The sequence below is a fragment of the Mycobacterium sp. OTB74 genome (assembly GCF_029892685.1).
Taxonomy (GTDB): Bacteria; Actinomycetota; Actinomycetes; order Mycobacteriales; family Mycobacteriaceae; genus Mycobacterium.
The window spans coordinates 1-217,592 of sequence record NZ_JARXVD010000008.1 but is presented as its reverse complement, the minus strand read 5'-3'; the positions used below and the strand labels follow the sequence as shown (position 1 = coordinate 217,592).

The following is a 217,592-nucleotide window of genomic DNA, read 5'->3' as shown; positions in this document are numbered from 1 at the left end:
CTCGAGTACTACAACAATCAACGCCGCCACTCAGCCATCGGAGACCAACCTCCGATCAGCCGACTGTCACCAACCTGACCGCCGAGTACAGCTAGAGGCCCTAGGCTGCACGAAATTGGCCTTCTTCGGCGGTAGGGTTTGACCCCATGCATCTGAAGAGTCTGACGCTGAAGGGCTTCAAGTCCTTCGCTTCGCCGACGACTCTTCGTTTCGAACCGGGCATCACCTGTGTGGTGGGTCCGAATGGTTCGGGCAAATCAAATGTCGTCGACGCACTGACTTGGGTGATGGGTGAACAGGGCGCCAAGACGCTGCGCGGCGGCAAGATGGAAGACGTCATCTTCGCCGGCACCTCGTCCCGAGCGCCGCTTGGTCGCGCCGAGGTCACCTTGACCATCGACAACTCCGACAACGCGCTACCGATCGAATACTCCGAGGTGTCGATCACCCGCCGGGTGTTCCGCGACGGGGCCAGCGAGTACGAAATCAACGGCAGCAGTTGCCGTTTGATGGATGTGCAGGAATTGCTGAGTGACTCCGGCATCGGCCGTGAGATGCATGTCATCGTCGGCCAGGGCAAGCTCTCGGAAATCCTCGAATCGCGTCCCGAGGACCGCCGGGCCTTCATCGAGGAAGCCGCTGGGGTGCTCAAGCACCGAAAGCGCAAGGAAAAAGCGGTCCGCAAGCTCGATGCGATGCAGGCCAACCTGGCCCGCCTGACGGACCTGACCACCGAGCTGCGTCGTCAGCTCAAGCCGCTGGGTCGCCAGGCCGAGATGGCCCGTCGCGCCCAGACCATTCAGGCCGACCTTCGTGACGCGCGGCTACGGTTGGCCGCCGACGACCTGGTCACCCGCCAAGCCGAGTTCGACGACACCAACTCCACCGAGATCGTGCTGCGCCGCGAGTACGACGAGGTCAGCACCCGACTGGAGGCCGCCAGCGCTGAGCTGGCCGGACACGAAGCTGCGGTATCCGGCCTGGCCGGCCGCGCCGAGGCCGCCCAGCAGACCTGGTTTCGGTTGTCCGCCCTGGCCGAACGGGTCAGTGCCACTGTTCGGATCGCCGCAGAGCGCACCCAGCTGTTGGATACCGAACCGGAAGTTTCCACCGGCCGCGATCCCGAGGAGCTCGAGGCCGAGGCCGAGGCAGTCGCTGAGCACGAGGAACAGTTGCTCGCTGAGCTTGCCGAATCGCGGAGTCGGCTGGAAGCCGCGCGGGCGGCCCTGGCCGAATGCGAACGGGCAGCCGCCGACGCCGAACGAGCACAGATCGCCGCCGCGCGCGCCGAGGCCGACCGCCGCGAAGGCCTGGCCCGGCTGTCCGGTCAGGTGGACACCATGCGCACTCGCATCGAGTCCACCGATGAAGGTGTGGCGCGGCTGACCGGCAGTATCGAGGAGGCCGCTGCCCGGGTGCAGCAGTCGCAAGCTGAATTCGAGACCGTGCAGGGCCGGGTGAGCGAACTCGATGCCGGCGAAGTGAGCCTGGACGAGCACCATGACCGCACCATCGGCGCGTTGCGGGTGGCTGATGAGCGAGTCGCTGAATTGCAGGCCGCCGAGCGTGCCGCCGAGAAACAGGTGGCCTCGCTGCACGCCCGCATCGACGCACTGTCAGTGAGTCTGGATCTCAAGGACGGCTCGGCATGGCTGCAGCAAAACCATGACGGCTCAGGGCTTTTCGGCTCGGTGGCCGAGCTACTGCGGGTACGGACCGGTCATGAGGTCGCGATCGCCGCGGTCCTCGGCGGGGCCGCGGATGCGCTGGCTGCCGACAGCTTCGACTCAGCGCGTGCCGCGGTGGATGCCCTCAAGCGCGGCGACGGTGGGCGGGCGGCCATCGTGCTGGGCGACTGGCCCGGCGAAACCGCGTCGCCGCGTACGGATTTGCCGTCCGGTGCGCGATGGGCACTGGAGCTGGTCGAGGTACCGGCTCGGTTGAAAAACGCCATCACCGCAATGCTGGGCCGGGTCGCCGTCGTCGGTGATCTGCCCGCTGCGCTGGACTTGGTGGCCACCCGGCCCGAGCTCCGGGCGGTCACAGCGGACGGAGATCTGGTCGGCGCGGGCTGGGTGAGCGGCGGATCTGACCGCAGGCCAAGCGCTTTGGAGATCACCTCCGAAATCGACAAGGCGCGTGCTGCGTTGGCGGAAGTGGAACGGCAGACCCACGAATTGGGTGCGGCGCTGTCCGGTGCGCTCGATGAGCAGGCGGACCGCAAGGACGCTGCTGAACAGGCGCTGGCCGCCCTGAACGAGTCCGACGCCGCCATTTCATCGGTGTACGAGCAGCTCGGCCGGCTGGGCCAGGACTCCCGGATGGCCGACAGTGAATGGCAACGGCTGATTCGCCAGCGCGACGAACTGGAAGCCAGCAGGACCCGGACCCTGGCTGAATTGGCCGAATTGGAAGATCGCTTCCACAACGCGCAGCAAGAGCCCATGTTCGACGTCGAACCAGTGGACCGGCATGAGACCTCGGCGGCGGCCGAGGAAGCCCGCGCCGTCGAGGTCGAGGCCAGGCTGGCGGTGCGCACCGCCGAGGAGCGCGCGAATGCCGTTCGCGGGCGCGCGGATTCGCTGCGCCGCGCGGCAGCGATCGAGCGCGAAGCCCGGCTCCGTGCGGCGCGTGCCCGTGAGGCGCGCGAGCACGCGGCCAAGGTGGCCGCGGCGGTGGCCGATTCGGGTCGGCTGGTTCTCGAAAAGCTCACTGCCACAGTCGCTGTGGCGGCACGAAGCCGCGATGCACTGGCCACCGAACGGGCGCAGCGCTCGGAAGGGCTGACGCGTGCGCGAACCGAGGTGGCCGAACTGAGCGCCCGGGCGGGCGCGCTGACCGAGGCGCTGCACCGTGACGAGGTCGCCAAAGCCCAAGCGGCACTGCGCATCGAACAACTCGAACAACAGGTCCTGGAGCAGTTCGGTATGGCGGTGGCCGACCTGGTTGCCGAGTACGGACCTGAAGTTCCTTTGCCGCCAACCGAATTGGAGATCGCCGAGTACGAGCAGGCCAAGGAGCGCGGCGAGCAGGTCACCGCACCCGCGCCGATGCCATTCGACCGGCCGACCCAGGAACGCCGGGCCAAAAAGGCGGAAAAGGAGCTGACTGAACTCGGCCGGGTCAACCCACTGGCACTGGAGGAGTTCGCCGCTCTGGAGGAGCGCTACAACTTCCTGTCTACGCAGCTTGAGGACGTCAAGGCCGCCCGTAAGGACCTGATGGATGTCATAGCCGACGTCGACGACCGGATCCTGCAGGTGTTCGCCGAGGCCTACGAGGACGTCGAACGCGAATTCACCCAGGTGTTCGCCACGCTGTTCCCGGGCGGCGAGGGGCGGCTTTTGCTGACCAACCCGGGCGACATGCTGACCACCGGTATCGAGGTGGAGGCCCGGCCGCCGGGCAAGAAGGTCAAGCGGCTGTCGCTGCTGTCCGGCGGCGAGAAGTCGCTGACCGCTGTCGCCATGCTGGTTGCCATCTTCCGGGCCCGTCCGTCGCCGTTCTACGTCATGGACGAGGTCGAGGCCGCGCTGGACGACGTGAACCTGCGCCGGCTGATCAGCCTGTTCGAGCAACTGCGGGAAAAGTCACAGTTGATCGTCGTCACCCACCAGAAGCCGACCATGGAAGTCGCCGACGCGTTGTACGGCGTCACCATGCAGGGCGACGGCATCACCCAGGTGATCTCTCAGCGCATGCGCGGTCAGGAGCTGGCGTCCACCGGGTCGTAGCCAAGGCCTCGCGCTGCGGTCGCCACCGCTGACACGATGTCGCCTCAACGGTGCTGACAGAATGGCACCGTGTCGGAAGGTCTCTGGATCGCGCTCGCGGTCGTTGCTGTTCTTGTTGTCGTCGCTCTGGCTGTCGGACTCGTCCGTTACCGCCGGAGCCGCATCTCGCTGTCCGCGCCCGAAAAGGCGCCAGGAAAGCAACAGATCGACCGTTCTGGTGGCTATACCGCGTCGTCCGGCATCACCTTCAGCAGCTCCGATACCGCCGAACGTCTACCGACAGTCGGCGACGATGCGGAAATCCCCAGGGATGCCCCGAAACGAACGATTTCCGACGTTCAACTGCCCGAACCAGAGCCCGAACCCGTGGTGGTCCCCGAGCCGGAAGTTGCAGCACCTGAGCCCGAGGCCGAGCCGGAACCCCAGCCAGAGCTGGAACTCCAGCCCGCGCCCGAGGCGGAACCGGAGCCGGAGCCCGAACCCGAGCCCCGAGAAGAGATCGCCCCGACCGCAGGCCGGCTGGAACGGCTGCGTGGCCGCCTGGCCAAGTCTCAGACCGCGCTCGGCCGCAGCATGCTGGGCCTGCTCGGCGGTGGCGACCTGGACGAGGACTCCTGGGAGGAGATCGAGGACACCCTGCTGATCGCCGACCTCGGCCCCACCGCCACCGAATCGGTGGTCAGTGCGCTGCGCACCCGGATGGGCGAGGCCAGCGTGCGTACCGAGGCCGACGCCCGCGCGGTGCTGCGCGAGGTGCTGATCAAGGAACTGCGGCCCGATCTGGATCGCTCGATCAAGGCGCTACCGCATGCCGACAAGCCGTCTGTGCTGCTGGTTGTCGGGGTCAACGGCGCCGGTAAGACGACCACGGTCGGAAAGCTGGCCCGGGTCCTGATCGCCGACGGCCGCCGGGTCGTTCTCGGCGCGGCCGACACGTTCCGAGCCGCAGCCGCCGACCAGTTGCAGAGCTGGGGTGCCCGAGTCGGCGCCGACGTCGTGCGCGGCCCCGAAGCCGCCGACCCCGCGTCGGTGGCGTTCGACGCGGTGGACAAGGGCGTCGATGCGGGCGCCGATGTCGTGGTGGTCGACACCGCGGGCCGGTTGCACACCAAGACCGGTCTGATGGACGAGTTGGGCAAGGTCAAGCGCGTGGTCGAGAAGCGTGCAAAGGTCGACGAAGTGCTGCTGGTACTGGACGCCACCATCGGTCAGAACAGCCTGCCGCAGGCCCGGGTGTTCGCCGAGGTTGTCGACATCACCGGCGTGGTGCTGACCAAACTCGACGGAACGGCCAAGGGCGGCATCGTTTTCCGTGTGCAGCAGGAGCTCGGGGTGCCGGTCAAACTCGTCGGGCTGGGTGAGGGGCCGGACGATCTGGCCCCATTCGAGCCGGCCGCGTTCGTCGACGCTCTACTGGGCTGAGTTTCTGCGACCAGTCGCAAATACTTTGCAATCCTGGGCGTGTTGGGGACACAGGTGTCTGCTGGGCGGCGCTGCAGCCGCAGATTCGCACGCATTTACCGTCGCGAAACCGAATACCCCGATCCGTTCACACGGGCGAAACACCCGTGCGTCGTAGGTGAAACAACCACTGCGCAAAGTTCTGGCCTAGGTCAACGGTGCCTGACCGTGACATGGGTGAAGGAGGAAGCAGCCAGTGGATGGATTCCCGATATTGGGCACACCGGACACCGGTGATACGGCATGGATGCTGGCAAGTTCGGCTCTCGTGTTGTTGATGACGCCGGGTCTGGCGTTCTTCTACGGCGGCATGGTTCGCGCCAAGGGCGTGCTCAACATGATCATGATGAGCATCAGCGCCATGGGTGTCGTCACCGTGTTGTGGGTGCTGTACGGCTACTCGCTGGCCTTCGGCAATGACAAGTTCCATCTGTTCGGTGATCCGACCCAGTACTGGGGTCTCAAAGGGCTCATCGGCGGCAACTCGCTGGTCCCGCACCTGGCCGCAGGAGCGACCGCGGCAGTGAAGATCCCGCTGGCCGGGACCATCCCGCAGCTGGTGTTCGTAGCCTTCCAGCTGATGTTCGCGATCATCACCGTGGCGCTGGTCTCCGGCGCCGTCGCAGACCGTCTCAAGTTCGGTGGCTGGCTGCTGTTCGCGGGCCTGTGGGCCACCTTCGTCTACTTCCCGGTGGCGCACTGGGTATTCGCCTTCGACGGCGTGACCGGTCAGCACGGTGGCTGGATCGCCAACAACCTCAAGGCAATTGACTTCGCCGGTGGCACCGCGGTGCACATCAACTCCGGTACTGCGGGTCTGGTGTTGGCGATCATCCTGGGCAAGCGCACGGGTTGGCCGGGTGCCATGATCCGGCCCCACAACCTGCCGTTCGTCATGCTGGGCGCCGGCCTGCTGTGGTTCGGTTGGTACGGCTTCAACGCCGGTTCCGCCCTCAGCGCGGACGGGGCCGCAGCGTCGACCTTCATCACCACCACGGTCGCAACCGGCAGTGCGATGCTCGGCTGGCTGCTCACTGAGCGGATTCGCGATGGACACGCCACCTCCCTGGGTGCGGCGTCGGGCATCGTGGCCGGCCTGGTCGCCATCACCCCGTCCTGCTCCTCGGTCAACGTCCTCGGCGCGCTGGCGATCGGTGTGGGCGCCGGCATTGTCTGTGCCCTTGCGGTCGGCCTGAAGTTCAAGTTGGGCTTCGACGACGCGCTCGACGTCGTCGGTGTGCACATGATCGGTGGTCTGTTCGGCACACTGATGGTCGGGCTGGTGGCCGCCAAGGAGGCTCCGGCCGGTGTTGTCGGCTTGTTTTACGGGGGCGGTTTCGACCAGTTGTGGCGTCAGGCCGTCGGCGCTTTCGCGGTGCTCGCGTACTCCGCGATCGGGACGGCTATCTTGGCCTTGATCGTCAAGTACACCGTCGGCCTGCGGCTCGACCGCGAGGACGAGGCCACCGGCATCGACGAGGCTGAACACGCGGAGACCGCATATGAATTCGCGTGATCAGGCAGGGTTTACGGTGACATCCACGGGTATCGCGGGTATTTGGAAGGAATCGACCATATGAAGTTGATCACGGCGATCGTCAAGCCGTTCACGCTTGAAGACGTCAAGACAGGCCTGGAACAGATGGGCATTCTCGGGATGACCGTCAGTGAGGTCCAGGGTTACGGACGGCAGAAGGGCCACACCGAGGTTTACCGTGGCGCCGAGTACTCCGTGGACTTCGTGCCGAAGGTTCGAGTGGAGGTCGTTGTCGACGACTCGTCGGTGGACAAGGTCGTGGATGTCATCGTGCAGGCAGCACGGACCGGCAAGATCGGTGACGGCAAGGTATGGGTCACCCCGGTTGACACCGTTGTCCGGGTCCGCACCGGTGAGCGGGGCAGCGACGCCATCTGACCGGCGTTGAATCGGCAATGACTATGCAGACACCAGATCCCGCCACCGGCGCGTCGGAGCCCCCGAAGGCTCCGGTGGCGGGATCACCTCGTCCGGCAACAGATCTGGCCACCGCGGCAGACCAACTGCTCGACGGTGGCGCCCACAGACTGGATTCGGCGGCGTTGCGGGAAGCGTTGGTTGATCTGTACGAATTCTGGCTTGCCACAAAGGCAACGGAGATCGGCATCACCGGGACCAGTGGGTTCGCCATCATTGCCACCGGCGGTCTGGGGCGGCGCGAAATGCTGCCGTACTCCGATCTGGATCTGATGATCCTGCATGACGACCTGCCCAAGGAGACGGTTACCGAAGTTGCCGAGTCGTTGTGGTATCCGCTGTGGGACGCGAACATTCACATCGACCACAGCGTCCGAACCGTGCCGGAGGCACTCAAGACCGCCGCCGCCGACGTGTCGGTGGGCCTGGCGATGCTCGACGCCCGGCACATCGCCGGCGATTCCGACCTGTCGTCGTTGTTGATCGGCGGGGCCAGGCGGCAGTGGCGCACCGGGATCGCCCCGCGCTTCACCGAACTCATCGAGCATGCCGAATTGCGTTGGCAGCGTTCGGGACAGATCGCACATCGCGCGGAACCGGATTTGAAGAACGGTCGCGGCGGACTGCGCGATGTGCAATTGCTCAACGCGCTTTCCATCGCTCAGCTGGCTGATGTCTACCCGAGTCGTTCGCTGGCCTCACCGACCGGAACTCTCGGCGAGGCGCACCTTGCGCTGCTCAACGTTCGCACTGAACTACACCGCATCTCGCACAAGGGACGCGAGATGCTGCTGGCGCAGTACGCCGACGAGGTCGGTTCCGCGCTGGGTATAGGGGACCGCTTCGACCTGGCCAGGACGATCAGTGATTCGGCTCGGACTATCAGCTACTACGTCGACGCCGGTATCCGAACCGCGGGCAATGCATTGCCGCGCAGGGGGTTTGCCGCGTTGCGCCGCCCGGTGCGCCGCCCACTCGACGAGGGGGTGCTGGAATACGGCGGCGAGGTCATCCTGGCCAGGGATGCCAAGCCACAGCGTGACCCGGGCCTGATCCTGCGGGTGGCCTCGGCGTCGGCCACCACCGGCTTGCCGATGGCTGCCTCGACGTTGGCGAGGCTCGGCGACTCCGCGCCGGAGCTTCGGACACCCTGGCCGACCGAAGCGCTCAACGACCTGCTGGTGATGCTGGGGGCCGGTCCGGGTGCGGTAGCCACGGTCGAGGCATTGGACCGCACGGGCCTGTGGGGCAGATTGTTCCCCGAATGGGGTGCGGTGCGTGACCTGCCTCCGCGCGACGTCGTGCATATTTGGACCGTCGATCGCCACATGATCGAAACAGTCTCCCGGGCAAGCGCTTTCACCACCCGAGTGGCCAGGCCTGACCTTTTGGTGCTGGGGGCGCTGCTGCATGACATTGGCAAGGGACGCGGTGGAGACCACAGCGTGATCGGCGCCGAGTTGGCCGAGCAGATCGGCACCCGGTTGGGAATGTGGCCCGGTGACATCGAGACCCTGTCGAAGATGGTCCGGTACCACCTGTTGTTGCCCGACACCGCCACCCGTCGAGACCTGCAGGATCCGAAGACCATTGCGGTCGTCGTCGACTGCCTCGGCGGCGACGCACTGCTGCTGGAACTGCTGCATGCGCTGGCCGAGGCGGACTCGCTGGCTACCGGTCCCGGCGTGTGGGGCGACTGGAAAGCCTCATTGATCGGCGACCTGGTTCGCCGCTGCCGAATGGTGATGGCGGGCGAGCCGCTGCCACAACCCGATCCGATTGACCCGCACCATCTTTCGCTTGCCGCCGAAGCCGGTGTACACGTCGAGCTCAACCCGGGGAGCAGCCCGCACATCTTCAACGTGACCATCATTGCTCCCGATCGAGTGGGGTTGCTGTCCAAGGCATCCGGGGTGTTGGCGCTCAACTCGCTGCGGGTGTATTCGGCGTCGGTCAACATCTATGAGGGATTGGCGATCAATACCTTTGTGGTGTCACCGCATTTCGGGTCACCGCCTGCCGCCGAACTGCTGCGGCAGCAGTTCCTCCTGGCCCTTGACGGCGATCTCGACGTGATCGGCTCGCTGGAGCAGCGCGATGAGGAAACACCCGCCAGTTCCCGGCGTGCCGGAGACATCCCCGACGCGGTGCCTGGTCACCAGACCGTGGCACCGCCGCGGGTGCTCTGGTTCGACGGCTCCTCGGGTGGCGAGCTGGTGGTGCAGATCCGCAGCGACGACCGACCCGGACTGCTTGCTCGTCTGGCCGCGGTGATCGAGCGCACGGGCTTCAACATCTCCTGGGCCAAGGTGACGACGCTGGGCGCGACTGTGGTCGATGCGTTCGGCCTTGTGGTGCCGGAGGGAGCGACCGGCACGCCGGAGTCCCTGACGGAGTTCGAGCGCGACCTATACGCGATCTTGCCGGCCCCACCCAAGCCGACGTCGGCGACCAGTTGAGTGTGGTCGGACCCGAGAATTCGGGGGCCACGTCTTTGACCCAAGCCATGAACATCTGAGATTCCAGGGGGCATGTGATGACTGGGCCGGCACCGAGCAGCCAGGATCAGAAATGGAATTTCCCGAATATCAACAGCGCGGTCTAGCAGCTCAAGGCCGAGCAGGTCAGGGTGAAAGCCCTTTTGACGAAGAGCGCGCGAGCTTGCAGATCTCTCGGATGTCTGGGGTGGCGAAGGCTCCGCGTCGTACCAGGCTGAACAGCAGAAATTGCATGACAAGGCCGATAGGGTGAACGAGACGCCGGCCCGGTTGGTTGCCGCGGCCGAGGGCGCTTCGGGGACCATGCAGTCGACCGAGACCAACGTCACCGGGATGTTCAGCTGACGCGGGCGCGCAACCACACTACTTTTGCCGGGCCGCTAGGCTAACCACGTGTTTGAATCCCTGTCCGACCGGTTGACCGGTGCGCTGTCGGGTCTGCGCGGCAAAGGCCGACTGACCGACGCGGATATCGATGCCACCGCCCGTGAGATCCGCCTGGCCCTGCTCGAGGCCGACGTATCGCTGCCGGTCACGCGTGAATTCATCGGCCGGATCAAGCAGCGCGCCAAGGGCGCGGAGGTTTCCGGCGCGCTGAACCCGGCGCAGCAGGTCGTCAAGATTGTCAACGAGGAACTGATCGGCATCCTCGGCGGTGAGACGCGTCAACTGGCCTTTGCCAAGACCCCGCCGACGGTCATCATGCTGGCCGGTCTGCAGGGTTCGGGTAAGACGACCCTGGCCGGCAAGCTGTCGAAATGGCTTGCCGAACAAGGACATACGCCGCTGTTGGTGGCCTGCGACCTGCAGCGCCCAGGTGCGGTCAACCAGCTGCAGATCGTCGGTGAACGCGCCGGCGTCAGTGTCTTCGCGCCGCATCCCGGCGTCTCGCCCGACGGCGTCACCATCGACCAGATGACCACGGGTGACCCGGTATCGGTGGCCGCCGCTGGTCTGGCCGAGGCCAAGGCCAAGCACTTCGACGTCGTGATCGTCGACACCGCCGGCCGCCTCGGCATCGACGAAGAGCTGATGGCCCAGGCCGCCGCGATCCGCGACGCCGTAAAGCCCGACGAGACCCTGTTCGTCCTGGACGCCATGATCGGTCAGGACGCCGTCACCACCGCCGAGGCGTTCCGCGCGGGCGTCGGCTTCACCGGTGTGGTGCTGACCAAGCTCGATGGCGACGCCCGCGGCGGTGCCGCGCTGTCGGTCCGTGAGGTCACCGGCGTGCCGATCCTGTTCGCATCTGCGGGCGAGAAGCTCGAAGACTTCGACGTCTTCCACCCGGACCGGATGGCCTCGCGCATCCTGGGCATGGGTGACGTGCTGACCCTGATCGAGCAGGCCGAGCAGGTCTTTGATCAGCAGAAGGCCGAGGAAGCCGCCGCCAAGATCGGCTCCGGTGAGCTGACGCTGGAGGACTTCCTCGAGCAGATGCTGATGATCCGCAAGATGGGTCCGATCGGCAATCTGCTGGGCATGCTGCCCGGCGCCGGCCAGATGAAGGACGCCCTGGCCGCGGTCGACGACAGCCACCTGGACCGCATTCAGGCCATCATCCGCGGCATGACCCCGGCTGAGCGCAGCGATCCGAAGATCATCAACGCCTCGCGCCGACTGCGCATCGCCAACGGCTCCGGTGTCAGCGTTGCCGACGTGAACCAGCTGGTGGACCGCTTCTTCGAGGCCCGCAAGATGATGTCCGCGATGGCCGGACAAATGGGAATGCCGTTCGGCCGCAAGAACACTCGCAAGGCGGCCAAGGGCAAGAACAAGCAGGCCGGCAAGGGTAAGAAGACCGGGCGCGGCCCGACGCCGCCAAAGGCAGCACGCAACCCGTTCGGCATGGATCCCAGCGCGTTGCCCGGTGGCTTCCCGGACCTGTCCAACATGCCCCAGGGGCTCAACGAATTGCCGCCCGGTCTGGCCGACTTCGACCTGTCGCAGCTGAAGTTCCCGAAGAAGTAGCGTGACCACTCTGCACATTCGCGGTCGGGGACTGCCCGACGGTGAACCTGTGCAGTGGTGGATACATCAGGGTGTGCTCTCGGCAGAGCCGCTGGACAATGCCGGGGCGAGCGCAGCGACGGGGGAAGAAGTAGTCACCGTCTTTGACGGCGGCTGGATCATCCCCGGGCTGGTCGACGCGCACTGCCACGTGGGGCTGGGCCCCGGTGGCGCCGTCGAGCTCGATGAAGCCGTCGTCCAAGCCGAGACCGAACGGGAAGCGGGTGCGCTGCTGCTTCGTGACGCCGGATCGCCGGTGGACACCCGCAGCTTCGACGACCGCGACGACCTGCCGCGGATCATCCGCGCCGGGCGGCATCTGGCTCGGCCCAAGCGCTATACGCCTGGACTGCCCATCGATATCGAGGACGAGTCGCAGCTGCCGCACTACGTCGCCGAGCAGGCCCGACGCGGCGACGGCTGGGTGAAGCTGGTTGGTGACTGGATCGATCGCGGCGTCGGCGACCTGGCTCCGCTGTGGTCCGATGACGTCCTCAAAGAAGCCATCGACACCGCCCACGCCAACGGTGCCCGGGTCACCGCGCACGTGTTCGGTGAGGAGGCGCTGCCCGGGCTGATCAATGCCGGGATCGACTGCATCGAGCACGGCACCGGCATCACCGAAGACATGATCGAGCTGATGCTGGCCCACGGCACCGCCCTGGTTCCGACGCTGATCAACATCGAGAATTTCCCGGGTATCGCCGACAAGGCCACCAAGTATCCGACGTACGCCAAGCACATGCGTGACTTGTACGCCTCGTGCGCCCAGCGGGTCGGGGCCGCTGTTGAGGCCGGGGTGCCGATCTATGCCGGCACCGACGCCGGCGGCATGATCGCGCACGGCCGGATCGCCGACGAGGTCACCGCACTCGGGCGAGTGGGCCTAAGTCCGACCGACGCCCTGGGCGCGGCCAGCTGGGATGCTCGAAAGTGGTTGGGGCGTCCAGGTTTACAGCACGGTGCTTCGGCCGATCTGGCCTGCTACGACGACGACCCGAGAAAGCCTGGCGTGCTCAACCACCCGGCGCTGGTGATTCTGCGCGGCCGCATCTGGCGGTAGCGCGTCAGGCGGCGGCTACAGCGAGCCGACGGTCACCGACCGGTCCTGAGCGAAACCCCAGTCCAGCAACTGCGAAGCCTGGTCCCAGTACGTCGGGCCGCCCTCGTGGATCAGCCCGTACATCATGGCGATCACCAGACGACGTCCGCCGCGGTCGGCCGCGGCGACGAAGGTCTTCCTCGCGGCGTCGGTGAAGCCGGTCTTGCCGCCGATGGTGCCGGGGTAGCGCTGCAGCAGCTGGTCTTCGTTGACGATCGGCTTGTCGCCGGTCGCGGTCGGGAACATCGCCGCGGGCTGCGCGGTGATCTGGGCGAAGTAGGGGTTGCCCATGGCAGCCCGGAAGATGATCGCGAGGTCACGCGGCGTGGTCCAGCCTGAACCGCCTGCGCCGTCCAGGCCCGACGGGGTGGCGGCGTGGGTGTCGACGGCCCCGATCGAGGCGGCCTTCGCGTTCATCTTGGCCACCGCGGTGTCATAGCCGCCGATCATGTCGGCGAGGGTGTTGGCCGCGTCATTGCCGGAGACCAGCAGCACCGCGTCGAGCAATTGGCGGGCGGTGTAGGTATGGCCCGGGACGATGCCCACGCAGTTGCACTCGGCTTTGGTGTCAGCTTCGTTGGCGGTCACCGTCGCGTCGAGGTTCGGCAGCTCGTCCAGTGCCGTCAGGGCGAGCAGTGTCTTGATGGTGCTTGCGGGTGGGTGCCGCATGTCCATATCGCGGCCGGCTAGCACCTGGCCGGAATCCATGTCGGCAACGATCCATGCCGGGGCGGGGCCGTCCGGGAGCGGAGCGCTGCCAACCGGCTGAATCTGCGGATCCGCCCCAGCCGTGGGCGGTGCGGCCATGAATACGAATGTCAGCGCTGCCATGGCGGCCGTTACTAACCTTCCCATGGGTTCACGAGCGTACTGGCCATTGCTGATCGACGCCTCCCAGGTGCAAGAGTGGTGTTCAATCGGGGTGTGCTGAGCCTGGAAGAAATCTCTGATCGCCTGGAAATCCAACAACTGCTGGTGGCGTACTCCACTGCGATCGACACCCGCCAGTTCGATGATCTGGAGCGGGTTTTCACCCCCGACGCCTATATCGATTACCGGGCGATGGGTGGTATCGACGGCCATTTTCCGGAGGTGAAGGCCTGGCTGGCGCAGGTGCTGCCGAACTTCCCGTCGTACGCGCACATGCTCGGCAACTTCGACGTGACGATCACCGGTGATGCCGCCACGTCGCGGACCTTGTGTTTCAACCCGATGGTGCTGCCCGGTGCCGAGGGCGTCGCCGATGCAGCGCGGCAGGTGCTGTTCTGTGGACTCTGGTACGAAGACGAGTTCATCCGCACCGCCGATGGCTGGCGGATGACACGACGGGTCGAGAGCAAGTGCTTCGATCGGGTGGTCTGAGCCCGTCACCCGCGGATTCACGATTTTCATCGGACCTGCCTGCTCTGGCAGAATGGTGGGCTGTCTGTCCGCGACCCGTTTGATGCGCCGCGCGGCAGTCACACACGTGAGGCAAGACCGGACCGGGCAATCCGCCCGAGTCGCTGAATTGCAGCGTGGCAATCACAGGAGAAGTTGATTCATGGCTGTCAAGATCAAGCTCACCCGGCTTGGCAAGATCCGCAACCCCCAGTACCGCGTCATCGTCGCTGACGCGCGCACCCGTCGCGATGGCCGCGCCATCGAGGTCATCGGTCGCTACCACCCCAAGGAAGAGCCGAGCCTGATCGAGATCGACTCGGAGCGCGCACAGTACTGGCTGGGCGTCGGCGCCCAGCCGACCGAGCCGGTGCAGGCCCTGCTGAAGATCACCGGTGACTGGCAGAAGTTCAAGGGCCTGCCGGGCGCCGAGGGCACGCTGAAGGTCGCCGAGCCGAAGCCGTCCAAGCTGGACTTGTTCAACGCTGCACTGGCCAACGCTGACGCCGCTCCGGCCGGCGAGGCCGTCACGCTGAAGAAGCGCAAGGACAAGAAGGAAGAAGCTCCGGCCGAGGCCGCCGCTGAGACCGAGGCTGCTGAGGCCACCGAGGCCACCGAGGCTGAAGCGCCCGCCGAATGAGCAATGTCGTCGTCGACGCCGTAGAGCACCTGGTCCGCGGGATCGTCGATAACCCCGATGACGTCCGTGTCGACATGGTGACCAGCCGCCGTGGTCGCACCGTTGAGGTGCACGTGCACCCTGATGACCTGGGCAAGGTCATTGGGCGCGGCGGCCGCACCGCCACCGCGCTGCGCACCTTGGTGGCCGGTATCGGCGGCCGGGGCATCCGCGTCGACGTGGTGGACACCGACCAGTAGTCGGCTAGAGAAGGCAGACATGGACCTCGTGGTCGGCCGCGTCGTCAAGGCGCATGGCATCAGTGGCGAGGTTGTTGTCGAAGTACGTACCGATGACCCCGGCGAGCGTTTCTCGCCGGGGTCATCGCTGCGTAGTAAGCCCGGTGCTCGTAGCGCTGAGCGTGCAGAGCGGACCTATGTCGTCGAGTCCGTGCGGGAGCATGGCGGTCGGCTGCTGGTGCGGCTTACCGGGGTGTCTGATCGCAATGCGGCGGACGGACTGCGCGGCACCCTGTTCCTGGTGGACACCGCCGACCTGCCGCCGATCGATGAGCCCGATGAGTTCTACGACCACCAGCTGGAAGGGCTGCGGGTGCGCACCGTCGACGGTGTCGAGGTTGGTGTGGTGACCGAGGTGCTGCACACACCGGGCGGTGAATTGCTTTCGGTGCGAACAGAATCCGGCAAAGAGGTGCTGGTGCCCTTCGTCACCGAGATGGTCCCGACGGTGTCGCTTGCCGACTCGTTGGTAGAGATCGACCCGCCGGACGGTCTACTTGAGTTAGGTTGAGGCGCATGCGTATTGACGTCGTCACCATCTTTCCGGCCTATCTCGATGCGCTACGGCAGTCCTTGCCGGGCAAGGCAATCGCCAATGGCATCGTCGAACTCGGTGTGCACGACCTGCGCAGGTGGACCCACGACGTACACAAGTCCGTCGACGACTCGCCGTATGGCGGCGGTCCGGGAATGGTGATGAAGGCTCCGGTCTGGGGTGCCGCCCTGGACGAAATCTGTTCTTCGGAAACCATTTTGGTGGTTCCCACCCCCGCCGGCAGGCTGTTCACCCAGGAAGACGCCCAGCGCTGGTCCAGCGAGTCGCACCTGGTGTTCGCCTGCGGGCGCTATGAGGGTATCGATCAACGGGTGGCCGACGACGCAGCTCGCCGGATGCGTGTTGAGGAAGTGTCGATCGGCGACTATGTGCTGCCGGGCGGTGAGTCCGCGGCACTGGTGATGATCGAAGCAGTGGTTCGGTTGATGCCCGAAGTGTTGGGCAATCCGGTCTCCCACCAAGATGATTCACACTCGGCGCACGTCGGGGGAGTGCTGGAGGGGCCGAGCTATACCCGACCGCCGACCTGGCGTGATCTGGAGGTGCCGCCGGTATTGCTGTCCGGGGACCATGCCAAGGTCGCCGCGTGGCGTCGCGAACAGGGACTACAGCGCACCCGAGAACGCAGGCCTGACCTCTTGGGCCCGGAAGCGTTGCAGGACTAGCTGATTCGGCCGCCGGGGAACATGGTCTTGACAGCGTTGGTGATGGCGGCTCGGGCGCCGACGTCATCGGTGGGCTGCAACGAGCCGATCGCCATGACGTAGCGACGGTCCGCGCCGATCACCCCGGTCGAGATGTGCATCCAGTTGTTGCCATTCCAGTCCGGCATCCAGCCCTGTTTCACCGCGACCGGCTCGCCGTACAGGCCGTCCGGAATGCCGAACCGCTGCGGATAGCCGTCAGAGCCCGAGGCCGTGGACTGGGCCAGATCGGACAGAATCATGCCGGCGCGCTCCGCAGGCAGCCCACCGGTGCCGTTGAGCAGCTGGTCGTAGTACCGCACCAGATCGCTGACCGTGCTCATGGTGTTCCACCAGTGACCGTCGTACGGTACGGATGTCCCGGTCAGCCCATAGCGAGCGGCCACCCGGGTGATGATGTCGTTGCCTCCGCTACGGCTCCAGAAGGACTCGGCGGCCGAGTCGTCGGACGAGCGCAGCATGGTGTCGAGCGCCTGGCCATCGGAGGTGCTCAGCGTGGTCTGGCCCTTCGCCTCCTGCAGCAGCAGATCGTCGGCGATGAACAGCTTGGCCACCGACGCGATGGGCATAGGTGAGTTGTCGCCGTTGGTGATCAACTGTCCGGTGTTGCGGTCCAGCACCGCGGAGCTGATGGTCGCCCCCGAATTCGCAGCGTTGTCGGTGGCCTGGTGTTCCCGAGTGTCCAAGCCCGTCAGGGCGGAGGGGAGGGTTTCTCGGGAGGGGGCGTCCGGCAGGGCCACAACGGTGCCGATCGGAACGACGGTCAGATCAGGGTGCCTTGGCGGCGCACCATAGACCTTCGCCTCGCAGCCAGCCGTGAACGTCACCGCAGCCGTAATGAACGCGGTGATGGTCAGCAGCTTCGCGGGCCGCGGTCGCATGGTCCTCCTTGCCTGGTACGGGCCTGGTGTGCCAACGCAGGGCTCCGACGGTTGTTCACGTGCAGTTTCCCGGTTGATAAGAGTAATCGGTCATTAGCATCGTTGTGACGCGTGCGCGGCGGTGTTGGGTGTGATGTGTGATGCTTTTTAGCTGTGAAGACGGGCCAGGCCAACGTAAGAGCAGTGGTGAGCGGAACGGGCCGGCGCCCATCGGCGGACGTGCTGGCATCGCGATTTCGTCACATGGCACCCATCTGGCACAATTGAGCAGTTGTCTGCGCTAGGTGCGTGGATCGCGTCCTTACGGATGTGTCCTCACCAGCTGCGGCATCCACACCAAGAACGTCCGTAAAGAGATTGGCCCGGCGTCGCGTCGAATTCCGACAGGCGACTGCGGCCGCGAGCTAGCAAGGAAGTGTCACCGATGAAAACGCTGGACTTCGTCGACCAGGCGTCGCTGCGCGACGACATCCCGGCCTTCAACCCCGGCGACACCCTCAACGTGCACGTCAAGGTCATCGAGGGCAACAAGCACCGTGTTCAGGTGTTCAAGGGCGTCGTGATCCGCCGTCAGGGCGGTGGCATCAGCGAGACCTTCACCGTCCGCAAGGAGAGCTACGGCGTCGGCGTCGAGCGCACCTTCCCGGTGCACTCGCCCAACATTGACCACATCGATGTCGTCACCCGCGGTGACGTGCGTCGCGCCAAGCTCTACTACCTGCGTGAGCTGCGCGGCAAGAAGGCAAAGATCAAGGAGAAGCGCTGAATCCGTGACCGGATCCAGCGACGAGACCACTGCCTCGAACGAGGCCGCTACTTCGGACGAGGCCACGGCTTCTGACGGGGCCACCAACACCGACGCGAAGGTCGGCGGTAATGCCGCCGACTCGAAGCCCAGATTCGCAGCCCTGCGTGAGGGCGCGATCTTGGTCACCATCGCCGTGGTGCTGTACTACGTCATGCTGACATTTGTGGCGCGCCCCTACCTGATTCCCTCCGAATCCATGGAGCCGACGCTGCACGGCTGCACTGGCTGCGTCGGTGACCGGATCATGGTCGACAAGATCACCTATCGGTTCGGCCAGCCTGAACCGGGTGACGTGGTGGTCTTCAAGGGTCCGCCCAACTGGAACATCGGCTACAAGTCGATTCGTTCGGACAACCCCACCATCCGGTGGATTCAGAATGCACTCTCGATTATCGGCTTCGTGCCGCCCGATGAGAATGACCTGGTCAAGCGCGTAATCGCGGTCGGTGGGCAGACGGTGCAATGCCGGGCGACGACCGGGTTGACCGTCGACGGCAAGAAGCTCGACGAGCCCTATCTCGACCCGGCCACCTTGATGGTCGACCCTGCCGTAGAGCCATGCCTGGGTCCTGATTTTGGCCCGGTAAAGGTGCCGGCCGGGCGGATCTGGGTGATGGGCGACAACCGCACTCACTCGGCAGACTCCCGCGCCCACTGCACGGACTCACCTGCCGATGCCATGAAGGGCCTCAAATGCACCGGTGACCCGACCGCGGGCACTGTTCCGGTGGGCAATGTGATCGGCAAAGCCCGGTTCATCGCCTGGCCGCCATCGCGTTGGGGCATGGTCAAGACGTTCGATCCGCAGACCGGCAACTAAGGCAGTCGCGTTGTCCGGGGTGGTCTCCTCCTCGCGCGGGCGCTCGTCGGGGGTCGCTTCCTCCTCGCACGAGCGCTCGTCGGCTGGCTGGCCGCCGAGGACCGTCATCCGCAAGTCCTCAGGCCTGCGCACCCTGGAATCCGCGCTGTACCGCAGCGGGCTGGGTCCGGTTGCCGGGGTCGACGAGGTCGGTCGCGGAGCATGCGCCGGACCGCTGGTCGTGGCCGCCTGTGTACTGGGGCCCAATCGGCTGGAAAGCCTTTCGGCCCTTGATGATTCGAAGAAATTGACGGAGGCCGAACGGGAACGGCTGTTTCCGTTGATCCGGCGCTACGCGCTGGCTTATCACGTGGTTTTCATCCCGTCGGTCGAGGTGGACCGCCGGGGTGTGCACGTGGCCAACATCGAGGGCATGCGCCGAGCCGTCGCCGGTCTGCCCATGCGTCCCGGCTATGTGCTGTCCGACGGATTCCGGGTGCCAGGTCTGCCGGTGCCGTCCCTGCCGGTGGTCGGTGGGGACGCCGCGGCCGCGTGCATCGCGGCGGCCAGTGTGCTGGCCAAAGTCAGCCGCGACCGGCTGATGGTCGAGATGGACGACGAACATCCGGGATACGGGTTCGCCGATCACAAGGGGTACAGCACCGCTGCTCACGCCGCCGCACTGGGCGAACTCGGGCCGTGCCCGCAGCACCGCTTCTCGTTCGCCAACGTCCGTAAGCTCGTGACCAACCCGGCAATAGGACAGCGCTGCCGTTCCGGGTAGGGGAAAATGGACAACACCACACATGGACAAGACGCCACCGCCAACCGTGGCCGTACCAACCGAAGGACCGCTGAACTGATGAGTCTGAGCCGATGAGCGCCGAGGACCTCGAAAAATATGAGACCGAGATGGAGCTCTCGCTGTACCGCGAGTACAAGGACATCGTCGGGCAGTTCAGCTATGTCGTGGAGACCGAGCGCCGTTTCTACCTGGCCAACAGTGTCGAGCTGATTCCGCGCAACGCCGACGGCGAGGTGTACTTCGAGCTCCGCCTGGCCGATGCCTGGGTCTGGGACATGTACCGGCCGGCGCGGTTCGTCAAACAGGTCCGTGTCATCACCTTCAAAGATGTCAACATCGAAGAGGTGGAGAAGCCCGAACTGCGTCTGCCCGAGTAACTTTCGTCGTGTCGGCGCTCGGGCAGTGGTTCCACGTCATCGACTTGGTGGGCGTGGCGACCAATGCTGTACTCGGTGGCATCATCGCCCGCGAGGAGCGGATGGATCCCATCGGATTCCTCACGCTGGCGTCGTTGTCCGGGTTGGGCGGCGGCATCATCCGGGATACGTTGCTGCAGCACGGCCCTCCGGTCGCACTGACCGACATCCGCTACATGGCGTGTGCCGTGCTCGGTGCAGTGGTCGCGTTTCTGGTGCCGATACGCGGCCATGTCTGGACTACGGTGCTGGCCTATATCGATGCCCTGGCACTGGGGTGCTGGGCGACAGCCGGCGCGCAGAAGACCCTGGCCCTCGGGTTGGGCTGGGTTCCGGCGTTGATGTTGGGCACCATCACGGCGGTCGGAGGCGGCACCCTGAGGGACGTCACCGCGCGTCGAGTGCCGCAGATTTTCGGTGGCAATACGTTGTATGCGACCAGTGCGATGGTGGCCAGCGCCCTGGTCTGCGTGTTCTGGTACACGGGTGTACGTGGTGGCGCTGCGGTCGCAACACTGGCTGGTGCCGCGCTGTGCCTGGTGGCGCGGTACCGGGGTTGGCAGCTCTGGGGTGGGCTGTCCTGGGAGTACAGCTTCTCGCGGCAGCCGGGGCAGCGACTGCCACGCCTGTCGGTGCGCATGCTGCGGGACGCGCCACCCGATGAGGGCCGGCGGTAAGCAAACTCCCTGCGGGTGGAAGGCGGACGCGCCGTCCCGACCAGTGGTCTTCGGGACATACAGCCATTTACCAGTGTTGTTACGCTAGGGCGGTGGTAGCTAAGGATCCGAACGGCAAGTCGTCGCTTGCGGCGACGAGTTGGACGCTGCTCGGGATGCTCTCCTATGAAGAGGAACTCAGCGGCTACGACATCAAGAAGTGGATCGACTGGAGCGTGGGGCTCTACTACTGGAGTCCGTCCTACAGTCAGATTTACACCGAGCTGAAGAAGCTGGAGGGGCTCGGCTACCTGGAGTCCCGGGTCGAGCAGGACGAGGGACTGCGCAGCCGGCGCCTCTACAAGATCACTGCCGCCGGTATGGATGCGGTAGCGGACTGGACCAATAATGCTCCGGTCGACCCGCCGGTGCTCAAGCACAGTGTGCTGCTGCGGGTCACTTTTGGCCATCTCAGCGACCCGACGCGCCTCAAAGAGCTATTGGAAGAGCACATAACTTATTGCGAGACGATGGAACGGCGGGCCGCCGAAGACTCTGAGGGCGCGAAAGCTCAACCGGTCTGGGCGTATTCGGTGATCGCACTGCGGTGGGCTGCCAAATATTACGCAGCCGAGCGGGAGTTCGCGCTGGAGTTGATGAAGGACATCGACGAAGCCGCCGCCGTGCTGAAGCAGGCCGCTAAAGGTGTTGCGGGCCATCCGAGTTCGACGCCGGGCCTGTGGCGAGAGGTCGAGCGTCAGGTTCAGGGCGGCCGGGAGGGCTAGCCTCAGCCCTTTTCATTCTGGGCTGTACCACCCAGAATGAGTGTGTGGCTTCCAGTCGACCTGCCGTCCTGGTTTTCGACGTTAACGAGACGCTCATCGACATCGAATCGCTTGCGGTGCAGTTCGGGCGGATGTTCGGTGATCCTGCCGTGCTGCGCGAATGGTTCGGTCAGCTGGTTACCTATTCGATGACGGCGACCTTGTCAGGCTGCTATGTCGATTTCTTCTCACTGGGGCGAGCGGTGCTGCACATGATCGCCGACATCCACGGCGTCGAGATCGAGCCCGACGACTTCGATGCGTTGGCCACCGGCATGCGGACCATGCCGGCACATCCCGATGTCGATGCTGGGCTGACCGCGTTGCGTGCGGCCGGCTATCGGCTGGTCACCCTGACCAATTCACCGCATATACCGGGTGCTGCAACACCTTTGGAGAATGCCGGGCTGGCCCACCATTTCGAGCAGCAGTTCAGCGTGGACCAGTCCCGGCTGTTCAAACCGGCAACTCCGCTATATCTCGAGGTGGCGCGGCAGTTGGAAGTACAGGCCGGTGCCTGCATGATGGTCGCCGCTCATGTCTGGGACACCATCGGCGCGCAGGCCGCCGGGTTCGGTGGTGCGTTGATCACCCGCCTGGGCAATGCGCCGCTGCCTGCCGAGGGGCTACCGCAACCGGACCTGATCGCCACCGACCTGGTACACCTTGCGGCTCAGCTCGATACCGTCTGAAGCGCCTCGATGATGACGTCGTACACCGCGTTCGGTGCGGTGAGCAGCGGGGCGTGGTCCACCTGGTGCGGCCGCACCTGCGCTCCCATTCGCTTGGCCATGAAGGCCTGCGTCAGTGGATTGATCATGCGGTCCTGATCGGCCTGCAGGTACCAGGTGGGTAGTCGATGCCAGCCCGGCTCTGATACCGGCTGCTGGATGCAGGTTGCCGAGATGGGTCGCTGAACCGCGGCCAGCACGGTCAGGTCAGCTGCGTCCGCCTTCTGCGAGAAGGTCTCTCGCTGCAGTTCCGGCAGCGTGCCACGGGCGCGGGCTGAGGCGGTAGAGACCACATGGTCGACGCTGCCGATCCGCTCGGCAAGAGCGGCGATGGACGTGTCGTCGGTGACGTCGACGACCTCTGCGGTGATCCCGGGATCGTCGTACGCGGTGGCCAGCTTGGCTTGGTCGCGCCCGGCCACACCACATCGGCGCCCTCGGACCGGGCCAGCAGCGTGATGGCCCTGGCGATTCCGGAGCCGCGTCCGATGACCAGGACCTTCTTGCCGTGTAGCGACGTACTCACGAGAGTGCTCCTTGTGTTGCCGTCGAGGATGCTGGGGCGGGAGTGAATACCCATATTGGGTGGAGCAACCCAAACATAGACAATAGGTCGGCTGTGGTCAATGTCTTTGGTGCACTGGGTGTTTCCTGTGGGTTAGGTATCTGCTTCTGGTGTGAGGTGGGGGATTCCGGCATAATGGGCTGTGTATCCCATAAATGCGATATCGGGGAATGGAGTTTCCATGGCAAAAGTTCATCACCGCTACGCGACCGTCGACGGGCATCAGTTGTTCTACCGGGAGGCCGGAGATAAAGAGGCCCCGGCGGTGGTCCTGCTGCATGGTTTTCCGACCAGTTCATATATGTTTCGGGAGTTGGTCCCGGCCCTGGCTGACCGGTACCGGGTGATCGCCCCGGACCATCTGGGATTCGGATTGTCCGACGCGCCGCCGGCCGGCGAGTTCGACTACACCTTCGACGGGCTCGCGGCCCTGACTAGTGGTTTGTTGCGTAGCCTGGGCGTCGACAAATACGCGATGTATGTCCAGGACTACGGGGCGCCGATAGGCTGGCGGCTGGCGTTGGCCGAGCCCACCGCGGTGACTGCGATCATCAGCCAGAACGGCAACGCTTACGATGCGGGATTCGTCGAGAGCTTCTGGAAGACGGTGTGGGACTACCAGAATGACCCGACTCCCGAGACCGAGGCGCCGGTACGTGCGTTCCTCAGCCTGGAGGCGACGCGTTGGCAGTACGTCACCGGGGTTACCGATCCGACGCTGCTGAATCCCGAATCCTGGCACCACGACTATGCGCTGCTCTCCCGTCCGGGCAACGATCTGGTCCAGTTGGCACTTTTTCGCGACTACGCGACGAATGCGCCGATGTACCCACGGGTGCACGAGTACTTCCGTGCCACGGGGGTACCGCTGCTGGCGGTGTGGGGCCGCGGCGACGAGATCTTCGGGCCTGCCGGAGCTGAGGCGTTCGCCACGGATCTGCCGGATGCTGACGTGCACCTGCTTGATGGCGGACACTTCCTGCTCGAATCAGCGCTCGACGAGGTGGCAGCGCTGATTCGGGCATTTCTGGCCAAACATCTGACCTGAGGCTGACCATCACCGGAGTAGCCTGAATGGTTGATGGTCACTGCAGATCCGAGTGCCGAGAGGCGGCATACCGCGAAGGGGCGCGCTACCCGACAACGGATTCTGCAGTCCGCTGCCGAGGTGATCCTCGCCGAGGGGCTGTCCGGACTGAGCATGGACAAGGTGCGCAGTGCCGCAGCGGTCAGCGGATCGCAACTCAGCTATTACTACGACGACAAGCAAGCATTGATCCGCGCGGTGCTCGATCGGCAGATCGAGGTGGTGCTGGACTTTCACCGCCAACCTCAACTCGGCGGCTTCGAAACCTTCGGCGACTACGAACGCTGGATCGACCGCAACGTTCGCTACCTTCGCCGCATCGGGTACGTCGGAACCCCGACCTACCATGCGCTGGCCGGGCAACTGATCAAGTCGGACGAATCAACCCGCGCCACACTGGGACTCGGATACCAGCGGTGGATCGCGCTGTTCGAGCGATCGCTGCAGCAGATGAAGGATCGTGGTGTCCTGGTGGCCAAAGCCCGCCCGGCCGATCTGGCGCTGGTGCTGGTGGCGGCGCATCAGGGCGGTGGCACCATGACCTTCACCTTCCGCCAGGAGTGGCCGCTGACCGACGCCCTGCGGTTTGCGGTCAACAACCTGCGCCGGTTCGCCGCCGACCCGGCCGAGCGGGTGCCGCGCCGCCCCAGGCGGGCGCGAAGCCGGCAGGAAATCCGTTCCGGCGTAATGGATTCCGATGAGCACGAACGATTCACTCGCAAGGGCTTGGTGACCCGTGCCCGCATCGTCGACAATGCCGCCAAGCTGATGTTCGTCCAGGGTGTCGTCGGGACCAGCCTCGATGATGTACGTCGGGCAGCCGGGGTGAGCGGCTCGCAACTCGGCCACTACTTCACCGACAAGCGCGATCTGACCCGGCAGGTCATTGCCTCGCGGACCAGCGACGTCCTGGCGTTCCATACTCAGTCACCTATGGCGGCTCTGGATTCGGTTGCCGCGCTGCGGGCTTGGGCTTCGGCCGCTGTCGCCGACGTCGACCCGGTCTATCTCAAAGGTGGGTGCGTGTACGGATCGCTGGTCGGTGAATTGCTGGAATCCGACGAAGAGGTGCTCGACGATCTGGCCGCCGGCTACGGCCGGTGGTTAAGCCTGTTCCAATCCGGATTCACCGCCATGCGCCGCAAGGGAGAACTGACGTCCGACGCTGACCCCCGCCATCTCGCCGCGGTGATGGTGGCCGCGCACCAGGGCGGCGCCATGCTCACCTATGCGATGGACAGCCCCGAGTCCTTCGGCGTGGTGGTCGGGGCTGCCGTCGATTACGCCGCGTCGTTTCGGCAGTCGCCGGGCAAGCGGACGTCGCGATGATATCCCGTTGCCCGCGTTAGGCTTTTCCGGCCGCGTCGCGGCCGGCGATGTAGCCGTAGACCAGTCCCTGGGCGATGGTCGCGCCCGCGCCGGGGTACACCGCACCGAAGGCGTTGGCTGCGGTATTGCCGATCGCATACAGCCCGTCGATGACGGCGCCGTCCTCGCGGTGCACCCGGGCCCGCTCGTCGGCGACCAGACCACCGCAGGTGCCCAGGTCGCTCAGCGTCATCTTCACTGCGTAGAACGGCCCGTTGGTCAGCGGCCGCAGGTTGGGGTTCGGCGTCACTGTCGGGTCGCCGTAGTAGCGGTCGTAGGCGCTTTGCCCACGGTGGAAGTCCGGGTCGATGCCCGCTGCCGCGCTTTCATTGAACCGCGTCATAGTCTGTACGAATTCCATTGTGGGCAAGCCGATCTGGGCGGCAAGCTCAGCGTAGGTATCGGCTTTGGCGGCGATCCCGGCGTCGTACCACGATGCCGGTAGCGGCATCCGCGGAAACGTCTCGGCGGCAAAGACATAGCTGTTGCGGTACTTCTGGTCGAACACGATCCACATCGACTCAACCGCCGTGCCCGCACGTTCGAGCTCCAGCACGCGCCGGCCGAACGACATGTAGTCGCCGGACTCGTTGGCGAACCGCTTGCCGTCCTGATCGACGATCAACGAGCCGGGCAGCGACCGTTCGGCCAGCATCACCGCGGGCGGCCGGCCATTGACCGAAGCGACTGCGGGGAACCACCAGGCCTGATCCATCAAGGCAGTGGCTGCGCCGAGATCGGTTGCGGCGCGGATTGCCTCACCGGTGTTGGAATCGGCCCCGAGGCTCTCATGGTCGCGCAGCGACTCGGACTGGTACTTGTGTCGCATCGCCATGTCATGGTCGAAACCGCCGGCGGCCAGCACCACTCCGCGGCGGGCGGTGACGGTCACCTCGCGGCCGTCATGGATCAGCACCGCGCCGGTCACCCGATTGCCGTCCCCGGTGAGCCGCACCAGCGACGTCGACGTCCAGATCGGGATGCGGGCCTTCAGCGCGCCGGCGAACAGTCCAGCTGCCAACGCCTGACCGCCGGCGATGTATTCGCGGCCAAGCGCCTTGCCGCCGATGCCCTGAGCCAGCCGTTTGATGATGAGCGGCAAGCCTTTCGACGGCTTGCGGGCCATCAGGTTCATCCATTTGTAGTCTGCGCCTGTGGTCGGCATCGGCAGCGCGGCCTCCATCAGACCGCCACGCAGTCGGGATCGATATTGGCCCAGCACCGAGGCATCCAGTGGACGACATTCGCAAGTGCGGCCGGCAGCGGTCCCGCCCGGGTACTCCGGGTGGTAGTCGGAGTACTCGCGCGCCCAGAACAGTCGCATCGGGGTGCTGCGCCGCAACATGTCCACCGTTGCGCTGACGTGCTTGAGGAACCCGGCCGAGCGGGCCGCGGGCGCGCTCCCGGCAACGACCGCATCCAGATACGTTTCGGCCCGGGCCATGGTGTCGGCGGCCAACAGTGGGCTTGCCGGCAGCCACAGTGCACCACCGGAACGTGCAGTGGACCCACCAACGTCGGTCGATTTTTCGACGACCAGCACGTTCAGTCCGGATTCGTGCCCGCTGAGGGCAGCGGCCAACCCGGTACCCGAGCCCACCACCAGCAGATCAACGGTCGTGTCGGCGATCTCGAGACCGAACGGAATCGTGGCTGTCGCAGAGTTCGTCACGGCTATCGAGGGTATGGCGACGGCGCGAATTCGCGGCACAGCCATCCCTGCCAGCGGGATAATAGGTGCGCTCCCGGCCCCGCTGCTGTTAGACCTGAAGGCACCCTTTCAACGTGAGGATGGTCCGCCAGATGACGCTGGAGAACACCAACGAAATCCGCCAGATCGAAGCAGTAGCGGCACCGACGCGGTTCGCCCGGGGGTGGCACTGCCTGGGCCTGACCAAGGATCTCGGCGACGGAAAACCCCACTCGATCAACGCCTTCGGTCAAAAGCTCGTGGTGTTCCGCGCTGGCGACGGCCAGCTCAGTGTGTTGGACAGCTACTGCAGGCACATGGGCGGCGACCTGAGCCAGGGCACCGTCAAGGGCAATGAGATCGCCTGCCCGTTCCACGACTGGCGGTGGGGTGGCGACGGCCGCTGCAAGAAGGTGCCATACGCCAAGCGGACCCCGAAGTTGGCCCGCACCGCGAAATGGACCACCCTGGAGCAGGACGGCATGCTCTTCGTCTGGAACGATCCGGCAGGAAACCCGCCGCCGGCGGAGGTGACTATTCCGCGGATCGAGGGCGCCAGCAGCGACGAATGGACCGATTGGCATTGGTACACAACAGTTGTCAACATTAACTGCCGCGAGATCATCGACAACGTCGTCGACATGGCGCACTTCTTCTACATTCACGGCTCGATGCCGTCGCACTTCAAGAACATCTTCGAAGGCCACGTGGCCACGCAGTACATGAACAGCTCGGGCCGCGCCGACATGCAGGGTACGGAGAGCGAGCGCATGCTGGGCACCACCTCGGTGGCGTCGTATTACGGGCCGTCATTCATGATCGACGACCTGACGTACCACTACACCGAGGCCGATCACCACACCGTCCTGATCAACTGCCATTACCCGATCGACGCGAATTCCTTTGTGCTGCAGTACGGAATCATCGTCAAGAAGTCGGCGGCACTGCCCGAAGATGCGGCCATGGCGACCGCCATCGCGCTCGGCGACTGGGTGAAGATGGGCTTCGAACAGGATGTCCAGATCTGGAAGAACAAGGCCCGCATCGACAACCCGCTGCTGGTCGAAGAGGACGGCCCCGTCTACCAGCTGCGGCGCTGGTACGAGCAGTTCTACGTCGATGTCGCCGAAGTGACCGCGGACATGGTGGACCGCTTCGAATACGAGTTGGACACCACAAGCCCACGCGAGGCGTGGGCGAAGGAGATCGAGGCCAACCTGGCAGCGCGGACGGCGGAGTCGGTCTGATGACTGCGCGGCCGGACAACCGGTTGGCCGACATGCCGATGGTGCCGGTGGCCTGCCGTCATTGTGGCGCAGAGGTTTTGGTGCGCAAGAGCAGTTGGCAGCAGACCAGTGTGCAGTGGGACGCGCAGGCATCCGGGTTGTGCGAGGAACGTCGGCGGGCTGAGCAGCTGCCCGGCCGGATTTTCCTGATGTGTGGCCAACTGCGGGAGTCCATCGCGGCCGCGGTGGCGGCCGGCAGCCTGCCGATCGTCGACGATGCGTCAGTCGACAGTGGCGTCGTCGACGATGCGTCAGTCGACAGCGGCGTCGTCGACGAAGATGTGCGCGTGGCACCATAGCCCGATGAGTTCAGAACGCCGGGTTGCGGTGGTCACCGGAGCCAGCAGGGGAGCAGGCAAGGGCATCGCGGCCGCGTTGGTCGCCGACGGATGGACGGTGTACCTGACTGGCCGCACTGTGGTGGACCCGGGCGACGGCGGTATCGCCGTGCCGGTTGACCATCGCGACGACGACGCGGTGGGCGCACTGTTCAAGCGGGTGGCCGACGAGAGCGGCCGACTCGACCTGTTGGTCAACAATGCCGCGGTCGTGCACGACAACCTCGTTGACCCAAAGCCGTTCTGGGAGAAGCCCATTGGGTTGGGCGATGTGCTCGACGTCGGGCTGCGATCGGCCTACGTGGCGTCCTGGTACGCGGCGCCGCTGCTGGTTGCCCAGGACCGAGGGCTGATCGCCTTCACCTCGTCACCGGGGGCTGTGTGTTATATGCATGGACCTGCTTATGGAGCTCAGAAGGCCGGCATCGACAAGATGGCGGCCGACATGGCCGTCGACTTCCACGGCACCGGGGTCTCGACGCTTTCGATCTGGATGGGCATCCTGCTCACGGAGAAATTCAAGAGCTCTTTCGATCCGGAGACATTGGCCAGGGCTGCGGGGAATTTCGAAACCCCGGAATTCACCGGGCATGTCATCAATGCCCTGTTCAACGATCCGGACCTGCCCGAGATCAGTGGCCAGACCCTGATCGCCGCCGAGGAGGCGCAGCGCTACGGCATCACCGACGAAGGCGGTCGAACCCCGCCCTCGCACCGGGCGATGCTTGGTGACCCGCGGGTGCCCAGCGACGTCGTCGTGCGCTGAGTGCGCATTGCAGACTCTGTCTGCTGAGCACCCGCGGAAGCGTCAGGCGTGTGCGCCGCCGTCGATCCGGATTTCAGTGCCGGTGATGAACGCACCGTCATCGGACGCCGCCATGGCAACCACTGCGGCCACAGCGCTTGGATCGCCGAGGATCTCGCTCTCCTCGCCGTGCAGCAGCGGGGTCTGCTTGGCCCACAGGCTGTAGTCGGTGCCCTCGGGCATCTTGTCCATCGTGGTGTTGGCCAGTGCGGTCGACACGCCGCCCGGCTGGATGTTCACCGCACGCAGACCCTGCTTTGAGTACTCGAGGGCAAGTGAATGGGTGAAGCTCAGGATGCCGCCCTTGCTGGCGGCATAAGCGGCCATGTATGGGTGTGCGTAGTTCGCCGAGGTGGAGGTGAAGTTGATGACCACACCGCGCTTGGAGGCCAGCAGCGCGGGTAGCGCTTGACGGGTCATCAGGAAAGTGCCGGTCAGGTTCACCGTGATGGTGCGGTTCCAGTCGGCCAGGGTGGTTTCGTGGGTGTGTGAGCAGGTCTGGATGGCCGCGACGTTGACCAGAACCTCCAGGCCACCGAGCTCCGCGATGGCGGCATCCACGGTGGTCCGAACGTCGTCCTCGGACGAGATGTCGAGCACCTTGGTGGTCAATCGTGCTGCGGTACCGGCCTTGTCGGCCGCGGCTTGGGTGACGGCCAGGCCGTCGGCGGAGATATCGCAGGCCACGACGGTGCCGCCTTCCGCGAGCAAGCGGGCGACGGTGGCCTGGCCGATGCCCGAGCCTGCGCCGGTCACGATGACTCGGCGGTCGCTGAACCTATTATTCATGCTGCACATCCTTTCGTTGCCCCTTGATTGTCGCGAGTGGGCCGACGCGACGGACGCGCAGTGTCCGGTGACCGGGAGTTGGCGGTGGCAGAATTTATCGCGTCTTGCCGTACCGCAGGAACTTCCACAGGTACCGGGGCACGCCACGTAGCGGAACCGCCTTTGGCCAGCCATCCGGCCGGAAGTAGGCATCGGTGCCGCCGTCGACGAAAATTATGCTGCCACAAAGGAACTCCGCGGCATCGGACAGCATGAAAATGATCCAGTCGGCCAGCTGGCCGGGGTCGCCGAAACCGCCGCTGGGGATCGGGAAGTTCCGAACAGCCTTGCCTTCCCGAGGCGAGTCGAGCTGGGCCTGCAACAGCGGCGTCAGGATAGCGCCCGGCGCCAACGCGTTGAGCCGGATGCCACTGCCGGCCCATTCCGGCGTCACCGCGTTGCGCCGTACCCAGCGGCTCAGCGCGATCTTGGATGCCGCGTACATGATGGCTGACGCCCCGCTACCGAAGAGCTGGACCGACCGGGTCGCCTTGTCGGCGTCGCCGGCCAGTAGTGCGCCGATGGTGCGGCGGGGGACGACAGGCGTTGTGGTTGTGGAGTTACTGCCTATGGCAACGACTTTCGCATGACCTGTCGCCGCGAGCGCCGGCCGCCAAGCAGACAACAGCTCAACGACACCGAAGAAATTGATCTGTGCGATCAACCGGGGTCGATCAGCACCGTCGCCGGGACCGATGCCCGCAGCCAGCACCGCGCCGTCCAGCCGATGGTCAGACAGCCTCAGCACTTCGTCACCGGCCGTGCGGCGACCGGCTGCGGTCGACAGATCGGCGATCACGTCCGCATCCTTGAGATCGACCCCGATCACGGTGTGCCCATGGTCGCGCAGTCGTTGTGCTGCTTGGTATCCCATACCGGAAGCCGATCCGGTCACAGCGTAGGTACCGATGATGATCTCCTGATGTTCAGCGGGACAGGATCTGTCCCAGAGCTTGGCATACCTCGCGCCGGGCGCGGTGAGCCAGGTCCAGGGACGGCATGGTCATGAAGCCGTGGATGGCGCCGTCGTAACGCAATTCGGTGACCGGGACGCCGGCAGACCGTAATGAAGCAGCGTACGCCAGTGCTTCGTCACGCAATGGGTCGTACCCGGTAATGGCGATCACGGTCGGCGGTAGATCGGCATGTGCAGCCAGAAGTGGCGCTGCGTAAGGGTTTTCCCGATCGACGGCGCTGGGGACGTACTGGTCCCAGTACCACTGCATGGCGGTGGCGGTGTTGTAGAAGCCGGTGCCGAAGTCTCGATAGGAGCTGTTGGTGAAGTCGGCGGCCAGTACCGGGTACAGCAGTACCTGTGCGGACAAAGGCGCGCCGCCTCGGTCCCGGGTCATCAGTGCGGTGACCGCTGCCAGGTTGCCGCCTGCGCTGTCGCCGCCGACCATCAACCGCGTGGGGTCGCCGCCTACTTCGGCGGCGTGCGCCGCGGCCCATTGGGTGACGGTGTACATGTCCTCGGTCGCGGCGGGGAATCGGCGTTCGGGAGCTAGCCGGTAGTCGACCGAAATCACCACGGAATCAAGCAGGTTGGCAAAACTTCGGCACAATCCGTCGTGGGTGTCGAGGTCACAGAAGACGAATCCGCCGCCGTGCGCGAACACCAGGATGGGCACTGGTTCGGTCGATTCCGGCCGATAGATCCGCACCGGGATGCCAGTGACGACGGTATCGGTGACCGACGCGACCGGCTCGGGCTCAGCCGGTGGGACGTATCGCGCCCGGATTGCGGCCCGCGCCTGGGCGCCCGTCATCGAGGGCAGGTCCGGAAATGCGCTATTGAGTGCGTCGAGCAGACCGGCGATCTGTGGGTCGAGACTCACGCGCGATCCGCGCTCGCAACTCGCATAACGCTCACGCGTACTGCAGGGCCGGACCCATACGCAGCGGGCGCAGCGGCTGCAGCGTGGGCACCACCCGGGAGTCTTCGGCGTTGCGCCAGATGCCCATGGCGGTCATCCGGACCGGGGCGGTCAATTGTTCGAAGGCCATGCGGTTGATCGGCCCGCACACGGATACGGCGGCAACTGCCTCGCCCTGCCGGCCGATAGGCGCTGCGACACAACCGAATCCGGGCACTGACTCCTCGCGCTCGATGGCCACGCCTCGTGCCCGCACCTTGGCGAGTTCGGTGGTCAGCTGGGCGTGATTGCCGATCGAATATTTGGTCTTGCGGCTCATCAGGTCGACTTCGGCGTCCTGGTTGTAGGCCAGAATCGCCTTGCCGACGGCGGTACAGTGCGCCGGCTGACGGCCGCCGACGCGCGACGGCAGCACCGTCATCATGCCGTTGCCGACCTTCTCCAGATAGACCACATCGCTGCCGTCCAGCACGGCCAGGTGCACGACCAGTCCGGTGGCGCGGTGCAGTTCGTGAAGCAGGGGACCGGCGGCGCGGTGCATCCGATCCTGGTGCACGGCCAGCGAGCCGAGTTCGACCAGGCGCATGCCCAGTTCGTAGTCGCGGCCGTTGCGCCGCAAGAAGCGCAGCTGCACCAGACGCTCCAGCATGCGGTGGGCCGAGGAGCGAGGCAGGCCGGTGCGGCGCACGATCTGAGCAAGTGTCAGCCGGCCCGGACCGTCGAATGCGTCGAGAACCAGGGAAACCCGGTCGATGACGGCACTGGGGGTGGTGGATTCGACTGATGCGGTCATCTCGGCCTCCGAGCTTCGTTGCTGAGTGGTCATATTACTATTAGTAATATTCCTGTTTGTATCACACGAAGGTGGGCGCTGTCACATAGAACTTTCAAAGTGACGTGAATATATGCATGCTGAGTAGTCCCGCACCGTCCTGATGCGGGACTACCCTCAGCTAAAAGGCCAGCTCAGAGCTGGTAATGAGGTGCGGCGGCGACTAGCCTGCCGCCGCCGACTTCCCGGCTCGTCGTCCGTAGAAACTGCCGTCACCCAGCGAGACGCCGCTGGCGTAACCCCATGCCGCCAGACCGGCAGCGGCCCGTCCGGCGGCGAACAAACCAGGGATCGGTTCGCCGCTGACGTGCAGCACCCGGCCGTCCAGCGTGGTCATCAGTCCGCCGAGGGTGAAGCCGCCCGTGCTGGACCGCAGATCAATAGCACCCACCGGAGACCCGATCGGCCGCAACCACAGTGACTTCTTGTGCAGCAGCGGATCCTCTCCCCGGGCCGCGTGCTCGTTGTAATAGGCGACCGTGTTCTGCAGCGTGCCGGTCGGCAAGCCGATTTCGGCCTCCAATTCGGCGACGGTCTCGCACACCCAGGTGGCCTCGCGGCGCAGGAACGGAGTGGCCGAAACTGCAGCCGTCGCTTCCTCTTGCGCGTCGCCATCGATGATCAGGTAGACGGTGTCTTCTTGGTAGTACAGCGTCTGCTGGCCGATCCGACCCGGGTAGGTGTCCTCGGCGATGTAGCGTTGCCCGCGTCCGTTGACCAGGATGCCCCGGACCAACTGTTGCGGGTCGCAGAAGAACGCCACCTCGGTGGCATCCATGTGCGCCAAGTCGGCGCCAAGCGCCTGAGCCATCCGGATGGACCGCCCGTCGTGCTGCTCGACGCTGGCCGCCGGACGCCCCGCGAGTCGCGGCGCGTACTGCGCGACCATCGCGTCGCTGTAGGCGAAGCTGCCCGAGGCCAGCACCACACCGCGGCGCGCCTTGATCGCGACGGTATCGCTGTAGCGGCGCGCGACGATGCCGACCACCCGGCCGTCATCGACGACCAGCGATTGCACGTGAGTGTCGTACACCGCGCGAGTTCCCTGCGCGGTAGCGGTGTCCACCAACGGCTTGACCAACATGTAGCCGGCACTGCGTTCGCCGGCCACCTTGTCGGCCATCTCCGGCACATGCCCGCGAGGCGCCGGGGCAGCAATAGTGTTGTACGGGAAGGCATTTTCGCCGCCGGTGTACATCAGACCTTGATCGCCGGGCGGCTCCCAGCCTGGTTCGCCCCAGAACACCGGATTGAACGGCACGCCGCAGCGCACCAGCCAGTCGTAGTGGGCGACGCTGCCCGCGCAGTAGTCGTCGATCCGGTTCTCGTCAGCGCCCGGGCCCATGGCGACCTTCAGGAAAGCGGCCATGTTCTCGGCGGAATCATCAAAGCCGCAAGCCTTTTGCAGCGCGGTGCCGCCACCCAGATAAACGAAGCCACCGGCCATGGCGGCCGCGCCGCCCCAGCCGCCGGTGCGCTCCACCACCAGTACGTCGGCACCGGCAGCGGAGGCCTCCACCGCAGCGGCCGCACCGGAGATGCCGTAACCGACGATGACGACGTCAGCTTCGTCGTCCCACGTCGTAATCGACGACGCGGGGACCGGAGTCACGTCAGCGGTCACGGCAGCATGGCGCGCGGAGGAGTGCCCGTCCACTCATGGCCCCAGTAGCTGTCGGCGGTGATTTCCTCTGCGGTGTAATACCTTTCGTCGACCCGCATCCCTTCGGTGCCGAATTCGATGTCCCAGTCGCCGGGCGACCGCACGTAGAACGACACCATTTTGTCGTTGGTGTGCCGGCCCAGCGTCGAAGACAGCTGGAAGCCGTCGCGGTTCACGCGGTCGAGGGCCTGCCCGACGGCGTCAAGGGTGTCGACTTCGACCATGAGGTGGATCAAGCCGGGGTCACGCAGCGTCGCGGCGGGGCAGATGGCCAGGCTGTGGTGCCTCTCGTTCAGTCCCAGGAACCGCACCCGCAGCGGCCCGAACTGCGGCGGGGCGGGGACCCGGAACGCGCCGCGGGGCAGGAAGCCCAGTACGTCGGTGTAGAAGGCGAACAGGCCGTTGACGTCTTGGGCGGGCATCACCACGTGGCCCAGTCCCATGCTGCCGGTGACGAAGCGGGCGCCGAACGGGGTCACCACCGGGCTGTGGTCCAGCACCGCGCTGTGGAAGACCTCGAGGTAGTTGCCGGCGGGGTCGGGGAAGGCGATGACCTCTTCGACCCGACGAACGTCGGCGTCACCCTGCGAGAGCTGCTCCCAGGCCACACCGGCAGCATCCAGCGACGCCTGCACCCGGCGCAGGGCCGCGCCGTCACGCACTTCCCAGCCGACGGTCACGATCCGGTCGGCATCGGCGGGAACGACGATGATGCGCGCGGGCCGCTCATCCATCCGCAGATACAGGGCGTCGGGGTCGGGACCGCTGCTCGGTGCGAAACCCAGTACGTCGAAAGCGAATTGGCGCCAGCGCTCGATGTCGGCGGTCTGGACCTTCACATAGCCCAGGCTTTTCAGATCCGTCACGTCAGATCATGCCTCGCAGCGGACCCTGGGGATCGACGCCCAAGCTGCTCAGCGCCGACGCGTGGAAGGTGGTGCCGGGGACGTGGATGGCGTGGGCTTGGCCGACGTGTGCGTCTCGCCAGTACCGTTGCAACGGCTTGTCCATGCGGGTGGCATTGCCGCCGCAGCGGGCGAAGATTTCGTCGACGGCGGACACCGCGCGCCACACCGACCGGATCTGGGTGCGCCGGCCGGCGGCGCGGTCTTCGAAGGACACTTCTTTGCCGGCGTCGACCATGTCGTAGATCCGGTCGACGTTGGCCAGCAGTTCCTGGCGGGCGGCGTTGATGTCGGCGGCGGCCTCACCGATGGCGTACATGACGTAGGGGTCGTCCTTGATGGCCACGCCACTGGAGTTGACTCGTTCGCGCTGGTAGTCGAGTGCGGCGGCCAGGGCGCCCTCGGCGATGCCGATGACGGCGGACGAAATGCCCAGCGGGAACATGGTCGACCACGGCATCAGGTACAGCGTTTCGGTCATGCCGGCCTCGACCTGAGCGCGGCCATCCATCACCTTGGTGGCGTCCATGGTGCGGTAGGTCGGCACGAAGGCGTCTTTGACGATGACGTCCTTGGAGCCGGTTCCGCGCAGGCCGACCACGTTCCAGGAGTCTTGGACGATTTCGTAGTCGCTGCGGGGCAGGATCATGTGCAGCATCTGCGGCGGCATGACGGGCTTGCCCTCGTCGTCGCCGAGCATGGCGCCCAGGAAGATCCAGTCGCAGTGGTCGGTGCCGGAGCTGAACTGCCAGCGGCCGTTGAAGATGTACCCACCATCAACGGGGCGGGCCACACCCTGCGGCGCATACGGCGAGGCCACCCAGGTGTCCTGATCGGTCACCCAGATTTCGGCGGCGACCTTCGGGTCGGCGTAGGCCAGCTGGTAGGGGTGCACGCCGACCACACCGTTGATCCAGCCCGCGGCGGGGTCTAGGGCGGCGGTGGCCATGACGGTTTCGGCGAATTCGCGGGGATGGACCTCCAGGCCGCCGTACTCCTTGGGCTGCAGCAGGCGGATGTTGCCCGTGGTCTTCATCAGCTTGACTGTTTCGTCGGGCAGCTGGCCCAACTTCTCTGCCTCCCAAGCCTGTTCGCGTAGCTGGTCGGCAATGTCACCGAGCTTGTCGATAACCCGCTGGGTCATGGTCGTTGTCCTAACTCCTGTGGTGGGCTAACTGATGGTTTACCGCACCCGCGGGGTGCCGGGAAGCTGATCCCGGTCAGCGGGCGAAAATCCTTATCCGAAGTCGATATGGGCGTCGGCGGTCACCGGACGGGCCTGGCAGGCCAGGATCAACCCGTCGGCCAGATCGGATGGTTCGAGGATGTCGCAGACGACCATGTCGACGTTGCCGGAAACCAGGGTTGCCACGCATGAACCGCAGTGGCCCTCCCGGCACGAGTGGGGTACATCGATGCCGGCGTCCAGCATGGTGTCGACCAAACTTTTGTCCTTTGGCCAGCTCAGGTGGTGGGTCTGGCCGTCGAGATCGACCGCGACGGTTGTGCTCACGTCTGTCATGAGGCCAGTGTCGGGGCCGCCACCGGTCGTGGTTACAGGCCGGTCCGATGGCCGGGATGGGTCCGGCGGGTCGCCCGTTCACCGGGACACCCCGCAGTGTGGTATTTGGGGCAGGGTTAACTTCTTTCTTGTGAGCAGCGCAGATCAGGTTGACGTCGTTGTTGTGGGTGCCGGGTTCGCCGGCCTTTACGCACTGCACAAGCTGCGGTCGGAAGGCCATTCGGTGGTGGTGTTCGAGGCGGCCCCCGATGTGGGTGGCACCTGGTACCACAACCGGTACCCGGGCGCCCGGTGCGACGTGGAGAGCGTCGACTACTGCTACTCGTTCTCCGACGAGCTGCAGCAGGACTGGACCTGGACCGAGAAGTACGCCACCCAGGCCGAAATCCTGAGCTACATCAACCACGTCGCCGACCGGTTCGACCTGCGTCGCGACATCCGGTTGAACAGCCGAGTCGCTTCGGCAGTCTTCGACGAGGCCGTGTCGCGCTGGACGGTGACCACTGACGCCGGCCATGTGGTGTCGGCCCGGTTCTGCGTGATGGCCACCGGGGCGCTGTCCGAGCCACTGCTGCCGGACATCCCGGGCGTCGAGACCTTCGCCGGCGAGACGTACCACACCGCCAACTGGCCGCATGAGGGCGTGGACTTCACCGGCAAGCGCGTCGCGGTGATCGGTACCGGTTCGTCGGGCATCCAGACTGTGCCGCTGGTGGCCGAGCAGGCCGCCGAACTCGTTGTCTTCCAGCGCACTCCGAACTTCTCCGTGCCTGCGCGCAACCAGCCGCTCAGTGCCGAGCAATCCGATGAGGTCAAGGCGCATTACGGCGAGCGGCGTCGGTTGTCCTGGCGCAGCGGCGGCGGCTCGCCGCACCTGGCGCACCCCAAGCTGACCATGGAGCTGTCCGACAGCGAGCGCCGCGCCGAGTTCGAAAAGCGTTGGCAGCTGGGCGGTGTGTTGTTCAGCAAGACCTTCAGCGATCAGATGGTTGACGAGGTGGCCAACGCCGAGGCCAAGAAGTTCTATGACGAGAAGGTCCGGGCGGTCATCGAGGATCCCGAGATCGCGGACATGTTGATCCCGAACGATCATCCGATCGGTACCAAACGAATCTGCACTGACAGCAACTACTTTGAGACGTTCAACCAGCCGAACGTGAAGCTGGTCAGCGTTCGCAAGACCCCGATCCAGCGCATCGACGCCACCGGCATCACCACTGCCGATGCCCGGTTCGAGCTGGACGCCATCGTCTTCGCCACCGGTTTCGACGCCCTCACCGGTGCGCTGGCGCGCATCGACATCGTCGGCCGCGGAGGCGAGAAGCTCAAGGACGACTGGGTCCACGGGCCGCGCAGCTACCTGGGCTTGGCTGTGGACGGCTTCCCGAACATGTTCATGGTGTCCGGACCCGGCGCGCCGGCCGTGCTGGCCAACATGGTGCTGCATGCCGAGGCGCACGTGAACTGGATTGCCGACGCCATCGGGTACCTGGACTCGCACGGCTACACCGCGATCGAGGCGACTGAGGACGCGGTTGACGACTGGAACGCCGAGCTCGCCCGCCGCGCCGACGGAACTTTGTTCACCAAGGCGAACTCGTGGTACCTGGGTGCCAATGTGCCCGGTAAGCCACGCGTTTTCATGCTCTTCATCGGTGGCTTCTCGGTGTACAACGACATCTGCGCCGAGGTGGCGGCCGCCGGGTACAAGGGATTTGATCTGACCAAGGCCTCTTGATGTCGGGTCTGCTCGACAAGGTCGTCGTCGTCACCGGCGCGGCCCGGGGAACCGGCCGCATCCACTGCGAACGGTTCGCCGACGAGGGCGCCGATGTCATCGCGCTGGATGTCGCCTCTGTTGCAGAGGATTTGGAGTCCCTGGCCGAGGCGGTTCGCGGGCGTGGGCGACGGTGCTTCATCGGCATGGCCAATGTGGCGGATCTCGATGAGATGGTGGCTGCGGTCGACGCCGGCGTCGCCGAGTTGGGCCGGTTGGATGTGGTGGTGGCCAACGCCGGGGTGCATTCCGCGTCGGCTCCGACCTGGGAGGTGACGCCCGAGGACTGGCAGCGCATCATCGGGGTGAACCTCACGGGTGTCTGGCACACCGTCAAGGCCTGCGTGCCGCACATCGGCTCCGACGGCGGGTCCGTCGTAATCATCAGCTCCACCAACGGACTTCGCGGCTCGCCGAACTCCGCGCCGTACACGTCGAGCAAACATGCGGTGGTGGGTTTGGCTCGTACCCTGGCTAATGAGCTGGGGCCCAAGCGAATTCGGGTCAACACTGTGCACCCCGGTGCGGTCGGCACCGCCATGGTGCTCAACGAGGCCACGTTCAAACGGATTCGGCCCGACCTGGAGAACCCGACTGCCCAGGACGCCGCCGAGGTCCTGTCCGCGCGTAACCTGTTGCCGGTGCCGTGGGTGGAATCGGTGGACATCAGCAATGCGGTGGTGTTCCTGGCCTCCGACGAGGCCCGTTACATCACCGGCACCCAACTTGTCGTCGACGCGGGGTTGACCCAGAAGGCGTGAGGAGCAGCCGGTGACCGATCTGGCCAAATACGGACCGTGGGCGGTGATCGCCGGGGGTTCGGAAGGTGTTGGTGCCGAGTTCGCCCGGCAATTGGCTCAGGCCGGGATCAATCTGGTGTTGGTGGCCCGCAAGCCCGGGCCGCTGGCCGAGACTGCAGCCGGCTGCCGGGAACTCGGTGTCGAGGTTCGTGAGCTTGCCTTGGATTTGCTTGACCCCGAGGCTGTTTCGCGACTGACTGAGGCAACCTCCGACGTCGAGGTGGGCCTGCTGATCTACAACGCCGGCGCCAACACGGTGCGGTCGGCATTCCTGGACGCGCCCCTGGAGGATTTCCAGCGGGTCATCGACCTGAACGTCACCGCGATGCTGGCGCTGGTGCAGCATTTCGCCCGGCTCATGCGGGACCGGCGTCGGGGTGGAGTGCTGTTGGTAGGGTCCATGGCGGGCGCTTACGGTTCCTACGCGCAGTCGATCTACACCGGGGTCAAGGCATTCGGGCGGTTATTCGCCGAGAGCCTGTGGCTGGAATTGCGCGAATTCGGCGTCGACGTCCTGGAACTGGTGCTCGGGGTGACCCGGACACCGGCAATGGAGCGCGCCGGGCTGAATTTCGACGTGCCGGGTCTGCGGGTGTCATTGCCTGCCGATGTCGCGGCCGAAGGTCTGGCTCATCTGAGCGACGGACCGGTGTGGATCGCGGGTGGCAACGGTCCGGCCGTGGAGCGGGGCAGTGGTCCGGATCGGGCGAAAATAGTGCTGGGATCGCATGAGGCGATGATGGCTCTGACTGGAAAGCGTTGAGAGACATGAAACTTGGACTGTCCACGCCAATGGTCATGCAGTTGCCCGGAGTGGCCTCGCCGTGGGAGGCCGACGGAACCGCAGCGGATCTGGCGCTGGTGGCCGCCGCGGCCGATGACCTCGGCTACGACTTCCTGACCTGCGCCGAGCACGTGGTGGTGCCGGCGGCTGATGCCGCGGTGCGGGGTGACACTTACTGGGATCCGGTGGCCACCTTGGGTTTTCTGGCCGCACACACGTCGCGCATCCGGTTGGCGACCTCGGTGGTGGTGCTGGGATATCACCACCCGTTGCAGATCGCCAAACAGTACGGAACCGTGGACCAGCTCAGCGGTGGACGTGTCGTGCTAGGGGTGGGCGTCGGGTCGCTGGAGGCCGAATTCTCTATGCTCGGTGCACCTTTCGATGATCGTGGGCCGCGAGGGGATGATGCCATGCGGGCGTTGCGGGCTGCGTTGGGGCGCCGTGAGCCGTCGTATCATGGTGAGTTCTACAGTTTTTCCGGTCTGTCGGTGAATCCGTGTGCCCAGCAGGACCGGATGCCGATGTGGGTCGGCGGGCGGACCCGGCGTTCGCTGCGGCGGGCCGTGGAATTGGGCGAGGGCTGGATGCCTTTCGCCCTGGCCCCCGATGCATTACGCACGATGCTGGACAGTGTCTCGATACCAACTGGTTTCGAGGTCGTGTTGTCCACGGCGCGCGCATTGGACCCGCTCGGGGACCCCGATGGCGTACGGAGGGCACTGGACGCCTTGCGTGATGCCGGGGCGACGTCAGCGACGTGCACGGTGGCCTCCCGGTCGGCGCAGGACTACTGCGAGCAGCTGGTGCGGTTACAGGAATTGGTGGGATGACCACCGTCGAAGAGCTCGCGGCTCGGCTGCGGCAGCTCGAAGACGAGCGCGATATCGCCCGGTTGATCGCGTCCTACGGCCCGCTGGTCGATGCCGGCGACGCTGACGGGGTGTCGGCGCTGTGGGCCGAGGACGGTAGCTACGACGTCGAGGGCTGGCACATGACCAGCCGCGCCGACATCCACGCCATGGTCAGCTCAGAGGGACACCAGGGCCTGGTGGCGGCCGGGTGCAGCCACTTTCTCGGGCCAGTGGCGGTGACGGTTTCGGGGGACACCGCCGTCGCGGTGTGCGAGTCGCTGGTGGTGGTTCGACGCGACGACGCGTTGGTGGTGTGGCGGGCGGCGGCCAACCACTTTCAGCTGACGCGAGGTCGCGACGGCTGGCAGATCAGCGCCCGAAAGAGCCGACTGCTCAACGGTTCTGGTGAAGCGCACGCACTGTTGAGGGCGGGCGTCGCGGGCGAGTCCGCTCCAAGGTGAAAAAGATGGCGAAGAATCCGCGGATTCCTCGCCATCTTCTATGCGGGTCTCAGCGCTGCAGAAAGCCCAGCACCGTGCTCTCGAAGGCCTCCTTGGCCTCGATCATCGCCCAGTGCCCGCAGTTCGGGAACACATGCAGTTCTGCATGGGGGATGGTGCGCATGGGGATCAGCGCCATGTCCAGCGGGCTCACCCGGTCGTCGCGGCCCCAGGTCAGCAGCGTCGGGGCCTTCACCTTGTGCATCTGCGCCCACGGCTGGGGCGGAGCGTCATCCGACCGCATGAACTTCATCATCATGTTGAACGAAGCCTTGCCGTACATCCGGCGGGCCGATGCCAGTGTCTCCGGATCGCTGGCAAGCTGCATCCGCTCTTCGATCAGCTGCTCGGTGACGATGTCCTGGTTGTAGACCATCGAGTTGAGCCAGTCGATCAGCCGCTGGCGGGTCGGATCCTCGGTGAACTCCTGCAGCAGGCGAATGCCCTCCGACGGCCCGGTGCTGAAGATGTTGGTGCCGATGCCCCCGATGGTGACCAGCTTGCCGATCCGGTCGGGCTTGTTGATGGCGAAGTTGATACCTACAGCGCCGCCCATCGAGTTGCCGACCACGTCGACCTTCTCGATGCCCAGCCCATCCAGAAACGGGACCACCGCGGTCTGCGCGTCGATCATCGGGTGTCCGCCGAAGTCGTCGCTGACGCCGAAGCCGGGGAACTCCAGGATCAGACAGCGGAAGTGCTCCGCGAACGTCGGCAGGATGCCGCGGAAGTTCCGCCAGCCGGTGACGCCCGGGCCAGAACCGTGCAGGAACAGCAGTGTCGGACCACTACCTTCGTCGTAGTAGCGCAGCGTTCCGCGCTCGGTCTGGACTTCCTTGAGTTCGCTCATGAGATTCAACGTACGGGTTACCGGTAGCAAGTACGCGGGCACCTCCCATCGGGCGGAACGTGCGGCAATTGGGGGTGCCATTTGATCCGTTATCGGCCGCCATAGGGTGGGTGGGTGACTGTGTTGGATTCTGCACGTCCTTTGGAGGGCGTGCGCATCGTCGAGATATCCAGTTTCGTTGCGGTTCCGTTGGCAGGTATGACGCTGGCGCAGCTCGGTGCGGAGGTCATTCGCGTCGATCCGGTCGGCGGCGCCGCGGACTATCACCGGTGGCCGGTGACAGACGCCGGCGAGAGCATCTACTGGGCCGGGCTGAACAAGGGCAAGCGTTCGGTGGCAGTGGACATGCGCTCACTCGAGGGGCAGCAGCTGGTCACGAAATTGGTGGTAGACGCCGGGGTGCTGATCACCAATGTGGCTGGACGACAGTGGCATTCCTATGACGCCTTGGTTGCGCAGCGCCCAGACCTGATCCACGTCGAGGTCTCCGGTCGGGCCGACGGGGGTACCGGGGTGGACTACACGGTCAACGCAGGGCTCGGTTTCCCGCTGGTCACGGGGCCGGCTGATCTTCAGACTCCGGTCAACCACGTGCTGCCTGCCTGGGACGTCGCGTGCGGAATCTATGTGGCGCTTGCGGTAACCGCGGCGCTACGGCATCGTGACGCCACCGGGCACGGGCAGCGGGTCAGCGTGCCGCTGGAGAACGTCGCACTGGCCACCGCGGGCAACTTGAGTTTCCTGACCGAGGTGATGGTCAACGGGGTGTGCCGGGAACGCATCGGCAACTCCCTGTACGGGCAGTACGGTCAGCAGTTCATCAGCGCGGACGGTGCAGCATTCATGATCGTGGCCCTGACCGGCAGACACTTCCGGGACCTCACCGAAGTCACGGGAACGTCGAATGCGGTTGCCGCACTGTCGGAATCGCTGGGGGTCGACTTCACCGACGAAGGGCAGCGGTACCACCACCGCGACGCCCTCACCGGATTGTTCACCGTGTGGTTCTCCGCGCACACAGCAGAGGAGATCAGCGCGGCCTTGGGCAGCACGTCGATCCTGTGGGAGCGGTACCGCAATTTCGCCGAGGCAGCCGCCAGTCCGAAGGTGACAGACAATCCGCTGTTCACCGAGCTGGATCAGCCGCGGATCGGCACGTACCTGGCGCCCGGCCTGCCGTTACAGATCGACGGTGCGTACCCGGCGGCGCAACCGTCACCGGCCCTGGGTGACGACACTGCAGCGGTGCTCGGTGAGCGGCTGGGACTGTCACCCGATGAAATCTCGAAACTGACCGAATCGGGCACCGTGGCATGAGCGTGCTGCCCGGTCTGCTCGATGTTGTTGCCGGGGAGGCTGCCGACATCTGGGTCGGTGCAGCCAGCGGGCCACCGGGCAAGCGGGCGTTCGGTGGTCTGCTGATGGCACAGAGCCTGGCCGCGGCCTGCCACACCGTGGAGCCGGACAAGCGTCCTACGTCGATGCACCTGCAGTATCTGCGTGGCGGAGAAGCGGGTGAAGCTGTCGACTACGCCGTCAACCGGGTGTACGACGGGCGCACCGCGGCGTCGCGGCGGGTCGAGTCATTTCAAGCGGGCCGGATGCTGACGGTGGCATCGGTGTTGTTCTCCGCTGAATTGGCTGGGCCGTCACACGGCCAATTGTCTTCATTGCCAGGCGATCCCGAGTTGCTGCCGTTGACCGGTCCGCCCGGTCCGGCGCCGGCCCTGCCGCTGGACGAGCTGGACATCCGCATCGAGGACGACCGCATGTGGGGAGAGTTCGTGCGGCGCATGTGGTGGCGGGTGACGGTGCCGCTGCCCCCGGAACAGTTGCCGCACATGCTGATTGCCGCTTACATCACCGATCTGTACGGCATCGACCCGGCGTTGCAGACGCACGGGCACTCGATGCAGTCGCGAAGTCACCGCAGCGGGACCACTGATTTCGCCATGTGGTTTCACCACCCGATCCGTGCCGATCAATGGAACCTGCTGGAGTCACGATCCCCGGCAGCGGGGCGTGGCCGTGGTGTGATCACTGCCAGATTGATCGGCGCGGATGGCACGGTCGCGGCGACTCTGGTGCAGGAGGGCATGGTCGCGGACCGCGAGTAGGTAGTTTCGCAATTGCTTTTGGTGGACCGGATTGCTTATGGAGGCAGGATGAATGGCGCTCAGGTACTGATCCGCACTCTGGTGGACGCGGGTGTCGACGTCTGTTTCGGCAATCCCGGCACCAGCGAAATGCATTTTGTCGCCGCGCTGGACGCGGTGCCCGAAATGCGCGGTGTGCTCTGCCTTTTCGAGGGCGTCGTCACCGGAGCCGCAGACGGCTATGCCCGGATGGCCGAAAAACCCGCCGCCACGCTGCTGCACCTGGGTCCGGGGCTGGCCAATGGGATGGCCAACCTGCACAACGCTCGTCGCGCGCACAGCCCGGTCGTGAACGTTGTCGGTGACCATGCACTCGGACACCAAAAGTACGATGCGCCACTGGAATCGGATATCGAATCGGCCGCCGGCACTGTGTCCGGTTGGGTACGGCGTTGTAGCAGTACGGATTCGGTGGCAGCCGATGCTCAGGCTGCCGTTGATGCAGCGAAGGCAGGGCAGGTGGCGACCCTGATCCTGCCGGCGGACATTTCCTGGACCGATGGTGCGCAGCCGGCGCAATCCGCCTGTGGCGCACCGACGGACAATGATTTCGACTATCGGGAAGGTGTGGTTCCGACCGATCACGTTCTGCACGAAGCAACAGCTGAGGTGTTCGGCGCGGACACTGTCGTGTTGCTGGGTGGCGCGGCGTGCCGGGAGCGAGGGCTGCGTGCTGCCAGTCGTATTGCCGCGGCGACCGGGGCCAAAGTGCTGATCGAGACGTTTCCGACCCGGGTTGAGCGTGGTGCGGGCCGGCCGAACTTCGACCGGCTCGGCTATCTGGCAGAGGCCGCCGGAGCCCAGTTGGCGGGCGCGAAGAATATGGTACTCGTCGGTGCCCGGTCCCCGGTTTCGTTTTTCGCGTACCCGGGTAAGGCCAGTGACCTGGTCCCGGCAGGTTGCCAGGTGAATGTGGTCAGCGGTGACGTGGTGGTGGGGCTGGAACATCTTGCCGATACGCTGGCGCCGGACACCGGGCCGGTGGTACAGGAGCTGGGGCAGCATGAATTACCCACGGCTGCAACTGAATTGACCGCCATAAACTGGACCGATGCGGTCGGTGCCACCTTGCCCGAGAACACCGTCATCGTCGATGAATCCAACACGAGCGGAATGATGTTGCCGCAGGCGACAGCAGGTGCGCCGCCGCACGATGTGCTGACCCTGACCGGCGGAGCGATCGGCTTCGGGTTACCCAACGCGGTCGGAGCGGCGGTGGCCTGCCCAGACCGACCGGTGTTGTGCCTGCAGGCCGATGGCAGCGCCATGTATACGATTTCGGCGCTGTGGACCATGGCGCACGAGCAGCTCAACGTGGTGACGGTGATCCTGAACAATGCCGCCTACGCGATCCTGCGCCTCGAGCTGCAGCGGGTCGGTGCCGACGGTGGGGGGCCGAAAGCTGCGGCGATGCTTGATCTATCCGGCCCGACGGTGGATTTTGTGCAGCTTGCGACTTCCATGGGAGTTCCGGCGACACGGGCCACGACGGTCTCCGAGCTGGCTGAGCTGCTGCGGGTCGGCTACAGCACCCCCGGCCCATATCTGATCGATGCGTTGGTGCCAGCTCTGTTCTGAGGCGCGCAACAAAAAAGTCGGGGCACCCGGTGTGGGCGCCCCGACTCCTGCTCTTGGTCAGCGGCTCTGGTGGACGGTGGTGTCGACATGCGGTGCCGAGACATGCGGCTCAATGTTGCTGACCCAGTCATGGTGGGCAACATCCGCAGACGCGGGGGCGGCCAGACCCAGAACCGACGCGACCACTCCGCTTGCCACTATCGCTGCGAATCCGAACTTCTTCATTTCCCGCTCCTTGCGTTGGTGGCTCCGATGCCGGGTTCAACTCGACGGAGAATGCATTCATTTCCAGCTACGGCCTGTTGGCAGCAATTGAGCGCACTTCGGCAGTAATGGGTCGTCAACGCCGAAAATCGAGGGCCGCTAGGTGCGTTGGTGTGCGACCAGAACATGAGGGTTCAGCGATCGACCGGCGGGGGAAACACCGCATCAAAATTCGCAGGGACGGCTTGACCCAATCCAGGGTGCGATGTCATCCTCTTGAACGCGAGCACCTCGATAGGTGAGGCGGCTGCATGGATACAGGCCACTGACCCCGAACGTCGAGAGACGCCCCGGGTCAGGACAGCTCTTCCCGGCTTAAGGGTTGAGCCCAAGTGGCTTCAGCGAGTCTGATACGCCGTGCAGTGCCAAAGCTTTGACGAGGGGGTGCGGGCACCGAAACGGTGTAAGCCGATTGGGTGTGTGCTCTCTTCTCAGGTGCGGCAATGACCGTGTTGTGGCGTGTATGGCGCTCTGGCCTGGAGGGAGGTGAGGACGAAATGGGAAGTGACAGCAGTCCATATCCGAGTCCTCGTCAGTCCATATCCGGCCTACACGTGCACCGCTGAGTGATCGCGCTGCGGCCGGAATCTTCCGTGCCGCAAAGGAGTTCCGTCATGACCAACGTGTTGACGCTGCCCATCGAATTGCTCAACCCGACCACCTACACCGCGGAGCCGGCCGTCTCCGGTGGCTCGCGGTCTGACTTTCAGACCGAGCTGTCCATCGCCGCAACCCGATTCGAGTTCGCGGTCGGGGTGGGCGCCACGCTGGGCGGGATCGTCGGCCTCGGTGTGGGTGCGGTCGGTGGCTGCCTCATCGGTGCCGCACCGGCGAGTGCCGTGGGTGCTGTTGTCGGTGGAGCTGCCCTGGGTATCCCGGTGGGGATTTACAGCTTGGCTCAACTCAACAGCGCGGTCGCACAGCCCGGGGCCTGAAAACATCAGCGCCCGGAGCTTTCACCGCGCCGAGCAACAGCGCCTTCTATCTGTGCAAGTTTCCCCGATTTGACTGTTTGTTGGCGTAAAGAAAGCGTAGAAATGCCGTGATCGGATTGACGTGGGTGGGCCCGCCATCGATGCTGGCCACGGCACCTCGCTTGGTGAGTCGTCTGCATGGACGTGGGTCACCGAAACATCCGCAACCGGTCAGTAGATAATCAGCTGAAGCCGAGGCATGCTCGCGTCAAGAGAGGCGAATGATCGTGTCGTGCAGGACAGTAATGCCGAAGGTGCTGGGGGCGATCCTCGGGCTGGCGGGGTTGGTCTTCGCGCCAGGCGTCGTCGAGGCGCAGCCCGCCGTACCCCCCGTCCTGCCCTGGTTCCCGTTTCCGCCGGAGCCGGTCAGCGGCACCATGGGTAGCTATTCCTTCAACCCCAACATCATCCCGGTGGGTCCGCCAGCAGGCTTCGATGCACGCGGAATCCGGGCGGCGGCGACCAATGACCCGTCGGCCGCGGCCAGTGCCATGCCCGGCAGTACGCCAGGGCTGAGCCCCAACAAGGCCAATGCCCTGACCGCGAGCAGCTCGCGGTATCGGATCGGGGCGGGTTCGAGCCCCAACCCGTCGCTGCCGACGATCAACCCCGGGATGAACATCGGGGCGGGTATGGAGGCTCCGGTATTGGAGGATCCAGGCGGCGTGGCACCGAAAACGCCTCCCAGCGCAGAGTCGTCCCAGCCGACCAGCGCGCCCGCGGTTCCGGGGCAGCCGGCGCCGGTGCTGGAGGCCGCCAGCGGTACGCCCGCTCCGGCGACACCGTCGCCGACTCCGACCCCGGCGTCGGGTCCGCCGCCGGTAGAGGTGCCTGCCGCGTCATCGCCCACCTCGTGAGACGACGGGCAAATCTGCGTCAGCGAGCGTGCTGTGACGCTGTGGTTATTTCCAGTACCGGAGCTAGCCTCAAAGTCGATGATCTCCACCGCTGACCATTCACTCAGGTCCGCGCAACTGCGCGCTTGAAATGGATCGTGTCCGCACTACCGAAGTGAAGGAATCATGACGACCACATCGCGCGTCAGTGTCAACAAGCAGCACCCGGCCGCCTACAAAGCACTCATCGCATTGTCGGCCGAAGTGGAAAGTAGTGCCGCCGCAGCAGGTTTGGACCCGAAGTTGATCGAACTGATCAAGATTCGTACCTCTCAGATCAATGGCTGCGCGTTCTGCCTGCGGATGCACACCCGTGACGCCCTCAAGCTCGGTGAGAATCCCGACCGGATCGCGGTGCTGCCCGGATGGGAAGAGACCGGCTACTTCTCTGACACTGACCGCGCCGCACTCGGCCTGGCCGAGGCCATCACCCAGATCTCGGATGGGCATGTCAGCGACGAGGACTACAACACCGCCGCGGCCAGCCTCACCGCAGACCAGATCTCCGCTGTTACCTGGCTGACCACCACAATGAACGCCTTCAACCGCATCGCCATCACCAGCCGCTACCGCGTCGGGGGCTAAACGCGACCGGGTTCGAAGTGAATGCCGATCAGCTGCTCGGATTGGTGAAGTCGCTGATTGTCTGTGGGTGCGGCCTGGCTTTGTGGCCTGCACTGCGTTCTTTCCCACCCCCGAAATGTGCTGGCAAAGACCGTCCCTGGGGATCAATCGTGAACTGTGGATAAGTCGGCTGTTTCGCCGCTATGAGCTCCCTGAAAGGTCGTGATCTGTCGGACCGGCCGGACACGGTGGGGCCATGAACACACCACCGCCACATATGACCCGCGCCGAGATCGGTGCGCTCGGTGAGCAACTCGCCGTCGATCATCTGACTTCGCTGGGGCTCAACGTACTCGCTCGAAACTGGCGCTGCCGTTGGGGGGAACTCGACGTCATCGCCGCCGACAACGCCAGCAACATCGTTGCTTTCGTCGAGGTGAAGACCCGAACGACCGCCGAGTTCGGTGGCATCGAGGAGGCAGTGACGCCCGAGAAGCTCCGTCGGTTGCGCAGGCTTGCCAGCTTGTGGCTTGCCGAGCAGGACGGGTCCTGGGCCGAAGTCCGCATCGACGTGATCGGCGTGCGACTCGGTGGACGGCTACCAGACCTGGTGCACCTGAAAGGGATTGGCTGATGGCACTGGGACGGGCTTACTCGGTGGCCATTCGTGGCCTCGACGGGGTCATCGTGGAAATCGAGGCCGACATCACTTCAGGGCTGCCCGGCGTACATCTGGTCGGGCTTCCTGATGCGGCGTTGCAGGAATCTCGCGACCGGGTGCGCGCAGCCATCACCAATTGCGGCAACAGCTGGCCGATGTCCCGGCTTACGCTGGGATTGTCACCGGCAACGTTGCCCAAAGGCGGGTCGATGTACGACCTGGCTATTGCGGCCTCGGTGTTGTCTGCGCATCTCAAGACCCACTGGTCCCGACTCGAAAAGACCGTGTTGCTTGGCGAATTGGCACTCGACGGTAGGGTCCGCCCGGTCAAGGGTGTGCTGCCTGCGGTATTGGCGGCCAAGCGTGAGGGCTGGCAGGCGGTGGTGGTTCCGGCCGAGAATCTGGCCGAGGCCAGCTTGGTCGACGGTATTGACGTGTGGGGTGTTCGCACGTTGGGGCAGATGCAGGCGTGGCTGAACGGCAAGGCCTCACTCGACGACCGGGTGGCCAGAGCCGAACCGGTGTATGACGATTCGGTCGATCTGGCCGACGTGGTGGGGCAGACCCAGGCCCGGTGGGCCGTCGAGATCGCCGCAGCCGGTGCCCATCACCTGATGTTCACCGGGCCTCCAGGGATCGGGAAAACCATGCTGGCCCAACGGCTTCCCAGCCTGCTTCCTGATCTCACCGAGGATGAAGCGCTGGAGGTGACCGCGATCCATTCGGTCGCGGGTCTGCTAACCGGATCGACCCCGCTGATCACCCGGCCACCTTTCGTTGCGCCGCACCACACTTCCAGCGTCTCGGCGCTGGTTGGCGGAGGCTCGGGGATGGCCAGGCCGGGGGCGATCAGCCGCGCTCACCGGGGAGTTCTCTTTCTGGATGAATGCGCCGAGATCGGAGTCAGCGTCCTCGAAGGGCTGCGAACTCCGTTGGAAGAAGGCAAGATTCGGCTGGCCCGCCGCGACGGCGTGGCGTGCTATCCGGCTCGCTTTCAGCTCGTGGTGCTTTGTGCATGACTGAACAGTGTCCGAGCGATTCGGACGGAGTTTCCGTAGTTATCCCTGCCGTTGGCTGACCTCATTGGTCTACAGAAAACGGGCAGAGAGGATCGTTTGTCGGCGCAGGCTGGGCAGGGCTAGTGCTTTGGTGACCGGAAATCGGAAATTGGATGGAACCGATTTGGCTAGCACCAGCGTCTAATCCAGTGTGGACGACGAGACACCCGACATGATTGAACAGATGCTGTGCGGCACATTCGAATTGATCAGATGGGATCAGGAACTCGCGGAGGCAGGGATTGACTGGCCCACCTAGAGCTATCTGCTTCACATTTGGCGAGCGACGCATCGTGGTCGATCTGGTCGAACCGTGCCGCGAACCCGTCTGTCGTCGCGTCTTGGTCAGCGTGATGCTGAAGAAGGCGCACTCTCGCGGTGCGGCTGTTTGGGCAACCACGGCACGATGCGGTGTGCGCGAACGTTTAGAACCCCAATTGTTGGCGCAGTGCGTCTAGGTCGGCTTGGGCCCGGTCGAGGATGGCTTTGGCGGACTCGCGACAGTACCGGTACGTCTTGTCTGCTTCGGTGATGACGAGGTGACAGTCGCCGCTTAAGAGAGTGTGGGCGTTAGCCCCGTTTTGGTGGGCTGCACATTTGCGCGGGTGGTTGGTTCGTGGGCTTTCCACGTGGATGTGACGTAGTATCGCCTTAGTGGGCATCTCGGACTCCTGTTCCCGATCGCTCGACCGGTGTCGGCTCAATTATCTTGGCTAAGTTGATCTCTCAACGTGTCACGAACGTTGTCGCCGAGTTCGTCGATGCGTTCGAAGATGGTCTGTAGTTGGTCGCGCGACCAGTCACCCCGGGTTCCGTTGGGCATTCCCACGGCTTCGTTGATCGCGGTGTTCAGCCGGCGAATCACGATGGCGGCATTGTGCTGGCGTTGTCCTCCGGTGATTGCCATCAGCCGGTATCCGCGGTGCTTCAGGCCCAATTCGCTCAGGACGCGATTCGCGACGGCCCTCGTGCGCTCGTTGACGCGGGTTTTGGCCGACTGTCTTTGACGCTGTGGTGAAACCGGAATCGGTTGCGGGGCAGGCGCTGCGGCCGCTGCTTGTTGAGCGAGGAGGCGTTCGCGCAGCTGCTCACGGCCAACCAGATTGCCTAATTTGACTCCAGGGGCCACGTCGCGGTCGAGCAGTTCGTCGAGCACCCGATCGTCGGTGGGGTCGAGGTACGTGTGCTCGACGAAACTAGTGAGAATTTCGTTGTTGACGAGCATGCCGTCATCGAACCGGCGAACCCGCGCGCCATTGGTCTCGCCCGCGTCGCCGTCGTTGTCGGTCCCTCCGGTAACCCACGTATGGACGAGTGCCTGGTCATCGAGGTCGAGTTCGCGGAACTCCGACCAGCGGGCGTCGTTGTTGAGTCCGACGTGGGAGATGATGTGGCCCTGGTTATCTGGGTGTTCTGGTGCGGAGTCTTGAACCACCCGCATGACTCGGCCGACGAACTGGATGTAGGGGGCGAGGCTACGAAACGGCCGGAAGATCGCCGCGACGCTGAGACGCGGATGATCGAAACCTTCGCCGAGCATCTGGACTTGGACGATGCATTCGAGTTGCCCTTGCCGCAGCCGTTCGATCACGGCATCTTGGTCGTCTGGGTCCATGTCTGAGTGGATTTCTGCAGCCCGATATCCGCATTCGCGGTAGATGCTGGCGATCTGACGGGCGTGGTCGACCGAGCATGCGGCAGCGATGATCTGGTGCTGGATGCCGTTCTGCGAGCGCATCCGATCACATTGCTGGATGCTGGCTTCCACGATGTGCCGGTTGCACTCGGGGCTCAGCGCAACACCGCGGCGAAACCACGCTTCCTCACGTAGCTGGAGTACTTCATCGAGCGTGTGGTGGCGGGTGTCGTCCTGGTAGGTGAAGTAGATCTCCGACGGAGCGACGTTGCGGGAATGAATCTGCTTGATGTAGCCGTTGATCATCGCTCGGGTAAACGGATAGCGGTACACGACCTCGCCGTGCAGCTGCTGCTGATCGGATCGGAACGGGGTCGCGGTAAGGCTGACGACTTTGGCGGTAGGGAAGCGTCGAAAGACCTTCTGCCAGCTTTCGGCCGCGGCGTGGTGTCCCTCGTCAACGAGAATCATGTCAAAGAAATCCTCGGGGAACTGCGGAAGCCAGCGGTCGGCCTGACTGGCCAGCTGCTGGATGTTGCACACGACGAAATGGCTCTCGATGGCGTCGTGCAGGTTGGCGTTGGGCCCGTCGAGCACGGCCATCCATGGGCCGGCGGTGAAGTCGGAGAGCACCCGGCACTTGGTCCAGAAGCACTGAGGGCTGGTGATGTCCACGGCATCGGCAACGCCCTTGCGGATCGTCAGGTTTGGGGTGATAACGAGCACCCGGCCGCGGGCGATTCCGAACGGCAACGTGGCCATGATGCCGGTCTTGCCGCAGCCCACCGGAATCTGCACGATCGCGGCCCCGGTGCCGGCGGCGAAGTGTTCCCGGACTGCGCGGTGTGCTTCGCGCTGTGGGTCCCTCAACGACGGGTTGGCCTCGATGTCGGCGTTCGCGGTTACGAACACGATGCTGTCCGCGCCGCCTGCCGCGGCCTCCTCGGCGCGTCGATACTGCAGCCGGAATGGCTCCAGATCGGCCCTCCGGTAATAGCGGTAGTCGCTGCCTGGTCGCCGGACGGCTGACAACGTGCCGTCACGGTCCCACCGGCGCAGCGTTTGCGCCGACACACCCACGTACCGCGCCGCTTCGGCTACCAGCAGGAAGTCTTCCTCAGCCATGACATGATTGTACAACCTTGTCCATCCCTTCCAGGGTTGGTAACGTCGAGCTCATGTCTGCTGCGCCGCTGCCCGATTTCAAAGCCGGACTTCGCTGTGGTGACGTCCACGCGGGCCTCCGCAACGTCGACCCCAACAGCTCAACACTGATCCCGCTCGCTGACACCCGAGTGATCGGTATGGCCGCCAACCTGGCGTCTCTGGTGCGCGGCCAGGACGTCATCGCTGATGCAGAGGCGCTCAAAACCATCGCCGCCGAACAGCTCGACATCAGCCCGTACGCGTTCCGCGACGTAGTCGAAACGCTCGAACGCGCCGGCCTGGTGGCCGACGTCAAACGCAACGGCGCCAAGGTGATTAGCTTCAGCGAGACCGTGCCGTTCCACCAGGATCTGTATGACCGGCTGGGTGGTACATGGCGCTCCGGCTCCCCGGGGCCGCTGGAGCAGGAGATGATCGCTGTTGTCGACCGCCTTGCCACCAGCCCGGTGCCGGCCGAAGAACTTGAGGACGAGCTCGGCCTTGACCGCGGGGACATCCCACGGCTGCTGGACGTGGGATATGCGTCCGAGTTGATCAAGAGCATCGATCTCATCGATGGCCCCGTTCTGTACTCGCCGTTCTTCGGCTTCGAGAACCCCGAGCTGTTGGCGTCGCTCCTCCAGGACCATGGCTCGGGCCGGTTTGCCGAAGATCTTGAAGCCGTCCGCGCGCATCAGGGATTGCCGATCGATGAGCAGAACCACCCGGCCCTGGCCGATGCCATCGCGCGCGGCTTCATCATCGCGCCCTCGGTGCGCACACCCAGCGGGGCCGACCAGCCGTTCGCCGCGGTGCCCTACCTTCCCGATACCAGCCTGTTCACCGTGCGCAAGCCGGTGCTCGATAAGGCGCTTGCGGTTCTGGCCTGTGTGCGGTGTGGGCAGCATTTCGGCGGAGCGACGAGCACCAAATCGCCGGCCGCGGTGCTCACGGCGCTGCTGGACCCCAACCGCGGGTACCGGCTGCGTGCGCACGGATCCCATCAACGCCAGTACCAATTGCTTTACCGGATGCAGGTCGTGGACTTCGTGCCGTCGGGCAATTGGGTTATTCCACAACTGATCACGACCGAGGACAATCTGGCCGCCGTTCAGCTCGCTCTTGATCTCCTGACCTTCGGTGAACCGCTACAAGCCCGGGCGGGCGACGACGAGGCCCGCGGCCTGCTCTCGCTCAACTCCACCTATGCCGCGCCGGTCCAGACGGTCGCGCGTCGGCGCAACCAGAAGACACTCAACGACACCGAGTACCGCAGCATTCTCGACGCGGCGATGGGACGGTCGGCGTTGTGAGCGAACTCGATCTCGGTCTGAAAGTCGCCTCACGACGCCTGCTGTGGCGCATGGGGTTCACCACCCGCGTCGACGTTCCATTGAGGGCGTACGTCCCGCCCTCGACCAGTCGGCGCGGGTCCCGTTACGAGACGTTCACCGACCTCGACGTGCTCGGTATCGCGGTGTCACCCGGGTTCGCCTTGCGGTCAGTTATCGCCGACTGCAAGACCACCCAAAGAGGCTCCACCGAGCGGATGTTCTGGGTGCGTGGGGTGTCCGATTTCTTTGCCGCCGATGATGCATGGATGGTGCGCACCGGCGGTGTGACAGCGGCATCGCGTCAACTGGCGGCACGGCTCGGTATTTCTGTCCTCGAGGCCACCGATCTCACCCGACTCGAAGAGTTTCATCCGATCGAGTTGCCCCTGGACAGCGGGCCGTTGGCTCTGCTGTTCGACGAAACGCGGGTCGCGGCCGTGCTCAAAGCCCTGACTACCGTCGACCGCAAGCTCGAACCGCTGGTCGAATACCGCCAGTTCGACTACTGGGTGTACGACGAACACCGCAATCTGCTACAGGTGGTGGCTCATCTGGCCGCTGCGGCTAAACATCTGGACGCGTCCCATCCGACTCATCGTGCGCTGTTCATCGACTGTGCCTGGCTCTACACCCTGTCGTTGGCCCACGCGTGCGCCAACGTACGGGCGGTCCATGTCTCCGATGTCGACACCGCGCTACAGCAATACCTGTTCGGCGGGCAAATGGCGTTGCAAGAGAAACGTAAACTCGCCGCTGCGCTGGCTCATTACGCGCCTGCGGGCGCGGCCGCGGACGATGACGGCGTCCTGCCCTCCTGGTACGGACAGCTGCTGGAACTGGTCACCCGACACCTGCGCCGACCGACCCTTATCGGTGAGGAACTGCGCTACGCCGAGTGGGTGACCGAAGCCCAACTCGCCAAGGAAAACTGCACCGTTGCAGACGCTTTCGGCTCATCGTTCAGCCCCATCGCTGCCAAACTCTTCGCTGACGTGTGTGGGTTCCTGGTCACCGTGAGCCGCCTCGACCCCGATTTTCGGACTTTCGCCCGCCAGGTCTGCGCGCAAGCCGATTCCGCGGCCGTCACGTCGAACACGCCACAACCAACCGAAATGCCCTTGCCCATCAACGACACCAACGAATGAGCACCGACGGCGGCGCGGTCGCGTCCTATGGATTTCGGCGGCAGTATCTAGCCACCGCTGAGGAGTTCCTGCGCCTCATCGTTGCACGTGGCAACGAATTAGACGACCTAGCAGTCATCATCGAGCCAACTCGCTCAAACCTCGTCGGCACTGACGTCGCCGACGACGATGTGGTTGATTTCGCGGTCGAGGTCGACCAGAAGATTGTCCGCCGCGTGCAAGTCAAGTCGTCTCGTGTGCCATCAGGGATGAACCCGCTGAAGTACTCCGATGCTGCCGCGATATTCAAACGGATGGGCAGCGGACCACGCGAGGCTGTCGTCCTCACCAACAAGCCACTGGCGAAAAAGCTGACCAAGGCTTGCGCGGCTCCGACTCGACACGACGACGGCGAGACGTATTCCATTACGGGCCAACAGATCACCTCTGGCCAAACAGACCCATCCCGGCTGATCATGCGCGACACGCGAAGCATCGAAGCCGTCAAACAATCGGTGCTGAACCTTGTTCGCGACATACGGCGCGACAACGCAATCGAGCTCGGGGAGAAATCGGCCGCGTTGCTCACCGCAATGATGCTCGACGCCATGTTCGAGGCCGCCGCCGACTTATCGCCCCGCCGATGGACGGCGCGCGATATCGTTTCCCTGCTGAGCCTGCCCGACACACAAATTGCCCACGCGCGCAGGCGATTTGACTGGGGCGTGCCGCTCATCGAAGTCCCTCGCCTTGCCTCTGCGGTGGTACGCACCGACGAGCTCGCGAATCTGAGCAACCTCTTCCACAACTCGGCTGCAGGACGATGCCCGCAAGTCGCCATACTTTCGGGCACAACGGGATTCGGAAAGAGCACCATTGCCGCCGATTTCTGCCATCTGAACAGGCACTTTTACGAGCACGTCTGCTGGATCGATTCTCGCTCGCCCGAGCTGATCGAAGCCCGTGTCAAAGACCTACTGACACAGATGGGAATCGATGCCGGCGGCACTGGAGATGTCGGCGCAGCATTCCGTACGGAGCTGGCTTCCATCGGCGGCCCGTTCATAGTGGTCTTCGACGGCGCTCGTCGGCGGCAAGACATTGAACCTTTCCTGCCCACCAGCGGATGCGGGTTCGTCATCGTCACCACGACAAATAGCACGGGTTGGTGGCACACCGCGCACCTGCTGCCGGTCGGCTCCTTTACCGACGATGAAGCCATGGTCTGCTTCGAGGCATATGCTGGCATTGAACCCGGCACGCACACCGACGCTGTCGCCGGCGTCGTCGAGCGTCTGAAACACGTCCCGCTCGCAATCGCCATGGCGGCGTCCTATTTTCGCAATGCCGACGAAGATGTCGAGCAGCTGTCGGAGCGATACTTCGAGAGCCTCGACGCCCTCGACGATAAAACCGCCGTGCCCGAGGGCTTCGACAAGACCGCTTTCGCTGCGGTCCAGTTCGCCGTCAAGCAGATCGGAGCCGAAGCCAACGGTGACGGTGACGGCGAATTTCGGAAGGAGACGCAGCTCCTCATCTACCATTCGGCGTACTTTGCACCGGAACTGATACCCGTGAATTTGGTTCTGCAAACAGTCGAAAGCGCGGTCGCCACACTGAATCTCGCGTCACCGCCCAGGCCGGCGGCGGCTGATCAGCATGTCCGAAACCGCATCCTGACCAATCTACGAACACAAACTATCGCCCGACGACGCCGGTATTCCGATACTCCGAGTGCCACCAATCCGGCCAGCGACACGATCGCCATCCACCCGCTCGTCCACGAGATACTTCGCGAGATCCATCTGCGCGCCGCACCTCATGACGGTTCGGTCGTACAGCTGCTTGCACTGTTCATGGGGCACCTTTACGGATGGCTCATCGAACTACGATCATCGGGCGCCTTCTTCCCTGTCGAGCAGCTGCTCACCCATGCCCAGTGGATTCTCGACTTCGTCGGCACGATTACCGTTCCTACCGATGAGGCCGACGAACACGACGTGTACGTATTCGAGTGCGCGAGAATGTATCTCAGGTACGAAGTCGCCAACTGCCACTCGTCCCGAGGCAACTACGACCGCGGCGTCGCCTTGATCGAACTGGCCCTTGAGGAATTCGCCGGGGTGGAGCCGACCATCCATCCGCAGTGCTTCCGGGCAAAGGCTGCCTGTGACGCCATCGCCGACGTCCATTCGGGTGGACTCGGAGAGCAACAGGCATTGTCGTTCGCGCGTCGTGCGATCGATGAGATCGTCAAGATCGACCAATTCACGGACGCTCCGCGGCGCGGCGAAGTGATCTATCAGTTCGCTGCCCAAGCAGCGCAGGCGATCAACCTCTTCGGCACGGCCGAGACTCGTTCCGTCGCCGAAGAACTCGCCGCAATCGCCACGCAACACCAACCATCTGTTCCGCAAGAGATCGACAAGATCAACCAAATACATCGGTTTCTCAAGGCAGGTCAGTACCAGCAGGCCCTGGCGTTGACTCGGGCGACCCGCGGCACCAACCCCAGCGCGTACCAACGAATCATGTTCGACAACTTCGAGATCGTCGCCAATCTGCACCTACGTCGCTTCGATGAGGCGGCCGACGGCATCGACCGCGTTCTCGTTGCCGCTAAAGCGGGGCCTCACATGCGGGCACACGCCGACCTCGCGTCTGTCGAGATTGGCGAGGCGCTCCAGGTCACGCGTTCAGCATGGGCTGGCCAGTCGGTGCGGTTAGCTGCTCACAGCAAAGCGGTGGCCGATTTGCATCAACAGGTCAATTAGACGGGAACTCCAATTCTCGGTGGTTGAGATCGGTACCGAATCCATCACTGTCCGGAGTAGTTCGGGTAGTTTTTCGAATTCTCCGGCTCGAACCAGTCGCGACGTTGGCCTGCTGATGTACTCGTTCTTCACTCCCAGCGACCCCAGCCAGGTAGCAGGCCGCGCCTACATCGAGCGCCTCGGCCGCCGCGCGGGGGCTCCCAGATCGCGTCCTGATGGGCACGGGCGAGCACCGTGATCGCTTGGCACAATTCGCTGTCGGCAGCCAACGGGCGATGCAGGTGCGCATCGACGCGCAGGATATTGGCCAGTGTCATCGCGTCCGCGTGGTCGGATTTGGACCGCGCAACGGAATGACGTTCCCGATACCGCGCGACTGCGAGCGGGTTGATCGCGTAGACCGGGCGTCCTGTGGCCCGCAATGCGGCCACAAGCAGTCCGCGTGGGGTTTCGATCGCCACCGGAACCGGGGAGTCCGTGTTGTCGCCGGCGACGGAGAGCATCTCGATCAGCTGCGTGAAACCCCCTGGGTCGTCGGGGATGCGCTTCTTGGCGATGAGATCACCGGCGGTGTTGATGATAGCGACGTCGTGATGGGTTTGGGCCCAGTCGATGCCGCAGAACAGTGTCACTTTCGATGCCTCCAACGCTGCTGCTAGGGAGATGGATTCGGGTTCTAACCCGGTTGAGTGCGCAGCGCTCTACTTATGAGCCTCGATGGGCTTCCCTCCGATGAGCTGTTCGCGGTCCCAGCGACCTGTACGGCGTCGGTCTATGTTGAGAACTCCACGGCTCGCGAAAACTGAGACGGTGAATCCGTACAGGCGGGCAACAGCCACGACGTCAATCCCACCGCCAGTCGCGGCCCAGCCACGGTCGCAACACGCCGAACTTTGCTACAGCTGGCGAAATTGAGGAACAGCCACCAGTTCGCGGACAGCGCCGGTCTGTAGGAAGTCCTCGGAGGCCCGATAACACTTAGGCGTCAAAGCCGTGGACATGGCGGTCGTTCCCAACTAAGTAGATAACACTGTCCCTCACGACCCTACAGTCAGGGATCATCACCGTGAACGACAGTGCAGTACACCAGGAACCGGCCTACAGATAAGATCGGTCACCCCCCTTGGGCCACTCACCCGGTGATTCCCCCAAGGACCGGCGTGTGCTGATCGTTCCAACGTGGACGCAGGTGGTCGCTAGGGTTTGCCGGCGCCCCCCGCCGCTCATGTTGACCGCCACCTCAGCCGGACACCTGGAATCGGGCGCCACGTTCTGGCACCTCGTTGATCTCTTGGGATCGTCCTGTTTGCCTTGCTGTATCTGGTGGGGCAATCATGGACCACTTCGTACAGTCCCGAATCGCCCTGATCTCGCTGCTACTGGTGGCAGCCACCGGCTTTTCCTGGAGCGCCGGGCACGGTGTCGGAGTGCCCGACGCCCAGATCGCCGGCGTGGTGATACTGGTCGTCGCGTTCGTCAAAGTGCGCATGGTGATGTTCGAATTCATGGAACTGCGCGATGCTCCGACCTGGATGCGCCGCAGCGCAGACGGTTGGATCCTCGAGATCGCCACGCTCCTCGTCCTGCGCTTTGTGATTACGATATAAGGGCGCGCAGCAGTCCTTTTCGCGAATAATGCGTCGTGCGGCGAAGTTCACGGGCCCGCGGGCGCGCAGCATCTACTGAGCCGCGGGGAACGCCGCGTGAGGCTCAACCCACGGTGGTGGGTGTCGGCACCGCGGCGGCGACCGGTGTGTGCATGCCCCCGGGACCACCTGCCATGCGGTGATATCTGGCGACCGCGTCGGTGCGGTTCGCGGCCCCGAGCTTGCGCAACATGTTCTTGACATGGGATTTTACGGTCCCCTCGGCAACGAACAGGCTGACGGCAATCTGGGCGTTGGTCTTGCCGGCCGCGATACCGCGCAGCACATCCCATTCGCGAGGCGTCAGGTGGTCGGCGGCTGCGGCACCAACGGTCGGCGATGGGCAGGTGTTGCCGGACTCGGCCACAGGGCGGTCGGCCAACGCCGCCCGGTCCATTGCTGCGGCGGTGAAATCATCAGCGACCGCGTTCACTCCACGTGCATAGTCATTGCACGCGTGGCGCATCGCTTCGAGCTTGTCCAGCAGCAGATTGCGCTCGAGTGCGATCCCCAGCCCCTCGGCGAACACGCTTAACGCGTCCCTGTCGGACTCATCAACGAGAGCGGAGCGGTCTTTGCGGTCAGCATGCAGCAGGGCGATCGGCTCGCCCCACGCGCTGACTACCGCCGCAACATAGGTCACCGTCGCGGTGAGCGTGACGAGTTCGGTGAAGACCCGGGGATTGGTCTGAGGGTCTCTGACCACGATGGGAGTGCGGCGGCGGATCATCTCGCCTTCCAGTGTGCCGTTGACTTTGCAGGCGTGCGAAAGCCCGACGCTGACGAGCGTATGAGCGAACTCTTCGTCTGCTTCGGTGTAGGCCGACGCCGGTAGCCATGTCCCGTTATTGATGCGAGAGAACAGGATTCGGTCAAAGCCCATGCAATGGGCATCGGCGGCAACCCTTTGGATTAGGTTCGCCGTCGACTGCGATTCACGCAGACGCGATACGGCTTCCCTCGCTCCGAGCAGCCGCGCCTCGCGTTCGGCCAACATGCAGTCAAGCACGTCGGCTCTGGTGTGTTCAGACTGCAAGATCAGCGCAGCGATCCTCGGGTCCTCGCGCAGCTGTGGATCGGTCATCGCTGCGTGCAGGGAACTGCGCGTCCGCGACAACGCGGACGCCAGCCCGTCAAGGTCGCACTCACTCGACGGCGACGGCAGGTCCGCGTCGATGGCGTCGGCCGCCTCCCGTATCAGTGCGCACGCCTGCTCGACGACGTGCATGTCACACTCTCGCTGTCACAGCGCGGCGCGCGGCCAACGTCCTGGTGACCTGCATAGCTGTCGATGCGGCCAGGATGACTTGGTGCCGGAGGACGCCGGCCCGAGGGCCCACAGTCAGACTCGACGCTGCGGGCGCCGTCCGGGTGGTCACCACACCAGTCGCAGAACCACGCGACCGGCGGTACCGTGCACCAACATTTGTACGGGACAAAGGTGTGGATTTGTTGTTGGCCACGGTGGTCGACATCTGCACAGCATGTTCCTTCCGAGTGGTCAGCCGGCGCGTTTTTCGCGAATTCGCCGGACCGCATCACTCCCGTAATGAGCGAGTGTGACTCACCCGTTTTGCGGCTCGCGTCACCCGTCAAGATGATTCTCGCTCCCCAAGCGGGGGGATGTTGCTGGTTAAGCCATTGTTGACGTGCCCAGGATCTTCCATAGTTGATGTTTAAGAAGTAGATCGTGATCATGAGGAGCGCCCGCGGTGAAGGTCGAAGTGGATCGCAGAAAGTGCGTCGGGATGGGAATCTGCGAAGGCATCGACCCCGATCGCTTCCGGGTGGGGACGACCGGCAAAGTTGAAGTTCTGCAGGAGGACGTTGAGAAAGGCGCCACGGAGGTGGTTCAGGACGCAGTGCAGTCCTGCCCCGCTGAAGCGCTGTCAATCATCGGATTGGATGTGTGAATCCTTCTGATTCACTTCGGCATTCGAGTTCACCAGTAGGCGGGTGCCGCCGACCGGCCGGAACGGATGCGTCGAATAGCTCCCGGGCCAGGTTGGCCACCGGCCCGGCGCCGGGCCCAGCGTTTCGCCGACGTCCCGTCCGGCTAGGAAGCCGGCAGCGACGGGCTTGTCTGCGCAATGTGGTTACAGCAGAAGATGATCACGCGGCGATGCGATGTGACGCGCAGTGATTTCGACAGCGACCTCGAGATTGTTCGCGTCTGCGAATCGAATCCAACAGGCCCAGGAACGTTCCTGGGCCACCATTCATTCGTAGGAGAGGCGATCGGCCCCCCGTGACTGCTTCCCGCAGGACACGGTCTTGTTCTCCTGTGCCTTCGACGGCGCAATGGTCCTGACCGCCGGATGCGCGGCGCCCCGCATCGAAGCACTCATCGACCCAGTGGACACGCTGACCCAGAACCGTGACCCACCCGACGCCGACGTCATACGCTGATCGGGTCGGTCAGGGACGACATGTGGATGAGGACGACCGGCGGTACATCCAGGCGTTCACGGCCGAACTGGCGGTGGTGTATCAGCGTGCGAGATCGCGCGAGCGCCTGACCGAGCGCGCGCGGTGTGCCGTCAGTGAGCTCGAGCGGGCTCGGGAAGCGCTAGCTACTTCGACCTGAAAAAGTCGGGGTGTGGCGGTGCCTGACTTGGTGTTTGTTTGACGCGATGATGGCCTCGAACCCTTGGGCTAGAAGGGATCGAGGCCATCGTGCTTAGAACTGTAAATGACCAGTTGTCGTTGTGGGATGCGATCCTGCCTGCGGAGCTGTTGGTGTCCCGGCGAGTTGGCTCGGGTGGACACCCTGCTTGATGATCCGGTGTTTTTCGCGCCGTTCACGCCGTATTTCGATCCGCGGATCGGGCGGCCGTCGGTGCCGATGGAAACCTATCTGCGGATGATGTTCTTGAAGTTCCGCTACCGGCTGGGCTTCGAGTCCCTGTGCCGTGAGGTGGGCGATTCGATTTCCTGGCAACGGTTCTGCCGGATCCCGTTCGGCACACGGGTGCCGCATCCGACCACGCTGATGAAGCTGACCAGCCGATGCGGTGAGGCCGCAGTGGCCGGACTCAATGACGCCTTGTTGGTCAAGGCGGCCGCCGCGAAGCTGATCCGCACCGACAAGGTCCGCGCCGACACCACGGTGGTCGAGGCCGCGGTGGCCTATCCGACCGACTCGGGGTTGTTGGCCAAAGCCGTCGGTGGGATCGCCAGAACCGTCAAGCGGATTCAGGCCGCTGGCGGCGCGACCCGCACCCGGGTCCGTGATCGCAGCCGATCAGCAGGGCAGCGAGCCCGTTCGATCGCGGCGAAACTGCGGCTACGCGGTGCGGCCGCCCGCGAGGAGGGCCAGGCCGCGGTGCTGCGGATCACAGGCCAGCTCGCCGATATCGCCGATGCGGCGATGGCCGACGCCGATGCGGTGATCCGTAACGCGCGCAGGGGTTTACGGCGCGCGACGGGTCGGCGCCGCGGTCGACTGCAGCGGGCGATCAACGACCTGTCCACGCTGCTGCAACGTACCGGGCAGGTGATTTCCCAGACCCGCAGCAGACTCTCGGGAGCGATGCCGGACTCGGCGAGCCGTATCGTCAGCTTTCACGATGTCGATGCCCGCCCGATCCGCAAGGGCCGGCTCGGCAAGCCGGTCGAGTTCGGCTACAAAGCCCAGGTCGTCGACAACGCCGACGGGATCATCCTCGACCACAGCGTCCAGCTCGGGAACCCCGCCGACGCGCCGCAATTAGCGCCGGCCATTGCCCGCATCACCGCCCGGATCGGGCGTGCCCCCACCGCCGTGACCGCCGACCGTGGCTACGGATACGCCGCCGTCGAGAACGATCTGCACGACCTCGGAGTGCGCCGCGTGGCCATGCCCAGAGCCAGCCGGCCAGGGGCCGGCCGGGGGGAGTTCGAACACCGAAAAGCGTTCCGCGCCAAGATCAAATGGCGGACCGGATGCGAAGGCCGGATCAACCACCTCAAGCGCAGCTACAGCTGGAACCGCACCGAACTGACCACGCTCACCGGAGCCTGAACCTGGTGCGGACACGGCGTCTTCGCCCACAACCTGGTCAAGATCAGCGCCCTGGCCGGGTGACAACCGGATTCCGCCACCCGATCGGGCCATCGGCACCAAGACCGTCGTGAAGCCCAATCGGCCATCAACCCTTTTTCAGGTCGAAGTAGCTAGCGGTGACCGACCCGGTGCTTGATTTCCCGATCCTCCCAGACCGCCCGCCGGTGGCCCACCCAGACCCGGATATCGGCGGCGGCGCCGTCCGCAAGAAGGAATTCCTCACGGCGCGGTGCCAGGTCACTGCGATCGTCAGCGGCGACACGGTCCTCGGCCTCCTGCACGTCGGGGGGCACAACCTCAACGTGCAGATCGTCGAGGCCTTCGCGGACGCGCTCGGCTCGATGGTGGGGCTGCTGGGCATGCGCCGGCGGGCCGAGGAGCAACGCCACGTACTGGCCCGGCTTTGGCGCGGCCTCGCTGAGACTGGAGAACCTCCGATCGAACTGTTCGACGCTGCACCTGATCCGCGCGCAGTTCTGATTGCTACGTAACATCACAGGATGAACTTGACCGGCCTGCGCGAGCGCTTGACGGCGCGGCAACGCGACGTCCTCGACCTCACGATGAGTGGGCTGTCCAATACCGAGCACGCCGAGCGTCTGGTGGTGGCTCTGCCGACGGTGCGCCCTATTGTCCGCGTTTGAGCTACTGCGATGGTACTCACTTCCTCTGTGCAGCAAGGGAAGTGAGTACCATCGTTGATCAGCGGCCTGTGGGCGTCCATGTTGCCGGTAGGCGCTTGACGCCGTTCATGAAGTTGGATAGCAGCAGTTCCGGTTCACCGGCCTCTAGGCGGTCCATGCGTGTGTAGATGTGGCGCATCTGCGATTTGAGGACTGCTCTGCCCAGCACATGGCCGAGGCAATAGTGCGGTCCACCGCCGCCGAACGCTTGATGGGGGTTGTGCTTAGCGGGCCGGCTGATGTCGAACGTGTCCGGGCGGTCGAAGATGTCCTCGTCGCGGTTGCTCGCGATGTACCACATGACAACCTTGTCGCCTTCTTTGATCGTAACGCCGTCCAATTCGTAGTCCCGCAACGCGGTCCGGCGAAAATGCATCAGAGGCGGCTGCAGTCGCAGGGCTTCGTTTACGGCATCTTCGGACCGGCCATCAAAATCATCCATCAGATAGGCGAGTTGATCGGGATTGTCCTGGAACAGCGTCACGATGTGGGCCATGGCGTGCCGGGTGGTGTCGTTCGCGCCGCCGGCGAGCAGCGCAAAGAACACGCCCACCTCTTCGGTGCTGAGTTTGTTGCCTTCGTATTGGGCTTGGGCGACCCACGACAGAAGGTCGTCGCCCGGGTGCGCTTTGCGTTCCTTGGCCAGTTCCAAGGCCAGCGTGGCCAGTTTGTTCGACGCGTCGGCGAACACCATCAACGGTGAACCGATGTGGGCGTACTCCGGATCGGACCAGCTGGCGAACTGTTCGGCAGCATCCATGACGTACTGAATCTGGTCGGGATCCTTGATGCCCATGAAGTTGGCGAAGACCCGCCCGGGCACCTCTTTGGTGATCAGTTGGCAGAGGTCACCTTCGCCGAGCGGACTGACTGTGTCGATGACATCGCTGACGATGCCGTCGACTTGGTCGGCGATCTTGGCGATATTGCGGGGGGTGAACGCGACGCTCACGATGTTGCGCAGTTCGGTGTGCCGCGGCGGGTCGGTCACGATGAACGACAACATGGATTCTAGCTGGGGGAAGTCGTCGACGAAGACGCCGCTGGCGGAACTGAAGACCTCTGGGTTACGTGAGATTTCCTGAATGTGGCTGTGTTTGACCACCGACCAAAATCCTTTGGCGTTGTCCAAATTTGGGTCCAGGGCCTCGGGTGCCTCGTTCCAGCTGACTGGCCGGTTCGACCGTAGCCAGCGAAAGGTCCGCAGATGTTCAGCGCGGGGAAGTGACCAGAACGCCAGGGTATTCAAGTCGGTTCTGACGTTCTCTTCGGTGTGTGTCATGGGCGATCCCTTCTGGTGTGCCTGTTGGTGTTCGGTGCTTCGATACGGTGAACCTAGGCCGCTGTGATCGGGGGCACATCTCTCGTAAGGGCGAGATTGACTACCCAAAGATCTGTATTTGTCGGCGCCGCGATGTCGGTATGCCGCGCTCCCCAACCCACCGATTACTCACTAAGAGCAGGAAAATCCACCCCGATCGGGTGATGTACCCCAGTGGCGGTGTGCGATCAGAATCTATGACCATTCCATCAACGAGGAGGGTCATCCCATGAAGACAAAAGCCGCGGTTCTGTGGGGCTTGGGCGAGAAATGGCAGGTCGAGGAAGTCACGTTGGATCCGCCTGGTCCCAATGAAGTATTGGTGAAGCTGGCCGCGTCAGGTTTGTGCCACTCTGACTACCACCTGGTTACCGGGGATATCCCCGTGCAGTTTCCGTTCGTCGGCGGCCACGAAGGTGCTGGCACCGTGGCGGCCGTCGGCCCAGGGGTGACCGACATCGCCGAGGGCGACTCGGTGGTGATGAGCTTCCTGCCCGCCTGCGGCAAGTGCTCGTATTGCGCCAGAGGGATCACCAACCTGTGCGATCTGGGAGCCGCGATCATTCAAGGGCCGCAGCTCGACGGGACCTACCGGTTTCACGCCCGTGGCGAGGGGCTCGGTCAAATGTGTCTACTCGGTACGTTTTCCGAGTACACCGTCGTTCCGACGGCATCAGTTGTTAAGGTGGACAACAGAACTCGCCTGGATCGCGCCGCGCTGGTCGGATGCTGTGTACCCACCGGTTTCGGTAGCGTGGTGAACACCGCTCAGGTCAAGGTCGGCGACACGGTCGTGGTCCTCGGCGTGGGCGGAATCGGTAGCAATGCGGTCCAAGGGGCGAAAGCCGCAGGGGCGCGGCACATCATCGCGGTCGACCCTGTCGAGTACAAGCGAGACAAGGCGGTCGAATTCGGCGCCACGCACACCGCCTCGTCCGTTGATGACGCTCGCAATATCATCAACGAATTGACTTGGGGTCAACTCGCCGACGTCTGCGTCATCACCACTGACGTTGCAGAGGCCGACTATCTTGGGCCGGCGCTGAGCTTGGTGGGCAAGCGCGGAAAGGTGATCGTCACGGCAATCGGCCATCCGACGGACCTGACCATGACCGGATCGCTGTTCGAGCTGACGCTCTACGAAAAGTCCATTCACGGAGCACTTTTCGGATCGTCAAATCCCCGCCACGACATCCCGCGGTACTTGGAGATGTACAACCTCGGGCAGCTCAAACTCGACGAACTGGTCACCAAAGAGTATTCCCTCGATGAGATCAACGAGGGCTACACCGACATGCTGGAAGGACGCAACATCCGCGGCATCATCAAATTCTGAACCCGGCCACCGCAAAATCGAACAGATCGCGCGGACCAATCCACCTGCAAGTCAGATCAATCCCCATCGCGGCGCCCTGCTTCGACCGGCCTGTCCACATCGTAGGCGGTCGAAGCACTGGGCACCAATGAAGCGATCAATTGGGACTCACGTCGCCGCGAACGGGGTATCCCCAAATCCCGGACGCTGAGGCCAGCAGGCCTTGGCCGCGTCGATCAGCGTCCCGCAACTGAATCGAATTGCACACGAGCCCAAGCAAATTCGACCGGAGATTCTCCTCCGTGCCTGGAGAACCTGCATACCGAGCACCGTCCTGAGCGCGCGGACACTGGCAACCACCGTTATGGTCAGACCAATTGTAATAGAGGTATCAATGCTCACCACAGATCAGCAACAGTTCGCCACGGCCATCGAGCAGTTCTGCGAAAAGAACTGTGCCACTGCCGAACAACGGCTGGAGCTCACCGACGGCGGCGCCTTGTCCAACAGTCCGCGACTATTGAAGTCCTTCGCAGAGTTGGGATGGTTGGGCGTATCGCTGCCCGCCGAATACGGCGGAGGAGGCGCCGGGATGGTCGAAGAATGCATCTTCCTGGAGGAGACCGCGCGTGGTCAGGCACCCATCCATGCGTACGGGACGGGACTGACCGCGGGGCAAACCTACCTGCGTCACGGAAATGACCGCCAGAAGCAGGAAGTCCTTGGCAACCTGTGTAAGGGGAACTTCGAGGCCATTGCGTTATCTGAGCCGGGGGCGGGCTCCGATCTCAGCGCTGTAGCCACACGCGCTGTCCGGGACGGGGACCGGTTTGTGGTCAATGGCCAAAAGACCTGGATCACCGCCGCGCACCTTGCCGATCATCTGTTGGTGCTCACCCGTACCGACCCGGATGTCGGCAAGCACAACGGATTGACATTGGTATATTTGTCGACGACTGCTCCGGGGCTGGAGATTCGGCCGATCAAGACGATGGACGGGCACACGGTCAATGAAGTGTTCTTCACCGATGTGTCGGTGCCGGTCGAGAACGTGGTGGGGGGGATCGGCGACGCCTGGCATCGCCTGATGCGCGGACTCAACGTGGAGCGGCTGATCATTGCAGCCATGTCGCTCGGAGCTGCCCGTCGCTCGCTTGAAGACACCATCGCCTACGTGCGGACTCGTGAACAGTTCGGCAGGCCGATCGGCTCATTCCAGGCAGTACGGCATACGATCGCCGACCTGGCCACAGAAATCGAATATTGCCGCGCGTTCGTCTACCACGTCGCGACACAGATCGACGCCGGCCTGGAAGATCAGCTCGCCCGGGAAGGGGCCATGGCCAAGCTCAAATGTACCGAGGTCGCCAAAGCCGTTGCTCTCGAAGGCGTTCAACTGATGGGCGGCAACGGCTACACCGTGGAATACGGGATGGAGATGCAGGTCCGAAAGGCGCTCGCACCCCCGATCTACGGCGGCGCCAACGGAATCCAGCGCGAGATCATCGGAAAGAGCTACGGGCTGTAGCCCGATTTCTCCGATTGACCTTGCGGTGGCGAGTTGAGCTCTCGCTCCTGATGGCTATCACTGGCACCAGGACGGCCACCCTGGTCTGCGCGACTGACACCCGTCGCGCGGGCGGGGTGTGTCGGGGCCTAGCCGTAGCGGCTCACATGCTCGCGCCCGATCGAAGTAGTTGCGGTTCCAGCAGAATTCGCACCACCCCGATCCGGGCTCACCGTCGATCGGCAGCCGCACGCCAGCTTCGTTCAGATAGATCGCAGGATCGAGCCCCACCTGAGCGCTGCCCAGGGTTTCGGAGTTCACACGGGCCATGCGGCCTGCTGCGTCGGTCACGGTCGCTGCGAAACTCTGGTGCATCATGTGCGCGTCGTAGCCGATGTCGTAGCTGAATTCGGTGACGTGGTAGATGATTCCGTCCCGGTACACGTGCCGGCGTCCGAACGAGCACATTTCGAAGGCGCGGATCGATGTGCTCTCGGCGGTTGCATGGAACCATTTGTGGTGCTGATTGAGCCCCCACACACTTGGTCCGCCGGGAGTGATCGGGGTTACTTCGCGCGTCTGGCGAGTGCCTCCGAGTCGTAAATGAATATCGTTTCGCCCTGCCGGCGGATCCAGGCCCGGGTGACGAAGTTGGCCAGCGCTTTGTTCACCGATTCGCGGGTGGAACCGACAAGTTGGGCGAATTCAGACTGGGTGAGTTCGTGATTGATGCCGCCGCGTAACCGATCGCGACGACCCCGTGTCGATGGAGTCGGCCGCCGCGCAACTGGACGCGATCCGCGGCTGGGGTCAGGTTCCCGCCACGGACCGCTATGACAGCTGGCAACAATCCAGCAGCGACCCTGATCGTCCACGGTGTCCAGGACATGGTCGTCGACGCAGTTAACGCGTTCATCCTGGCGCAGCGCTTGCCCAACGTAACTCTCTTGCTGCTCCCCGACGCCAACCACGGCGCCCATTCACAGCACGCTGAAGTGTTCCTGCTCAGCGCACACGCGTTCTTGGCCGACTAATACCGCCTTGGGAGTCGCGTAACCTCCGATGCCCGCTCGAGTTGCTCGCGGTACCCGTGATTTTCCAAGGTGAGGTACTGGATGTGGGCTGCGGCGATAGCCAGTTGTTCACGCAGGTGGGAGTTTTCGGCGCGAATCCGCCGATTTTCGTCAGGATCGAAGCGGGCCGCTGCCGAGGTGCTGGTGGCCGTGGGCTCTGGCGCTCTCCGGCGGGTATCAGCTACCCGCTGGGCGACATCTGGAAAATGGCGCCAAAAGGTCGAGTTGCTTAACCCGACCTCTTTGGCCAGCGCGACAACCGTAGGCGGCGTGGATGTTGTTGCGGCTTGGAGTCGGTCGAGGGCCGAACGCACTGCGTTGTCGGTGGGAAGCTTCACGCGGCGAGTCATTTTGGTGCACCCTGACGGGCCAGGAAGCTACTTATGTGGTCGCGCCTCTGCTCCAGTTGCGTGTGCAGCAATGGTGGTAGTGGGCCGCCCAGGGACAGGTCGGAGTCAATCGCGGACAACTCCGCGTTCCACGCATCGACGTTGCTGCTCGACAGCGCGACGTTGCCGCAGCTTAGCGGTTTGCAACCGGATAGATCTGGTGAGGAATCAGTTCCATTCTTGGCCCGACACAAGGCCTTGGTGTGGTCGTACACACATGTGACGTAGCGGCCGGGATAAACCGCGGGGTCGTGCTTGTTCAAGATGCGTAACAGGCGTTGCCGGTCGGTGACAACGCGCCCGGGAAAAGACGTGGCGAGGTCGAATTCGTTCAGTCGGCGGTGGGCATCTGCGGCCGCCGGGCCTACGAGTCCATTATGTTCATGGCGATCGACCATCGCTAGTAAGTGTTCGCCGCGGGCCAGCGCTTCCTCTGCCTCGACTTCCGCGCGGAAGCCGGAATCGCTTGTGCCGGCGTAACCCTCGAACATCTGCACGCTGTGATGTCGGTAGGCAATGGCACCCGCGATGACTCCGCCAGGTCGCCGCGCGATGTACCAGGCGAGGGTGCGCCGAAACTGGCGGGTACTCAACCGCCACCGTTCACCGTCGACGTCGGGAATGCCGTCGGCGCGGCCGTTGGCGGCGCAATAGTCGTTGATCCACGTGACAAATCGGTTTAGCTGACGGTTTGTTCCCGCCGCGGTCATCGCGAGATTTCCATTACGGCCGGTTGATCCGACTCCGGGACCACATTTGATCGGCGCGAGTAGCCAGTCGGTGCGGTGTTGTCCGCGTTCCTGATGAACACGTTCCAAGACCGCGATGGCCTGAGCCGCGGATTCGCCGACAATCCACGTGGCTGGTACCCCCGCATCATCGTTTTCGCCTTTAAATGCAAGGCTATTGACCTTCCATCGGTACGGTGTGTGGTTTCCATCGCGGATCGTAGTGGCGCAGCCGGCGCGCAGGTGCTTGACTTCGGCGTCACGCATTCCGGACAAGAACGCAACCACGATGTAGCAGGCGGCCTGCAGCATCTGTGTGAGGACTGTCAGCGAGTCGTCGGCAACCGGGTCGAGGGAGACACCCTCAAGCCATGGCTGCCCATCGATACGACCGCGCAGTTGGACGTCGAGGCATGCGTAGTCCGAGACCCCGACGGCGGCAGCGGCGGATTCGACGTCGGCGAAGTGGCGCACCACCGTTTCTCTCGTGCACCCAGCGTTGCGTGCAATAGACAAGATTGATGGTTGGCCGTTGTACCCGGGCAAGGGCTTACCTTCATCAATTCGTATCTGCAAGTAGCAATCCAATTTGCCTGGCAACTCGAATCGTGCCGCGAACGGTGCACCGTCGGGAAGGCGATGGGTATCGCGAATGCGATCCCACGCGTTGATAGCAATGAAGATGTCCTCGCTGAAGTCATTGACAAACCGCAACGCCCACACCAGGACACGGCTGTGCACCTCTTCGGGGATTCTCGACGTCGAGTTCTCGGTCCTTCGCGCATACGGGCCAACCCAGCCGTCGATCAATTGAGGATCTGCTCGCAGCGGGTTGTTCTCTAAACTCAAGCGGTAACGCCACAGCATGCGGACTGCTGCACGGTGGCCGTGGGCTTCTGACGGCGCGCGAAACCGAATGATCGTGTACTGCAGATACTCCTGCAGAATCGGTAGATCGACCTGCCCGACGTCGAGGTCAGGATATTCCGTCGAAAGCCACCGTAGGAAGACGCGCAGGCGGTAGAAGTTGGTGGAGACGGAGCTAACGCTTTGCTGAATTTCATTGGGCGGGAGCGGGCCTGAGAGGAAGCCATAACACAGCAGCTTCACTGTCCGTTGGTGGCGCGTGGGAATGGTGTTGAAACGTAAGGCAAGACCGCGCCCATGGCCTTGCAGTGTCGCTGGCGAAAGCTGCCAGACGTCGTCTTTGAACTGTGCTGTATCAGCGAGGTCAGTGCCGGGCCGCAAGGGCCGACCGTGGAATACGTATACCGAGTCGAGGTCGTCGCGCTTCGGTCGCGGTTGAGCCGTGCTCATGGGTGCTCCCATCTCGGTTCGACAAGGTCGAGAAGATTGTTGGTCGGCTTGTTCTGCTCGGCTTGGGCGACCTCGGCCGGACTGAATTTGGGTAGGACTTCGTGCCGGATCGCGGCCCAGGTCGGGCCATACCGCTTCCACCAGGCAGCCTCATCCATGTGGTGTCGGCGGGCGTCGAGCGCATCGAGTAGACCCAGCAAGCCGGGAAGGTGGTCACCAGTCACGAGACAGTTTCCGCAGCTGAAACAGTCAAGAAACGACGATGAGCAGCGGCGTCCAGTTATCGGATGATGGTTGTGGTCCACACATTTCGACCACGCGGCGTCCTGTGATCCCTTCGCTGCCGACTCTAGCGCGGATTCGCCGGTCCGGGCCGTCTCTGCGGTTACTACCTGTAGGGACGTGCGTCCGGTCTGTTCCAGCAGCCGATGGTGGGCGTCGAGTGCTGCTGTCTCAACCTCGACAAGCGTGTCTGCCATGACATCTTGTGCCCACTCGATCGTGCTTTGGTCGCCAGACAGGTAGTTCCTGAACAGTACGGTGACGCTGTTGCTGCGGGCCGCGGATGGAAGGTGGCCACCGAGCTGACGTGTGCGCCGGACGTCGACACTCGTCTTCAATCGGTTGAAATTCAAACCCAATGGTGGGCCAATCTGGTTGGTGGCGTTTGAGCTGCCGAGTGTTCCGGGTTGCGCGTCGGCCCGCAGATCATGTGGTTCGGTCCAATCGCGATTTCGGAAATCGCCGCTGAGTTGGTGGGAGAAAGGATTACGGCAGTCGGGTTCGTCTGTTCGGCTACGCTGCGGGCTCCATACGGCCCAGAAGCTGGGTTCGGCAAGTGAGTTGCGGGCTGGTGCCATGAGGCGGTGCAACAGCAAATAGACACCGCCGGGAGTGTGCAGTTCTCTCCCGGGTGGCCCAATTTCCCAAGTGACGGTTTGGTGCCATTGGCCGGCACCGCGGCGGCGCTTGGTGATCTCCAAACTGACGGCGAGGCCGTCGATCACGTTGTGCTCGTGCGGGAGGTCTTTGATGACCTCTACGTTCCAGCCGGTGGAGGCCACCAACAGGACCAGCATGGGTATGACATCGTGGCGCGTCGCAAATATCTTCTCGGCCAGGCTGAGGCGGGCCCGTTGCTGCTCCCACATCGTGAGCTGAGGGGTGAAAGGTACGTAGCCGGTTCGTTGTATGTCTTCCAGGATCGCGGCTTCTCCCGCATGTGCCTGTATGGGTGTGTCGAGTCGCTTGCGTAAGGCGACGACATCTGACCGCGCTGCCTTGACGATCCGGCTGAACTCGCCGTCCGAATATCCCGATAGGGGCCTGGCACGTGTCGGCTGCCGCGGACGCATTCGCTCGACAACTTCGGTCATCACCAGCTCACGCAGGGGCACTGTGGCAAACGTGAGGCCAACAGAGCGTAGGCCCAGGGCCGCGGCGAGCGGTGTGCTCGTTGATTCACAATGCCGCAGGTAGGCGTCGATGTGCTTGGCGCGCAGATCACCAGGAGTTCGTGGCGACTTTGGTAGGCCGGCAAGGAACCGCATGAAGTGGCACACCCGGCCCCATGCGCCCTCAGCAGAGCTTCGTGTCCTGAGCGGGCCCGCCGGCCCTAACCGGTTGGCCCAGCTTTGCGCCAAACTTTCGTGCCAGCCGCGCAATGGCAGCGCCGAGACATCGAAATTGCACTGACGGCCATCTTCGCCAACAAAATCAACGACGAGCCCCCTCGGTGTAGAGGCAACCGGGGGCGCCGGATCGTAATTACCTGCGGGGAGTTTCGATGGACGACCAGGACCAGTAGTACCGCGCCGACTCATTGCTGGCCGCCCGGGTCGGCGATTCGCGGGTCGTCCCATGCATCGGGCACCAGCTTCATGCGGGTCTCCATTTCGAGTTCCTCCAGCGCATGCAGATATATCTGAGTGGTGGTCACACTGGCATGCCCTAACCGACATCTGACCCAGTCGAGCGGGTCGCCGAAAATGCGTGTGTAGTGGCCTCTTTCGTCTGGGCTCATGTTCGACAACGAAGCGATGTGGCCGCGTTGCATCTGCTCCAACGTCAAGACCGCGAATGTGTGTCGCAGCATGTGCGCGTGCCCGTGAAGGTCCACTCCCGCTCGTTGACAGCGTCTATTCGCGTCACGAAACATGCTCTTCCACAATGATATTGACAAAGGGTCGCCGGATTCACTGAGCCAGAGTGCGGCTGGTTCCAAGCCGAGATCGGTCTCGACATAGAGAACCCGACGCTCGATCGGTGTCAAGTGCGAAACCTTGACTCTGGTCGCGCGGCCCGGCGTCCAGGCTTTGCCGGTATCGCCATCGACAACGAATGACGACTCCGGCAACTGCTGGTAGGCGCCGGCCGCACGCGCCCGATCAACAACCGAACACCGATCCATCTCCACGTACTCGGCGATCGCCCGGAGTACCGACATCGGCACGTACACCCATCGTGCGGACCGTCCTTTCGCAATTGCCTCGGGCAACCAGAACCGCCGGTAGCCACCGCCTCGGTCTGCACCGGGTATCTCAAACGTGGTCAGTGACGCCTGCTCTGCCAGCCTCATGCCTGTGCGGACCATAAGGTCAACGAAAGTTGCATTCCGGGCGGCCCATCGTCCACGAAAAGTACTGTCCGGCAACCCATCACGGTCATACCCACGAACGCCGACGTCGCGCCACAGTCTGTATGACGATGCAGCGAACCATTGAATACGTTCTCGACGTCGACCATGAGAATATGTCGCGGCTGTTTGTCCGGGCTCAGCTGTTCGAGGTCCCGATCGACCCGAAAATCGGTAGTTCCGCTGAGGAATTGGGCTGACACGGACATTGCCCTGTCTCAGTTGCCAGTTGTAAAACCGATTGACGGCGCTGAGTTCGCGGTCCCACGTTGAGTCACTGACTCTTGGTCCGTCAGGGTCTTCCCGACGCCACACCAGATATGCGCGGTGATCGTTTTCTTCAGCATTTCGCCAGTCGGTTCCGCCTCGGTTGTGGTGGAGGAACGTGAGGAAGCGCTTTAGATCGCCCGCGTAACCAATACGGGTAGAGCGGCGCGCGCGGAGCATGTCCGGTGAGTAGAAGAACGTATTCAGCGCAACGTCGTATGTCATCTCAGGCGACAGCAGAAACGGTGTTCCCCCGGGGATCGCCGAATCTGCTCGCCAGCGCTTCCACGCGCTCGCCGCCATTTCTCGGTGGGGCATCCAGTCATCGGCCGCCTCGATGGCAGTGCGGGTCTGATGAAGTGACCAGGACATCACCGGGGTCGCGGGCTGGTCGGGATCAGGTGATTGCACCATCTCAACGTAGGCACGTTTCTGTCGAAGTCGGTCACCGAACACGCCAAAACCGTGTTCACAAGATGGCCGCGAACCCATGCCCTTGCGCTCCGCCTAACCCGCGAGACTGCGTTTGCCCGTCGTCGGACCGCCGCCGATATCTGGGTAAGTTGTCCGGCCCCCTGATGGACCGGGTCGATCTACAGGTCGAGATGCATCCGGTGCTTGCCGGCGCGTTCGCAGACCAAGCCGCAGAATCGTCTGGTGACGTGCGGGCGCGGGTCGCGGCGGCACGCGCGGCCGCGGCAGATCGCTGGAAGGTAGTAGGCGTTCGGACCAACGCGGAAGTACCAGGACCATTGCTGCGCCGAAGTTTTCGCCCCAGTCGGGAGGCGATGGCTCCGCTGCGTTCCTCGCTCGACAGCGGGCAGTTGAGTATCCGCGGTGTTGACAGGACGCTGCGCGTGGCTTGGTCACTCGCCGATCTTGCCGGGCGTACTTCGCCAGATATCGAGGACGTGTGCACCGCGCTGAGCTTTCGCCAGGGCGGTGGGCGATGACTGGCGACGATCAGGAACGCCGCGCTTGGGCATACCTGTCTCGAGTTGCCGAGCCACCCTGTGCGGAGCTGGCCGAGTTGGTTGAGCATTGCGGTCCCGTGGAAGCTGCCGACATCATTCATCGCGGGCACGAGCCGGAAAAACTGCGCGGCAAGGTCAAGGCCCGTCGCGAATGTGATTATGCCGCCGATGACTTGGACGTTCTGGACCGGCTGGGCGGGCGGCTGATAACGCCGGACGACGAGGAGTGGCCATATCTGTCGTTCGTCGGCTTCGACAATGACGCGATGCAGGCGCGGGAATACAGCGCGCCGCCGTTGGTGTTGTGGGCGGTCGGTCCCGCGCGGCTCGACGGGGTGGTCGAGCGGTCCGCTGCGATCGTCGGGACCCGGGCCTGCACTGCCTACGGCGAACAGGTTGCTTCGGAGTTGGCGGCCGGCTTGGTCGAGCGCGACGCGGCGGTGGTATCCGGCGGCGCTTTCGGCATCGATGGGGCCGCGCACCGCGCGGCGCTGGCCTGCGAAGGGGTGACGGTCGCGGTGCTTGCCAGCAGTGTGGACGTACCCTATCCGTCCGGGCATTCGGCGTTGCTGCACCGAATTTCCGAAAGCGGCTTGCTGCTCAGTGAGTACCCGCCGGGGGAGCGGCCGACACGGTATAGATTCCTGACTCGAAATCGATTGGTGGCAGCCTTGTCTCGGGCAACCGTCGTGGTTGAAGCCGGTTTGCGCAGTGGCGCGGCGAACACTGCCGGCTGGGCGAAGGCGATGGGCCGGCCGCTGTGTGCAGTGCCGGGACCGGTGACCTCGGCGGCGTCGGCGGGTTGCCATGTCCTGCTTCGGGACAAGGACACCTCATTGGTGGACAGGGCTGAGCAGATCGTTGAATTGATCGGTCGAATAGGCGAACTCGCCGATGAGCCTGAGCATCCGGTGACCCGATTGGATGGGCTGACACCCGATCAACGGGCGGTGTATGAGGCATTGCCGGCGCGTGGCTGGCTCAATCTGGAACAGGTCGCCATCGGTGCAGCCCTGGCGCCCGAGCGTGCCCTGGGGCCACTGGCGTTGATGGAGCTTTCAGGGCTGGTGGAGAAGCGGGATGGGCGGTGGCGGATTGTGCGCGCTGCCTGAGGTGAGCGCGTGGGGCGCGCAACTACAGGCTCGAGCTCACGCGTACTTCACCGTGTTGCGCTGTGCACCAAGGTCGATCTTGCCGTCGTCGGTGGCGACGGACGCTTCGACGACGTCGCCGTTGTGCAGGTACTTCGGGTTGGCGGCTTGGCGTTTGAAGAAGGCCTTCCACTTCACCGCAGGCGGCAGCAAGGAGCCGATGATCTCGATCGGCTTGGGGGGTGCACTCAGCGCTGTGCCCACGGGCGTACCGGTCAGGATCAGGTCACCGGCGCTGAGATCCTGGAACCGGCTGAGCGACTGCAACGCTTGCACCGGCGAGTAGACCATGTCGGAACCGACGATCATGTTCTGTCGCAGTTGACCGTTGACGCGCAACTGCAGTCGCAGATCGCCGAAACGCTTGAGCTCCGCGGCATTCAGCAGAACCAGTACAGGCCCGACCGGCGTGAAGCTGGGGTACGACTTGCCTTCGTAGAACTGGGTCTGGGGAAGCTGGATGTCGCGGGCGGATACATCGTTGGTGACCACCAGCCCGGCGATGTAGTGGGCCAGGTCGGCTTCGTCGATCACGGTGCCGACGGCGATGTCGGTGCCGATGACCAGGCCGATCTCCACCTCGTAGTCCAGCAGTTGCACATGTCTGGGTTTGACGATGTTGTGGAACGGCCCAGTGACTGACGCCGAGGACTTGCGGAAGAACGTCAGCGGAACCGTGGCGGGGTCCATGCCGGCGTCTTTGATGTGCGAGGTGTAGTTGGTCATCTGAGCAACCACCCGGCACGGGGTGGTCACGGGGGAGAGCAGGTCGAGGCTCTCGACAGGCACCGTGTGGGTGCCCGATGCGGCTGCCTCGATGGCGCCGCGGTCGGCGAGCAAGACCGCCGTGGTGGCGGCATCGGTTTCGATTTTGGCTGCCCCGCTTCGGGTTTGAACCCACCAGCCATCAGCGGTGCGAAGAACGGAGATGGTCATGACTTGGCAACTTTCAGCAGGCCGATGAGGCGGTGGATGTCGAATTCGTTGTCGTTGCGCAGCGCGGTGAGCAGTTCGCGCGCCTCGCCGCGGATGTGTCGTGGGCTGGTGCCGAGGAAGTCGGCCGTAGCGTGCGGTCCCCATTGGGCCAGGCCGGTGGCGGTGAACGGCGCCCACCCAGGTTCCAGCGTGTTGTCGAACATGTCGCCGTCAGTGAAGTGCTCCACAATGAATCCGTCGGGGTCACGCCAGTAGTCGAAGATCTGGCTGCCCTGGATGTGCCGCCCGATGCCCCAGGAACGTTGGTAGCCACGGTCTTTCAGGTACTCGCCACCCGCGGCCAGGGCGTCAAGATCACATACTTGGTAGGCCGAGTGCACGTAGCGGTTGGCGGGTCCCAGAGCTATGGCCAGGGTGTGGTGATCCGTGGGCACCGAGCCGCGATCACATCGGATGAAGCTCATGGTGGGTCCGCGTCCGCGTTGACCGGGGAAGAACAGGAAGTCGCTGACGATCATGCCCAGGGTGTCGAGGTACCAGTCCAGTGCCGCAAGGTATTTGGTGCTTTGCATGACGATATGCCCGAGCCGTTGCACGGTGGTGGGCACACGCGGTGGACGCTGGGTCTCATTGATCCGGTCGAGTCGATCACCGATGTTGAGGGTGAGTGGAATCTGGGGCGGCAGCGCGCGCAGCGGTCGGGTTCCGGACACCACCCGGACCGGGATGCCGCTGGGGTCGGTCAACTGCACACCCAGTCCGCCAATGGATTCCGGTAGTGGCGCGACTCGGTTGCCGGTTTGGTCTGCCAGGCGCAGGAGGTCGGCGTCATCGGCAGCGGTGAAGGCGATGCCACGGAAGCGGGTCTGCGCACCGCGTCGAATCAGTACGCAGGGCGCGCCGGGATCGCTACCGCGCAAGTGCAACTCGGTGTCAGTGCGTAGGGCTGCGGCGAAGCCGAAAGAGTGTGCAAAAGCCTCGGCGCCAACCAAATCGGGTTTGTCGAACTCAAGCCAGGCGACGTCGGCGACCTTGACCAGCGGGTTACGCGAGCGGCCAGGATGCTCGCCTTTGCGGCCGCCTTCGGGGCTATGTAATCCGGTATGGGTTCCGGTGATGTTGCTACTCACCGCACATACCGCCGCCGGATCAGCACCGGGACGCGGTCAACCTTTCGGTCTCCGATCTCCGGCGATTGCGTTGTCATTGTCGAGCCTTTCCATCGTCGCTGCGGGCTAATCCTCTACAACTACGTTCTTTATTGAACAATAGTGTTCAACATAAAGCAAGGGTGTCTTGTGGAACAAACATGTTCATCAGTTACCAATGATGTGCAATCAGCGCTGCTATCGTCTTGTCTTGAACATGTTCAGCACGAGCGGTTCAGGGGAGGCGCGCAATGGCCACGACCGAGGATCGGATCTGGGCCGCGGCCGTCCGGCTGTTCGTCGAGAAGGGCACCACGCAGATCACCATCAGTGAGTTGGCTCAAGAGGCCAACGTGGCCCGCGGCACCCTGTACCGAAATGTCGGCTCGATCGAGGGCTTGTTCGATCGCGTTGTCGGCGAGGTGACTGCTGATTTGCATCAGCGGGTGTCCGCCTCGTTCGACGCAATCGATGATTCCGCCGCGAGGTTGGCCACCGGCATCCGAATGTGGGTGCGCTACGCCCATGAAAACCCACTGTTGGGCCGGTTCGCCGTCAAGTTCGGCCTCAGCGAAGAAGCTTTGCGTACGTGGATGTCCGGACCGCCGCAGAGTGACGTGGGCGCCGGACTAGCCGTAGGTCGCTACGCGCTTGACGGTGTCACTGTCGAAAGTGTGGCCTCACTGGTCCTCGGCGCCACCATCAGCGCGATGTGGATGGTGCTGGAAGGTCATCAAACCTGGCGCGAGGCGGGCACCACTACTGCAGAACTTATCTTGCGCGCCTTGGGTATTGCGGCAGCTGAAGCTCACCGCATTGCGACGCAGCCGCTGCCTCCGCTGGCACCATCCGCTGACGTCGGGCGCTGAACAAGGTTGGCCAACTCGCCCGGAAGCGTGAGCTCAGCTCGGTTCGTACCGCAGCATGGTCACATCGTGCTCGGGATAGTCGACGAATACCGGCTTCACTCGCATGCCGATGGTGATGTCCTCGATTTGGACATTGATCAATTCGGTTGAAAACCGCGGTCCCTCATCCCATTCCACGATCGCCAGGATCTGCGGTACCGCGTCGGCGAAGTGCGGCGCCACCGGCCGGCGGGCCACGGTGTACGAGTACAGCGTGCCCATTCCCGAGATCTCGCGCCACTCGAGATCATTGGCCAGGGTTCGCGGCGCTCGCACCCGCGGGTAGAACACCCAGGCATCGGTCGACGGTGAGTACTGAATGGCAATCCGATGCTGCGCCAACGCATCCCAGAATGGAGCGCTGGTCGGGGTCTTGACAGGCATGGGCCGTTCGAACGTCATGGACATGGCTCAGTCTCCCTGCAGGATCAGTGCGGTCTGCTCGGACAGGATGCCGCCGTTACCGGACACGAACGCGCGGTTGCAGTCGTGACCCCCATTTCCTCCTCGCGTGCGGGCCACCTGGGCGGCTCCGGCGCGGCCCATAATCTGCCGGGCGGCGTCACAGACGTGGTGCATGCCGCCGGCCAGCCCGGCCTGACCGAAGCCGAGCTGCCCGCCGGCGGTGTTGAGGGGGAAGTCGCCGCGGAAGGTCAGGTCGTGGTCGGCGACGAACTGCATGCCTTTGCCCTTCTCGCAGAACCCGGCATCTTCGAGGCTCAACAGCACGGTGATGCTGTAGCAGTCGTATATCGACACCATGTCCATGTCGGACCGAGACAGCGCCGCCATGCCGAAGGCCTTGTCGGCGACCTTGAGCATCGGTGTCTGCAGCAGATCGCGGGCATACGTCGGGGTTTTGTAGGGCACATGTTCGCCAAAGCCCTTGATCCACACCGGGCGGTTCTTGGACCGTCGGGCGTAGTCGGCGTTGGCCACCACCACCGCGGCCCCACCGACACAAGGCATCACGATCTCGAGCATGTGCAGCGGATCGGCGATCACCGGGCTGGCCAGCACGTCCTCAACCGACAGCGGGGTGTCCCTCCAGATCGCGCCCTCGGTGTGGTTGGCGTTCACGCGTTGATCGACAACGATTTTCGCCATTGCGCGTTCGTCGTAGCCGTACTCGGCACCATAGCGATGAGCGACCTGACCGTAGGGGCCGTTCTGCCCGATGTTGCCATAGGGAATGTCGAATTCGGCCTGCGGAGAACCGTATTGGTTGCTCGACGCACCGAAGAACACCGCGTCGGTCAGACCGCGAGGCTTCTTCTCCGACATTGGGGTGATGTAGCGGGCCGGCAAGGCGCACAGCACGACGTCGCACAGCCCCAGTTCGATTGCCGCTGCGGCGCGCCACACCATGCCGGCGGCGCTGGCCCCGCCGAGGTCGAGCAATTCGGCGAAATTGGCGTCGACACCGAGGTATTCGGCGATGGTCGAGGGGACGAACAGTTCGGACTCGCTCAAGTGCGACGTGACGATGCCGTCCACCGATTCGGCGGACAGTCCGGCGTCATCGAGGGCGGCGGCGGACAATTCGGCCCACTGCTCCAACACGAACGGTGAGATGCCGGACTTGTTCATCCGTTCCGGCGGTAGCTCGACGTAACCGACGATGGCGGCGTCACCGCGTAACCCCATTCGTGGGTCCTTCCCTGGTTAGCGAGACGGATCGTCTCGTCTCGTGTCAGACTAGGGTGCGGTCGCGGGCCGTGTAAAGACTGAATTTAAACGTGCTAAGGAATTGCATGGTCACCGAGGAGAAGCCACGCCGGCGCAGCGAGAAATCGCGGGCGGCCATCTTCGCGGCCACCCGTGAACTGGCGCTGGAACGTGGCTTCGACAAGCTGACCATCGAGGCTGTGGCAGCGAAAGCCGGTGTCGGCAAGCAGACCATCTACCGGTGGTGGCCCAGTCGGCCAGTGCTGGTGGCTGATGTCCTGTTGGAGGACTTCGGGTCCATGGCACTGAGCGTCGCCGACACCGGTGATCTGGTGGCAGACCTGACCGGATGGGCTCGCGCCTTGGCGAAATCGCTTACTGTCGGCGACTTTTCGACTTCTCTGCGGATCCTGACCGCCAGCGCGATGGAGGACGCCGACACCGCCGAGCGATTACATGCGACCTTCGGCGAGCCCATCCACACCGCGATCCGCGAACGACTGCAGACCGACGGCGGCCTCGATGCCGCCGTGGCACACGCCGGCGCCGACGCAATCGTCGGCGGCGTGGTCTATCCGATCCTCAACCAGGGGTCCGACTATGACCCGGCTCGCGCAGAACTGCTGACCCGGATCATCCTCAACGGACTGCCGATCAGAAAACCCTGACCTGTCCTTCGAGCGCCGGCACGGTGTCGGGCAGCTTGTAGGTCTTGATGCCGTTGCGGAACATCACGTTTTCGCGGGCGTGTTCGGGCAGGTGTTTGACCAGCCAGCGGGGGTCGTCGAAGGTCCAGTGCGGGTAGTCGCTGGAGTAGAGCAGGATCTTGTCGCATTCCATCCATTCCAGCGCTCTGGTCAGCTCGGTTTTGTCTTCGGGGTAGTCCAGTGGCTGGGTGGTGAATTTGATGTGGTCTTTGACGTATTCGGAGGGTTTGCGTTTGATGTCGACCCAGTTCTTGCGTTTTTCGTAGATGGCGTCCATGCGCCACATCAGGGGCAGGATCCAGGTGAAGGCGTGTTCGACGAACACGATGCGCAGGGTGGGGAAGCGGTCGAAGACGCCGTCGAAGATCAGGCTCATGACCTGGTTGGCCGCCAGCAGTGAGTAGGTGACCATGAAATCGTGGTTGTAGCTGGGGAATCCGACCGGCGGGATGGGCAGCTCTTCGAAATGGCTGCGCGACAGGTGGCAGGCCACCGTGATGTCGTGTTTGGTGGCTGCTGCCCAGACCGGGTCGTACATCGGGTCGCCCCACGACGGCCGGCGTTCGGCCTTGATGAGAATCTGTGCCATGTACGGGTGCCCGGCCCACTTCTCGATCTCGGCGGCGGCCAGGTCCGGCGCCTCGATGGATGCGCAGATGGAACCGCGCCAGCGCTCATGCCAGTTGTTGTGGCTGTCCAGCCAGTGATTGGCCTGCCAGGTGTTCAGAGCCTGGCTCATCGCGTGATCAGCGCCGGCTAGCCGGGCGGGATATGCGCCCGGCTCCAGGATTGCGATATCCGCCCCAGCGTCCATGATCAACTGTTTGAACGCGAAATCCGGATCACTGCAGGCAAATTCGCCGTCGGGTGGAAAGGCGTCGACCCGCATGGCGTAAGAGTGCGCGTAGTCCGGAGCATCATAGTAGATCAGGTCGCCGTATTCGTGCGACAGGAAATATTTCGAGCGCCACGGCTCGGGGATGTAGTCGACGAGTTCGCCGCGTTTGGGCACCGGGTGCACGTCGGAGTCGACGCAGCGCACTGCGATTCGTTCGGCGGCCGGTATCCGCGGACTGGTGGTGATCGTCATGACCTCTACTTTGCGACGGCGATGGACTTGGTGTCTAGATAACTTTCGAGGCCTTCTGGCCCCAGTTCACGGCCGTAGCCGCTGCCCTTGACCCCACCGAACGGCGCGAACGGGTCCATCGTGTAACCCTGATTCACTCCGAAAGTTCCGGTGCGGACCCGTTCGGCGACCGCGACGCCGCGGTCGGTGTCGGCGGTGAAGACCGACCCGGCCAGGCCGTAGTCGGAGTCGTTGGCGATGGCCACTGCGTCATCGATATCGCGGTAGGGGATGACCGTCAGCACGGGACCGAAGATCTCCTCGCGGGCAATGCTCATGTCGTTGGTGGCATCGGCGAACAGCGTCGGTCGGACGTACCAGCCGGTGTCGACGCCGTCGGGCATAGCCGTGCCGCCGACCACAAGCCGTGCGCCGGCGTCCTGGCCTGCGGCGATGTAGTCACGGACGCGCTGCTGTTGGCGCTGCGACACGAGCGGCCCCAGCTGTGTGGCCTTGTCGGAGGGGTCGCCGACCACCAGTGAGTTCATCTGGTCGGCCAGGGCGTCGACGAAATCCGCGGCGCGCGAGGCCGGCACCAGGATGCGGGTGAGCGCGTTGCAGATCTGGCCGCTGTTGGACAGGCTGGCCGAACGGACGGCCGCCGCTACGGTCTGCGGGTCAGCGTCGTCGAGCACGATGCCCGCTGACTTGCCGCCGAGTTCCAGGCTGACCTTGGTCAGGTTCGGCGCACACGCCGCCGCTACGGCCCGTCCGGCCGCAGTCGAGCCGGTGAATGACACCTTGTCCAGACCTGCATGGCCGGCCAAGGCGGCGCCGGTGGCGACATTGCCGGGAAGCACCGTCACCACGCCCGCCGGCAGATCGAGTTCGGCCAGGATCTCGTCGAGCAGCAGGGCGTCCAGCGTCGACTCCGGCGCAGGCTTGAGCACTACCGTGCAACCGGCCAACAGTGCGGGCACCAGCTTGGTGACGATGAGGAACTGCGGCATGTTCCACGGCACGATGGCTCCGACTACACCGACCGGTTCCTTGCGAACGCACACCGGTGCACCGAAGAACCCCGTGCGGTCCTGCTGCCAGGTGTACTGCTCGGCGACGTCGCAGAACGCCGGCATCATCATGGTCGGCAGGCCCACCTGGGCGCGCTGGGCGAAACTGATCGGCGCCCCGATCTCCTGGGAGATGAGTTCGGCCATCTCCTTGCCCCGGCTGCCGTAAATCTCTGCCAGCCGCCGGACCGTGGCAATCCGTTCGGCCGGATCCAGCCGGGCCCAGGGGCCTTCGTCGAACGCGCGCCGGGCCGCGCCGACCGCGTCGTCGACGTCCGCGGGCGTGGCGGCCGCAACCTCGGCAAGCACCGATTCACTGTGGGGCGCCACAACTTTGATGACGTCACGCTTGCCGTCGGGCGCCCACCTGCTGTCTACGCTAAAACCCACACCACGACAGTATCAACTACTTGTCATCGCGCGCCAGAGTGGTTACGGTCGGCCCATGGCGCGATTCCCCAAACCGCCGGAAGGCAGTTGGACCGAGCATTACCCTGAACTGGGCACCGCCCCGGTTTCCTATGAAGACTCCATCAGCCCGGAGATCTACGAGCTTGAACGCCAGGCGATCTTCAAACGGGCCTGGCTCAATGTCGGACGGACCGAGCAGCTTCCGCGAAAGGGCAGCTACTTCACCAAGGAGCTCAAGGTTGCGGGCACCTCGATCATCGTGGTGCGCAACACCTCCGGGGAGGTAAAGGCCTTCCACAACATCTGCCGGCACCGCGGCAACAAGCTGGTGTGGAACGACATGCCGCTGGAGGAAACCAAGGGGGTGTGCCGCCAGTTCACCTGCAAGTACCACGCCTGGCGCTACGACCTGGACGGCAACCTGACCTTTGTGCAGCAGGAGGACGAATTCTTCGACCTGGACAAGAGTCGCTACGGCCTGGTCGAGGTCAATTGTGATGTGTGGGAGGGGTTCATCTTCGTGAACCTCGCCAAACAGCCGGAACAGTCGCTGCGCGAATTCCTCGGCCCCATGGTCACCGGCCTGGAGGGTTACCCGTTCGACAAGATGACTTCGCGGTGGGTGTACCGCTCGGAGGTGAACGCCAACTGGAAGCTCTACATGGACGCTTTCCAGGAGTTCTACCACGCACCCGTACTGCATGCGAACCAGTCGCCGACGGCCTATTCGAAGGCCGCCGCCCAGGCCGGATTCGAGGCACCGCACTATCGGTTGGACGGTCCGCACCGCCTGGTCAGCACCTCCGGGGTACGGGCCTGGGAGATGGCCGACGAGATGCGCAAGCCCATCGAGGACATCTGCCAGAGCGGGTTGTTCGGACCGTGGGACAAGCCCGATCTGGGACCGATGCCCGAAGGGCTCAACCCCGCGAAATGTGAACCGTGGGGCCTGGATTCGTTCCAGATGTTCCCCAACTTCACCATCCTGATCTGGGGCCAGGGCTGGTACCTGACCTATCACTACTGGCCGACCTCGCACAACACCCACATCTTCGAGGGCACGCTCTACTTCCCGGAGCCGCGCACTCCGAGGGAGCGCATCGCCCAGGAGTTGGCGGCGCAGTCGTTCAAGGAATACGGGCTGCAGGACGCCAACACGTTGGAGGCCACCCAGTCGATGGTCGAATCCCGGGTGCTCGACGAGTTCGTGCTGTGCGACCAGGAGGTGCTGATCCGGCACCTGCACAAGGAAACCGCAGCGTGGATCGCCGACTATCAGCAGAAGGCGGAGGTCTGACGTGTTGCCAACAGAATTCGCCGACCTGGAGCGGTTCTCGGATTGGTGTCTGGGTGTGGAGGCCGACCGTTATGCCAAGCGGTTGGGTAGCTCGATGGTCGACATGCAAGCCTTCTACGACGCCATCACGCCCCGCGCCGAAGAGGCCATCGCCTACTGCGACAAATTCCCGCTCGACGACATGCCCGAGGACGTCCTCAACCTCATGCACCTGCTGTATTCGATGATCACCGTGTCGTTCCCCGTGGAGTGCTGGAAGCAGCCCAGGGTGCCCGATTCGGGTGCCACGTCGCTGGACTGTGTCGCCGAGCCGGTCCCGTGACCGTAGTTCTGAAGGCTGCGCGGTGGGCCGACGTCGACACCGGCCAGGTGCACAGCCCTGGCGTGATCGTGGTCGACGGCGATCGAATCACCGCGATCAATCCTGAAGGCCCACTGCCGGATTCGGCCTCAGTGGTCGAGCTCGGCGACGTGACGCTGCTGCCCGGCCTGATGGACATGGAGCTGAACCTGCTCATCGGAGGCCCGGGGAACCCCGATGGGTTGCCCACGCCCATGCACGGTGTCCAGGACGACCCGGCCTACCGCACGCTGCGGGGCGCGGTGAACGCCCGCACCACGCTGGAGGCCGGCTTCACCACCGTCCGCAATCTGGGTCTGATGGTCAAGACCGGCGGCTACCTGCTGGACGTGGCGCTGCAGCGGGCCATCGACCAGGGCTGGCATGTGGGCCCGCGGATCTACCCGGCCGGGCACGCCGTCACTCCGTACGGCGGGCACCTGGACCCGACGGTGTTCCAGCGGCTGGCGCCGGGCATCATGCCGCTGTCGATCGCCGAGGGCATCGCCAACGGTGTGCCGGACGTGATGGCCTGTGTCCGCTACCAGATTCGGCACGGCGCCAAGTTGATCAAGGTGTCCGCTTCCGGTGGTGTGATGTCGCACAGCACTTCCCCTGGGGCCCAACAGTTTTCCGACGCCGAGTTCGAGGCCATCGCCGACGAGGCGCACCGGGCGGGGGTGCGGGTGGCTGCGCATGCGGTCGGAGACCGGGCCATCCAGGCCTGCATCCGGGCCGGCATCGACTGCATCGAGCACGGATTCCTGGCGTCCGACGAGACCATCCAGATGATGGTGGACCACGGCACTTTCCTGGTGTCCACGACGTACCTGACCGATGCCATGGCCATCGACCGGATCGCACCGGAGCTGCGCAAGAAGGCCGAGGACGTCTTTCCGAAGGCAAAGGCCATGCTGCCCAAGGCGATTGCCGCGGGAGTGCGGATCGCCTGCGGTACCGACGCCCCGGCGATCCCGCACGGACAGAACGCCAAGGAACTGTGTGCGCTGGTCGAGCGCGGCATGACGCCCATGCAGGCAATCCGGGCCGCCACCGTCGTCGCCGCTGAGCTGATCGAGGCCGAGCACGAACTGGGCCGGCTGGCGCCCGGGTATCTGGCGGACATCATCGCGGTGCCGGGCGACCCGTCGACCAACATCGCTGCCACGCTGGAGGTGTCGTTCGTGATGAAGAATGGCCAGATATACAAGGTTGCTGCGAACTGAGATTGGGGGACCCGTGGAGTTGACCGACAACCTGCTGTGGTTGCTCAAGCAGGCCTTCTACTTCTCGCTGACCTCAGTGAACGAGGCCATCAGCGACCACGGCGTCAGCACCGCGCAGATCGGTGTGCTCCGCCAGTTGGCCAACGAGCCGGGCTTGTCGGGGGCCGAGTTGGCCCGGCGGTTGCTGATCAGTCCGCAGGGCGTTCAACTCGCGCTGACCGCACTGGAGAAGCGGGGATTGTTGGAACGCAAGAAGGACCCTCAGCACGCACGCATCTTGCAGGCGTTCCTCACAGATTCAGGCCGCGAGGTGGCGGCCGCGGTGGTGACCGACGCGGTCGCCGCCCACCAGGTGGTGTTTGGGGTGCTCAGCGCCGAGGAGCAGAAGACGCTGCGGGACCTGCTGACCAAGGTGGTCGAGAAGGGCACCGGTCACGAGTTGTTCTCCGACCACGTCGAGGGCTGAGGTCGGATCGGTCCGGGAGCGCATTCGGTGTGTCGGCTCTCTTGTGGCACTAGTAAATGTCTTGTGGGCATTGACTTTGCGTCCACGTCGTAAAAGTCCGAGTGAGAAGCAGCATGGATTCAAAGTCAATCGACAGGCACGGAGCCGGCGAGCCCCACCGCATATCTCTAGTACTTGATACTAGTCCCAAGTAGTTGATAATCTGCGGGAGATGTCCGAACCGTCAACTGTTGTCACCGAAGAGGTGACCATAAGCCTGGATAACCAGCGCGTCACGGTGTCCTACCGTGCCGGGAACACCCTGTTGCAGACGGCACGCCTGGCCGGTCTGCAAGCGCCGTCGTCGTGCGAAACCGGTTCCTGCGGAACATGTATGGCGCGAGTGACGGTGGGTCACGCTCGCATGCTCAACAACGAGGCGCTCGATCAGGACGAAGTCGATGAAGGGTGGGTGGTGACCTGTCAGGCGCTGCCGACCAGTCGCACCATCGCGGTGAGCTACGAATGAGGGAGATCCGATGACACGAGTCGCAGTGGTGACCGGTGGGGCCTCCGGCATGGGTGAGGCGATCTGTCACGAATTGGGCCGGCGCGGTATGAAGGTTGCGGTGTTCGACGTCAATGAGCAAGCCGCACAACGCGTCTGCAATGACCTCAAGAATGAAAACGTCACCGCGCTGGCTGTCGCAGCCGATGTCAGCGACCGGGCATCGGTGGAACAGGCATTCGCCAAGGTTCGCGCCGAATTCGGTCCGGTGACGGTGCTGGTCACCAGCGCCGGAATGTTCGGCTATTCGGCCTTCACTGAGATCACACCGCAGGACTGGACGCGCATCATCGACGTCAACCTGACCGGCACGTTCCACTGCTGCCAGGTGGCGCTGCCGGACATGCTCGACGCTCAGTGGGGCAGGATCGTCATGATCTCGTCCTCCAGCGCCCAACGTGGCTCGCCGTTCGCCGCGCACTATGCGGCTTCCAAGGGAGCGGTCATCACGCTCACCAAATCGCTTGCACGCGAATATGCCACAGCAGGTATCACGGTCAATAACATCCCGCCATCGGGTATCGAGACCCCGATGCAGCACCAGTCGCAGGCGGCCGGTTATCTGCCGTCCAATGAACAGATTGCCGCCAACATCCCGGTGGGCTATCTGGGCACCGGCGACGATATAGCTGCTGCGGTGGGCTTTTTGTGTTCGGACGAAGCAAGGTTCATCACCGGGCAGGTGCTCGGTGTCAACGGAGGGGCGGTGATGTGATGCGCACGGGCAGGCCGGCTGAAGGCTCTTGGACTGAGCACTATCCGGAACTCGGTACTGGTCCGGTCTCGTTCAAAGATTCCACCTGCAAGGAGTTCTATGAACTCGAACGCGAGGCGATCTTCAAACGGGCCTGGCTCAACATCGCACGGGTCGAGGAACTGCCGAAGGTCGGAAGCTACCTGACCAAGGAGATCGAGGTGGCTCGCACCTCGGTGATCCTGGTGAGAGGCAAAGACCAGCAGATCCGGGCTTTCCAGAACGTCTGCCGCCATCGCGGAAATAAGCTGGTGTGGAACGACTTTCCCGGCGAGGAGACCAAAGGTACCTGCCGTCAGTTCACCTGTAAGTACCACGGCTGGCGCTACGATCTCGAAGGCGCACTGACCTTCGTGCAGCAGGAATCGGAGTTCTTCGACTTCGACCCCGACAATTACGGGCTGGTCCCGGTGCACTGCGATGTCTGGAACGGCTTCGTCTTCATCAACTTTGACGCCGAGCCGAGACAGAGCCTGCGTGAGTTCCTTGGCCCGATGGTCACCGGCTTGGACGGCTACCCGTTCGAGAAGATGACCGAACGCTACGAGTGGGTTGCCCACAACAACAGCAACTGGAAGATCTTCGCCGACGCGTTCCAGGAGTATTACCACGTACCGTCCCTGCACACCCAGCAGGTGCCACCGGCGGTTCGAGATCCCAACGCGGGCTTCACCTGTGGGCATTTCCAGCTGGACGGGCCACATCGACTGGTGTCCACCGCGGGCAGGCGGCGCTGGCTGCTGGCCCCGGAGTACATGTACCCCATCGAGCGGGCCACCCGCAGTGGGTTGGTGGGGCCGTGGCGGACGCCGGATATCGGCGAGCTGCCGGCCGGACTCAACCCAGGTGGTATCGAACCGTGGGGGATCAGCAACTTCCAGATCTTCCCCAACCTGGAGATTCTGATCTATGGCGGCTGGTATCTGCTGTACCGGTACTGGCCCACCTCGCACAACACCCACCGGTTCGAGGCCTATACGTACTTCTCGCCGGCCACGTCTGTGCGGGAGCGCATCGAGCACGAGGTTGCGGCGGTGGTACTCAAGGAGTTTGCGCTGCAGGACGCCGGCATGCTGGGCGGCACCCAGGCTGCACTGGAGTACGGCATCGTCGACGAGTTCCCGCTCAACGACCAGGAGATTCTGGTTCGGCACCTGCACAAGGTGGCCGTCGACTGGGTTGATGCCTATCGTGCAGAGATCGGGGCTTGAGATGCCAGACACCAAGCTGCCCAGCGCATTTGCCGAACTCGAACCGTTCGCCGACACCTGGTGTCTGGCTAGCGAAACCGAGCGTTGGGACATGCGCCTGGCGAGCACCATGCCCGCCATGCACGAGTTCTACAACGCATTCTTCCCGCGACTGGAAGAGGCCATCGAATACTGCGACAAGTTCGCACTCGACGAACTGCCCGACGACGCGCTGAACCTATTGCACCTGATTTATTCACTGATCATGGTCGCCATGGCGGTGGAGATCATGCATCAACCGGCTCCCACCGATGCCGCCGACGCCGTGATGCTCCGCGTCGGCGAACCCAAACCCTGATCAACGCACCGTGCTGTTGCCGCAAATCGGCACCGGCCCTGAAGCATTGAGGATTGTCATGAGCGTTCTGACCATAAACAAACTCACCGATTCGGTCGGCGCCGAGGTCGTGGGCATCGATCCTTCGGCTCTGGCCACCGACGACGCGTTGGGCGAGGCCATTCTGGATGCCTTGGAACACAACGGTGTTCTGGTGTTTCGCGGCCTTCATCTGGACCCGCAAGCCCAGGTCGAGTTCTGCCGTCGGCTCGGTGCCGTCGACCATTCGTCCGACGGCCACCACCCGGTGCCCGGAATCTATCCGATCACCCTTGACACGTCGAAGAATTCGGCTGCGGCCTATCTCAAAGCGACGTTCGACTGGCACATCGACGGCTGCACTCCGATGGGCGAAGAATGCCCGCAGAAGGCCACCGTGTTGTCGGCCGTGCAAGTTGCCGAGCGCGGCGGGGAAACCGAATTCGCAAACTCCTACGCTGCCTACGACCAGCTCTCGGACGGGGAGAAGCAGCGCTACGGTGCCCTGCGCGTGGTGCATTCGCTGGAGGCATCGCAGCGCCGCGTCACCCCGGACCCCTCGCCGGAGCTGTTGGCCAAGTGGCGATCCCGGCCCACCCACGAGCATCCGCTGGTGTGGACGCACCGCAGTGGCCGCAAGTCGCTGGTGCTCGGAGCCTCAGCCGACTATGTGGTCGGCATGGACCTAGACGAGGGCCGGGCCCTGCTCGCCGAACTGCTAGAGCACTCCACCGGCCCTGACAAGGTGTACAGCCACGCGTGGTCGGTCGGTGACACGGTCATCTGGGACAACCGCGGTGTGCTGCATCGAGCAGCACCGTATGACCCGACGTCGCAGCGAGAGATGCTGCGCACTACTGTTCTCGGTGACGAGCCGATCGAGTAGGCCGCGATTGCGGGTTACGGATTCACTTCAGCGCGATCCGAATGTTCTTGACCTGCAAGAACTCCTGCAGGCCTTCGAATCCACCGGTGCGGCCGAACCCACTCTGCTTGTACCCGCCATACGGCCCTTGTGGGGCAATGTGGCTGAAGGTGTTGACCCACACGGAGCCGGCCTCGAGTTGCCGGGAAACGCGTGTCCGTTTGTGTCATGCGAGCGGGGTGAATTCGACGTGCAGCTCACTCAGTCCGCGCAACAGGAAAGTGGGCACATATTCGTAGTGGCGCTGGCCGGCCGGGCCATGGGCAGCTTCATCGATGGCCAGATCGCGGGTTCGCTCCAGCAGTCGGCGAACGGTGATCTGGCCCTCGACACGGGCCAGCGGGGCGCCGGCGCAGGTGTGGATGCCCCGGCCGAAAGCGAGGTGCTCGCGCACGTTCTTGCGGTCCGGCCGGAACGTGTGCGGATCCTCGAACTTGGCGGGGTCGCGGTTGGCGGCGGCCAGGCAGAGCATGACGACGGTGCCAGCAGGCAGGTGCACGCCGGCGAATGTGGTGGTCTTGCGGACCAGCCGGAAGTCGACCTTCGTGGGGGAGTGCATGCGCAGTGCTTCTTCGATGAACGCGGGGATCAGCTTGGGCTCGTCGCGCAGGCGCTGCTGGTATTCCGGGCGGTCGCCCAGGGTCTGGACCGCGGCGCTGAGCAGCTTGGTGACAGTTTCCTGCCCAGCGGCGAACAGGAAGGTCGCCGGTTTGACCACCTCGGAGATGGGCGGCGTCGAACCGTCGGGGTAGGTGGCGGTGGCCATGCCGCTGAGCACGTCGTCGCGCGGTTGGTCGCGACGTGCGCTCAGGTAACCGGCGAACCGATCGTCGAGGTACCGCAGCGGGTCCCGTCCCACCGGCTCACCGTCGAGCGCGCCCACCCGATCTCCGTCGTGCTTGACCGCACCGGCACCCAGCGCGGCCAGGAAGTCGGCGCGATCTTCGGTGGGCACACCCAGCAGATCGATGATAGCCGAGGTTGCGAAAGGCTTTGCGTAGTCGGCCAAGAACTCACAGCGGCCACGGCTCAGGAAGGTGTCGAGCTGGCTGTCGGCCAGCTTCCACATGTACTCCTCGTTCTCCTGCAGCCGGCGCGGGGTGAGCAGCTTGCTCAGCAGCGAGCGGGCGCGTTCGTGGTGAGGGGGGTCCATCACCACCATGTGCTCGTGGATCGGAAATTGATGCCGGTGCGCCTCGATCTGTTCGCTGATGTCGTCGCCGACCGGTTCGAACGGCAGAGGCGGGAACGGACCGCCGATTGCGTTGACCGCCGAGAAGGTGTCGTGGTCCTTGAACGCGGCCATCACTTCCTGGTAACCGGTGACTGCGACGACGCCGTACCGGGGTTCACGGATGACCGGTCCCTGCTCGCGCAGGAAATCGAAGTACTGGTAGGGGTCCTGGGTGACGGCTTCGTCGGAGAAGTAGTCAACTGTTGCCAGGTCGGTCATCGACTGAGGTCCTTTTCGCTTGAATGGTGGGGTGACGGGTTATTCATCGACGATGCTGATGGCGCCTCGCGGGCACGCATCGACCGCCGCGCGGATCCGGGGCCACGCTGAGTCGGCGGGCTCCTCGATACAACTGGCGACGTCGTTGTCCGACAAGGTGAAAACGTCCGGGTCGATATCGATGCAAAGGGCGTGGCCCTCGCACATGTGCTGGTCCAACCGTACTCGCCTACCCATATTCCGCCTTTGAACTGATCGACTGACCAAACTGTTAGAATGCGCCATGCCTACCATGTGGTCTCCGGGATGGTCAAGCAATCAGTCGGCGGGAGTCCACTCGTGACAACGTCGCGCAAGCCGAAGGCGCCGGATACCGGAACCCGCATGAGGTTGATCGAAGCGACCGCCAAGGTCATGCGCGAGGAGGGCTACGCGGCGGCGACGTCGCGGCGGGTCGCCACGGAAGCCGGCGTCAAGCAGGCCCTGGTCTATTACTACTTTCCGACCATGGACGACCTGTTCGTCGAGGTGCTGCGCGTTGGCGCGGAATCCGCGCTCGAGCGCATGCGTGCTGCGCTGACCGATGAGGATCCGCTGGCCGCGCTCTGGCAGATCAACAGTGATTCACATGCCACGGTGCTCAATACCGAGTTCATGGCCCTGGCCAACCACCGCAAGGCGATTCGCAACGAACTGAAGTCCTTCGCCGAGCGGGTGCGAGACATCGAGGCCGCAGCAGTCACGGTGGCGTTCCGCGCCAATGGTGTTGACCTGGTTGAATTTCCGCCGGTCGTCATCTCCATGGTGATCGCGCAGATCGCCCGCAGCCTGGGCAACGAAGAAGCCGTTGGGGTGACTGCCGGACATGCCGAATTGCGGGCATTCATCGAGCGTCGCCTCGCCGCGCTGACGCCCGCGACGTCGTAGTTCTCGCGTGCCCGACTGGCCGCGATACTCCCGGCGTGCTGTGCATATGTGCCATCGCCGATCCTGTCGCACTGTTGACATTGCACTCTGCCGGTGCGAGTGTTCCTGATCGATCGACAAATTTTGTCGGCGCAATCATGGAAGAGGTGGACACATGGGTGGTCGGGTCGAAGGCAAGGTGGCATTCATAACCGGAGCGGCGCGCGGGCAGGGTCGCAGCCACGCGATCCGGCTGGCGCAGGAAGGTGCCGACATCATCGCCGTCGATGTATGCGGGCCGATCAGTGCCGACAGTCAGATTGCACCGTCGACGCCGGATGACCTGGCCCAGACCGTCGACCTGGTCAAAGGGCTGGGCCGTCGCATCATCGCCGAGCAGGTCGACGTACGTGATTTCGACGCCCTCAAGGCTGCGGTGGACAGCGGGGTTGAGCAGCTCGGGCGGCTGGACATCGTCTGCGCGAACGCCGGGATCGGCAACGGCGGCCAAACACTGGACAAGACCAGTGAAGAAGACTGGGACGACATGATCGGCGTCAATCTGTCCGGTGTCTGGAAGACGGTCAAAGCCGCTGTGCCGCATCTGATTTCGCAAGGCCAGGGCGGCTCGATCATTCTGACCAGCTCGGTCGGCGGGCTAAAGGCGTACCCGCACACCGGCCACTACATCGCCGCCAAACACGGCGTCGTCGGCCTGATGCGTACCTTTGCCATCGAACTGGGCCAGCACAGCATCCGGGTCAACTCGGTACACCCGACCAACGTGAACACCCCGATGTTCATGAACGAGGGCACCATGAAGCTGTTCCGGCCCGACCTCACCAACCCGGGACCAGAGGACCTCAAGGTTGCCGCCCAGTTCATGCACGTGCTCCCGATCGGCTGGGTCGAGCCCGAAGACATCAGCAACGCCGTGCTGTTCCTGGCTTCTGACGAGTCGCGCTACATAACGGGGCTTCCGATGACCGTCGATGCAGGCAGCATGCTGAAGTAGGCAGCGGAAAGCGCCACGGCGGCTGAGCCGCTCCGACAACAACGGCGGCCGCCCCGCTCGTATAGTCGAGCGGTGGCCGGTCGTCCGATACATACTTTCCAGGTGGTGCGCAGCGAGCGCCTCACCCCGCACATGATCCGTGTGGTGTTCGGGGGCACCGGTTTCGACACGTTCGAACCCAAGGAATTCACCGATTCGTACGTAAAGATCGTCATCGTGCCCGACGGGGTCGACGCGGGCACTGTCGACGCATTGGACCAACCCCTGGGCCTGGACAGCTTCAAGGCGCTGCCAGCCGACCAGCAGCCCACGGTGCGTACCTACACGGTGCGTTCCTGTGACCCGGCCAGCCGAGAGATCACCGTGGACTTCGTGGTGCATGGTGACTCCGGGGCGGCCGGGCCATGGGCCGCATCGCTGGCGCCTGGAGACACCGCCTACCTGATGGGGCCCAATGGCGCCTACAACCCCGATCCGCAAGCCGACTGGCATCTGCTGGTGGCCGACGAGGCCGGCCTTCCGGCGCTGAGCACCGCGCTGGAAGCGTTGCCGCCCAACGCAATTGGGCAGGCATTCATCGAAGTTGCCGGCCCTGATGATGAGCTCGCTCTCAACGCGCCGGATGGTGTGCAGATTCGATGGATTCATCGCGGCGACAGGGCCGATCTGGTGCCCGACTCCCAGGCCGGCGACAACGCCCCGGTGATCGCCGCGGTCCGTGAGGCCGACTGGTTGCCGGGTCAGGTTCAGGTCTTCATGCACGGTGAGGCGCAGACCGTCATGCACAACCTGCGTCCATACGTCCGCAAGGAACGGGGCGTCGACGCCAAATGGACGTCCATTTCCGGCTATTGGCGGCGCGGACGCACCGAAGAGACCTTCCGGCAATGGAAGGCCGAATTGGCAAAAGCAGAAGCCGAGGCTCCGGCCGAGGCAAATGTGCAAGCAGAGGGGCGCTCGTAATGGCTTACGGCGACTACCAACTGGGTAGGGCACGCCTGCACGTTATGCGGAACCGCGTCTGACCTGCTGAAACGCGGTCAGCACAACGGCGGTGTGGCAGCGGGTATCTCGCCGGTGGCAAAACCCGGACAAGGAACCACCCGTGACCGACTCGATGTCCCTCCCCGACTTCGACGCAGCCGCCGACCTGGCGCCGGTCGACTATGCGCCGGTCGACCTCGACCCGCCGCCGGTTCTCTACCCGGTGTTCGACGGCCTCGCGCCTGAGCCTGTCCGCGCGCGGACAGCCACACCCGAATTAGCTACCCCCGTAGCTAATTCCGCAGCGCGCCCGCAGCGCGTCGCGTCGGAGTTGCTGGTTACCGACCTGGCCGGCGACACCGCGCTGGTCGTCATCAAGGTGACGATCGACGGCTGGGAGCGGCACCAGCTCTACGTCATCGACACCACCGTCTGGGCACTCGTCGGCATCTGGACCCTGTACGTCGAGAGCGTGCAGGAACTCCTGCGGTGGCGGCGTTTCCTCGCCGGTGGCGGCACCCTCACCCACTGGCTGACCACCCACCCCGACGGCATCCAGCCCGACAGGTCCAACGTCTGACTTGACCTGCCATTCTGATAACCAACTGATAAGCTACTTATCAGTTGGTTATCTACGAGAGGAACCACTGTGACGACACCCGACGGCCCCGCTTCGTACCGCATCGAAACCCTGCTCAGCCAGTCCGTACAGCCGTTCCGCGACCTGCCCCCCGAGGAGTTCGACGCGCTGGTCGCGTCCCTCAAGGCCCACGGGCTGCAGAACCCGATCCTGCTCACCGAGGATCAGTTCTTGTACGACGGCCACCAACGCTGCAAAGCACTGCTGGCGATCGGCCGCAAACGCATCACGAAGGCCGACGTCCGGGTGCAGCGCGGCGTCACCCGCACCAACATGCTCGAACACGCCTACAGTTCCAACGTGGTGCGCCGCCAGCTGTCCACCGCCGACAAAGCGATCGCTATGCACCAATGCGTCGCCCGCGGCTGGTCGCAACGCAAAATCGCCCGCACGTTCGGGGTGTCCCAACCCGCCGTCTCCCAGCTCCTCGCCGTCGAGGCGTACCAGCCCGAGAACATGCCCGACGTGATCGTCACCGAAGGCGCCGACGGCAAAACCCGCACCCGCGTCCGCCGGAAGAAAACCACCGACCCGGCCCCCGACGTCACCGCCCGCGACGAGGTGCCCACCTCCTACGACTACCGGCAGCGCGTCAAAAAGGAACTCCGCACGATCGCCACGACCGTGACGCACCTGTCCACCGACGCCCAGATGTGCGGCGGATTCGCCACCTACGCCGAACGCGACGACATCATCGCCCAGATCACCGGCATCATCACCGCCCTCACCGGCATCGCCGACCGCATCACCACCACCGAGGGAACCACCGATGGACCATGACCACCCCGCCGCAGCCCAAGCTGTTCACCAGTCGAGTGTCGCCTTGATCTCCGCCAGCGACAGCGGCACCTTCACCCGGTCGCGAAGGTCCTTCGCGTACGCGGTCAGCGCATCCACCGCCACCACCTCCAAGCCGGGGACCGCGCGGTAGAACTTGCCGTCGTCGTAATGCAGCGTCCGGCGATACCCGGCCGCGAGGTCCCACCGGATACGGGTACGGCGCGTAGCGACCAGTTTTCGGCGCTTGAGCGCAGCGACAGCACTGCGTACCTGCGTCTCACTGCGACCAGTCGCCGCCGACAATTCGGCTATCGTCATCGGTTCCGTTGCCGCGTCAAGGATCTGGCGTTGATGGCGGCCCACACCACGACTCATCCGCTAAGTGTAGTTTCGGCTCAGCATCGCCAAGCCGACAACACACTTATTCCGTCATCCACGCCTCGGACGGCACGCCCGTATCCAACGCAGCCGCGTCGTCCACGTCGCATGGACCGCCGATCCGGTTTCCCAACGCGCAGCTAGGCCGCCAGTTGGTTCGGTCGAACTCAAGCTCCGGGTGCGTTTTCACCGGCAACACATGCGCAACCACCACCGCCAGCGGATCGGGATGCTTCAGCCCGTAATGCAGCGGCCGATTGCAGTAGTAGCAGGGCTCGTTCCGGGCGGCGCAGTTCGCCAGCCACTGGGCTCGCATCCGCAGGTAAGCACCCCGACCAGCACCGTCAGACAGCCTGTCGCCCATACCCACTAGCTTGACACGGGAACGACGTGAATTGGCTAATGGCATTAGCCAACAGTCCCGTTTGACAAAATCAGGGTTTTGTGCATCAACCGCATCTGAAATCCGTTGTGCCGCAACACATTTCGTAGGAAATTATTCTTCCACGGTGTTGCGGGGAGCGTTATCCGGTCGGACAACCGCCCAGGCCGCCGCGCCTCCAGACTTTGCCGAATCAATGCGGCGAGTGTCCGCGCGCGGACAGGGGTGGTCAGCACATCCGAAAAAGCAGCACACCCGAAAAATTTTGAAATCTGAAATTTTTGGACCCGCTGCGCTGGGGGTGGTCTGGACCCGCTGCACCGGGTGGTCAGTGTGTCCATCGGGTTGTGACGGTGCGATGCGCGGCGGCCGCCCGGCCGATGCGATGGCGGCCGCCGCGTCGCGATACCGGGTTCGCGGCCAGCGATGAAAACCGCGGCCCGGTCGTGTGGGCTGTCCGCGCGCGGACAGGTGGTGGTGGTGTCCGCGCGCGGACAGGTGGTGGTGAGCGGAGCCGTAGCCGCGAGATCCGCCACGGCTACGGCTCCGCATCCTTCCGGCGCGGCCCGGAAGCTCATTTCTTGGTGGCGGTCCTGGTCGTCTCCGTCTCGGCCGGCTCGGTGTCGCCGGCGAGGACGGTGGGTGCGGTGGTCGGCAGCCCGGTCAGTTTGAGGATGGCTTGCGGCCGTTCGATGGTTTGGGTGATACGGGTCTCACTGACATAACGGACGATGTTCTGAACCAGGTCGGTGCCGCTGAATCCCATGCGGGTGACCAGAGCTTCACGGATGATGGCTCTGCCATACAGCCGCGTGTCGAACAGGACAGCTTCGCCGGCGGTGAACTGCGTGCTGACCACGATCGGGATACCGAAAATCGTGTTCGCTTGCTCGACCGTCGGGTTCGGGTCGGACAGGAACCGGCCGTAACCATCCTTCTGCACCCTGATGGCAGCCCACGTTTCAGGATGCAAAAGAATCAAGTTGCACACAGCCAAGCTCGGGCCATTGCGGAGCGCGGCGATACCCGCGGAGATGTCGGTGTAATTCTCCGACCCGGAACCGGACGCCAGGGTGAGGATGTTGGCGTTGGACAGCAGGCCGTTGACTTGGTTGTTGGCTTCGCCGGTTCCGCCGTACAACTGGAGGTTCTCGGCGTCGACGATGCAGCGGATGAGTTCGCCTTGGACGCTGGCGACGAACGCGTCGTAGTCGTTCATGGCCTCCCAGGAGACTCCGACGTGCGCGGCGATTTTTCTCGCGGTGGCGACTTTCGCGTCGGCGGGCATCAGCAGCTCGGGCTTCGCGGCGCCTTCGGCGACGATGCCGGCGGTGCCGGTCGTGCTGACGACTTCGATGTACTGGATGGCCGGAACATCAATCGCGACGCCCGGCAAGTAATTCAACAGGCGGTCCTCGTGGCGGGGGAACACCGGGATGATCGGACCGAGGTCGGGCGGGATGAGACCGTCGATGGGTCCGGCGAATCCGGGGTCGCGGTGCTCGAGAATCGCGACCTCGCCGCGGTGGATGGTGTCGAACGCGTGCCTCAACTCGCCGTCAGTGAAACCCAGCGGGGACAACATGGCGCCCGTTTTTTGCGAGCAACCGCCCCACCATCCCGACCGGTCACCGCTCCGACCACCCCGCCCTCCAAGGTTGGCGTACCTGTCCGGGAGCTGGGCGCGTTGTTCGTCGTCGGCTAAATCGGCGATGTGTTCATCGAGGCCGCGCAGGCTTTCTTGGTAGCCGCGGAGTTCCGTCGCTTCGGTGGAGGTCAGCGACCGGCGGCCGTCGGCGGCGGCGCGGGTCAGCAGATCTTCGGCTGCTCGGTAGGTCTGGGCGCGACGGTGCTTCAAGCCGTCGAGGAAACTGGTCACGATGTGCTCGATTCCGGGGTGGGCGCGGAACCCGGCCGGACCGACACGACGGGCCGGGTTCCGCGCACGCGAATGGGATAGATGGGCCTGTCCCATGCGGCGCACCTGGTGATTGACGGTGGTTCGGTCGTCCCGGCACCAACGCGGCCTGTGTGTGCTGTTGCTGCACCGTGAGGCCGCTACGTCAGGGTTAAGCGTAGCTCCGGTGACGGCCGCGTTGGTCGACATTCTGGGGTGTCCGCGCGCGGACGGTCGTGGGTGGCAGCCGCGCGCCGGAGAAACTTGTGGGGATTTCCCCACAAGTTTCTCCTCAGCCGCAGGCGCGGGACCAGGCGGCGGCGGCGGTCGCTGGAAAACAGGCGCTGACCAGGATGAATTGGTTGAGGGGATTTCCCCTCAAGCTATCGAACCGGCATACGCCGCCGCCGCCAAACAACGCCAACGAGAAGCAGGCAAGAAGTACGGCGAGAACCACCCGAAGCAAGAGGTTCCGGGGAAATCCCCGGAAGCTCTTCGGCGTGACTATGAAGCGCGGGAGCAGGCGGCGGCGGTCGTCGGCGCGTTGCGTCGGGGCAGCGTCGTCCACGTGGTGGCTGCGGCGGGCGGCGTGGTCGAGTTGCCTGTCGATCTCGGCGAGCGGCACCGCGGACCGCGGCCGGTGCAGGTGCACCACGCTGTAAGGCACATCGTCGGGTGCGGCAGCGACAGCGAGCTCACGGCTGCGGTGATACGTCCATTGCGCGTGCTGCTGCGCACCGGTCCACGTGACCACCGCCCAATGCAGCGGCGGCCGGTGCCGCCACGCCCACGTGCGGCACCGGCCGGAGCAGAACCGGGCCGGGCGCCGCGCCGGCCGGAACACGCCGCCGCACCGCGCACACGTCACCGCAGGTGCAACCGTCACGAGGCCCAGTATCGACTCTGTCCGCGCGCGGACACCGCCGGTGTGGCTACCAGCCGGTGCGTTCCGGTGGCCGGGTCGCTGGGATGAGTCTCGGTGGCGGCGGTTCCGCGCCGGGCGCGGTGACGTGCACCTCGGCGTCCACGGTGCGCAGCATCCGCCAGGCACCCCGCGCGATCGCCACGACCGGGGACCGGGCACGCACCTCACCGCCGGCCGGTTCGGCGGTGGCAGCGAAAAACGTCAGGCAGCCGTCGTCGACGCTGAACGCGTCCGCGTCGACCGTCACGGCGGTGTTGTCGGGCAGTGTCACCACATAGGTCATCGGGCCATCTTCTCGGCGAATGCCACCAACTGCTCGGGCGTCAACGGGACGCCGCGCACACCGCGCCGGTCTTCTACCTCGTGCAGCCTGCCGACGCATTCATCGACCGCGTCGCACGCCGCGGTCAGGGTATCGGCCAGCGGCTGACGGGCGTGTTCCCACTCGCGGTCGTACTCCCGCAGCGCGGTGTGCGCGGCGCGGACTTTCTCCATGAGCAGCTCGGACTCTTCGGTCAGCTTCCGTTGCAGCTCGCTGTCGGCCTGGTCGTCGACAGGGAACAGCTCATCGTTGTCGGTCATGGTTGTCCTTCCCGGCGGTCGGTCGCCGCCGTGGTCTCGGTGGGGCCGTCCGGCCGTCCAGGTTTTCCGGTGGCGGCCGAATCGGTGCGGTGGGATACACACACCGCGCAGATGTCGCCGGTCAACATGGCGGGCTGTCCGGGTCGAGCAGCATCGCCAACGCTGATTCGACGTCCGCGGCGGCCCGCTGGCGGCATTCGGCGGCGGTGGCGGGCGGCAGCGGCGGCTTGTTGTCAGCCAGCAACACCAACGCGCCGGACAGGGCGGACACCAGCGCGGCGACCACGTCGCGGGTGCAGCCGACGCACCACAACTCGTCCATCGCGGTATCGAACGCATCGTGATCGGCGGACAACGTCGCCAACACCAACCGGTAACCCAGCACGGCAGGTTTGGGGCTGTGGCCCGGGCCGGTCATGGTCGCCGCCATTTCGTGGTGTTGCAGGCGTGCGCCCAGGCGGCGCGGGCTGCGTCGGTGTTGTCGGTCCAGTAGTGGACGGTGAAGTTGCCGCCGGTGCCGAGCAGACCCATCGGGGTGGTGTGCTGGTCCCAGGCCGGGAACGGGTCGACGCCCAGGATCAGCACGGGGCCGGTCCAGTGGCCGGCGAGGCCGGTAGTGATTTTGCCGATGGCGGCGCGGTAGTCGGCTTCGGTGACCGCCGGTTTGACTTCGGCGAGGTGCGGAGGGTCGTGGTGCAGCAGGAAGTCGGGGATGTAGCCGGTGCCGTCGAACGGTTCGTAGGTCCAGCGCCAGCCCAGCTGGTCGAAGAAACACGCCCAGCGGGCTTCGAGGCGGGACCGGAACTCGATCCCGGCGTACACGGTCGGGATGGGTGTCAGGTTCCAGTCCTGCCGGTCGGGTGGCGGCGGCGGCGGTGGCGTGTCGGCGCGGCCGGTGAGCGCGGACAGGCTCATCGACGGGCGGCCCATCCGATCGGTGCGGCGGTGGGTGCTCATCCGGCGGCCTCGGTGAGAGTCCAGATGGTCCAGCCGCCGGGTGCGGTGTGGGCGACGGCTACCCCGTCGTGTTCGAGGTTGCGCATCCAGGTGTCCGCGGTGGCGCTGTCGAGTGGTTGGTTGTCGAGTGGTTGGTTGTCGACTCCCCAGTTGAGAGCGCGGGCGGTTTCGACGAGCGCGTCGGCGGTGATGTCCACCCCGTCCCGGACCAGATACCGGGCTAGTTCCACGATGGTGTGGCATTCCCCGCCGCTGGCCTCGGGTTGTTGGGGTGTGGCTGAGGAGTTGTTGAGATGCTCGCGCGCGCGTGCGTTACTTACGTAACGATCGCTTTCTTCTCTTTCTCCTTGTTCTTCTCTTTCTTCTCTTTCTTCTATTTCTTCTTCAATATAGGAGATTGCGATTTCGCCACCCCCCCTGGCGATTTCGCCACCCCCCCGTTGCGATTTCGCCACCCCCCCTGGCGATTTCGCCACCCCCCCTGGCGATTTCGCCACCCCCCCTGGCGATTTCGCAACTTGGCCGTTCAGAGCTGTTGCGATTTCGCCACCCCCCCTGGCGATTTCGCACATTGGCTGCTCAGGCGGTATCCGGTACGCCTTCGTCTGGTCGCCGTCGACCGAGTAGGGGTGCCAACTCTTCACCTCGTCGGCGGACTCGAGTTTCTCGAGCGTCCGGCGCACCGAGTACCGCTTGGCGGAGTCGCCCAGCGACGCCGCGATGTCGGTGTACGACGCGCGCCACCACATCACGCCGTCGTCGTCCCGTATCCGCCCGTTGTATTCGTCGTCGACGTCGGTGACGTACCGCAGCAGCGCCAGCACACACGCCGCGGATTCACCGACCCGCGCGATGTCGTCGAGCAGCACTTGCAGGAACTGGGGCCGGATGACACTCACAGGCATCACCGCCGCCGGATGTCGGGGGTGGGCCGTAGAGTCAGCCCTGGCTCGTCGCCGTGATACCGCCCCCGGATGGTTCCGCCCGGGGGCGTTCTCATGTGCCATCCCGATCGGTGTCGCACTGGCAGACGTCGAACGGGTGGTAGTCGGGCGGTATCGGTGCCCCGCACCGCGGGCAGTGCTCCTGCCCGCCGTCGTCGTCGGGTGCCTCCTGCGCGGCGACAGCGGCACCCGTCGCGGCAGCCAGAGCCACAGCAGCTTTCCGGGCCGCTTCCGCAGCGACCGTGGCGGCGGCTTCGGCGGCGGCTTGCGCGGCGGCGGCTTCCCGCGCCAGCCGGCGGGCCGCCACACCCGGTTTCGCGGCTTCGGCTTTCCGGGCTTCCCGGGCCGCCTGCGACTTCTTCGACAGGTCCAGGAAGAACGCCTTGCGGGCGCTCTCCGCGGCCTTCTCCCGATCGGCGGGACTCATCAGCCCGTCCGGATCGACCTGATCGAGAAACTTCTTCCGGAACGCTTCCCGGGCGGGGGCGGTCCTTGCCGTCCTGTCGACGGTTTTCGCCCAACTGTGGTGGGCAGCGCGGCGGGAGTTCAACGGGCCGGTGTCGGCCATGTCCATCTCAATTCCACGGAGGAAAGACACCCGGGCCGGCGGCCGGGGTGTTCCTTTTCGTGGGATGGGATTGTGCGGTGCCGTGGTGCAGCACAACGTGATTCGACTTTACATAGCGGCAGCCGGGGCGGCAACGCTATGGCCGGTGTGTCGCTGTCCGCGCGCGGACGGTTACAGGTCGCCCAGGTTCAGGGTGGCGGCCTCCGCGGCGGCCCGCTCCGACGCGGACGCGCCGGTGTAGCGGTCCAGCATCGCCCGGGACGACCAGCCGGCGACGGCCATCAACCCCTGTTCGGAGCCGCCCTTGCGGAGCCAGCGGGTCGCGGCCGTATGCCGCAGCAGGTGTAGATGGAACCCGTCCACCCCGGCGATCGTCGCGCGGACGCGCAGCGCCTTGTCCAGCCCGGAGAAGGTGAGCGCAGTACCACCGCGGGCGCTGACCCACAACGCACCGGACTCGGTGCGGGTGTGCGCCCGCCGGGCCCGCAGGTACCGGTCCAGCGCGGCGGCGGTCTGCGGCCCGAACGGCACGGTGCGGCCCTTGCCGCCTTTCCCGCGGCGGATGATCGCCACACCGCCGCCCAGGTTCACATCAGCCACGGTGAGGGCGACGAGTTCCCCGGCGCGGATACCGGTTTCGGTCATCAGCCGCAGCATCGCCTCGTCGCGGCGGTCCCGCAGGGTCCGGCCCGCGCACGCCTTCAGCATCATCTTGAGTTGATGATCGGTCAGCGCCTCAGTCAGCTGCAGATCCTGTTTCGGGGTGGGCAACCCCTTCACCGGGTTGGTGGTCAGTTCCCCTTCATCGACCAGCCACTGCCCATAGAGGCGCAGTGCCTTCTGCCGGGACAGGGCGGTCGCCGCCGCCGCGCCGGCGTCGAGCAGGTCCGCGATGAACGCCTGCACCGCCGGGCCGGACAGCACCGGGACGGTGCCGGTGTTCTCGCACCAGCGCAGGAACACCTGCACGCCTTCGCTGTACGACTTGATCGTTTTCGGGGATTTGCGGGCCGCCCGCATCGCGAGCTGCCACGACGGCAGCAGACCAGCCAAATCCGGCAAATCGTTTCGCACAACGGTATCCTACCGCAGACCGTTATGCGGCTGTATGATGTTCCCATATGACCCGCAAAACCGCAGGTCAACCACAGAAAATAGGGTTATGGCTTACGGCGACTACCAACTGGAGATTTACCTGCAGGGCCTGGGCGGCATCATCCCCACGCTGCCCATGGCGTTCGAAGAACTCGAGCAGCGCGCCAAAGCCGCCATGGCGCCGTCGGTGTGGTCCTATGTGGCCGGGGGTGCTGGTGACGAACGCACCCAGCGGGTCAACGTGACCGCCTTCGAGCGCTGGGGTCTGATGCCGCGGATGCTGGTCGGCGCAACCGAACGGGACTTGTCGGTCGACCTGTTCGGCATGAAACTGCCCACGCCACTGTTCCTGGCGCCCATCGGTGTGATGGGTATCTGCGCGCGCGACGGTCGCGGTGATCTGCATGCCGCGCGGGCCGCGGCCCAAACCGGTGTGCCGATGATGGTGTCGACGCTGACCACCGACCCTTTGGAGGACGTGGCAGCCGAATTCGGTGACACCCCAGGGTTTTTCCAGCTGTACACGCCCAAGGACCGCGACTTGGCGGCCAGCTTCATCGCGCGTGCGGAGGCCGCCGGCTACCGCGGCATCGTCGTCACCCTGGACACTTGGGTGCCCGGCTGGCGGCCGCGCGACCTGGCCGCTTCCAACTTCCCGCAGCTGCGCGGCAACTGCCTGGCCAACTACACCAGTGACCCGGTGTTCCGGGCCAAGCTGGCCGCTCCGCCGGAGCAGAACCCGCAGGGCGTGGTGATGCAGTGGGTGCAGGACTTTGGTAACTCGCTGACCTGGGATGACCTCGTTTGGCTGCGAACGCTGACCAAGCTGCCACTACTGGTGAAGGGCATCTGTCACCCTGACGATGCGCGGCGCGCCCGCGATGTCGGGGTAGACGGCATCTACTGCTCCAATCACGGTGGCCGGCAGGCCAACGGCGGCATTCCGGCGATCGACTGCCTGCCCGGCGTGGTCGAGGCCGTCGAGGGCATGCCGGTGCTGTTCGACTCAGGCGTGCGCAGCGGAGCCGACGTCGTCAAGGCGCTGGCGCTGGGCGCCACCGCCGTCGGTGTGGGGCGGCCATATGCGTACGCGATGGCGCTGGCCGGGACCGCCGGAGTCGTGCACGTGGTGCGCTCCCTGCTGGCCGAGGCGGACCTGATCATGGCCGTCGACGGCTACCGGTCCCTGGCTGAGCTGACACCGGACACGCTGCGCCGGGTCGAGGCTCGGTAACAGCTCGGCCACCGACGGCGGGGCACTCCGGTCTGCGGGTGCGATTTCTGCCAACGTAAGGGAGTGCACCAGGGCGTCCTCGATGAGTTCGATCAGTACCTCGAACTCGAATGCGGTCGTTCGGCCCACACCCGCCGGGCATACCTCGGCGACCTGCGGTCGCTCGGGGAGTTCATGGGGCCCGAGACCGCGCTGTCCGACCTGAGCCTGCCGATGCTGCGGTCCTGGCTGGCCGAACAAGCCGGGCACGGCACTGCGCGCACCACGTTGTCCCGACGCACGTCGGCGGTCAAGACGTTCACGGCATGGGCGCTGCGCCGCGGATTACTGGACGTCGACCCGGCGGTGCGGTTGCAGACGCCCAAAGCCAGGCGCACCCTGCCCGCGGTACTGCGCCAGGACCAGGCCGCTGACGCGTTGGGTGCTGCGATATCCGGTGCAGAACAAGGTGATCCGATGGCGTTACGGGACCGGTTGATCGTCGAGATGTTGTACGCCACCGGAATTCGTGTCAGCGAGCTGTGCGGACTGGACATTGACGATGTCGACCTGAGCCGCCGGGTGCTGCGAGTGCTGGGCAAGGGCAACAAACAGCGCACGGTGCCGTTCGGGGAGCCGGCTTTGGACGCGCTGCAGGCGTGGCTGACTTCAGGCCGCCCGGAGCTGGCCGTTGCCACGTCGGGTCCGGCGTTGTTGATCGGCGCTCGGGGCCGCCGACTCGATCCGCGGCAGGCCCGCACCGTCGTGCACCAGACCGTTGCGGCGGTCGACGGGGCGCCCGATATCGGCCCACACGGCCTGCGGCACAGTGCTGCAACGCATCTGCTCGAGGGCGGCGCCGATCTTCGTGTGGTGCAGGAGCTTCTTGGCCACTCGTCGCTGGCGACCACCCAGCTGTACACCCACGTGACCGTCGCCCGGCTGCGGGCCGTGCACGATCAGGCGCACCCGCGGGCTTGACCCGCGTCAGCCCGAGTGCCAACGTTCGACGGCTAATACGGCTTGAGGCGGATCGGGGTTTCCGCCAGCAGTCCGAGTGGATCGATGTAGTCGGCCCGCGAGGCCGCGCCCCACATGGCGCCCCAGTGCAAGCAGGCCGCCTCAGCGCAGCCCGGGTGGCCGGCCAACAGCGAGCCCAGCGTCGATCCGGCCGCGACGACCGTGCCGGTGCGGACCGCGGCACGCACCGGTTCGTAGCTGGTGCGCAGCCCGCCGGGGTGAGCTACCGACACCACCGGTCGACCGGCCAGTTCACCAGCGAACACCACGGTGCCGAACGCCGCGGCATGCACCGTCTGACCAGGTGTTCCGGCCAGGTCAACGCCGCGATGCCCACGCTGCCACTTGAGTTCAGGGCCGTCGAAGAGCCGAACCACGGCCGGTCGTGGGCGCATCGGCCAGTCCAGCCGGCCGTCGGCCGCCGCCGCGGGTGCGTCTGGGAACACCAGTGCGGCGATCAGCACCAGCACCGGTAGTTTGCGCATCGTCCCAGTTCAGCGCATCGTCGCGACGCGGGAAACCCGCAAAACCCCGATCTGGGGATTACCGGGGCGCTGTGGACAAACCACCCCCGCGAACCGTGTAAACTAACCGACGCAATCCGTATTCGCGGGTTGACTTCGCGCGCCTGTACGTGGCTCCGGAAACGGGGTCGCATTCGCATGCCGATCGGTCCCAGAGATGGGTTCGGTACGCAACAGACGCCAGGGTCCGGGATCACCCGATACCGGACGACAACCGACAACATAAAGGAATGAGCTCATGGCTGTTGTGACCATGAAGCAGCTGCTGGACAGCGGCGCTCACTTCGGGCATCAGACCCGACGCTGGAACCCCAAGATGAAGCGGTTCATCTTCACCGACCGCAATGGCATCTACATCATCGATCTGCAGCAGACGCTGACGTACATCGACAAGGCGTACGAATTCGTCAAGGAGACCGTCGCTCACGGTGGAACCGTGCTGTTCGTCGGCACCAAGAAGCAGGCGCAGGAGTCCATCGCAGAAGAGGCCACCCGCGTCGGCATGCCGTATGTCAACCAGCGCTGGCTGGGCGGCATGCTCACCAACTTCTCCACCGTGCACAAGCGTCTGCAGCGCCTCAAGGAACTCGAGGCCATGGAGCAGACCGGCGGCTTCGAGGGTCGCACCAAGAAGGAAATCCTCATGCTCACGCGTGAGAAGAACAAGCTCGAGCGCAGCCTCGGCGGTATCCGCGACATGGCCAAGGTGCCTTCGGCGATCTGGGTCGTCGACACCAACAAGGAGCACCTGGCTGTCAACGAAGCCATCAAGCTGGGTATCCCGGTCATCGCGATCCTGGACACCAACTGCGATCCCGACCAGGTCAACTACCCGATCCCGGGTAACGACGACGCCATCCGTAGCGCCGCCCTGCTGACCAAGGTCGTTGCCTCTGCGGTGGCCGAGGGCCTGCAGGCCCGCTCGGGCGCCAAGACTGAGGCCGATGGCGCCGAGCCGCTGGCCGAGTGGGAGCAGGAGCTGCTCGCGGGGGCGACCGCCGGTACTGACGCCGAGTCCACCGAATCCACCACCACGGAAAGCTGAGATGGCTAACTACACCGCTGCTGACGTAAAGCGACTGCGGGAGCTCACCGGCTCCGGCATGCTCGATTGCAAGAACGCACTGGTTGAGACTGACGGCGACTTCGACAAGGCCGTCGAGGTGCTGCGCATCAAGGGCGCCAAGGACGTCGGCAAGCGCGCTGAGCGCGCTACCGCCGAGGGCCTGGTTGCCGCCAAGGGCGGCGCGCTGATCGAGCTGAACTCCGAGACCGACTTCGTCGCCAAGAACGCCGAATTCCAGGCTCTCGCTGATCAGATCCTCACCGCGGCCGTCGAGGCCAAGGCCAGCGACGTGGAGGCTCTCAAGGCCGCCAAGGTCGGCGGCACCACCGTCGAGCAGCTGGTTGCGGACCTGTCCGCGAAGATCGGCGAGAAGCTCGAGCTGCGCCGGGTCGCCTTCTTCGATGGCACCGTGGAGACCTACCTGCACAAGCGTGCCGCGGATCTGCCGCCGGCCGTGGGTGTGCTGGTCGAGTACACCGGTTCTTCGGAGGAAGCCGCACACGCGGTGGCCCTGCAGATCGCTGCACTGAAGGCCAAGTACCTCACCCGCGAGGACGTGCCCGAGGACATCGTCGCCAACGAGCGTCGTATCGCCGAGGAGACCGCCAAGGAAGAGGGCAAGCCCGAGCAGGCTCTGCCGAAGATCGTCGAAGGCCGCGTCACAGGCTTCTACAAGGACGTCGTGCTGCTGGACCAGCCGTCGGTGTCCGACAACAAGAAGACCGTGAAGGCTCTGCTGGACGAGGCCGGTGTCACCGTGACCCGCTTCGTTCGCTTCGAGGTCGGCCAGCAGTAAAAGCTTGAGTGGCGCACCAACCGCTCAAAGAAAAACCCCGCGCACAATCCGGCGATCCCGGGTGCGCGGGGTTTTACTTTTCTTGAGGCGCGACCGGTCGGTTGACCAAGGCCGGGGCCCGCACGCCAGTTTCTGATGCTGTTAACGTCGTGGTATGCCACGCATCAGCACGTTCGGCGATGACGCCCTCGGAGACCTCGACGCAGTCGGATTGGTTGAATCCCTAAGGGCGGGTGAGGTTTCGGCGGCGGAATTGGTGCAGGCCGCCATCGCCCGTACCGAGAAGGCTCAGCCCGAGCTGAACGGCTTGGCATACGAGGCATTCGAGTACGCCACGAAGCGGACTCAGGGACGCCGGCGGTTCGGCGGATTCTTTGACGGGGTACCGACTTTCATCAAAGACAACGTCGCGGTGGCCGGCTGGCCCACCATGCAGGGCACCGACGCCTGGGTACCGCGGCCCATGCCTGCGAACGGCGAATTCGCCCGGCTGTTTCTGGCAACAGGATTGGTGCCACTGGGCAAGACGCAATTGTCCGAATTCGGCTTCAGTGCCTCGGCGGAGCATCCCCGGCTGGGCCCGGTGCGCAATCCGTGGGACCCGACGGTCACCGCGGGTGCTTCGTCGTCGGGCTCTGGTGCGTTCGTCGCAGCGGGGGCGGTGCCCATAGCGCACGCCAACGACGGCGGTGGTTCCATCCGGATCCCGGCCGCCTGCAACGGATTGGTGGGTCTCAAGCCAACGCGGGGACGGCTGCCCGTGGACCGCGAATCCACCATGCCGCTGCAGATCGTCGTCAACGGTGTACTGACCCGCAGCGTCCGCGACACGGCTGCGTTCTATCGGGAAGCCGAGAAGGTCTATCGCAACCCGAAGCTGCAAGCCATCGGCGACGTCACCGGTCCTGTCGCGCGGCGGCTGCGGATTGCGGTGTGCACCAGTTCAATTGGGCATGACGCGAGCCGAGAGATGCGGGAACTGACGCTGGCGGTCGCCGCCCAGCTGGAAGGTCTGGGTCACCACGTCAGCACCATCGGCAACCCGGTGCCCCAGAGATTTCGTGACGACTTCGTGCTCTACTGGGCATTTCTGGCATTTGCCCTGGTGAGAGCTGGGAAGCGCAACTTCGGTCCGACCTTCGACCGCAACAAGTTGGACAATCTGACGCTGGGCCTCGACCGGGTGGCTTCGCATAACCTGCATCGCCTGCCGGTGGCCATCGCGCGGTTGTCGGCGTCTCGGCGGATTCCCGCGCGGCTTGCCCGAGACTACGACGTCGTGCTGACCCCGACGCTGGCCCACGCCACCCCGAAGGTCGGACATCTGGACCCGACCGCCGATTATGACCAGATCATGTCCCGGCTGATCGACTGGGTGGGCTTCACGCCGTTGCAGAATGCCAGTGGGACACCGGCAATCTCGCTGCCGCTGGCCCAGTCGGCCGAGGGACTGCCGGTCGGCATGATGTTCGGGGCAGCAGCCGGGCAAGAGGCACTGCTTTTGGAACTGGCCTACGAGCTCGAACAGGCCATCGGCTGGCCGAGGATCTCGGCCTAGCCTGCTGCCTCGTCCAGCACCCGTTGTTTTTGCTCGCCGATCACCTGGCTCAGGTAGGCGCCCTTCGGCCAGCCGTAGTAGGCCGCGAAATGCAGTGCCAGCTCGTCCATCTCGTCGAATGACAGGTCGCCACTCTTCAAAGCCGCGTACACGTGGGACATGATGGGGTATTGCGCATCCTGAAATGCCACGCAGGCCACGGTGATCAGTCGCCGTTCCCGCATACCCAAACCGGGCCGCAGCCACATTTCGCCGAACACGAAGTTCAAGATGCCCGCGCCGGTGTACGGGTCATCGCGGGTGGGCGCGAACGGAATGCAGTTGATGTCGCGGAACGCCTCCTCTCCGCCGACCAACCGTTCCTCGGGATCAGACGGGGTGACCAGCGGTAGCAATGGCTGGGGCGAGGAGACCGGTTCACCGCGCTCGACCATGATGCGTGCCCACTGGGCATCGACCGTCATGTTGAACATCGATGCCTTGGGCCACCCTGCGTATACCGCGAAATGCAGTACGGCTTCACGCATTTCGACCAGAGAGACGTCGCCGCTGTTCAGTGCCGCATACACGTGCTGCTCCAAGGGCGGCACCGCGTCGGCAGCGGCCACGCACGCCAGGGTGATGAAGCGGCGGTCGCGCCGGCTCAGGCCCGGCCGAGTCCAGATTTCGGCGAAGACGAAGTCGATCAACCCGGAGGCGATCGCCGGGCTGGCGTCATCGGGCGGGGCGACCGTCATCACCGAGGCGAATTCGGCCAGCCCGCGTTCGTGACGGCTCATCGAATGGTCACCCCGGCATCCACTTTCATCTGCAGTCCGGTGATGTGCCGGGCCTCGTCGGAGATCAGGAACAGCACGGCGTTGCTGATGTCCGCGGCCTCGGTCATCAGTACCGGTAGGGCGTTCATGTAGATCAGTCCCAGATCGGGGCGTTGCTCGGCGAGCAGCGTATGGATGGACGGTGGGGCCATGCCGGTGGCCACCCCGGTGGGGTGCACGGTATTGACTCGAATGCTTTGGGCGGCAAGCTCATTGGCCAGCGCGTTACTCATGCCCACCACGCCGTGCTTGGCCGCGGTGTATGGGGTGGTCAGCGGGCTGCCCTTGATGCCGGCCGCTGAGCTGATGTTCACCAGGCTGCCGCCGCCGGCCGCAATCAGATGCGGGATCGCCGCGGCGCAGGTGTTCCACGTCCCGATCAGGTTGGTGTCCACCACCAAGCGCCACTGCTCAGCCGTGGTGCAGTCCCAGGTGCCCACGGTCAGCACGGCAGCGTTGGCAACCGCGGCATCGAGGCCGCCCAACTCGGCCGCGCCGGCATCCACCGCTGCCTTCATGCCGTCGGCGTCGCGTACGTCGACAACTTTCGTCACGACCGATCGTCCCAGTGCACCAACGAGTTTGGCAGTCTGATCAAGGTCGTCCTCGACCGACAGTGGGTACTCCAGGCCGTCCGGCGTGGCACAGATGTCGATGAGTAGCAGATCGGCGCCCTCTTCGGCCAGGCGCACCGCATGGCTGCGGCCCATGCCGCGCGCAGCACCGGTGATCAGAACCTTCTTGCCGGCGACCCGGCCTGCGTTGTCTTTCACGGAATCCATCTCTTTCGTAGCGGTTAGAGCTTGTTACAGAAGCCGGCGTCGACGGGGAAGGTGACCCCGGTGACGTAACGGGCCGAATCGGAGACAAGATAGGCGATGGCCGCGCTGATGTCTGCGGGTTCGAGCATGTCGACCGGCATCGGGTTCTGCAGATGCGGAGCACCGTCGGGATAGTTCTGGATGAACTCGGTCATGGCCGGGTTGACGGCCATCATGGTGTTCACTGCGGTCGGGTGCACGGTGTTGACCCGAATACTATGCGGGGCAAGGGCATTGGAAAGCGTACGCATCAACCCGACCACGGCGTGCTTGGATGCCGAATAGCCAAGGCCGCCGCCCTGCATGCCGCCGAAACCGCGCAGTCCGGCCGTCGAACTGGTGAACACCATGGCACCGCCGCGTCCGCCGGCGATCAGGTGGGGGATGGTCGCGAACGCGGTGTGGTAGGCGCCGTCCAGGTTGACCCCGACGACTGCCTTCCACTGGTCGAGATTTTCCTCAATGCTCAACTCGCGGAACGCAACCGGAGCGATTCCCGCGTTGGCGCAGACGATGTCGAGGCGTCCGAAGTGTTCCACTCCGGCATCGACGGCTGCTTTGACCGCGGCGAAATCGCGGACGTCGGCGACGGTGCCGAGCATCTTCTGGCCTTCGGCCTCTACCAATGCAATCGTTTCGTCCAACTCGGCATTGGTGGCCATCGGGTAGCCGTTGGCCGCGATGTCGGCGCAGATGTCAATACCGATGATGTCGGCACCCTCGCGCGCCAGGTGTACGGCGTGACTGCGCCCCTGCCCGCGCGCCACGCCGGTGATGAATGCCACCCTGCCGTCCAGACCGCCCACTGCCAACCTCGCTTTAACTGAGTAACCGTGTTACTGATGGGCTGTACAGTAACATCGTTACTGTGTCCGGTAAAGGGGGTGGCGAGGTGCCTAAATCCCATTCAGAAGCGTTGGCGCCAAGCCCTTCTGACCCATTGATCGCCATCGTGGTCGAACTGCTCGACAACGATGGCTACGACGCCGTTCAGCTACGCGCGGTGGCGCACCGAGCACGGATGTCCCTGGCCACCATCTACCGGCGATACCCGACGCGGGATGCGCTCATCCTGGCCGCGCTGCGCTGGTGGATGGATGCCAATCGGTACGCCGCCATCGCGCAGCACGATGATCCGACTCCCGACGAATCCCTCTACGACGGGATGATGCGAATCTTCCGGGCCATCTTCGAGCCGTGGGAACAGCATCCGGAGATGCTTCGCGCATATGTGCGCGCGCAGAGTGCCCCGGGCGGAGATCAGTTGACCCAACACGGGTTTGACGTCGTGGTGCCGGCGGCCAACGCGGTACTCAGCGGGTGTGACGACGGTTTCGCTCGCGACATGGACACGGTGCTCACCGGCGTCATCTATGGCGCGCTGAATCGGTTCGCCGCCGGCGCCATGGATGTCACCGAAGTCATGCCGATGATCGAGCGCGCGGTGTTCTGGCTCAGCCGGGCACACGAGTCGATCGGCCAGCACGCCGCGCCCTGACGTCGCGGATGGATTGCCGTCTGCTATACGAACGTCACTGCCACATGCGTGAAGGACGGCACCGACGAGGTGGTCCCCGACGGTTACTGCGGCAGCGGGTAGAGCGGCTCCAGCGGTGCTTTCATCTATTCCGGATCGCCCCTGGCGGTACTACTACGGCGGTAGCAATCGCGGCATCGGAACCAGGGCCAGCGGCGCGGCCGCGATTCTTTAAAAGTCCGGCTCAGGCGGGGCCAGACGGGCCAGAGTGCGGCGGAATTCCTGGCGCTGGTCGGCAGTGAGGTCGGCCAGGAATGCGTCATCGACGGCGTGAATCCCGATGTCGGTCTTGGCCAGCAGGGTGCGTCCCGCGCGCGTCAGTTCCGTCGGGCGGGAGCGGCCGGAGGCGACGGTGCTCGGCCGGGTGATCAGCTCGCGGTCCTGAAGGGCCCGCACCACGATGTTCATCGCTTGCGGGGACACCCCGATGAACCGGGCCATCTCGGCGTTGGACATGCCCGACCGGTTGTCCAGCATCCGCAGGCACACGTACTGCGGGAAGCTCAGGCCCAACGGCTCAAGAACATTGGCCGACAGCTCCGCGCGCAGCGCATTGGCGATCCGGCCCAGCAGGTATCCCAGCGGGGCTTCCTTACCCTCGAACATGTCAACAATATTGACATATATCAATCACATTGATAAACCGGATCCATGACTAATCCGACTGATGCGATGTTCGAGAGTGCCTACCGTGGCGAAGCCCCCGAGATGGGCGAAGGCAATCGGCCGCCGTGGAGTATCGGTGAACCACAGCCCGAGATCGCCGAGCTGATCGATGCCGGCAAGTTCCACGGTGAGGTGCTCGACGCGGGCTGTGGCGAGGCTGCCACCGCCATCTATCTGGCCGAGCGGGGATTCACCACGGTCGGTCTGGACATGTCGCCGACCGCCATCGAACTGGCCCGTGCCGAGGCGGCTCGTCGAGGTGTGCACGGTGCCACCTTCGACGTCGCTGACATCAGCAATTTCAGCGGTTACGACGTCCGCTTCGGCACCATCGTCGATTCGACGCTGTTGCCTCACGAATGATCCTGAAGCGGATACCGGCCCTGACCTGCGGGTTCGCTCTACTGGCCAGGTGCATGCCGAGGTCGAGGGACAGTCTGGTGCGGGGCGGAGGATGGACGCCAGAGTGGGGCTTAGAGACAGCCCTTCGCTGCCGGTCAAGTGCAAACTAGCGCCATACCGTCTTCACGGTTGCATCCCGACCCTCGCTTGTCCCGGTCTCCATATAGAGCACCGTCCACGGCTTATCAGGACGCTTGTTCAAACCACCCGCATAACCCTTCGTCGAGCAGGCCCAGTCCATGGGGATGCCAGCGACGCTGTTTACAGTGCCGGTCATCATGAGGCATCTCAGCGTCTCTTTCGGGTGGAACGGGTCGAGCAATTCCACCGCCCATGGGGTATCGGAATCCCATCGCGCGCCAGAGGTACTTGGCGGAGTTGACGACGGCTCGGGTGAAGGCGTCCAGGGCGGTTCAATGACGGGATTCACAAGCAACCAAACGGTTTTGTCCCACGGGGTCTCTGGGCAGGCGACTTCCTCCCTAGAGTTTCTCCAACATGGGTCGTGAAGCTCGTGATCTGGTGTGCCGCATCTCAGGGCTTCGGGGTCCGAGCTAGCCAACGAACGAAGACACGACCCGCCCCTCAAGGTCTTCGCTTTATCGGCCACGAACGGAGCCTGAAGATTTCCCGTCATGTCAAACGGTCGGACAAATCGGACTTCTGTCTGTGTAACTGATGCGTCGGGGTGATTGCCCCACTCGTTCACAATCTTGCCCGCAACGCCAGTGGCCAGAGCAATCACAAAGGCGCTGCCCACGCCGAGCACCCAACCGATCGCCTTCCGCCAGTGTGGGAATGGTCCGTCCTTTCCTGGCTTCTCAGCGCCGGATGAAGATTCTTTCGCTCTATGCTCTCCCCCCATGAGTAGAGTGTCACACTCCCTCTTCCTCCACGTTTCCAATTCGCCACCGATGCCTCGGCTCGTGCGGAGATGGGCGACATGGCGGTCTTATTGATCGAGTGGGCCGACCGCGACAGGGTGGCCCTTGCATTCAGCCGCGCGGCAGAGACGCTGGACGGCGGCATCCGCTGACACCGCGCCGGTAGTTTCTCGGAACCTCGGCGACTGACTGATTCTGAATCCTGCCGGGACACAAGCGTTTTCGCAGTTCAGATGGCATTTCCGACGACTAGCCGAAAGTCTGGGCTATCTGTTGGCTATCCGCTGGTGCAGCCCGACACCTGCCGGTCCATGTCCGGCAGCCTAATGACGGGCCGATTCGGCACGATGGTCGATTCGACGTTGTTCCACTCGATGCCCGTCGAACTGCGGGACGGCTACCAGCGCTCGATCGTGCGTGCCGCAGCACCCGGGGCCTCGTACTTCGTGCTGGTCTTCGACCGGGGTGGCATGCCCAGCGGACCGGCCAACCCGGTGACCGAGGACGAACTGCGGGATGTCGTGAGCAAGTACTGGGTGATCGACGAGATCAGGCGGGCACGTATCCACGCCAATGTTCCCGGCGGTTTCGAAGACCATTTCTCCGGCTTCGCGGGCCTCGACATCCGCGATGCGCCCAACGGCCGCAAGTCGATGTCGGCCTGGTTGTTGCAGGCCCACCTGGGTTAGTGCGTGCCCGATACTCAGGACAGACACGCGAAACGCCCCGGCCACCCGAACGTGGCCAGGGCGCCGTCATGAGGCAGGATGAAAGCCGCTGTCGACCGTCCGACGGCAGTGTTCGCATGCGGGACCGTAAGGAGTCTGATGGCTGAGGCAGACAACGGTGGTCACGGAGTGATCCACCCGGGTTACGAGCGGGTAGTTCTCAAGCTCGGCGGCGAGATGTTCGGCGGCGGTGAGGTCGGGCTGGACCCCGATGTCGTGGCGCTGGTCGCCCGCCAGATCGCCGAGGTGGTCCGCAGCGGTGTGCAGGTCGCCGTGGTCATCGGTGGCGGCAACTTCTTCCGCGGCGCGCAATTGCAGCAGCGCGGCATGGAGCGCACCCGCAGCGACTACATGGGCATGCTGGGTACCGTGATGAACAGCCTTGCGCTGCAAGACTTCCTGCAGAAGGAAGGCATCGACACCCGGGTGCAGACCGCGATCACCATGGGGCAGGTCGCAGAGCCGTACATTCCGCTGCGGGCTCGGCGGCACCTGGAGAAGGGCCGCGTCGTCATCTTCGGTGCCGGCATGGGCCTGCCGTATTTCTCCACCGACACCACCGCCGCGCAACGCGCTCTGGAGATCGGCGCGGAGGTGGTCCTGATGGCCAAGGCCGTTGACGGGGTGTTCACCGCGGACCCGCGTGAGGTGCCAGACGCCGAACTGCTGACCGAAGTCACCCATCGTGAGGTGCTCGAGCGCGGGCTCAAGGTCGCCGACGCCACGGCCTTCAGCCTCTGTATGGACAACGGCATGCCCATGCTGGTCTTCAACCTGCTCACCGAAGGCAATATCGCGCGGGCCGTTGCGGGTGAGAAGATCGGAACGTTGGTCGCCACCTAGGCGTTGGCGGCTATGGGTGAGCGACGGGAGAATATGAAGTGATCGACGAAACGCTGTTCGATGCCGAAGAGAAGATGGACAAGGCCGTCTCGGTAGCCCGCGACGATCTGGGGTCCATCCGCACCGGCCGCGCGAACCCCGGCATGTTCAACCGGATCAACATCGACTACTACGGCTCGATGACGCCGATCACCCAGCTGTCCAGCATCAACGTGCCTGAGGCCCGGCTGGTGGTGATCAAGCCTTACGAGTCCAACCAGCTCAAGCACATCGAGGACGCGATCCGGAACTCGGACCTGGGCGTCAACCCGAGCAACGACGGCAGCGTCATCCGCATCGCCATCCCGCAGCTGACCGAGGAACGGCGTCGCGACCTGGTCAAGCAGGCCAAGGCCAAGGGCGAGGACGCCAAGGTCTCGGTGCGCAACGTCCGTCGTAAGGCGATGGACGAGTTGTCCCGGATCAAGAAGGACGGCGAGGCCGGCGAGGACGAGGTGGCCCGCGCCGAAAAGGAACTGGACAAGACCACCGCGACCTACACCACCCAGATCGATGAACTGGTCAAGCACAAGGAAGGCGAGTTGCTGGAGGTTTAGGCTCCGCGCCTGAACTCCAACCTTGATCATGGCCACCGACACCGCTCCTACCGGGGAGCCGCAGAAGACCTCACGGGCCGGACGTAACCTACCCGCTGCGATCGCAGTCGGTGTCGCGCTCGGCGGCACTGTCATCGCTACCCTTATTTTCGCTCCGCGGTTCTGGGTGGCGCTGGTGGCTATGGCCATCGGTCTGGCCACCCACGAAGTGGTGCGGCGGCTGCGCGAGGGCGGATACGCCGTCCCGGTGATCCCGCTGCTGCTCGGCGGCCAGGCGATGGTGTGGCTGACCTGGCCATACGGTGAAGCTGGCGCACTTGGCGCATTCGGCGGCACGGTGGCGCTCTGCATGATCTGGCGGCTGCTGTCGGGCGGGCTGGCGGCGGCGCCGACCAACTACCTGCGCGACGTGTCGGTGACGGTGTTCCTGGCCGCCTGGATTCCGTTGTTCGGTGCGTTTGCGGCGTTGCTGATCTACCCGCGGGACGGTGCCGGACAGGTCTTCTGCATGATGCTGGGCGTGGTGGCTTCGGACGTCGGCGGCTATACCGCCGGTGTGCTGTTCGGCAAGCATCCGATGGTTCCGGCGATCAGCCCGAAGAAATCGTGGGAGGGCTTCAGCGGCTCACTGCTGCTGAGCATCGCCATTTCCATGACATCGGTACATTTCCTGCTGCACCGGCCGGCCTGGATCGGTATCCCGCTCGGCATCTTCCTGGTGATCACCGGAACCCTCGGCGACCTGGTCGAATCTCAGTTCAAACGAGATCTGGGCATCAAGGACATGGGCACTCTGCTTCCCGGTCATGGCGGTCTGATGGACCGGATCGACTCGATCCTGCCGTCTGCGGTTGCAACGTGGATCGTGCTGGCCGCGCTGACGTAGCTTTCGCGTTCAGCCAGCAGGCCAGCGCGCCGACGACCAGTCCGATTACGATGCCGAAGTCGGGTCGCTGGCCCAGGATCAGCCAAGACAGCACGCCGGCGACGGCCGGAATGACGGCGAAGAGCATCGCCACTGCCGCGGCACCGTAACGGTCGATAGCCCGTACGTACAGCGTCATGCAGAGCGTCGCATTCAGCAGCACCACCGCGCCGACTGCAAAGACCGCAGTGTGCACGTTGGTCACGTGGAACGGCGTGACCGCGGCGAGAATCGCAACCGGGACCAGCGAGGCGGCGTTCTGAAGTGCGGCAGCGGCCCGGAAGTCGACACCATGGCAGAACCGCTGTTGATACACCCCGCCCGCGGCAATGGCCAGCAGCGAGACGATCAACAACCCGACCACGATGTCGACGCCGCCGACCTGCAGCAGCCGACCGGCGCACGCTGCCAGGACCGCGATGACGCCCAGGACCAGCGCCGCAACGCGGCGTGCGGTCAGTCGCTCGCCGAGGAAGACCGCGGCCAACAGTGCGGTGGCCACCGGGTTCATGGAAACGATCACCGCGCCGAGCACCGCAGGTGCGCCATGCATCAGCGCCAGGTAGAGGCAGATGAACTGCAGGGCCTGGGTCAGTAGCCCCGCGACCATCACATGCCCCAGCGTTCGGCCAGTGGGCCATTTCACACCGGCGAGCAGAGTCCAGGAGGTCAGGATCAGCGCCGCCAGGCCGAAGCGGCAGACCAGTGTGGCCATCGGGGTCATGGACGAAACAGCAAGGGCGCCAATGGGATAACCCAGCGCGTAGACGAAGGCAAGGATGGCGGCGGGGCGCAGCGGCATGGCTACATGGTGAGCAATCGTTGTATAGGAGTCCAATCAATTACCGGGTCGGTGCGATACTGGACGCTGTTATGGCTGGTTCGCTACCTCTGGTTTTCGACGCGCCGCGACGGGCAATGCCGCCGCGGCACCTTGCTGACCTTGATGCCGAGGGGCGAATCACCGCCGTCGCCGAACTGGGACTGCCGAAATTCCGGGCCAAACAACTGGCCAATCAGTATTACGGCCGGTTGATCGCCGACCCTCAGGAGATGACCGATCTGCCGGCGGTTGTGCGCTCGCAGGTAGCTGACGCACTGTTTCCGGAGTTGATCACCCCGCTCCGTCAGATTCAGTGCGACGCGGGGGAGACCCGCAAGACCCTGTGGCGTGCGGCGGACGGAACAACATTCGAGTCGGTGCTGATGCGGTATCCGCAGCGCAACACCGTGTGTATTTCATCGCAGGCCGGTTGCGGTATGGCCTGCCCGTTCTGCGCCACCGGCCAGGGCGGGCTCAAGCGCAACCTGTCGACCGCCGAGATCCTGGAGCAGGTGCGGGCGGCGTCGGCCGCCATGCGCAATGAACACGACGGGCGCCTGTCCAACATCGTGTTCATGGGCATGGGGGAGCCGCTGGCCAACTACAACCGGGTGGTGGCGGCGGTCCGGCGGATCACCGCTGCGGTGCCTGAGGGCTTCGGGATCAGCGCGCGGTCGGTGACGGTCTCGACGGTTGGTTTGGCACCGGCGATTCGCAAACTTGCCGACGAGAAGCTCGGAGTGACGCTGGCGGTGTCGTTACACACCCCCGACGACGAACTGCGCGACACCCTGGTGCCGGTGAACAACCGGTGGAAGGTGTCGGAAGTCCTTGATGCTGCCCGGTATTACGCCGACGTGACCGGCCGCCGGGTCTCGGTGGAGTACGCGCTGATCCGTGACGTCAACGACCAGCCTTGGCGCGCAGACCTTTTGGGCAAGAAGCTGCATGCTGCGCTAGGGCCGCTGGTGCACGTGAACCTGATCCCGCTGAACCCGACGCCGGGCAGCGAGTGGGATGCCAGCCCGAAGCCTGCGGAGCGGGAGTTCGTGCGCCGCGTGCAGGCGGCTGGGGTGTCCTGCACGGTGCGGGATACCCGGGGTCGCGAAATCGCCGCTGCCTGTGGGCAATTGGCGGCTGAGGGCTGAGCCGTTTTCGCCGAGATCGACGAAATGGCCGGTTTCACTAGCACTTTGGGGCCCGTTTGTCCGTTTGGGTGTTACGCGGCGCTACGTCGGCGGGTTGGTGAACCAGACGTTGTCTTCGCGTAGGCCCCGACTGCGCCAGCCATCCGAGGTCCGCACTAGTTCATGGTGGTAGTAGCCACCGCAGGCACTGGGCTCGGTCATGCCGGGCAGCTGCATCGGGTTGTAGAACATGGCCTGCACCTTCGCGGTGTCGCCGGCGCGTTCCACCACCTCGATGTTGGTGATGTAATGCATGCTCCACGGGATCACACCGAAATTGGCGGCAAACCAGTCGACGATCTCGTCGCGCGTGCCGACTGCGGCGCCCGCTGATGAGTAGTCGATACGTGCGTCATCGGTGAACACCGAGCGGTACAGCTCCCAGTCCTTGGTATCGACGGCGCGCGCGTACCGATACAACAGCGCCGAGATCTCAGCGATGTCGTTGGCGCCGTCGCTCATGCCGGCATACCAATGGTTTTCGACTCGAAGTACTCCTTGAAGCCCTCTTCGCCGTTGCGCCGGCCCAGACCGCTCTGCTTGCTGCCGCCGAAGGGGCTGTTGATGCCGAAGTGGCTGCGGCTGTTGATGGTGACGTTGCCGGTCCGCATCCGCCGGGCCACGTTCCACGCCCGTTCGACATCGGCCGATGACACCTCACCGGACAACCCGTAGATCGAGTTGTTGGCGATCGCCACGGCTTCGTCGTCGGAGTCGTATGGCGTGACGGTGAGCACCGGGCCGAAGATCTCCTCCTGGGCGACCTGGGAATTCGGGTCGACGTCGGCCAGCAGCGTGGGCGCCACGTAGTAGCCGACCGGCAGCTTTTCCGGAACCCCGCCGCCGGTAAGCAAGCGGGCGCCGGATGCGATACCGGAGTTGATCAGACCCAGCACCTTGTCGCGCTGACCGGCGCTGATCTGCGGGCCCTGCATGTTGCCTGGGGTCCACGGGTCGCCGATCGGGAAGTTCTCCATGGCGCCCTTGAGGATCGCCAGGCCTTCGTCATAGCGACTGCGCGGCAACAGGATTCGGGACGGCAGGATGCACGACTGGCCGCTCATCACGCAGGCCATCATGGCTGCGATGGGCAGCGCGGAGTTGAAGTCGGCGTCGTCGAGCACGATGTGCGCGGATTTGCCACCCAGCTCCAGCAGGGTCTTTTTCACCGTCGGCGCACCGGCGGCCAGGATGGCCCGGCCGGTGGCGGTCGAGCCGGTGAAGGTGATCATGTCTACCCGCGGGTCGGCCGACAGGGCCGCGCCCACTTCGTTGGCGTTGGACACCACCACGTTGAAGACGCCCGCCGGGATGTCGGTCTCCTCGGCGACGATCCGGGCGTACTCGGTGCCGGACCACGGGGTCAGCTGAGCGGGCTTGAGCACCACGGTGTTCCCGGCCATCAGCGCGGGCACTGTCTCGGCGATGTTGAGGTAGAACGGCACGTTCCACGGGGTGATGGCGCCGACGACGCCGATCGGCTCGTACGCGATCTTGCGTTGGGCCGGCCCCAGCGGCGTCTGGTGCACCCCGTTGTCGGTGACGTACTCGAAATTCCGGCCGTGCTCGGCCCAGTGCTTGACCTCGGCGATCGGGTCCTCGATCTGCGAACCGGTGACGGTGACCGGGCAGCCCACCTCGGTGACGAGCACTCGGCGCAGGCGCTCTTTGTTGCGTTCCAGCGCCTCATGCAGCTGCATCAGGCAGTGGTAGCGGAATTCGACGTCGCGGCTCCAGTCGGTTTCGTCGAACGCGCGCCGCGCGGCCCCGACAGCACGGGCCATGTCATCGACGGTGCCGTCGGTGGCCTGGCCCGCCACCTGCTCGTCGGCAGGATGGATGACGTCGAAAAGTGCTCCGCTGCTGGTCAACTGGAGTTCACCGTCGATGAGCATGCGCTGGTCACCGGCCAGCACGCCACTGTCTGTCTGCACGTCCGTCATATCTGACAGCTTTACAAATTTTAACGAACTTGTCAGGTGGTTGAGAGATTCGGCGGGTCCGAGATCGAGGAAATGGCCGATTGTTCTCGAACTTTGCGGACCATTTGTCCGTTTGGTCGGAAAAGGCGGAAAAGGGTCAGCGCATGCCGACGGCGTGGCGGAGCTGTGCCAGGAACTGGTCGCCGTCGTCGCTGCGGACGATGTAGTGCGAGATGGCGACCCGGATGGCGGTAGCGGCCTTCAGGCCGGCATTCGGTCCGGTCAACAGCTTCTGCAGCCTAGCCCGCATGATCGGGATGACGTTTGCGAGCTGGGCGATGACCACCTCGGGTTCGATGTCCACCACCCGCACTCCTGAATAGGACTGCTGATACTGAACGATGAATTGCAGTGCAGCGTCGAGCTTTTCGCTACCCCGTAGGTCGGCGGTGGCCTCGCTGATGCCGTCATCGAACAGTTCGCGCTCGTAAAGGCCGAACGACTCGAGCAACTCCTCCTTGGAGGCGAACCAGCGGTACAGCGTGGGCCGCGACACCCCGGCCTGCAATGCCACCTCGGACAGGCTGAGCTTTGTTTGCCCGTTGCGCGCAAGCACTTCCGCGGTCGCGGTCAGGATCCGGCTGCGGGTCGAGGTGTCCTCTGCAGCACCGGAGTTTGCCGTTACGGGGTCGTTCACAGTACCGATGGTAAGTCCTCGCAGCTCATAAAGACCGTTTCAACTGCGAGACCGTGTCCAGATCTTCCAGCGCCGCCACCGATCGGGCCAGGCCTTCCTGGGCGATGGTGTCATCCTGCATGCCGCCCATCCCCGAGGTGATCAAGGTTGCGACGTAGGCGTATGTCGCGCCCTGGCGGAACCGGTCCCAGAGCTCGTCGCGGTCCAGTTCCGGTCCGCCCGCGGCGCGCAGGGCTTGCCGGTAGGTGTCCAGTAGCTCGCATTGATGGGCACGGCGGTCCTCGGTGGTCATGCTGGTGATCAGGGTGTAGGACAGCTCGCGGCACGGATGGCCTTTGCGCACGGCCTGCCAGTCCAGCAAGCCAGCTTTTCCGTTGCGGAAGTAGACATTTCCCGGATGCGCGTCGCCGTGCATGACGGTGGTCGGGGCCGCGTCGACCAGCGTTGCGGCGGCGCGGTAGTTGTCGATGATGTAGCGACCGTTCTCGACCGGAATGTCGGTGCGGCCCTGAAGTTTCTTGACCGACGTGTTGGCCAGCGAACCGACCAACAGGGAAGTGGCATCGCCGGAGGCCGAGTAGATCCATGGGTAACGGTCGGCCTTGCCCCAGAACGTGGCGTGCAGGCGGGCCAGAAGTTCGACGATCAACGCTGCTTGCTCGACTGTCAGTGGATGCAGGGTGTCCGGGAACTCGCAGGGGCCAGTTGCCGCCAGGTCTTCCAGTACCAGCACGAATCGTCCGGTGAGTCCGTCGAACACGCTGCCGTAGCACTGCGGAACGTCGGACAGCTGCGGCGCCAGATCGCGGTAGAAGCTCACCTCGGTCGAGCCGAGCCTTCCCAGCTCACCCATGAGCCGGGTGGCCGTGGTCTCGGCCGCCATCTTGATGAAGACCGTCTCGGGCCCGTCGGTGCCGGTCAGCTTAAGCAGGGCGCGCGAGGAGGTGCCGGCGTCGCCTCCGACCACCTGCACTGATGTCACCTGTGCGCCCATGAGTTTGGACAGGTAGGCGGCGTCCACATCGGCGACCTGTCGCGGGAGTGAGCGGACCGCACCGACGACCGCGTCGGTTGCGATACGTTGCACACCGCGGCCCAGATGGGCAGCCAGGTTCAGGGTAGGGACCAGCGGAAGCATGCGACAAGTTTACAAATTAAACGCTATCTGTAAAGGGTGGTATAGGTATGGCCGGACCGATGGAAGGTTTCCGGGTCGTTGAACTCGGGGTGTGGGTGGCCGCGCCGGCCGCCGCCGCCATCCTGGCCGACTGGGGTGCCGAAGTCATCAAGATCGAGTCGCCGGGTGGTGACCCGGCCCGAACCTTTGGCGCGATGCTGGGCCTGGACCAGGACGCCGGCATCGCCGCCAACCCGCCGTTCGAGATGGACAACCGCTCCAAGCGCAGCATCGTGCTGGATCTGACGTCGCCGGAAGGTCGAGAACATGCTGTCCATTTGATATGCAGTGCAGATGTTTTCATCACCAACGTGCGACCCGGGGCACTGCAACGCCTCGGTCTGGACTACCCGACCATCGCCGAACTCGCGCCAAACCTGATCTACGGCATGATCACCGGTTACGGCATGGCGGGTCCCGATGCGGACCGAGCGGCTTACGACGTGGCTGCCTTCTGGGCCCGCGCCGGCATTGCCGATCTGCTGACCCGTCCCGGTGACACCCCGCCGTTCCAGCGCGGCGGGATGGGCGATCACTCGTCGGGCATGACGTTGGCGGCCGCCGTGTGCGCCGCTTTGCTGGCGCGAAACCGGACCGGTGTAGGCCAATTGGTCACCACATCGCTATACCGGCAGGGTGCCTACACGGTCAGCTTCGACCTCAACACCGTGCTGCTGTCCGGGCAGCAGGTGGCGATCGGCCAACGCGAGTCGATGGCGAATCCGTGCATGAACAACTACAGCGCGGGCGACGGTCGACGATTCTGGATCGTCGGATTGCAGGGGGAGCGGCACTGGCCGGCGCTGTGCCGAGTGATCGGACGCGCGGACTGGCTCGACGACGACCGCTACCGGACCCCGCGAGCCAGGTTCATCCATGCGCGCGAACTGATTTCGGAGCTGGATTCGATCTTCGCGACTCGCTCGCTGGCGGACTGGGCGGACCTTTTTGCCGCCGAACCGGACTTCTTCTGGTCGCCGATCAACAGCCTCGACGACGTGATCGCCGATGAACAGTTCCACGCTGCCGGCGGCATCGTCGATGTGCCGGAAGGCAATTCGAGTGTGCCGATGGTCGCCACCCCGGCCGATTTTTCCGGCACCCCGTGGCAGCCGCGATCGGTGGCGCCGGCGCTGGGCGAGCACACCGAAGAGATTCTGGCGGAGCTAGGTCACCGCGGGTGAATCACACACAGGCGTCCTGACCCGCGCGGCGTATCGCAACTGCTCGAGGAATTCATCCTCGTCGTCGCTGCGAACCAGGTAGTGCGATACCGCAACACGCACGATTGTGGCGGCGATCTCCGGGGCGTTGGGTGCCGGGATCAGTCGTTCGAGTCCTGAGCGCATGGCGGGCAGGGCCTGGCTCATCCGGGCGATCACCTGCTCAGGTTCGATGTCCACCATGCGGAATCCGGGATAGGACCGCTGATATTCGGCGATCACCTGCAACGCCGCGTCAAGCCGCTCCGCGGGCGGCAGATCGGCGACGGCCTTGGCCACCCCACGCTCGTAGTACTGGCGCTCCCACAGCACAAAAGCCTCGAGCAGTTCCTGCTTGGACGCGAACCAGCGATACAGCGTCGGACGTGACACGCCGGCCTGGGCTGCGACTTCCGAGAGGCTGAGCTTGGTCATGCCCTGACGCCCGAGCACAGCGGCGGTCGCGGCGAGAAGGCGCTCCCTGGTGGTGTCGGTATCGGCGGACATGGCATTAGCTTTACAAAAATTCCTCGAAGTGTCACGCTAATTCCGTTCTGCCGAGATTGTCGGCGGTCGCGGGAAGGAGCGTCGGTGAGTGTCGTCAGTGAGTTGCAGGAGCGTGAGTACAACGCCTTGGACATCACCTCCCACAGCTTCTGGGAGCAGCCATTCGACCAGCGCGACAAGACGTTTGCGCAACTGCGCGCCGCCGAGGGACTGACCTGGCACAGGCCGCTGCCGTCGCTGTTCCCAATGGAAGAACCCGGTTTCTGGGCGGTCACGCGGCGCGCCGACATCGGCTACGTCAGCCAGCGCCCCGAGCTGTTCACCTCGACCCAGGGCGTTGCCCTGGACCCGATGCCGGCCGAGGTGCAGCGGTTCGCGTCGTTCTTCCTGACCATGGACCCGCCTGAGCACACCAGGTACCGGCGGCTGATCAGTTCGGCCTTCACCCCGCGCAACGTCCGGATGATCGAACAGCAGATCCATGACAACGCGGTCAAGGTGGTCGACGACTTGATCGGCGCCGGCGACGTCGACTTCGTCGAGGTCTGTTCGTCGCGGCTGCCCATGATGACCATCTCCGAGATGCTCGGGGTGGTGCCATCCGAGCGCGAAGCGCTGGCCAAGGCCGCCGAAAAGCTGTTCAGCATGAGCGACGACGAATACTCGTCGCTGGAGGAGCGGGCCGCCGACACCATCAACGAGATCATGCTGCTGTCCGGCACCGGAGTGGAGCTGGCCAAGTACCGGCGTGCCAACCCGGGCGATGACTTGATGACGGCCATCGTCAACGCCGAGGTCGACGGGCATCGGCTGACTGATGAGGAGATCGGGGCATTCCTGATCCTGCTGGCCTCGGCCGGCAATGACACCACCAAGCAGACCACCACCCACGCCATGCTGGCGCTGCAGCACAACCCGGCCCAATTGGCTTGGCTGATGGAGGATTTCGAGGGCCGCATCGATATGGCCGTCGAAGAGTTCGTGCGCTGGGCCACCCCGGTCATCCAGTTTGCCCGGTTCGCCACCCAGGACACCGAGATCGCCGGCCAAAAGATCAAGGCCGGCGACAAGGTAGGGCTGTTCTACTGCTCGGCCAACCGCGACGAGAGCGCGTTCGACACGCCGGGCGAGTTCAACCTGCAGCGCTCACCCAACCCGCACATGGGCTTCGGCGGCGGTGGCCCACACTTCTGTCTGGGCAATCAGCTGGCCAAGGCCGAACTGCGAAACCTGTTCCGGGAGTTGCTGACTCGGATGAAGCGCATCGAGCTCGGTGAGCCCGACCTGCTGTACAGCAGCTTCGTCCACGGCATCAAACGGCTGCCGGCACAGCTGGCCTGACCCGTTCGAGGAGACACCATGCGTATCGAGGTCGATCTGACCAAGTGCACCGGCCACGGGATCTGTGAGTCCATCGCCGAGGACATCTTCGAGGTTCAGGATGACGGCACGGTGCACCTGACCGACCCGGAGCGTCCGGAAACCGACCGGGAACGGATGCAGCAAGCCGTGACCCAGTGCCCGGCGGCGGCGCTTCACCTGGTCGGCTGACTTGTGGTCACCCAGTAGCCGGTAGGGGCCTGCCGGAGGTTTGCTGTTCTGAACTGCTCGGGCCTTTGGGGCTGCGCATAATGATGCGGTGAGCGATCAGGACGCGGGCGCTGTGGTGAGCCGGGAAGCGGCAGTCGGCCTGGAGGCGAGGCTGTCGTGGCTGCTCGCCTGGCTGGCGGGAATGATTGGCGCCGTTGCCTTTCTGCACAGCGCCGGATACTTCGTCACGTTCATGACAGGCAACACCGAACGGGCGGTGCTCGGATGGTTCCCCGTAGCCGGTCGACAGAAGGTCGCCGGAGCCGGACCCGAAGCGGCCATCTGGTTGATCGTGATGTTCCTGTTGGGGGTGTTCGTCGCGTCATTTCTGCGCCGTAGGTTCTGGAAGAGCCACCCGCACGGCGCCACCTTGCTCACCACGGTCGGCCTGCTTGTCGCTGCCGTCATCGAAGTGCTCGAGGACGGCTGGTACTACCGGGACGTCAACTTCACCGGAATCTTGATCATCTGTTTTTCGGTCGGTGCGTTGAACACCAGCTTTGTGAAGAACGGTGAAGTGTCGGTGCCGCTCAGTTACGTCACCGGAACGGTGGTGAAGTTGGGACAGGGCTTGGAACGCCATGTGTTCGGCGGCGGCACGATCTTCGACTGGGTGGGATACCTTGCGCTGTACCTGTCATTCATGTTCGGTGCGGCCATCGGCGGAGTCCTGGCCGAGCACATCACCGGGCCTCAACTCATCGGCGTCGTCGGGCTGATCTGCGGGGCTACCACGTTCTACACCTTCAGACGCTGGGACAAAGTGCCCGCACCCGTCTAGGTACCGACTGGGTCAGCTGGCGGTCAGATCCATATCGGCGAGCGCCTGGCGCACCGATTCGGTCAGCCGGCTGCGGTTATCGGATTCGCCGGGTGTCCAGGCGGTGAAGGTCGTGCTGACGAAATGCGGTGTCCGGCAGGACATCACAAACAGGTGCCCGCCCATGCGTTCGAGTGTCGCCGAAGACAGACCTGGTTCGATCATTCGCACCGAGACGCGGTCTGCATCGGTGCCGTCGAGCCTAGTGGCCGCGTCGGGCAGCTCGCCGACATTCGAGCAGCCAACGGGTTTGCCGACTTTGAGCACCGCCTTTTCCATCCGGCGCACCGCGACCTTTGGGACCAGTGGTACCAGCGGAAGCGGTGCCAGCATCGCCTTGGTCCATTCGTCGACCCCGGCCAGTTCGGTCTTGATGTCACCGCGCAATGTACGCAGCTCGGTGGTGAGCAACTCGGGATCGGTCATGACGGTGATGGTGGTCAGAGCATTGCCACGGGTGTCGCCGTCGGTACGCACGCTGACCGGGAAGGACAACATGGCCTGCCTGTCCTCGTCCAGCCGGCCGAGTTCGCGCCCCACCCTGGTGGCAACTGCCGCGAACAGCACATTACTGGTTCCCCCAAGGGTTTTCGCACGTTGGTCCCAGGCATCGGTATCGACATGCACCGTCACGGTCGGCAGCGTGACCGGTTCATCGGTCCCGGTGGTCACCGGCGCGGAGACGCTCCGTGCCGAAGCGGCCAAGTCAGATTTCTCCTTGCGGGCCACCCGGACGGCGCCGGCGACGGCGGTGAGCAGTGCAGGCACCCCGCGGACGGCCTGAGCGATGTCGGAACGCAGAACGGCGCGGCGAGTACGGGCACCCGGCGGCGGGTAGCCGAGGTCACGGCTGTTGCCTGCGACGGCGTCAGCGACCGCTTCGACGATGGCCAACGCGTCGCCGGTGGTGTGCGATACCACCAGTGAGATCGCGGTCCCGCCGCCTTCGAGTGGTTGCACGTTCAGACGCCAGGGTGGTCCGTGCTCTGGGTCGACGGGTAGGTATGCGAGTTCGTCGGCCCAGGCAGCAATCTCTGCGCGGCTTCGTTCGGTGGTGCTGATCTGGAGTTCGCGCGGGTCGCTCCAGCGCACCCACCGATGCCGGCCGAACGGCAGCGGCGAGCGTTCGATGCGCCGGGCGAGGAGTCCGCCGCGTCCAAGGTTCTGGTGAAACCGGCGCAACGCGTCCAGATCGACGGGGTGCTCGTAAATCCAGACGAACTGGATGACCGGACCGCGCCTGAGCGCCCGCAGCCCCTTGAAGGAGCCCTGGTCCATGTAGTCGATCGTGTTGTCCGGTCCGGTCATGCATAGATGCTATCCAGTGCTATCGGGCACTCAGCCAGACGCTCCGCGGACCTCGCACCGTGTAATTGGTGCCGTAGTCCACCGGCGTCTGCACATGCCAGTGGGGCAATGCGCCAACCAGTTCCTCGGCGAAGATCCAGGCCTCCAGCCGGGCCAGGTTCATCCCCAGACAGCTGTGCGAACCGAAGGCAAAACCCAAGTGTGGCAACTTCTTCCGCTGCACATCGAAGGCATGCGGACGGTCCCAGCGGAGTGGGTCGCGGTTGGCGGCGGCCAATAGCAGGGTGACCCGTACGTCGGCGGGTATCCGATGGCCGCCGACGGTGGCTTCGGACCCGATGGCGTCGCGGAATATCGAATGCGAGATGGTCTCGTAGCGGTGGACTTCCTCCACCGCGCCCGGGATGAGGCCAGGATCGGCGCGGATGGCGGCCCATTGGTCCGGATGTGCGGCCAGGGTGACCAGGAAGTGGCCCAGCAGTTTCGCCGTGGTCTCATTGCCGGCGAATACCAACTGGGTGTTGCTGGCGACGATTTCCTGCTCCGTCATGTGCCGGCAGGCGTACTCGTGGCGCACCATGGTGCTGATCAGGTCGGGTTCCGGGGTGCCGGCCGGGCAGCGGCGCTGCGTGATCTGGCCACGCAGATACTCGTTGAGTTCAGCGGTGGCCTGCTTGCCGGCGGCGATCAGGGCGGCGCCATGCTCACCGGGGCTGCTGTAGCCCTCGGCGGCGGCGCCCATCGCGTCGCTCCAGGTGCTGAAGTGGGCCACCATGTCTGACTGGACGCCGAGCATGCGGGCGATCACCTCGGTGGGAATACCGCGGGTCAGCTCCGAGATGGCTTCGACGGTCTCGCCGTCGCGCAGCCGTTCTAGGACGGGCGCCAGTCGGCTGCGCACCACTTCGGTGATCATCGGCCGCAGTGCAGCGAGCGTTTTGGGCCGGAAGTCGTCGGACCAGATGGACCGCATCTGGTCGTGGTGCTGGCCGTCGTAGAACTCCATGGTGGGACCGCCGAATACCGCGGCGTGTTCGTCCTGGCCCTTCTCGGAGCCGAATTGTGTTGGTGCGGTGAGAATATGGCGCACGTCGTCGAACCCGGACACCATGGCCCGGTTGATGTGCTCGTTGAACACCACGCCGCCGAGCTCGGCGATCTGGGCGTAGCGGGGCCAGGGATCGGCGACGAACGCCGGGTCGGTGGTGCTGAACGACAGCGCAGGCAGGTCTGTGATTGCCATCTCCCTATCGTGACAGATTTGTGCAATTCTGTAACGCGTGACCGTCGATTACAAGGCCCTGGGCCAGGAGCTTTCCAACTGGGGCCGGTGGGGACCTGACGACCAGATCGGCACCCTGAACCTGGTTCGCCCCGAACACATCGTGGCCGCTGCGGCCGAGGTGCGTACGGGCAAGGTGTTCCAGCTCAGCATCCCGGTGGGCAAGGACGGCCCGCAGATGGGCGTGGGCGGCCGCGTCAACCCGGTGCATCTGATGTCGATGGGACCGGCCGACTTCGATCCGCACGGATTGCAGGTGGCCGATGACTGGATCATCATGCCGCTGCAGTCCGGTACACAGTGGGACGCGTTGTCGCACGTCGGCTATGACGACAAGCTGTACAACGGTTTTGACGCCCGCGAGGTGGGGGCGCGGGGTGGTGCGCGGAAGTTGGCCGTCGACGCGTTCTCGGCACGGATTGTGGGTCGCGGCGTACTTCTGGACATCGCCCGGTTGCGCGACGTGCCGTGGTTGGAGACGGGCGTGGCGATTACTCCGGCGGATCTGGAGGAGGCTGAAATAGCTCAGGGAGTCTCGGTGGGCGAGGGCGACTTTCTGTTGGTGCGCACCGGGTGGCGGGTACGGCTGCTGGAGCAGGGTCGCGACGGTTGGATGACGGGCGAACCGGGCCTGGGCATCGATTGCGCGCGGTGGTTGCACTCTCGCGGGGTGGCCGCGGTCGGTTCGGACAACTGGGCAATAGAGGTGATGCCCAGCGAGACCGGCGACATGCTGCCGTTGCACTGCATCCTGATCCGTGACATGGGTATGCCATTGGCCGAAATCCTCGACCTAGAATCTTTGGCGGAAGACTGTGCCGTCGATGGCGTTTGGAGTTTCATGTTCGTGGCCCCGCCGCTGCACATCAGCAACGCCGTGGGCTCGCCGGTCACGCCGATCGCGGTCAAATGAGTTCCTTCCAATACCGGTGGCGGACCCGCGCCCCGTTGGTATCGGTGCAGGACTATCGCAACGCTGCACGACGGGCGCTGCCGAAGATGGTGTGGGCCTATCTGGATGGCGGCGCCGAGGACGAGCGGACGCTGCGGGCCAATCGCGAGGCATTTGCAAACTATCTGCTGCGGCAAAGAGTTCTGGTTGGTCATGCTACGGCCTCGATCGGCGTGCAGGTGGCGGGCGAGACCTTGGAGCTGCCAGTGCTGTTGGCGCCCACCGGGTTGACCGGTCTGGCGCACTGGTCCGGCGAACTCGCCGCGGCGCAGGCCGCCGAGCAGGCCGGTACCCGGCTGTGCCTGTCGACGGCCTCGTCGTACTCGCTGGAGGAAGTGGCTGCGGGCACTCAAGCCGATCACTGGTTCCAGCTGTACCCATGGGGTGACGAGTTCATGGAATCGATGATCGACCGCGCCGGTGCAGCCGGATATCGAACCTTGGTGATCACCGTCGACGTTCCAGTGCAGGGCAACCGGATTGGTGAGCGTCGGGCGGGTATGGGCCATCCACCGATCCTGACTCCGGCCCGGGTGGCCGACGCTGCGATCCGGCCGCGCTGGTGGTACGGGCTGCTGCGGCATCAGCGGATGACTATGCGGTCGGTGACCGCGGTGCGCGGTGCGGCGGGCGCCATGGAGTCGGTGGCGCAACAGAACCGCCGAATGCGACCGGACTTGACCTGGGACGACGTCGCGGCACTGCGGAAGCGCTGGGACGGGCCGGTTTACGTCAAGGGCATCCTGGACCCTGCTGATGCGAGACGTGCGGTAGACGAGGTGGGCGCCACGGGTGTCGTGGTATCCAACCACGGCGGGCGCCAGCTCAACGGTGTTCGGCCGTCGCTGGATGCGCTGCCGGATGTTGTTGCGGCCGTGGGGGACCGGGCATCGGTTCTGTTGGACAGCGGGGTGCGCTGCGGCACGGATGTGGTGACCGCCCTCGCCCTGGGCGCTGACGCGGTGATGATCGGCCGGCCATACATCTACGGTCTGGCGGTTGGCGGCGGTGCTGGGGTTGCGTCGGTTTTGTCGTTGCTGGCCGCGGAGATTCGGCAGACGCTGTTGCTGATGGGCGTGGCTTCGGTGGCAGATTTGACGCCCGAGCACCTGATTCCGGCGTAGGCCGCGACTTCCGGGACCGACGAGTGGTCGGGCACGACGTGGTGCCCCGACTTCAGGTACAGAAGTTACTTGGGCGGTCGGGGCCGTACCAATACCGACTGCTGAATGTGGGCCACCGCACCGGTCTGGTCGAACAGGGTGCCCACAGTGGTGCCGATTCCGTCCGGCCCGTAACTGGTGTCGGCGCGAATGCCGATCCACTCGCCGTCGGGCACCCGATGGATGTGCACCACCAGATCGGTGTTCAGGAACGTGTACTTACGGATGTCGATCTTGGAGCCGATGCCGTTGGCGTCGTCGGCCACTGCGAACAACCGCTGAAGTGGCGTCATCGGCTCACCCTTGACCAGGTCCACAGTTGGGCTCAGCCAGGATTCGCCGGGGCCGGGCGCCAGTGGCACGGTGAGCCACCGCCAGTCGATGCTGTGCACGTAGTTGGGCTGCCAGTTTTTGGCCATATCCCGGCTTTTCGCGTTCTCCAACGGCGGCAGCGGAGCATCGGGATCGACTGCGACTGCGCTGGTGTCCAGCTGCAACATGCGCCAACCACTGGCTCGCGCAACAACTCTGGGCTCGCCGTGCGGCCCGGGGGCCAACATCTCGGCGCTGACCAACTCGATCTGCTTGCCCGGCCGCTCCAGCTGCGCGCGCACCCACAGATCGCCGTCGGACGGCACGCCGCCCATCAGGTCGATGGCGACCCGGCTCAGCCGAGTGTCGGTGCGCTGTTCGCAGTCCTCCAGCGCCCGCACCAGCAACGCCGATACCGGTGCGGCGTGCTGGATGTCCGCAGACCAGGTGCTGCGCACCATGTCGGTGGCGCGGAACTTCTCGCCGATCGGGTCGGCGGCGTCCAGCAATTCGTAATACGAGTCAGACATGTGTGCCTTGTCAGTGATGGTGGTGTTCGAATTCGCCGGGCGCGGGCACTTCGACCAGCAACGCCTCGACAGTGGACAGATTGGTGCCGGCCATCCGCTCCGGATAGCAGTCGTGGGTGGTGACCAGAAACAGGGTGCGGCCCTCAGCGCCGCCCAGCGCGCACGCGATGGCCATCCGCTCACCGATGTCGACGCGATCGGTTACCGTTCCACCATCGGTGATGCGCTGGAACTGGTGCGCCAGCGTCATCGCCACCCATACCGCACCCTGCGAATCGATGGCGATGCCGTCCGGTGGTCCGCCCAGACCCTCGGCGAACACCCTCCGACCGGAGAGCGAACCATCCGCGTCGATGGTGAACGCGCTCAGTCGTCGGCTGGTCGACTCGGCGACGATCAACGTGCCGCCATTAGGGGTGATCGCCATGCCGTTGGGGAAATCCAGGTCCTCGGCGACCACTCGAACCGAATTGTCGGTGTCGATCAGCACCACGACGCCATCGCCGCGGGACTGTGATCCCACATAGGCGCGTCCGGTGTCGTCGACCACCATGTCACCCAGATCGGCCGGTACCAACGCGCTCAGATCGGCCAGCAGCTCCACGGCTTCACCGTCGTATCGCAGCACCTGCCGGGCCTGTGTGGACACGATCAGCAGGGTGCCGTCGGGCCGAAAACCCAAGCCGGACGGGCAATGTCCCGGAACCGGCAGCGTCGTGGTGGCGCCGCCCAAGTTAACGGTGTGTACCGCCTCGCCGAGCATGTCGGAGAACCACAACAGACCTTCGAACCAGCGGGGGCCTTCGCCGAAGCAGAAGCCCCCTGCCAGTTGGGTTGTCTGCAGCGGGTCGGCTCCGACGCTCACCGCCGCGTACCTTTACAAATCACGCCTTGAGTGTCACGCTCACGAGGTGCGACTGTCAACTACCGGGGCCGTGTCATGAAGAAGTTCTACGGGCACACGCTGATGTATCTGCACGAGACCATTGATCTGGGAAGTGGCACGGTCGAGTCGTTTCTGCCGCTATTCAGTGAGGTCTATAAGCCGATCATGGAGGACCTCGGCGCGCGGCTCTTCGCGATGTGGGAGACTACCCGCTACAACGGGCACTGGCCGCAGGTCACCGTCATCTGGGAGATCGATGCGTTCGCGGACTATGCCCGGATCGGCAGGGCCCAGGGTCGCGGCGGCAGCCATGAGCGCCCTGCCACGCAGTGGAATGAGTTCCTCGCCTCGACCGGGGCTCGCGGTGAAGGTCGAATCATGTACGCGGGCAAGTACAACCGGACCCTGGCGCAGTTGCAGGAAGCCAATTTCGGTGCCGGACTGGTGATCCAGGAGATCATGGAGACCAAGCCGGGCAAGCAGGACGACTACATCCGCGAACTCGAGCGGTTGTACGTGCCGTGGTCGGAGTCGACCGGAAAGCGCTGGCTCGGCTCGTTCATCACCACTTTCCGGTTCAACGAGGTGATCCACTATTGGGCTCTTGATGGGGACTGGGACTGCTTTGAGAACCATTACCCGTCCTGGAAGGGCAACCCACCAGCGGAGATCGTCACCTGGATGAGCATGGCCCCGGCGTTGCGTGACGGCTGGGAAGACTCCATCATGTCCGCCCTGCCCCCATCGCCGCTGCAATGAACAGCACTGTGATGCAAGACTTCTCCTATGATCCGTTCGATCTCGCGGTGATGGCGGACCCGCATCCGTACTACCGGGTGCTGCGTGATGAGCATCCGGTGTACTACGTCGAGAAGTGGGACACCTACGCGCTGTCCCGGTTCGACGACATCTGGAATGTGCTGGAGATCAACGACGGAACGTTTGTGGCCTCGGAGGGCACCCTGCCCGCGGCGGGTGTGCTCGCCGTCCACCACAACGGTGCGGTGCCCGATCCGGCCTTACACCCCATGCCGTTCCACGCGAACTTCGACTCACCGATCTACGAGGATGTACGTAAGTGCACCGCTGGCCAGTTCCGGCCCCGGTCGGTGAACCAGCTCGCTGATCGCATCCGGCAATTGGCCAACGAACGGCTCGATGTGCTGCTGCCACAAGGCACTTTCGACCTGACGCAGGACTACGGCGGCATCGTGGCGGCTTCGGTGGTCTGCGAGTTGCTGGGCTTGCCAAGCGAACTGGCCCCCGAGGTGCTGGCCACCGTCAACGCCGGCAGCCTGGCTGAACCGGGCAGCGGAGTGGAGGTCGGCAACGCCCGACCCGGTTATCTGGAATACCTCACTCCCTTGGTCAGCGAGCGGCGTGCCGGAGCGCGCGAGGGCAATCTGCAGATCGTCGATGCATTGCTCGGGTACCGGTTGCCCGACGGGTCTCCGTTCACGGACATGGAAGCCGCCGTGCAACTGCTGGGTGTGTTCATCGGCGGCACCGAGACCGTGCCGAAGATTGTCGCCCATGGGCTGTGGGAGTTGCTGCGCCATCCCGAGCAACTCGCCGTCGTGCGAGCCGATCTGGAGACCACGGTCCCGGTGGCCCGGGAAGAGATGATCCGGTATTGCGCACCCGCCCAGTGGTTCGCCCGAACCGTGCGGCGCCCGTTCACCATTCACGGCACCACCATCAACCCGGGCCAGCGGATCATGACGCTGCTGGGCTCGGCCAGCCGGGACGAACGTGAGTACGCCGATCCGGAACACTTCGTCTGGAATAGGCAGATCCAACGTCTGCTGGCCTTCGGCCGTGGACAGCACTTCTGCCTGGGCGTGCATCTGGCGAGGCTCGAGATCACAATCATGGTCACCGAATGGCTCAAACGGGCGGGGGATTATCACATCGATGCAGCTACCGCATCGCGTCCACCGTCGAGCTTCCAGTGGGGCTACAACAACATTCAGGTGGAGGTGTAGGCCGTGTGGTGCTATCGCCTGATTGCGCCGTACACCTTTGAGCGCATTGAGATTCCGGAGCCCACCGCCGACGCCTTGGCCGAGGGACAGGTACTGCTCAAGCTCGGTGCAGCCGGTATCTGCGGCAGTGACATCCCGGGTTTCAAGGGCACCAAGGGCAAGTTGCCCGGCGACACGGGACCGTGCGCCGCGGAGATGAATGGCTTCCCGATCCACGAAATCGCCGGCAAGGTGCTGGCCAGCGCACATCCCGACCATCGGCCGGGCGACCACGTGGTCGGCTGGGCTTCGGGATTCGACGGGCTGATGGGCAAGGTGGTGGCCGACGGAAATGGTTTGGCCGCTTACGATCCGGCCCTGAGCCCGGAGTTGGCGGTGGGTCTGCAGCCGTTGGCCTGCGTGATGTATGCCGTCGAACAACTGCCGGACCTCACCGGCAAGAAGGTGGCCGTGATCGGGCTGGGCTCTATCGGGCTGCTGTTCGCCTATCTCGCGAAAGCCGGTGGGGCTGCCCACGTCACCGGAGTCGATCCGGTGGACCGGTCGTCGGTGGCGCCGGCGTTTGGGGTGGACACTGTGGTGCGTGCGACCAGCGACCGGTGGGTGAGCCAGTTGGATATCGCTGACAAAGCGGACGTGGTGATCGAGGCGGTGGGCCACCAGGTCGCGACGTTGAATCATGCGCTGGAGGCCGCGGCGTTCGGCGGCACGGTGTTCTACTTCGGGGTACCCGACGATGAAAGCTACCCGATGAGCATGCGGACCCTGTTGCGCAACAACTTGACGCTGAAATCCGGTGTGACACTGGACCGTCGGCGAGTCCTGTCAGCGGCGGTCGCTTTTGCCCGTGAGCATCCCGACCTGTTGCCGCGATACCTCACCCACACCTTCGCTGCCGATCAGTCCCAGGAAGCGTTCGAGTTGGCCAGCCGGCCCAACCCCGACCGCGTCAAGATCGCGATCACCGCATGAGCTCGCGTATGCAGGACGCGCTGTACACCAAGGAACGCATCTGGGGTGGGTGGGTAGTCGGGCCGACTGTCATGGGCCCAGAGGAGTTCGCCGCCGCGGGATACGACTACGTCGGGTTCGACCTGCAACACGGCTATCTCGACGACGCCGACGTGGCGCTGATGCTGCGCCGCCTGGAGCAGGTACCGATCGGGACCGCGGTGCGACTGCCGTCGGTGGATCAGGCACCGATCGGCCGAGTGCTCGACGCCGGTGCTGACGCGGTGATCATCGCGATGGTGGAGTCAGCCGAGCAGGCCGCCGCGGCGGTCGCGGCAACCCGTTACGCGCCGCAGGGGATTCGCAGTTTCGGGCCGTTGCGCGCTTCGCTGGGCCACGATATCGCTGCCCTGCAGGACCGGGTCAGCGTCTTCCCGATGATCGAGACAGTCAGGGGCGTCGAAGCACTTTCGGAAATCCTTGCAGTACCTGGGATTTCGGGCGTGTACGTCGGCCCGGCGGATTTGTCGGTATCGATGGGCCGCACCGTCGCCGATGCCTGGCGCGATCCCGCGGTACTGGACCAGATGAGCCGTATCGCCGCGGCCACCGCCGAGGCTGCACTGGTGCCCGCGGCCCATGCCGGATCAGGGACTATTGGCAACACCGCCGCAGCCTTGGGCTTCCGGATGCTGACGCTGGGATCGGAATCACAGGCGCTTCGTCGCGGTGCGACCGAACATCTCAGGGAGGCAACCGGTTCCGGTGCCAACAACAGCAATCAGGAGACGGGAGGTTACCGTTGAGCATGACCGACCACGACCACATCCGTGACCTGCTCGCCTCGTATGCGCTACTGCTGGACGCCGGCGACACCGATGCATGCGTGCAGCTGTTCACCGAGGACGGCGAGTTCGTGGTGTACGGCGCGACGCAGCGCGGGCACGACGACATCGGCGCGATGTTCAAGCGCGCTCCACGCGGTATGCATCTGACCGGGGTGTCGCGCATCGACGTCACCGGAGACACCGCCACTGCGCGAGCCCAGGTGCTCTTCGTCAACGCGGCCACCCATGGCATGCGCCTGGCGCTGTACGACGACGACCTGGTGCGGAATGACAGGCAGTGGCGGTTCCGCCTGCGGCGATGCCAATTCATCACCGAAACAGGACTTTCCGACACACCACAGGAGCTGGCCCAGTGACCGGTGGGGTCGCTCTGGTGACCGGAGCCGCGCGGGGGCAGGGCGCGGCGATCGTTGCTCGGTTGCGCCGTGACGGTTTCCAGATCGCGGCGGGTGACCTGTTGACCGAGGAATTGGCCACAGCTTCAGCCGATGACACCGGCATCCTGCCCCTCACGCTGGACGTGACGTCGGAAGAGCAGTGGCGCGATGCAGTGCGACTGACTGTCGAACGTTTCGGTGGCTTGACCACCCTGGTCAACAATGCCGGTGTGCTGCACCGGGCTTCGCTGAGTAAGGAGACCGCGGCGGGATTCGAGGGCAGTTGGCGGGTCAACTGTCTCGGGCCGTTCCTCGGTATCCAGGCGTGCCTGCCGCACCTGCGAGCGGCTGAGGGCGCGGCGATCGTGAACACATGTAGTACCGGTGCGGTGCGGCCGTTCCCGAACCATGCCGCCTACGGCTCGTCGAAGTGGGCGTTGCGTGGACTGACCCAGTCCGCTGCGGCCGAATTGGCCTCGTCCAAGATTCGCGTCAATGCGGTGTTCCCGGGGCCTGTGCACACCCCGATGCTCGACGACGTCACGCAGGCCCGGCTGGCCGAGCGTTCCATGATGGGCCGCTTGGGCCTGCCGTCCGAGATTGCTGACGCTGTCGCATTTCTGGTGTCCGACGAGGCTTCCTTCATCACAGGCTCCGAGCTGGTGGTCGACGGCGGCCAGTGCCTGCAGATCGGATGAGCATCATCGAGCGGCTGGACCCCGCGCTGCGGCATCTGGCCGCCGCTCGAGTCGACCTGGCGACCGAAACCCTTGTGCAGACCCGCGAATCGCTCGATGAGCGCCGCAGGGTGGCCGCGGCCGAGGTTGACCTGACCGGGGTGGACGTCGCCGATGTCGGGGTGCCGGCGGACGCCCAGGAAGTACCGATCCGCATTTACCGGGCGGGTGGCGCACCAGCTCCGGCCGTATTGTTCTGCCACTCAGGGGCCTTCGTATTGGGAAACCTGGACACCGATCACCGCTGGTGCGCCGAGTTGTCGCGGACCGTCGGCTGCACGGTGATATCGGTGGATTACCGGCTGGCCCCCGAGCATCCTTACCCGGCCGCATTCGACGATGTGTCGGCGGTGTTGCAGTGGGTCGCCGATGGCGCGCTGGGCATAGACCCGCGGCGTATTGCAGTGGCGGGCAACAGTGCCGGCGGTGCGTTGGCGGCGTCGCTGGCTCAGTCGTCGGCGGCCGGAGAGCTGCCGCCGGTGGTGTTTCAGATGCTGCACCAACCTGTGCTCGACGACCGGATGACCCCATCCAAGGACGAGTTCGCAGACACTCCCGGATTCGACGGACCGGCGGTTGCCTTGATGTGGCAGCACTATCGGGCCGAGGCCGCTGTGCCTCCGGAGGCGGTACCCGGTCGGGCCGATGAATTGGCCGGTGTGGCACCGGCTTTGATCACCTGCTCGGAACTGGACCCGCTACGGGACGAAGCCGTCGACTACGCCCTGCGGTTGATGTGGGCCGGTGTTTCCACAGAACTACATGTGTATCCGGGCACCTGCCACGGGTTTGATTCTTTCCTGCCGGACTGGCAGATCAGCCGCGAGCTGTTTGCCTTGCAGGCCAACACCTTACGGCGTGTCCTCGGCAGCTAGTTCGCGCGCGATGGCGGCGTGGTAACGATCGATGTTGGCCGGGTTGACGATCCGGAAGAAGCCGTCGGGCATCGGAGCGTGCTTGGGTGCCTCGATGGTCATGGTGCGGGTGAACAGCGTGATGTCCTCGGCGGGCTGGGTGAAGTGGTACTGCACGGTGATCCGGCCTTCCATGCCGCCGTTGCCCTCGCGGTCATGACCCAGCCGGCCGACGGACGTGAACATCCACAGCCGAGGCCGGTAGGCCATGGCCAGATGCCACGTGAAGATGCGATCGCCGTCGGGCCCACCCTCTTCCCAGGTGTCGCCGACCTTCAGCGGCAGCTCGTGGAGCTTGCCGATGTAATTGCTGCCGGGATAGGTCTTGGTCCAGTTGGCGGGATTGGTGACGAAGTCGTAGATGGTCTCGGGCGCATTCTGAAATGCGGTCTCCGAACTGGTCGTCACAACACCCACAACTGGCCCTCCGTTACATTTTTGCTTGCAGATGTAATGCTATCCGATGCTTTACAAATTCGGAAGCAAATGTAAGTTGGTGTGATGGACTTCTCCCGCGTCGCGCTGTCCGCGGACGATCAGGCATTCGAGGCCGAGCTACGGGCGTTTCTGGCGCGCGTGGTCACTGACGAAGTGTTGGAGCGCGACCGGGCTACCGGCGAGAACTTCGATGAGGCAGTGCATTTGGCGCTAGGCAATGCCGGCTATCTGCGCCGGGACTACCTGCCTGCCGAGCGGGGCGGGTTCACCGCGGTGCAGCGCCGGATTTGGGATTTCGAGATCGGCCGGGCGCACACCCCGTGGTTCCACTGGGGGACGACGGCCATGGTCGCCAAGACCGTCGAACGATTCGCTTCCGCGGAACTGTGTGACGAGGTGCTGCCCGGGGTGCTATCGGGCCGGTTGCGGCTGTGCCTGGGCTACACCGAGCCCGAGGGTGGCTCGGACGTGGCGACCTGCAAGACCCGCGCGACGCGTGACGGCGACGACTGGATCATCAACGGGTCCAAGATGTTCACCTCGAACGCGCAGAACGCGCAGTATGTCTTTCTGGTAACCAACTCTGCGCCGGATGCCCCAAAGCACAAGAGCCTCACCATGTTCTTGGTGCCGCTGGACCGGCCGGGGGTCGAGATCCAGGGCATCCACACCGTCGACGGTGACCGCACCAACATCACCTACTACAGCGATGTCCGGGTCGAGGACCGCTACCGCGTCGGCGGGGTCAACGGCGGTTGGGCAGTGCTCCGCGGAGCGCTGGACGCCGAGCACGGTACCGGTGAACGCGAAGCCGACGGTCTGGACAAGATCGCGGTGATGACCGAGCACCTGCTCCTACTCGGCGAGGCGGTGGACGGTGCTGCGGCTCGGGTTCCGCGCCGCGATGACACGCTGTACCGGCTGGGCCGTGGCGTCGCCCGGATGGAGGCGGCTGCCAGTACTTCGGGAATGTATGGCCGAGTGGCAATCGCGCAGACCATGCGCGACGTGGCACCCGAACTGATGGACATCCTCGGGACCGGCGCATCGCTGCCCGTCGGCGCTACCGGCGCCACAGACCAGGGAGGAGCCGAGTACATCTTCCGGCTGGCCGGGCCCACCGGAATCTACGGCGGCACTCTGGAGGTCTTCCGGAACATGATCGCCCAGGGTGCCCTGGGACTTGGCCGGCCGAACTATTCACCGCCTAAACAGGCTGTGGGGTAAGGCCTTTCAGAGTTGGCATCCGCACGATCCGGCGCCGGTGTCCGGTAGTTCGGCGATCAGCTGCACCCGCGACGCGTCGAAACTGAAATACCCTTTGATCGGTAGGGATTCGGGCAGCGGATTGTCGTAGGTCCATGCCACGTCATCGACGACCGTGCCGTCCACGTCGACTGACCAGTAGGTGGCATCACCCTTGTAGTTGCAGTAGCTGCTGGTCTGTGACGGTCGAAGCAGGTTCGTTGCCACATGTTTCGGTGCCACGTACAGCCTTGGCGCCAACGAGGTTTCGAAGACGATGGTGGTGTCGTCGGTGTCGACGAGAGTCACTTCGCCCACGCTGACGGTCAGACGCCGCCGGGTCGGACGGCAGTCGACCCGGTGGTACGGGTTGGGCGGGTAGTGCACCAACTGCCGCCCCTCCTCGGTCCAGGTGTCCACAGCATCCCAGGGCACGCTGACGTAACCGGGTGCTTCGGCTATGGGTGCAGTGGGCAGATCCACCGTCGTCCCGACTGGAAATGCGTAACTCAACGGATGACCATCGCGGTGCACCATGAGGGCATCTTCGGTGTCGATCACCGTCACCCCGTCGCGAAATGCCTGAATGCGCCTGGGATGTGGCTCGATGTAGACGACGCTGTCGGGAACATCCGGGGTGAACCAACCGGCTCGGTCGCTGCCGAATGGGCCGCGGCCGGCAACCAGACTCATGGTCGATCCTCTCCGTTGGTGGTCAAACTCAAGCTTTACAGATTCGATTAGAAATGTCACGCTGTGAACTAGGTCGCGTCACACCGATCGGGCTGGGTGTCGACGGGCATGACGCCAGCACTGCGGTCCCAATAAGTAAATGGTGAGGCAGTTGGCGGCTATTGGGGTTATCGGTATGTGCCCGTACGGAAGGAAGTGACACCATGACCGCACACACCTCCGATATCGACAGCCAAGTGGTTGGCGATGACCGCCGCGGTGTAGGGGTGAGGCATTCTGCCGCAAGCCTTTTGGAGTACGACCTGACGGTCATTGCCCGCACTGGAGAGGACACCGTGCGCGCTGCCGGTGGCTGGTTGTGCGACCGGGTGCGGGCGGGCTGGAAGGTGAGCGTGCTGCTCACCGATTCCGATGAGGTGCTTCCGTTGCACGTGCTGGGGGTGCGTACCGTGCCCGCGGGAACCGATCCGATCACGTTGGTGCAGTCCAACCCGGCAGCGTTGGCGATCCCGGCCGATCTGCTGGACTCCGACAAGTCCCTGCGCGCCAGTGTGGTGCGGGCCGCCGAGCGGGGTGCCATGGAATTGACGGTCTGGGGCTGGGCGCCTGCGCAGCAGGGTGCGCTGGCGGGCAGGATCGCGCCGATGCGCCACCAGATGAGCGGGGCGGCCAAGGCGTTCAAGTCGCAAGCGCTGGTGGCTGCTGGATCCCCTTGTGTTGCGGTTGATTTGGCAGAGGAGTTCTACAGCTGCGCGCTGTGGTATCCGGCCGAGGGACCAGATTTGAGCCCGGTCGGCTGAGACGTACAAAAAAACCGGCACCTCCAGTTGGGGGTGCCGGTTCTTCGTTGTTTGGGGGGCTAGCGAATCCAGCCGCGGCGGCGCAGCCACCAGCTGCGGATGACGATCACGAAGATCAGAATGGCGAACCCGATGAGCCACGCGTCCTCGACGTGGCCGACATGGTTGCCGCGCAGCATGAGCAGCAAGAACAGGGCCGAGAGAATGCCGCCGATCTGAATCACCAGGTAATTCATCTTCGACCAGCCCCATTCGGCGGACGGTACGTCCTCGACATCGACGCCGGTGTGTCGCTCGACCTCGGTGGTGGCCACGGCTTCTCCTTAGTGATCCGGTGGATTGCGGTCATTCTCGCATACGACGTTCGGTCGTAGGTCGGGTGTCAACCGATGGTGGTGTGGTGCGAACGCGCAGTGCGCGGATTCATCGGAAGAAGGACTCGGGGTTAGCCCCGGTAGTGGCTGAACCGATTAGGCGAAGGCGGCACAATAGAGGGGTGAGTGAGCGGCTGCGCGTCCTGATCCTGGGCAGTACCGGGTCGATCGGTACCCAGGCCCTGGAGGTGATCGCCGCCAACCCCGACCGGTTTGAGGTGGTTGGCCTGGCGGCCGGCGGCGGTAACGCCGAATTGCTGGCCGCCCAACGCGCCGAGACGGGCGTGACCAACGTTGCAGTCGCCGACGCGGCAGCGGCCCAGAAAATCGGGGCGCCTTACGCCGGGCCGGATGCGGCAACTCGGCTGGTCCAGGACACCGATGCCGACGTCGTGCTCAATGCGCTGGTCGGAGCCCTCGGCCTGAAACCGACGCTGGCCGCCCTGGAATCTGGCGCCAGGTTGGCATTGGCGAACAAAGAGTCCCTGGTCGCAGGCGGGCCGCTGGTGCTCAAGGCGGCACAGCCCGGGCAGATCGTGCCAGTGGACTCGGAGCACTCGGCGCTCGCCCAGTGCCTGCGCGGCGGAACCGGCGACGAGGTTGCCAAGCTGGTGCTGACCGCCTCGGGCGGCCCGTTCCGTGGCTGGTCGACCCTCGATCTGGAAGACGTCACCCCTGAGCAGGCCGGCGCCCATCCCACCTGGTCGATGGGGCCGATGAACACCCTGAACTCGGCGTCTCTGGTGAACAAAGGCCTCGAGCTCATCGAGACCCACCTGCTGTTCGGCATCGATTACGACCGCATCGAGGTGGTGGTGCACCCGCAATCCATCGTGCACTCGATGGTCACCTTCACCGACGGGTCCACGCTGGCGCAGGCCAGCCCGCCGGACATGAAGTTGCCCATCGCGTTGGCCCTTGGTTGGCCGGCCCGGGTGCCCGGCGCAGCGGCAGCGTGCGACTGGACCACCGCTTCTACCTGGGAATTCGAGCCGCTCGACGACGACGTGTTCCCGGCTGTGCGGTTGGCTCGAGAGGCCGGGACACGAGGCGGTTGCCTCACTGCGGTGTACAACGCCGCCAACGAGGAAGCCGCTGATGCGTTCTTAAAGGGCCGTATCCAGTTCCCGGCGATCGTGCGAACCGTCACCCATGTGCTGGGCGCTGCAGATCAGTGGGCCGCTGAACCGGCTACCGTGGAAGATGTACTGGATGCGCAGGACTGGGCCCGGGACCGGGCACGGCGCACCATCACACAGGAGGTAGTGCCCGCCCGATGATGTTTGTGATCGGCGTACTCGCATTTGCGGTGTGCATTCTGGTGTCGGTGGCGCTGCATGAGTGCGGCCACATGTGGATGGCCCGGGCCACGGGGATGAAGGTGCGTCGCTACTTCGTGGGCTTCGGGCCGACGCTGTGGTCCACCCGCCGGCCCAACCGCCTCGGCTCGACCGAATACGGCCTCAAGGCCGTGCCGTTGGGCGGGTTCTGCGACATTGCCGGCATGACCTCGATCGATGAGATCGACCCCGCGGACCTTCCCTACGCGATGTACCGCCAGAAGGTGTGGAAGCGGGTCGCGGTGCTGTTCGCCGGCCCGGCCATGAACTTCGTCGTCGGCCTTATCCTGATCTACGGCATCGCGATGGCCTTCGGCCTGCCCAGCCTGCACCCGCCGGCCGCGGTCATCGGCCAAACCGCTTGTGTAGCACCGCAAGTCACCCACACCGGGAACGACCCGTTCGGTCCGTGCCCCCATCCCGGCGCCGGTCCGGCCGCAGCTGCCGGTCTGAAGTCCGGCGACACCGTCACCAAGGTCGGCGATACGCCGGTGACCACCTTTGAGGACATGGCCGCCGCCATCCGCAAGCTCGATGGCCCGGTGCAGGTCACCTATCGGCGGGGTGGTCAGACGTCCACCACCACCGTGAACGTCGAACAGACACAACGCTTTACCAGCAAGGACTCGGCGACGGCGGCCAACGTCGGGGCCATCGGCGTCACTGCCGCCGAGGCGCCCGGCCTGACCCGCTACAGCCCCGTCTCGGCGGTGCCGGCGACGTTCCGCTTCACCGGTGATCTGTCCGTGGCGCTGGCCAAGTCGCTGGCCAAGATTCCCAGCAAGTTCGGCGCGCTGGTGCATTCGATCGCCGGCGGCGAGCGGGACAAGGAAACCCCGATCAGTGTGGTGGGGGCCAGCATCATCGGCGGCGACGCCGTCGACCACGGAATGTGGGTGCTGTTCTGGTTCTTCCTGGCTCAGCTGAACTTTGTGCTGGGCGCAGTGAACCTGATTCCGCTGCTGCCTCTGGACGGCGGCCACATCGCCGTCGCGACATTCGAGAAGTTGCGCAACATGATTCGGGCGGCCCGCGGCAAAGTCGCCGCAGCCCCGGTGAACTACATCAAACTCATGCCCGCCACCTACCTGGTCCTGGCGGTCATGGGTGTGTACATGCTGCTCACTGTGACCGCCGACCTGGTCAATCCGATCAAAATCTTCCAATAGGAGACAGCGATGTCCGTAGGTTTGGGAATCCCGGGTGTGGGTTCGAGCCCGGAAGAGGGGCAGCCGGCCGTGGCGACGCTGGCCCCGCGCCGGCAGACCCGTCAGCTCATGGTGCGCGACGTCGGCGTCGGCAGTGACTACCCGATTGCGGTGCAGTCGATGTGCACCACCAAGACGCACGACGTCAACTCCACGCTGCAGCAGATCGCCGAGCTGACCGCGGCCGGCTGCGACATCGTCCGGGTGGCCTGTCCGCGTCAGGAAGACGCCGACGCGCTCGCTGAAATCGCCCGGCACAGCCAGATCCCGGTGATCGCCGATATTCACTTCCAGCCCAAGTACATCTTCGCGGCCATTGATGCCGGATGTGCCGCGGTGCGCGTCAACCCGGGCAACATCAAGGAGTTCGACGGTCGGGTCAAGGAGGTCGCCAAGGCCGCCGGAGACGCCGGCATTCCGATCCGGATCGGGGTCAACGCCGGCTCACTGGACAAGCGGTTCATGGACAAATACGGCAAGGCCACCCCGGAGGCGCTCGTCGAGTCGGCGCTGTGGGAAGCCAGCCTGTTCGAGGAACACGGCTTCGGCGACATCAAGATCAGCGTCAAGCACAACGACCCCGTGATCATGGTCGAGGCGTACGAGCAGCTGGCCGCGCAGTGCGATTACCCGCTGCATCTCGGCGTCACCGAGGCCGGTCCGGCGTTCCAGGGCACCATCAAGTCCGCAGTCGCATTCGGGGCTCTGCTGTCGCGGGGTATCGGGGACACAATCCGGGTCTCGTTGTCGGCTCCGCCGGTCGAAGAAGTCAAGGTCGGCACCCAGATCCTCGAATCCCTCAACCTGCGGCCGCGTGGTCTGGAGATCGTGTCCTGCCCGTCGTGCGGCCGGGCCCAGGTCGATGTCTACCGGTTGGCCAACGAGGTTTCGGCCGGACTGGACGGCTTGGATGTGCCGCTGCGGGTCGCGGTCATGGGCTGCGTCGTGAACGGACCAGGCGAGGCGCGCGAGGCCGACCTGGGTGTGGCATCCGGAAATGGCAAGGGGCAGATATTCGTTCGCGGCGAGGTCATCAAGACCGTGCCCGAATCGAAGATCGTCGAGACCCTGATAGAGGAAGCCATGCGGATCGCCGCGGAGCAGTCCGCCGATCAAGACTCGCGAGGTACAACGGCGGGATCACCCGTTGTGACCGTAAGCTGAACACGGCCTTGTGATCATGGTCACCACACGAGTCCCCATCAGGTTCAGGTAGAAGGTCTCAGGAGATGTCGGCTCCTCCGCTGTTCCGGATCGCTGATGCACGCCGGATCTCGGTGGTGCGCGATATTGCGCAGGTTCAGCAGGTTTTCGACGAAGATCCGGTGGGCACGTGCATGGTTGCCGCACGAGTGGGTGACCACGGACTGGATCCGGTGACCATCGGCGGTGAGCTGTGGACGCGCAACAGGCCCGCCGATTCGTTGTGCTTTGCCGGGGTGAACCTGGTTCCGATGCGTGGCACCACCACCGACATGATGGTGTTCGCCGACAAGGTCGTGAGCGCGCCGCGCCGCTGTTCCTCGCTGGTGGGTCGGGCCGAACTGGTGCTGCCCATGTGGCAGCAACTGGTCCCGTCGTGGGGTCCGGCCCGCGAGGTACGCGACTGCCAACCGCTTCTGACGCTCACCGAAGCGCCGCGGTGTCCGATCGACGCGGCGGTACGGCAGGTTCGGATGGACGAACTCGACGCATATCTGGTGGCGGCCGTGGAGATGTTCATCGGTGAGGTCGGGGTCGACCCACGGATAGGCGACGGCGGTCGTGGCTACCGTCGGCGATTGGCGGCACTGATCGCCAGTGGCCGAGCGTGGGCTCGTTTCGAGCATGGCCGGGTGGTGTTCAAGGCCGAGATCGGCGCGCAGACCGCTCAAGTCGGCCAGATTCAGGGCGTCTGGGTGCACCCGGATTGGCGTGGACGCGGGCTGGGGCTGGCCGGGACCGCGACGCTTGCGTCCGCGGTGCTGCACAGCGGACGGATAGCCAGCCTGTACGTCAACGATTTCAACGTCCCGGCCCGGGCGACCTATCGGCGTATCGGATTCACCCAGGTCGGGACGTTCGCAACGGTTCTGCTGGACTGACGCTATTTCGTCGGCGCACCCGTAATCCATTGAATTCTACGAAGGTCCGGCTGCTCTGTGGGTAATCCGATATGCCTGGCGAGCTTTGGGAACGTGTCCTCAGACGGCCCACCTGCGCGGCGTTCTCGGACATCTCGACGGTGTCTCGGATTCTGCACGGACCGGTCTCGGTGCGCCTCCGCCGGTTTGGTGCGGCAAGTTCTTAACATCAGCCCCAATGGCAACGTACACATCATCCGTCACACGTGCGGCCGCTCTGATGGCGGCCGCGGCAGTCGCAGGAGCGATGACCGGCTGCACTCCGAAACCCAATGGTCCCGAACCGACCGCGCAGGCGTTCTTCGCGGCACTGGGCAAGGGAGACACCGGTGCCGCGGCTGAGCTGTCCGACCGCCCGAACGACGCCCGAACTGCGATCAACCAGGCTTGGGCCGGCCTGCAGGCCACGAAGCTCGACGCTCAGGTGCTTGGTTCCAAGTACACCCAGGACACCGGCAAGGTCACCTACCGCTACACCTGGCACCTGCCCAAGGACCGCACCTGGTCCTACACCGGGCAGCTGAACATGATCCGGCAGGATGGGCATTGGCAAGTCCGTTGGGGCACAACCGATCTGCACCCGAACCTGGGTGAGCATCAGAGCATGGTGCTGCGCGCCGACCAACCCAGCCGAGCCTCGGTGAATGAACTCGGCGGCACCGACGTACTGGTACCGGGGTACCACTACCATTTCACACTGGACGCTCGCGCCGCCGCCGGCAATCTGATGTCCACCGCCCGTGCGGTCGCCGATACGCTGCGGCCGTTCGACGACACCATGGATGCCCAGCGACTGGCCGAACAGGCCAGTTCGTCGACCGGGCCGCTGGACCTGATCACCCTGCGCAAGGACGACAACGACAAGGTGTCCCCGGTCATCGGCCGGCTGCCCGGAGTGGTGGTCACCCCACAGCCGGAGATGGTGCCCACCAACGACAGGTTCGCGCCGGCGATCGTCAACCAGATCAAGCAGCAGGTCGCCGACCAGTTGGTGGGCCAGCCCGGTTGGCGCGTGGTCAGCGTCAACCAGAACGGCGCCGATCTGGACGTGCTCAACGAGGTGCCGGGCAAGCCCGCTCCGTCGATAACCATCAGCCTGGACCGCAACGTCCAGAACGCCGCTCAGGATGCGGTGAACATGGTGGGCCGCAAGGCGATGATCGTGGCGCTCAAGCCGTCGACCGGTGAAATCCTCGCGGTCGCACAGAATGCCGCGGCCGACGCCGACGGTCCGACCGCAACCATGGGCCTGTACCCGCCCGGATCGACGTTCAAGATGGTCACCGCAGGAGCTGCCATCGAAAATGACCTGGCCGGGCCCAACACACTGCTCGGCTGCCCGGGCACCATCGACATCGGCAACCGGACCATCCCGAACTACGACAAGTTCGATCTGGGTGTCGTGCCGATGGCCAAGGCGTTCGCCAACTCCTGCAACACCACTTTCGCTGAACTGGCCAGCCGGATGGCGCCGCGAGCGCTGACCAACGCGGCCGCCCAGTACGGCATCGGCGCGGATTACCAGGTCGCCGGGATCGACACCGTCACCGGTGAGGTCCCGCCGACGGTGAACCTGGCCGAACGTACCGAGGATGGGTTCGGCCAGGGCCGGGTGCTGGTCAGCCCGTTCGGTATGGCGCTGGCAGCGGCGACGGTGGCGGCCGGCAAGACCCCGGTACCGCAGCTGATCGAAGGCCGTCCCACCAGCGTGACCGGTACTGGCACCACGATCACCGAGAAGATGATCGACGGCCTGCGGCCGATGATGCAACTGGTGGTCACCAACGGCACCGCGAAGGACCTGCGGGGCAACGGCGACGTCCGGGGCAAGACCGGCGAGGCGGAGTTCCAGGGCGGATCACACGCGTGGTTCGCCGGCTACCGCGGTGATCTGGCCTTTGCAGCGCTGATCGTCGGCGGCGGAGGCTCGGAGACCGCGGTGCGGATGTGTCGGGACATGTTCAAGGGACTGCCGCCCGATTACCTGGTCTGAGTAGCCTTGTTGGATGACCAACGGCGACGAGATCGCGGTGCTGCGCGTGTCCGATGCCGACCGCAACGGCACCATGCGTCGGCTGCATAACGCGGTGGCACTCGGACTGATCGATATGGACGAGTTCTCAGAACGGTCCGCACTGGTGGCCATGGCCCGGCAGCACAGCGACCTGGCAGTGCTCGTCGGTGACCTACCCGGACCAGGTGCCATCGTGTCCGCGGCGACCGACCGGGTCGAGTTGCGCGGCGTCATGGGCTCGCTCAAGCGGCAAGGGGAATGGGTGGTGCCCACCCGGCTGGCCCTGGTGCGCCGGGTCGGCTCGATCGACCTGAACCTGACCAGGGCCCGGTTCGCCGGTCCGATCGCGATCATCGAACTGGACCTGCGGTTCAGCTCGCTGGACTTGCGACTGCCCGACGGGGCCAGCGCATCCATCGACGATGTCGAAGTGGCCGTCGGCAGCGCCTGCGACCACCGCAAGGACGCCCCCGCCGAAGGAAGCCCGCACGTCATCCTCACGGGCCGGGTGTCGTTCGGATCAGTCGACATCCGCGGCCCGAAGCGGCCCTGGCTGCGCCGCAAGGGCTAACGCGGTTCCAAGACGGCGAAGGTCAGAGTGGCCCGGGCGGCCAACCGGTCCCGGCCGATATCGGTGACATCGACCGACGTGACGATCAGTCGTTTACCGGCCCGCACGATTCGCGCCTCGGCGCGGGCTCGGTCCATGACCGGCGCCAGGAAATGGATGTTGAGGTCGGCGGTTGTGACGTCGTAGCCGTTACCGGTGGCCCGGCCCGCCAGGATGCCGGCAGCGATATCGATCAGGGTGGCGACCACGCCACCCTGCAGGGCGCCGCGCACATTGGCCAGATCGGGACGGTTGTCCATCTCCATGACGAGGCGGTCGTCAGTTGACTCGATCTCGACGTAGTCCAGCCGGCTCAGGATGTGCTCTTCGCTCACGGCCGTACGGTAACACCATTACCGCTATAGGAGAATGGGCCTCTACCTCAATGCCTCGGTCGGCACACCGAAGCGCTCCTGGTACCCGCTGACCTGGGCCCGCACCTCGCCGGCGTCCAGTCCGGTGTCGGCCCACCGGTAGCGTGTGCCGCCGCCGTCGCCGGGATGGGCGGCGAGGAAATCGTGCATGCGCTGTTCGGTGGCCGGCGTGAGCTCGCGGCCCAGCGCACCGTACAGGTCACCGATAGTGGCGAGCGGGTCGCGGATGAAATCGGCGAACTGGACATCGATGATCTGACCCGGTGTCAGCACGCCGGAGTCGCGGACTTTCATCGAACGTTCCAGCCCGGCGATGATCTCTTCGCGCGACTGCTGCGCGCATTCGGCAATGTCACTGTGATCGGAAGCCAGTCGGCGCAGGTGGGTGGTGAGCGCGGCAATGGACGAGATGACGTTGAGCGGGTCGCGGTGGGTCTGCACGATCACTGCGTCGGGGTATTCGGCGACCAGGGCGTCCAGCTGCCACAGATGTGCCGGTGACTTCAGCAGCCATTGGGTGGGTGCGGACGGGCCCGGAACTCCGGATTGCAAGTGCTGCAAGAAGATCCGGTGATACCGGTACGCGTCGCGGTGGTCGGCGGTGTGTAGTAGCCAGCGGTAGTACGTGGGCAGCCGGTACTGCACCGAGAAGATCATGCTGCAGAACTGGCCGGCTGACATCCGCACGCATTCCTGCCCGACCAGTGCGCCCATCGGATGGTGCGCCAGCAGGCCGGGCACCAGCTGTTCGGACATCTCGATGTTGGCCTGGATCTGCGCGATCCGGGGATCGGTGGTGTAGGTCTCCGGCTGCGGCAGTGGCCACGGTGCGTCAACCTCCCACGTCAGGGGTGGTCGTAGCGCGGGATCCTGGGCCAGGAGATCGAACAGGATGGTGGTTCCGGTGCGCGGCTGGCCGACGATGAAGATGGGCCGTTCGACGGGAGTGGCAGGGACAGCGGGATTTTCCTTGCGCCACTGCATGATTCGCAGCCTGTGTACCAGCGGATTGACGATGTCCATGAGAGCGATCTCGACGCCCAGATCGTTGAGTCTGGCTTCGCTGGCCAGTCCCTCCGTGAGCAACTCCAGGTTCTCGCGCCAGCCCCCGGGCTCACCGAAATCGTCGCTGCCTGCCTGGTCGCAGGCCTGCGCGATCAGGGTGTCTGGGTTGAAGCGGTTCATTTCACAGTCACCTTCACCTCAGGAGCGGCGGGGTTGTCCAGCCAGCGCAGCACGACGAAACCGCGGCGGTGCCCACCGGTGTCCAACCAGTGGCCGTGCCCGGAATCCTTGGCGCCGATGGCAATCCGGACTTTGCCGTCGGCGTCAGCGGCCACGCCCTTGTCGGTCACCGAGCTGTGCCGGCGTCGGGGCTCGATGCATTCATGCCAGATGTTCTCCAGCGTGATGTTCCAGTAGCGGGTTTCGGGCGGGGTGAATTCGAGGACCAGGGTCTGGTCATCGGCTAGTCCGAATGTGCCGATCATGTAGAGGTTGTCGGGTGTGGTGTCCGCCGAGCCCAGGGCAGCCGCCTCGGCGGTCACCAGCACGTTGGGTGTCTCGAGCAGTTCGGGCTTGATGGTGCGGTGCAGTGTCGTCAGTTTCATGAGCGTCCACGCCATGGCGGTGAACTGCTCAGCCACCTCCGAATCAGACAGTGGCACAGGCGGTCCCGCGTCGAGGGTCTCGATGTGCAAGGTTGCCGGCCGCTCGGTGGCCGCGTCGCCGACGTACTCGCGCACCACGATTGAGGCGGCATCGGCGGGAATCTGCAACCACTGCGCGCCGCCGAGATCGGCGGGTTCTTCGGCAGACACCATGATCGTGAACACATCTCCGGTCAATTTAAGGTCCGTGTCGCTGAGATAGGCGGCCATCCGGCGTGGGGTCATGCCGGTGCCGGCGAGTACCTGGAAGCCCAGATATGCGGTGGTGCCCCGGGTTCCGGTGATCCGGTAGGTGCGGTCGCCGCGGATCATGGCCAACAGGTAGCGGCCGTCGGGATTGGGCCCGCCTACAAGCCGGGTGGGGGAGCACATGTCGAAGAACCAGGGCAGCTCCGGGTCGGCCTCGACGGACAGCTCTGAGCACAGTCCCGTGACACGGGACACCACCCGCAGCCCGTCGAGGAGTTCGCGTTCGTCACGGGCATCGGCCTTCACCACCTCGGTGATGTCACCGACCATCTTCTGCACGAACTGCCAGGCTTCCAGGGCCTTCGGGGCCCGCTGTTCACTCATACTGAGACGTAGTATCAGATGAGACGTAGTATCAGGACCGAAATGACCGAACCCGTTCCCTTGAACGTCCGCAAGCGCCAGGCCACGCGCGACCGGATCGCCGCGTCCGCCGCGCAGCTTGTCGCTGCGGATGGCCTGGCCGCCACCACCGTGGAGCGCATCGCCGCTGAGGCAGAGGTTGGCCGTGCGACGTTCTTCCGGTATTTCGCGTCCAAGGAGGACGCGGTCGCCGACGGGATGACCAGGCATTGGCTCGACGTCATCACCGCACAACTTGCCGCCCAACCCGCTGGGCTGTCGGCACGGGACGCCGTGGTGGGGGCGTTTCACGACCTCGGTGACGGCTTCGACGCGATCAGGGCGCAGGTGCGTGAGCTGGCGACCCTCACCCGGTCGTCGCCGGCGCTCAGCGCCTGGACGCTGCAGATCTACGTCGGGTACGAAACCGCGATTGCGGACCTGGTGGCGCCCAGGCTGCCCGACCTGACCCCCGATGATCCCCGGCCGCGGCTCATCGGCGCGCTGGCCATGGCTTCGGTGCGCATAGCCCTCGACGACTGGCTGCAGCACGGCGGGTCACTGCCGCAGCGGGTGCGTGCGGCGTTGGACGCGCTCGCGGTGGGCTGACAGTCAAGCATCGTCGGCGAGCCGACAGTCAAGCATCGTCGGCGAGCCGACAGTTAGGCTTGTGCGATGTCTGTCCGTACCGCCCTGCAGCCCGGTGAGTTGTCCCCGACCCTGCCGGTTCCCAAGTCGATCCCTCGCCCGGAGTATGCGTGGAAGTCGACGGTCCAGGAAGGCAGCGAGCCCTGGGTGCAGACCCCCGAGGTGATCGAGAAGATGCGCGTGGCTGGGCGTATCGCCGCCGCGGCGCTGGCCGAAGCAGGTAAGGCGGTGGCGCCCGGCGTCACCACCGATGCCCTGGATCGCATCGCGCACGAGTACATGATCGACCACGGCGCGTATCCATCAACGTTGGGCTACAAGGGATTTCCGAAGTCCTGCTGCACCTCGCTGAATGAGATCATCTGCCATGGAATTCCGGACTCGACGGTGATCGAGGACGGCGACATCGTCAATATCGACGTCACCGCCTACATCGACGGCGTGCACGGCGATACCAACGCCACCTTCCTGGCCGGCGACGTGTCCGAGGAGCATCGCCTGCTGGTCGAGCGCACCCACGAGGCCACCATGCGGGCCATCAAGGCGGTCAAGCCGGGGCGTGCATTGTCCGCGGTCGGCCGGGTCATCGAGGCCTACGCAAACCGGTTCGGCTACAACGTGGTTCGCGATTTTACCGGCCACGGCATCGGCGAGACGTTCCACAACGGGCTGATCGTGCTGCACTACGACCAGCCGGCGGTGGAGACCGTGCTGGAGCCGGGCATGACCTTCACCATCGAGCCGATGATCAATCTGGGCTCACTGGACTACGAGATCTGGGACGACACCTGGACCGTGGCCACCAAGGACAAGAAGTGGACGGCGCAGTTCGAGCACACCCTGGTGGTGACCGATGATGGCGCCGAGATCCTGACTTTGGCGTGACCGCCGGGGCGCTGCTGGTCGCCGGCACCACATCGGACGCCGGTAAGTCGATGGTGGTTGCCGGACTGTGTCGGCTGCTGGTGCGTCGCGGTGTCCGGGTGGCGCCGTTCAAGGCCCAGAACATGTCCAACAACTCGGCGGTCACCGTCGAGGGCGGTGAGATCGGCCGGGCGCAGGCCATGCAGGCCCGAGCGTGCGGGCTGGCGCCCAGTGTGCGGTTCAACCCGATCCTGCTCAAGCCCGGTGGTGACCGAACGTCCCAACTGGTCGTGCGCGGCGTCGTCGCCGGCACCGTGGCGGCCGGCGATTACTTCACCCGCCGGACCCAGCTGGCATCCGTAATCGCCGACGAATTGGCTTCGCTCCGAAGCGAATTCGATGTCGTCATCTGCGAGGGTGCGGGCTCACCGGCTGAGATCAACCTGCGTGCCACCGACGTGGCCAATATGGGACTGGCCAGGGCGGCGCAGATTCCTGTGGTGGTGGTCGGCGACATCGACCGCGGTGGGCTTCTGGCGCATCTGTATGGCACGGTGGCAGTGCTGGAACCGGACGATCAGAGGCTGATCGCGGGGTTCTTGGTCAACAAGTTTCGCGGCGATGCTGCGCTGCTGGCGCCGGGACTGGACCAACTGGAAAAGCTCACCGGGCGGCCGACCTACGGCGTCATCCCGTACAGCGACGAGATGTGGCTCGACGCCGAGGATTCGTTGACCGTCGGCGCCCGCGGGCTGTTGGGACGACCAGCGCCACCGCGGGGGACGGAGGGTCTGACGGTCGCGGCGGTGCGGTTGCCGCGGATCTCGAACTCCACCGATGTCGAGGCGCTGGCCTGCGAGCCGGGGGTTCAGGTGCGGTGGGTCGACTCACCGGCGGACCTGGTCGGAGTCGACGTGGTGGTATTGCCTGGCAGCAAGGCGACGGTCGACGATCTTGGTTGGTTGCGGGAGCGCGGGTTTGCCGATGCGGTTGTGGCACATGCTGAGTCGGGGCGTGCCGTGCTCGGCGTATGTGGCGGGTTCCAGATGTTGTGTTCGGTGATCAATGACGATGTGGAGTCCGGAGCCGGCCGGGTAGCAGGACTGGGATTGTTGGACGCCGACATCGCGTTCGATGCCGAGAAGACGTTGCGGCATTGGGATAAACCGTTGTACGGCTATGAAATTCATCATGGTCAGGTTGTCAGGTGCGCCGAGCAGGACTGGCTGAACGTCGGTATCTGCCGGGGCAATGTCTTCGGTACACACTGGCACGGGCTGATGGACAACGACGGCGTCCGGCGCGATTGGCTGGATTCGGCCGCATCTGCCGCCGGCCGCAGCGGTTTCGTGGTGGCCGAGGACATTGACGTCGCGGCCCTGCGGGACGCCCAACTGGACGTCATGGCGGACCTGCTGGCCGAGCACGTAGACATCGACGCATTACTCGGGCTGCTCGATTCGGGTGCGCCGCCGCGACCGGTGATCGTCAGCGATTTGCACGGGTAGTCGAAGTGACCCGCCAGTCAGCCAGTCGGGCTCAGCCGACGGCCTCGACGGCGTCGACCTGCTTGATCGGACCGGTGAACCAGTTCTTCACCGACGCGTGCCAGTAGATGTAGAGCAGCAACAGGACACCGCCGACCAACAACGGCGTGTAGTTGACGAACTTCCATTCGAAGCTGGGGTCCCACGGCACCCCGCCCAATGACGTGGGGAACATCGCGATGACGGAGGTGATCGCGATCTCGGCCAGTGCTACCGGTGCCATCCACTTGTGGTGTCCATGGAGATTCCAACTGCCCGTTTCGAATTCGTCGCCCGCCCGCCAGCGGTAGTAGATCGGCACGGCGAAACACAGGTAGACCCCGACAACTCCGATCGACACGACGGCATAGAACGCCACCGGTGTGGGTGTGCCGTTGACGTCCACCTTGACCAGGGCGGGCAAGGTCAGCGCCGCGGCCACCACCGCGGTGATGGTCACGCTGTGCGCCGGAACCTTGTTCTTGCTGACAGCGGACCACCACCGGTGTCCCGGCACCGCACGGTCTCGGCTGAAGGCGAAGAGCATCCGTGAGGCGCTGGTCTGGCATGCGGTGGCGCAGAAGAACTGACCGGCGGTGGAGATGAACAACACCAGTACGACGAGGTTGTTGTTCTTGAGTGCCTGGCTGACGATTTCTGCGACCGGGGTCGACGCGGCGGAAACCTTGTCGGGGTCCTGGACGGCAAACAGAAAGGCCAACAACAGAATCCATCCGCCGATGGCCGAGTAGAAGATCGATCGCCAGATGCCGTTAGCGGCGGCATTGGCGGCACTCTTGGTTTCCTCGGACAGGTGCGCCGACGCGTCGTACCCGGTGATGGTGTACTGGGTCAGGATCACAGAAATGGGCAGTACGACCAACAACCAGCCCAGGCCTGAGGTTGCGCCGCCGAACATTCCGCTGTTGTTGACGGTCTTGGCGAAGACGTCGGAGAAACTCGCGTGGTGGCTGGGTACGAAGACCAGGATCGCGATCACGGCCGCCGCGCCGAAGACGTGCCACCACACCGAGACGTTGTTGATGACAGCCAGCAGATGACTGGAGAAGATGTTGATCACCGCGGAAATGACCAAGATGATCAGGAAGATGACGAAGGTCCGGGTAAGGCTGTAGCCGCTGAGCCAATCGTTGCTCATGGTATCCAGGGTGAGGTCCAGAAATGTCGCGCAGCCATACGCCACCGATGCCTGGATGGCGACCAGGCCGATCAGGTTGAGCCAGCCGGCATAAAACCCGGCCTTGGCGCCGCCGAGTTTTGCTGCCCACCAATAGATTCCGCCAGAGGTGGGGAAGGCGGAGACCAGCTCGGACATACACAGGCCGATGATCAAGATGAAGGCCGCGACGATGGGCCAACCCCAGGCGATGGCTGCCGGACCCCCGTTGTTCCAGCCCAGTCCGAAAGAGGTGAAGCACCCGGCCAGAATCGAGATGATGGAGAACGAGATGGCGAAATTGTTGAAGCCGGACCAGGACCGTTGCAGTTCCTGGCTGTACCCGAGTTTGGCCAGGAGCTGTTCGTCTTCGGTGAGTGCTTCGTGTCCCTCCGGCACAGGCGTTCTCCTTTCGCGTGGTCCGAATCCGCGGTCCGAATCTCTGAACAGCGGCCCAATTTTTTTAGAACAATAGGGCGCGGCCGCCTACTGCGCTCGCCGATCGGGTTGAGCGCTCGGACTGGGTGCTTTATCGGCCCTGCAGGTTCCGGTACGCCACGGTTGCCCAGGATGCCAGGGGATTTGTCCGGAAGGTTCATCGACGGTGGCGGTGGGTACCGCAGTCCCTGCACCTATGGAGACATGGGATTCGTTGTCTCACTTGTCAATACGATGACATCAACGGCTGCCAAACAGTTTGACGGGCCGGGCCGGGGCAACAGGATGTTCGCAGCGCGCGGCGGGTAGCTGGTATCGACGCGACGTTGATCGGTCCTAATACCCACGCGGGCCGATCGTAAATATAGGCGCTGCACCGCCGGGGTTCGCTACGGTTGCCTCATGCCAACCATCGAAACCGTCGACGGCTTCGACGCGCACGTCGAACTGGCCGGCCCCGAGGGAGCGCCGGCCGTGGTGGTGCTGGCGGCAGACGGTCAGATGCCGTCCGAGTACAACACGCTGTGCAAGTTGTTGCACACCGCGTCATTGCGCACCATGGTGATCGCCGCAGACGCCCGATTGAGCGTGAATTCAGTTGTGGGGATTATGGATACCCTTGAGGTGCGGTGGGCTCTGTTGGTGGGCGACCGGGACGGCGCCGAGCTGGCCTGGCGGTTGGCCGCCAACAGGCTCGATCGGTTCACCGCTCTGGTGGTCATTGACCGCGGGCATCCCCGGTCCATGGACGGCCCCGCCGGGGATGCTCACTGCCCGCCGGTGGAGGTGAACACCACCGCGGTGGTCACCACAGCCGGTGCGCGGCAGGTGGTAGCTGCCGGGCAGCGCTTCGTCTACGGCGACTTCCGGCTGGTCGACATGATCGGGCGGCGCGCCACCGAGGAATTCACCGCGCAATTGGCCAACGAGGTGGTGCTGCGCAGCAGCACCTGGTGACGGGTTCGGCCACGGCGGCTGGTCGAAGCCGGCCGTCGTCACGGTCACCTACTAAAGTGCGCCGTGTTTGTCGACCTTGGACTGCGTGGCTGGTTTGGTCGTCTTGGCTTCTGTTTGGCTGACCATGATGATGGGGCCCCTCGATTACGAAGGGCCCCATCGATTTTGGAGAGTGGTGCAGCTACTTGCCTGAGCCGCCTTTGTTGTCGCTGTGGCTCCCGGTGCTGTTGCTCTTGGCGGCCGAACCGGTCTTGGCTGAGCTGACGGCGCTCGAGGTCGACTTGGGTGAGTCGGGCTTCGTTGAGCTCGAACTGCTCTGTCCGATCCGGCTCACCTTGGGTTCCGACTTCTTGGTCGAGGTCGATGACCCGTTCGAGTCGGTGCCGCCTGCAGTTCCGGTCGACGCCGCTTCGGTTGAGGCGGTGGAACTCTCGGCGCTGGTGGCTGACGGCTGATCGGCGTTCTGCTGAGTGGCAGCCGGATTCGTCGCCGCGGTCGACGTAGCTACGGTCGACGTGGTGAGCTTCTGCACCGCCTGCGTCGTCTGTGCGGCCACCTGACTTGCCGCGGCCTGCGGGATGGAGGTGGCCGCTACCGACGTCGCCGCGGTTTTGGCCGCACTGGCCGACACCGCGCTGGTGCTGTTCTGCGTGGTGGACGACGCCAGTGATGTGACGAGGCTGGCCAGCGGATTACCGGTTCCACTCCAGCCGATCGCCTTGGCGAGCACTTGCCCCAGGGTGCTGATCGCGGTCAGCGGTCCCACTGCAGAGCCCGCCACCGAAAGGGGGTCGCCGAAGAGCGTGAGGTCGAGTCCGGCGGCATTGAAGATCGACCCGCCAACGCCGGTGCGACTGAGGGTGCTGCCGGGCGTGAGCAGCCCGCCCAGGCTGAGGGTCAAGCCGTCCAACGTAATTCCGTCCGGCAGCAACCCGGAGGCGTTGGCGAGAGGCGCTGCCACCGCGCTGATATCGAGGGTGGCGCCGTTGAGGAACCCGTTGACCATGCTGGCCGGAATGTTGAATGCATCCTGCGCCGCAGTCGCCAGATCGGATTGGCCGAGTGCGGTGACGATGCTCTGCACGCTGTTGGCCAGTGCGACCGCGGGGCTCAGGACCGGTCCTGCCAGGCCGATCAACACGCCGCTGAGCGGTGAGGACAGGAAGTTGAGTACCTGGGTGACCGTGTCGGTTGTGGATCCTGCCGGCAGCAAGTAGGGAATCACCGTAAGCAGGGCGTAGTGCAGGCTGTCGAGGGTGTTGCTGGTCACGGACGACACGGTGTCGTCGCTGGCGTTGATCAGCGTGCTGGCGGCAACCGCGGCCTGGACGTTGGTGGAGATCTGATTGAGCACCGTGCTGAAGTTGCTGGGGTTCTGCACGATCTCACCGAGGTAGGTCACCTGATTGGCGATGATCTGCTGCAGTAGCGGGAACGGAGTTCCGGTGGATGCGTTTGCGATGGCCGTGGCACCCGCAACAGCAGTGTTGTAGGTGTCGGTCCAGGCCTGGAACGGGTTGGAATCCGCAGTGAGCCGGACCGCTGCGGAGCTCACCGCGGGCAGCGCCTTCATATGCACGTCGGGCAATGCCGGCGCGAGCGCGGTGAAGGCGATCATGCCGGCCCCCGCCATGCAAACCCCTGCGGTGAGGCGTGGACGAACAGCGATCTGCATCGTCATTTCCTTTGCTGTAGATGGTGCCAATCATCGAATTGACTTCGAAGTAATTAGATAGTTATCCGATGTGTACATGTCAACGGCCTTTTGGTGTTACATAGAGAGTGCTCACGGTGGCCTGGGGGTGCCTTCTATATTTGCTGAAGGTGATACCCCGAGCCTGTCCCGGCATCGAAACGACCGGTGTGGTCTCGCTGGGCGGAGCGCTCGGCAAACGGTCTGGCCAATCGGTTCCGCATTCACAGCATCTATATATCGTTAGCCATGCTTTTGATTTCTCGCGCCATATCACCGCAGTTACCAGGCGGTAATTTACTCATCAGTAGGTTCGTTTGTGACGTGCATCACTTTGCTGCGTGAGTGTGTGGGCCGTCATCGAGGCCGAGGTGGGTAAACCGCGTTTGCTGGCGCCGATCGAGTCGGCTTGCTGGGGGCGGTATGCGTTGACAAATTCGCCCCGTTTGTACTGTTAGCCCGCGGTGGCCGACAGTGGTGTGATCTATCTCACTGCGGTTCGATGGAACCTGGTGTGGCGAGCCGTGGTCGCTCGGACCCGGACGAGACGGTCAGACCAGGCCCAGCAGGGCGTTCTCGACGACCTCCGGCAGCGCCGGATGAATCCAGTACTGGCCGCGGGCAACCTCTTGCGCGGTCTGGCCGAACGACATGGCCTGGATAAGCGGCTGGATGATCGACGATGCCTGGTACCCCATGATGTGCGCGCCCAGCAGCCTGCCGGTGCCGCGCTCGCCGATCAGCTTGGCCACCCCGGTGGTGTCCTCCATGGCCCAGCCGTAGGCCGTGTCGCCGTACGCCTGCAATTTGGTCACCACATCGAAACCCGCTGCGCGCGCTTCGGTTTCGTTCATCCCGACCATCGCGACCTGCGGGTCGGTGAACACCGCTGCGGGCACGAAACGGTGATCACTGGCTACCAGATCACCGTCCCAGTCGCGCAGCAGGTTCTCCTTGACGGTGCGCGCCTCGTGGTTGGCGACGTGCTTGAGTTGATGTGGCGACGACACGTCGCCCAACGCGAAAATCCCTCGCGCCGTGGTGCGTTGGAATTCGTCGACCACCACATAGCCGTCGTCGTCGAACTCGACCCCGGCCAACTCGGCATCGAGCAGATCGCCGTTGGGCACCCTGCCGGTGGCCACCAGCAACAAGTCCGCGTCCAGGGTCTGTCCGTCATCGAGCGACAGCACGATGCGCTCGCCGTCCTGGTGTGCACCGTTGACGTTCTCGTGGGTCCGGATGGTCCATTTCTTGGAGACCACCGTGCCGAACCGGTGACAAATTTCCTGGTCACAGCGCCGCAGCAGCCGGTCACCACGCAACAGGATCGTCACGCGAACGCCCAGCGACGAGAAGACGTGCGCAAACTCCACCGAGATGAAACCACCGCCGACGATCACCAGGTGCTCGGGCAACTCCGGTATCCGCATGATGTCGTCGCTGGTGTAATAGCGCACACCGGAATCGGCGATGGCCGTGGGAATCCGGCTGCGCGAACCGGCCGCGATCACCACCTGGTCAGCGCTGAATTCGTCCCCGGCCGCGGTGCGCAGCGTGTAGCGGCCGTCGGGCAGCTTGGGGCCGAACCGGGTGTGGCTGGCGTACACCGTGACGTTCGGCAGGCTGCGTCGATACTCTTCGCCACCTGCGGCGATCGGGTCGATCCGGCCGAACACCCGGTTCACGATGTCCGGCCAGCGCACCCCGTCGATGCGTGAGTCGATTCCGTAAGTGGCACTGTGCCTTATTGTCTGGGCGACTTCTGCTGCGTAGACGAACATCTTGGTGGGGATGCATCCGACATTGAGGCAGGTACCGCCAAAGGTGCCCTCCTCGCAGATGGCAACCTTCTTATCGGCATACCGATCATCGAGAACGCTGTTCCCAGAACCGGTTCCGATGATCGCCAGGTCGTAGTGCTCCATGTGGCGCCGTCCTATCCGGATTGTGTTGTAGTCGTGTGAGATTCGAGATATCGGTCGAGCCAGAGGTCGAGCGCGGCGAATGCGGCGGCGCGCGGCGCCGGCAGCGAGAGGAAGACGTCGTGTTTAGCGTCCACAATTGGCACGACGGTACCGCGGTTCCCTACGCAACCGGACCACCGGGCGATTTGCTCGACGTCGAGCACCGCATCACCACACTGCATCTGCGCGGGTGTCTCTGCGACGGTGTGATCCGACCGCAGGATCAAACTGGGCACACCGACATCGAGTCCGCGGTGCAGTGCGGTCTGCCCGCGCCGGATGGCATTGATCCAGCCGATGGTGACCGGGAACCCACCGAGTGGTTTCCATACGAGGTTGTAGTCGAACTCGCCGCCGTAGTCACGGTGCAGGCTCGTGCCGTATCCGCCCTCGGTCGGTTGGCGGACAACAGAGAATTTGCTCACTTTTGCCAACCCCATGAGCAGCGCTGACACGGGGGCACTGCGCAGCACGGCCGAACCGCGAAGGTCGAAGAACGGGCTGTTGAGGATCAGCGCACCAAGGCGGTGGGTGTCTGCCGCGGCTCGGTGCAACCGGTCGGCAAACAACGTGGTGATCAGTCCGCCGGCGGAATGCCCGTAGAGGCACACCTGCGCGCCGCCGGTGTCGGCAGCGATCAACTGCAGGGCGGCGAGCAGCTCGGCGTCATAGGACGCCAGGTCGGTGGTGAAGTGCGGAGTCTGATCATCCCGTCGGGCCCGGCCACACTTGTGCAGGTCAATTGCGTAGAACGCGAAACCGCGGGCAGCGAACCGGTCGGCGACTTCGGTCTGGAAGAAATAGTCGGTGTACCCGTGCACGGCCAGCACCGCGTTTTCGGTGTGGCCCGGCTCGCCGCGCCGCACCACCGTCGCAAATAGGTCGCCTTCACCGTCGGGGTCCGGGCCCAATGTGAGCGTCTGCTGCCAGTACCCGGGCAGTACATCTGGTTCCCAACCCTGTGAGGACACGGCAGGAAGCCTAATGCCGCGAAGCGTCGTGAGCGATCGCACGGTCATCGCGAGTTCACCGCAAAACCTGATCGCGATAACCTGAGCACCAACAACCGTCAGTACCGGCGGGTAACCCGACCACGAAGGACAAGCGATTCAGGTGTCTAAGGCAAGCGAAGCTGGGACAGAGAAGACTGATGTCGTCCTGGTAGGCGCGGGGATCATGAGTGCGACGCTCGGCGCGCTGCTGAAACTGCTCGAGCCAGACTGGAACATCACGCTGATCGAGCGGCTCGACGGAGCCGCCGCTGAGAGCAGCGATCCATGGAACAACGCTGGTACCGGCCACTCGGCCCTATGTGAGTTGAACTACACGCCGCAGAAAGCCGAGGGCTCGATCGACATCACCAAAGCCGTCAACATCAACGAGCAGTTCCAGGTAACCCGGCAGTTCTGGGCCTACGCCGTGGAGAACGGCGTCCTCGCCGACGTCAAGAGCTTCCTGAACCCTATCCCGCATGTCAGCTTCGTGCACGGCGCCGAGCATCTCGACTACCTCCGCCAGCGGCGTGAGGCGCTGGTGACCAACCCGCTGTTCTCGACCATGGAGTACATCGACGACAAGGATGAGTTTGCCCGTCGCCTGCCGTTCATGGCTGCCGAGCGCGACTTTTCCGACCCGGTGGCGCTGAACTGGACCCAGGAGGGCACCGACGTCGACTTCGGTTCACTGTCCAAACAGCTCATCGGCTACAGCGCGCAGCGCGGCATGACCACGCTGTTCGGGCACGAGGTGACCAACCTCAGCAAGCAGTCCGATGGCAGTTGGACGCTCAAGGTGCTCAACCGGCGCACCAGCGAGAAGCTGAAGATCAACGCCAAATTCGTGTTCCTCGGTGCTGGCGGCGGTGCGCTGCACCTGCTGCAGAAGGCCGGTATCCCCGAGGCAAAGGGCTTCGGCGGGTTCCCGGTCGGCGGGGCGTTCCTGCGCACCGACAACCAGGCGCTAACCAAGGGGCACCAGGCCAAGGTGTACGGGCAGGCATCGGTCGGCGCCCCGCCGATGTCGGTGCCGCACTTGGACACTCGCGTCATCAAGGGACAGTCGTGGCTGTTGTTCGGGCCGTTCGCCGGGTGGTCGCCGAAGTTCCTCAAGCAGGGCTCAATCACCGATCTGCCGTTGTCGGTCAAACCGAACAACCTGGCCTCGATGCTCGGCGTCGGTGTCACCGAACTGGGCCTGGTGAAGTACCTGCTGGGGCAGCTGGCCATGTCCGAGGGCGCACGTGTCGATGCGCTGCGCGAATTCGCCCCCAGCGCAGTCGATTCCGACTGGGAGCTGGACATCGCCGGCCAGCGAGTGCAGGTGATCCGGCGCAACGGCATCGGTGGCGTGCTGGAATTCGGTACTACCGTGCTGACCGCGCAGGACGGCAGGATCGCCGGTCTGCTCGGTGCTTCGCCCGGCGCGTCCACCGCGGTGCCCGCGATGATCGAGGTGTTGGAGCGCTGCTTCGGCGACCGCTACCAGTCGTGGTTGCCGAGGCTCAAGGAGATGGTGCCGTCCCTGGGCACCAAGTTGTCGGGTGAGCCCAACCTGTACCGCGAGGTCTGGGACTGGGGGACCAAGGCGCTCAAGCTCGATCAGCCGGCCTGATTCGGGAGGTTGCGTGACCGTGAGCGAGGAGCCGAAGGCGGATCGCGCATGACTGTCGCACCGAGGCGTAGCTGGGCCAAAGATCTGGACGCCGCAACGCTTTACGAGTTGCTCAAATTACGGATCGAGGTGTTCGTCGTCGAACAAGCCGCTCCCTACGCAGAATTGGATGGCCGCGACCTGCTTGCCGATACCCGGCACTTCTGGTTGGAAAACCCTGATGGGCAAGTCATTTCGACGTTGCGCCTGATGGAGGAGCATCCCGGGGGTACAAAGCTGTTCCGGATCGGCCGGGTGTGTACGAAACGTGCTGAGCGTGGGCATGGGCACGCCGACCGGCTGATGCGCGCCGCTCTGGCCGAGGTCGGCGATTACCCCTGCCACATCAACGCTCAGACCTACCTGGAGAAGATGTACGCCCGGCACGGATTCGTCCGGGACGGTGAGGAATTCCTCGACGACGGCATACCGCATGTGCCGATGGTCCGGCACGGAGGACACGCGTGACTTATCCCTTCAGTGCCCTGGTCGGTCAGGACCGGCTGCGGTTGGCGCTGGTGCTGTGTGCGGTGCGGCCGGATATCGGTGGTGTGCTGATCCGCGGTGAGAAAGGCACCGCGAAGTCGACTGCGGTGCGCGGCCTTACCGAAATCCTGGCCCAGGTCGACGCCGATGCCCGGTTGGTCGAGCTACCGATCGGCGCCACCGAGGACCGGGTGGTGGGCTCGATCGACCTGCAGAAGGTGCTCCGGGACGGCGAGCATGCCTTTTCGCCGGGTCTGCTGGCCCGGGCGCACGGTGGGGTGCTGTACGTCGACGAGGTCAACCTCCTGCACGACCATCTGGTCGACGTTCTGCTCGATGCCGCCGCGATGGGCCGGGTGCACATCGAGCGCGATGGCGTATCGCATTCACACGAAGCACGTTTCATGCTGGTGGGCACCATGAACCCGGAGGAGGGTGAGCTGCGTCCACAGCTGCTGGACCGCTTCGGACTGACCGTGGATGTCTACGCCTCGCGCGATGTCGACGTTCGGGTCGAAGTGATCAGGCGCCGCATGGCCTACGAGGCGGACCCGGTCGCATTTGCCGCCGGCTATGCCGAAGCGGGCGCCGAATTGGCCCGCCAGATCGCCGCGGCACGTGCCCTGTTGGCGTCAGTAGTGCTGCCGGACAAGGAATTACGGCGCATTGCGGCCCTGTGCGCAGCGTTCGACGTGGATGGCATGCGGGCCGACCTGGTGGTGGCACGGACGGCGGTGGCTCACGCTGCCTGGCGGGGTGCTTGTGGGGCGAGCGAAGCGACGGGGAATGTGGCTGGGGCGAGCGAAGCGACGGGGAATGTGGCTGGGCCGAGCGAGGCGACGGGGAATGTTCCAATGGTGACCGAGGAGGACATCCGAGTAGCCGCCGAATTGGCGTTGCCGCACCGTCGTCGCCGCGATCCGTTCGATGATCCCGGACTGGACCAGCAGCAGCTCGATGACGCGTTGGCTCAAGCCGGTGAAGAATCTGAGGACCCCGATCCCGATCCGCCGGGCGGCGGTGGTGGGGCCCCCGAATCAAACCGGGAATCAACCCCCGCATCGGACTCTGAATCCACTGTTCCACAGGGAAAATCGTCAGTTCCATCGCGGCCAAGTGCGGCACCGTCGGCGACTTTCCGAACCAGGGCACTGGTGGTGCCCGGTGTCGGCGAAGGCGCACCGGGCCGGCGCTCTCGGGCCCGTAACCGCACCGGCACCCCGATCGCGGCCACCGACGATCCGGCCGCCGGGCACGGCATGCACGTTTTCGGGACGCTGCTGGCGGCGGCCGACCGGCAGCCTCAGGCCGGCCAACTCAAGGTCGTGCCGAACGATGTGCGGCACGCGATCCGGGAAGGCCGGGAAGGCAATCTGGTGATCTTTGTGGTCGACGCATCGGGGTCGATGGCGGCGCGGGACCGGATGTCGGCGGTCAGCGGTGCGACGCTGTCGCTGCTGCGCGATGCCTATCAGCGTCGCGACAAGGTCGCCGTCATCACCTTCCGAGGTGCGGACGCCCAGGTGCTGTTGCCTCCGACCTCGTCGGTGCACATCGCGAGTCGGCGGCTGACCCGATTCGATACCGGCGGGAAAACCCCACTGGCGCAGGGACTTCTGGCTGCCCGTGACCTGGTGGTCCGAGAAAAGGCCCGGGACCGGGCCCGTCGACCGCTGGTGGTGGTACTCACCGATGGCCGGGCCACCGGCGGCCCCGATCCGCTGGGCCGCACCGGCAGGGCCGCGGCGATGCTGGTCGCCGAAGGCGCGGCGGCCGTGGTTGTTGATTGCGAAACTGGTTACGTAAGACTGGGGTTGGCCGGACAGCTGGCTGGGCAACTCGGCGCGCCCGCGGTGCAACTGGCTCAGCTGCGTGCCGACAATCTGACCCGTCTGGTTCGCGCCAGCGAGACCGCTGCGTAAGGAATCTGCTATGCCGCAAGGACAACCACTCAGCGTTCCCGAAGACGGGCTGACCACCAAGGCCCGCCGCAACGCGCCCATCCTGGCCGTGCACACCGGTCCGGGCAAGGGCAAGTCGACGGCTGCGTTCGGTATGGCGCTGCGGGCCTGGAACCAGGGCTTCGACGTCGCGGTGTTCCAGTTCGTCAAGAATGCCAAATGGAAAGTGGGCGAGGAGGCCGCTTTTCGGGCTTTGGGCCGGTTGCACGATGAGCAGGGCATCGGTGGTCCGGTGCAATGGCAGAAGCTGGGCTCGGGTTGGTCGTGGACCCGCAAGCAGGGCAGCGAAGAGGATCATGCCGCCGCCGGCCGTGAGGGGTGGGCCGAGATTTGCCGTCGACTGGCCGAGCAGCACCACGACTTCTATGTGCTGGACGAGTTCACCTACCTGTTCAAGTGGGGCTGGCTGGACGTAGAAGAAGTGGTTGAGGTGCTCCGCTCACGGCCGGGCAACCAGCACGTGGTGATCACCGGCCGCGACGCTCCGCCGCAATTGATCGCGGCCGCCGACCTGGTGACCGAGATGACCAAGGTCAAGCACCCGATGGACGCGGGCCGTAAGGGTCAGCGGGGCATCGAATGGTAGTTCCTGCCGTCGTCATCGCGGCGCCCGCGTCGGGAAGTGGGAAGACCACGGTGGCCACGGGGCTGATGGGTGCCCTGCGCCGTGCTGGACACCGGGTGGCCTCGGCCAAGGTCGGCCCGGACTTCATCGATCCCGGTTACCACGCGCTGGCCAATGGGCGGCCCGGCCGCAACCTCGATCCGGTTCTGGTGGGCGAGGACCTGATCGGCCCGTTGTACCGGCACGGCAGCGCCGGTGCGGACATCACCGTCGTCGAAGGCGTGATGGGTCTGTTCGACGGGCGCATCACCGACACCGCGATGGCCCCGGCCCCGGGATCCACAGCGCACGTCGCCGGGCTGCTCGGTGCACCGGTGGTCCTGGTCGTTGACGCCCGCGGCCAAAGTCACAGCATTGCCGCTCTGCTGCACGGGTTTTCGACCTTCGACCGGTCGGTGCGCATCGCCGGGGTGATCCTGAATCGGGTCGGTACTGCCCGGCACGAGCAGGTTCTGCGACAGGCCTGCGAACAGGCCGGTGTGGCGGTGCTCGGCGCCATCCCGCGGGCGGGGGAGCTCGAAGTGCCTTCGCGTCACCTCGGGCTGATCACCGCGGTAGAGCACGGACAGCTGGCGCTGCAGGCCGTCGAGGCCATGACCGAGTTGGTGGCCCGGCACGTGGATGTGGAAGCCGTCGTCCAATGTGCCGGCATCGGGCAGCTTGACGCAGTATGGGACCCGGACGTCGAACCGGCTCCTGCGAGAGTCACTGTGGCACTGGCTGCGGGCAAGGCCTTCAGCTTCGGATACACCGAACACACCGAACTGCTGCAGTACGCCGGCGCCGAGGTGGCCGCCTTCGACCCGTTGACCGAGCCATTGCCCGAGGGCACTGACGCATTGGTGATCCCGGGCGGGTTCCCCGAACAGTTCGCCGCCGAGCTATCGGCCAATGAGCTTGTGCGCCAACAGATTGCCGCACTGGCGGCCTCGGGTGCACCGGTGCACGCCGAATGTGCCGGGCTGATCTACCTGGTCGACGACCTCGACGGGCAGCCGATGTGTGGTGTGCTGGCCGGCTCGGCGCGGTTCACCGAAAGGCTGACGCTGGGCTATCGCGAGGCTGTCGCGGTGGCAGACTCCAGCCTGCATCCGTCCGGTCAGCGGACCGTCGGCCATGAATTCCATCGCACCACAGTCGAATTCGCCGAGAAGTATCCGCCCGCGTGGGCGTTTCGCGGCGTCGGGAAGACCACTGTGCACGATGGTGCGATCCGCGGCGGGGTGCATGCCGGGTATCTGCACACCCACCCGGCTGCCCACCCGCGGGCGGTGAGTCGGTTTGTGGCTGCAGCAACTAAGCTCGCGGAGTTACGCGGACGCGAGGAGCAAGACAGTGCACGCGGACGCGACGAGCAACACGATGGACGCGGACGCGAGGAGCAAAGTGAATTCTGAGAACGCCTACCTCGTCGGCCTGCGCCTCACCGGCAAGAAGGTGGTGGTTGTCGGGGCCGGCAGTGTTGCGCAGCGTCGGCTGCCACTGCTGATCGCCAGCGGCGCCGACGTCCACGTCATCGCCCGTGCGGCAACCCCCGTGGTGGAAGCCCTGGCCGACAACCCCGACGGCACCGGCATCACTCTCGTCCTGCGCGACTACCAGAGCGGAGACCTCGCTGACGCCTGGTACGTGCTGGCTGCCACCGACGATGAGTCGGTCAACGCGGCCATCGCTGCCGAAGCCGACCGGCAGCGCATCTTCTGCGTCCGCGCCGACGCGGGCCGTGAAGGCTCGGCGGTGACCCCGGCATCCTTCGAGTACGACGGTCTGACAGTGGGAGTGCTGGCCGGCGGCGAGCACCGGCGCTCAGCGGCCGTGCGTACCGCGATCCACGAGGCGCTCCAGCATGGCTTGGTGGCCGACAGTGCCGAGGCCGACGCACACACCGGCGTCGCGCTGGTCGGTGGCGGACCGGGCGACCCCGAGTTGATCACGGTGCGCGGCCGTCGGCTGCTGGCGCATGCCGACGTGGTGGTGGCCGACCGGTTGGCGCCCCAGGAGTTGCTCGCCGAATTAGGACCGCACGTCGAGGTGATCGACGCCGCCAAAATTCCCTACGGGCGAGCCATGGCGCAGGACGCCATCAACCAGGTGCTGATCGACCGGGCCAAGGCGGGCAAGTTCGTGGTGCGGCTCAAGGGCGGCGACCCGTTTGTCTTCGCACGCGGCTATGAAGAGGTGCTGGCCTGCGCCGATGCCGGGATTCCCGTCACCGTCGTGCCAGGTGTGACGAGCGCCATAGCGGTGCCCGCGCTGGCCGGGGTTCCGGTGACGCATCGGGCCGTCACGCACGAGTTCGTGGTGGTCAGCGGCCATGTTGCGCCCGGGCATCCCGAATCGTTAGTGAATTGGGATGCGCTGGCAGCAATGCACGGCACCATCGTGTTGCTGATGGCCGTCGAACGCATCGAACAGTTCGCGAAGGTTCTGCTGGAAGGCGGCCGACCTGCGGAAACACCGGTTCTGGTGGTTCAGCACGGCACCACGGCGGCGCAACAGACATTGCAGACCACGCTTGTCGACGCGCCGGAGGACATCCGCTCGGAGGGCATCCGACCTCCCGCGATCATCGTGATCGGGCCCGTCGCCGCGTTCGCGGGGTTAAAGGATTCTTAAGATTACGCTAAAGTAGCTCTCCATGACGGCTCTCAATGACGCTGAGCAAACCGCCATGGAAGACGGCCGCCGCGAATCGCCCTCGATACACGTAGGACAGACCGAGGACGAGCGAATCAGCTGGTATCCGACATGGTTGCCGTCCCCACGCTTTCTTTCTGCGGTGATCGCCATCGGTGGCATGCAATTGCTGGCCACCATGGACAGCACCGTCGCGATCGTTGCTCTTCCTAAGATCCAAGATGAACTCGGCCTGTCCGACGCCGGTCGCAGCTGGGTTATCACCGCCTATGTGTTGACCTTCGGCGGCCTGATGCTGCTGGGCGGTCGCTTGGGCGACACCATCGGCCGCAAGCGCACCTTCATCGTCGGCGTCGCGCTGTTCACCATCGCCTCGATCCTCTGTGGCAGCGCCTGGGACGAGACCACGTTGGTCATCGCGCGCCTTTTGCAGGGTGTGGGTTCGGCGATCGCCTCGCCGACCGGTTTGGCATTGGTTGCAACCACCTTCCCCAAGGGGCCCGCCCGTAACGCTGCCACCGCCATCTTCGCGGCCATGACCGGTGTGGGCTCGGTGATGGGTCTGGTCGTCGGCGGCGCACTGACCGTGTTCTCCTGGCGCTATGCGTTCCTGGTGAACGTGCCGATCGGCCTGCTGATGATCTACCTGGCCCGCAACACCCTGACCGAGACCAGTCGCGAGCGGATGAAGCTCGATGCAGCAGGCGCCATCCTGGCGACCCTGGCCTGCACCGCCGCGGTGTTCGGCTTCTCGATGGGGCCGGAGAAGGGCTGGATGTCACCCGTGACGTTGGGCTCGGGCCTGGCCGCCGCGGTGTTCTTCCTGGCCTTCTTCTTCGTCGAGCGCACCGCCGTGAACCCGGTGGTCCCGTTCGTGCTGTTCCGCGACCGCAACCGGCTGGCGACTTTCGCCGCGGTGTTCCTGGCCGGTGGCGTGATGTTCACGCTGACCGTGCTGATCGGCCTGTATGTGCAGGACATCATGGGCTACAGCGCACTGAAGGCGGGCATCGGCTTCATCCCGTTCGTCATCGCCCTGGGTATCGGGCTGGGCCTGTCCTCGCAGCTGGTGGCCATGTTCCCGCCGCGGGTACTGGTGATCGCCGGCGGCATCCTGGTGCTGGCCGCGATGATCTACGGCTCGACACTCAACGGCGGTATCCCATACTTCCCGAACCTGGTGCTGCCCATCACCGTCGGTGGGTTCGGTATCGGCATGATCGTGGTCCCGCTCACTGTCTCGGCCATCGCCGGGGTGGCGCTCAGCGACATCGGTCCGCTCTCGGCTATCGCGCTGATGCTGCAGAACCTCGGTGGCCCCGTGGTGCTGGCCATCATCCAGGCCGTCATCACCTCTCGCACCCTTTATCTGGGCGGTACCACCGGCCCGGTCAAGAAGATGAACCCGGCGCAATTGCATGCGCTCGACCAGGGCTACACCTACGGCCTGTTGTGGGTGGCCGCGGTGGCAGTGATCGTCGGCGTGGTGGCGCTGTTCATCGGCTACAGCGCCAAGGAAGTGGCGCAGGCACAAGAGACCAAGGATGCGCTGGACGCCGGCGAGCTTTAGCTCGCCCGTCGCATTCCGGCTCGCCGATCACCCGTTGATCCTGCGTTGACGACGAAGAAACTCGAGTGGACGACACCCTGCATGCAGAGTCAACGTGCATGCCCGATTACGTGAGTGACAAAAGTTGCTGGCGTGACACGCGTGACATGAACTGGCTTGCGCTGCGATCCGCACATAAGTTGGATCGGGCTGATGGTTCGGCCCATCGCATCGGCCAGGAGGGTTCGTTGACGGCGTCTGTGCCCGGCCGTGGATTTCGCGCAGGACCGCGGATCTGACCGATATGGGCCAATTCCTGACACAAGCGTCGTTGACCGACGGCTGGTTGCCGGTGTCCATACAGCTGATAAGTCTGGTCATCCTCGGTTTCGCGGTCGGCCGGCGATCCCGAGACTGGCATCTTCGGCGAGTTCCGATCGCCCTCGCCGCAGGCGCCGCACTCGCCTTCGCGCTGTACCGGTACATCACCTCGCTCGGCATCGCGGGCAGTCCGGCGCCGCTGAGTCTGTGGGGCTGGACGGCCTTGTGCGGTGTGGCCGCGAGTCTGGTGGTCCTGGGCTGGAGTGGTGGCAGTTGGCGCAAACGCGGCCTCAGTCTGTTGGCGGTGCCGTCATGTGCGCTGTGCATGTTGCTGGTGCTCAACATCTGGGTCGGCTACTTCCCGACGCCGTATGTCGCCTGGAACAAGCTGACCGTGGGCAAGGTGCCCGACGAAGTCGATCGCTGGTCGGTGACGGCCATGCAGCTCAAGGGGATTCGGCCGGACCGCGGAGTGATGCTGCCGGTCACCATCAGCTCCGATGAATCGAATTTCGAGCACCGGGCCGAGCTGGTCTACCTGCCGCCGGCGTGGTTCGCCACCAACCCGCCTCCGCAGCTGCCCACGGTGATGATGATCGGCTCGGAACTGAACACCCCGTCGGACTGGATCTGGGCAGGCAACGCAAAGGCGACCATCGACAAGTTCGCCGCCGCCCATGACGGGAACTCGCCGGTGTTCGTGTTCGTCGACGCCACCGGGTCCTTCGACAACGACACCGAATGCGTGAACGGCGCTCGCGGCAACGCCTCGGCGCACCTGACCAAAGAGGTCGTGCCGTACATGATCTCGAATTTCGGGGTCAGTCCCCGCGCGAAGCAGTGGGGGATTGTCGGTTGGTCAATGGGTGGCACCTGCGCGGTACAGCTGACCGCGCGCCGTCCCGACCTGTTCAGCGCCTTCGTCGATATCGCTGGGGACCTGAGTCCCAACCTGGGCAGCCGGTCGCAGACCATCACCCGGCTCTACGGCGGCGACGCGGCGAAATGGGCGGAATTCGACCCGAGCACGGTGATGGAGCAGCACGGCCACTACGACGGCGTCTCGGCCCTTTTCGAGGTACCCGGTACCGGCCAGACGTGCACCGCGCCGACACCCGGCGCACCTCACGACGCCGTCGCGAACCCGGAGGGCCAGGACATCGCCGCGGGGACGCTCTGCGCGGTCGGTGAACGCAACGGCATCGACGGTGAGATCCGCAGCCTGCCGGGTCTGCACGACTGGCCCTTCGCCGCCGAGGCGTTCGCCGACTCGCTGCCTTGGATCGGCGGAGTGCTGGGTTCGCCGGGTGCGCCTGCGGTCAAGCGGGCTGGCGCCAAGCTGTAACCGGCGGGCCGAGTTCTTCGGTCGATCGGTCAACCACTAAGCAGCACAACGATATTCGTCGATCGGCTGGAGTCTCTGCCGCGCCATCAGACAACAGTGCTATGCATGGTGCATGACTGGACAGCACTGGCGCCGCCTGATCATCGTCACTGCAGTAGGTGCTGCCACGTTGCTGACCGCATGCCAACGGCCACCGGCGCCGGGGCCGCAGGCCGGTGCGCTGTCCGGCGTGCCCATTCTGAACAACGTCACTGCCGCCGAATTGGTGCGTGACCTGGCGTCAGCCGGACTGGGCGTGGCCAACTCCCACGATGTGACCAGCCAGAAGTGCCCCGACATCAAATGTGTCGAGGCGATCGACACGGACAGTGTCTCGGTGTTCCGGTTCTCCACCACCGGGGCGGCTGAGGAGTACACGGGCACCATGTCCGGCACCTACCAGGCCGAGAACTTAGTGTTGCAGTTCAAGCCGTCAGTGCCGGTCGAGGGCCGGGGTGCCTACGAGAAGGTTGTCGAGCAGCAATTGCACTGATGATGTGATCCTGCCGACCGTGATGCAGGCCGGCCAGCGGTAAATTCCCCCGTCGCTTCGCTCGCCCCAGGTGGCTCGATAAGGTGGTCGGCTGTGATCACCCGCATGTCCGAGCTGTTTCTGCGAACCCTGCGCGACGACCCGGCCGACGCCGAAGTGCCAAGCCACAAACTTCTGATCCGGGCCGGCTACGTCCGGCCCATCGCCCCCGGCCTCTACAGTTGGCTGCCACTTGGCCTGAAGGTACTGCGCAAGATCGAGGGCATCGTCCGTAGCGAGATGAACGCCATTGGCGCACAAGAGATTCTGTTCCCGGCGCTGCTCCCGAAGGCCCCGTACGAGGCCACCAACCGGTGGACCGAATACGGCGACGGGGTGTTTCGGCTCAAGGACCGCCGCGACAACGACTACATGCTGGGCCCCACCCACGAGGAGTTCTTCACCCTGACGGTCAAGGGGGAGTACTCGTCGTACAAGGACTTCCCGTTGCGGCTGTACCAGATTCAGACCAAGTACCGCGACGAGGCGCGGCCGCGGGCCGGCATCCTGCGCGGGCGCGAGTTCATCATGAAGGACTCGTACTCGTTCGACATCGATGACAGCGGGCTCAAGGACGCCTATGAGGCGCACCGTGAGGCCTACCAACGGATCTTCGATCGGCTTGCGGTGAAATACGTCATCGTTTCGGCGGTGTCGGGCGCCATGGGTGGCAGTGCCTCCGAAGAGTTCCTGGCCGAGAGCGAGGTCGGTGAGGACACCTTCGTGCGCTGCGTGCAGTCCGGCTACGCGGCAAACGTCGAGGCAGTTATCACCGCGCGACCCGATGCGCTACCGATCGATGGCCGGCCCGAGGCGACCGTGCACGACACCGGCGACACCCCCACCATCGCAACTCTGGTCGATTGGGCCAACGGCGCGCTGGATGGCGAGGTCACCGCAGCCGACACCCTCAAGAACGTGCTGCTCAAGGTGCGCCAGCCGGGCGGGGAGTGGGAACTGCTGGCCATCGGTGTGCCCGGCGACCGTGAAGTGGACGACAAGCGACTCGGGGCCGCGCTGGACCCGGTCGAGTACGCCATGATCGATGACGCCGACTTCGCCAAGTACCCGTTCCTGGTGAAGGGTTACATCGGCCCGAAAGCGTTGCTGGCCAACGGAGTTCGCTACCTGGTCGACCCTCGCGTGGTTGATGGCACGAGTTGGATCACGGGCGCGGACGAGAAGGGCAAGCATGTGGTCGGCCTGGTCGCTGGTCGCGACTTCACCCCGGACGGCACCATCGAGGCCGCCGACGTCCGCGACGGTGACCCGTCGCCCGACGGCGCCGGACCTCTGGTTTCCGCGCGTGGAATCGAGATCGGCCACGTCTTCCAGCTGGGTCGCAAGTACACCGACGCCTTCAGCGCCGACGTCCTCGGTGAGAACGGCAAGCCGGTGCGCCTGACCATGGGCTCGTACGGCATCGGGGTGTCCCGATTGGTCGCGGTGATCGCCGAGCAGCATCACGACGAATTCGGTCTGCGCTGGCCGGCATCGGTGTCGCCGTTCGACGTGCACCTTGTGATCGCCAACAAGGACGAGCAGGCCCGTGCCGGTGCCACCGAACTGGCCGGTGAACTGGACCGCCTCGGCGTGGACGTTCTGCTCGATGACCGGACGTCATCGCCCGGCGTGAAGTTCAAGGACGCCGAGTTGCTGGGTGTGCCGTGGATCGTGGTGGTGGGCCGCGGCTGGGCCGACGGCACCGTCGAGCTGCGCAACCGGTTCAGCGGTGAGAAGACCGGACTCCCGGTCGAGGGACTTTCGGCTGCGATTGCCGCCAAGCTGGCCGGGTAGCCCCGGCCGGCTACTCGGTACCGCCAGGGAACGCCACGGTGTTGGGCGTGAGGCCGAGCACCTGGCGCCAGCGGGCGGCCAGCACCGCGCAGTCGGTGAGGGCTTTGACTGCCAGGGCGCGGTCCTCGTTGGTGCCGGCCTGTTCGACGACAGCGCGCCAGGCGGCGGCCGTGTCCTCTTCCATGCGTATCGCTGCTTTGGCTGCGTCAGTTGGGTTGTCCACCTCGAACGGCAACTGGTAGCCCGCGGCGGGCAACGGCGCCGGAATCGACCTGGCTGCCAGGGCGGCAATCCCGGCCTCGCGGTGGTCGCGGTGCTGGGCCAGCGCGTCGGCCACCAGGTCGTTGACGTCGGGGCTGGTGTGCGCCGAGACCAGCCCGTATCCGTAAATGGTGCCGTGTTCGGCGTTGATCGCATCGAATAACGCGGCATCGGCCGGGCTGGCGGGGCGCGACGAGGAGGGGTGCGGGCTGGTCATGAAGGCCTCCCGCCGAGGGTGACGGTGAATGCAGCGGTACACGCCGCCGCGATCGATGCCAACAGCCCGGCCGGATAACCGGACAGACCTGAGGCGACGTGCGCAGCGCTGTCCGCGGACTGTTGCAGGGCGGTGATGACGTCCTGCGGGGTTGGGGGTGTGGTCGGTACCGCGGAGGTGGCAGTTCCGGTCGCCGCGGCCGGAGTGCTCGATGCGGTGCTCGACGCGGCCTGGGCTGCGCCTCCGATGCGGCTGAGCTCGTCGGACAACGCTTGGGCGTGGGCGTCACGAATCGAGGCGACCGCCGTCAGTGCGGGCGCGAGTTTCGGCGGTGCGGCGCTGGCTGCGGTGGCGGCAAGCTGGCTGTCGTTGCGGGCCTGTTGTAGCTGGCCCTGTAGCGCATCGAGGGCGGGATCGCGTTGAGGCGGCGTCGAACAGGCCGACACCGTGCCGCCGGCAAGGGCCAGGGCTGCCGCACCGATCAGGACGCGCCGTCTGCTGACGGTGGTTTCGGCGTTCGGCACAGCCACATCCTGCCATTGCCACGGCGCCGCGCGGACGCGCGGTGCGTTCGGCAATAGCCACTGCATTGCTGGCGTATCGTTGACACTGGATTTCGCCCTTTTGGGGGCCTGTCCAGACCCGCACAACTCAAGATGAGGAGCTCGCCGTGCCCCGGGAGACGCCGGAAAGTCCGCTGCCGCCTAGCCGGTTACCGACCCAGGGTCAGGTGCTTGAGCTACTCACGGGGCCATTCGCGGATTCCGGTTATGACATCGAGGACGTGCGGGTGGAGGCCGGCGCCAAGCCGCCGCGGATCGTCGTCGTTGCCGACGGGGACGACGGTCTGGATCTGGATGTTGTCGCGGATCTGTCGCGCACCGCGTCAGAGCTGCTGGACCGCTATGACGCGGAAACCGTCCCTTACGTGCTGGAAGTGACTTCGCCGGGGGTGGATCGGCCGCTGACCACCGGTACCCATTTCCGGCGCGCACACGGCCGCAAGGTCGAGGTGACCCTGGCCGACGGTGCCGCGCTGAGCGCCCGTCTCGGGACCTCGGACGGTGTGCACGTCGACCTCGTGATCGCCGACCGCGGCCGGTTGTCGGTCCGTCGGGTGGAAATCGCAGATATTACGAAAGCTGTTGTACAGGTGGAGTTTTCACCACCCAATCGCCGTGAGTTGGAGCTGGCGGGTGTGGATAGTGCGACGGACGTGAACGGAGAGGAGGCCGACCGATGAACATCGATATGGCGGCACTGCATGCCATCGAGGCGGACAAGGGGATCAGTGTCGAGGTCGTCGTCGACACCATCAAGACCGCACTGCTGACCGCCTACCGGCATACCGAGGGCCACGAACCGGACGCGTACATCGACATCGACCGCAAGTCGGGCATGGTCCGGGTGATCGCCCGGCAGACCGACGCCGACGGCAACGTCATCCACGAATGGGACGACACCCCAGAGGGTTTCGGCCGCATCGCGGCGACCACCGCGCGTCAGGTAATCCTGCAACGGCTGCGCGATGCCGAGAACGAGAAGAACTACGGCGAGTTCTCCGCCCGGGAAGGCGACATCGTCGCCGGCGTGATCCAGCGCGACGCCCGGGCCAACGCCCGAGGCCTGGTCGTGGTCCGGGTCGGCACTGAGGCCAAGGGATCCGAGGGCGTCATCCCGGCTGCCGAGCAGGTGCCCGGTGAAAGTTATGTGCACGGCGACCGGGTGCGCTGTTACGTGGTCGGGGTCGCTCGCGGCGCCCGCGAGCCGGTGATCACGTTGTCGCGCACCCACCCGAACCTGGTGCGCAAGTTGTTCTCGCTGGAGGTTCCCGAGATCGCCGACGATTCGGTGGAAATCGTCGCGGTGGCCCGCGAGGCCGGGCATCGGTCCAAGATCGCGGTCGCCTCGCGGGTGCCTGGGCTGAACGCCAAGGGTGCCTGCATCGGCCCGATGGGCCAGCGGGTGCGCAACGTGATGAGCGAGCTGTCGGGCGAGAAGATCGACATCATCGACTATGACGAGGACCCGGCGAAGTTCGTGGCCAACGCGTTGTCGCCGGCCAAGGTGGTCTCGGTGACCGTCATCGACGAGGCGCAGCGTGCCGCGCGCGTGGTGGTACCGGATTTCCAGTTGTCGCTGGCCATCGGCAAGGAAGGGCAGAACGCCCGGCTGGCGGCCCGCCTCACCGGGTGGCGTATCGACATTCGAAGTGATGCGGACGACGGTACTCATGGCGACGGCCGCGGAGCCACCCGGGACGGTTAGCTGAAAACCGCCGGTGGGAGGCGTTGTCTCGGTACCAGAACGGCACCTGGGTGCCAAGCCGACCACGATTCTGTCCCGACGGCCGTTGACGGTAGACTGCAGTGTGATCCAGCGCGAGAATTCGGCAGCCCCGGTACGTACCTGTATCGGATGTCGGAAGCGAGAGCTGGCCGTCGACCTGCTTCGGGTGGCGGCTGTGTGCGACAGGGACGGCAAATGCGGCGTTTCAGTCGACTCAGCGGGTAACCTGCCGGGTCGGGGTGCGTGGTTGCATCCCGATCAGCAGTGCCTCCATGCAGCAATTCGGCGGCGAGCATTCGCCCGAGCGTTGCGCATCACCGGTTCGCCGGACACCTCCGCGGTGGAAGAGTTCGTCAGATCCCTGAACGGACTCGAACCAGCGCGGCAACCAGAACAGGTAGCGAAGAACATGAGCACACCGTGAAGTCCCGATGACCATGCGTCATAGCTAAACCCGAGGCGCGGCCCACCACCGCTGTCGCCTCACGACGAGGAGAGAAGTGGCAGGTAAGGCACGCGTACACGAGTTGGCCAAGGAACTCGGTGTGACCAGCAAGGAAGTGCTCGCCCGACTGAGCGAACAGGGCGAGTTCGTCAAATCAGCGTCCTCCACCGTGGAGGCACCCGTTGCGCGCCGGTTGCGCGAAGCATTCGGCGGTGGCAAGTCAGCTCCCGCCCCGTCCGCTCCGGCAGCCAAGCGGGCGGCGCCGTCTGGTGGGCCGAAGCCCGGTGCGCCCAAGCCGGCTGCTCCGCAGCCGCAGGCTACGGCCCCTACTCCGGCTCCGGCACCCGCTCCCGCTCGTGCGGCAGAGGTGTCCGCACCGGCCGCACCCGCTGCACCGGCCGCCCCTTCGGGTCCGAAGCCCGGTGCGCCCAAGCCGGCTGCTCCGCAGCCGCAGGCTCCGGTCGCGCCGGCTGCGCCCGCCGCAGCTGCGGCTCCGGCGCCTGCCCCGGCCACGCCGCGTCCGGCCACTCCGGGTCCGCGTCCGGGTGCTCCGAAGCCTGCACCGCGTGCCCCGCGGGTCGGCAACAATCCGTTCTCGTCGCAGCAGCCGGCTGAACGCCCGGCCCCGCGTCCGCAGGGGCCGCGTCCGGGTCCGGGCACCGGTGGTCCCCGTACTGGTGGCGGCCCCCGTCCGGGCGTCACGCCCGGCAACATGCCGCCGCGTCCGCCCGGCGCACGGCCCGCTGCGACCGGCCGCCCAGGCGGTCCGCGTCCCGGCCCCGGCGGTGGTCCCCGTCCGGGAGGCGGTCCCCGTCCCGGCGGTGCCGGTGGTGGCGGTAACTACCGCGGCGGTGGCGCCGGCGGTGGTGCCGGTGCCGGCGCAGCTGGTGGTGGCTTCCGCGGTCGTCCGGGTGGCGGCGGTGGCGCTCCCGGTGGCGGTGGCCCCGGTGGTGGCGGTGGTCGTCCCGGTCAGCGCGGCGGTGCCGCGGGTGCCTTCGGGCGTCCGGGTGGCGCACCCCGTCGTGGCCGTAAGTCGAAGCGGGCGAAACGCGCCGAATACGAGAACATGCAGGCGCCGATCGTCGGTGGCGTGCGGTTGCCGCATGGCAACGGCGAGACCATCCGGCTGGCCCGTGGCGCGTCGCTGAGCGACTTCGCCGAGAAGATCAACGCCAACCCGGCCTCGTTGGTGCAGGCGCTGTTCAACCTGGGCGAGATGGTGACCGCCACCCAATCGGTGGGCGATGACACCCTCGAGCTGCTGGGCAGCGAGATGAACTACGTCGTGCAGGTCGTGTCCCCGGAAGACGAGGACCGCGAGCTGCTCGAGTCGTTCGACCTCACCTACGGCGAAGACGCCGGCGACGAGGAAGACCTGGCCAGCCGGCCGCCGGTGGTCACCGTCATGGGCCACGTCGACCACGGCAAGACCCGACTGCTGGACACCATCCGCAAGGCGAATGTCCGCGAGGGCGAGGCGGGCGGCATCACCCAGCACATCGGTGCCTACCAGGTGCTCACCGAGCTGGACGGCAATGAGCGTCTGGTGACGTTCATCGACACCCCGGGTCACGAGGCGTTCACCGCCATGCGTGCCCGCGGTGCCAAGGCCACCGATATCGCGATCCTGGTGGTCGCCGCGGACGACGGCGTCATGCCGCAGACCGTTGAGGCCATCAACCACGCCCAGGCCGCTGATGTGCCGATCGTGGTGGCGGTCAACAAGATCGATAAGGAAGGCGCCGATCCGGCCAAGATCCGGGCCCAGCTGACCGAGTACAACCTGGTGGCCGAGGACTACGGCGGCGACACCATGTTCGTCGACATCTCGGCCAAGCAGGGCACCAACATCGACGCGCTGCTCGAAGCGGTGCTGCTGACCGCCGATGCCTCCCTGGACCTGCGGGCCAACCCCGACATGGAGGCCCAGGGTGTGGCCATCGAGGCGCACCTGGACCGCGGTCGTGGCCCGGTGGCCACGGTGCTGGTCCAGCGCGGCACGCTGCGCGTCGGTGACTCGGTGGTCGCCGGCGACGCCTACGGTCGCGTCCGCCGCATGGTCGACGAGCACGGCGACGATGTCGAAGAGGCGCTGCCGTCGCGTCCGGTTCAGGTCATCGGTTTCACCTCGGTGCCCGGCGCCGGCGACAACTTCCTGGTCGTCGACGAGGACCGCATCGCCCGGCAGATCGCCGACCGGCGCAGCGCGCGCAAGCGCAACGCGTTGGCCGCCCGTAGCCGCAAGCGCATCAGCCTGGAAGACCTGGATTCGGCGCTGAAGGAAACCAGCCAGCTGAACCTGATCCTCAAGGGCGACAACTCGGGCACCGTCGAGGCGCTCGAGGAGGCCCTCATGGGCATCCAGATCGACGACGAGGTGGAGCTGCGCGTTATCGACCGCGGTGTCGGTGGTGTCACCGAGACCAACGTCAACCTGGCCTCGGCCTCGGACGCGATCATCATCGGCTTCAACGTCCGCGCAGAAGGCAAGGCCACCGAGCTGGCCAACCGCGAGGGCGTCGAGATCCGGTACTACTCGGTGATCTACCAGGCCATCGACGAGATCGAGAGCGCTCTGAAGGGCATGCTCAAGCCGGTCTACGAGGAGAAGGAGCTCGGCCGCGCCGAGATCCGCGCCATCTTCCGGTCGTCCAAGGTCGGCAACATCGCCGGTTGCCTCGTGCAGTCGGGCATCATGCGGCGCAACGCCAAGGCCCGCCTGCTGCGCGACAACATCGTCATCGCCGAGAACCTCACGGTGTCCTCGCTCAAGCGCGAGAAGGACGACGCCACCGAGGTGCGCGAAGGCTACGAGTGCGGTATGACGTTGACGTACAACGACATCAAGGAAGGCGACATCATCGAAACGTACGAGTTGGTCGAGAAGGCTCGTACCTAAGCGATGGCTGATCCGGCACGGGCCAAACGACTGGCCAAGCGCATTTCGACGATTGTCGCCTCGGCGATCGAATACGAGATCAAGGACCCGAGGCTGGACGGCGTAACCATCACCGATGCCAAGATGACCGGTGATCTGCACGACGCCACGCTGTACTACACGGTTATCGGGACCAGCCTCGACGAGGAGCCGGACTATGCCGGCGCCGCGGCGGCGCTGGAGAAGGCCAAGGGCACGTTGCGCACAAAAGTCGGCGCGGGGACCGGCGTCCGGTTCACCCCGACGCTGACTTTCGAGCGCGACACCGTGCCCGATGCCGCGCACAAGATGGAGGAGTTGCTGGCCCGGGCCCGGGCCGCCGATGCCGACGTGGCCCGGATTCGGGAGGGTGCAACGCACGCCGGTGACGCAGACCCGTACCGTGTCTGCGGGGAGGAGTCGGCGGACGAAGAAGATGGACTCGAGGGCTCCGAGGATCAAGGTGACGGCGATCGAACCGAAGACTGAGGTATTGCCGCAGGGCGCGCGAGTTGATGCGCGCGGCGCGGCCGAATTGCTCAGCTCGGTCCAGAGCGTCAGCGTGGTCAGCCACGTCTACCCGGACGCCGACACCATCGGTGCGGGCCTCGCGATAGCGCTGGTCCTCGAATCCGAGGGCACCGAAGTCCAGGTCTCGTTCGCGGCGCCGGGACAACTGCCCGAGTCGTTGCAGACGCTGCCCGGCGGGCATCTGCTGGTGCCTCCCGATCAGATGCGCCCCGATGCTGACTTGGTGGTCACGGTCGACATTCCCAGCGCGCAGCGGCTGGGCTCGCTGGGCTACCTGGCCGATGAAGGCCGCCACGTGCTGGTGATCGATCACCATGCATCCAATCTTTTGTTCGGCACCTCGAATTACGTTGATCCGTCGGCAGATTCGACCACTCTGCTGGTGGCCGAGCTGCTCGATGCCTGGGGCAAGACCATCGAACTGCCGGTGGCGCACTGCCTGTACGCCGGGCTGACCACCGATACCGGCTCGTTCCGCTGGGCCAGTGCGCGTGCGCTTCGGCTCGCCGCACGGCTTCTGGACATCGGTGTCGACAATGCCGCCGTTAGTCGCGCGCTCTTGGACACCCACCCGTACTCCTGGCTGCCCATGTTGTCGCGGGTGCTTGCCTCGGCCTGCCTGGTGCCCGACGCTGCCGGCGGTCTCGGTCTGGTGTATGCCGTTGTGCCGCATGAAGAATATGCGCCGGCCCGGCCCGAGGAAGTGGAAAGCATCGTCGACATCGTTCGGACCACGGCTCAGGCCGAGGTGGCAGCGGTGTTCAAGGAGATCGAACCGCAGCGTTGGTCTGTGTCGATGCGTGCCAAGACCAAGGTGGACTTGGCAGTGCTGGCCAGTTCATTCGGCGGCGGTGGTCACCGGTTCGCTGCGGGCTACTCGGCGAGCGGAACCGCCGACGAGGTCGTCGCGGCCCTGTGTTCCGCCCTTGGCTGACCCCTTTTTGCAGCTAGCGTGCGTGTCGTGACAGCTGAGCGACAGGTGACCGGCCGCCGCATTGCGGCGCTGGCCTTTCCGGCGCTCGGTGTGCTGGCGGCCGAACCGATCTATCTGCTGTTCGATACCGCGGTGGTTGGCCGGCTGGGTGCGCTGCCACTTGCTGGTCTGGCCATTGGCGGGCTGGTCCTGAGCATGGTCAGTTCACAATTGACCTTTCTTTCCTATGGCACGACGTCGCGGTCAGCCCGCTTCTACGGCGCCGGTGACCGGGCCGCCGCTGTTGGGGAAGGGGTGCAGGCCACCTGGCTCGCGATGCTGGTCGGTCTGCTGATCGTTGCCGTGGTGCAGACCGCCGCAGTGCCGCTGTTGCGAGCGCTGGCCGGGCCCGGTCAGATCGCCGAGACGGCGTTGGTGTGGTTGCGCATCGCTATCGTCGGGGTGCCGGCGATCCTGGTGTCGATGGCGGGCAACGGGTGGTTGCGCGGGGTGCAGGACACCGCTCGCCCGCTGCATTATGTGCTTGCCGGAGTGGGGGTTTCAGCGGTGCTGTGCCCGCTGCTGGTGTTCGGCTGGGTGGGGTTGCCGCGGCTGGGCCTGGCCGGGTCGGCGGTGGCCAACCTGGTCGGGCAGTGGATCGGTGCCGTGCTGTTCTGTAGAGCGCTGGTGTCCGAACGGGTGTCGCTGCGGCCGCGGCCCGACGTTTTGCGCGCCCAGTTGGTGCTGGGCCGGGACCTGGTTTTGCGGTCGTTGGCGTTCCAGGTCTGCTTCATCTCCGCCGGTGCGGTCGCGGCGCGATTCGGCGCGGCGGCTGTCGCGGCCCACCAAGTGGTGCTGCAGCTGTGGAATTTCCTTGCGCTGGTGCTCGATTCGCTAGCGATCGCCGCACAGCAGCTGGTGGGTGCAGCGTTGGGTGCCGGACAGCCCAAGGCCGCCACCTCGGTGGCAGCCAGGGTGACCTTGTTCTCCCTGGTCGCGGCGACGGTGCTGGCAGCGCTGCTCGCGCTCGGGGCGTCGGTGCTGCCGGCGTTGTTCACCACCGACCAGGTGGTACAGGCCAAGATCGGCGTTCCGTGGTGGTTCATGGTGGCCCAATTGCCTATCGCTGGAATCGTTTTCGCGCTGGACGGCGTGCTGTTGGGGGCCGGTGATGCCGCTTTCATGCGCACCGCCACCTTGATCAGCGCCCTCGTCGGGTTCCTGCCGCTGATCTGGTTGTCACTGGTGTTCGGCTGGGGGCTGGCCGGGATTTGGTCGGGGCTGAGCACCTTCCTGGTGCTGCGTCTGGCGTTCGTCGGCTGGCGCGCGCTGTCCGGGCGGTGGGCTGCACCGGCACCCGCGGGATAGCCTCGGGCCATGCTGATCCATCCCTGGGACGCGCAGACCGATGCCGACGAATGGCGGCAGTGGCTGGCCCGCACCGACCGGTTCGGGGTGCTGGCAGTGAACAATCGCGACCCCGGCCAGGCACCCATCCTGGTGCCGGCGCATTTCACCGTGGCCGGTGACGAGCTGCTGATGCACCTGGCCCGACCCAACACGGTGTGGGAACACCTGGCCGTCGCCGAGGAGGTGCGCCTGGCGGTGATCGGTGACTATGCATACATTCCGTCGTACTGGCGGGGAACCGACGACGCCGGTGTCCCGACCAGTTATTACGCGAGTGTTCAGTTCGTCTGTCGCCCAACGATTGTCGACGAGCCGGATGGCAAGGCCGAGATCCTTGGTGCACAGCTCGAGGACTTCCAGCCTGAGGGCAGGCACGGTGAGGTGGCCGCCGAACAGGACCCGTATGGCCGGATGTTGCCTGGCATCCGCGGCCTGCGCCTGGCCGTAATGGCGGTCGAAGCGAAGTTCAAATACGACGATGCCAAACCCGTCGAGCAGCGACGACAGGTCAGCGCCAACCTCGACGAACGCGGCCGGGCGCTCGATGCCGCGGCCGCCACCCAGCAGCGTCGTCGACTGGAAGCCATCGGCGACTGGCAGACCTACCGGGCGTAGGCGACGGCGTCACCCTCGCTGGGCCCGAGTGCGCACAAAGCACACCTGACTCGGCCTCTTGCCGGACAGACGCACACTGTCGCCCCTTCAGAGTTGGTTTTCGAGCATGCTGCCGACATCAGGTGGGAAGGGCCGACCGGCGTAACTTGATAGGAGCGTGGCACTCCCACCGCAGCGCTGGATTGTCGGCAGGGAAATCAGATGAGAATCACCATTGATCCAAACATCCGAATCGAAAACAACTGGACATACGTGGGGTTCGGTGACGTGTTCGGAAACGTTGACGAGCTAAGCCCTGGCGACTGGGTAACGGCGATGTGGGAGGAAACTGACCAGATAGCAGATGCCATGGTCATGTGTATCGACTACGAGCGGAAGCTAGTCGACCTCGCCGTTGACTGGCCATCGTTCCGGAAAGACCCAAGCCGTGGGTTGTCCGTTGACTGGTCATCGTTCCGCAAAGACGAGGAACCCAAGATTGTCGGGAGCCTCACGTCGGATTCAGCAGACAGACGTGAGGAGTAAGAATGCCTGGTCATGAGAAGCTTGCAGCGGACCCGCGGCCGGAAGTAGCAGGTCGGTCTGATGTTGATCGTCGACCAGCAGCGGCACCCGGCTCGATGCCGGGTTCAGCGTCTCGGATGCGGCGGTGACCGCCTTGTCGGCGGTGGTAGTCATCGTGTCCCCTCGGTCGCTCAGCGGTCGCAGCGAAATACTCCGCGCACGCGGCGGCCAGCTCCAGGAGGCGCCGCCGGGTCCGCCGATTGAGTTCCTCCCTGATGTCGATCACCCCGCCCGGGCGCAGGTGCGCATCGAACGGTATCTCGATAACCTTCTGGCCCCGCTTGCCGAACCGCTCCACCAGCAGAGCACGATCATGTTTGGCGGAATGCCCGTCAGAGTCATTGACCACCACCACGGTGCTGTGCAGCAGACCGGTGAAGCCGTTATTGGCCAGCCATTCCAGCATCTGCCCCGCCGCCGAGGCGCCGCCATGCCACGGTGATGACACCACAATCAGCGCATCAACATCGGCGAGCACCTGCTGGGTCACCGCCGAATCCAGGGTCGATCCGCAGTCGACGATCGACAATGTGAAGTGCTTGTCGAGTTGCATCGTTGCCTCGCGGTAGATCGCGGCGTCCAACACGCGACGCCGCGCGGTGGCTGCTTCCCCCGCCAGCACGAACAGCCCGAACTTGTTGCTGCCCACCCGGCTGCGGATATCGCTGAACGTAAACAGCTTCTTGTCTGCGGCCAACTCCCAATAGGAGCCTGACGTCGCCGGGTCGATCAGGCTGGCCAGCTTGCCGAACCCGGTGTCGGCGTCTATGGCCACCAGCCGGTCGTCCTGGCGCAACTCGGCAAACACCGACCCGACGCTGGCGGCGATGGTGCTTTTGCCGACCCCGCCCTTGCCTAGCACACCGATCTTGTAGGTGCCGCGCAACAGTGACCGGGTCTTGGTCTCCAGCTCACCCTGATACCGCTCGTCAGGGGATTGGCCCAAATTGATCAGCTTGAAACTGGCGACATAGAGGGCTTTGCGCCAGCCTCGACCCGGGGGGATGCGCCGGATGGGCACCAACTCGCCACTGCGGAGGTCTTCGAGATAATTCCAGTTGGCCGCCGAACCCTGGGCATGGTTGAAGCCCTGACCACCCGCGGGCCATCCGCCCGGCGACCGCTGTGCCGGCGTGGGCGGCTGCTGCCGCGACTGGCCTGGCCGGGCCGTAAAGGCCGCGGGGCGCGGCGGGGGCTCTCCGGGCTTCGGTGCGATGTTGTAAGGCTGCTGTTCATACTGAGCAAAACGATCCGGCCGCGGCGGGGCCTGGGTGACAGGCTCACTCAGACCGCCCGAATCCGGCGGCCCGATGGGCAGGGCCGGTCGCGCTGTGTCACCGTGCGGCGCCAGTCCATCCGGCACCGAGGCCGTCGAGCGGCCGGCCCTTACATCGGGCGCCGCCGAGTGCTGCGTACCGGGCTGGACCTGCCACTGAAATACCTTCTCGAACGGTATCGGGTCGAATGACGGGGCTTCGCCGAGCAACGCGCCACCGCCGAGCCCCGGCGGGGGATCACCCGACGGGCCGCTTTCGGCCGATGGCGGCTCGGGCGAGTCGCTCTCGAGCCTGTGCGGCATCGAGTCGGAGGGGTTTATGTAGCGCTCGGGAAACTCCGGCGGCCGCGGCGGCGGGCCGGCCTGATCGTCGGAATGTTCGCCCTGGCGTTCGGTCATAATGCGATCCAATCAGCGGAAATGCACGGTATCCGCACTACTTTTTTGCTCGAGATTTAGTGTTCAGAGCCTCCCTAAGACATGCGTGGCGGGTTTTAATGGAAATGCCCGCGACAAAGACGAGAGATGCGATGCCGTCTTCAACGTCTTTGTCGAGGGCATGGCAGATATTGGAATACCGCCGCCGGTATTACGCGGGGCGATAAAACTCGATTAGTGGGCCTTCCACATGACCAGCAACTCTAACAGGGGAAGCGCCAGAGGCCCCCGCTATCCATCGAAGGGAAGCGTAGAGCCGAAAGAGAGAAACTCCCACCGGAAATGTAATACCTGAGCCGAACGGGCCGATAGTATATACGTGATTCTCTTGCTGTGGAACTACCGCCGTACCCCCCGGACCGACAAACTGCGGAAAGCCCGGCACGACGAGATTACCTGGTGGGAAAGGGCTGACAGCCTGAAGCCACGCGTCGATCTGCCACGTGCCAGCAGCGGGCCCCCCCGTCGTTGCCCAGCGGAATGTCAGGTCCCAAGTGTCTGGCGCGTTCGGACCCGTCCCGGGGCCTACCGTGATGAAAGTATCCGGTTGTGCCGAAGAGCTTGGGTTCCCTAGGTTGGTGAGGATGCATACAGGGTCCGTTTCGTCCGGGAAAGCGGGGTTCGCCTGGATATTGAAGGGGGGCGCTTCTCCCAGCTCGACAAAGTCGTGTTGCTTGAATGGAATCGAAATGCTCATTTTTTTCCTGCTCCTAGTAATTTCCGGCACGGGTGGGCCATCCACCCGCCCTCCCGGATCGGCCCGGTTGGCCTGGGCCCAACGTATGGAGGGTAAGGGCCGTTAGGGAAGAATGCGGTCCGCTCACCGGACCGGGACCCAGCTCAGCTTGACTTGTCGGTGCTGCCGGAATGGGCTGGCAGGACTGACCGTGCGCCATTCACTCGTTGGCGATTCAGGCACCAGAAAATAGCCACCGAGGATTGCCACTGTGGCCGTTCTTCTGTGGTTGTCGGGTCGGTTGTTCCATCTCGTCGACTGCGTGCCGGGAGATAAGGGTGCTGTCATCATCGGCTGCGACCTTTCGTGTCCGAACACGCGGCCGATTGGAATGCCGCAGCCGGTATTACACGGGCTTATAAAACTCGATCAGTGGGCCGTCCGCGCGACCAGCAATTCTGACAACGGGCGGCGTCCCGATACTTCTCCATCGTAGGGTCGCGAAGAGCCGACAGAGAAAAATTCCCGGCGCCGGAATACTCCCGCCGATCGGGGGAACAATCACTGATTCGTCATATTTCTGAGGATTTACCCCTGAGACGATTTTCGGAAAGTGCGGCACGGTGATATTCGGAATCGGGCCGGTGAGGCTTTGAAGAAACGCGTCCAGTTGCCATGAGCCGGCGGCGGGTCCGCCCGTCGTTGCCCAGTGGAATGTCAGTTCCCAAGGGTCTGGACCGTTTGGAGGCGCCTCGTCACCTACCGTGATGTAAGTATCCCTTCCTGGAGGGAGCCCCAAGTTGCTGAGGATGCATACCGGCTCCATTTCTGCCGGGAAATCGGGGTTCGCCTCGATCTTGAACGGGAGTGGGGTTCCCAGGTCGACAAATTTGAATGGAAACGAAATGGACATTTGCCCTGCTCCTAGTGCTTCCGGCACGGGTGTCCCATCCACCCATTCTCCTGGGTTGGCCTGGTTGGCCTGGGCCAAACGTATGGAAGGCGAAGGCATTAGGGAAGAGCGCGATCCGCTCGGCGGACCGAAACGCAGCGTGCCGGGGCCGACTAAAGGAAACGGAAGTTCTCACAGCGGGGCAGCGTGTGGTGCGGGTGGCACCACGCTGACGGCCCAGACCCGCGTCTCAGACCTGGGCGCGGCCGCGCTGCATGACGGCGTCGCGGTTGGCGGCGATCTCGTTGCCGACGGCGCTGTTCCAGTCACGGGCCGACGAAGCCTCAATCCACAACCCGGCATCGGTCTGCGAGGCGTCGATCCGGTGGTACGAATCCAGCAGTGCGCGAACAGCTTTCTGGTTGTTGCCGACGATGGACGCAGCGACGCGGCGTGCTGCGGGCAGCAGCTCGTCGTGTGCCACCACCTCGGTGACCAGGCCGGCCCGCAGCGCCTCGGCCGCTGACAGGTAGTCGCCGGTCATGCTCATGCGCCGGGCCAGGCCGACGCCGAGCTTCTGCGGCAGCCGCACGCTGAGCCCCCAGGTGGGCAGCAACCCGACCCGGGCGTGAGTGTCGGCGAACTTGGCGTTCTCCGAGGCGATCAGGATGTCGCAGTACAGCGCCAGCTCAAGGCCGCCGGTGACGGCCGGACCGTTGATGGCGCCGATCACCGGCTTGGTCAGGTTGGGCCAGCGCGGCGAGATGTCGGGCAGCTCGGCGCCTTCGCCGAGTTCTTTGAGGTCCAAGCCAGCGCAGAACACCGGGTCGGCGCCGGTCAGAATGATGACGTCGACGTCCGGATCGGTCTCGGCAGCCCGCAGCGCGCCGTAGAACTGGTCACGCAGCTCGGTGGACAGGGCATTGCGAGCCTGCGGCCGGTTCAGGGTCAGAGTGCGGACCCGATCGGTGGTGTCGATCAGAAGGCAGTCGGTCATGCCCTGAACATATCGTGTAGGGCATGTGCCGAAACATCACGGAGCTGCGTGGGCTGCAACCGGCGGCCACAGCTGAGGAGATCGAGGCCGCCGCGCGTCAGTACATCCGGAAGGTCAGCGGGATCACCCGCCCCACAGCGGCCAACGAAGAAGCATTCGAGACTGCCGTCGCCGAGGTCACCGCAGCCACGACGAAACTGCTGGCTCAGCTGCCTGAGCGTCGTCAACCGCCCAAGACAGTGCCGCCGCTTCGTCGGCCTGAGGTGCAAAAGAGGTTGGCGGCCAGGTGAATTCGCCGGCGCTCAAGGAGTGGGGCGCGGCCGTGCTGGCGCTGCTGGACGGGCGTCAGTGCGTGCTGCTGCGCAAAGGCGGCATTCACGAGAAGCGCTTTGCGCTACCCGCGCACGTGAGGAGCAATCCGGCTTCAGCGCCGCAGTTCGTGTTCTTCCCGACCGTCGCGCACAGCCACGCCGAGCGGGTGCGTCCTGAGCACCACAGTCTGGTCACCGAGGCGGAACCGGACAGCACCGACTCGACGCTGGTGATCAGAGGGGGAGCGAAAGTGGTTGCCGCCGTGGAGGTCAACCGTCCGGAGCACCTGGATGACCTCGCCGGTCTGCACATCTGGACGGCCGGATCGGTGCGCGAGGACCGACTGGATTTCCGGCCCCGGCACCGGTTGACGGTCCTGGTGGTGCAGGCCCGGCCGCTGACCGCGCCGGTCACCATCGCGCGCAGCGCCGATTACGCGGGCTGCCGCAGTTGGGTGGACCTGCCGCTGGACCCGCAATGGGGCGCACCGGTGCACGACGAGGCGACGCTGCAGGCCGTCGCCGCGAAGGTGCGCACCTCAGTCGGCTGACAGCGTCGCCACGGGGAGGACGAGTTTGGACAGTCCGCCGGTGCCGTGGTGCACGGTATGGGTGGCCGGCACCATCTGCTGCCCGGAGACCAGCGGTTCGGCGGTTCCCAGATTGCGGGCGAATCGCGGATGGCAGCCACCGGCGACAACCACCCTCAGTCGCGAGCCGGCCCGCACCTGGTAGGCAACCGCATCCAGCTCGAGTCTCACGGTGCTGGGGGCGCTGGGATCTGTTGTGAGCCTTCGGTATCCGTCTGTGATGTTGCGCGATCGGCCCTTGGAATCCACCTCACTGACCCGGACGAAGATGTCCCGGTGCGGGTTGTCGCAGGACAAGGTCAGCTCAGCCACCGGCACGCCCAGCAGGTACAGATCCTCGGTCAGCACATCCCCGGTGAAGTCGACGACGTCGGGTCGCATCGATAGCGCCGAGTCGTCGCAGTAGCCCGCGTCGGTGGACAGCAGCCGGCCACCGATTGTCGGTGTCGGCGCAGCCGGGTTGAAGGTGAACCGCGACGGCGGCTGGGCGGCTGACGGAGCGTCGGCCGCCAGTCGGTGCGCCGGGTGCAGGTACAGCTCACACTCGGTGGCGGCCGGCGGCCAGTCCTCCATGGTTAGCCAGCCCTGGCCGGTGACCTCGACCCGTACCGGCGCCCGCTCGGTCGTCGGGGTATGGCCGGCCAGGTGGTTGTCCAGCCAGGCCAGCGATTCGCGCACCACCGTCGGCGCGCCCTTGGACATGAGGTGAGTGTGCGTCCAGGAACCGATGGTCACCGCCGTCGGGACGCCCCGGCTTCGGAGGTGCTGGTACTGGCTCAAGGTCTGCTCCAGGAACAGGTCCTGCCAGCCGCCGAACAGCAGCACCGGCACGTCGACCTTGTCGAGCACGTCGTCGAATGCCATGTTCTCCCAGAACCGATCGTCAGCGTTCGGATGGTCCAGCCACGACTCGTACCACGATGCCCCGGTACCCAACAGGTCACGGCCGGCCTGACCGGCCGGCACCTGATTGCTGGCGCGTGAAACCAGCCGCGGTGCCCGCAGTTGGCGCAACCCGACGGCAACGCGGTTCGGATCTTCCTGGTGGGCCATCATGTCGCTCCAGCCCAGAAAATCGTTGAGCTTGAATGAGCCTGCGCCCCAAGTGGATTCGGCGAAATCATGCGGGCCGACGGCAATGATCGCAGCCTTGAGCTCGGGCGGCGGATCGGTCAGCAAGGCCCACTGGGTGAAGCCCAGGTACGACAACCCCATGGTGGCGAACGACCCGGTGAACCACGGCTGCTCGCGCAGCCAGACCACGGTGTCGGCGGCATCGGCGATCTCGTTGACCATAGGGTTGAACTCACCGCCGGAGCCGAAGGTGCCGCGCACGCTCTGCAGCAGCACGTGATAGCCGCGGGTGGCATAAATCGAGCCGAACAGCGTCGCGAACGGGAACCCGCGCCCGTACGGGCAGCGCACCAGCAACGTGCCCTTCGGCGCACCCGTCGGCTTGTAGTGGTTGCCGATCAGCTCGACGCCGTCGCGCATGGGCGTGCGTGCCCGGGTCATGGTGTAGTCCGCTGTCGGCGGCGGCACGTGGAGCGCGCGGCTCAGCGCAAGGGAGGCGTAGCGGGTGATTCTTGAGCTCACCTAGCGAAGGGTACTGATGGCTCCTGTAAAACCCCCGTTAATCCTGCGTTCAGGGCGCCGAAGTCCGAGTGGCCGGCGCCGCGGCCGCGGGATCAATGACGGAATCAGAACTTGTAGTACGGCACCAGCTGGTTGGCCCGCTGCAGGTTGGTCTGCAGGCAGTCAGGCCGGTCGGGCGACTCGATGGGCGAGTAGTACAGCGACTGATTGATGATGCCGTAGTGGGTTTTGAAAGTGATCATGCAGGTGGTCCACCACCGGTCATTCCAGTCGGTCGGCTTCATGATCCAGTATTGGGCCGCACGGTGCCCGGCGACGGTCAGCTCGACGGCATCGGGCGGCAGGGTTTGCTCGTAGGTGCGCCACACAATCGGCTCGATCGCCATCTGATAGTTGCCGGCGTCGTAGTGACAGCGCAGACCGTCCTCGTGGTCGGGCGGGGTGAAGCCCAGGCCAAGGCCGTTGGTGACGTCGAGCGGGATCTGGTCGCACGGGTCGAACGGGTTGGGGTCGGTGGTGGGGACCACCGGCCACTTGATGGTGGTGGACGGGCCGCTCATGGGTGCGGAGGTGGAGCGCAACTGGACCCGGTCGGCGTTGGTGGTGGTAGCCGGGTTGCTCTGCCAGACCACGACGACCGCTGCCACCAGCGCACAGATGGCCGATAGCAGCCGCAGTTTCGTAGCCATTGCACTCCTCGTTAGGCAGACCGGATGTTGCCGGGAGTCTACAAGTCGCTTAGTCCCAACCGAACGCGAAGCAGGAACCTGTTCTAGTTCTGTCCCGCTGTATGGGAGGGATGACCGAATCGTCCAAGTAGGGTGTTCGGTTGTGTCGAACCACCCGACTCTCTGGGCGATCAGTGACCTGCACATAGGTCACACCGGGAACAAGCCGGTCACCGAGTCGCTGCACCCTGCCTCGCCGGACGATTGGCTGATCGTCGCCGGTGACGTCGCCGAGCGCACCGACGACATCCGCTGGTCGTTGGACCTGTTGCGCAAGCGCTTTGCCAAGGTCATCTGGGTCCCCGGTAACCACGAACTGTGGACCACCAACAGGGATCCGATGCAGCTCTTTGGCCGGGCTCGCTATGACTATCTGGTCGACATGTGCGACCAGATGGGCATCGTCACCCCTGAGCATCCGTTCCCGGTGTGGACCGAGGAGGGCGGCCCGGCGACCATCGTGCCGATGTTCCTGTTGTACGACTACACCTTCTTGCCCCAGGGCACGGCGACCAAGGCTGAGGGCATGGCGCTGGCCCGGGAGCGCAATGTTGTTGGGACCGACGAGTTCCTGCTCTCGTGCGAGCCATATGCCACCCGCGACGCCTGGTGCCGCGACCGGCTGGCGGTTACCCGCAAGAAGCTCGACGACCTGGACTGGATGACCCCGACGGTGCTGGTCAACCACTTCCCGCTGGTGCGCGAACCCTGTGATGCAATGTTCTACCCGGAGTTCTCGCTGTGGTGCGGTACCACCGCAACGGCCGACTGGCACACCCGCTACAACGCGATCTGTTCGGTGTACGGACACCTGCACATCCCGCGGACCACCTGGTATGACGGCGTTCGGTTCGAGGAGGTCTCGGTCGGCTATCCGCGAGAGTGGCGGCGCCGCAAGCCGTATCGCTGGATGCGGCAAATCCTGCCGGACCCGAACTACCAGCCCGGGTATCTGAACGACTTCGGCGGTCACTTCGAGATCACCGCGGAGATGCGCGAGCACGCACAGAAGATGCGAGAGCGGCTGAAGAACCAGGGCAGATGACTGAACAAATGAGTCCGCTGTTGTCGGCCGTGCTGCCCGATATGGTGGCGACGGCCGAAATGTATTCCGATCCGGCCGATCTGGCTCCGCTTCCGGAGGAAGAGCCGCTGATCGCGCGTTCGGTTGCCAAACGCCGCAACGAGTTCATCACGGTGCGCTATTGCGCCCGCGAGGCCTTGGGCAAGCTGGGCGTCGGTCCGGTGCCGATTCTGAAGGGGGACAAGGGCGAACCGTGCTGGCCGGACGGGATCGTCGGCAGCTTGACGCACTGTGAAGGGTTCCGTGGGGCCGTGGTCGGTCGTACGGACGAGGTTCGTTCGGTGGGCATCGACGCCGAACCGCATGGCGTGCTACCCAAGGGGGTGCTCGACGCGGTGTCGTTGCCAGCGGAGCGGACCGAGCTGAAAGCTCTGGCCGGTGGCCTGCACTGGGATCGAATCCTGTTCTGCGCCAAGGAAGCAACGTACAAGGCCTGGTTCCCGCTGACGCACCGCTGGTTGGGCTTCGAGGATGCGCACATCACCTTCGCCGCGGACTTCTCTGGTACGTCGGGGACCTTCCGGTCGCGTATCCTGATCGACCCGACTGCCGAATCAGGCCCGCCGTTGAGGGAGCTGCCGGGCCGCTGGACGGTGGCCAACGGTCTTGTGGTGACGGCGATTTCGCTGTGAAACCACCGCCACCAGAGCCCGGCTTGGTCATCGTCGACAAGCCGGCCGGGATGACCAGCCACGACGTGGTCGGCCGGTGCCGCCGATTGTTCGGCACCCGCAAGGTGGGCCATGCCGGCACCTTGGACCCGATGGCCACCGGTGTGCTGGTGGTCGGGATCGAGCGGGCCACCAAGATTCTGGGGCTGCTGACCGCCACCGACAAGACCTACATCGCGACCATCCGGCTCGGTCAGACTACCTCCACCGAAGACGCTGAAGGTGAAGCGCTGCAGACGATTCCGGCCGGACACGTCACCGACGAGCAGATCGCGCGGGCGGTCGCCGCGCTGCGTGGCGAGATCGACCAGGTGCCGTCGGCGGTCAGCGCCATCAAGGTCGACGGCGAGCGGGCCTACAAACTGGTGCGCGAAGGCAAGGCTCCGGAACTGGCCGCGCGTCGGGTTCGCATCTCGCGGTTCTCGGTCGACGCCACGCGCCGGATCGACGAGTTCGTCGATGTGGACGTGACTGTGGACTGCTCATCGGGCACCTACATCCGGGCGCTGGCCCGCGATGTCGGAGCCGCGCTCGGGGTGGGTGGACATCTGACGGCGTTGCGGCGCACCAAGGTTGGCCGATACGGCCTGGAAGAGGCGCGGACGCTGGATCAGTTGGCCGACGCCGCCGAACTGAGCTACAGCCTAGACGCGGCCTGCCTGCTTGGGTTCCCGCGCCGCGACCTGACCGAGTTCGAGGTGCAGGACGCCCGACACGGCCGGGCGTTGGCGCCCGCCGGAATCGACGGCACCTACGCGGCCACCGCGGCCGACGGTCAGGTGATCGCCCTGCTGGAGGACGGCGCCAAGCGCACCAAGTCGGTGGTGGTGCTGCGTCCGGCAACGCTGTAGCCGCTCAGTCGCTTTCGGCCAAAAACGGTTCTGCCCCGTGCCGGTGCGCGGTGTCTGCCCCGGGCAGAGTGCCAACGCCATCCAGGACTGCTAGCGCCTCGGCATCGAGCTGGATCGAACCGGCCGCCGCGTTGTCATCCAGATGTGCGATGGAGCGGGTGCCGGGGATCAACAAGGTATTTGGGGCATGCGCCAAGAGCCACGCAAGCCCGATCTGGGCCGGCGTTGCGCCGATTCGGTCGGACACCTTCTGTACGGCAGGGTTGTCGGCGACGCTCGGGAATCCCGGGAATGCCGAACCGAGGGGGAAGAACGGCACCCAGGTGATGTGCTCCTCGAGGCACAGCTGCAGGGTGTCCTCCTGCACCCGGTCCAGCACGCTGTATGCGTTCTGGACGCAGGCGATGCCGGCTGGCAGGGCAGCGCGATCATCTCGGCCTGCACGCCCGGGGCCAGGTCCATGCGCCGCAGGTTGACCACCGGAATCTGTTCCAGCCCAAGCTGACTCAGGTCGGTCTCGACTGCGGCGCGCAATTCGGCCGGTTTCTGGGCGGCGGCCAGCGGCACGGGGCCGTCGGGAACGCTGGTCGAGGCGGTGTACCGGGCCGAATTGGCCGAGATCGCAGCCTCGGCGCAGGACCTGTTGCGGGCCCATCCGCCGGCCGAGGCATTACGACTCTGGATGGATCGCTACGCGGTGTTCGTGGCCACCAAGCGCGGTATGGCCGAGTCGCTCACGGCGATCTTCGCCTCCGGTGCGATCGACATGGGGGACACGCGCAGGGGCGTGATCGGCGCGATCAGCGCGCTACTGGCAGCGGGCGCCGGCGATGGCGGCCTGCGGTCGCATGTATCTGCGGATGACGTGTTCGCCAGCTTGCTGGGCATCATGCTTGCCAGCGGGTCGCCCGAGCAGCGCCAAAGGATGTTCGACCTACTGCTTGCCGGCTTGGTCGCCGGCCGATGACGCGCTAAGCGACTACCCAGATCGCTTCTGCCGCAGGGCTTCCCAGATCGACAGTCGACTCGTCGGAGGCGTCGCCGGTACCCGGATTGGTCACCGCCACCGAGATCATCCCGGCGAAGTCCCGCCGCGCCAGCACCCGAAGGTGCGAGTCCAGGGTGATCCCGACGCTGTCGAAGTACCGCAGCATCTCCGGATCATGGTCAGAGATGCGGGCCACGGTTCCGGAATCACCGTCGGCACAAGCCGACAACTGCCGGGCCGGAGGTGTCGGCACCTGACCGTCGGCGGCCGGGATCGGGTCACCGTGCGGATCGCGGGTCGGGTAACCGAGTTTGGCGTCGATCCGGTCCAGCATCCGGTCGCTGACCGCATGCTCGAGGATCTCGGCCTCGTCGTGCACCTCGTCCCAGCTGTAGCCCAACTCCTGGACCAGGAACGTCTCCATCAACCGGTGCCGGCGCACCATGGCCAGTGCGGCGCTGCGCCCGGTGTCGGTCAGGGTCACCGCGCCGTACTTCTCGTGGTGCACCAGGCCCTGATCGGCCAGCTTGCGAATGGACTCGGAAGCCGTCGAGGCAGACACCCCAATGCGCTCGGCCAGCATCTTGGTGCTGACCTTCTCGTGCGACCATTCCCGTGCTGTCCAGATGACTTTCAGATAGTCCTGGGCAACCGGGGAGAGCTCGGGCGGGTTGTCGTCAGGACTCACAGCACGAAGTTTAGGCAATCATCACCTGATCCGGGGATCTGACGCTGCCGGTTGTGGCAGTGCGCCGTAGGCTTGCGGGCGTGCAACGCTGGCGGGGGCAGGATGAAATCCCCACGGATTGGGGCCGTTGTGTGGTCACCATCGGGGTGTTCGACGGTGTGCATCGTGGGCACGCCGAGCTGATCAACCATGCTGTGAAGGCCGGTCGGGCCCGCGGCGTACCGACGGTGCTGATGACCTTCGACCCGCATCCGATGGAAGTGGTGATGCCGGGCAGTCATCCGGCGCAGCTGACCACGCTGACCCGGCGTGCCGAACTCGTCGAGGAACTCGGCATCGACGTTTTCCTGGTCATCCCGTTCACCACCGACTTCATGAAGCTCACCCCCGAGCGCTACGTGCACGAGTTACTGGTCGAGCGGCTGCACGCAGTCGAGGTGGTGGTCGGCGAGAACTTCACCTTCGGAAAGAAAGCCGGCGGCAACGTCAGCCTGCTGCGCAAGGCCGGTGATCGGTTCGGCTTTGCGGTGGAGGGCATCTCGCTGGTCGCCGAGCATCACCAGGCCGAGACGGTGACGTTCTCGTCCACCTATATCCGGTCCTGCGTAGACGCCGGTGACATGGTCGCCGCGACCGAGGCCCTGGGCCGCCCACACCGGGTCGAGGGCGTCGTGGTCCGCGGTGACGGCCGCGGCCGCGGCCTGGGTTTCCCGACCGCCAACGTGGCGCCCCCGATGCATTCGGCCATCCCGGCCGACGGGGTTTATGCTGCCTGGTTCACCGTGCTGGGGCACGGGCCGGCGGTGGGCACCGTGACGCCGGGGGAGCGCTACCAGGCGGCAGTGTCGGTCGGCACCAACCCGACGTTCTCGGGCCGCACCCGCACGGTAGAGGCGTTCGTACTGGACACCGATGCCGACCTGTACGGCCAGCACGTCGCGGTGGATTTTGTGGCCCGCATCCGCGGCCAGGAGAAGTTCGAATCGGTGGACGAGCTGATCGTGGCGATGGACCGCGATACGCAGCGGGCTCGCACGATTCTGGCTACGTAATAACTTCCTGTTAGACTGCCCGACGGCCTGGCATGTGCTGCAGTTCGCGGTGGCCTTGCCTTCACTATTCTTCGCGGACCCGTTTATTGGAGTTGTTTCGTGGCGCTCACCGTCGAACAGAAAAAAGAGATCCTCGGCCAGTACGGCCTGCATGAGACCGACACCGGTTCGCCGGAGGCTCAGGTTGCCCTGCTGACCAAGCGGATCGCCGACCTCACCGAGCACCTCAAGGAGCACAAGCACGACCACCACAGCCGTCGTGGCCTGTTGCTGCTGGTCGGCCGTCGCCGCCGGCTGCTCAAGTACGTCGCGCAGGTCGACGTCGCTCGGTACCGCTCGTTGATCGAGCGCCTGGGTCTGCGTCGCTGACGCTTCCAGGACTCAACGAGGATCGCCAGGTCTGCCATCGGCAGTCCTGGCGATCGGCGTTTACGGGGCCAACCCGGTGACTTTGGTGACCCGTGCGTGCGGATTTTCCAGATTTGGCGTGCATACCCCGCACGTCCGCGGATTTGCCGGGCCGATTGTCGACATGGTCCCGGTGTAATATGTATCTGTTTTGAGCGCTGCGCTTGAGACGTGCGTACATCGCAGCAGCATCCGACCCGACCTCGTAGGGCGGTCTTCGGTAGTGGCTGTCGGGGCTTACTCCGGCCGCTTCGATCGACGGCCGTCAGCAGTTTGCGGGAGGGTTTTCGGGATTTCTGGGTGCTCGCGTGTGACGATGCGACAACTGAATAAAGAGACCCAGAAATTACGGGAATCCCCGCCTGACGTGGGGCCCGAGAGAGGTAATTGCGACATCCATGTCTGCAGTTGAAATTGAAGACGGCATTTTCGAATCCACAGCCGTAATCGACAACGGAAGCTTCGGCTCCCGCACCATCCGCTTCGAGACCGGCCGCCTGGCCCGCCAAGCCGCAGGTTCGGTCGTCGCCTACTTGGACGACGAGACCATGCTGCTGAGCGCGACCACCGCCAGCAAGAGCCCCAGGGACCACTTCGACTTCTTCCCGCTGACGGTTGACGTCGAGGAGCGCATGTACGCCGCGGGTCGCATCCCCGGCTCGTTCTTCCGCCGCGAGGGCCGTCCCTCCACCGACGCCATCCTGACCTGCCGGCTGATCGACCGTCCGCTGCGCCCGTCGTTCGTCGACGGTCTGCGCAACGAGATCCAGGTCGTGGTCACCGTGCTGAGCCTGGACCCCAAGGACCTGTACGACGTGCTGGCCATTAACGCCGCGTCGGCGTCCACCCAGCTGGCCGGTCTGCCGTTCTCCGGCCCCGTCGGCGGCACTCGCGTGGCGCTCATCAATGATCCGACCGTCGGTACCGCCGACGGTGGCCAGTGGGTTGCGTTCCCGACCGTCGAGCAGCTGGAGAAGGCCGTGTTCGACATGGTCGTCGCCGGGCGTGTGCTCGAAGACGGTGACGTGGCCATCATGATGGTCGAGGCCGAGGCCACCGAGAACGTCATCGAGCTGGTGGCCGGTGGCGCCGGTGCGCCGACCGAGGCCGTCGTGGCCGAGGGCCTGGAGGCCGCCAAGCCGTTCATCAAGGCGCTGTGTGCGGCCCAGGCCGACCTGGCCGCCGCTGCGGCCAAGGAAACCGGCGAGTTCCCGCTGTTCCCGGATTACGCCGACGACGTCTTCTACGCGGTGTCTTCGGTGGCCGGCGACGAGCTCGGCAAGGCGCTGACAATCGCCGGTAAGCAGGAGCGCGATGAGCGCACCGACGAGATCAAGGTCGAGGTGCTCGAGCGTCTGGCTGAGACCTACGCGGGCCGCGAGAAGGAGATCGGCGCGGCGTTCCGCTCGCTGACCAAAAAGCTTGTGCGCCAGCGCATTCTGACCGACCACTTCCGGATCGACGGCCGTGGCATCACCGACATCCGGGCGCTGTCTGCCGAGGTTGCGGTGATCCCGCGGGCGCACGGCAGTGCCCTGTTCGAGCGCGGCGAGACCCAGATCATGGGTGTCACCACGCTGGACATGATCAAGATGGCTCAGCAGATCGACTCGCTGGGTCCGGACACCACCAAGCGCTACATGCACCACTACAACTTCCCGCCGTTCTCCACCGGTGAGACCGGCCGGGTCGGTTCGCCCAAGCGCCGCGAAATCGGCCACGGCGCGCTGGCCGAGCGTGCCCTGGCGCCGGTGCTGCCCAGCGTCGAGGAGTTCCCGTATGCCATCCGGCAGGTGTCGGAAGCGTTGGGCTCCAACGGTTCCACCTCGATGGGTTCGGTGTGTGCCTCCACCCTGTCGCTGCTGAACGCCGGCGTGCCGCTGAAGGCTCCGGTCGCCGGTATCGCCATGGGCCTGGTGTCTGATCAGGTCGAGGGGCAGACCCGCTACGTCGCGCTGACCGACATCCTGGGCGCCGAAGATGCTTTCGGCGACATGGACTTCAAGGTCGCCGGCACCAAGGACTTCGTCACCGCGCTGCAGCTGGACACCAAGCTGGACGGCATCCCGTCCAAGGTGCTCGCGGGTGCGCTGGCGCAGGCCAAGGACGCCCGGATGACCATCCTGGAGGTCATGGCCGAGGCCATCGACACCCCGGACGAGATGAGCCCGTACGCACCGCGCATCACCACCATCAAGGTGCCGGTCGACAAGATCGGTGAGGTGATCGGGCCCAAGGGCAAGGTGATCAACCAGATCACCGAGGAGACCGGCGCCAACATCTCCATCGAGGACGACGGAACCGTGTTCGTCGGTGCGTCCAACGGGGAGGCGGCGCAGGCCGCGATCGACAAGATCAACGCCATCGCCAACCCGCAGCTGCCCAAGATCGGTGAGCGGTTCCTCGGAACTGTCGTCAAGACAACCGATTTCGGTGCGTTCGTGTCGCTGCTGCCGGGCCGGGACGGCCTGGTGCACATCTCCAAGCTCGGTAAGGGCAAGCGCGTGGCGAAGGTCGAGGACGTGGTCAACGTCGGCGACAAGCTGCGCGTCGAGATCGCCGATATCTCTGCCGACAACCGCGGTAAGGGCCAGAAGATCTCGCTGATCCTGGTCGACGAAGAAGGTGACGCGGCGGCTTCGAGTACCGAGGCTGGAGTCGATTCAGGGGCTGCGCCGGCAGATGCCGCGACTGCAAACTCCTAGTCCCAACCTGCGCAACGGCCGGAGTCCTTCAGCGGCAACGCTGGAGGCTCCGGCCGCGGTGCGCCGGACCACGCTGCCCGGCGGTCTGCGGGTGGTCACCGAGCATCTGCCCTGGGTCCATTCGGCGTCAGTCGGCGTGTGGGTCGGTGTCGGCTCGCGCGATGAAGGTCCGTCGGTCGCGGGGGCCGCGCACTTCCTCGAGCATCTCCTGTTCAAGTCGACGCCGACCCGCGGCGCGGTGGACATCGCCCAGGCGGTCGACGCCGTCGGCGGTGAGCTGAACGCATTCACCGCACGCGAGCACACCTGCTACTACGCGCACGTGCTGGACAGCGATCTGGCCTTGGCTATCGATCTGGTGTCCGACGTGGTGCTCAACGGGCGCTGCGCCCCGGCCGATGTCGAACTGGAACGTGATGTGGTGCTCGAAGAGATCGCCATGCGTGACGACGACCCCGAGGACACCTTGGGCGACGTCTTCCTGACATCGATGTTCGGGTCGCATCCAGTGGGCCGCCCGGTGATCGGCAGCGTCGAGTCGATCTCGGCGATGACGCGCTCTCAACTGCACTCGTTCCACGTGCGGCGCTATACGCCGGATCGTATGGTGGTTGCGGTGGCCGGCAACGTCGACCACAACGAGGTAGTTTCCTTGGTGCGCAAGCACTTCCGGCCCCATCTGGTGCGCGGTGCCAAGCCGATTGCGCCCCGCAAGGGCACCGGCCGGGTGACCGGGAACCCGATGCTGCAGTTGGTCAAGCGCGATGCCGAGCAGACCCACATGTTCCTCGGTGTGCGTACCCCGGGTCGCAACTGGGAACACCGCTGGGCATTATCGGTGCTCAACACCGCGCTCGGCGGCGGTCTGAGTTCGCGGCTGTTCCAACAGATTCGGGAGAACCGCGGCCTGGCCTACTCGGTGTACTCGACCATCGACACCTTCGCCGATGCGGGGGCACTGTCGGTGTACTCGGCGTGCCTGCCGGAACGGTTCGACGAGGTGACCCGGGTGGCCACCGAGGTGCTGCAAGACGTTGCGCGCGACGGGATCACCGAAAGCGAATGCCAAATCGCCAAGGGCTCGCTGCGCGGCGGTCTGGTGCTGGGGCTGGAGGATTCCGGTTCTCGGATGCACCGGATAGGACGCAGTGAACTCAACTACGGCAGCCACCGGACTATTGCCGAAACCCTTGCCTTGATTGACACCGTCACCCTTGACGAGGTCAACGCGGTGGCCCGGTTGTTGCTGCAACGGCCATATGGCGCAGCGGTTTTGGGGCCGCAGTCCAAGCGGACGTTGCCGCGGTCGTTGCGGTCCATCGGCGACTGAGTTCGTGATCAGCCGACGCCGGATGCTCACCGGTGGAACCGCTCTGGCTGTTGCGTCCGTCACCGCGCTGCGCCCAGGCAGGGCCTCCGCTGATCCGGAATCGTCTCTCGTGGAACAGATTTCGAATCTGGAGAACGACAACAACGCGCTGATCGGTCTGGTGGCTACCGATCTGGTGTCCGGCCGGTCGGTTGCCAATCGTGCCGACGAGCGGTTTGCGGTGTGCTCGACGTTCAAGGTCTACGCGGCGGGCCGGGTGCTGCAACTGGTCGATCACGGCCAACTGTCCCTGGACCACAGCGTGGTCGTCGATCCTGCGGGTGTGGTGGCCAATTCACCGGTCACGGGCCCGCGGGCCGGTACCGCGATGACCCTGCACGAAATGTGCGAGGCCGCCTTGCAGCGCAGCGACAACACCGCCGGCAACCTGCTTTTGACGACCATCGGTGGACCGTCGGAGATCACCGCCTTCGCCCGCAGCATCGGCGACGACCAGAGCCGACTGGATCGGTGGGAGACCGAGTTGAACTCGGCGGTGCCAGGTGATCCGCGGGACACCAGCAGCCCGGCAGCGCTGGCTGCCGGGTTTCGCGCTCTGCTGGACGGGGCGGCGTTGAGTACGGCGCGACGGGCACTGCTGCTCGACTGGATGCGGGCTAACCAGACATCGAGCATGCGTGCAGGTCTTCCGCAGGGCTGGACCAGTGCGGACAAGACCGGCAGCGGTGACTACGGCAGCACCAACGACGTCGGAGTGGTTTTCGGCCCGGGCGGGCGGCGGGTTCTGTTGGCGGTCATGACGCGGTCCCGGGCTGACGACGCCGACGCGGCGAGTCTGCGTCCGTTGGTCGGGCAGCTCGCGGCGCTGGCGCTGCGGTCGCTCTAGCTGATCAGCGCGACAGTCGCAGAGAGTTGTCGCGACGCAGCACGAAGAAGTACGGCCGGCGCGACCCGCGGAAGTCCATGGCGCCAAGCACTGCATCATCGCTCAGTTTGCGGAACACGTCGTTGATCGGCAATTGGTCGTAAATCATTGTCGCGGTGTCGATTCCGCGATACCGCGTAGTGCGCAGCCGGGCCTTGGCCGAGTGGGCCCGCAGCACCGGGCGCAACGCGGCGATCGGCGCGGCCAGGGACATCTTGCTCAGCACCGGCACCTTGGCGGCCAACCCGAGTCCGCCGAACGCCAGAGCTGGATTGAGCGGCCACAGCGCCTCCCCGGAGACATCGGGGAACAGAAGTGGGTGCACGGTCTCGGCGTCGATGAACTGCTTGCCCCACCATCCGCTGGTTTCCAGCAGCCCGTCCATCGGATGTCCGGTCGGCAGTTCGGCGCCGTGCCAGGTGCCGATCATGAAGTCGGGTTCGACGGCATCGGCGGCGTCGAACAACTCCAGCGCTTCGGCCGTGGAGGACGGCGGCGTCGGCAAAATCTCCTGCAACAGCATGCGCACACCTTAGTTGACACATGTCAAGAATGCATTGTCGAGGTCCGCGAAAACGTCATCGCCAGGCCGACGCGTGACGCACCGGCCTGTAAGGCTGCGGCGTTACAGCACCGCAGCACCGAACGGCAGTCCGAGGTCAGAGGCGACCTGCTCGCTCAGCAGTTCGCCGTTGTGCGTCGAGAGGCCCTTGGCCAGCGCGGAGTCGGCGCGGCAGGCGGCCTGCCAACCCTGATCGGCCAGCTTGAGCACGTACGGCATGGTCGCGTTGGTCAGCGCGAACGTCGACGTCCGCGGCACCGCCCCGGGCATGTTGGCCACGCAGTAGAACACCGAGTCATGGACGGCGAACGTCGGGTCGTCGTGTGTGGTGGGTCGCGAGTCCTCGAAGCAACCGCCCTGATCAATGGCGATGTCGACCAGGACAGAGCCCGACTTCATATGGGCCACAGTCGAATTGGTGATCAGCTTGGGTGCCTTGGCACCCGGGATCAGTACTGCGCCGACGACCAGGTCGGCCTTCTTGACGGCCTCTTCAAGCTCCAGGCTCGACGAGTACCTAGTCTCGATGCTGCCATTGGTCTCATTGTCGATCTTGCGCAGCGTGTTGATGTTCAGATCGAAGACGGTGACGTGCGCACCCATGCCCTTGGCGATGCGGGCGGCGTTGTAGCCGGCCACGCCGCCACCGATCACCACAACCTCTGCGGGGGCCACCCCGGGCACGGCGCCCATGAGGACGCCGCGGCCGCCGTGGCTGCGCATCAGGTGGTAGGCGCCGACCTGCGCGGACAAGCGGCCGGCGACCTCGCTCATCGGGGCCAGCAGCGGCAGGGCTCCGTGGGCAGTCTGCACCGTCTCGTAGGCGATCGAGGTGGTACCCGAGGCCAGCAGCGCGTCAGTGCAGGCGCGCGAGGCGGCCAGGTGCAGGTAGGTGAAGAGGGTCTGGCCCTTGCACATCCGGGAGTACTCGGGCTCGATCGGTTCCTTGACCTTGAGCAGCAGTTCGGATTCGGCCCAGACCTGGTCGGCGGTGGTGACGATCTGCGCACCGGCGGCCTTGAAGTCGTTGTCGTGGATTGCCGATCCCTCGCCCGCACCGGCCTGAATCAGCACCTCGTGTCCGCGCAGCGTCAGTTCGGCGACGCCGGCCGGGGTGATGGCCACCCGGTATTCGTTGTTTTTGATCTCGGTGGGGATGCCGACGCGCATTGGGGTGCTCCTGGGGTCGGGAATCGGGGCGCGAGGCACTTCGCTGTGTCGCGATATCGTCAAGTGTGAACAAATATCGATATGACCACAATAACACTGATCAATATTCGTTAAGATAACGGTATGTCCGAAGAATCAACGACTGTACCGCCAGCGCACCCCAGCGGCTCGAAGGATATTCGGCCTGCGGAACAGGTTGTGATCGATGTCACCGATCGGCGCATTCTGACCGCACTGCATGCCGACGCCCGGATGCCGAACAATGCGCTGGCTGAGGCTGTCGGGATCGCTCCATCCACGTGCCACGGCCGCGTGCGCCGACTGCAGGAACTTGGCGTGATCCGGGGTTTCCACGCCGATATCGATCCGGCTGCCATCGGGCTGTCGTTGCAGGCCATGATCGCGGTAACGCTGCAATCTGGGGCCCGTGGCCGGATTCGAGACTTCATCGCCGGCATCCGCAAACTGCCGCAGGTCATGGACGTCTACTTCTTGGCCGGCGCCGACGACTTCATCCTGCATGTCGCAGCGCGCGACACCGACGACCTGCGTGCCTTCGTGGTGGAGAACCTCAACGCTGACACCGATGTCGCCGGCACCCAGACTTCGCTGATCTTCGAGCACCTGCGCGGCGCGTCGCCGCTGTAGACCGCCGGGGGCTACGCGCCGACAAGTTCCGGATGGAACTTGCGCACCATCCGGCCGATGCCGTCGCGCCAGTCGACGCTGGTTCCGCCGATGAGTTCGTGCATCCGGGTGGTGTCGGTCGGGCCGCCCCGAAGAGCATTCGGATCCTCCGCGAATACGGGTTCCCTGCCGACCAATTCGCCGATGTACGAACACCAGTCCTGCAGACTGACGGTCTGATCTCCGCACCAGTTCACCGTGGTGGCGGGAACCGATGCCGCCGCGAGCAGCTTCGGCAAAGTCGCGATGATGTCGTCTTCGTGAATCGGGTTGTACCGGGCCGGGCCGCCCGGCGGAACCGGGATCGGCATACCGGCCAGCATCATCTCCATCTGATAGAACGGCCAACCCCCGTTGTCGCCGTACGGGACGTTCAACCGGGCGATGATGGTGGGCAGCCCGAGTGTCCGAGCCATGGTGCGGGCAACCACCTCACCGGCGATCTTCGAGATCGAGTAGGTGGGGAACAGGTGTTTGTGGTTGTCGCCCAAGGCCGCCGATTCAGTGCGCGGCTCGTCGTCAGGCGGGTCGTAGACCGCCGCCGACGATGCATGCAGGAATGCCCTGGCGTCGCGGCAATGTGCCATCAGCAGACCAACCGACTCGGCATTGGCGCCGAGGTCCTTGTCCCAGCGTCCACTCTTGGCCACCGCCAGATTCAAGACATAGTCGAAATCGGTTGGCAGGGCTGAGAAGTCACTGTTCGCCAGATTCACCTTCTCGCAGTGAACGCCGGCCTGCTCCAAGTCCTGCTGTGCTTTCTGGTCGGTGAACCGGGCGATACCCCACACCTCATTGTCGGCCGCCAGGGCCTTGGCGATGGGGGATGCCACCTGGCCGGTCGGTCCGGTGATGAGGATCTTGTAGCCGCGCATGGGCCAGATGGTACGACGGCTAGGCTTTCTGTCATGCGAGTTGGAGTTTTGGGAGCCAAGGGCAAAGTCGGCGCGACCATCGTCGAGGGCGTGCAGGCCGCCGACGACCTGACCTTCACCGTGGGGGTTGACGCCGGAGATCAGCTGAGCCTGTTCACCGACAGCCAGACCGAGGTAGTCGTCGACTTCACCCACCCCGACGTGGTGATGGACAACCTGAAGTTCCTGATCGACAACGGCATTCACGCCGTTGTCGGCACCACTGGCTTCACCGAAGAGCGCATCGCGCAGGTGCGTGAATGGGTGGCGGCCAAACCCGGCGTTGCCGTGCTGATCGCCCCGAACTTCGCCATCGGCGCTGTGCTGTCCATGCACTTCGCCAAGCAGGCTGCCCCCTTCTTCGAGTCCGTCGAGGTCGTCGAGTTGCACCACCCGCAGAAGGCTGACGCGCCGTCGGGTACCGCTACCCGCACCGCCCAACTGATCGCCGAAGCACGAAAAGGCATGCCGCCCAACCCCGATGCCACCAGCACCGGCCTGCCGGGGGCTCGAGGGGCCGATGTCGATGGCATCCCCGTGCATTCGGTGCGCCTGCGCGGGCTGGTGGCCCACCAGGAGGTGCTGTTCGGCACCCTGGGTGAGACCCTGACCATCCGGCACGACAGCATCGATCGCACCTCCTTCGTCCCCGGTGTGCTGCTCGGGGTTCGCGAGGCCGCCAAACACCCCGGGCTGACCATCGGTATCGAAGCGATGATGGGATTGTGACACCGTCCCGATGACCAAATCGAGCTCGCAGGTACTGCGCATCCAGCTGGTGGTGGCGTTCCTGTGCGTGGCGCTGGTGGTCTATTTCTTGATGCTCGGCCGCTCCGGGGTGATCCTGATGCAATCAGGGAAGCCTGCCGCGATCGGGCTCGGTATCGGGATTTTCGTGTTGCCTTTGATCGGCCTGTGGGCCATGGCCGCCACGCTGCGTGCCGGCTTCGCACACCAGCGGCTGGCCCGGCTGGCCCACGAGGAAGGTGTCGAACTCGACGTCAGCGAGCTGCCGAAGCGGCCGTCGGGGCGCATCGAGCGCGACGCTGCCGACGCGCTGTTCGAAACCGTGCGCGACGAGGTTGAAGCCAACCCCGACGATTGGCGGGGCTGGTACCGGCTGGCCCGCGCCTACGACTACGCGGGGGACCGGAGCCGTGCCCGCGAGACCATCCGCAAGGCCGTGCAGTTGGAGCGCTCGTCCCGGGAGCGCGCGTGAAACTGCTTGTCGTGCACCACACTCCGTCCCCGTACTGTCAGGAGATGTTCGAGGCGGTGCTGGCCGGTGCCACTGACCCGGAGATCGAGGGTGTCGAGGTGCTGCGCCGCCCGGCGCTGACCCTGGCGGCCGCCGACGTCCTGGAGGCCGACGGGTATCTGCTGGGTAGCCCGGCGAACCTGGGCTATATCTCGGGCGCGCTCAAACATGCCTTCGACCAGATCTACTACCCATGCTTGGACGCCACCCGCGGCCGCCCCTTCGGGCTGTGGCTGCACGGCAACGAGGGCACCGAAGGCGCCGAGCGGGCCGTCACTTCCATCACCACCGGGTTGGGATGGGTGAAAGCTGCTGACTACGTTGTGGTTTCGGGCAAGCCGGGCAAGGCCGAGCTGGAGGCGTGCTGGAATCTCGGCGCGACCGTCGCTGCGACGCTGATGGGCTGACGGGTTCGTTGCTGGGACCGTGTTGGAACGTTGGGCATCCGTTCGCGGAGATATTTCACGGCCGTGCCCCTTGCTAGGGTCGATGGCGGACGCGTCGATGACGGAGATAACGGAGGAGCGAAAACATGCCGGGACTTGCCAGTTTGGCGTTGGGAGCTGCACCGATCGCCGGCGGCGCATTATTGGGAGTGGCCGCTGGCGGGCTCAGACCCGGCGACATGCGTTCCGCGATAAAGGCTGATATGGACATGCTGGACCGGTTGCCGCCCGAGCAGACCGAGCGCCGCGCGGAACTGCAGCGGGTGATCGACCTGCGCATTGACGAGCTGATCGCCGGCATTGACCGCGGTCGGCAGTTTCGGGCCTTTGCGGCCAACTACGCCGCCAACGGGCGCGGCGGCTGGCGTGACATCTTCCTATTCTTTCTGGCGATCGTGTTCACCGTCGTGTGGTGGAATGTCAAGCATTCACGTGCCGACTGGCTGCCGATGTTCATCCTGCTGATCGTGATGGTGGTCATCTCGGGGCTGTTGGCGGTGCGCGGCATCTGGCGGGCGATGATCCCGTTGCGACTGCGCAAGGCCAAGCAAACCGCCGACGACACTCAGTAGTGGTAGGTGTCCGACGGCGCCGACACGTGGTCGGGGTCGTCGCCGAACTCTGAGGCATGAATGCCGTACGCCTTGGCCAGGTCCAGAATCTTGTTGGCCCGGGCGATGCGCGGCAGGTCCGAGCCGTTGCGGATCTCTCCGCCGTCCCGCTGAAACTCAGCGAAAAACTCCTGCGCCCAAGCGATTTCGTCCAGTGACGGCGACAGGCCCTCGTTGACCGTTGCGCACTGTTCCGGCGTCAGGCAAATCTTGCCGGTCATGCCGAACTCGATCGACACCGCGGTGGCCTCGCTGAGCTTGCGCGCGCTGGAACCGATGGTGGGACCGTCGATGGCCCCGGGCAGGTGCGCGGCCTTCGCGGCGATGGTGAAGCGAGACCGGGCGTAGGCCAGGGTGGCTGGGTTGTCCCCGAACCCGGTATCGCGCCGGAAATCTCCGATGCCGAAAGCCATCCGGAACGTGCCCTTGGCCGACGCGATCTCGGTGATGCGCTCCAGGCCGCGGGCAGTCTCGACCAGGGCGACGATCGGCACGTCCGGCAGCCTCTTGGCGGTCTCGGTGACGTGGTCGACGGACTCGACCATCGCGAGCATGATGCCGCCGGCCGAGGTCTGGGCCAGCATCTCGAGATCGTCGGCCCACCACGGGGTGCCGAAGCCGTTGATCCGGACCCAGTCGCTGTTGCCGTCGCCCAGCCAGCGGACCACGCTGGCTCGGGCGGCTTCCTTGTCCTTGGGGGCGACGGCGTCCTCGATGTCCAGGATGACGATGTCAGCGCTGGACCGGGTGGCGGGTGCGAAACGGTCGTACTGCGCCCCGTTGACCAGCAGCCAGCTGCGCGCCAGTACCGGGTCCAGCCGGGATCCGTGTTCGTTGGCGTCGGGTTCGTAGCTGCTGGTCTGGTCGTACACGCTGTCAATGGTCCCGCACAGCGGGTGGTGCGCCCGCACCCGGGGGTTACTTCAGGGCGGCGCCGAAGACTCGCTCCATGGCCTCCCAGTGCCGGGCATCGGCCGCTTCGTCGTAGACGCCGACGTGGTCGGGCACCGCAAATCCGTGTGCACCGGCATAGAACTCCACGGTGTGCTCGACCCCGGCGTCGGTCAGCGCCTTGTCCAGGATTTCGCCCTGCTCGGCGGTGAACGACCGGTCGTTCTCGGCGGCGCCGACGTAGACCACCGCGGTCATCTTGTCGGCCTTCAGGTGCGGGCTGGTGTCATCGTCGGTGACCAAGCCGCCGCCGTGGAAGGACATCGCCGCGCCGATGCGCTCAGGCACGCTGCCGGCCAGCACGATCGAGGTGCGCCCGCCCATGCAATAGCCGGTGGTGCCGAACTTGTCGCCCTTGACGTCCGGGCGGGCGGCCAGATAGTCGAAGAAGGCGTTCGCGTCAGCAACCATCACGTCGGGGCTGATCTTCTGCATCATCCCGAACAGCCGGGCCCGTTCGGCGTCATTGGTGAAGGCGGTCGCCATGTCGAAAGGGGCCCAGCCGGCGTTGCGGTAGTAGATGTCCGGAACCAGTACGACGTAACCCAGCCCGGCCAACCGGGCCGCCATGTCGTCGAACGCCTGGCGCGGTCCGCCGGCGTCGGGGTACATCACGACGGCCGGCCATCGTCCTTGGCCGTCAGGGGTCGCGACGGTGGCTGCGCAGCTGCCGTCTTTGGTGGTAATGGTCTCTTTGGTTACTGGCACGGCTTCTCTTTCTCCCGTCGCGTCGCTCGCCCTTTACGTTCTACTCCATGCCTCCACACGTAAGCTGGCAGTGTGGCTGTGCCGACACCCGTACCGACACCATATGAAGACCTGCTGCGCCTGGTGTTGGAGCAGGGCACGCCAAAATCCGACCGAACTGGCACCGGCACCCGGAGTTTGTTCGGCCATCAGCTGCGCTATGACCTGAACGCCGGGTTCCCGCTGCTCACCACCAAGAAGGTGCACACCAAGTCGGTCGTCTACGAGCTGCTGTGGTTCCTGCGGGGTGACTCGAACGTGCGGTGGCTGCAGGAGCATGGCGTCACCATCTGGGACGAATGGGCTTCGGAGACAGGCGAACTCGGTCCGGTGTATGGCGTGCAGTGGCGCTCCTGGCCGACCCCGTCGGGTGAACACATCGACCAGATCAGCGCGGCGCTGCAGATGCTTCGGACCAACCCGGATTCGCGGCGCAACATCGTCTCGGCCTGGAACGTCGGCGAGATCGCCCAGATGGCGCTGCCGCCCTGCCACGCGTTGTTCCAGTTCTACGTCGCCGACGGCAAGCTGAGCTGCCAGCTGTACCAGCGCAGCGCCGACCTGTTCCTCGGTGTGCCGTTCAACATCGCCTCGTACGCGCTGCTGACCCACATGATGGCCGCTCAGGCCGGACTTGGGGTGGGGGATTTCGTCTGGACCGGTGGTGACTGCCACATCTATGACAACCACGTCGAGCAGGTGCAGCTGCAGCTGTCCCGGGAGGCCCGCCCGTACCCGGAACTTGTTCTGGCGCCGCGTGATTCGATCTTCGATTACGAATACGAGGACATCGCGATCGTCAACTACGACCCTCATCCGGCCATCAAGGCGTCGGTGGCGGTGTGAGGCTTGCTTTCAGGGCCGAACAATCCGGTACGGCCGCGTGAAGTTGATCTGGGCGCAGGCGAACTCCCGTGTCATCGGTCGGGGCAACGACATCCCGTGGCAGCTGCCGGAGGACATGGCGCATTTCAAAGAGCTGACGCTGGGACAGACCGTGGTGATGGGCCGGCTGACCTGGGAGTCGCTGCCCGAGCGGTTCCGGCCGCTGCCGGGACGGCGCAACGTGGTGGTCAGTCGCGATGCTGGGTACCTCGCGGAGGGCGCCGAGGTGGTCACCGTGCTGCCCGCCGAGGTCGACGGTTGGGTGATCGGTGGGGCGCAGCTCTACGCGATGGCTTTGCCGTCGGCGACGCAGTGTGAGGTCACCGAGATCGACCTGGACGTCCCCGACGGTGACGCCTTCGCCCCAGTGCTCGACGACTCCTGGGCCCGCTCGACAGGGGAGTGGCAGACCAGCAAGACGGGGCTGCGGTACCGATTCTGCAGTTACGTACGTCGGTGGTGACCAGCTTGCGCGTGAGCTATTGAGGCGAGTGCGGCATGTCGGTTTCGGTTATTGAATGATCCTCAGCGGGAATAGATTTCGGGTCTGCGGCCCTCCAACGCGCGTCGGCGTGGGCGTGCTGGGACACGGCTCGATGCAGTGATCACCGATCGGGCCCACTCCAGTGGCTCCGCCCGACGTTTCAGCCCGCAATTCGGCAGGCACGACCTAGTTGAGTGCTGGTGGGGGTGGTTGGAAGGGTTGGTACCACCACCATTGCGCGCGTTCGCCGGTGGGTCCGGGGCATGGTGGGACTGCGGGTGGTGGTGTGGTTGGTGGGCGGGCCAGCGATCCGCCGCTTAGTGGTTTTCCCGTGCTGTCGGTGACGATCAGTCGGTCGGCGGGTCCGGTGATGGTGATGCCGCCGTGGTGATGCAAGCGGTGATGGTGCGGGCATAGCAGCACCAGGTTGTGAAGGTCGGTGGGTCCGCCGTCTTCCCAGTGTTGGATGTGGTGGGCGTGCAATCCTCGGGTGGCTCCGCAGCCGGGAACGACGCAGCAGCGGTCGCGGTGCTCGAGTGCCCGGCGCATCCGGCGACTGATGGTGCGGGTGGTGCGTCCGGCGCCGATGGGTTGGCCGTGGCGCTGCAGCCAGAGTTCGCAGGTGGCATCGCACAGCAGCAGGCGGCGTTCGTCGTCGGTCAGCAGCGGGCCCAGGTGTAGTGCGGCGGTGTCGTGTTCGACGTCGAGGTGCACCACGACGGTGGTGTGCTGGCCGTGTGGCCGGTGTGCGACGTCGGTGTCCCAGCCGGCTTCGATCAGGCTCATGAACGCATCGACGGTGTCCGGGAACGGTGGCGCCTGCTCGCCGGCGTGCGCCTCGGTGTCGTGGTCGCGTTTCCAGTCGGCGATCAACCCATCGTGGTGCGATGCCAAGGCGGCGTCGAACGCCGCTGCTTCCAGCT

General features: G+C 64.9%; 213 protein-coding genes, 12 pseudogenes and 1 riboswitch. Of the genes and pseudogenes, 140 read left to right on the top strand and 85 right to left on the bottom strand.

Translation table 11 applies throughout. The features are described from left to right. Positions 1–146: 146 nt before the first annotated feature. The 7 genes from smc (at position 147) to M2432_RS13670 (ending at position 12,720) form a co-directional block, all read left to right on the top strand. Positions 147–3,734, top strand: coding sequence for a chromosome segregation protein SMC (gene smc / locus M2432_RS13700; RefSeq protein WP_280827344.1), 3,588 nt, complete (start codon positions 147–149; stop codon positions 3,732–3,734). Positions 3,735–3,803: 69 nt separating this feature from the next. Continuing rightward, positions 3,804–5,156 (top strand): signal recognition particle-docking protein FtsY, encoded by a 1,353-nt coding sequence (ftsY, locus tag M2432_RS13695; protein ID WP_280827343.1) that lies wholly within the window; start codon positions 3,804–3,806, stop codon positions 5,154–5,156. A 235-nt stretch (positions 5,157–5,391) separates the two neighbouring features. Continuing rightward, entirely contained in the window at positions 5,392–6,711 is a 1,320-nt protein-coding gene (locus M2432_RS13690) for an ammonium transporter (protein WP_280827342.1), read from the top strand. Between the two features lie 60 nt (positions 6,712–6,771). Next, a complete protein-coding gene (locus tag M2432_RS13685) occupies positions 6,772–7,110 on the top strand; it encodes a P-II family nitrogen regulator (protein ID WP_280827341.1) in 339 nt (112 codons plus the stop codon). Between the two features lie 17 nt (positions 7,111–7,127). Further along, positions 7,128–9,608 carry a [protein-PII] uridylyltransferase gene (locus tag M2432_RS13680; protein WP_280827340.1) on the top strand — a complete coding sequence of 827 codons (2,481 nt, stop codon included), beginning with the start codon at positions 7,128–7,130 and terminating at the stop codon, positions 9,606–9,608. A gap of 432 nt (positions 9,609–10,040) precedes the next feature. Next, entirely contained in the window at positions 10,041–11,618 is a 1,578-nt protein-coding gene (gene ffh / locus M2432_RS13675) for a signal recognition particle protein (protein WP_280827339.1), read from the top strand. A 1-nt stretch (position 11,619) separates the two neighbouring features. After that, positions 11,620–12,720 carry an amidohydrolase family protein gene (locus M2432_RS13670; protein WP_280827338.1) on the top strand — a complete coding sequence of 367 codons (1,101 nt, stop codon included), beginning with the start codon at positions 11,620–11,622 and terminating at the stop codon, positions 12,718–12,720. 15 nt (positions 12,721–12,735) lie between these two features. Here M2432_RS13670 and M2432_RS13665 read toward each other — a convergent pair whose 3' ends face one another. Further along, positions 12,736–13,590 carry a D-alanyl-D-alanine carboxypeptidase family protein gene (locus tag M2432_RS13665; protein WP_280827358.1) on the bottom strand — a complete coding sequence of 285 codons (855 nt, stop codon included), beginning with the start codon at positions 13,588–13,590 and terminating at the stop codon, positions 12,736–12,738. A 93-nt stretch (positions 13,591–13,683) separates the two neighbouring features. Between M2432_RS13665 and M2432_RS13660 the strand changes: the two genes are divergently transcribed. From M2432_RS13660 to trmD, 5 genes are all read left to right on the top strand, one after another. Continuing rightward, positions 13,684–14,121: a nuclear transport factor 2 family protein gene (locus M2432_RS13660; RefSeq protein ID WP_280827357.1), complete on the top strand. Its 438-nt coding sequence runs from the start codon at positions 13,684–13,686 to the stop codon at positions 14,119–14,121. A 181-nt stretch (positions 14,122–14,302) separates the two neighbouring features. Beyond that, on the top strand, positions 14,303–14,779 hold the full coding sequence (rpsP, locus tag M2432_RS13655) for a 30S ribosomal protein S16 (protein ID WP_280827337.1): 477 nt from the start codon (positions 14,303–14,305) through the stop codon (positions 14,777–14,779). Continuing rightward, complete coding sequence (locus M2432_RS13650; protein ID WP_280827336.1) at positions 14,776–15,018, top strand: RNA-binding protein; 243 nt, start codon at positions 14,776–14,778, stop codon at positions 15,016–15,018. The genes rpsP and M2432_RS13650 overlap by 4 nt, the downstream gene beginning before the upstream one ends. A gap of 19 nt (positions 15,019–15,037) precedes the next feature. After that, on the top strand, positions 15,038–15,568 hold the full coding sequence (gene rimM / locus M2432_RS13645; protein ID WP_280827335.1) for a ribosome maturation factor RimM: 531 nt from the start codon (positions 15,038–15,040) through the stop codon (positions 15,566–15,568). A 5-nt stretch (positions 15,569–15,573) separates the two neighbouring features. Then, positions 15,574–16,278 (top strand): tRNA (guanosine(37)-N1)-methyltransferase TrmD, encoded by a 705-nt coding sequence (trmD, locus tag M2432_RS13640; RefSeq protein ID WP_280827334.1) that lies wholly within the window; start codon positions 15,574–15,576, stop codon positions 16,276–16,278. Here the strand turns inward: trmD and M2432_RS13635 are convergent. Continuing rightward, complete coding sequence (locus M2432_RS13635) at positions 16,275–17,198, bottom strand: serine hydrolase (RefSeq protein ID WP_280827333.1); 924 nt, start codon at positions 17,196–17,198, stop codon at positions 16,275–16,277. The two genes, trmD and M2432_RS13635, sit on opposite strands and share 4 nt — an antisense overlap. Positions 17,199–17,622: 424 nt before the next feature. On the opposite strand from M2432_RS13635, the gene rplS reads away from it, so the two are divergent. The 7 genes and pseudogenes from rplS to M2432_RS13600 all read left to right on the top strand — a co-directional run bounded on the left by rplS (position 17,623) and on the right by M2432_RS13600 (position 22,198). Then, on the top strand, positions 17,623–17,964 hold the full coding sequence (gene rplS, locus M2432_RS13630) for a 50S ribosomal protein L19 (protein ID WP_280827332.1): 342 nt from the start codon (positions 17,623–17,625) through the stop codon (positions 17,962–17,964). Between the two features lie 4 nt (positions 17,965–17,968). Further along, positions 17,969–18,826 (top strand): signal peptidase I, encoded by an 858-nt coding sequence (gene lepB, locus M2432_RS13625; protein WP_280827331.1) that lies wholly within the window; start codon positions 17,969–17,971, stop codon positions 18,824–18,826. Positions 18,827–18,914: 88 nt separating this feature from the next. After that, positions 18,915–19,553: pseudogene (locus tag M2432_RS13620) on the top strand (ribonuclease HII); the annotation flags it as partial. Between the two features lie 128 nt (positions 19,554–19,681). Next, positions 19,682–19,987 carry a DUF2469 domain-containing protein gene (locus tag M2432_RS13615; RefSeq protein ID WP_003893809.1) on the top strand — a complete coding sequence of 102 codons (306 nt, stop codon included), beginning with the start codon at positions 19,682–19,684 and terminating at the stop codon, positions 19,985–19,987. Between the two features lie 8 nt (positions 19,988–19,995). Next, entirely contained in the window at positions 19,996–20,703 is a 708-nt protein-coding gene (locus M2432_RS13610) for a trimeric intracellular cation channel family protein (RefSeq protein WP_280827330.1), read from the top strand. A gap of 155 nt (positions 20,704–20,858) precedes the next feature. Then, the gene (locus tag M2432_RS13605; RefSeq protein ID WP_280827356.1) at positions 20,859–21,467 is read left to right on the top strand and encodes a PadR family transcriptional regulator; all 609 of its coding nucleotides are present in this window, start codon (positions 20,859–20,861) and stop codon (positions 21,465–21,467) included. Between the two features lie 44 nt (positions 21,468–21,511). After that, the gene (locus M2432_RS13600; RefSeq protein WP_280827329.1) at positions 21,512–22,198 is read left to right on the top strand and encodes a haloacid dehalogenase type II; all 687 of its coding nucleotides are present in this window, start codon (positions 21,512–21,514) and stop codon (positions 22,196–22,198) included. Here M2432_RS13600 and M2432_RS13595 read toward each other — a convergent pair. Beyond that, positions 22,180–22,659 carry an alpha/beta fold hydrolase gene (locus M2432_RS13595; protein ID WP_280827328.1) on the bottom strand — a complete coding sequence of 160 codons (480 nt, stop codon included), beginning with the start codon at positions 22,657–22,659 and terminating at the stop codon, positions 22,180–22,182. The genes M2432_RS13600 and M2432_RS13595 overlap by 19 nt on opposite strands. Before the next feature lie 324 nt (positions 22,660–22,983). Between M2432_RS13595 and M2432_RS13590 the strand changes: the two genes are divergently transcribed. Both M2432_RS13590 and M2432_RS13585 read left to right on the top strand, forming a co-directional pair. After that, positions 22,984–23,850, top strand: coding sequence for an alpha/beta hydrolase (locus tag M2432_RS13590; RefSeq protein ID WP_280827327.1), 867 nt, complete (start codon positions 22,984–22,986; stop codon positions 23,848–23,850). 33 nt (positions 23,851–23,883) lie between these two features. Continuing rightward, a complete protein-coding gene (locus M2432_RS13585; protein WP_280827326.1) occupies positions 23,884–25,218 on the top strand; it encodes a TetR/AcrR family transcriptional regulator in 1,335 nt (444 codons plus the stop codon). Between the two features lie 16 nt (positions 25,219–25,234). On the opposite strand, the gene M2432_RS13580 is transcribed toward M2432_RS13585, so the two are convergent. After that, positions 25,235–26,974, bottom strand: a complete 1,740-nt coding sequence (locus M2432_RS13580; RefSeq protein ID WP_280827325.1) for a 3-ketosteroid-delta-1-dehydrogenase — start codon at positions 26,972–26,974, stop codon at positions 25,235–25,237. A gap of 86 nt (positions 26,975–27,060) precedes the next feature. Between M2432_RS13580 and M2432_RS13575 the strand changes: the two genes are divergently transcribed. From M2432_RS13575 to M2432_RS13565, 3 genes are read left to right on the top strand one after another with little or no spacing between them, the layout of a single operon-like run. Beyond that, positions 27,061–28,194 (top strand): Rieske 2Fe-2S domain-containing protein, encoded by a 1,134-nt coding sequence (locus tag M2432_RS13575; RefSeq protein WP_280827355.1) that lies wholly within the window; start codon positions 27,061–27,063, stop codon positions 28,192–28,194. Further along, positions 28,194–28,532 (top strand): ferredoxin, encoded by a 339-nt coding sequence (locus M2432_RS13570; protein WP_280827324.1) that lies wholly within the window; start codon positions 28,194–28,196, stop codon positions 28,530–28,532. The genes M2432_RS13575 and M2432_RS13570 overlap by 1 nt, the downstream gene beginning before the upstream one ends. Before the next feature lie 4 nt (positions 28,533–28,536). After that, on the top strand, positions 28,537–29,337 hold the full coding sequence (locus M2432_RS13565) for an SDR family NAD(P)-dependent oxidoreductase (RefSeq protein ID WP_280827323.1): 801 nt from the start codon (positions 28,537–28,539) through the stop codon (positions 29,335–29,337). 42 nt (positions 29,338–29,379) lie between these two features. On the opposite strand, the gene M2432_RS13560 is transcribed toward M2432_RS13565, so the two are convergent. From M2432_RS13560 to M2432_RS13525, 8 genes are all read right to left on the bottom strand, one after another. Further along, entirely contained in the window at positions 29,380–30,165 is a 786-nt protein-coding gene (locus M2432_RS13560; protein WP_280827322.1) for an SDR family oxidoreductase, read from the bottom strand. 94 nt (positions 30,166–30,259) lie between these two features. Further along, positions 30,260–31,114 carry an SDR family oxidoreductase gene (locus tag M2432_RS13555; RefSeq protein WP_280827354.1) on the bottom strand — a complete coding sequence of 285 codons (855 nt, stop codon included), beginning with the start codon at positions 31,112–31,114 and terminating at the stop codon, positions 30,260–30,262. Between the two features lie 16 nt (positions 31,115–31,130). Further along, the gene (locus tag M2432_RS13550; protein WP_280827321.1) at positions 31,131–32,042 is read right to left on the bottom strand and encodes an alpha/beta hydrolase; all 912 of its coding nucleotides are present in this window, start codon (positions 32,040–32,042) and stop codon (positions 31,131–31,133) included. A gap of 31 nt (positions 32,043–32,073) precedes the next feature. Continuing rightward, positions 32,074–32,874 (bottom strand): IclR family transcriptional regulator, encoded by an 801-nt coding sequence (locus M2432_RS13545; protein WP_280827320.1) that lies wholly within the window; start codon positions 32,872–32,874, stop codon positions 32,074–32,076. 202 nt (positions 32,875–33,076) lie between these two features. Beyond that, a complete protein-coding gene (locus M2432_RS13540; RefSeq protein ID WP_280827319.1) occupies positions 33,077–34,537 on the bottom strand; it encodes an FAD-dependent oxidoreductase in 1,461 nt (486 codons plus the stop codon). Next, a complete protein-coding gene (locus M2432_RS13535; protein ID WP_280827318.1) occupies positions 34,534–35,442 on the bottom strand; it encodes a VOC family protein in 909 nt (302 codons plus the stop codon). Before M2432_RS13535 ends, M2432_RS13540 begins: the two co-directional genes overlap by 4 nt. A 1-nt stretch (position 35,443) precedes the next feature. Next, positions 35,444–36,625, bottom strand: coding sequence for an acyl-CoA dehydrogenase family protein (locus M2432_RS13530; RefSeq protein ID WP_280827317.1), 1,182 nt, complete (start codon positions 36,623–36,625; stop codon positions 35,444–35,446). Positions 36,626–36,718: 93 nt separating this feature from the next. Beyond that, the gene (locus M2432_RS13525; protein ID WP_280827316.1) at positions 36,719–37,003 is read right to left on the bottom strand and encodes a 2Fe-2S iron-sulfur cluster binding domain-containing protein; all 285 of its coding nucleotides are present in this window, start codon (positions 37,001–37,003) and stop codon (positions 36,719–36,721) included. A 130-nt stretch (positions 37,004–37,133) separates the two neighbouring features. Here M2432_RS13525 and M2432_RS13520 point away from each other — a divergent pair, with 130 nt between their 5' ends. Genes M2432_RS13520 through M2432_RS13500 form a run of 5 tightly spaced genes read left to right on the top strand, consistent with a single transcriptional unit; the run spans position 37,134 to position 41,679 of the window. Next, positions 37,134–38,741 carry an NAD(P)/FAD-dependent oxidoreductase gene (locus tag M2432_RS13520; RefSeq protein ID WP_280827315.1) on the top strand — a complete coding sequence of 536 codons (1,608 nt, stop codon included), beginning with the start codon at positions 37,134–37,136 and terminating at the stop codon, positions 38,739–38,741. Further along, on the top strand, positions 38,741–39,541 hold the full coding sequence (locus M2432_RS13515) for a mycofactocin-coupled SDR family oxidoreductase (RefSeq protein WP_280827314.1): 801 nt from the start codon (positions 38,741–38,743) through the stop codon (positions 39,539–39,541). Before M2432_RS13520 ends, M2432_RS13515 begins: the two co-directional genes overlap by 1 nt. Before the next feature lie 10 nt (positions 39,542–39,551). Further along, positions 39,552–40,343: an SDR family NAD(P)-dependent oxidoreductase gene (locus M2432_RS13510; RefSeq protein ID WP_280827313.1), complete on the top strand. Its 792-nt coding sequence runs from the start codon at positions 39,552–39,554 to the stop codon at positions 40,341–40,343. A 5-nt stretch (positions 40,344–40,348) separates the two neighbouring features. Then, entirely contained in the window at positions 40,349–41,197 is an 849-nt protein-coding gene (locus tag M2432_RS13505) for a TIGR03619 family F420-dependent LLM class oxidoreductase (RefSeq protein WP_280827312.1), read from the top strand. Then, positions 41,194–41,679, top strand: a complete 486-nt coding sequence (locus M2432_RS13500; protein WP_280827311.1) for a nuclear transport factor 2 family protein — start codon at positions 41,194–41,196, stop codon at positions 41,677–41,679. Before M2432_RS13505 ends, M2432_RS13500 begins: the two co-directional genes overlap by 4 nt. Positions 41,680–41,728: 49 nt before the next feature. On the opposite strand, the gene M2432_RS13495 is transcribed toward M2432_RS13500, so the two are convergent. After that, on the bottom strand, positions 41,729–42,568 hold the full coding sequence (locus M2432_RS13495) for an alpha/beta fold hydrolase (protein ID WP_280827310.1): 840 nt from the start codon (positions 42,566–42,568) through the stop codon (positions 41,729–41,731). Between the two features lie 114 nt (positions 42,569–42,682). Between M2432_RS13495 and M2432_RS13490 the strand changes: the two genes are divergently transcribed. Genes M2432_RS13490 through M2432_RS13480 form a run of 3 tightly spaced genes read left to right on the top strand, consistent with a single transcriptional unit; the run spans position 42,683 to position 46,302 of the window. Further along, on the top strand, positions 42,683–43,885 hold the full coding sequence (locus M2432_RS13490) for a CoA transferase (RefSeq protein WP_280827309.1): 1,203 nt from the start codon (positions 42,683–42,685) through the stop codon (positions 43,883–43,885). Beyond that, on the top strand, positions 43,882–44,685 hold the full coding sequence (locus tag M2432_RS13485) for an acyl-CoA thioesterase domain-containing protein (protein WP_280827308.1): 804 nt from the start codon (positions 43,882–43,884) through the stop codon (positions 44,683–44,685). Before M2432_RS13490 ends, M2432_RS13485 begins: the two co-directional genes overlap by 4 nt. Positions 44,686–44,733: 48 nt before the next feature. Further along, positions 44,734–46,302, top strand: coding sequence for an acetolactate synthase large subunit (locus tag M2432_RS13480; RefSeq protein WP_280827307.1), 1,569 nt, complete (start codon positions 44,734–44,736; stop codon positions 46,300–46,302). 57 nt (positions 46,303–46,359) lie between these two features. On the opposite strand, the gene M2432_RS13475 is transcribed toward M2432_RS13480, so the two are convergent. After that, a complete protein-coding gene (locus M2432_RS13475; protein WP_280827306.1) occupies positions 46,360–46,527 on the bottom strand; it encodes a hypothetical protein in 168 nt (55 codons plus the stop codon). A 262-nt stretch (positions 46,528–46,789) separates the two neighbouring features. Next, positions 46,790–46,957: riboswitch (M-box (ykoK) riboswitch) on the top strand. 223 nt (positions 46,958–47,180) lie between these two features. On the opposite strand from M2432_RS13475, the gene M2432_RS13470 reads away from it, so the two are divergent. The 5 genes and pseudogenes from M2432_RS13470 to M2432_RS13450 form a co-directional block, all read left to right on the top strand. Further along, positions 47,181–47,501 carry a hypothetical protein gene (locus M2432_RS13470; RefSeq protein WP_280827305.1) on the top strand — a complete coding sequence of 107 codons (321 nt, stop codon included), beginning with the start codon at positions 47,181–47,183 and terminating at the stop codon, positions 47,499–47,501. Between the two features lie 284 nt (positions 47,502–47,785). Further along, entirely contained in the window at positions 47,786–48,397 is a 612-nt protein-coding gene (locus tag M2432_RS13465) for a hypothetical protein (protein ID WP_280827304.1), read from the top strand. Positions 48,398–48,562: 165 nt separating this feature from the next. After that, positions 48,563–49,021: a carboxymuconolactone decarboxylase family protein gene (locus tag M2432_RS13460; RefSeq protein ID WP_280827303.1), complete on the top strand. Its 459-nt coding sequence runs from the start codon at positions 48,563–48,565 to the stop codon at positions 49,019–49,021. Positions 49,022–49,277: 256 nt separating this feature from the next. Next, positions 49,278–49,634, top strand: a complete 357-nt coding sequence (locus M2432_RS13455; protein ID WP_280827353.1) for a YraN family protein — start codon at positions 49,278–49,280, stop codon at positions 49,632–49,634. Further along, a pseudogene (locus M2432_RS13450) lies at positions 49,634–50,668 on the top strand (YifB family Mg chelatase-like AAA ATPase); the annotation flags it as partial. The gene M2432_RS13455 and the pseudogene M2432_RS13450, both read left to right, overlap by 1 nt. A 751-nt stretch (positions 50,669–51,419) precedes the next feature. Here the strand turns inward: M2432_RS13450 and M2432_RS13445 are convergent. After that, positions 51,420–53,480, bottom strand: a complete 2,061-nt coding sequence (locus tag M2432_RS13445) for a DEAD/DEAH box helicase family protein (protein ID WP_280827302.1) — start codon at positions 53,478–53,480, stop codon at positions 51,420–51,422. A 53-nt stretch (positions 53,481–53,533) separates the two neighbouring features. Between M2432_RS13445 and M2432_RS13440 the strand changes: the two genes are divergently transcribed. The 3 genes from M2432_RS13440 (at position 53,534) to M2432_RS13430 (ending at position 58,733) form a co-directional block, all read left to right on the top strand. Continuing rightward, positions 53,534–54,814: a hypothetical protein gene (locus M2432_RS13440; protein ID WP_280827301.1), complete on the top strand. Its 1,281-nt coding sequence runs from the start codon at positions 53,534–53,536 to the stop codon at positions 54,812–54,814. Beyond that, positions 54,811–55,980: a hypothetical protein gene (locus M2432_RS13435; RefSeq protein ID WP_280827300.1), complete on the top strand. Its 1,170-nt coding sequence runs from the start codon at positions 54,811–54,813 to the stop codon at positions 55,978–55,980. The genes M2432_RS13440 and M2432_RS13435 overlap by 4 nt, the downstream gene beginning before the upstream one ends. Before the next feature lie 455 nt (positions 55,981–56,435). Continuing rightward, positions 56,436–58,733, top strand: coding sequence for an ATP-binding protein (locus M2432_RS13430; protein WP_280827299.1), 2,298 nt, complete (start codon positions 56,436–56,438; stop codon positions 58,731–58,733). Positions 58,734–58,933: 200 nt separating this feature from the next. On the opposite strand, the pseudogene M2432_RS13425 reads toward M2432_RS13430, so the two are convergent. After that, positions 58,934–59,365 (bottom strand): annotated as a pseudogene (locus M2432_RS13425) (IS110 family transposase); the annotation flags it as partial. Between the two features lie 702 nt (positions 59,366–60,067). Here M2432_RS13425 and M2432_RS13420 point away from each other — a divergent pair. After that, a complete protein-coding gene (locus M2432_RS13420; RefSeq protein ID WP_280827298.1) occupies positions 60,068–60,340 on the top strand; it encodes a cytochrome C oxidase subunit IV family protein in 273 nt (90 codons plus the stop codon). Between the two features lie 103 nt (positions 60,341–60,443). On the opposite strand, the gene M2432_RS13415 is transcribed toward M2432_RS13420, so the two are convergent. After that, positions 60,444–61,607 (bottom strand): LuxR C-terminal-related transcriptional regulator, encoded by a 1,164-nt coding sequence (locus tag M2432_RS13415; RefSeq protein ID WP_280827297.1) that lies wholly within the window; start codon positions 61,605–61,607, stop codon positions 60,444–60,446. A 484-nt stretch (positions 61,608–62,091) separates the two neighbouring features. Between M2432_RS13415 and M2432_RS13410 the strand changes: the two genes are divergently transcribed. The 4 genes and pseudogenes from M2432_RS13410 (at position 62,092) to M2432_RS13395 (ending at position 65,068) form a co-directional block, all read left to right on the top strand. Then, entirely contained in the window at positions 62,092–62,292 is a 201-nt protein-coding gene (locus M2432_RS13410) for a ferredoxin (RefSeq protein WP_280827296.1), read from the top strand. A gap of 793 nt (positions 62,293–63,085) precedes the next feature. Then, a pseudogene (locus M2432_RS13405) lies at positions 63,086–64,445 on the top strand (ISNCY family transposase). A 95-nt stretch (positions 64,446–64,540) separates the two neighbouring features. Continuing rightward, positions 64,541–64,915, top strand: coding sequence for a hypothetical protein (locus M2432_RS13400; RefSeq protein WP_280827295.1), 375 nt, complete (start codon positions 64,541–64,543; stop codon positions 64,913–64,915). Between the two features lie 9 nt (positions 64,916–64,924). Beyond that, on the top strand, positions 64,925–65,068 hold the full coding sequence (locus M2432_RS13395) for a LuxR C-terminal-related transcriptional regulator (protein WP_280827294.1): 144 nt from the start codon (positions 64,925–64,927) through the stop codon (positions 65,066–65,068). Positions 65,069–65,126: 58 nt separating this feature from the next. On the opposite strand, the gene M2432_RS13390 is transcribed toward M2432_RS13395, so the two are convergent. After that, positions 65,127–66,389 carry a cytochrome P450 gene (locus M2432_RS13390; RefSeq protein ID WP_280827293.1) on the bottom strand — a complete coding sequence of 421 codons (1,263 nt, stop codon included), beginning with the start codon at positions 66,387–66,389 and terminating at the stop codon, positions 65,127–65,129. 268 nt (positions 66,390–66,657) lie between these two features. Here M2432_RS13390 and M2432_RS13385 point away from each other — a divergent pair, with 268 nt between their 5' ends. Together M2432_RS13385 and M2432_RS13380 are read left to right on the top strand one after the other, a co-directional pair. Further along, complete coding sequence (locus M2432_RS13385; RefSeq protein ID WP_280827292.1) at positions 66,658–67,764, top strand: NDMA-dependent alcohol dehydrogenase; 1,107 nt, start codon at positions 66,658–66,660, stop codon at positions 67,762–67,764. Between the two features lie 373 nt (positions 67,765–68,137). Next, the gene (locus tag M2432_RS13380; RefSeq protein ID WP_280827291.1) at positions 68,138–69,271 is read left to right on the top strand and encodes an acyl-CoA dehydrogenase family protein; all 1,134 of its coding nucleotides are present in this window, start codon (positions 68,138–68,140) and stop codon (positions 69,269–69,271) included. Positions 69,272–69,328: 57 nt separating this feature from the next. On the opposite strand, the gene M2432_RS13375 is transcribed toward M2432_RS13380, so the two are convergent. Both M2432_RS13375 and M2432_RS13370 read right to left on the bottom strand, forming a co-directional pair. Next, positions 69,329–69,790: a hypothetical protein gene (locus M2432_RS13375; RefSeq protein ID WP_280827290.1), complete on the bottom strand. Its 462-nt coding sequence runs from the start codon at positions 69,788–69,790 to the stop codon at positions 69,329–69,331. Positions 69,791–69,816: 26 nt separating this feature from the next. After that, a pseudogene (locus M2432_RS13370) lies at positions 69,817–69,981 on the bottom strand (helix-turn-helix domain-containing protein); the annotation flags it as partial. 102 nt (positions 69,982–70,083) lie between these two features. Between M2432_RS13370 and M2432_RS13365 the strand changes: the two are divergent. Continuing rightward, entirely contained in the window at positions 70,084–70,284 is a 201-nt protein-coding gene (locus M2432_RS13365; protein WP_280827359.1) for an alpha/beta hydrolase, read from the top strand. Here the strand turns inward: M2432_RS13365 and M2432_RS13360 are convergent. The 4 genes from M2432_RS13360 to M2432_RS13345 form a co-directional block, all read right to left on the bottom strand. Then, the gene (locus M2432_RS13360; RefSeq protein ID WP_280827289.1) at positions 70,281–70,661 is read right to left on the bottom strand and encodes a hypothetical protein; all 381 of its coding nucleotides are present in this window, start codon (positions 70,659–70,661) and stop codon (positions 70,281–70,283) included. The two genes, M2432_RS13365 and M2432_RS13360, sit on opposite strands and share 4 nt — an antisense overlap. Positions 70,662–70,669: 8 nt before the next feature. Beyond that, on the bottom strand, positions 70,670–72,757 hold the full coding sequence (locus M2432_RS13355) for a hypothetical protein (RefSeq protein WP_280827288.1): 2,088 nt from the start codon (positions 72,755–72,757) through the stop codon (positions 70,670–70,672). Next, positions 72,754–74,154 (bottom strand): hypothetical protein, encoded by a 1,401-nt coding sequence (locus tag M2432_RS13350; protein ID WP_280827287.1) that lies wholly within the window; start codon positions 74,152–74,154, stop codon positions 72,754–72,756. The genes M2432_RS13355 and M2432_RS13350 overlap by 4 nt, the downstream gene beginning before the upstream one ends. A gap of 422 nt (positions 74,155–74,576) precedes the next feature. Next, positions 74,577–76,070, bottom strand: a complete 1,494-nt coding sequence (locus M2432_RS13345) for a site-specific integrase (protein WP_280827286.1) — start codon at positions 76,068–76,070, stop codon at positions 74,577–74,579. Positions 76,071–76,135: 65 nt separating this feature from the next. Here M2432_RS13345 and M2432_RS13340 point away from each other — a divergent pair. Both M2432_RS13340 and dprA read left to right on the top strand, forming a co-directional pair. Beyond that, a pseudogene (locus M2432_RS13340) lies at positions 76,136–76,612 on the top strand (ATP-binding protein); the annotation flags it as partial. Then, a complete protein-coding gene (gene dprA, locus M2432_RS13335) occupies positions 76,609–77,745 on the top strand; it encodes a DNA-processing protein DprA (RefSeq protein WP_280827285.1) in 1,137 nt (378 codons plus the stop codon). The pseudogene M2432_RS13340 and the gene dprA, both read left to right, overlap by 4 nt. A gap of 36 nt (positions 77,746–77,781) precedes the next feature. Here the strand turns inward: dprA and M2432_RS13330 are convergent, their stop codons facing one another. Together M2432_RS13330 and M2432_RS13325 are read right to left on the bottom strand one after the other, a co-directional pair. Next, positions 77,782–78,720, bottom strand: coding sequence for a fumarylacetoacetate hydrolase family protein (locus M2432_RS13330; protein ID WP_280827284.1), 939 nt, complete (start codon positions 78,718–78,720; stop codon positions 77,782–77,784). Then, entirely contained in the window at positions 78,717–79,850 is a 1,134-nt protein-coding gene (locus M2432_RS13325) for a VOC family protein (RefSeq protein ID WP_280827283.1), read from the bottom strand. Before M2432_RS13325 ends, M2432_RS13330 begins: the two co-directional genes overlap by 4 nt. Before the next feature lie 269 nt (positions 79,851–80,119). Here M2432_RS13325 and M2432_RS13320 point away from each other — a divergent pair, with 269 nt between their 5' ends. After that, the gene (locus M2432_RS13320; protein ID WP_280827282.1) at positions 80,120–80,737 is read left to right on the top strand and encodes a TetR/AcrR family transcriptional regulator; all 618 of its coding nucleotides are present in this window, start codon (positions 80,120–80,122) and stop codon (positions 80,735–80,737) included. 33 nt (positions 80,738–80,770) lie between these two features. Here M2432_RS13320 and M2432_RS13315 read toward each other — a convergent pair whose 3' ends face one another. Both M2432_RS13315 and M2432_RS13310 read right to left on the bottom strand, forming a co-directional pair. After that, positions 80,771–81,184, bottom strand: a complete 414-nt coding sequence (locus tag M2432_RS13315; protein ID WP_280827281.1) for an OB-fold domain-containing protein — start codon at positions 81,182–81,184, stop codon at positions 80,771–80,773. Positions 81,185–81,187: 3 nt separating this feature from the next. Further along, the gene (locus M2432_RS13310) at positions 81,188–82,423 is read right to left on the bottom strand and encodes a thiolase family protein (protein ID WP_280827280.1); all 1,236 of its coding nucleotides are present in this window, start codon (positions 82,421–82,423) and stop codon (positions 81,188–81,190) included. Positions 82,424–82,530: 107 nt separating this feature from the next. Here M2432_RS13310 and M2432_RS13305 point away from each other — a divergent pair, with 107 nt between their 5' ends. Continuing rightward, the gene (locus M2432_RS13305; protein ID WP_280827279.1) at positions 82,531–83,112 is read left to right on the top strand and encodes a TetR/AcrR family transcriptional regulator; all 582 of its coding nucleotides are present in this window, start codon (positions 82,531–82,533) and stop codon (positions 83,110–83,112) included. Here the strand turns inward: M2432_RS13305 and M2432_RS13300 are convergent. Next, entirely contained in the window at positions 83,099–84,241 is a 1,143-nt protein-coding gene (locus tag M2432_RS13300; RefSeq protein WP_280827278.1) for an amidohydrolase family protein, read from the bottom strand. The genes M2432_RS13305 and M2432_RS13300 overlap by 14 nt on opposite strands. A gap of 5 nt (positions 84,242–84,246) precedes the next feature. After that, positions 84,247–85,680, bottom strand: a complete 1,434-nt coding sequence (locus M2432_RS13295; RefSeq protein ID WP_280827277.1) for an aldehyde dehydrogenase — start codon at positions 85,678–85,680, stop codon at positions 84,247–84,249. Between the two features lie 55 nt (positions 85,681–85,735). Between M2432_RS13295 and M2432_RS13290 the strand changes: the two genes are divergently transcribed. The 9 genes and pseudogenes from M2432_RS13290 (at position 85,736) to M2432_RS13250 (ending at position 92,783) form a co-directional block, all read left to right on the top strand. Then, positions 85,736–86,998, top strand: coding sequence for an aromatic ring-hydroxylating dioxygenase subunit alpha (locus tag M2432_RS13290; protein WP_280827276.1), 1,263 nt, complete (start codon positions 85,736–85,738; stop codon positions 86,996–86,998). 1 nt (position 86,999) lies between these two features. Further along, positions 87,000–87,320: a hypothetical protein gene (locus M2432_RS13285; protein WP_280827275.1), complete on the top strand. Its 321-nt coding sequence runs from the start codon at positions 87,000–87,002 to the stop codon at positions 87,318–87,320. Continuing rightward, the gene (locus M2432_RS13280; protein ID WP_280827274.1) at positions 87,317–88,564 is read left to right on the top strand and encodes an amidohydrolase family protein; all 1,248 of its coding nucleotides are present in this window, start codon (positions 87,317–87,319) and stop codon (positions 88,562–88,564) included. The genes M2432_RS13285 and M2432_RS13280 overlap by 4 nt, the downstream gene beginning before the upstream one ends. 13 nt (positions 88,565–88,577) lie before the next feature. Then, the gene (locus M2432_RS13275) at positions 88,578–89,030 is read left to right on the top strand and encodes a MarR family transcriptional regulator (RefSeq protein ID WP_280827273.1); all 453 of its coding nucleotides are present in this window, start codon (positions 88,578–88,580) and stop codon (positions 89,028–89,030) included. A 232-nt stretch (positions 89,031–89,262) separates the two neighbouring features. Continuing rightward, positions 89,263–89,538, top strand: a pseudogene (locus M2432_RS13270) (2Fe-2S iron-sulfur cluster-binding protein); the annotation flags it as partial. 10 nt (positions 89,539–89,548) lie between these two features. After that, entirely contained in the window at positions 89,549–90,292 is a 744-nt protein-coding gene (locus M2432_RS13265) for an SDR family NAD(P)-dependent oxidoreductase (RefSeq protein WP_280827272.1), read from the top strand. Further along, complete coding sequence (locus tag M2432_RS13260; RefSeq protein ID WP_280827271.1) at positions 90,289–91,542, top strand: aromatic ring-hydroxylating dioxygenase subunit alpha; 1,254 nt, start codon at positions 90,289–90,291, stop codon at positions 91,540–91,542. The genes M2432_RS13265 and M2432_RS13260 overlap by 4 nt, the downstream gene beginning before the upstream one ends. Position 91,543: 1 nt before the next feature. Then, positions 91,544–91,879 carry a hypothetical protein gene (locus M2432_RS13255; RefSeq protein ID WP_280827270.1) on the top strand — a complete coding sequence of 112 codons (336 nt, stop codon included), beginning with the start codon at positions 91,544–91,546 and terminating at the stop codon, positions 91,877–91,879. Positions 91,880–91,937: 58 nt separating this feature from the next. Continuing rightward, a complete protein-coding gene (locus M2432_RS13250; protein ID WP_280827269.1) occupies positions 91,938–92,783 on the top strand; it encodes a TauD/TfdA family dioxygenase in 846 nt (281 codons plus the stop codon). A 22-nt stretch (positions 92,784–92,805) separates the two neighbouring features. Here the strand turns inward: M2432_RS13250 and M2432_RS13245 are convergent. The 3 genes and pseudogenes from M2432_RS13245 to M2432_RS13235 all read right to left on the bottom strand — a co-directional run. Next, positions 92,806–92,976: pseudogene (locus tag M2432_RS13245) on the bottom strand (aldehyde dehydrogenase family protein); the annotation flags it as partial. A 12-nt stretch (positions 92,977–92,988) separates the two neighbouring features. Further along, a complete protein-coding gene (locus M2432_RS13240; RefSeq protein ID WP_280827268.1) occupies positions 92,989–94,275 on the bottom strand; it encodes a cytochrome P450 in 1,287 nt (428 codons plus the stop codon). Between the two features lie 39 nt (positions 94,276–94,314). Further along, the gene (locus M2432_RS13235; protein ID WP_280827267.1) at positions 94,315–94,512 is read right to left on the bottom strand and encodes a ferredoxin; all 198 of its coding nucleotides are present in this window, start codon (positions 94,510–94,512) and stop codon (positions 94,315–94,317) included. 147 nt (positions 94,513–94,659) lie between these two features. Between M2432_RS13235 and M2432_RS13230 the strand changes: the two genes are divergently transcribed. The 5 genes from M2432_RS13230 to M2432_RS13210 all read left to right on the top strand — a co-directional run bounded on the left by M2432_RS13230 (position 94,660) and on the right by M2432_RS13210 (position 98,600). Further along, on the top strand, positions 94,660–95,202 hold the full coding sequence (locus M2432_RS13230; RefSeq protein WP_280827352.1) for a helix-turn-helix domain-containing protein: 543 nt from the start codon (positions 94,660–94,662) through the stop codon (positions 95,200–95,202). 154 nt (positions 95,203–95,356) lie between these two features. After that, positions 95,357–96,196 (top strand): mycofactocin-coupled SDR family oxidoreductase, encoded by an 840-nt coding sequence (locus M2432_RS13225; RefSeq protein WP_280827266.1) that lies wholly within the window; start codon positions 95,357–95,359, stop codon positions 96,194–96,196. A 72-nt stretch (positions 96,197–96,268) separates the two neighbouring features. Further along, the gene (locus tag M2432_RS13220) at positions 96,269–97,159 is read left to right on the top strand and encodes a siderophore-interacting protein (RefSeq protein WP_280827265.1); all 891 of its coding nucleotides are present in this window, start codon (positions 96,269–96,271) and stop codon (positions 97,157–97,159) included. A gap of 142 nt (positions 97,160–97,301) precedes the next feature. Then, the gene (locus tag M2432_RS13215) at positions 97,302–97,760 is read left to right on the top strand and encodes a hypothetical protein (RefSeq protein WP_280827264.1); all 459 of its coding nucleotides are present in this window, start codon (positions 97,302–97,304) and stop codon (positions 97,758–97,760) included. 69 nt (positions 97,761–97,829) lie between these two features. Next, positions 97,830–98,600, top strand: a complete 771-nt coding sequence (locus tag M2432_RS13210) for a ParB/RepB/Spo0J family partition protein (protein ID WP_280827263.1) — start codon at positions 97,830–97,832, stop codon at positions 98,598–98,600. A 24-nt stretch (positions 98,601–98,624) separates the two neighbouring features. Here the strand turns inward: M2432_RS13210 and M2432_RS13205 are convergent, their stop codons facing one another. From M2432_RS13205 to M2432_RS13155, 11 genes are all read right to left on the bottom strand, one after another. Continuing rightward, positions 98,625–98,975, bottom strand: coding sequence for a hypothetical protein (locus M2432_RS13205; protein WP_280827262.1), 351 nt, complete (start codon positions 98,973–98,975; stop codon positions 98,625–98,627). A gap of 46 nt (positions 98,976–99,021) precedes the next feature. Further along, positions 99,022–99,342 carry an HNH endonuclease gene (locus tag M2432_RS13200; protein ID WP_280827261.1) on the bottom strand — a complete coding sequence of 107 codons (321 nt, stop codon included), beginning with the start codon at positions 99,340–99,342 and terminating at the stop codon, positions 99,022–99,024. Between the two features lie 592 nt (positions 99,343–99,934). Next, positions 99,935–101,335, bottom strand: a complete 1,401-nt coding sequence (locus M2432_RS13195; RefSeq protein ID WP_280827260.1) for a phage major capsid protein — start codon at positions 101,333–101,335, stop codon at positions 99,935–99,937. Between the two features lie 214 nt (positions 101,336–101,549). Next, entirely contained in the window at positions 101,550–102,143 is a 594-nt protein-coding gene (locus M2432_RS13190) for a hypothetical protein (RefSeq protein WP_280827259.1), read from the bottom strand. A 46-nt stretch (positions 102,144–102,189) separates the two neighbouring features. Continuing rightward, positions 102,190–102,465, bottom strand: coding sequence for a hypothetical protein (locus tag M2432_RS13185; RefSeq protein WP_280827258.1), 276 nt, complete (start codon positions 102,463–102,465; stop codon positions 102,190–102,192). Then, on the bottom strand, positions 102,462–102,764 hold the full coding sequence (locus tag M2432_RS13180; protein ID WP_280827257.1) for a hypothetical protein: 303 nt from the start codon (positions 102,762–102,764) through the stop codon (positions 102,462–102,464). The genes M2432_RS13185 and M2432_RS13180 overlap by 4 nt, the downstream gene beginning before the upstream one ends. Positions 102,765–102,885: 121 nt before the next feature. Beyond that, positions 102,886–103,182: a hypothetical protein gene (locus M2432_RS13175; protein WP_280827256.1), complete on the bottom strand. Its 297-nt coding sequence runs from the start codon at positions 103,180–103,182 to the stop codon at positions 102,886–102,888. After that, positions 103,179–103,721 (bottom strand): hypothetical protein, encoded by a 543-nt coding sequence (locus tag M2432_RS13170; RefSeq protein ID WP_280827255.1) that lies wholly within the window; start codon positions 103,719–103,721, stop codon positions 103,179–103,181. The genes M2432_RS13175 and M2432_RS13170 overlap by 4 nt, the downstream gene beginning before the upstream one ends. After that, the gene (locus M2432_RS13165; protein WP_280827254.1) at positions 103,718–104,620 is read right to left on the bottom strand and encodes a hypothetical protein; all 903 of its coding nucleotides are present in this window, start codon (positions 104,618–104,620) and stop codon (positions 103,718–103,720) included. Before M2432_RS13165 ends, M2432_RS13170 begins: the two co-directional genes overlap by 4 nt. 97 nt (positions 104,621–104,717) lie before the next feature. Beyond that, positions 104,718–105,233 carry a hypothetical protein gene (locus M2432_RS13160; RefSeq protein ID WP_280827253.1) on the bottom strand — a complete coding sequence of 172 codons (516 nt, stop codon included), beginning with the start codon at positions 105,231–105,233 and terminating at the stop codon, positions 104,718–104,720. 171 nt (positions 105,234–105,404) lie between these two features. Then, on the bottom strand, positions 105,405–106,307 hold the full coding sequence (locus M2432_RS13155; RefSeq protein ID WP_280827252.1) for a tyrosine-type recombinase/integrase: 903 nt from the start codon (positions 106,305–106,307) through the stop codon (positions 105,405–105,407). An 88-nt stretch (positions 106,308–106,395) separates the two neighbouring features. Here M2432_RS13155 and M2432_RS13150 point away from each other — a divergent pair, with 88 nt between their 5' ends. Both M2432_RS13150 and M2432_RS13145 read left to right on the top strand, forming a co-directional pair. Next, positions 106,396–107,562, top strand: a complete 1,167-nt coding sequence (locus M2432_RS13150; RefSeq protein ID WP_280827251.1) for a lactate 2-monooxygenase — start codon at positions 106,396–106,398, stop codon at positions 107,560–107,562. Between the two features lie 63 nt (positions 107,563–107,625). Next, positions 107,626–108,522: a tyrosine recombinase XerC gene (locus tag M2432_RS13145; RefSeq protein ID WP_280827250.1), complete on the top strand. Its 897-nt coding sequence runs from the start codon at positions 107,626–107,628 to the stop codon at positions 108,520–108,522. Positions 108,523–108,554: 32 nt separating this feature from the next. Here the strand turns inward: M2432_RS13145 and M2432_RS13140 are convergent, their stop codons facing one another. Further along, positions 108,555–109,046, bottom strand: a complete 492-nt coding sequence (locus M2432_RS13140; RefSeq protein WP_280827249.1) for a M23 family metallopeptidase — start codon at positions 109,044–109,046, stop codon at positions 108,555–108,557. Between the two features lie 277 nt (positions 109,047–109,323). Here M2432_RS13140 and rpsB point away from each other — a divergent pair, with 277 nt between their 5' ends. The 3 genes from rpsB (at position 109,324) to M2432_RS13125 (ending at position 112,505) form a co-directional block, all read left to right on the top strand. Then, a complete protein-coding gene (rpsB, locus tag M2432_RS13135; protein ID WP_280827248.1) occupies positions 109,324–110,130 on the top strand; it encodes a 30S ribosomal protein S2 in 807 nt (268 codons plus the stop codon). A gap of 1 nt (position 110,131) precedes the next feature. After that, the gene (tsf, locus tag M2432_RS13130; protein ID WP_280827247.1) at positions 110,132–110,947 is read left to right on the top strand and encodes a translation elongation factor Ts; all 816 of its coding nucleotides are present in this window, start codon (positions 110,132–110,134) and stop codon (positions 110,945–110,947) included. A gap of 154 nt (positions 110,948–111,101) precedes the next feature. Then, positions 111,102–112,505 carry an amidase gene (locus M2432_RS13125; protein ID WP_280827246.1) on the top strand — a complete coding sequence of 468 codons (1,404 nt, stop codon included), beginning with the start codon at positions 111,102–111,104 and terminating at the stop codon, positions 112,503–112,505. On the opposite strand, the gene M2432_RS13120 is transcribed toward M2432_RS13125, so the two are convergent. Genes M2432_RS13120 through M2432_RS13110 form a run of 3 tightly spaced genes read right to left on the bottom strand, consistent with a single transcriptional unit; the run spans position 112,502 to position 114,950 of the window. Continuing rightward, entirely contained in the window at positions 112,502–113,284 is a 783-nt protein-coding gene (locus M2432_RS13120) for a carboxymuconolactone decarboxylase family protein (RefSeq protein ID WP_280827245.1), read from the bottom strand. The genes M2432_RS13125 and M2432_RS13120 overlap by 4 nt on opposite strands. Beyond that, positions 113,281–114,096, bottom strand: a complete 816-nt coding sequence (locus M2432_RS13115) for a mycofactocin-coupled SDR family oxidoreductase (RefSeq protein WP_280827244.1) — start codon at positions 114,094–114,096, stop codon at positions 113,281–113,283. Before M2432_RS13115 ends, M2432_RS13120 begins: the two co-directional genes overlap by 4 nt. Positions 114,097–114,119: 23 nt before the next feature. Continuing rightward, positions 114,120–114,950, bottom strand: a complete 831-nt coding sequence (locus M2432_RS13110; RefSeq protein ID WP_280827243.1) for a mycofactocin-coupled SDR family oxidoreductase — start codon at positions 114,948–114,950, stop codon at positions 114,120–114,122. Between the two features lie 110 nt (positions 114,951–115,060). Between M2432_RS13110 and M2432_RS13105 the strand changes: the two genes are divergently transcribed. After that, the gene (locus tag M2432_RS13105; RefSeq protein ID WP_280827351.1) at positions 115,061–115,642 is read left to right on the top strand and encodes a TetR family transcriptional regulator; all 582 of its coding nucleotides are present in this window, start codon (positions 115,061–115,063) and stop codon (positions 115,640–115,642) included. Positions 115,643–115,852: 210 nt separating this feature from the next. On the opposite strand, the gene M2432_RS13100 is transcribed toward M2432_RS13105, so the two are convergent. Next, a complete protein-coding gene (locus M2432_RS13100) occupies positions 115,853–116,287 on the bottom strand; it encodes a MarR family transcriptional regulator (RefSeq protein ID WP_280827242.1) in 435 nt (144 codons plus the stop codon). A 45-nt stretch (positions 116,288–116,332) separates the two neighbouring features. Here M2432_RS13100 and M2432_RS13095 point away from each other — a divergent pair. Next, a pseudogene (locus tag M2432_RS13095) lies at positions 116,333–116,695 on the top strand (class I SAM-dependent methyltransferase); the annotation flags it as partial. A gap of 160 nt (positions 116,696–116,855) precedes the next feature. Here the strand turns inward: M2432_RS13095 and M2432_RS13090 are convergent. Beyond that, the gene (locus tag M2432_RS13090) at positions 116,856–117,077 is read right to left on the bottom strand and encodes a hypothetical protein (RefSeq protein ID WP_280827241.1); all 222 of its coding nucleotides are present in this window, start codon (positions 117,075–117,077) and stop codon (positions 116,856–116,858) included. An 888-nt stretch (positions 117,078–117,965) separates the two neighbouring features. On the opposite strand from M2432_RS13090, the pseudogene M2432_RS13085 reads away from it, so the two are divergent. From M2432_RS13085 to M2432_RS13070, 4 genes and pseudogenes are all read left to right on the top strand, one after another. Then, a pseudogene (locus tag M2432_RS13085) lies at positions 117,966–118,322 on the top strand (class I SAM-dependent methyltransferase); the annotation flags it as partial. Positions 118,323–118,460: 138 nt separating this feature from the next. Then, complete coding sequence (gene pyrH, locus M2432_RS13080) at positions 118,461–119,204, top strand: UMP kinase (RefSeq protein ID WP_280827240.1); 744 nt, start codon at positions 118,461–118,463, stop codon at positions 119,202–119,204. 38 nt (positions 119,205–119,242) lie between these two features. After that, the gene (gene frr / locus M2432_RS13075; protein ID WP_280827239.1) at positions 119,243–119,800 is read left to right on the top strand and encodes a ribosome recycling factor; all 558 of its coding nucleotides are present in this window, start codon (positions 119,243–119,245) and stop codon (positions 119,798–119,800) included. 28 nt (positions 119,801–119,828) lie between these two features. Then, positions 119,829–120,686 (top strand): phosphatidate cytidylyltransferase, encoded by an 858-nt coding sequence (locus M2432_RS13070; RefSeq protein ID WP_280827238.1) that lies wholly within the window; start codon positions 119,829–119,831, stop codon positions 120,684–120,686. Here the strand turns inward: M2432_RS13070 and M2432_RS13065 are convergent. Next, the gene (locus M2432_RS13065; RefSeq protein WP_280827237.1) at positions 120,577–121,527 is read right to left on the bottom strand and encodes a DMT family transporter; all 951 of its coding nucleotides are present in this window, start codon (positions 121,525–121,527) and stop codon (positions 120,577–120,579) included. The two genes, M2432_RS13070 and M2432_RS13065, sit on opposite strands and share 110 nt — an antisense overlap. 71 nt (positions 121,528–121,598) lie before the next feature. On the opposite strand from M2432_RS13065, the gene rlmN reads away from it, so the two are divergent. Then, on the top strand, positions 121,599–122,696 hold the full coding sequence (gene rlmN / locus M2432_RS13060) for a 23S rRNA (adenine(2503)-C(2))-methyltransferase RlmN (RefSeq protein ID WP_280827236.1): 1,098 nt from the start codon (positions 121,599–121,601) through the stop codon (positions 122,694–122,696). Positions 122,697–122,777: 81 nt separating this feature from the next. Here the strand turns inward: rlmN and M2432_RS13055 are convergent, their stop codons facing one another. The 4 genes from M2432_RS13055 to M2432_RS13040 form a co-directional block, all read right to left on the bottom strand. Further along, positions 122,778–123,197 carry a nuclear transport factor 2 family protein gene (locus tag M2432_RS13055; RefSeq protein WP_280827235.1) on the bottom strand — a complete coding sequence of 140 codons (420 nt, stop codon included), beginning with the start codon at positions 123,195–123,197 and terminating at the stop codon, positions 122,778–122,780. Then, positions 123,194–124,678, bottom strand: coding sequence for an aldehyde dehydrogenase family protein (locus M2432_RS13050; protein ID WP_280827234.1), 1,485 nt, complete (start codon positions 124,676–124,678; stop codon positions 123,194–123,196). Before M2432_RS13050 ends, M2432_RS13055 begins: the two co-directional genes overlap by 4 nt. 136 nt (positions 124,679–124,814) lie before the next feature. After that, positions 124,815–125,354 (bottom strand): TetR/AcrR family transcriptional regulator, encoded by a 540-nt coding sequence (locus tag M2432_RS13045; protein ID WP_280827233.1) that lies wholly within the window; start codon positions 125,352–125,354, stop codon positions 124,815–124,817. A gap of 25 nt (positions 125,355–125,379) precedes the next feature. Next, the gene (locus M2432_RS13040; protein WP_280827232.1) at positions 125,380–126,492 is read right to left on the bottom strand and encodes a phosphotransferase; all 1,113 of its coding nucleotides are present in this window, start codon (positions 126,490–126,492) and stop codon (positions 125,380–125,382) included. A 47-nt stretch (positions 126,493–126,539) separates the two neighbouring features. Between M2432_RS13040 and M2432_RS13035 the strand changes: the two genes are divergently transcribed. Then, positions 126,540–127,715 carry a CoA transferase gene (locus M2432_RS13035; RefSeq protein WP_280827231.1) on the top strand — a complete coding sequence of 392 codons (1,176 nt, stop codon included), beginning with the start codon at positions 126,540–126,542 and terminating at the stop codon, positions 127,713–127,715. On the opposite strand, the gene M2432_RS13030 is transcribed toward M2432_RS13035, so the two are convergent. Next, complete coding sequence (locus tag M2432_RS13030) at positions 127,698–128,240, bottom strand: helix-turn-helix domain-containing protein (RefSeq protein WP_280827230.1); 543 nt, start codon at positions 128,238–128,240, stop codon at positions 127,698–127,700. The two genes, M2432_RS13035 and M2432_RS13030, sit on opposite strands and share 18 nt — an antisense overlap. 84 nt (positions 128,241–128,324) lie before the next feature. Here M2432_RS13030 and M2432_RS13025 point away from each other — a divergent pair, with 84 nt between their 5' ends. From M2432_RS13025 to M2432_RS13015, 3 genes are all read left to right on the top strand, one after another. After that, positions 128,325–129,581, top strand: coding sequence for a cytochrome P450 (locus M2432_RS13025; protein WP_280827229.1), 1,257 nt, complete (start codon positions 128,325–128,327; stop codon positions 129,579–129,581). An 18-nt stretch (positions 129,582–129,599) separates the two neighbouring features. Then, the gene (locus M2432_RS13020) at positions 129,600–129,791 is read left to right on the top strand and encodes a ferredoxin (protein WP_280827228.1); all 192 of its coding nucleotides are present in this window, start codon (positions 129,600–129,602) and stop codon (positions 129,789–129,791) included. An 88-nt stretch (positions 129,792–129,879) separates the two neighbouring features. Continuing rightward, the gene (locus tag M2432_RS13015) at positions 129,880–130,611 is read left to right on the top strand and encodes a YoaK family protein (RefSeq protein WP_280827227.1); all 732 of its coding nucleotides are present in this window, start codon (positions 129,880–129,882) and stop codon (positions 130,609–130,611) included. A gap of 12 nt (positions 130,612–130,623) precedes the next feature. Here the strand turns inward: M2432_RS13015 and M2432_RS13010 are convergent, their stop codons facing one another. Together M2432_RS13010 and M2432_RS13005 are read right to left on the bottom strand one after the other, a co-directional pair. Then, complete coding sequence (locus tag M2432_RS13010) at positions 130,624–131,958, bottom strand: hypothetical protein (RefSeq protein ID WP_280827226.1); 1,335 nt, start codon at positions 131,956–131,958, stop codon at positions 130,624–130,626. 19 nt (positions 131,959–131,977) lie between these two features. Beyond that, positions 131,978–133,201, bottom strand: a complete 1,224-nt coding sequence (locus tag M2432_RS13005) for a cytochrome P450 (protein ID WP_280827225.1) — start codon at positions 133,199–133,201, stop codon at positions 131,978–131,980. 37 nt (positions 133,202–133,238) lie between these two features. Here M2432_RS13005 and M2432_RS13000 point away from each other — a divergent pair, with 37 nt between their 5' ends. Both M2432_RS13000 and M2432_RS12995 read left to right on the top strand, forming a co-directional pair. Then, positions 133,239–134,153, top strand: coding sequence for a cyclase family protein (locus tag M2432_RS13000; RefSeq protein ID WP_280827224.1), 915 nt, complete (start codon positions 133,239–133,241; stop codon positions 134,151–134,153). Then, complete coding sequence (locus tag M2432_RS12995; RefSeq protein ID WP_280827223.1) at positions 134,150–135,316, top strand: alpha-hydroxy acid oxidase; 1,167 nt, start codon at positions 134,150–134,152, stop codon at positions 135,314–135,316. The genes M2432_RS13000 and M2432_RS12995 overlap by 4 nt, the downstream gene beginning before the upstream one ends. 65 nt (positions 135,317–135,381) lie before the next feature. On the opposite strand, the gene M2432_RS12990 is transcribed toward M2432_RS12995, so the two are convergent. After that, positions 135,382–136,197 (bottom strand): thioesterase family protein, encoded by an 816-nt coding sequence (locus M2432_RS12990; protein ID WP_280827222.1) that lies wholly within the window; start codon positions 136,195–136,197, stop codon positions 135,382–135,384. 10 nt (positions 136,198–136,207) lie between these two features. Further along, complete coding sequence (locus M2432_RS12985) at positions 136,208–137,062, bottom strand: SMP-30/gluconolactonase/LRE family protein (RefSeq protein ID WP_280827221.1); 855 nt, start codon at positions 137,060–137,062, stop codon at positions 136,208–136,210. Positions 137,063–137,137: 75 nt separating this feature from the next. On the opposite strand from M2432_RS12985, the gene M2432_RS12980 reads away from it, so the two are divergent. From M2432_RS12980 to M2432_RS12950, 7 genes are read left to right on the top strand one after another with little or no spacing between them, the layout of a single operon-like run. Beyond that, complete coding sequence (locus M2432_RS12980) at positions 137,138–137,842, top strand: NIPSNAP family protein (protein WP_280827220.1); 705 nt, start codon at positions 137,138–137,140, stop codon at positions 137,840–137,842. Next, positions 137,839–139,068, top strand: a complete 1,230-nt coding sequence (locus M2432_RS12975; RefSeq protein WP_280827219.1) for a cytochrome P450 — start codon at positions 137,839–137,841, stop codon at positions 139,066–139,068. Before M2432_RS12980 ends, M2432_RS12975 begins: the two co-directional genes overlap by 4 nt. Before the next feature lie 3 nt (positions 139,069–139,071). Beyond that, a complete protein-coding gene (locus tag M2432_RS12970; RefSeq protein WP_280827218.1) occupies positions 139,072–140,040 on the top strand; it encodes a zinc-binding dehydrogenase in 969 nt (322 codons plus the stop codon). After that, positions 140,037–140,825, top strand: coding sequence for an aldolase/citrate lyase family protein (locus M2432_RS12965; RefSeq protein ID WP_280827217.1), 789 nt, complete (start codon positions 140,037–140,039; stop codon positions 140,823–140,825). Before M2432_RS12970 ends, M2432_RS12965 begins: the two co-directional genes overlap by 4 nt. 2 nt (positions 140,826–140,827) lie before the next feature. Further along, complete coding sequence (locus M2432_RS12960) at positions 140,828–141,223, top strand: nuclear transport factor 2 family protein (RefSeq protein ID WP_280827216.1); 396 nt, start codon at positions 140,828–140,830, stop codon at positions 141,221–141,223. Further along, positions 141,220–141,942 carry an SDR family oxidoreductase gene (locus M2432_RS12955; RefSeq protein WP_280827215.1) on the top strand — a complete coding sequence of 241 codons (723 nt, stop codon included), beginning with the start codon at positions 141,220–141,222 and terminating at the stop codon, positions 141,940–141,942. Before M2432_RS12960 ends, M2432_RS12955 begins: the two co-directional genes overlap by 4 nt. Then, the gene (locus M2432_RS12950; protein ID WP_280827214.1) at positions 141,939–142,856 is read left to right on the top strand and encodes an alpha/beta hydrolase; all 918 of its coding nucleotides are present in this window, start codon (positions 141,939–141,941) and stop codon (positions 142,854–142,856) included. The genes M2432_RS12955 and M2432_RS12950 overlap by 4 nt, the downstream gene beginning before the upstream one ends. Here M2432_RS12950 and M2432_RS12945 read toward each other — a convergent pair. Further along, positions 142,833–143,312, bottom strand: a complete 480-nt coding sequence (locus M2432_RS12945) for an SRPBCC family protein (RefSeq protein WP_280827213.1) — start codon at positions 143,310–143,312, stop codon at positions 142,833–142,835. The two genes, M2432_RS12950 and M2432_RS12945, sit on opposite strands and share 24 nt — an antisense overlap. Before the next feature lie 84 nt (positions 143,313–143,396). On the opposite strand from M2432_RS12945, the gene M2432_RS12940 reads away from it, so the two are divergent. Beyond that, positions 143,397–144,560, top strand: a complete 1,164-nt coding sequence (locus M2432_RS12940; protein WP_280827212.1) for an acyl-CoA dehydrogenase family protein — start codon at positions 143,397–143,399, stop codon at positions 144,558–144,560. A 6-nt stretch (positions 144,561–144,566) separates the two neighbouring features. Here M2432_RS12940 and M2432_RS12935 read toward each other — a convergent pair whose 3' ends face one another. Then, a complete protein-coding gene (locus M2432_RS12935) occupies positions 144,567–145,271 on the bottom strand; it encodes a DUF427 domain-containing protein (RefSeq protein ID WP_280827211.1) in 705 nt (234 codons plus the stop codon). Positions 145,272–145,474: 203 nt separating this feature from the next. On the opposite strand from M2432_RS12935, the gene M2432_RS12930 reads away from it, so the two are divergent. Beyond that, positions 145,475–146,071, top strand: coding sequence for a hypothetical protein (locus tag M2432_RS12930; protein WP_280827210.1), 597 nt, complete (start codon positions 145,475–145,477; stop codon positions 146,069–146,071). A 59-nt stretch (positions 146,072–146,130) separates the two neighbouring features. Here M2432_RS12930 and M2432_RS12925 read toward each other — a convergent pair whose 3' ends face one another. Beyond that, positions 146,131–146,385 (bottom strand): DUF2631 domain-containing protein, encoded by a 255-nt coding sequence (locus M2432_RS12925; protein WP_280827209.1) that lies wholly within the window; start codon positions 146,383–146,385, stop codon positions 146,131–146,133. A gap of 182 nt (positions 146,386–146,567) precedes the next feature. Here M2432_RS12925 and dxr point away from each other — a divergent pair, with 182 nt between their 5' ends. From dxr to M2432_RS12895, 6 genes are all read left to right on the top strand, one after another. After that, on the top strand, positions 146,568–147,725 hold the full coding sequence (gene dxr, locus M2432_RS12920) for a 1-deoxy-D-xylulose-5-phosphate reductoisomerase (RefSeq protein WP_280827208.1): 1,158 nt from the start codon (positions 146,568–146,570) through the stop codon (positions 147,723–147,725). Then, complete coding sequence (locus tag M2432_RS12915) at positions 147,722–148,954, top strand: M50 family metallopeptidase (protein ID WP_280827207.1); 1,233 nt, start codon at positions 147,722–147,724, stop codon at positions 148,952–148,954. The genes dxr and M2432_RS12915 overlap by 4 nt, the downstream gene beginning before the upstream one ends. A 9-nt stretch (positions 148,955–148,963) precedes the next feature. Next, positions 148,964–150,157 (top strand): flavodoxin-dependent (E)-4-hydroxy-3-methylbut-2-enyl-diphosphate synthase, encoded by a 1,194-nt coding sequence (gene ispG, locus M2432_RS12910; RefSeq protein ID WP_280827206.1) that lies wholly within the window; start codon positions 148,964–148,966, stop codon positions 150,155–150,157. Between the two features lie 65 nt (positions 150,158–150,222). After that, entirely contained in the window at positions 150,223–151,077 is an 855-nt protein-coding gene (locus M2432_RS12905; RefSeq protein ID WP_280827205.1) for a GNAT family N-acetyltransferase, read from the top strand. A 217-nt stretch (positions 151,078–151,294) separates the two neighbouring features. Further along, positions 151,295–153,109 carry a penicillin-binding transpeptidase domain-containing protein gene (locus tag M2432_RS12900; RefSeq protein WP_280827204.1) on the top strand — a complete coding sequence of 605 codons (1,815 nt, stop codon included), beginning with the start codon at positions 151,295–151,297 and terminating at the stop codon, positions 153,107–153,109. 13 nt (positions 153,110–153,122) lie between these two features. Beyond that, complete coding sequence (locus M2432_RS12895) at positions 153,123–153,701, top strand: DUF1707 domain-containing protein (protein WP_280827203.1); 579 nt, start codon at positions 153,123–153,125, stop codon at positions 153,699–153,701. Here the strand turns inward: M2432_RS12895 and M2432_RS12890 are convergent. From M2432_RS12890 to M2432_RS12880, 3 genes are read right to left on the bottom strand one after another with little or no spacing between them, the layout of a single operon-like run. Beyond that, positions 153,698–154,075, bottom strand: coding sequence for a PaaI family thioesterase (locus M2432_RS12890; protein ID WP_280827202.1), 378 nt, complete (start codon positions 154,073–154,075; stop codon positions 153,698–153,700). The two genes, M2432_RS12895 and M2432_RS12890, sit on opposite strands and share 4 nt — an antisense overlap. A gap of 42 nt (positions 154,076–154,117) precedes the next feature. Then, positions 154,118–155,299, bottom strand: coding sequence for a sulfotransferase (locus M2432_RS12885; protein WP_280827201.1), 1,182 nt, complete (start codon positions 155,297–155,299; stop codon positions 154,118–154,120). Then, the gene (locus tag M2432_RS12880) at positions 155,296–156,357 is read right to left on the bottom strand and encodes a DUF1214 domain-containing protein (protein WP_280827200.1); all 1,062 of its coding nucleotides are present in this window, start codon (positions 156,355–156,357) and stop codon (positions 155,296–155,298) included. The genes M2432_RS12885 and M2432_RS12880 overlap by 4 nt, the downstream gene beginning before the upstream one ends. Before the next feature lie 42 nt (positions 156,358–156,399). Between M2432_RS12880 and M2432_RS12875 the strand changes: the two genes are divergently transcribed. From M2432_RS12875 to M2432_RS12865, 3 genes are all read left to right on the top strand, one after another. After that, positions 156,400–156,984 carry a TetR family transcriptional regulator gene (locus M2432_RS12875; protein WP_280827199.1) on the top strand — a complete coding sequence of 195 codons (585 nt, stop codon included), beginning with the start codon at positions 156,400–156,402 and terminating at the stop codon, positions 156,982–156,984. A 66-nt stretch (positions 156,985–157,050) separates the two neighbouring features. After that, positions 157,051–157,908 (top strand): type I methionyl aminopeptidase, encoded by an 858-nt coding sequence (map, locus tag M2432_RS12870; protein WP_280827198.1) that lies wholly within the window; start codon positions 157,051–157,053, stop codon positions 157,906–157,908. Then, positions 157,905–159,395: a cobyric acid synthase gene (locus tag M2432_RS12865; protein ID WP_280827197.1), complete on the top strand. Its 1,491-nt coding sequence runs from the start codon at positions 157,905–157,907 to the stop codon at positions 159,393–159,395. The genes map and M2432_RS12865 overlap by 4 nt, the downstream gene beginning before the upstream one ends. Before the next feature lie 31 nt (positions 159,396–159,426). Here the strand turns inward: M2432_RS12865 and M2432_RS12860 are convergent, their stop codons facing one another. Continuing rightward, the gene (locus M2432_RS12860; RefSeq protein ID WP_280827196.1) at positions 159,427–160,989 is read right to left on the bottom strand and encodes an amino acid permease; all 1,563 of its coding nucleotides are present in this window, start codon (positions 160,987–160,989) and stop codon (positions 159,427–159,429) included. 441 nt (positions 160,990–161,430) lie between these two features. Between M2432_RS12860 and M2432_RS12855 the strand changes: the two genes are divergently transcribed. Further along, positions 161,431–161,985: an alpha/beta hydrolase gene (locus M2432_RS12855; protein ID WP_280827195.1), complete on the top strand. Its 555-nt coding sequence runs from the start codon at positions 161,431–161,433 to the stop codon at positions 161,983–161,985. Between the two features lie 181 nt (positions 161,986–162,166). On the opposite strand, the gene gjpA is transcribed toward M2432_RS12855, so the two are convergent. The 3 genes from gjpA to M2432_RS12840 form a co-directional block, all read right to left on the bottom strand. Then, entirely contained in the window at positions 162,167–163,660 is a 1,494-nt protein-coding gene (gene gjpA / locus M2432_RS12850) for an outer membrane porin GjpA (protein ID WP_280827194.1), read from the bottom strand. Positions 163,661–164,229: 569 nt separating this feature from the next. Further along, a complete protein-coding gene (gene mtr, locus M2432_RS12845; protein ID WP_280827193.1) occupies positions 164,230–165,606 on the bottom strand; it encodes a mycothione reductase in 1,377 nt (458 codons plus the stop codon). Positions 165,607–165,617: 11 nt separating this feature from the next. Further along, entirely contained in the window at positions 165,618–166,616 is a 999-nt protein-coding gene (locus tag M2432_RS12840; RefSeq protein ID WP_280827192.1) for an alpha/beta hydrolase, read from the bottom strand. A gap of 142 nt (positions 166,617–166,758) precedes the next feature. Between M2432_RS12840 and mqo the strand changes: the two genes are divergently transcribed. The 10 genes from mqo (at position 166,759) to M2432_RS12790 (ending at position 179,586) form a co-directional block, all read left to right on the top strand. After that, positions 166,759–168,255: a malate dehydrogenase (quinone) gene (gene mqo, locus M2432_RS12835; RefSeq protein WP_280827191.1), complete on the top strand. Its 1,497-nt coding sequence runs from the start codon at positions 166,759–166,761 to the stop codon at positions 168,253–168,255. Positions 168,256–168,303: 48 nt separating this feature from the next. Next, positions 168,304–168,762, top strand: coding sequence for a GNAT family N-acetyltransferase (locus tag M2432_RS12830; RefSeq protein WP_280827190.1), 459 nt, complete (start codon positions 168,304–168,306; stop codon positions 168,760–168,762). Further along, positions 168,759–170,702 (top strand): magnesium chelatase subunit D family protein, encoded by a 1,944-nt coding sequence (locus M2432_RS12825; RefSeq protein ID WP_280827189.1) that lies wholly within the window; start codon positions 168,759–168,761, stop codon positions 170,700–170,702. The genes M2432_RS12830 and M2432_RS12825 overlap by 4 nt, the downstream gene beginning before the upstream one ends. Positions 170,703–170,712: 10 nt before the next feature. Then, positions 170,713–171,327 (top strand): cob(I)yrinic acid a,c-diamide adenosyltransferase, encoded by a 615-nt coding sequence (gene cobO / locus M2432_RS12820; protein ID WP_280827188.1) that lies wholly within the window; start codon positions 170,713–170,715, stop codon positions 171,325–171,327. Then, positions 171,321–172,763 carry a cobyrinate a,c-diamide synthase gene (locus tag M2432_RS12815; RefSeq protein WP_280827187.1) on the top strand — a complete coding sequence of 481 codons (1,443 nt, stop codon included), beginning with the start codon at positions 171,321–171,323 and terminating at the stop codon, positions 172,761–172,763. The genes cobO and M2432_RS12815 overlap by 7 nt, the downstream gene beginning before the upstream one ends. Next, positions 172,753–173,982 (top strand): uroporphyrinogen-III C-methyltransferase, encoded by a 1,230-nt coding sequence (cobA, locus tag M2432_RS12810; protein WP_280827186.1) that lies wholly within the window; start codon positions 172,753–172,755, stop codon positions 173,980–173,982. The genes M2432_RS12815 and cobA overlap by 11 nt, the downstream gene beginning before the upstream one ends. 55 nt (positions 173,983–174,037) lie before the next feature. Continuing rightward, a complete protein-coding gene (locus M2432_RS12805; protein ID WP_280827350.1) occupies positions 174,038–175,573 on the top strand; it encodes an MFS transporter in 1,536 nt (511 codons plus the stop codon). Positions 175,574–175,856: 283 nt separating this feature from the next. Beyond that, a complete protein-coding gene (locus M2432_RS12800; RefSeq protein ID WP_280827185.1) occupies positions 175,857–177,218 on the top strand; it encodes an alpha/beta hydrolase-fold protein in 1,362 nt (453 codons plus the stop codon). Between the two features lie 112 nt (positions 177,219–177,330). Further along, positions 177,331–177,750, top strand: coding sequence for a hypothetical protein (locus tag M2432_RS12795; protein WP_280827184.1), 420 nt, complete (start codon positions 177,331–177,333; stop codon positions 177,748–177,750). A gap of 93 nt (positions 177,751–177,843) precedes the next feature. Continuing rightward, positions 177,844–179,586: a proline--tRNA ligase gene (locus tag M2432_RS12790; RefSeq protein WP_280827183.1), complete on the top strand. Its 1,743-nt coding sequence runs from the start codon at positions 177,844–177,846 to the stop codon at positions 179,584–179,586. Between the two features lie 10 nt (positions 179,587–179,596). On the opposite strand, the gene M2432_RS12785 is transcribed toward M2432_RS12790, so the two are convergent. Together M2432_RS12785 and M2432_RS12780 are read right to left on the bottom strand one after the other, a co-directional pair. After that, on the bottom strand, positions 179,597–180,064 hold the full coding sequence (locus M2432_RS12785) for a ferritin-like domain-containing protein (RefSeq protein WP_280827182.1): 468 nt from the start codon (positions 180,062–180,064) through the stop codon (positions 179,597–179,599). Continuing rightward, positions 180,061–180,588, bottom strand: a complete 528-nt coding sequence (locus tag M2432_RS12780) for a hypothetical protein (protein WP_280827181.1) — start codon at positions 180,586–180,588, stop codon at positions 180,061–180,063. Before M2432_RS12780 ends, M2432_RS12785 begins: the two co-directional genes overlap by 4 nt. Before the next feature lie 146 nt (positions 180,589–180,734). Here M2432_RS12780 and rimP point away from each other — a divergent pair, with 146 nt between their 5' ends. The 9 genes from rimP (at position 180,735) to M2432_RS12735 (ending at position 189,709) form a co-directional block, all read left to right on the top strand. Next, the gene (gene rimP / locus M2432_RS12775; RefSeq protein WP_280827180.1) at positions 180,735–181,307 is read left to right on the top strand and encodes a ribosome maturation factor RimP; all 573 of its coding nucleotides are present in this window, start codon (positions 180,735–180,737) and stop codon (positions 181,305–181,307) included. Continuing rightward, positions 181,304–182,332: a transcription termination factor NusA gene (gene nusA / locus M2432_RS12770; RefSeq protein ID WP_280827179.1), complete on the top strand. Its 1,029-nt coding sequence runs from the start codon at positions 181,304–181,306 to the stop codon at positions 182,330–182,332. Before rimP ends, nusA begins: the two co-directional genes overlap by 4 nt. Before the next feature lie 70 nt (positions 182,333–182,402). Then, the gene (locus M2432_RS12765) at positions 182,403–182,777 is read left to right on the top strand and encodes a DUF448 domain-containing protein (RefSeq protein WP_280827349.1); all 375 of its coding nucleotides are present in this window, start codon (positions 182,403–182,405) and stop codon (positions 182,775–182,777) included. 76 nt (positions 182,778–182,853) lie between these two features. Beyond that, on the top strand, positions 182,854–185,697 hold the full coding sequence (gene infB, locus M2432_RS12760) for a translation initiation factor IF-2 (RefSeq protein WP_280827178.1): 2,844 nt from the start codon (positions 182,854–182,856) through the stop codon (positions 185,695–185,697). Between the two features lie 3 nt (positions 185,698–185,700). Then, the gene (gene rbfA / locus M2432_RS12755) at positions 185,701–186,204 is read left to right on the top strand and encodes a 30S ribosome-binding factor RbfA (RefSeq protein WP_280827177.1); all 504 of its coding nucleotides are present in this window, start codon (positions 185,701–185,703) and stop codon (positions 186,202–186,204) included. Further along, positions 186,179–187,180 (top strand): bifunctional oligoribonuclease/PAP phosphatase NrnA, encoded by a 1,002-nt coding sequence (locus tag M2432_RS12750; protein WP_280827176.1) that lies wholly within the window; start codon positions 186,179–186,181, stop codon positions 187,178–187,180. The genes rbfA and M2432_RS12750 overlap by 26 nt, the downstream gene beginning before the upstream one ends. Positions 187,181–187,198: 18 nt before the next feature. Further along, positions 187,199–188,527: an MATE family efflux transporter gene (locus M2432_RS12745; RefSeq protein WP_280827175.1), complete on the top strand. Its 1,329-nt coding sequence runs from the start codon at positions 187,199–187,201 to the stop codon at positions 188,525–188,527. 9 nt (positions 188,528–188,536) lie between these two features. Next, positions 188,537–189,184, top strand: a complete 648-nt coding sequence (locus M2432_RS12740; RefSeq protein WP_280827174.1) for an FMN-binding negative transcriptional regulator — start codon at positions 188,537–188,539, stop codon at positions 189,182–189,184. Between the two features lie 201 nt (positions 189,185–189,385). Beyond that, on the top strand, positions 189,386–189,709 hold the full coding sequence (locus tag M2432_RS12735; RefSeq protein ID WP_280827173.1) for a hypothetical protein: 324 nt from the start codon (positions 189,386–189,388) through the stop codon (positions 189,707–189,709). A 10-nt stretch (positions 189,710–189,719) separates the two neighbouring features. Here M2432_RS12735 and M2432_RS12730 read toward each other — a convergent pair whose 3' ends face one another. The 3 genes from M2432_RS12730 to M2432_RS12720 form a co-directional block, all read right to left on the bottom strand. Continuing rightward, a complete protein-coding gene (locus M2432_RS12730) occupies positions 189,720–191,423 on the bottom strand; it encodes a MinD/ParA family protein (RefSeq protein ID WP_280827172.1) in 1,704 nt (567 codons plus the stop codon). Positions 191,424–192,544: 1,121 nt separating this feature from the next. Next, positions 192,545–193,051: a hypothetical protein gene (locus M2432_RS12725; RefSeq protein ID WP_280827171.1), complete on the bottom strand. Its 507-nt coding sequence runs from the start codon at positions 193,049–193,051 to the stop codon at positions 192,545–192,547. 229 nt (positions 193,052–193,280) lie between these two features. Continuing rightward, the gene (locus M2432_RS12720) at positions 193,281–194,027 is read right to left on the bottom strand and encodes an enoyl-CoA hydratase (RefSeq protein WP_280827170.1); all 747 of its coding nucleotides are present in this window, start codon (positions 194,025–194,027) and stop codon (positions 193,281–193,283) included. 23 nt (positions 194,028–194,050) lie between these two features. Between M2432_RS12720 and M2432_RS12715 the strand changes: the two genes are divergently transcribed. Next, complete coding sequence (locus M2432_RS12715; RefSeq protein ID WP_280827169.1) at positions 194,051–194,317, top strand: DUF2277 domain-containing protein; 267 nt, start codon at positions 194,051–194,053, stop codon at positions 194,315–194,317. After that, entirely contained in the window at positions 194,314–194,889 is a 576-nt protein-coding gene (locus tag M2432_RS12710) for a DUF1802 family protein (protein WP_280827168.1), read from the top strand. Before M2432_RS12715 ends, M2432_RS12710 begins: the two co-directional genes overlap by 4 nt. On the opposite strand, the gene M2432_RS12705 is transcribed toward M2432_RS12710, so the two are convergent. Then, complete coding sequence (locus M2432_RS12705) at positions 194,878–196,524, bottom strand: CocE/NonD family hydrolase (RefSeq protein WP_280827167.1); 1,647 nt, start codon at positions 196,522–196,524, stop codon at positions 194,878–194,880. The two genes, M2432_RS12710 and M2432_RS12705, sit on opposite strands and share 12 nt — an antisense overlap. A 104-nt stretch (positions 196,525–196,628) precedes the next feature. Then, positions 196,629–197,213 carry a DUF3558 domain-containing protein gene (locus M2432_RS12700; RefSeq protein WP_280827166.1) on the bottom strand — a complete coding sequence of 195 codons (585 nt, stop codon included), beginning with the start codon at positions 197,211–197,213 and terminating at the stop codon, positions 196,629–196,631. Between the two features lie 142 nt (positions 197,214–197,355). Here M2432_RS12700 and M2432_RS12695 point away from each other — a divergent pair, with 142 nt between their 5' ends. Genes M2432_RS12695 through truB form a run of 3 tightly spaced genes read left to right on the top strand, consistent with a single transcriptional unit; the run spans position 197,356 to position 199,858 of the window. Beyond that, entirely contained in the window at positions 197,356–198,297 is a 942-nt protein-coding gene (locus tag M2432_RS12695) for a metallophosphoesterase (protein ID WP_280827165.1), read from the top strand. After that, on the top strand, positions 198,294–198,968 hold the full coding sequence (locus M2432_RS12690; protein ID WP_280827164.1) for a 4'-phosphopantetheinyl transferase: 675 nt from the start codon (positions 198,294–198,296) through the stop codon (positions 198,966–198,968). Before M2432_RS12695 ends, M2432_RS12690 begins: the two co-directional genes overlap by 4 nt. Then, positions 198,965–199,858 carry a tRNA pseudouridine(55) synthase TruB gene (gene truB / locus M2432_RS12685; RefSeq protein ID WP_280827163.1) on the top strand — a complete coding sequence of 298 codons (894 nt, stop codon included), beginning with the start codon at positions 198,965–198,967 and terminating at the stop codon, positions 199,856–199,858. Before M2432_RS12690 ends, truB begins: the two co-directional genes overlap by 4 nt. Before the next feature lie 4 nt (positions 199,859–199,862). Here truB and M2432_RS12680 read toward each other — a convergent pair. Next, positions 199,863–200,434, bottom strand: a pseudogene (locus M2432_RS12680) (aldo/keto reductase); the annotation flags it as partial. A 7-nt stretch (positions 200,435–200,441) separates the two neighbouring features. On the opposite strand from M2432_RS12680, the pseudogene M2432_RS12675 reads away from it, so the two are divergent. Next, positions 200,442–200,825: pseudogene (locus tag M2432_RS12675) on the top strand (TetR/AcrR family transcriptional regulator); the annotation flags it as partial. Between the two features lie 4 nt (positions 200,826–200,829). Here the strand turns inward: M2432_RS12675 and mntR are convergent. Then, a complete protein-coding gene (gene mntR, locus M2432_RS12670) occupies positions 200,830–201,534 on the bottom strand; it encodes a manganese-binding transcriptional regulator MntR (protein WP_280827162.1) in 705 nt (234 codons plus the stop codon). A gap of 80 nt (positions 201,535–201,614) precedes the next feature. Here mntR and M2432_RS12665 point away from each other — a divergent pair, with 80 nt between their 5' ends. The 5 genes from M2432_RS12665 (at position 201,615) to bla (ending at position 207,915) form a co-directional block, all read left to right on the top strand. After that, a complete protein-coding gene (locus tag M2432_RS12665) occupies positions 201,615–202,586 on the top strand; it encodes a bifunctional riboflavin kinase/FAD synthetase (RefSeq protein WP_280827161.1) in 972 nt (323 codons plus the stop codon). Between the two features lie 99 nt (positions 202,587–202,685). Next, entirely contained in the window at positions 202,686–202,955 is a 270-nt protein-coding gene (rpsO, locus tag M2432_RS12660) for a 30S ribosomal protein S15 (protein ID WP_280827160.1), read from the top strand. A gap of 437 nt (positions 202,956–203,392) precedes the next feature. After that, the gene (locus M2432_RS12655; protein WP_280827159.1) at positions 203,393–205,699 is read left to right on the top strand and encodes a polyribonucleotide nucleotidyltransferase; all 2,307 of its coding nucleotides are present in this window, start codon (positions 203,393–203,395) and stop codon (positions 205,697–205,699) included. Beyond that, entirely contained in the window at positions 205,677–207,029 is a 1,353-nt protein-coding gene (locus M2432_RS12650) for a pitrilysin family protein (RefSeq protein WP_280827158.1), read from the top strand. The genes M2432_RS12655 and M2432_RS12650 overlap by 23 nt, the downstream gene beginning before the upstream one ends. A 22-nt stretch (positions 207,030–207,051) precedes the next feature. Continuing rightward, entirely contained in the window at positions 207,052–207,915 is an 864-nt protein-coding gene (gene bla / locus M2432_RS12645) for a class A beta-lactamase (RefSeq protein WP_280827348.1), read from the top strand. Positions 207,916–207,919: 4 nt separating this feature from the next. Here the strand turns inward: bla and M2432_RS12640 are convergent, their stop codons facing one another. Together M2432_RS12640 and ald are read right to left on the bottom strand one after the other, a co-directional pair. Continuing rightward, entirely contained in the window at positions 207,920–208,477 is a 558-nt protein-coding gene (locus M2432_RS12640; RefSeq protein WP_280827157.1) for a DUF4334 domain-containing protein, read from the bottom strand. A gap of 102 nt (positions 208,478–208,579) precedes the next feature. Next, positions 208,580–209,686, bottom strand: coding sequence for an alanine dehydrogenase (gene ald / locus M2432_RS12635; RefSeq protein ID WP_280827156.1), 1,107 nt, complete (start codon positions 209,684–209,686; stop codon positions 208,580–208,582). Positions 209,687–209,809: 123 nt separating this feature from the next. On the opposite strand from ald, the gene M2432_RS12630 reads away from it, so the two are divergent. Then, a complete protein-coding gene (locus M2432_RS12630) occupies positions 209,810–210,334 on the top strand; it encodes an Lrp/AsnC family transcriptional regulator (RefSeq protein WP_280827155.1) in 525 nt (174 codons plus the stop codon). A gap of 11 nt (positions 210,335–210,345) precedes the next feature. Here the strand turns inward: M2432_RS12630 and M2432_RS12625 are convergent, their stop codons facing one another. After that, positions 210,346–211,248, bottom strand: a complete 903-nt coding sequence (locus M2432_RS12625) for an NAD(P)-dependent oxidoreductase (protein ID WP_280827154.1) — start codon at positions 211,246–211,248, stop codon at positions 210,346–210,348. A 33-nt stretch (positions 211,249–211,281) separates the two neighbouring features. Between M2432_RS12625 and dapB the strand changes: the two genes are divergently transcribed. From dapB to M2432_RS12605, 4 genes are all read left to right on the top strand, one after another. Beyond that, positions 211,282–212,016 (top strand): 4-hydroxy-tetrahydrodipicolinate reductase, encoded by a 735-nt coding sequence (gene dapB, locus M2432_RS12620; protein WP_280827153.1) that lies wholly within the window; start codon positions 211,282–211,284, stop codon positions 212,014–212,016. Positions 212,017–212,026: 10 nt separating this feature from the next. Continuing rightward, entirely contained in the window at positions 212,027–212,506 is a 480-nt protein-coding gene (locus M2432_RS12615; protein WP_280827152.1) for a hypothetical protein, read from the top strand. Between the two features lie 44 nt (positions 212,507–212,550). Further along, positions 212,551–212,952 (top strand): NAD(P)H-dependent oxidoreductase, encoded by a 402-nt coding sequence (locus tag M2432_RS12610; RefSeq protein WP_280827347.1) that lies wholly within the window; start codon positions 212,551–212,553, stop codon positions 212,950–212,952. Positions 212,953–213,077: 125 nt separating this feature from the next. Further along, positions 213,078–213,563, top strand: coding sequence for a hypothetical protein (locus M2432_RS12605; protein WP_280827151.1), 486 nt, complete (start codon positions 213,078–213,080; stop codon positions 213,561–213,563). On the opposite strand, the gene M2432_RS12600 is transcribed toward M2432_RS12605, so the two are convergent. Both M2432_RS12600 and M2432_RS12595 read right to left on the bottom strand, forming a co-directional pair. After that, positions 213,557–214,483, bottom strand: coding sequence for a CoA ester lyase (locus M2432_RS12600; protein WP_280827346.1), 927 nt, complete (start codon positions 214,481–214,483; stop codon positions 213,557–213,559). The two genes, M2432_RS12605 and M2432_RS12600, sit on opposite strands and share 7 nt — an antisense overlap. Before the next feature lie 37 nt (positions 214,484–214,520). Next, positions 214,521–215,261: a dienelactone hydrolase family protein gene (locus M2432_RS12595; protein WP_280827150.1), complete on the bottom strand. Its 741-nt coding sequence runs from the start codon at positions 215,259–215,261 to the stop codon at positions 214,521–214,523. Positions 215,262–215,339: 78 nt separating this feature from the next. Between M2432_RS12595 and M2432_RS12590 the strand changes: the two genes are divergently transcribed. Both M2432_RS12590 and M2432_RS12585 read left to right on the top strand, forming a co-directional pair. Then, positions 215,340–216,146, top strand: coding sequence for a thymidylate synthase (locus M2432_RS12590; protein ID WP_280827345.1), 807 nt, complete (start codon positions 215,340–215,342; stop codon positions 216,144–216,146). Positions 216,147–216,183: 37 nt separating this feature from the next. Continuing rightward, a complete protein-coding gene (locus M2432_RS12585; protein WP_280827149.1) occupies positions 216,184–216,648 on the top strand; it encodes a dihydrofolate reductase in 465 nt (154 codons plus the stop codon). A gap of 207 nt (positions 216,649–216,855) precedes the next feature. Here M2432_RS12585 and M2432_RS12580 read toward each other — a convergent pair. Then, a partial coding sequence (locus M2432_RS12580) for an HNH endonuclease signature motif containing protein (RefSeq protein ID WP_280827148.1) occupies positions 216,856–217,592 on the bottom strand: 737 nt, incomplete at its 5' end.

Excerpts from the sequence above, each read along its gene's own strand:
- M2432_RS13100 (WP_280827242.1), bottom strand. The coding sequence starts at position 116,287 with ATGTTCGAGGGTAAGGAAGCCCCGCTGGGATACCTGCTGGGCCGGATC.
- M2432_RS13020 (WP_280827228.1), top strand. The coding sequence starts at position 129,600 with ATGCGTATCGAGGTCGATCTGACCAAGTGCACCGGCCACGGGATCTGT.
- M2432_RS12855 (WP_280827195.1), top strand. The coding sequence starts at position 161,431 with ATGCCAACCATCGAAACCGTCGACGGCTTCGACGCGCACGTCGAACTG.
- M2432_RS13265 (WP_280827272.1), top strand. The coding sequence starts at position 89,549 with ATGACACGAGTCGCAGTGGTGACCGGTGGGGCCTCCGGCATGGGTGAG.
- M2432_RS13010 (WP_280827226.1), bottom strand. The coding sequence starts at position 131,958 with ATGACCGGACCGGACAACACGATCGACTACATGGACCAGGGCTCCTTC.
- M2432_RS12690 (WP_280827164.1), top strand. The coding sequence starts at position 198,294 with ATGACTGAACAAATGAGTCCGCTGTTGTCGGCCGTGCTGCCCGATATG.
- M2432_RS13480 (WP_280827307.1), top strand. The coding sequence starts at position 44,734 with ATGAATGGCGCTCAGGTACTGATCCGCACTCTGGTGGACGCGGGTGTC.
- M2432_RS13230 (WP_280827352.1), top strand. The coding sequence starts at position 94,660 with ATGAGGTTGATCGAAGCGACCGCCAAGGTCATGCGCGAGGAGGGCTAC.
- M2432_RS12915 (WP_280827207.1), top strand. The coding sequence starts at position 147,722 with ATGATGTTTGTGATCGGCGTACTCGCATTTGCGGTGTGCATTCTGGTG.
- M2432_RS13570 (WP_280827324.1), top strand. The coding sequence starts at position 28,194 with ATGACTGCGCGGCCGGACAACCGGTTGGCCGACATGCCGATGGTGCCG.
- M2432_RS12610 (WP_280827347.1), top strand. The coding sequence starts at position 212,551 with ATGTTCGAGGCGGTGCTGGCCGGTGCCACTGACCCGGAGATCGAGGGT.
- M2432_RS12735 (WP_280827173.1), top strand. The coding sequence starts at position 189,386 with ATGAGAATCACCATTGATCCAAACATCCGAATCGAAAACAACTGGACA.
- M2432_RS13565 (WP_280827323.1), top strand. The coding sequence starts at position 28,537 with ATGAGTTCAGAACGCCGGGTTGCGGTGGTCACCGGAGCCAGCAGGGGA.
- M2432_RS12960 (WP_280827216.1), top strand. The coding sequence starts at position 140,828 with ATGACCGACCACGACCACATCCGTGACCTGCTCGCCTCGTATGCGCTA.
- M2432_RS13200 (WP_280827261.1), bottom strand. The coding sequence starts at position 99,342 with ATGGGCGACAGGCTGTCTGACGGTGCTGGTCGGGGTGCTTACCTGCGG.
- M2432_RS12605 (WP_280827151.1), top strand. The coding sequence starts at position 213,078 with ATGCCGGGACTTGCCAGTTTGGCGTTGGGAGCTGCACCGATCGCCGGC.
- smc (WP_280827344.1), top strand. The coding sequence starts at position 147 with ATGCATCTGAAGAGTCTGACGCTGAAGGGCTTCAAGTCCTTCGCTTCG.
- M2432_RS13320 (WP_280827282.1), top strand. The coding sequence starts at position 80,120 with ATGGCCACGACCGAGGATCGGATCTGGGCCGCGGCCGTCCGGCTGTTC.
- M2432_RS12805 (WP_280827350.1), top strand. The coding sequence starts at position 174,038 with ATGGAAGACGGCCGCCGCGAATCGCCCTCGATACACGTAGGACAGACC.
- M2432_RS13495 (WP_280827310.1), bottom strand. The coding sequence starts at position 42,568 with ATGAGCGAACTCAAGGAAGTCCAGACCGAGCGCGGAACGCTGCGCTAC.
- rlmN (WP_280827236.1), top strand. The coding sequence starts at position 121,599 with ATGGCTGGTTCGCTACCTCTGGTTTTCGACGCGCCGCGACGGGCAATG.
- M2432_RS12940 (WP_280827212.1), top strand. The coding sequence starts at position 143,397 with ATGGACTTCTCCCGCGTCGCGCTGTCCGCGGACGATCAGGCATTCGAG.
- M2432_RS13430 (WP_280827299.1), top strand. The coding sequence starts at position 56,436 with ATGCGCGACACGCGAAGCATCGAAGCCGTCAAACAATCGGTGCTGAAC.
- dapB (WP_280827153.1), top strand. The coding sequence starts at position 211,282 with ATGCGAGTTGGAGTTTTGGGAGCCAAGGGCAAAGTCGGCGCGACCATC.
- M2432_RS13590 (WP_280827327.1), top strand. The coding sequence starts at position 22,984 with ATGGCAAAAGTTCATCACCGCTACGCGACCGTCGACGGGCATCAGTTG.
- M2432_RS12655 (WP_280827159.1), top strand. The coding sequence starts at position 203,393 with ATGTCTGCAGTTGAAATTGAAGACGGCATTTTCGAATCCACAGCCGTA.
- M2432_RS12935 (WP_280827211.1), bottom strand. The coding sequence starts at position 145,271 with ATGAGTCTGGTTGCCGGCCGCGGCCCATTCGGCAGCGACCGAGCCGGT.
- M2432_RS13380 (WP_280827291.1), top strand. The coding sequence starts at position 68,138 with ATGCTCACCACAGATCAGCAACAGTTCGCCACGGCCATCGAGCAGTTC.
- M2432_RS13470 (WP_280827305.1), top strand. The coding sequence starts at position 47,181 with ATGACCAACGTGTTGACGCTGCCCATCGAATTGCTCAACCCGACCACC.
- pyrH (WP_280827240.1), top strand. The coding sequence starts at position 118,461 with ATGGCTGAGGCAGACAACGGTGGTCACGGAGTGATCCACCCGGGTTAC.
- M2432_RS13445 (WP_280827302.1), bottom strand. The coding sequence starts at position 53,480 with ATGGCTGAGGAAGACTTCCTGCTGGTAGCCGAAGCGGCGCGGTACGTG.
- M2432_RS13225 (WP_280827266.1), top strand. The coding sequence starts at position 95,357 with ATGGGTGGTCGGGTCGAAGGCAAGGTGGCATTCATAACCGGAGCGGCG.
- nusA (WP_280827179.1), top strand. The coding sequence starts at position 181,304 with ATGAACATCGATATGGCGGCACTGCATGCCATCGAGGCGGACAAGGGG.
- trmD (WP_280827334.1), top strand. The coding sequence starts at position 15,574 with ATGCGTATTGACGTCGTCACCATCTTTCCGGCCTATCTCGATGCGCTA.
- M2432_RS12700 (WP_280827166.1), bottom strand. The coding sequence starts at position 197,213 with ATGGCTACGAAACTGCGGCTGCTATCGGCCATCTGTGCGCTGGTGGCA.
- M2432_RS13180 (WP_280827257.1), bottom strand. The coding sequence starts at position 102,764 with ATGACCGACAACGATGAGCTGTTCCCTGTCGACGACCAGGCCGACAGC.
- M2432_RS12640 (WP_280827157.1), bottom strand. The coding sequence starts at position 208,477 with ATGCTGTTGCAGGAGATTTTGCCGACGCCGCCGTCCTCCACGGCCGAA.
- M2432_RS12895 (WP_280827203.1), top strand. The coding sequence starts at position 153,123 with ATGACCAACGGCGACGAGATCGCGGTGCTGCGCGTGTCCGATGCCGAC.
- M2432_RS12725 (WP_280827171.1), bottom strand. The coding sequence starts at position 193,051 with ATGTCCATTTCGTTTCCATTCAAATTTGTCGACCTGGGAACCCCACTC.
- M2432_RS13485 (WP_280827308.1), top strand. The coding sequence starts at position 43,882 with ATGAGCGTGCTGCCCGGTCTGCTCGATGTTGTTGCCGGGGAGGCTGCC.
- M2432_RS13205 (WP_280827262.1), bottom strand. The coding sequence starts at position 98,975 with ATGAGTCGTGGTGTGGGCCGCCATCAACGCCAGATCCTTGACGCGGCA.
- M2432_RS13560 (WP_280827322.1), bottom strand. The coding sequence starts at position 30,165 with ATGAATAATAGGTTCAGCGACCGCCGAGTCATCGTGACCGGCGCAGGC.
- M2432_RS13310 (WP_280827280.1), bottom strand. The coding sequence starts at position 82,423 with ATGGGGTTACGCGGTGACGCCGCCATCGTCGGTTACGTCGAGCTACCG.
- M2432_RS12615 (WP_280827152.1), top strand. The coding sequence starts at position 212,027 with ATGACCAAATCGAGCTCGCAGGTACTGCGCATCCAGCTGGTGGTGGCG.
- gjpA (WP_280827194.1), bottom strand. The coding sequence starts at position 163,660 with ATGCAGATCGCTGTTCGTCCACGCCTCACCGCAGGGGTTTGCATGGCG.
- M2432_RS13525 (WP_280827316.1), bottom strand. The coding sequence starts at position 37,003 with ATGACAGACGTGAGCACAACCGTCGCGGTCGATCTCGACGGCCAGACC.
- M2432_RS12880 (WP_280827200.1), bottom strand. The coding sequence starts at position 156,357 with ATGAGTGAACAGCGGGCCCCGAAGGCCCTGGAAGCCTGGCAGTTCGTG.
- ald (WP_280827156.1), bottom strand. The coding sequence starts at position 209,686 with ATGCGCGTCGGCATCCCCACCGAGATCAAAAACAACGAATACCGGGTG.
- M2432_RS13300 (WP_280827278.1), bottom strand. The coding sequence starts at position 84,241 with ATGACGATCACCACCAGTCCGCGGATACCGGCCGCCGAACGAATCGCA.
- M2432_RS12875 (WP_280827199.1), top strand. The coding sequence starts at position 156,400 with ATGACCGAACCCGTTCCCTTGAACGTCCGCAAGCGCCAGGCCACGCGC.
- rbfA (WP_280827177.1), top strand. The coding sequence starts at position 185,701 with ATGGCTGATCCGGCACGGGCCAAACGACTGGCCAAGCGCATTTCGACG.
- M2432_RS13455 (WP_280827353.1), top strand. The coding sequence starts at position 49,278 with ATGACCCGCGCCGAGATCGGTGCGCTCGGTGAGCAACTCGCCGTCGAT.
- M2432_RS13635 (WP_280827333.1), bottom strand. The coding sequence starts at position 17,198 with ATGCGACCGCGGCCCGCGAAGCTGCTGACCATCACCGCGTTCATTACG.
- M2432_RS13065 (WP_280827237.1), bottom strand. The coding sequence starts at position 121,527 with ATGCCGCTGCGCCCCGCCGCCATCCTTGCCTTCGTCTACGCGCTGGGT.
- M2432_RS13125 (WP_280827246.1), top strand. The coding sequence starts at position 111,102 with ATGCCACGCATCAGCACGTTCGGCGATGACGCCCTCGGAGACCTCGAC.
- M2432_RS13255 (WP_280827270.1), top strand. The coding sequence starts at position 91,544 with ATGCCAGACACCAAGCTGCCCAGCGCATTTGCCGAACTCGAACCGTTC.
- M2432_RS13250 (WP_280827269.1), top strand. The coding sequence starts at position 91,938 with ATGAGCGTTCTGACCATAAACAAACTCACCGATTCGGTCGGCGCCGAG.
- M2432_RS13160 (WP_280827253.1), bottom strand. The coding sequence starts at position 105,233 with ATGGCCGACACCGGCCCGTTGAACTCCCGCCGCGCTGCCCACCACAGT.
- M2432_RS12740 (WP_280827174.1), top strand. The coding sequence starts at position 188,537 with ATGCTGATCCATCCCTGGGACGCGCAGACCGATGCCGACGAATGGCGG.
- M2432_RS13415 (WP_280827297.1), bottom strand. The coding sequence starts at position 61,607 with ATGCACGTCGTCGAGCAGGCGTGCGCACTGATACGGGAGGCGGCCGAC.
- M2432_RS12950 (WP_280827214.1), top strand. The coding sequence starts at position 141,939 with ATGAGCATCATCGAGCGGCTGGACCCCGCGCTGCGGCATCTGGCCGCC.
- M2432_RS12730 (WP_280827172.1), bottom strand. The coding sequence starts at position 191,423 with ATGACCGAACGCCAGGGCGAACATTCCGACGATCAGGCCGGCCCGCCG.
- M2432_RS13195 (WP_280827260.1), bottom strand. The coding sequence starts at position 101,335 with ATGGGACAGGCCCATCTATCCCATTCGCGTGCGCGGAACCCGGCCCGT.
- M2432_RS13530 (WP_280827317.1), bottom strand. The coding sequence starts at position 36,625 with ATGACCCAGCGGGTTATCGACAAGCTCGGTGACATTGCCGACCAGCTA.
- M2432_RS13355 (WP_280827288.1), bottom strand. The coding sequence starts at position 72,757 with ATGAGCACGGCTCAACCGCGACCGAAGCGCGACGACCTCGACTCGGTA.
- M2432_RS12980 (WP_280827220.1), top strand. The coding sequence starts at position 137,138 with ATGAAGAAGTTCTACGGGCACACGCTGATGTATCTGCACGAGACCATT.
- rimM (WP_280827335.1), top strand. The coding sequence starts at position 15,038 with ATGGACCTCGTGGTCGGCCGCGTCGTCAAGGCGCATGGCATCAGTGGC.
- dprA (WP_280827285.1), top strand. The coding sequence starts at position 76,609 with ATGACTGGCGACGATCAGGAACGCCGCGCTTGGGCATACCTGTCTCGA.
- M2432_RS12990 (WP_280827222.1), bottom strand. The coding sequence starts at position 136,197 with ATGTCTGACTCGTATTACGAATTGCTGGACGCCGCCGACCCGATCGGC.
- M2432_RS13500 (WP_280827311.1), top strand. The coding sequence starts at position 41,194 with ATGACCACCGTCGAAGAGCTCGCGGCTCGGCTGCGGCAGCTCGAAGAC.
- M2432_RS13235 (WP_280827267.1), bottom strand. The coding sequence starts at position 94,512 with ATGGGTAGGCGAGTACGGTTGGACCAGCACATGTGCGAGGGCCACGCC.
- M2432_RS12900 (WP_280827204.1), top strand. The coding sequence starts at position 151,295 with ATGGCAACGTACACATCATCCGTCACACGTGCGGCCGCTCTGATGGCG.
- M2432_RS13305 (WP_280827279.1), top strand. The coding sequence starts at position 82,531 with ATGGTCACCGAGGAGAAGCCACGCCGGCGCAGCGAGAAATCGCGGGCG.
- M2432_RS13150 (WP_280827251.1), top strand. The coding sequence starts at position 106,396 with ATGGCTTACGGCGACTACCAACTGGAGATTTACCTGCAGGGCCTGGGC.
- mtr (WP_280827193.1), bottom strand. The coding sequence starts at position 165,606 with ATGGAGCACTACGACCTGGCGATCATCGGAACCGGTTCTGGGAACAGC.
- M2432_RS13070 (WP_280827238.1), top strand. The coding sequence starts at position 119,829 with ATGGCCACCGACACCGCTCCTACCGGGGAGCCGCAGAAGACCTCACGG.
- M2432_RS13390 (WP_280827293.1), bottom strand. The coding sequence starts at position 66,389 with ATGACACACACCGAAGAGAACGTCAGAACCGACTTGAATACCCTGGCG.
- M2432_RS13385 (WP_280827292.1), top strand. The coding sequence starts at position 66,658 with ATGAAGACAAAAGCCGCGGTTCTGTGGGGCTTGGGCGAGAAATGGCAG.
- M2432_RS12930 (WP_280827210.1), top strand. The coding sequence starts at position 145,475 with ATGACCGCACACACCTCCGATATCGACAGCCAAGTGGTTGGCGATGAC.
- M2432_RS13475 (WP_280827306.1), bottom strand. The coding sequence starts at position 46,527 with ATGAAGAAGTTCGGATTCGCAGCGATAGTGGCAAGCGGAGTGGTCGCG.
- M2432_RS12965 (WP_280827217.1), top strand. The coding sequence starts at position 140,037 with ATGAGCTCGCGTATGCAGGACGCGCTGTACACCAAGGAACGCATCTGG.
- M2432_RS12630 (WP_280827155.1), top strand. The coding sequence starts at position 209,810 with ATGTCCGAAGAATCAACGACTGTACCGCCAGCGCACCCCAGCGGCTCG.
- M2432_RS13290 (WP_280827276.1), top strand. The coding sequence starts at position 85,736 with ATGGCGCGATTCCCCAAACCGCCGGAAGGCAGTTGGACCGAGCATTAC.
- M2432_RS13420 (WP_280827298.1), top strand. The coding sequence starts at position 60,068 with ATGGACCACTTCGTACAGTCCCGAATCGCCCTGATCTCGCTGCTACTG.
- M2432_RS13365 (WP_280827359.1), top strand. The coding sequence starts at position 70,084 with ATGACAGCTGGCAACAATCCAGCAGCGACCCTGATCGTCCACGGTGTC.
- M2432_RS13515 (WP_280827314.1), top strand. The coding sequence starts at position 38,741 with ATGTCGGGTCTGCTCGACAAGGTCGTCGTCGTCACCGGCGCGGCCCGG.
- M2432_RS13685 (WP_280827341.1), top strand. The coding sequence starts at position 6,772 with ATGAAGTTGATCACGGCGATCGTCAAGCCGTTCACGCTTGAAGACGTC.
- M2432_RS13680 (WP_280827340.1), top strand. The coding sequence starts at position 7,128 with ATGACTATGCAGACACCAGATCCCGCCACCGGCGCGTCGGAGCCCCCG.
- M2432_RS12830 (WP_280827190.1), top strand. The coding sequence starts at position 168,304 with ATGACTGTCGCACCGAGGCGTAGCTGGGCCAAAGATCTGGACGCCGCA.
- M2432_RS12785 (WP_280827182.1), bottom strand. The coding sequence starts at position 180,064 with ATGACCAGCCCGCACCCCTCCTCGTCGCGCCCCGCCAGCCCGGCCGAT.
- M2432_RS13615 (WP_003893809.1), top strand. The coding sequence starts at position 19,682 with ATGAGCGCCGAGGACCTCGAAAAATATGAGACCGAGATGGAGCTCTCG.
- M2432_RS13465 (WP_280827304.1), top strand. The coding sequence starts at position 47,786 with ATGCCGAAGGTGCTGGGGGCGATCCTCGGGCTGGCGGGGTTGGTCTTC.
- M2432_RS13585 (WP_280827326.1), top strand. The coding sequence starts at position 23,884 with ATGGTCACTGCAGATCCGAGTGCCGAGAGGCGGCATACCGCGAAGGGG.
- M2432_RS13055 (WP_280827235.1), bottom strand. The coding sequence starts at position 123,197 with ATGAGCGACGGCGCCAACGACATCGCTGAGATCTCGGCGCTGTTGTAT.
- M2432_RS13050 (WP_280827234.1), bottom strand. The coding sequence starts at position 124,678 with ATGACGGACGTGCAGACAGACAGTGGCGTGCTGGCCGGTGACCAGCGC.
- cobO (WP_280827188.1), top strand. The coding sequence starts at position 170,713 with ATGCCGCAAGGACAACCACTCAGCGTTCCCGAAGACGGGCTGACCACC.
- rpsP (WP_280827337.1), top strand. The coding sequence starts at position 14,303 with ATGGCTGTCAAGATCAAGCTCACCCGGCTTGGCAAGATCCGCAACCCC.
- M2432_RS12815 (WP_280827187.1), top strand. The coding sequence starts at position 171,321 with ATGGTAGTTCCTGCCGTCGTCATCGCGGCGCCCGCGTCGGGAAGTGGG.
- M2432_RS13440 (WP_280827301.1), top strand. The coding sequence starts at position 53,534 with ATGTCTGCTGCGCCGCTGCCCGATTTCAAAGCCGGACTTCGCTGTGGT.
- M2432_RS13460 (WP_280827303.1), top strand. The coding sequence starts at position 48,563 with ATGACGACCACATCGCGCGTCAGTGTCAACAAGCAGCACCCGGCCGCC.
- M2432_RS12650 (WP_280827158.1), top strand. The coding sequence starts at position 205,677 with ATGCCGCGACTGCAAACTCCTAGTCCCAACCTGCGCAACGGCCGGAGT.
- bla (WP_280827348.1), top strand. The coding sequence starts at position 207,052 with ATGCTCACCGGTGGAACCGCTCTGGCTGTTGCGTCCGTCACCGCGCTG.
- M2432_RS12975 (WP_280827219.1), top strand. The coding sequence starts at position 137,839 with ATGAACAGCACTGTGATGCAAGACTTCTCCTATGATCCGTTCGATCTC.
- tsf (WP_280827247.1), top strand. The coding sequence starts at position 110,132 with ATGGCTAACTACACCGCTGCTGACGTAAAGCGACTGCGGGAGCTCACC.
- M2432_RS13605 (WP_280827356.1), top strand. The coding sequence starts at position 20,859 with ATGCTCTCCTATGAAGAGGAACTCAGCGGCTACGACATCAAGAAGTGG.
- M2432_RS12800 (WP_280827185.1), top strand. The coding sequence starts at position 175,857 with ATGGGCCAATTCCTGACACAAGCGTCGTTGACCGACGGCTGGTTGCCG.
- M2432_RS13040 (WP_280827232.1), bottom strand. The coding sequence starts at position 126,492 with ATGCTTCCGCTGGTCCCTACCCTGAACCTGGCTGCCCATCTGGGCCGC.
- M2432_RS13035 (WP_280827231.1), top strand. The coding sequence starts at position 126,540 with ATGGCCGGACCGATGGAAGGTTTCCGGGTCGTTGAACTCGGGGTGTGG.
- M2432_RS13140 (WP_280827249.1), bottom strand. The coding sequence starts at position 109,046 with ATGCGCAAACTACCGGTGCTGGTGCTGATCGCCGCACTGGTGTTCCCA.
- M2432_RS12905 (WP_280827205.1), top strand. The coding sequence starts at position 150,223 with ATGTCGGCTCCTCCGCTGTTCCGGATCGCTGATGCACGCCGGATCTCG.
- M2432_RS13575 (WP_280827355.1), top strand. The coding sequence starts at position 27,061 with ATGACGCTGGAGAACACCAACGAAATCCGCCAGATCGAAGCAGTAGCG.
- M2432_RS13650 (WP_280827336.1), top strand. The coding sequence starts at position 14,776 with ATGAGCAATGTCGTCGTCGACGCCGTAGAGCACCTGGTCCGCGGGATC.
- M2432_RS13315 (WP_280827281.1), bottom strand. The coding sequence starts at position 81,184 with ATGTCCATGACGTTCGAACGGCCCATGCCTGTCAAGACCCCGACCAGC.
- rpsB (WP_280827248.1), top strand. The coding sequence starts at position 109,324 with ATGGCTGTTGTGACCATGAAGCAGCTGCTGGACAGCGGCGCTCACTTC.
- M2432_RS12715 (WP_280827169.1), top strand. The coding sequence starts at position 194,051 with ATGTGCCGAAACATCACGGAGCTGCGTGGGCTGCAACCGGCGGCCACA.
- M2432_RS12795 (WP_280827184.1), top strand. The coding sequence starts at position 177,331 with ATGACTGGACAGCACTGGCGCCGCCTGATCATCGTCACTGCAGTAGGT.
- M2432_RS13240 (WP_280827268.1), bottom strand. The coding sequence starts at position 94,275 with ATGACCGACCTGGCAACAGTTGACTACTTCTCCGACGAAGCCGTCACC.
- M2432_RS12995 (WP_280827223.1), top strand. The coding sequence starts at position 134,150 with ATGAGTTCCTTCCAATACCGGTGGCGGACCCGCGCCCCGTTGGTATCG.
- M2432_RS13030 (WP_280827230.1), bottom strand. The coding sequence starts at position 128,240 with ATGTCCGCCGATACCGACACCACCAGGGAGCGCCTTCTCGCCGCGACC.
- M2432_RS13665 (WP_280827358.1), bottom strand. The coding sequence starts at position 13,590 with ATGGCAGCGCTGACATTCGTATTCATGGCCGCACCGCCCACGGCTGGG.
- M2432_RS13005 (WP_280827225.1), bottom strand. The coding sequence starts at position 133,201 with ATGGCAATCACAGACCTGCCTGCGCTGTCGTTCAGCACCACCGACCCG.
- M2432_RS13395 (WP_280827294.1), top strand. The coding sequence starts at position 64,925 with ATGAACTTGACCGGCCTGCGCGAGCGCTTGACGGCGCGGCAACGCGAC.
- map (WP_280827198.1), top strand. The coding sequence starts at position 157,051 with ATGTCTGTCCGTACCGCCCTGCAGCCCGGTGAGTTGTCCCCGACCCTG.
- M2432_RS12625 (WP_280827154.1), bottom strand. The coding sequence starts at position 211,248 with ATGCGCGGCTACAAGATCCTCATCACCGGACCGACCGGCCAGGTGGCA.
- M2432_RS13545 (WP_280827320.1), bottom strand. The coding sequence starts at position 32,874 with ATGACCGCATCAGTCGAATCCACCACCCCCAGTGCCGTCATCGACCGG.
- M2432_RS13580 (WP_280827325.1), bottom strand. The coding sequence starts at position 26,974 with ATGGCTGTGCCGCGAATTCGCGCCGTCGCCATACCCTCGATAGCCGTG.
- M2432_RS13120 (WP_280827245.1), bottom strand. The coding sequence starts at position 113,284 with ATGAGCCGTCACGAACGCGGGCTGGCCGAATTCGCCTCGGTGATGACG.
- ispG (WP_280827206.1), top strand. The coding sequence starts at position 148,964 with ATGTCCGTAGGTTTGGGAATCCCGGGTGTGGGTTCGAGCCCGGAAGAG.
- M2432_RS13185 (WP_280827258.1), bottom strand. The coding sequence starts at position 102,465 with ATGACCTATGTGGTGACACTGCCCGACAACACCGCCGTGACGGTCGAC.
- M2432_RS13175 (WP_280827256.1), bottom strand. The coding sequence starts at position 103,182 with ATGACCGGCCCGGGCCACAGCCCCAAACCTGCCGTGCTGGGTTACCGG.
- M2432_RS12885 (WP_280827201.1), bottom strand. The coding sequence starts at position 155,299 with ATGAACCGCTTCAACCCAGACACCCTGATCGCGCAGGCCTGCGACCAG.
- rplS (WP_280827332.1), top strand. The coding sequence starts at position 17,623 with ATGAAAACGCTGGACTTCGTCGACCAGGCGTCGCTGCGCGACGACATC.
- M2432_RS13505 (WP_280827312.1), top strand. The coding sequence starts at position 40,349 with ATGAAACTTGGACTGTCCACGCCAATGGTCATGCAGTTGCCCGGAGTG.
- M2432_RS13170 (WP_280827255.1), bottom strand. The coding sequence starts at position 103,721 with ATGAGCACCCACCGCCGCACCGATCGGATGGGCCGCCCGTCGATGAGC.
- M2432_RS13330 (WP_280827284.1), bottom strand. The coding sequence starts at position 78,720 with ATGACCATCTCCGTTCTTCGCACCGCTGATGGCTGGTGGGTTCAAACC.
- M2432_RS12720 (WP_280827170.1), bottom strand. The coding sequence starts at position 194,027 with ATGACCGACTGCCTTCTGATCGACACCACCGATCGGGTCCGCACTCTG.